Below are 222943 nucleotides of genomic sequence, written 5' to 3' on the forward strand. Positions count from 1 at the left end.
CTCCCTGCGTACCGGACGAAGCGTCCCTACGGGTGCTACGGACCACTCAAAAAAGGTGTGCGCTTGGCCCGAACGGCTCCGACCGGCGCGCCAGGAAGGGCTTGGCGGCTGGGACCAGGAGGCTTGCGGGCGCGGGCCGGAGGACGACAGCGACGCACGCGTACCGGCGCACCGATGGTGTGCGTGGGAGTACGGGTACGGACGTGGCGACGGGCGTGGGGTTCCGGTCGCGACGGGTTTGCTGCATCCGGCCTGACGGCAATCGGGGGTTAGGGTAAGGGCTGGGCGCGATGGTGTCCAGCGCCGGCATGAACGGCGGGCGGGCGCGGCGCGTCCGCGCACCACGCGGGCGCCGGCTTGGCGCACAATCTAGAGCAATTGATCCACGCGTAAGCGACATCGTTATATATAGGCTCGCGGCCGCCGAACGGTCGCCGCGCAGCTGCCGTCGGGGGGCGGCATGCGGCTAAACTGGCGCTGTCGCGGTATTCACGGCATTCACGCACGTTTTGGGGAATTCAGGATGAAGCAAGCAAGGATTGCGGCCCTCGCTCTGGCCGTGGCGTTGACCGCCTGCAGCAAGCCGCCGGCCGCCGCGCCCGAGGCCGCACAGCCGGCGCCCGCCGCCCAGCCCGCCGCCACTGCGAGCGCTGCCGCGCCGGCCGCCGCACCCGCGGCCGCCCGCCCGGCCCTGCCCGAAGGCGCCTGCGCCAAGACCGAGGACGGCTTCGCCACGTTCCTGGAGGCCTACATCGCCGAACCGGACAAGCGCGCCGCCTACACCGCGCCGGAAATCGAAGTGCGCGACATCAAGGATCCCTCCAAGCTCATCGCCAAGCAAAGCGCGCAGCAGGCCGACCCGTTCCGGATCGTCCTGGTCGACTCGCAATGGTCCTACTTCGAGCCGGGCAAGCCCGACGGCGAGCTGGCCCGGATCCAGCTCGACCGCAAGCTCGAGGGCGACCGGATGCGCCTGGATTTCGTCAAGGCCGAGTTCTCGCCCGACGAAGAAGTAGTCAAAACCCTCGGCCCGCCCGAGGCGTATGTGTTCGGTTACGAACAAGGGTGCTGGCAGCTGACCCTGCAGCTGCGCTGATCGCGCGCCCGCGACCACCGACGCGGGTCCGGCCCCATCACCCAGCGCGCAAGCGCATGAAACATCGACAAGGAGAAGTACGATGCCCAACTACAAGATCGTCGAATCGGTCGGCAGCAAGGTCCAGGATGTCCACGACTTCCAGGACATCGAGCGCCACCATCCCAGCCGCGGCAACGAGAAGGGCCGCGTCTACGGCACGGTCAACGGCGAGCGCGAAGAGCTGCTCGGCAACTACAACGGCAAGGCCACCGTCACCCGCGACGGCGACCACTTCGTGTCCAAGGACTTCGTCCTGCAGGCCGGCGGCTCGGCCTCGGTCAAGGTGCCCGCGGTGGCCAACGGCTACATCGGCAAGATCGATCCGCGCGACGGCATCGTGCAGATCTACGACAAGCCGGCCAGCGACCCCTCGCGCGAGATGATCGCCCAGTACCGCCACCTGGACCTGCGCAACACCAACCTGCGCGAAGGCCAGAAGATCGAGTACGGCGAGCCGGTCGGCATCCAGAGCGGCTTCAACAAGGGCAAGTCCGACGCGTTCGGCAAGCACGTCCACATCGACATCAACACCAGCTACCTGCCGCAGATGGATCGCTACATCCGCGACATGGACCGCGGTGCGATCACCACCGACAAGCACCCGCCGCACTCGGAGAACCTGACCGGCAAGGCCCAGGTCAGCGACGTGTCGGGCAAGGGCAGCATCGTCCACAACCCGGGCGCCAGCGCCGGCAACGCGCACAAGCACGACCACAAGCCGGGCGAGAAGCACCACGACGCGCCGGCCGCGCCGATGGCCGACGGCGTGCTGCGCAAGGACGAGCGCGGCCCGGAAGTCAAGGCGATGCAGGAGCGGCTCAACGCGCTGGGCTATCGCGACGCCGAGGGCAAGGCGCTGGTCGCCGACGGCAAGTTCGGCGACCGCACCAAGCACGCGGTGGAGCAGTTCCAGAAAGAGCACCCGGGCCTGACCGTCGACGGCATCGCCGGCCCCAACACCCTGCGCGAGCTCAAGACCGCGCAGCCGCGCCACGACGCCAACGCCGGCCCGCTGCTGTCCGATCCGGCCCACCGCGACAACGCCATGTACCAGCAGGCGGTGACCGGGCTGGAGAAGCTCGGCGGCTTCAAGAACCACCAGGAGATCGAACGCGCCGCGGCCGCGCTGACCTACGACGCGCGCGCCACGGGCCTGACCCGGATCGACGCCGTGGTGTCCAACACCAACGGCAACGGTTTGTTCGCGGTGCAGGGTCAGCCGAGCGATCCCGGCAACCAGCGCGCCTACATCGACCGCGCCCAGGCGGTGGGCCAGAGCGTGGAGCAGTCGACCCAGCGCCTGCAGCAGGACGTGCCGCAGTCGGCGCAGCAGCAGGAACAGCGCCAGCAGGAACAGCAGCGCAACCAGCAGTCGAGCCAGACCAAGGTCGCCTGACCTGGGCGGCCCCGCCGCCGCGGCGACGCGGCGGTGCGCCGCACCCAAACGGCCCGCATCCTCGCGATGCGGGCTGTTTTCTATGTCCGCCCGCTTCTACGTCCGCCCGTTCCAGTAAGGAGACTGACGGTGGCGCAAGCCCGAATTTTCGCCGACTTCGCCGATGCGGCGGCCGACGGCTGCCTGCGCCTGAGCGCGCGCGCCACCGTGGACGACGTGCGCCGCCTGGGCGTGCAACTGCGCCCGGGCCTGGTGCTGGCGCTCAGCGACGGCCAGCGCATGGCCCTGGCCCAGGTGGTCGATTGCGAAGCCTGCGGCGCGCGCCACGCGCGCCTGTTGTCCGAGCCGGCGGCGGTGGAGCTGCGCTGAGCGGCGCGACAACGCGGACCGCCGGGTTGGGCAAGTTCGCGCCGCGCCGGCGCCGGTGCGGCTGCCGCTACAATGCGCGCTTCCCCACGTTGCCGGGTCGAGGTTCGCCATGTGGTATCTGATCGAGGGTTACGACGTCGCCGATGCGCTGCCCAAGCGCGCCGCGGCGCGGCCCGCGCACCTGCAACGGCTGCACGAACTGCGCGACCAGGGCCGCCTGCTGCTGGCCGGGCCGTGCCCGGCGATCGACGCCGAAGACCCGGGTCCGGCCGGCTTCAGCGGCAGCGCGATCGTGGCCGAGTTCGAATCCCTGGAGGCCGCGCGCGCCTGGGCCGACGCCGATCCGTATGTCGAGGCCGGCGTGTACGCGCGGGTCGAAGTGCGGCCGTTCCGCAAGGTGCTGCCGTGAGCCTGCCGCGCGAGCAGCGGGCCGCGGCGATCCGCGCCGCGATCGAATCGGCGCTGGCGCCGGTGGCGCTGGAGATCGAGGACGAAAGCCACCGCCACGCCGGTCACGCCGGCGCCCAGGACGGACGCGGCCATTTCCGCGTCGCCGTGGTCAGCCAGGCTTTCGCCGGGATGCTGCCGCTGGCGCGCCATCGCGCGGTCTACGCCGCGGTCGGCGAACTGATGACCACCGACATCCATGCCTTGGCGATCGTGGCCAGGACGCCGGACGAGGCGAGCAGCAAGGTAGGGAACTGACGCAGAGAAGCGGGGAACCGAGCGGCGCCGACGAAACGCTTTGGCTCGCTGCTCGTTGCTCTCGACTAGTTCGTCGTCGATTGGTTTCTCGCCGTGCTGCGTCGCAGCATGGCTTTACCAGGGATTTGGCCGCTTTCCGACCGTCTAAACGCTTTTCATAACAAGCGCTTTACACTCGTTCCTGAAAACGTTTACAGTCGTCGCACTTTCAGCCGCGAGGGGCGGTCGAGGACTGTGGTGAGCGTGACGATCAAAGATGTCGCCCGCGCGGCCCAGGTGTCGGTGGCGACAGTATCGCGGACCTTGAACGGCCATGGCAACGTCGCCGAGGACGTGCGCCGGCGCGTATTGGCCGTGGCCAACGACCTTCGCTATACGCCGCACGCGGCGGCGCGCAGCCTCAGCAGCCGCCGCACCCAGACCTTGGGCGTGGTGCTGCCGGACCTGCATGGCGAGTTCTTCTCCGAACTGGTGCGCGGCGTCGATCAGGTGGCCCGCGAGCATCGCCTGCATCTGTTGGTGTCGAGCTATCACGGCCAGCCGGAAGAGCAGGTGTCGGCGCTGCGCGCGATGCGCGGCCGGGTCGACGGCCTGCTGGTGATGTCGCCGTATGCCGCCGCGCAAGTGTCGATCGCCGAAGAACTGGCCGCGACCCTGCCGACCGTGCTGATCAACGCCCAGGACGCGTCGGCGGAAACGCCGTCGCTCAACGTCGACAACTACGGCGGCGCGCAGGCGATGGTCGAGCATCTGGTCGCGGCGGGCCATCGCCGCATCGCCTTCATCGCCGGCCCCGAGGACAACTTCGACGCCAACGAGCGCCTGCGCGGCTATCGCGAAGCGCTGGCGCGGCTGCTGCCGGGCGCGCCCGAGTGGGTGCTGCCGGGCCGCTTCGACGAAGCCTCCGGCAACGCCGCCGGCAACGCCTTGCTGGCCGCGCGCGAACGTCCCGATGCGGTGTTCGCCGCCAACGACATGATGGCGCTGGGCTGCCTGTTCGGCCTGGTCCAGGGCGGCCTGCGGGTGCCCGACGACATCGCCGTCACCGGCTTCGACGACATCCCGCTGGCGCGCTACGTCCACCCGGCGCTAACGACCATGCGGGTCAATATCGCCGAGCTGGGCGCGCGCGCGGCGCGCATGCTGCTGGCGCGGCTCAATCCCGAGCCGGCCGCGGACGCGGCGCAGGCGCCCGGCGAGCATTCCAATCCATTAGAAAAACCGCGGCAAAGCGAGCCGTTGCGGCCTGAGTTGATCGTGCGCGAGTCGGGACTACGCCGGGGGGGCGGCGCCTGATCGCGGGCGAAAAAAATTTGGTCGTGCGTGTAAGCGATTACAAAACATGCCGCTTCTCAGCGCTGCACCGCAGTACGTGCTCCTTGGAGGGAGGAACGCAGATGAACCACGACAATAAGACCCCACGCCGACATCCACGGCTCCGCTTCGCCACCGCCCCGGGCCGCAGCCTGCTGGCCTGCGCCCTGGCCAGCTGCCTGATGCTGGCCGCGCCGGCCGCGCTGGCGCAGAGCACCGCGGCGACCATCCGCGGCACGGTCAGCGGCAACGCCGGCCCGTCCGGCAACGCCAGCGTGACCGCGACCAACCTGGCCAGCGGCCTGGTGCGCAAGGTCCAGACCGGCGGCGACGGCAACTACACCCTGGCCGGCCTGCCGCCGGGCACCTACCGCATCGACGTCAACGCCGACGGCCAGAACAACACCCGCAACGTCACCGTCGCGGTGGGCCAGACCGCGACCTTGAACCTGTCCACCGGCGGCGTGGCCGAGACCGCGCCGACGGGCGAGGCCACCGATCTGGACAAGGTCACCGTGACCTCGACCGCGCTGGTCGAGAACAAGACCTCGGAAATCGCCACCTACGTCAGCAACAAGCAGATCACCGCGCTGCCGCAGGCCTCGCGCAACTTCCTCGCCTTCGCCGACATCGTCCCGGGCGTGCAGTTCAAGACCGGCACCGAAGGCTCGACCTCGCTGCGCAGCGGCGCCCAGCTCAGCAACGGCATCAACGTCTACGTCGACGGCGTGGGCCAGAAGGACTATGTGCTCAAGGGCGGCATCACCGGCCAGGATTCCAGCCGCGGCAATCCGTTCCCGCAGTTGGGCATCGCCGAATACAAGGTGATCACCTCCAATTACAAGGCCGAGTACGACCAGCTCAGCAGCGCCGCGATCACCGCAGTGACCAAGTCCGGCGGCAACGACTTCCACGGCAGCTTCTTCTGGGACTACACCTCCGACCAGTGGGCGGCGAAGACCCCGCGCGAGGAAAAGGGCGAAGTGCCCAAGGCGCAGCAGAAGGAAGAGCAGTACGGCGCGTCCTTCAGCGGTCCGCTGATCCAGGACAAGATGCACTTCTTCCTGACCTACGAGGCCAAGGAGTACAGCTCGCCGCGCGCGATCATCCCCGGCCGCAACTACCGCATCGACCAGTTGCCGGCGCAGTTCCAGGAAATGACCCGGCAGTCGCCGAGCGCGCCGTTCAAGGAAGACCTGTATTTCGGCAAGATCGACTGGACTCCCGGCGACAATCATCTGATCGAGTTCACCGCCAAGTACCGCAAGGAAGACGAACTGACCAACATCGGCGGCGCCAAGCTGCCGCAGTACGGCACGCTCAAGGCCGGCGAGGAAACCCGCCTGGACCTGCGCTACCAGTACACCGCCGAGAACTGGCTCAACGACGCGCACCTGACCTATGAGGACGTCAGCTTCGGCCCGCGTCCGGCGACGCTGCAGAACGGCTTCCAGCTGCGCGTGCCCAAGCAGGGGCAGGAGGCGCGGAACAATCCCGACATGGAAGAGGTGCTGTACTTCGGCGGCGGCGGCGATTTCCAGGACAAGGGCCAGAAGGGCTACGCGCTGCAGAACGATTTCACCTGGAGCGGCTGGACCGGGCACACGGTCAAGGCCGGCGTGAAGTACAAGGTGATCGACATCAATGCGATGGAGAAGCAGCCGTACTCGCCGCAGTTCCGCTACGACATCCGCAACTTCGCCACGCCCTACGAAGTGGTGTTCTCCGGCACCGCCGGCGACTTCCCGCCGAGCGTGAAGTCGCGCAACAAGCAGTTCGGCATCTACCTGCAGGACGACTGGGAGGTCAACGAGCACCTGACCTTGAACCTGGGCCTGCGCTGGGATTACGAGCAGACCCCGAGCTACGAAGATTTCCGCACCCCGGCGAACCTTGCCGCGGCGCTGCGCGGCTGGGCCAACATCAACAATCCCAACGTCAACTACGACTACAACGACTACATCAGCAGCGGCAACAACCGCAAGGCGTTCAAGGACGGCTGGCAGCCGCGCCTGGGCTTCTCCTACGACCTGGCCGGCGACGAGCGCCACGTGATCTTCGGCGGCGCCGGCCGCTCGTACAACCGCAACCAGTTCGATTACCTGTCCTTCGAGCGCTATCGCCTCGCGTTCCAGCAGGTCACCTACCAGTTCAACCAGCCCAACCACGCCTGCACGGTCACGCCCAACGGGAACTGCTTCAATTTCGACCCGAGCTTCTACGACCCCGAGGTGCTGGCGGCGCTGGCGCGGCAGCGGCCGAACGCCGGCAGCGAGGTGTTCCTGCTCAACAACGACCTCAAGACGCCGTATTCCGACCAGTACAGCCTGGGCATGCGCAACAGCTTCGAGATGTTCGGCCAGGAGTGGAATTCCTCGGCCACCGCGGTGTACGTGCGCAGCAAGGACGGCATCTTGTTCACCCTCGGCAACCGCCGTCCGGACGGCAGCTTCTTCCCGCCGGGAGTGAGCTTCGGCAGCGCGCCGTTCGGCGACAACCTGCCGGGCTTCGGCAAGTTCTTCCTCGGCAACAACGCGGTGGAGACCAAGACCAAGCAGTTGCTGCTGTCGCTGGACAAGCCCTTCACCGAGGAGTCGGGCTGGGGCGTGAGCTTCGCCTACACCTACACCGACGCCAAGGAGAACCGCAACAACTCCGACATCTTCTCGTTCGATTATCCGAACCTCGACGACGTCGGATTTTCGCGCGCGCTGGGCATCTCCAAGCATCGCTTCGTCGCCACCGGCATCATGGACTTCTACGGCATGACCTTGTCGGGCAAGCTGACGCTGGCGAGCCCGGAGGCGGAAGAGTCGCTGAACTGCATCAAGAACGGGCCGAACAACTGCTTCTTCGATCCGTACACGCCGGGCGATACGATCGGCTTCAAGCAGTTCGATATGGCGCTGCAGAAGGAATGGGACACCGGCGCCGGCTTCAAGCTGTGGGCGCGCGGCGACGTGCTCAACGTGTTCAACTGGCGCAACTACATCGACTTCGACACCTACCGCGGTGCGGTCGGCGCGCCGAATCCGAAGCTCGGCGAGCGGCGCGACAACATCTCGCTGCCGACCCGCATGTTCAAGCTGTCGATGGGCTTCAACTGGTAAGCCTCGCGCCGGCCGCCCGATCTCGGGCGGCCGGCCGCGGCGTTCAAGGCAACGCTTCCACGAAGACACAGGGGTCTTTGGCTTCATGCAACAGGTGAAAACGACAACGCGCGCGGTTTGCTTGGCTGTCCTGGGCACGCTGGTGCTCGCATTGTCCGCCTGCAAGAAGCCGGAAACGCAATCGCAGACGCAGCCGATCGTCAATCCGGAGCCGGTCGTGGTCGAGCCGCTCAAGCAGGAAAGGCTGGAACTGCCGCCGTTGTTCCGCGATATCGAGAAGCGGACGTTCCAGTTCTTCTGGGACACCACCAACGAGCGCAACGGCTTGACTCCCGACCGCTATCCCTCGCGCCCGTTCGCGTCGATCGCCTCGGTCGGCTTCGCGCTGACCGCGTATCCGATCGGCATCGAGCGCGGCTGGGTCAGCCGCACCCAGGCGGTGGACCGCACCCTGACCACGCTGAAGTTCCTGCGCGACCTGCCGGCCGGCCCGCAGGCCAGCGGCAAGGGCAGCTACAAGGGGTTCTACTACCACTTCCTCGACATGCAGAAGGGCGAGCGCTACGACAGCTGGGTCGAGTTGTCGAGCGTGGACACCGGACTGCTGATGATGGGCGTGTTGTTCACCCAGTCCTATTACGACCGCGACGACGCGCGCGAGAAGGAAATCCGCGAGATCGCCGACACCTTGTACAAGCGCGTGGACTGGCAGTGGCTGCAGCAGAACAAGCCGCTGATCTCGATGGGCTGGTTCCCCGAGTCGGGCTTCATCAAGCACGACTGGATGGGCTACAACGAGGCCATGCTGCTGTACGTGCTGGCGCTGGGCTCGCCGACCCATCCGGTCGAGCCGGAGGCCTGGACGGTGTGGACGCGCACCTACAACGATGTGTGGGGCGTGTACCAGGGCGAGGAATTCCTGGCCTTCGGCCCGCTGTTCGGCCATCAGTACAGTCACGTCTGGATCGATTTCCGCGGCATCCAGGACGACTACATGCGCGAGCGCGGCATCGACTACTTCGAGAACAGCCGCCGCGCCGCCTACGCCCAGCGCGCCTACGCCATCGCCAATCCGATGAAGTGGAAGGACTACGGCCCCGAGCTGTGGGGCCTGACCGCCAGCGACGGCCCGCAGCAGACCTTGCAGGAATACCGCGGCGAGCAGCGCCAGTTCCGCCATTACTCCGCGCGCGGCGCCGGCCTGCGCGAGAACTTCGACGACGGCACCATCGCCCCGACCGCGGCGATCGCCTCGCTGCCGTTCGCGCCGGAGATCGTGATCCCCACCACCGTGTCGATGCACGAGCGCTACGGCGAGTACATCTATTCCAGCTACGGCTTCCTGGATTCGTTCAACCCCAGCTTCAACTACGACATCCCGCTCAAGACCGGGCGGCTGGTGCCGAACCAGGGCTGGGTGTCGAGCGATTACATCGGCATCGACCAGGGGCCGATCCTGACCATGATCACCAACTACCGCAACGAGTTCGTCTGGAACGTGATGAAGCGCAACGCCTACATCCGCACCGGACTGGAGCGCGCGGGCTTCAAGGGCGGCTGGCTGGCGCCGGCGGACAGCGGCAAGGGCGAAAAGGGCAAGGACGGCAAGGACGCGGGCAAGGACAAGCAGGCCGCCGAGGCCAAGCCGGCGGCCAAGCCGGACGGCCCGATGGACCCGGCCACGGCGCGCGCGCTCGGCGAAGCGGAATCGCGCGCCGGGCGCACGCCGCCGAAGCCGGCGCCGAAACCCGAATGAAGGCCAGCGCGACGGCCGGAGCGACGGCATGAGCGCGCGCGCGCGAACGCCGCGGCGCTTCGCCGCCGCCCGCCGCCTGCTAGCGCTGACTGCGCTGGCGCTGCTGACGGTCCTGCTGGGCAGTTGCTCCGGCCGCGGCGACGGCCGCACGGTGGTGAAGTTCTGGGCGATGGGCTTCGAAGGCGAGATGGTCCAGCGCCTGATCCCCGAGTTCGAGCGCCGCAACCCCGGCATCCGCGTGCAGGTGCAGCAGCTGCCGATCACGTCCGCGCACGAGAAGCTGCTGACCGCGTTCGCCGGCGATTCGCTGCCGGACGTGTGCGCGATCGGCAACACCTGGGTGTCTGAGTTCGCCTTGCTCGACGCGCTGGAGCCGCTCGACGGCCGCCTGCGCGCGACGCCGTCGCTGCGCGCGCAGGATTATTTCGCCGGCGCCTGGGACACCGGCGTCATCGACGCGCAGGCCTACGCGGTGCCGTGGTATGTGGAAACGCGGCTGCCGTTCTATCGCCGCGACCTGCTGCAAAAAGTCGGCATCGCCGCGCCGCCCAAGACCTGGGACGAGTGGAAGACGGCGATGGCGGCGATCAAGCGCGAGGTCGGCCCCGACCGCTACGCCGTGCTGTTTCCGCTCAACGAACCCGAGCCGCTGTTGAATCTGGGCATCCAGGCCGACGAACCGCTGCTGCGCGACGGCGGCCGCTACGGCAATTTCCGCAGCCCCGGCTTCAAGCGCGCGCTGGCGTTCTATCGCGAAGCGTTCGAGCGCAAGTGGGCGCCGCTGGCCAGCAACACCCAGATCGCCAACGTCTGGAACGAGTTCGGCCGCGGCTATTTCAGCTTCTACGTCAACGGCCCCTGGAACATCGCCGAGTTCAAGAAGCGCCTGCCGGCCGATCTGCAGGACACCTGGATGACCATGCCGCTGCCGGGCGAACACGGGCCGGGCGCGTCGGTCGCCGGCGGCGCCAGCTTCGTGCTGTTCCGCGGGTCGCCGCGCCAGGACGCGGCGTGGAAGCTGATCGCGTATCTGTCCGAGCCGCAGACCCAGATGCAGTTCCACGGCCTGACCGGCAACCTGCCGCCGCGGCGCGAGTCGTGGAATGCGCCGGCGCTGGTCGCCGATCCTTACGCGCGCGCGTTCCGCGACCAGCTCGAACGCGTGCGGCCGGCGCCGAAGGTGCCGGAGTGGGAGCGCATCGCGATGGAGATCAAGCTGGTCGGCGAGCAACTGGCCAACGGCCGGCTCAGCGTGGATCAGGCCGCCGAGGAACTGGATCGCCGCGCCGACCGCATCCTCGAGAAGCGCCGCTGGATGCTCGACCACGCCGCCAAGCCGGCCGCCCAGCCGGCGACGGCCGGGGAGGGCGCATGAAGCCGTCCACCGCCGGCTGGGTGTTCGCCGCGCCCGCGCTCGGCGTGATCGGCGTGTTCTTCGGCCTGCCGGTGCTGGCCGCGCTGGCGCTGAGCCTGACCGACTTCGACATCTACGCGCTGGCCCACCTGGAGAACCTGCGCTTCGTCGCCTTCGACAACTACCTCAATCTGCTGCGCAATCCGCTGTTCTGGAAAGCGCTGGGCAACACCTTGTACTTCGTCGTGGTCGGCGTGCCGCTGTCGATCGCGGTGTCGCTGGGCGCGGCGTTGCTGCTGAATTCCAAGCTCGGCGTGTTCAAGCCGTTCTTCCGCACCGCCTTCTTCGCGCCGGTGGTGACCACGGTGGTGGCAGTGGCGGTGATCTGGCGCTATCTGCTGCACACCCGCTACGGCCTGATCAACTGGGGGCTGTCGGCGCTGGGCATCGACCCGGTCGATTGGCTCGGCGATCCGCATTGGGCGATGCCGAGCATCATCTTGTTCGCGGTGTGGAAGAACTTCGGCTACAACATGATCATCTTCCTGGCCGGCCTGCAGGCGATCCCGGAAGACCTCTACGAAGCCGCGCGCATCGACGGCGCCAGCGCCTCGCGCCAGTTCCGCCACATCACCTTGCCGATCCTCGGGCCGGTGCTGCTGATGGTCAGCATCCTGACCCTGGCCGGCTATTTCCAGTTGTTCGCCGAGCCCTATGTGATGACCCAGGGCGGCCCGCTGCAAAGCACGGTCAGCGTGCTGTACCTGATGTACGAGGAAGGCTTCAAGTGGTGGAACCTGGGCAACGCCTCAGCGGTGGCGTTTCTGCTGTTCGTGCTGATGACCGCGACCACCAGCGCGCTGATGTGGCTGGCGCGGCGCCGGGGGATCGAATGAACCGCGACGGCATGCCGGCGTGGCTGGCCCGCGCCATCGTCAACGGCCTGCTGATCGCGCTGGCCGTGCTGAGCCTGGCGCCGCTGCTGTGGATGCTGGCGGTGTCGCTGATGCAGCCCGGCGAGGCCGCGGCGTTCCCGCCGCCGCTGTGGCCGCAGTCGCCGACCCTGCACAACTACAGCGAGTTGTTCTCGCGCATGGGCATGGGTCGCTACCTGCTCAACAGCTTCCTGGTCTCGACCCTGGTCACCGTGATCGCGGTGTTGCTCAACACCCTGGCCGGCTACGCTTTCGCCAAGCTCGCCTTCGCCGGCCGCGAGACCGCGTTCCGGCTGCTGCTGGCGGCGCTGGTGATCCCGGCGCAGGTGTCGATGATGCCGCTGTTCCTGATGCTCAAGCAGATGGGCCTGATCAACACCTACGCCGGCGCGGTGGTGCCGGGCATGGCCGGCATCTTCGGCATTTTCCTGGTGCGCCAGTACGCGCGCTCGATCCCCGACGAACTGCTGGAGGCGCCGCGCATCGACGGCGCCGGCGAGCTGCGGATCTTCTTCCAGATCGTGCTGCCGGCGTTGCGGCCGATCCTGGTGACCCTGGCGATGTTCAGCTTCCTCGGCGCCTGGAACGATTTCATGTGGCCGCTGATCGTGCTCAGCGACGAACACCTGCAGACGTTGCCGGTGGCGCTGGCCTCGCTGTCGCGCGAGCACGTGCAGGACAACGAGATGATGATGGCCGGTTCGGTGGTGACCGTGGTGCCGGTGCTGCTGCTGTTCCTGGTGCTGCAGCGGTATTACCTGCAAGGTCTCCTGGTCGGCAGCGTCAAGGGCTGAGGCCGGCGACGGGCGCCCGCGGCTGCGGGCGCGATGGCAACGATGGACGGGCCGCGGACCGCGGCGGAAGGAGTGCGAGCGATGGCGAAGTGGTTCCTGCAGCGTGTGTGGTCTCACCCGGCAGTCGTTCCGGCGCAAGCCGGAATCCCTCCCAAGCCCGTCATTCCGGCGAAAGCCGGAATCCCTGCCAAGCCCGTCTTTCCGGCGAAAGCCGGAATCCCCCCTAAGCCCGTCATTCCGGCGAAAGCCGGAATCCATTTTGCTGTCGCTTTTCCCAACGGCGATGAACGTCGGGCAGAAGCCAAGTCAAAATGGATTCCGGCTTTCGCCGGAATGACGACGGGTGGAGCGGCGAAGGCGGGAGCGGCGGCATTGGCGGCGAGTCTGCTGGCGCTGGCGTTCTCGGCCGATGCGCTTGCGCAGGGCGCCACCGCTGCGCCGCGCACGCTCGACGACTTCGAATCCGCCTCGCCGTGGAAAGTCGTCGTCTCCGACCAGGTCACCGCGCAACTGCGCAAGACCGAAGGCGCCGACGGCGCCGCGCTGTGCCTGGACTACGATTTCAACGGCGTCTCCGGCTATGCCGGCCTGCAGCGCGAGCTGCCGCTGGAGTATCCGGACAACTACCAGTTCGCGTTCCGACTGCGCGGAGATTCGCCAGCCAACGACCTGCAATTCAAGCTGGTCGACGCCAGCGGCGACAACGTGTGGTGGGTCAACAAGCCGCGCTACGACTATCCGAAAGCCTGGACGCCGGTGGTCTACAAGAAGCGCCACATCTCGCGCGCCTGGGGCCCGGATCCGGATCCGAGCCTGCGCCGCAGCGCCAAGCTCGAATTCACCGTCTACAACAGCGCCGGCGGCAAGGGCTCGGTGTGTTTCGATTCGCTGAGCCTGCAGCCGCTGCCGGTCGATCCGGGCGGGCCGTACGACGCTCGCGCCAGTGCGAGCGCGTCGCTGCCCAACGGCGCGGCGGGCAACGCGGTCGACGGCAAGCGCGACAGCGCGTGGCGGGCGAAGCTCGATCCGGCCAAACCGCCGCAGCTGACCGTCGACCTGGGCCGTTCGCGCGAGCTCGGCGGCGTGGTGCTGCGCTGGCTCGGCGACGCTTACGCTTCGGCCTACCGACTCGCGCTGTCCGACGACGGCCAGCGCTGGCGCGATGCGCTCGCGCTCGGCGATGGCGACGGCGGTTCCGACTATCTGGCCCTGCCCGAATCGCAAGCGCGCTATCTGCGCTTGACCGCGTTGGCCGGACCTAAGGCGGATATCGCGCTGGCCGAGTTCGAGACCCAGCCGCTCGAGTTCGCCGCCACGCCCAACGATTTCGTCCGCGCCGTCGCCGCCGAGGCGCCGCGCGGCCGCTACCCGCGCGGTTTCAGCGGCGAGCAGCCGTACTGGACCCTGATCGGCGTCGACGGCGGCACCGACCAGGCGCTGATCGGCGAGGACGGCGCGATCGAAGTGGGCAAGGGCGCTTTCAGCCTGGAGCCGTTCGTGGTCAGCGACGGCAAGCTGACGAGCTGGGCCGATGCGCAGACTTCGCAGAGCCTGCAGGACGGTTATCTGCCGATTCCTTCGGCGCATTGGCGCCACCCGCAGTTCAAGCTCGACATCACCGCCTTCGCCGACGACCGCCGCGATGCCGGCGGCGGTTCGCGGCTGATGGCGCGCTACCGGCTCAGCAACGACACCGCGCAGGAGCGCAGCTATCGCTTCGTGCTGGCACTGCGGCCGCTGCAGGTCAATCCGCCGACCCAGTTCCTGAGCCAGGTCGGCGGGGTCAGCCGCATCCAGAGCCTGCGCAGCGACAAGCACGGCTTCAGCGTCGAAGGCGGCGACGGCCTGCGCGCGGCGCGGCGGATCCAGGCCAGCGCCGCCGATGCGAGCCTGGCGGCGACGTTCGATCATGGCGACGTGGTCAAGCGACTGGCGCAGGCCGATTGGAAGCGGGCCTGCGAGGACTGCACGCCCGAAGGCGATCTGCTGCTGCGTTTCGGCGGCTCGGTGCAGACCGGCGTCGAGCACGACCGCAACGCGATGGCGTCCGCCGCGCTGGTGTATCGGGTCACGCTCAAGCCGGGGCAGTCGCGCGAGTTCGTCTGGAGCACGGCGTTGATCGGCGAGGACGACGGCGGTTTCGCCGACGCCGCCGAAGTCGCGGCGCGCCAGCAGCTGGTCGCGGCGCAATGGCGCGAGAAGCTCGACCGGGTCAAGCTGCGCGTGCCCGCGGCCGGCCAGCATCTGGTCGACACGCTGCGCACCGCGCTGGCGCACATGCTGATCAGCCGCACCGGCCCGCGCCTGCAGCCGGGCACGCGTTCCTACGCGCGCGCCTGGATCCGCGACGGCGCGATGATCAACGAAGGCCTGCTGCGCCTGGGCCGCGAGGACGTGGCCGAACAGTTCCTGCGCTGGTATGCGCCGTACCAGTTCGCCAACGGCAAGGTGCCGTGTTGCGTCGACGACCGCGGCAGCGACCCGGTGCCGGAGAACGACAGCCACGGCGAACTGATCTTCGCCATCGCCGAGCAGTACCGCTACGACCGCAATCGCGAACTGCTGGCGCAGATGTGGCCGCACGTGGTCGGCGCGGTGCGCTACATGGATCAACTGCGCGCCAGCGAGCGCACCGAAGCCAATCGCGCCCGCGATCCGGCGTTCTACGGAATGATGCCGGCTTCGATCAGCCACGAAGGCTATTCGGCCAAGCCGATGCATTCGTACTGGGACAATTTCTGGGCGCTGCGCGGCTACAAGGACGCGGTCGAGATCGCGCAGTGGTTAGGCAAGGACGAGCAGGCGCGCGCGTTCGCCGCGTCGCGCGACGAGTTCCGCGCCGATCTGTACGCCTCCATCGGCCACGCCGCGCGCCGCCACGGCATCGACTACATTCCCGGCGCCGCCGAACTCGGCGATTTCGACGCCACCTCCACCACCATCGCGCTGGCGCCCGGCGGCGAGCAGGGCTGGCTGCCGCAGCCGCTGCTGGACAACACCTTCCAGCGCTACTGGAAAGAGTTCGTCGACCGCCGCGACGGCCGCCGCGAGTGGAAGGACTACACGCCTTACGAGCTGCGCACCGTCGGCAGTTTCGTGCGCCTGGGCTGGCGCGAGCGTGCGCACGAGGCGCTGGATTTCTTCTTCAAGGACCAGCAGCCGCGCGGCTGGAACCAATGGGCCGAAGTGGTTTCGCGCACGCCGCGCAAACCGTTCTTCGTCGGCGACCTGCCGCACGCCTGGGTCGAGTCGGACTACGTGCGCTCGGTGCTGGAGATCTTCGCCTACACCCGCGACCTGGACCGATCGCTGGTGCTGGCCGCGGGCGTTCCGGCGACGTGGCTGGACGGCGAGGGCGTGAGCGTCTCGGGCTTGCGCACGCCTTACGGTGCGCTGGGGTATCGCTTGCGCCGCGAAGGCTCGCAGGTGGTGTTCGAGCTGGAGCCTGGCTTGCGCGTGCCGCCGGGCGGGTTGGCGCTGAAGTGGCCGTTGGCGACGGCGCCTGGGCGGACCCGGGTCGATGGTAAAGCGGGCGAGTGGAAGGACGGCGAGTTGAGGATCGAGCGCGCGCCGGCGCGGGTGACGGTCGAGGTGAAGTGAGGTTTGTGCGTTCGATCGAAGGCGATCTCGAAGTCGCCGGGAGGTCGCGTAACTCCCGATCCGTCATCCCCGCGAAGGCGGGGATCCGGAGACTTCAGAGTCATGTCGCGATAAAGCCCTGGATGTTCGGCTTCGCCGAAGTACAGCGGAGCCCGCCTTCGTGGGAATGACGGTAGATGGGTTTCGTCGCGTCTCTCTCCAGCCGTCATCCCCGCGAAGGCGGGGATCCAGAGACTTCAGAGTCATGCCGCGATAGAGCCCTGGATGCCCGCCTTCGCGGGCATGACGGTAGGTGGGTTTCGCGGTGTTTCTTCCAGTAAGTGGGTTGCCCCGCGTCTCTTCCGGCCGTCATCCCCGCGAAGGCGGGGATCCAGAGACTTCAGAGCCATGCCTCGATAAAGCCACGGATCCCCGCTTTCGCGGAGATGATGGTCTGGCGGGTTCCGCAGCGAATTGCGCGAGTGCTCGGTGCAGCATGCAGCGAACGAACGGCGCCGGCACTCAACGCCGCACGGATCGCCAAGCGCCGCACACCACGCAACCACCGACACGCCGCGCCCTCACGGACACCAATGCACGTCCAGCGGCACCTCGCCCTGCATCGCCAGCAGCACCGGCCAGCGCTTCGCGTCGCCGTCGGCCAGCGCCTGGCGGAACACGTCGCGCTTGGCCTTGCCCTGGATCAGCAGGAACCGCGATTGCGCGAACGCCAATCCCGCCGGGGTCAGACTGATGCGTTTGCTCCATTGCCGCGCGCCCGCCGAGCCGCCGGCGTCGATGGCGACGTAGGGTTGGCGCGAGGCCAGCACCCGGTCGAGCGCGGCCATGCCGGGGAACAGCGAGGCGGTGTGGCCGTCTTCGCCCATGCCCAGCACCGCGGCGCTGGCGTGCTGGCGGGCGTGGGCGTTGGCGAAGGCCACCGCTTCCTCCATGCCGTGGCCGGGACGGGTCAGGGATTCGAAGCGCGACATCGCGGCGTTGTCGCGCAGCAGATTGCTGCGCACCAGCCAGGCGTTGCTGTCGGGATCGCTGGGTTGCAGCCAGCGTTCGTCGACCAGGGCCACATCGACGCGCGCCCAGTCCAGCGGCGCGCGCGCCAGTGCGCGGTACACCGGCGCCGGTGTGGTGCCGCCGGACAGCAGCAGGCGCGCGCGCGGGCGCCGGGCGAGGTCGCGGCGCAGTTCGGCGGCGATGGCCACCGCGCTGGCCCAGGTCCAGGCGTCGGCGTTGCGGTGTTCGTGCCAGCGATACGGCGCGGCCGCAGGCTGGGCGGGATCGTGCGGGACGGGAGTGGGGTCGTCGAGCATGCGGCGATCTTCGCATGCGCCGGTTTAAGCCGGTGTGCTGACTGAATGTGACTGATGCCTCATGTGCGGGCGGTTGGAATGCGCATCGAAGCCGTAGCGGGCGGGGTATGAGGTCGTTGCGGAGGCGAAGCGGCGGGCGCCGGGAGATAGGAGTTGCGGCTGCCCCCTCGGCCGGCACCGCATTCCCCATTCGTCATTGCGGCGAAAGCCGGAACCCATTTTGACGTTGCTCTCGATTCGCATCGGCAAACAGCAAAAATCAAAATGGGTTCCGACTTTCGCCGGAATGACGGAGGCGGGCGACTGTGCGGGTTTGCTGCTTTTGTCGCGACAAGAAAAAGGCCGCCGGGCGAGGGCGGCCTGTTCGGCGTTGCAGCGGCGGTTGCGTTGGCCGGGTCGCGGCTTGCGCCGCTCCTACAGGAGGAGCGGCGCCGCGGTTACGCGGCGGCTTTGAGCGCGCACTGCGCGGCGAGCGCGGCGGCGCCGAGCAGGCCGGGCTGCGGGTGGGTCACCGCCAGGGTCGGCACCCGCGCCATCGTCGGCGAGAACCGGCCCTTGTGTTCGAAGCGCTGGCGGAAGCCGGAGTGGGCCAGCCACGGCATCAGCTTGGGCACCAGGCCGCCGGGCAGGAACACGCCGTCCCAGGCGCCCAAGGTCAGCACCAGGTCGCCGGCGGCGGCGCCGAACACCGCGCAGAACACGTCGATCGCGCGCAGGCAGCGCACGTCGCCTTCGCGCGCCATCGCGGTGATGTCCTGCGGCTGCAAGGGGCCGGGGTCTTCGCCGGCGATCTGGCTCAGCGCGCGGTGCAGGTTGACCAGGCCGCTGCCGCTGATCAGCCGCTCGTTCGACACCCGCCCGAACTCCCCCGACAGGCGCTTGAGGATGTCGATCTCCTCGGGATTGTTCGGCGCGAAGCTGACGTGGCCGCCTTCGGTCTGCAGCGGATAGAAGCGGCCGTCGCGGCGCAGCAGCGCGCCCACGCCCAGGCCGGTGCCCGGGCCGATGATGGCGTAGGTGCGGTCGCCGCTGTCGTTCCAGCCGTTCCAGCGCACGCCGCCGACCGGCACCACGTCGCCGGTGCCGAGCAGCGACACCGCCATCGCCTGCGCGGCGAAGTCGTTGACCAGGTCGATCCGGGTCAGCCCCAAGGCGATGCGCGTGCGCTCGGCCGAGATCACCCACGGATGATTGGTGATCCGCGCCTCGTCGCCGTCCACGCGCCCGGCCACCGCGAACACGCCGTGGCTCGGCGCGGCGCCGACCTTGTCGAGGTAATGCCGCGCGGCGTCGGCCAGCGAGGGGAAATCGGCGACCGCGTAGACCTGCACGCTGTCGGGCAGCAGCGCCGGCGCGGACGGGTCGGAGGTGCCTAGGGCGAAGCGGGCGTTGGTGCCGCCGATATCGGCCAATAACGCGCCGGTCATGCCTGGGCCCCGCGGTAGCCGTTGGTGGGCGGCAGGAAGCGCTCGGCTTCGGTCGGCCCCCACGAGCCGGCCGGGTATTCCAGCGCGGGCTGCGCGGTCTGGCTCCACGCGCTTTCGATGCTGTCGATCCAGTGCCACGCCGCTTCGACTTCGTCGTCGCGCACGAACAGGGTCTGGTTGCCGCGCAGCGCATCGACGATCAGGCGCTCGTAGGCGATGCGCCGCTGCGGCGAGCCCGACATCGACAGGTCCAGCGACATCGGCTTGAGCTCCAGCGCGCCCCATTCCGGCGCGGCCAGGCTGCCCATCAGGCCGAGCTCGATGGTCTCGTCCGGCTGCAGGCGCATGCGCAGGCGGTTGGGGCGTTCGCGGCCGCGGCGCGGGCGTTCGAACAGCCAGTGCGAGGTCGGCCGGAACGACACCACCACTTCGGTGGCGCGCTCGGCCAGGCGCTTGCCAGTGACCAAGCGGAACGGCACGCCCGCCCAACGCCAGTTGTCGATGAAGGTCTCGACCGCGACGAAGGTTTCGACCGGCGACTCGTGCACGAAACCCTTGACCGCGCGGCCCTCGACCACGCCGGCGCCGTAGCGCCCGCGCACCGTGCGCTGGGCCGCATCGGCCGTGTTGACCGGGCGCAGCGCGCGCAGCACCTTGCGCTTCTCGTCGCGGATCGAATCGGCGTCCAGCGCCGACGGCGGCTCCATCGCGATCAGGGCCAACAACTGCAGCATGTGGTTCTGGACCATGTCGCGCAGCGCGCCATAGCCCGCGTAATAGCCTTCGCGGCCGTCCACGCCGGCGGTCTCGCCGACGAAGATGTCGACCGACTCGATCCAGCGGTGCTGCCACACCGCCTCCAGCAAGGTGTTGCCGAAGCGCAGCGCCAGCAGGTTCTGCACCGCGGCCTTGCCCAGGTAATGGTCGATGCGGAAGATCCGCGACTCGTCCAGGCAGGCGCGCAGCGCGGCGTTGATCTCGCGCGCCGAGGCGAGATCGCGGCCGATGGGTTTTTCCAGCACCAGCCGCGATTCGCCTTCGAGCAGGCCCGCGGCCTTCAGGCCCTTGGCGCAAGGCACGAACAGATCCGGCGGGGTCGCCAGATAGCTCACGCTCGCGCGGTCGGCATAGGACGACAGCGCCGCGGCGATGGCGGCCTCGTCGCGCAGGTCGACCGAGACGTAGGCGATGCGGGCGAGCAGTTCCTCGACGATGCCCGGATCGTCGGCGACTTCGCCGGCCATGCGCTCGCGCAGCCAGGCGCGGAATTCTTCGTCGCTGTGTTCCTGGCGGCCGACCGCGACGATGCGCAGCGACGCCGGCAGCAGCCGGTCGCGCCACAGGTGGACCAGCGACGGGAACAGATAGCGTTGGGACAGATCGCCGGTGGCGCCGAACAGCAGCAGAGTGTCGTGCATGGAGCGGACGGACCAAGAGGAAAGGGGGAAGGCCGGACGCCGCGCGGGGCGGCGCGAAGTGGCGTTCGCGGCCGGCGCCCAAGCATAGTCGCTAGCCTGGGCGGCGGGCGAACTTTGCCCGTGCAATCAGGGCGGGCGTCGCAGCGGCGAGCGCAGCGGGCGCAGGCCGCAGCGCGGTTGTGCGCAGTCGTGCCGGCGCGCGGGTGCGGGCAGGGCGCACACTCGCGTGCGGCCGCCAATGCGCATCAGGCGCGACGCGCGCATCCGCGCCGCAGCGACGCCGTCGTCGATACGCAGCGCAGCGCCGGCAGGGTGCGGCGACGCGGACGAGGCGCGAGCGGCGGGGCGGTCGATCATGGCGGGCTGGCCTGAGGGCGGTCCGGGCCCTCGAAAGGGCGTGCATGAAAACGTTTACATGGGCAGAATAGCCCAGGGCGCGGCCGAATGCACCGCCCGGTCGCTCAGTCGGGAGAATTCATGGCGAAGGTCAGTCTGCAGCATCTGCGCAAGGTCTATCCGAACGGCTACGTCGGCGTCGCCGATGCCAGCTTCGACATCGCCGACGGCGAACTGCTGGTGCTGGTCGGGCCGTCGGGCTGCGGCAAGTCGACCCTGCTGCGGATGATCGCCGGGCTGGAAACCATCAGCGGCGGCGAGCTGCGCATCGGCGAGCGCCTGGTCAACGAGGTGCCGCCGAAGGACCGCGACATCGCCATGGTGTTCCAAAGCTATGCGCTGTACCCGCACATGACCGTGGCCGAGAACCTCGGCTTCGGGCTCAAGCTGCGCGGCCTGGACAAGGCCGAGATCGCCCGCCAGGTGGGCGAGGCGGCGGCGATGCTGGAGCTGCAACCCTTGCTCGACCGCAAGCCGGCCGCGCTGTCGGGCGGCCAGCGCCAGCGCGTCGCCCTGGGCCGCGCGCTGGTGCGCAAGGCGCAGGTGTTCCTGCTCGACGAACCGCTGTCCAACCTCGACGCCAAGCTGCGCATGACCATGCGCGTGGAGATCGCGCGGCTGCACCGCCAGCTCGGCACCACCATGGTCTACGTCACCCACGACCAGGTCGAGGCGATGACCCTGGGCCACCGCATCGTGGTGATGAAGGACGGCAAGATCCAGCAGATCGACACGCCGATGGCGCTGTACAACCAGCCGGTGAACCTGTTCGTGGCGACCTTCCTGGGCAGCCCGAAGATGAACACCTTGTGGGGGCCGGTGAGCGAGCGCGACGACGGCCTGCACCTGCGCGTGGGCGAGGGCGTGGAGCTGCGCCTGCGCCCGCAGGGCGAACTGCTGGAGAAGGTGCGCGGCTACCTCGGCCGCGAGCTCGTGGTCGGCCTGCGCCCGGAAGACCTGCATCTGGCCGATGCCGGCCCGGACACCGTGCCGGCCAAGGTCGAGGTGGTCGAGCCGGTCGGCAACGAGGCCTTCCTCAACCTGGGCTGCGGCGGCTGCGATCTGGTCGTGCGCTTGCCGCCGTTCCATCTGCCGCAGGTCGGCGACACGGTGCATCTGTCGTATGCGGCCGAGCGCATGCATTTCTTCGACCGCGAGAGCGAACTGCGCCTTTGATTTTGTAGGAGGGCCTTCAGGCCCGAAGCGTTTCTTTCGGATCGCCGCGAGCTGACACAAAAGCCTCGGGCCTGAAGGCCCTCCCACAAGAGGCCCTCAGACCTCCACCGTCTCCACCGCCCACGGCGGCAACACTCCGGCCGGCTTGCCCGCACCGGCCGCCTGCGCATCGGCCGCGGCCGCCGCGGCATCGGCCAGCAGCACGACGCGCTCGACCTGGGCGATCTGCTCATCGTCGCCGAACGGCGCGGTCAGGGTCGGCGAGAGCAGGCTGATCAAACGCGCCAGCATCAGCGCGTCGCTGACCTTCTCGCCCATGCACAAGGACGCGATTAGCTCGTCCAGCTTCTCCCCGGCCAGCAAGCCCGACAGCGCCTTCAGGCACAGGTGCAGGCGCATGCCCAGCTCGTTGCGCGAGACCTGCGGCAGCGCGCGCGCGAACGCCTCGAAGAAGCGGCCGAAGATCGGCTGGTAGTGTTCGCGCAGGTAGTTGCGCACGAACGGCGAGGGATCGCTGTAGACCCGCCCCAGCAAGCGCACGAAGCCGCTGCCGTCCTCGCTGGCGCGGCTCATGCGCAGCGCCGGCACGAACAGCGCGCTGAGCACCGCCGACGCGTCCAGGCCGGCGTCGCCGTACTGGCGCTCGCAGGCCGCCAGCAGGCGCAGGCGCTCCTGGTTGAGCCGGTCCAGGCGCGCGCGCAGCAAGGCCTGCATCAGCCCTTCCTTGCCGCCGAAGTGGTAATTGACCGCGGCCAGGTTGGTGCCGGCCAGGGTGGTGATCTGGCGCAGCGACATGGCCTCGAAGCCGTGTTCGACGAACAGCGCCTCGGCGGCTTCCAGCAGCCGCGCCTTGGTGTGGCCGGCGTTGAGGATTTTCGTGCTCATTCAGCGGCTTGCGCCGGACCCTCCGGGGGAGGCCGCGCGGCGGCGGCGGGGTAGGACGCGACTGCGCGGCTCATGGTCAGCGCGCTTTCTGGCACACGTGCGACAGCGAATCACGCTGCGTCGCAATATTCCATGAGTTCGATGGCGGTCGCATTCGTAGCGTGAATGCGTTGGCGAAGCGTCGCGGCGGCGGCTTTGCCGATTGCGGGCGATTGCGAGCGATCGCGCGGCGTGGGCGAGGCCGCTGCCGTCGCCGCCGATGTGGAGCGCCGCGCCGGCGAAGGCGCAGGCAACGCTACGGGCCTGCGCGCCGATTCGGCGGGCATGGCCGCGCGTTGGCGTCCGCCGGCGTGAAAATAGCGACAGGTGTGTTGAGTCTTGCTGCCGATTGCGTGCAAACTGAAGCCGAGTGTTCCGGCGACACTCGATCGCGGCGCGCAGGGGAGTGCGCGCCGTGGCCGCATCGAACCCGGCATCGCCGGGACCGGAACCTTGGGAGGGACCCGATGGACAAACCGTCCGCGCCCGGCCGTCGCCCGGCACCGCCGCCCCGTCGGGGGCGCGCGCGCCGCGCCCGTGCCCTGGCCGCGCTGCTTGCCCTATTCGCCGCAACAGGATGTCAAACCGCCATGTCCAGTTCCGCCACCCCGGATTCCGCCGCCCCCGACACGACCGCCGAGGCCGTGACCACCGCGCAGTGGCCGCTGCGCTTCCAGCGCCATCGCTTCGGCGGGTTCTGCTTCGACACCTGGGGCTGCAGCATCGTCTACAACGGCTTCCCGCACGGCCAGGACGACCGCGAGCGCCAGGCCGCGTCGTCGGCCTCGTTCGGCGAGGCCTATCCGCGCCGGATGAAGGCCGCGCACCTGGACATCGCCAATTTCCCGGCCCCGGCCGAGGTGACCTGGCGCGCCAAGGACCAGAGCGAGCACCGCGCCAGCGTCGACCTCGGCGCGATCTTCGCCGACGGCCTGATCCGCCATGAAGTCGCGCGCGACGACGTGGCCGAGGGCGTCAGCCTCAACGATCCGGAAATCATCCTGGAAGTGAACGACCGCACCATCAACGTCTACATGCGCAGCATGATCCCGTTGAAGCGTCCGCTCGATCCGGCCAACCCGAACAGCAATTTCCGCGCCGACCTGGTGCGGGTGTACTCGCAGACGTACTGAACGCCCTGCGGGAGGGCCGCAACCCGATCCCGCACGCGGCGCCGCAACGCCGCGATCCCGCCGAAGCCGGCCGCCTCTGCGCGCCGCGCGGCGCCGCAAGCAGAATCAAGGAGAGTTCGCGATGGGCGGTGGCAAGAATCCCGATGGCGTGAAGACCTATCCCGCCACACAGCACGATATGGACAGCTACGTCGAGGCCAGCCAGGCGCTGTCGCAGTTGCGCGCGCCCAAGCTGCTCGACTCCCAGGATCCGCACACGCGCTTGTTCGTGGCCTGTTTCGACGGCACCAGCAACAGCATGTACCGCTCCGACCCGAAGAACCACACCAACGTGGCCGAGGTCGCCAAGCAGTTGCAGAACGGCCTGCGCGACGATATCGCGGTGGGCTACGTGGAAGGGCCGGGCACGCAAAAGAACGGGCTGACGCGCGGCCTGGACGCGTTGTCCGGCAAGAGCTTCGACCCGCGCCTGGAGAAGATGTACGCGCAGTTCATCGAACAGGCCAAGGAGTGGAAGGCCGAGGATCCCGACGCCAAGATCCGCGTCGCCGGCATCGGCTACAGCCGCGGCGCCGAGCAGGAGGCCGCGTTCTCGCGCCTGGTCGACGAGCGCGGCATCCAGGATCCGGCCGGCGCGGTCTACGTCAAGGACAAGGCCGGCAACATCGTCGCCCCGCCGACCTACCGCAACGCGCCGCTGCAGGATCCGAAGGTGGAGAAGGTGCCGCAGGCGGTCGGCCTGTTCGATCCGGTCGGCACCGGCGAGCCGCGCAAGCACGACCGGCGCCTGCCGCCGTCGGTGATGTCGGCGTTCCAGATCACCGCCGAGGACGAGCGCCGCGACCTGTTCAAGTCGACCAGCATCCTGCGCGAGGGCCACACCGAGGACAAGCGCTTCCTCAACGTCACCGTCGGCGGCGCGCACAGCAACATCGGCGGCAGCTACGAACTCAACGGGCTGTCGATCCGCAGCGGCAACCTGATGGTGGACTACCTCAACAGCCTCAGCGACCAGCCCTACCTGCAAAAGCGCGCCGAGCCCACCGATCCCAAGCTCAACGTGGTGCATCGCTCCGACGCGCGGATCTTCTACACCACCTTCGGTTTCCGCGACGGCGAGCGCGACCGGATCGAAACGGTCGCCAGCAAGGAACAGGTCAAGCACCACAGCGTGGCCGATCCGACCCGCAAGGAAGCCATCGACGAGAAGATGAGCGCGAAGTTCGAGCGCAACCCGGTGCGGATCGGGCCGACGCCGGGCAACGAGCCGTCGATCGTGGCGGGCGGGCGCAGCCAGAACGGCGACATCGATCAGACCTTCGCGCGCATGGTCCAGGCCGCGCGCGACGGCCGCGCGGACGACTTCAGCAACATCGCGCGCCAGCAGGCGCAGACCCCGCAGTCGCAGGAAATCTGGCAGGCCGGGCGCGATCGCTTCCAGCAGCTCAACGCGCAGCAAGCGCCGCAGGCCGCGCCGGACAGCCAGCGCCAATCGCCGCAGGCCGCGCCCGAGACGCAGCGGCCGCCGCCGCAGATCGACGGCCCGTCGCCGCGCAGCCAGGGCCTGTGATGAGCGAGCAACGATTCCACGCAGAAGCGACCCCGGCCGTGCAGGACGCGCAAGACCTCAAGCGCCTGGCCGTCGACCTGGCCGTGTTCGCGCAGCACCTGCAGGAGCAGAACGAACGCGCGGTCCAGCACGTGGACCGCAGCGCCGACGAACTGCACCGCGCCGCGCTGGGCATGGGCGCCGGCGCGCAGGAGCTGGCCCAGCAACTGATCGGCGTGGTCCAGAACCAGGCCCACGAGGCGATCGGCCGCGGCGTCGAGCAAGCCTTCGGCGGCGCCGGCGCAGCGCTGCGCGAGAGCGCCGACCTGGCCCAGCGCGCGGCCAAGGCGCTGGAAGACCAGCGCAAGGCGTTGGAGCGCTCGCAGCAGATCCTGCTGTACAAGGCGGTGCTGGCGCTGATGGTCGGCTCGATCCTGGCGGTCGGCGGCAGCTGGTACTACATCCAGAAATCGATGCGCGAGATCCAGCGCGCCGACTTCGCCCGCGACATCGTCGAAGCCACCCGCAGCGGCGCGCTGACCCGCTGCGACGGCGCCCTGTGCGCGCGCGTCGGCGGCAAGCGCGCCGGCCCGAAGGGCGAATACGTGTTGCTGGAAGATCCGAAGAAGTAAGCCTGCTTCCTGTAGGAGCGGCGCGAGCCGCGACCGCGACAATACGAGTGCGCCGCAACCATCGCCGTAGTTGCGTTGTCGCGGTCGCGGCTCGCGCCGCTCCTACAGGGAGATCGCCGGCTGGCGAGGCGGTTAGAAGGGCGAGCAGGTGTTGGTGGCAGGGCTGCAGAAACAAGCGTCGCCCGCACGCCCGACTGTAGGAGCGGCGCAAGCCGCGACCGCGACAACCCAACGACGACGACAGTTGCGGCGCAGTTGCGTAATCACGGCGGCGGCCCGCACCGCCCCCCACAAAGAAACAACCGGCTCGCGCCGACTACAGCCCCTGCGTTAGGCTGCGGCGATGAACGACGACACGCCCAACGCCGCACCCGCCACGATCCTGATCACCGGCGGCTCCGGTTTTCTCGGCAGCCGCTGCATCGTCCACGCGCTCGCAGCCGGCCATCGCGTGCGCGCCACCGTGCGCGACCTCGCGCGCGAGCCGCAACTGCGCGCGACCCTGGCGCGCGCCGGCGTCGACGCCGACGACCGGCTCAGCCTGCACGCCGCTGATCTGCGTCGCGACGAGGGTTGGGCGCAGGCCGCGGCCGGTTGCGATTACGCGCTGCACGTCGCTTCGCCGTTTCCGGCCGACATCCCGCGCGACGAGAACGAACTGATCGCGCCGGCGCGCGAAGGCACGCTGCGGGTGCTGCGCGCCGCGCGCGACGCCGGCCTGCGCCGGGTGGTGCTGACCTCTTCGTTCGCCGCGGTCGGCTACGGCCATGGGCCGCGCACGCAGCCGTTCGACGAGAGCGTGTGGAGCGACACCGCCGCACCGCTGGCCCCGTACGTGAAATCCAAGACCCTCGCCGAACGCGCGGCCTGGGATTTCGTCGCCAGCGAAGGCGGCGGGCTGGAACTGGCCGCGGTCAATCCGGTCGGCATCTTCGGGCCGGTGCTCAGCGACGACTTCGCGACCTCGATCCTGCTGGTCAAGCGCCTGCTCGACGGCGCGCTGCCGGGCGCGCCGAAGCTGTATTTCGGCGTGGTCGACGTGCGCGACGTCGCCGACCTGCACCTGCGCGCGATGACCGACCCGGCCGCGCGCGGCGAGCGCTTCCTCGCCACCGCCGGCGATTTCCTCAGCGTCAGCGACATGGCCGCGACCCTGCGCCGCGAACTCGGCGCGGCGGCGCGGCGGGTGCCGTCGCGGCAACTGCCGAACTGGCTGGTGCGGCTGGCGGCGCTGGCCGACCCGGCGGTGCGGCAGATCCTGCCGGACCTGGGCAAGTTCAAGAACGCCAGCAACGCCAAGGCGCGGCGGTTGCTGGGCTGGAACCCGCGCAGCGCCGAGCAGGCGTTGCTGGCGACCGCGGGCAGCCTGATCGAACTGGGGCTGGTGCGCGGCTGATCGGCGCAATGGGCGGTTTTCGTGCGGGCGGTTTTGGCAAGGCGCGGTTTCGACGGGGCTTTCGTCATCTCGCGGCGAGGCGAACTCCACCCACCGTCATGCCCGCGAAGGCGGGCATCCAGGGCTTTATCGCGATACGACTCTGAAGTCTCTGGATCCCCGCCTTCGCGGGGATGACGATTTGGGAAGGGCGCGACGAAACCCACCTATCGTCATGCCCGCGAAGGCGGGCATCCAGGGCTTCATCGCGACAAGACTCTGAAGTCTCCGGATCCCCGCCTGCGCGGGGATGACGACGTGGAGCGGCGCGGCGAAACCGACTTGCTGCGACACCCACCTATCGTCATGCCCGCGAAGGCGGGCATCCAGGGCTTTATCGCGACATGGCTCTGAAGTCTCTGGATCCCCGCCTTCGCGGGGATGACGACGTGGAGCGGCGCGGCGAAACCGACTTGCTGCGACACCCACCTATCGTCATGCCCGCGAAGGCGGGCATCCAGGGCTTTATCGCGACATGGCTCTGAAGTCTCTGGATCCCCGCCTTCGCGGGGATGACGGCATGGAGCAGCGCGGCGAAACCGACTTGCTGCGACGCCCACCTATCGTCATGCCCGCGAAGGCGGGCATCCAGGGCTCCATCGCGACGCGGCCTCGGCAACCCGCCCGAACCTCGCCACAAACCTCAAAGAAACTCAGCGCGAATCCGGTCGACATCGAACGGGCTGACATCGCCATCGGCGGCGAATACCGTCGCGGCTTGGGCGCGCTCGCTCACCAGTCGGCCGCGCGCCAGCGCATGCAGTTCGAACAAGGTGTACAGATCCGGCGAGGCGTCGTACTCCATCGCCCGCAGGATCAACGAAATGCCCGACAGCTGGTTGGCCGCGTTGTTCCAGCGCGGATTGCCGCCGATGCCGACGTCGCACCACACCGCCTGGCCGCGCTCCAGGTCGAGCACGAACGGCAGGCAACTGTTCTGGCGCGAGGCCAGGTCGACCCGGTCGTGCACGGTGCGCGCCTCGAACGGTTCGCCCGAGTCGATGTCGCTGCGTGCCATCCAGCCGGCGAAACACTCCGGCAGCTCGCAATAGGGCTGCTCGGTGTAGCTGTGGATGCTGACCGCGACATAGCCGATGCCGCGCTCGCGCAACAGCGGCAGCTCCAGGTCGATGAACTCGGCCGCGCCCTTGGGCGCATCGACGATGTCGCCGCTGTGATGGCCGCCGTAGCCGCGCAGGTTGTAGTAGGAAATGGTGTCGACGAAGCCGAACTCGCGGTCGAAGAACGCCGCCGACAGGTCGATGTCGGTGCGGCTGCGGCCGTTGGTCCACCACAGGAACAGGCGCACGAAGCGCGCGTCCGGCAGCGCCACGCGGCTGCCGCGGGTCAGGGTGCGCAGCGAGCGCGAGGCCGCGCGTTGCGCCAGCGGCGCGCGCAGCTCGCGCAGGGCCGGGTCGATCCAGCAATCGCCCAGCGGCGCGCGTTCGGCGAAGCGTTCGCGCAGCGCCTGCGCGCAGATCGCCATGCCGGCGTCGGCGGCGCCGTCCGGCAGCGGCGCGCGACGGTCGCGGGTGCCCCAGGCGCGCGCGGTGTCGCCCTTGGGGAAGAACACCCGCAACGGCGCGTGGCCGCGATGGCGAAAGTGGCTGTGCAGCCGCAGCAGCAGCGGCGCGGCCACGCGCGGCGCAGCGCTGCGCAAGCGCTGCAGCACTTGCTCGGTGTCGGCGCCGCTGCGCAGCAGATGGTCCAGGCGCCGGGCCAGTTCGCCGGGGCGCGCGCTCAGGCGCAGCAAGGCGTCGTCGCCGCGGCCGGCGGCGAGGTCGCGCTCGACCGCGCTGTTGAAACGTTCGAACGCGCGATCCTCGCGCAAGGTCTGGAACGCGTTCCAGGTCGCCGGCAGGCGCTCGCGGTAATCGCCCGGGTGCAGATACTCGCCCAGGCGCTTCCAGCGCTCCTGCCAGCGCAGCATGTCCTCGGTGGGATCGCCGCAGGCTTCCAGCGCCTGCAGCAGCAAGCGCCGCAGCGCGCGCGGGAAGCGGCGGAAGCGGGTCGGCTCGGCCAGCGACACATCGCCCTCGCACCAGGCCACGGCCACGCGCAGCACGTCGGTGGCGGTGGCCAGGCGTTCGCGCACGAAAGCCTCGCTGAGCGGCCCGGGCGCGCGCCGCAGCAGGGCGGCGGCGAGGTAGGCGAAGTTTTCCTTGAACGGAATCCGCTCCGGCAGCATCCGCAGCACGTGCTCGCGGTACTGGCCGACGAACCAGCCCAGGTCGTCATTGTCCTGCTGCGACAGCGAGGTCGGCGAAGCGGCCAGGCGGGTGCAGACGGCTTCGAATTCCTCGCGGCTGCCCAGGTCGATCAGCCGCAGCGCGCGGCCGCCGCGCAACGGCGGCGTGGGCTCGGGCTGTCGCTCGTGCAGTTGCAGCCGGGTGACGTAATGCAGCATCGCCCGTTGGTACAGCTCGGCTTCCTCCACCCGCAGCACGCCGGCCGGGAAATCGGGAAACAGCGGCCGCAGCGTACGGTGCGCGCCGGTCATCTTGGCCAGCGCCGGGCGCAGTTCGCGCAGGCATTGCGCCAGTTGCGAGGGCGACTGGGTGTGCAGGCGCTCCAGCGCTTGCGGGGTCAGCGCGAAGCCGAGTTGCTCCAGCTCGCGCTGCACCATCGCCACTTGCACCGCGCTGGCGCCGCCGTCGCCGGGCTTGAGCTGGAACTTGTGTCGGCGGCGCAGGAAGATTCCGTTCATCGCTGTCTCCGGCGTTGCGAATTCGAGAACGAATCCGGCAGATACGAAAAGGCCCGCCGAAGCGGGCCATGTGGGAAGCGGGCACCCTAGTTTCAGAGAGAAGGAAGGACGCCCATAGCCACGCCGCGAGCATAGCCCGGCCGTCGCGCTGCGCCTAGACCGCCGGTCAGGCGGCAGCGGCTTCGGCGCGCGCCGACTGCCGTTTCAGCAAGGCGATGGTCAGCACCAGCAGCGTCATCGGCACCAGCGACAGATAGAACGCGCCGCCGCCGATGCGCGCGAACAACTGGCCGGTGATGAACGAACCGGTGGTGCCGCCGAGCGCGGAGAACACCACGATCAGCCCGGTCATCGCCGCATGCCGCGACTTGGGCAGCGAGCTGAGCACGACCGAATTGATCGCCGGATAGATCGGCGCCATGAACAGACCGATCAGCGGGAACACGAACGCGGCCGGCGGCGCGCTCATCCAGCTCATGTCCGCTTGCGGCTGGGCGCCGCGCGCCAGCGGCAGCGCCAGCAGCACCAGCAGGCCCATCGCCAGCACGCAGCCGATCAGCAGCCAGTGCCACGGCACCCGCCGCAGCGCCAGCCCGGCGCCGAGCCGGCCCAGCGCCAGCGACACGGCGAAGATGCTCGCCGCCTGCACGCTCATCTTGGCCGGCAGGTGCAGGATTTCGCGGTTGAAGGTCGGCAGCCACGTGCCCACGCTTTGTTCGATCAACACGTACAGGAACGCCGAGGCCAGGAACGCGGCGACCAGGGGCAGGGCGATCAGGCGGAACATGTCGAGGAAGGAATCGGCGGCGGCGTGGCCGTCGCGCGCGGCGCTCTCGTCGAGCTGCGCGCCGGCGAGCAAGGCGATGATGACCGCGGCGATGCCGGCCAGCAGCCAGTAGACGTCGAGCCAGACCGGATCGCCCGGCGATTGCGGATCGATGAACCAGGCGAAGATCCAGTAGCCGGCGAGCACGCCGACCATGAACCAGCCTTCGATGATGCTGGTGAGGCTGGCATGGGCCTGCTTGGAGTCGGTGAGCAGGCCGATGGAGGAATACACCGACACCTTGACCAGGGCGAAGGCGACGCCGGTGGCGATGAACAAGGCCTTGGTCATCCAGAACGAGGCCAGCAGCGGCATCAGCGCGCAGGCGACCAGGACCAGGCCGAGGCCGAGCATCATCGCCCGCCGATAGCCCAGCCGCGGCAGCAGCGAGGCGGTGAGGAAGGAGACCACGGCGATCGGCAGATCCTTGAACGCCTCCAGGATGCTGGCCTGGGCCTTGTCGATGCCGAAGCCCTGGATCGACTGCAGGATCACCGTGCCGACGCTGTTGAGCAGGACCCCGAACATCATGTAGGTCAGGATCATCGCCGCGATCATGCGGCGGCGGTGGGCGGTGGCGACGGTCATGCGGGCTCCGGGGACTTGGGCGGCGCGGGTGGTTCAGCGGATCGTGCGGTGTCTGCGCAGATTAAGGCGAGCGCAGAGTAGGGCGAGCGCGTCCTCGCCCGAACTGCGTTCCCCGGCCCGAACGCAGAGCGTTCGGGCGTTCGGCGCCGCGCGGGCCAATGGCCCGCAAGCGCGGCGCCTCACCCCGCTAGCGGGAGAAGGTGCCCCGAAGGGGCGGATGAGGGCAGCGCTAACCCATCACCACTTATAAGCCGCCGAGAACAAATACGACCGCCCCGCGATCGGCCGCCCCATGAACACCCCGCCGGTCGCCGCGCCCGGCACGCGCACATTGCCCTCGGTCAAACCGAGCTCGTTGCTGACGTTGCTGCCGGTGAGCGCGAACTCCCAGTTATCGCCCGCGTGCAGGTTCGCGCCCACATCCAGCGTGTGGTACGAGGGCAGCTTCTGGGTGTTGGCCAGGTCCGCATAGCGATCGCCGATGCGCGAGTAGGTGGCGAACACCTTCAGGTCGCCGAACGGCAGCGTCCAGTAATAGCTCGGAGTGAAGCGGAACTGCTGCTTGGGCTGGCGCATCACCTGGTTGCCGGTGAACTCGCGGTAGTTCTCGTACTGCGCGTCCAGCCACACCCCGGTCAGCGCCAGCTCCAGCCCGCCGACCGGACGCCACGCGCCTTCGACTTCCACGCCGTAAGCGCGCGAATCGCCGACCGTGGTGAAGTTGGTGCCGTCCTCGAGGAAGGCCTGGAACGGCGAGTTGGTGAACTTGTTGTAGAACGCGGTCAGGTACAGGTCGTAGCTCTGGCTGCCGGACTTGAAGCCCAGTTCGTACTGGTCGATCTCCTGCACCTTGGTGTTGCCGTCGCGCAGGTTGTCGAACGCCGGCAGCTTGTAGCCGGAGTTGGCGCGGGCGAACACGCTGGAATTGTCGGTGAGCTTGTAGTTCGCGCCCAGGGTCCAGGAGAAATGCTTGTCGTCCTGGTCGATGCGGCGCGTGCTCGGCAGCGAGATCGAGGTGGCGTTGTCGTAGAGCGTGTTCGGATTGCCGTCCAGGTCGACCGTGGCGGTGTCGTGCACGGTGCCGTCGACCTGCTGCCACTCGTAGCGGATGCCGCCGTCCAGGCGCAGGCGCTCGTTGACCTGCCACTCGTCGGCCACGAACACCGCGGTGTTCTGCCCGTCGTAATCGCCGCGCAGCGAGAAGAACGAGGTGCCGGTGAAGCCGTCGCGGGTGACCTGGCGGCCGTCGGCCAGGGTCAGGTTGATCCGGCGCGCGTTGTTCTGCGCGGTCAGCAGCATGTTGTTGCCCAGGTACCAGGTGTCCTTGGACGAGTACTTGGCGAAGTAGATGCCGGCGGTCAGCGTGTTGCCTTCGAACAAGTCTTTGCTGAAGCGCAGGTCGTTGGTGAACGACTCGATTTCCTTGTCCACGACCCAGAAGCCGGCGGTCAGCACCTGCTGGTTGGGATCGACCGCGCCGCCGCCGTTGACGTAGGTCGCGGTGCCGGCGCTGCCGTAGCCGGCGATGAACGAGGACAGCGTCTGCGGGCTGGCGCCGGTGAACAGGCCGTTGGTCGGCGCCGAGCCGGTGACGAAGTTGACCCGGTCGCTGATGGTCCAGTCGCCGACATAGAAGTCCATCGACGCGCCGAACACGTCGAGGTTGATGCCGCGGCCGTCGGCGAGATCGCGGCTGATGCTGGTGCCGCGGCCGGTCGGGATGGTGATGTGACGGAAATCGTTGCCGAGCAGGGTGCCGGTCTGCGCGTCCAGGCCCGGGAAGCTCGACAGGCTGGAACCGTTGTTGCGCGACAGCAGCGGGATCGGAGTGAAGAACGCGTTCTTGTCGTCGGTGTGGCGGGCGTAGACGGTGATCTCGCCGCTGTCCCAGCTGTGGGTCAAGGTGGCGCTGAGCTGGCCGCCCTTGTCGGCCGGGAATTGCGTATCGCGCACGCCGTCGGTGGTCCGGTAGAAACCGCCGACGCTGTAGTACCAACCGTCGGCGAGCTTGCCGCTGTTGAACAGGTCGACCCGGCGGAAGCCGTCGCTGCCCAGACCCAGGCGCACGCTGCCGGCCGGCTCTTCGCCGCCCTTCTTCTGGATGAAGTTGACCGTGGCGCCGGGCTGGCCGTTGGAGAAGATCGGGCTGGGGCCGCCGCGCAGCACTTCCATGCGCTCGATGGTGTCGTCCATGCGGAACAGCGTGGAGTTCTCCAGGAACGACAGGGTCGGCGGCGGGAACAGCGGCGCGCCGTCCATCTGCACGGTCACGAACGGCGCGTCGCCTTCCGAGGGCATGCCGCGCACGAAGATATTGGCGCCGGTGCTGCCGCCGGCCGATTCGGCCCAGATGCCCGGCACGACCTTGAGCGCGTCGGCGGTGCTCAGCGGCACCGCTTCCTGGATCTGCTCGAGCGAGGCGGTGGTGATGGAGAAGCTGGCGTCGCGCTTGCGCACGCCCTTGAAGCGCGCGGTGCCGCTGACCACCACCGCGTCGAGCGTGGTCGCCGAGTCGGAGGCCGGCGCGGCTTGCGCGGCCGGCGCGGGCTGTGCGTCCTGCGCCAGCGCGTAGCCGGGCGCGAGGACCGCGGCGATCGCGGCCGACAGCGCATAGCGCATCAGCCGGTTTTGAGTGTGCGTGCCTTGCGTGTGTGCGGCGTGCTGCATGTTGTTCTCCCCACCCATTCGATATGGATTGTTGGTTTAGGCGGCCCCGCCGCGACGGTACGTGCCGGCGCGGTCAGGGCGAAACGAAAGCGTCTACGTCGAAAGCGGCGATCTGCGGCAGGCAGGCGTCGGCCTGGGCGAGCGTGCGCGCGTCGCCGATGCCGACTGCGGCCATGCCGGCGGACTTGATCGCGGCCACGCCGGCGGCCGCGTCCTCGATGCCGATGCACTGCGCCGGCGCCACGCCGAGCGCGGCGGCGACGTCGAGGAAGATGTCGGGCGCCGGCTTGGCGCGGGCGATCCGCGCGGCGTCGGCGATGTAGTCGAAGCGTTCGGCGATGCCGAGCCGGTCGAGCAGGGCGGCGGCGTTGCGGCTGGCCGAGGCCAGGCCGAGCTTGAGCCCGCGCGCGCGCGCGCGTTCGAGCACGCGCGCCACGCCCGGGAACAGGTCGGCCGGGGTGACTTCGGCGATGGCTTCGACGTAGTAACCGTTCTTGCGTTCGGCCAGCGCCAGTTTCTGTTCGGCGCTGAGGGTGCGGCCGGCGTGGCGCAGGATGATCTCCAGCGAGCTCATCCGGTCCACGCCCTTGAGCCGCTCGTTGACGTGTTGGTCGAACGCCAGGCCTTCTTCGTCGGCCATGCGCTTCCAGGCGCGGTAGTGGGTCTGCGCGGTGTCGGTGAGCACGCCGTCGAGATCGAAGATCAGCGCCTGCGCCGGGCGCGGGAAACGTTCGCGCGCATCGACCTCGGCCGCGGCCAGGGCGCGGCGCAGCGGCTGGCCCTGACTCAGCTCGACATAGTGGCCGGCGTGGGCGAGGGTCAGCGGCGCGCCGTCGAGCAACGAGTACTCGACGCCGTCGCGGCGCACTTCGATGCGCAGGCGCCGGCCCTGCCAGCGCAGGCCGAAACCGAAGCCGTGCCAGCGCTGCGGCAGGGTTGGGGCGAAATGCAGCACGCCGTCGATCGCGCGCAGGCCGGCGAAACCCGAGGCCAACCCCAACCACGTCCCCGCCAACGCCGCCATGTGCACGCCGTGGTCGGTATTGCCGTGCAGATCGTCGAGGTCCACGCGCAGGTTGTCGTGGAAGAAGCGCTCGGCCTGCTCGGCGTGGCCGACTTCGCTGGCGAGGATGCCGAACACCGAGGCCGACAGGGTCGAGTCGTGCGTGGTCACCGCCGCGTAGTAATCGTAGCTGCGGCGCTTGACCTCGACTGGAATCCCGTCGCCGGCCAGCACCAGGCCCATCACCACGTCGGCCTGCTTGCACACCTGATAGCGGTACAGCGTGAGCGGGTGGTAATCCAGCAGCAGCGGCCGGTGCTCGCCCTCGCGCTCCGGGAACGGCCAGCGCGGCTTGTCCAGGAAGGTGTCGTCCTGGGCGTAGATGCCCAGGGCCTGGTCGTAATGCAGGAACATCGACTCGGCGGCGCGGCGCCAGGTATCGACTTCGTGGGTTTCCAGTTGCAAGCGCTGCGCCAATTCCTGCAAGCGCTGCGGGTGCTCGCGTTCGAGCTGTTCCCAGGCCGCCACCGCGCGCTGCAGATGCCGCTGCGCCATGCGGTTGGTATAGAAGTTGTTGTCGACCAGTGCGGTGTATTCGTCCGGCCCGGTCACGTCGTGGATGCAGAACGCGCCGCCGCGGCGCGGATTGAAGTGGCCGACCTGCGGCCAGATGCGCGCGGTCTCGAACAGCATCTCGGCGCCGAACTCGGCGAGGAAATCGCTGTCGCCGCTGGCGTCGAGGTACAGGCCGATGCCGTAGGCCACCGCGGCGTTGATGTGATACGCGGCCGAGCCGGACGGGTAGTGCGCCGAACACTCGCCGCCGGTGATGGTGCGCCAGGGGAACAGCGCGCCGCGGCTGTGGTTCATCTCGCGCGCGTGTTTGCGCGCCGGCTCCAGCGCGAGGTAGCGCGCGTGCAGCATGGCCCGCGCCACTTCCGGCGCGGTGTAGGCCATCACCGGCAGCATGAAGGCTTCGGTGTCCCAGAAATAATGGCCTTCGTAGCCTTCGCCGGTGAGGCCCTTGGCGGCGGTGCCGTCGATGCCGTTGCGGCCGGCCGATTGCAGCAGGTGGAACAGATTGAAGCGCAGCGCCTGTTCGGACGCCGGGTCGCCGGCGATCGACAATTCGGCGCCGTCCCAGAACCGCGCCAGCGCCTGCGCCTGGCGCGCGGCGATGGCGTCGAAACCTTCGGCTTGCGCGCGCTGCAGCGCCTGCGCAGCGGAGGCGGGCAGGTCGGTGGCGTGCGGGTTGCGGTCGGTGACGTAGGCGACGAATTTTTCCAGCGCCACCGATTCGCCGGGGCGCAATTGCGCTTGGTAACGCTGCGCCACGCGCTCGGCGCCGAGGTCGGCGGCGACGAATTGCAAGCCATCGATGCGGTGGCCCTGGCTGCACACCACCCGCACGCCGCTGCGGCGGGTCGCCTGGACCACGTGCGCGCCGCGCTCGTCGGCCTGGCGCGCCAGCAACTGCAGGCCCTCGGCCGAGGCCACGCCGATGCGCGGGTCGTCGCCTTGCTCGGCGGCTGCGTGGCCGCATTCGATCGCCGAGCTCAGGCTCAGCGCGCCGCTGTAGTCGAGCGAGGTGGCGCGGTAGCGGATCGCCAGCAGGTCCACGCCGGGCACGCCGCTGTCGAACGGGACCACGCGCTCGGCGAGGATCTCGATGCGCGCGCCGGCATCGGTGCGCAGCACGCTGCGGCGCGACAGCCGGCCCCGGCGCAGGTCCAGCTCGCGTTCGAACGCGTCCGCCGGCGCCGGCAGCAGGCGCTGCGCACCGGCGAACACCGCGATGCGCTGGCCGTCGGCGACCGGCAGGCGGGTGTCGGTGTGGCGCGGGAAACCGGTGAAGCGCTCGTGGTAGTGGATCGGGTGCTGTTCGTACACCGCCGCCAGGAAGCTGCCGTCGCTGCCGCCGTCGGCCTCTTCCAGCCCGCCGCGCACGCCGAGCGACCCGTTGGCCAGGGCGAACAGGGTTTCGTCGCGGCGGCGGCGGGCGAGGTCGTAGCGGTCCTGGCGCAGCGCCCAGGGCTGGGCGTCGTCGCTGGAGGGGAGCGGTGCGGCGGGTCGAGACTGAGTCACGCGAACGGGCCCTGGATCGTTGACGCCGGCGCGGTGGCGGCGGCTTGGAGGCGGACCCTAGGGAATGATTGTTATCGATGTCAAGTTATCGATATCAGGAATGCCCGGGCCGGCCATGCCGCCGTCCGGGCCGGGTGGATGCCGGGGATCGATAGCAGGCGGCTAAGCGATTGCGATCAGTCGCTTAGCCGATGCTGCGGTGCGCAAAGACGGGGCCGTACCCGGCCTTGGCCGCGAACCGGTCGCGCTGCGTCGCAGCACGGCCGCGCGTACGACCGGCGTCACGGCCTGCGCGGCCGAGCTCGCGGCATCAAGTGGCACGCGTGCGGACCTGGAACCGGCTCAGGGGTGGGTGTAGGCGTACGGCGCCAGGTTCAGGCGCAGCGAATCGAAGTACTGCAGACGAAACGGCACCGTCGTCAGCACGGTGTAGTTCACGTCCGGCGGCACCCGCGCCGAGCCGTGGCGCACCGCCAGCCACATCAGGAAGGTTTCGGCGATGTCCTCGCGGGTGGGGTTGTCGCGCGCATAGGTCGAGATGAACTCGCGGTCCCACGATTGCGCCGCGAACCAGCCCATCGAGCCGGCATGGAACGGATCCAGCGAGGTGTGGGCGGCCTCGTGGACGAAGGTCTCCTCGAGGATGCCGCGGGCGATGTAGTCGCGCGCGTAGCTGCCGGTGTGGATCAGCAGATTGTTGTTGCCGCCGCCGAAGGGCTGGTCGCCGGCATGGATCCACAGCGTGCTCAATTGCGAACGCAGCGCGCGCGGGATGCGGCCGATCACCGGGGCGTAGAACTCCACCTGCGCCTGCGCCGCGGCGGGGCTGCCGAACTCGGGATTGACCTGCGCTTCCACGTACTGGGTGTAGTCGCCGCTGGCGTAGACCACGGTGAACAAGTAGGCGTTCTGGTAGACGTAGGCATTGACCCGGCGGTCGAACATTTGCCGCAGGCCCTGGCCGGCGTAGGCGACGCCAGCGTACTCGGTCGGATCGGCGGCGGTGATCAGGTTCGGAGCCAGATAGATGGTGCCGCTGTAAGGGGGCGCGGCCTGGGCCAGGCCGGCGAGCGCGAACAACGCCGCGCCGGCGGCGCTGCGGGCGAATGCGCGGCGCAGGCCGGTAAAACGCGCGAACGGGAAACCCGAAATCGTCATGGCGTGCGTCCTTCATCCTTGATCGGCGATGCGGCCGTCGCGACCGCTTGCGGCGCGCCCGCGCTGTGGTAGGCGGGCGACGATCCACGCTAGCGGCCGCGGCGATGCCGCGTCCACGACGCAACTGCGCGGGTTCAAACTCGGAGTGGTTACTGCGTCGCTGTTGGGCGAATGGGCCTGCGCGAAGTCGCCATGCCTGAGGTCGGCGCGCAAGAGGCCGGCTCGATCGAAGCCGGCCTGGGCAACGCTCAGGTCACCCGCGCGACCAGATGGGTCGGCAGAATCTCCGACGCGGCCGGTTCGCCTTCGATCAGCGCCAGCACCTTGCGCGCCAGCAGCACGCCGGCGTCGACGAAGTTCTGGTGGATCGAGGTCAGCGGCGGCAGATACGTCGCGCCCAGCGGCGTGTCGTCGTAGCCGATCACCGACACGTCCTCGGGCACGCGCCGGCCGCGTTCGATCAGGGCGCGGATCGCGCCGATCGCGAGCAGGTCGCTGGCCGCGAACAAGGCGTCGAACTGCGGATGCTGGTCGAGCAGCGCGTGCACCGCCTGGGCGCCGGCGCTGACGGTGAAATTGGCCACGCTCGGGGTCAGCGGTTCGATCCCGTGCGCGCCCAGGGCCTGGCGGAAGCCGAGCAGGCGTTCGGCGAACTCGCCGTGGGCGTCGTCGCCGAGGAACACCGGCCGGCGCCGGCCCAGGGCCAGGAAGCGCTCGGCGGCGAGCTTGCCGCCGCGCTGGTTGTCGCTGCCGACCACGATCTGCGATTCGTGACGGCTGACCGCGCCCCACACCACCATCGGCCGGCCCCAGCGGCGGACCTGGTGCATGGCGTCCTCGTGCGCGCCCTGGCCGAGCAGGATCACCCCGTCGGCGGCCTGCACGCTGGGCAGGGCGCCGCCCTGCAGCGAGGTCAGCAGCACGCTGTAGCCGGCCGAGGTCAGCTCCTGGCTGATGCCGCCGAGCAGGTCCAGCGGATACGGGCCGGACATCTGCCGCTCCACCGTCGGCTTCATCTCCACCACCACCGCCACGGTCATGCTGCGGCGCAGGCGCAGATTGCGCGCGCTGACGTTGAACTGGTAGCCCTGGCGCTCGGCCAGTTCCTTGATCCGCTGGCGGGTCTCGGGATTGACCAGCGGGCTGTCGCGCAGCGCGCGCGAGACGGTGATCGCGGAGACCCCGGCCAGTTCGGCCAGGTCGGCCATGGTCAGGTGCTCGCCGGCCTTGCGGGTCGGATTGGAGGCGCGCGGTCGGCTCATGCGGGCGGATCGTTCCAGGGGCGAGGTGAAAAGGCGGGCCGCCCTATTTAACACGTCGCGCATGGGGCGATGGTGCGGGCCATGGCGGAAGCGGCGCGCGGGGCGTCCGGCGCCGCCGCCGGCGCCTTGCGCGCGGGCTCCGGGCCGGGCCGGGGCTTTCGACGGCGGGCTCGGCCGCGGCCCGCTATACTCCCAGGCAAGCGCGGCTCACACCCGCCGCTGGCCCAGCAGATTCAATCGCTTGGCCGCACTGCCTAACCTAATTTCCACGGCTGCGTCCGCCGTCCAGAGGCCCCAACGCCGCATGCGTCTGTCCACGATCAAGCTGTCCGGTTTCAAGTCCTTCGTCGACCCGACCACGCTGCACCTGCCCACCAACATGACCGGCGTGGTCGGTCCCAACGGCTGCGGCAAGTCGAACATCATCGACGCGGTGCGCTGGGTGATGGGCGAGAGTTCGGCCAGCCGGCTGCGCGGCGACTCGTTGACCGACGTGATCTTCGCCGGCTCCTCCGCGCGCAAGCCGGTGTCGCAGGCGATGGTCGAGCTGATCTTCGACAACTCCGACCACACCATCACCGGCGAATACGGCGCGTTCGACGAAATCTCGGTCAAGCGCACGGTCAGCCGCGACAGCGTCAACCAGTACTACCTCAACGGCGCCAAGTGCCGCCGCCGCGACATCACCGACCTGTTCCTCGGCACCGGCCTGGGCCCGCGCAGCTACTCGATCATCGAGCAGGGCATGATTTCGCAGATCATCGAGGCCAAGCCCGAAGAGCTGCGCGTCTACCTGGAAGAGGCCGCCGGCATTTCCAAGTACAAGGAACGGCGCAAGGAAACCGAAACCCGCATCCGCCACACCCGCGAGAACCTCGACCGCTTGAACGACCTGCGCGAAGAGGTCGGCAAGCAGCTCGAACACCTGCGCCGGCAGGCGCGCCAGGCCGAGCAGTACCAGGCGATCCAGGCCGAGCGCAAGGTCAAGGACGTGGAGTGGAAGGCGCTGGAATACCGCGCCCTGGACCAGAAACTGCAGGCCCAGCGCGAGAAGCTCTCGCAGCAGGAAACCCGCCTGCAGCAGCTCATCGCCGAACAGCGCGAAGCCGAGCGCGAGCTGGAAACCGGGCGCGTGCGCCGCGAGGAAGCGGCCGAGGCCTTGAACAAGGCCCAGGCCGCCAGCTACGAAGTCGGCGGCGCGCTGGCCCGGATCGAACAGCAGATCCAGCACCAGCGCGACCTGTCCGGGCGCCTGCGCAAGGCGCGCGAGGAAGCGCTGGCGCAGTTGGACGAGATCGGCGAGCACATCGGCAGCGACCAGGCGCGCCTGGACGTGCTGACCGCCGCGGTGGCCGACGCCGAGCCGCGCCTGGAGACGCTGCGCGAAGACGACGAAGCGCGCCAGGACGCGCTGCGCGAGGCCGAGGCCAAGCTGCAGGACTGGCAGCAACGCTGGGACGGCCACAGCCGCGAACAATCCGAAGCCGCGCGCGCGGCCGAGGTCGAGCGCACCCGCATCGAGGGCCTGGATCGCCAGACCCTGGACGCCGACCGCCGCCGCGAAGCGCTGACCAGCGAGCGTTCGGGCCTGGACGTCGCCGCCCTGGCGGCGGCGTTCGAGCAACTGCAGAGCCAGCACGACCTGCAGAAGGAATCGCTGGACAGCCTCACCGAAGAACTGGAAATCCGCAAAACCTCGCTCAGCGATTTGCAGGAGCAGCAGCGCGGCACCCAGAACCAGTTGGCCGAGGTGCGCAAGCAGGCGCAGACCTCGCGCGGCCGGCTGTCGTCGCTGGAAACCCTGCAGCACGCCGCGCTCGGCCAGGAGCAGGGCGCGGCGGCCACCTGGCTCAAGGCGCGCGGCCTGGATTCGGCCCAGCGCGTGGGCGAAGTGCTGAGCGTGGAGGCGGGCTGGGAGAACGCGGTGGAAAGCGCGCTCGGCCAGCTCATCGAGGGCGTGCTGGTGGAAGCGCCCGAAGCTCTGGTCGATGCGATCGGCGAACTCGGCGAAGGCCGCCTGACCCTGGTCTCGCCCGAGCGCGACGGCACCGCCTATCCGGCGACCTCGCTGGCCTCGAAAGTGCAGGGCCCGGCCGCGATCCGCCGCCTGCTCGCGCGCCTGCACGGCGCCGACGACCTGGTCGCGGCGCGCGCGCTGGTGGCGCAGATCGGCGCGGACGAAACCGTCATCACCCGCAACGGCGAGCGCCTCGGCGCCGGCTGGCTGCGGGTGCTGCGCTCCGGCGCGGCCAAGCAGGGCGCGCTGCTGCGCGAACGCGAGATCCAGACCCTGCGCGCGGAAATCGAAGAACTGCAGGAACGCGAGCGCGAGCTCGAACACAACCAGATCCAGCTGCGCGACCGCGCCCTGGCCGCCGAGCAGCATCGCGAAGACGCGCAGCGCTCGCTGTACATGGCCCACCGCAGCGTGTCCGAACTGGGCGGCCAGTTGCACAGCCACCAGGGCCGGCTCGACCAGGCCCGCAACCGCATCGACAAGATCGACGCCGACCTCGAGCAGTTGCTGATCGCGCTCGACGCCGGCAACGAACAGGCGCGCGAGGCGCGCCTGCGCCAGGAAGCGGCGGTGGAGCGCATGGGCGAGCTGGAAGACCAGCGCCAGCGCCTGGAAGCCGAGCGCAGCCGCCTGTTCGAGGCGCGCGATTCGGCGCGCAACATGGCGCGCGAATCGCGCGACGCCGCCCACGCCCTGGTGCTGAGCCTGGAAACCCAGCGCGCCCAGATCGCCGGCCTGAGCCAGACCCTGCAACGCATGGGCGGCCAGCGCGGCCAGCTCGACACGCGCTTGAACGAACTCACCGCCCAGCTCAGCGACGGCGACCAGCCGGTGCAGGATCTGGAGCAGCAGCGCCAGGTCGCGCTGGAACAGCGCGTCATCGCCGAGCAAGACCTGACCGGCACCCGCACCGCGCTGGACGGCATCGACAACGATCTGCGCAAGTTCGAGCAGACCCGCCAGCAGCGCGACGAACAAGCGCTGCAGCAGCGCGAGGCGATCGGCCAGCGCCGCTTGGAGCAGCAGGCGCTGGTACTCAAGGCCGAGACCCTGACCGAGGCCATCGCCGAAGCCGGCGCGGTGCTGCAGGACGTGGTCAACGCGCTCGACGAAGAGGCCGACCCGCAGACCTGGGAACGCGCCGTCGCCGACCTCGACAACAAGCTGCGCCGGCTGGAGCCGGTCAACCTGGCGGCGATCGCCGAGCATGCCGAGGCCGCGCAGCGCAAAGATTACCTCGACGCCCAGAACACCGACCTGACCACCGCGCTGGAAACTCTGGAAGAGGCGATCCGCAAGATCGACCGCGAGACCCGCGGCCGCTTCAAGGACACCTTCGACCGGGTCAATTCCGGCGTGCAGGAACTCTATCCGCGCCTGTTCGGCGGCGGCCACGCCTACCTGGAACTCACCGGCGAGGACCTGCTCGACACCGGCGTTGCGATCATGGCGCGCCCGCCGGGCAAGCGCGTGTCCAACATCTCGCTGCTGTCCGGCGGCGAGAAGGCGATGACCGCGGTGGCGCTGGTGTTCGCGATCTTCCGCTTGAACCCGGCGCCGTTCTGCCTGCTCGACGAGGTCGACGCGCCGCTCGACGAAGCCAACGTCGGCCGCTTCACCGCGATGGTCAGCGAGATGAGCGAGCAGGTACAGTTCCTGTTCGTGAGCCACAACAAGGCGACGATGGAAGCCGCGCAGCAACTGTCGGGCGTGACCATGCGCGAGCCCGGCGTGAGCCGGCTGGTGTCGGTCGACCTGGCCGAGGCGACGCGCCTGGCCGGCGCGGCGTAGGTTCGCGGCGCTTTGCCGGGAACCGGAAACGGCGGCGACGCGCTTTAACGATTCCCTATCTCGCGATTTTCGTTTTGCCTACAAGATCAACAGGAGCCGGAACGGCGGGTAGAGAATCGAACGGCCGCGTCGCGCTGCAACGATTCCCGATTCCCCTTTCCCGATTTCCAGCAGCAAAAGGAGCAACCGAATGTCCGACGTGACCCTGATGAGGATCGGCATCCTGATCGCCGGCCTGATCCTGATCGGCGCGATCGTGTTCTTCGGCCGCCCGCGCAAGCCCGGCCAGGGCAAGCGCATCGCCCGCGAGGACGACAGCCGCGCCGGCGAACGCAAGCCGTCGTCGGCGCCGCGCCAGGAACCGACCCTGGGCGAACAGATCGAAAACGAGTTGGGCGAGGGCGGCCTGGCGCCGGGCGAGGCCACCACCCAGGCCGAGCTGGAGCTGTTCGACCGCACCCTGGAAGGCGGCGCCAACGCCGCGGCCAGCGAGTTGGGCCGGCGCGTCAGCGACGAATTCGACAAGATCGTGACCCTGTACCTGGCCGCGCGCGCCGGGCAGAAGCTGCACGGCCCGGACATCGTGGTCGCCGCCGAGAAGGCCGGCCTGGTCTACGGCCACATGGGCGTCTACCACCGCCTGGTCGAGGGCCACCCCGAGCGCGGTCCGGTGTTCAGCGTGGCCAACATCATGAAGCCCGGCAGCTTCGACATGGCCCAGATCCAGGCGCTGGAGACCCCGGCGATCGCCTTCTTCCTGACCCTGCCGGCGCCGGTGCCGGCGCTGGACGCCTGGGAAACCATGCTGCCGACCGCCCAGCGCATGGCCGAACTGCTCGACGCGGTGGTCCTGGACGAACAGCGCAACGCCCTGGGCCGCCAGCGCATCGCCCACCTGCGCGACGAACTGCGCGCCTACGACCGCCAGCGCGAAGCGCCGCCGCTGAGCAAGCCCACGCGCTGGTGAGCCCCGACGCCCCGCTTTGCGGGGCGTCTGGTTTCTGCCGCCGAAGGCCCACCTGTAGGAGCGGCGCAAGCCGCGACCGCGCCAATCCAACCACGACGAACCTGCGCGATTGGCGTCATGGTTGAACGTCGGCTTCCGGTTTTCGTCGCAATCGCATTGGCGCGGTCGCGGCTTGCGCCGCTCCTACAGGGGGAAATCGACGCCACGCCGTCACGTCGCACTCCCGGCGACTTCGGCCATCCACAATTGCGCGATTCCCGTTCAAAATGCCGCCATCGCCGCGCCAGGACGCCGACCCGTGACCCCGAAGAACACCGCGACCCTAGCCGCGCAACGCGCCGCCGAACTGCGCGCCCAGCTCGAAGACGCCAACTACCGCTATTACGTCCTCGACGACCCGACCCTGGCCGACGCCGACTACGACCGCCTGCTGCGCGAGCTCGAGGCGCTGGAGGCCGCGCACCCCGAACTGGCCTCGGCCGATTCGCCGACCCAGCGCGTGGGCAGCTCGCCCTCGGGCCAGTTCGCGCAAGTCCGCCACGCGGTGCCGATGCTCTCGCTCGGCAACGCCTTCAGCGACGAGGAAGTCGCCGACTTCGTGCGCCGGATCGAAGAGCGGCTGGATCGCGCCAGCCCCGAGTTCTCGGTCGAGCCCAAACTCGACGGCCTGGCGATCAGCCTGCGCTACGAGAACGGCGCCTTCGTCCAGGGCGCGACCCGCGGCGACGGCGCCACTGGCGAAGACGTCACCGCCAACCTGCGCACGGTCAAGGCCATTCCGATGAAGCTGCGCGGCGAGGGTTGGCCGGCGTTGCTGGAAGTGCGCGGTGAGGTCTACATGCCGCTGGCCGCGTTCAAGGCCTACAACGAAAAAGCCATCGCGCAGGGCGGCAAGGTCCTGGCCAATCCGCGCAACGGCGCGGCCGGTTCGCTGCGCCAGCTCGACCCGCGCATCACCGCGCAGCGGCCGCTGGCGTTTTACGCCTATGCGGTCGGCGTGGTCGCCGACGATTACGCGCTGCCGGCCAGCCATTCGGCCACGCTGAAGCAACTGCGCGAATGGGGCTTCCCGGTCAGCGGCGAAAGCGGCGTCGTCGCCGGCGCCGAAGGCCTGCTCGGCTACTACCGGCAGATGGGCGACAAGCGCGACGCGCTGCCGTTCGACATCGACGGTGTGGTCTACAAGCTCGACGACTACGCCGGCCAGCGCGAGATGGGCTTCGTCTCGCGCGCGCCGCGCTGGGCGATCGCGCACAAGTTCCCGGCGCAGGAGCAATCCACCGTGCTGGAGGGCATCGACATCCAGATCGGCCGCACCGGCGCGGCCACGCCGGTGGCGCGGCTCAAGCCGGTGCAGGTCGCGGGCGTAGTGGTCACCAACGCGACCTTGCACAACGCCGACCAGATCGCGCGCCTGGACGTGCGGGTCGGCGACACCGTGATCGTGCGCCGCGCCGGCGACGTGATCCCGGAAGTGGCGCGGGTGGTGCCCGAATACCGCGCGCCGGACGCGCCCGAGTGGCGCATGCCCGAACATTGCCCTGTGTGCGGCTCGGAAATCCTGCGCGAAGAGGACGGCGTGGTGTGGCGCTGCTCCGGCGGCCTCACCTGCGCCGCGCAGCGCAAGCAGGCCGTCGGCCACTTCGCCTCGCGCCGGGCGATGGACATCGAAGGCCTCGGCGAGCGCTACATCGAAGACCTGTCGGACCTGGGCTATGTGCAGTCGGTCGCCGACCTGTACAAGCTCGAACTCGACGACCTGCTGGCGATGAAGCGCCGCGCCGACGAACGCGACGGCACCACGCCGGAGACGGTGAAAGCCGGCAAGGTCGCGACCAAGTGGGCCGAGAACCTGATCGAGGCCATCGACCACAGCCGCAACACCACGCTGGAGCGCTTCTTGTTCGCGCTCGGCATCCAGCATGTCGGCGAAAGCACGGCCAAGGCGCTGGCGGTGTGGCTGGGCGACCTGGACCTGATCCGCACGCTGCCGTGGCCGGTGTTCAAGCGCCTGCCCGATGTCGGCGGCGAAGTCGCACGCGCGCTCGGCCATTTCTTCGACCAACGCGGCAACCAGCAGGTCATCGACGACCTGCTCGCGCGCGGCGTGCGCGTGGGCGACGCCCATCCGCCGTCGGCCAAGCTGCGCGAAGGCCTGAACCTGGCGACGCTGCTGGTCGATATGGAAATTCCCAAGGTCACCAAGATCCGCGCCGACCAGCTCGCCGCGGCTTTCGGCGACGCGCAGAAACTGCTCGACGCACCGGAGCACGCCTACGTTACCGCCGGCCTGCCGGCGGAAAGCGCGCAGACGTTGGCTGCGTGGCTGAGCGTGGACGAGCACGCGCAATTGCTTACGCGCGTGGGCGAGGCGCTGCAACGGCTGGATGCGTTGACGCCGGCTGCCGTCGTCGCCGCCGGCGGACCGCTCGACGGCCAGACCGCAGTGCTGACCGGCGGCCTGGACGCGATGAGCCGCGACGAGGCCAAGCTGCGGCTGGAAAAGCTCGGCGCCAAGGTCTCCGGCAGCGTGTCGAAGAAGACCAGCTTCGTCGTCGCCGGCAGCGACGCCGGTTCCAAGCTGGCCAAGGCGCAGGAGCTGGGCGTGGACGTGTGGGACGAAGCCAAGTTGCTGGCGTTCCTGGCCGAACACGAATGAGCGCGGCCGCGACCCCGGCCGACTGGCGGCCCTCGGCCGGGTTCGAGGCCCTGCGCTTGCGCGCGCGCCTGAACGCCGAAATCCGCGCGTTCTTCGCCGCGCGCGGCGTGGTCGAGGTGGAGACGCCGGTGATGTCGCGCGCCGGCAACACCGATCCGAACATCGCCTCGTTCGCGCTGGAATTCAGCGGCCGCACCGACGGCGCGCCGCGCACGCGCTGGCTGCGCACTTCGCCGGAGTTTCCGCTCAAGCGCCTGCTCGCCGCCGGCTTCGGCGATTGCTACGAACTGGGCCGGGTGTTCCGCGACGGCGAAGCCGGCGGCCGCCACAACCCCGAGTTCACCATGCTCGAGTGGTACCGCAGCGGCTGGGATCATCGCCGCCTGATCGGTGAAACCGCCGAACTGGTGCGCGCGGCGCTGGCTTTGGTCGGGCGCGCGGCGAGCCTGCGCGAAATCACGTATCGCGAGCTCTATCTCGAACGCCTCGGCCTGGACCCGTTCACCGCCAGCGACGAGGAACTGCGCGCCGCGCTCGGCGAGGTGGTCATCGATCCGCAAGGCCTGGGCCGCGACGACTGGCTCGACCTGCTGATGACCCATCGCCTGCAGCCGCGCTTCGGCCGCGACGAAATGCTGGCCGTGCGCGATTACCCGGCCTCGCAATGCGCGTTGGCGCGGGTGCGCGCCGATGCCGGCGCGCCCGCCGTCGCCGAGCGTTTCGAGCTTTATCTGGGTTCGCTGGAACTGGCCAACGGTTACCACGAACTGGCCAACGCGGCCGAGCAGGGCGCGCGTTTCGACCGCGACCGCGAACTGCGCGCGCAGCGCGGCGCCGTCGCGCCGCCGCGCGACGAGGCGCTGTTGGCCGCGCTCGCCGCCGGCTTCCCCGACTGCGCCGGCGTCGCTCTGGGCGTCGACCGCTTGCTGATGGCGCTGCTCGACACGCCGCGCATCGCCGAGGTGTTGGCGTTCGACTTCACGCGCGCTTGACCGCGGTGAACGCTGCGCCTGCCGGGATCGGCCGGCTCGGCGGTTTCCGTTGCAAGTTCACGGTTCGCGGTTAGAGTGTTGGCACCACTCGCAGGGGGCCGTGCATGGGTAGTCTGAAAGCCGCGATCCGGCTGTGCGCGTTGACCGCCGTCGCCGGCGTCGGCGCGGCCGTCGCGGAGCCGGCGTCCGCCGACCCCGCGGGCGAGCGGCTGTACGGCGGCAATCTGCTGCGCTGCGCGTCCGACGGCGAGCAAACCGTGCGTTGCCCGGCCGATACCCGCGGCGGCGTGCGCCTGGTCCGGCGCACCTCCGGCAAGCCCTGCGTGGAAGGCACCAGCTGGGGCGCCGATCGCGGCGGCGTGTGGGTGTCGCAAGGCTGCTCGGCCGACTTCGTGCTCGGCCGCGGCGGCAGCGGCGGCGACAGCACCAGCGGCGCGCGCGTGATCAAGTGTGAGTCGCTGGGCGGGCGCTGGAACCATTGCGCCGCGCGCACCGAAGACGGCGTCGCGCTGGCCCAGCAATTGTCCAAACAACCTTGCCTGCGCAACCAAACCTGGGGCGCCGACAACAGCGGCGTGTGGGTGGCCGGCGGTTGCCGCGGTGAATTCCGCCTGCTCGGCGTCCAGCCCGAAGACGAACAGGCCGCCGCAGCGGCCGCTGCGGCGCAGAGCCGCAAGCTGATCAAGTGCGAGTCGCTGGACCGCCGCGCGCGCCGTTGCGACGGCGACACCGGCTCGGGCGTGCGCATGGTCAAGCAATTGTCCAAGACCGAATGCGTGGAAGGCCGCAGCTGGGGCTACGACGCCCACGGCGTGTGGGTCGAGGGCGGTTGCCGCGCCGAATTCGAACTCGACTTCCGCAGCAACGGCGGCTGATGCTGCACTGCGCGATCGCCTGCGCCGCAGCGCCGGCCGATAGGTCATAAGTCATGCGACCAACGGCGGAGCCGGACGCATGTAATCGTTTAACAATAAGCACGCGATGAATGCGCTCTTGGCATTGTCCACCGGCTTCCTTCGCGCCCGGAAATCTTGAGCTGGCGTTAAGCGAACGACGCTAGAGTCCTCGGCAAAACCGAACACGACAAGGAGCACGAACATGTCCGCACGCATGCTTTCCACCGCCGGCCTGACCCTGGCCCTCGGCCTGGGCGCCGCGGGCGCCGCGCAGGCGCAGTACAACGACTACGGCTATGGCGACTCCGGCAGCATCCGCTGCGAATCCGACAGCGGCCGCTATCGCCGCTGCAACGCCGACACCCGCGGCGGCGTGCGCCTGTCGCGCCAGCTGTCGAGCTCTTCGTGCATCCAGGGCCGCAGCTGGGGTTACGACCGCAACGGCGTGTGGGTCTCGGAAGGCTGCCGCGCCGAGTTCGACCTGGGCCGCGGCGGCGGCAACTGGGGCGGCGGTGGCGGCGGCTGGAACGGCGGCGGCAACGGCGGCGATGTGGTGCGCTGCGAATCCGACGGCGGCCGCTCGCGCACCTGCCCGATCAACGGCAACCGCGCGCGCCTGCAGCGCCAGCTGTCGTCTTCGTCGTGCATCGAGGGCCAGAGCTGGGGTTCGCGCCCGGGCGAGGTATGGGTCAGCAACGGTTGCCGCGGCGAGTTCGTGGCCGGCCGCGGCGGCGGTGGCGGCTGGAACGGTGGCGGCGGCAACAACGGCGGCGGTTGGGGCGGCGGCGGTCGCGAGATCAGCTGCGAGTCCAACAACAACCGCCAGAACCGCTGCAACATGAGCATCCGCCGCGACGCGCGGCTGATCCGCCAAAGCTCCGGCTCGCCGTGCATCGAAGGCCAGACCTGGGGCTGGGACCGCGCCGGCGTGTGGGTGTCCAACGGCTGCCGCGGGCGCTTCCAGGTCGACTGAGCGCGGCGCATAACGGATCGATCGAGAAAGCCCCGGCCGCAAGCCGGGGCTTTCTTGTTGGGGCGTGGCATCGCAGCGCAGAGCATCGGGCCAGAAGGCCCGCCCACAAAAACCTTGTGGGAGGGTCTTCTGGAGCGCTCTTGTGGGAGGGCCTTCAGGCCCGACGCTTTCGTCGCAGACGGCGCAAACCCCCGAGGTTTCAAGACCGACACGCGCATCCGTTAAACTGGCCGGCATGAACGACGCCATCGATTTCGACCGTTACGACCGCATCCGCCCGATCCGCTGGACCGGCCAGGCCCTGGAACTGCTCGACCAGCGCAAGCTGCCGTTCGTGGTGGAGTACGTGAGTTGCGCCGACAGCGACGAAGTCGCCGCGGCGATCCACGCGCTGACCGTGCGCGGCGCGCCCGCCATCGGCATCGCCGCGGCCTGGGGCGCGGTGCTGGCCGCACGCGCGGTCGAGGCCGCCGACGGCGCGCAGGCGCTGGCGGCGATCGAGCCGGCGCTGCAACGGCTCAACGCCGCGCGCCCGACCGCGGTCAACCTGGCCTGGGCGCTGGCGCGCATGCGCCGCGCGCTGGCCGGCGTCGGCGCCGATTGGCGCGAGGTGCTGGAGCGCGAAGCCCAGGCCATCGCCGACGAAGACCTGGCCGCCAACCGGCGCATGGGCGCGCTCGGCGCGGCCCTGATCGAGCCCGGCCGCGGCGTGCTGACCCACTGCAACACCGGCTCGCTGGCCACCGCTGGCTTCGGCACCGCGCTGGGCGTGATCCGCGCCGGCGTCGCCCTGGGCCGGATCGAGCGCGTGTTCGCCGGCGAGACCCGGCCGTGGCTGCAGGGCGCGCGCCTGACCGTGTGGGAGCTGGAGCAGGACGGCATCGCCCCGACCCTGATCGCCGATTCGGCCGCCGCGCACCTGATGAAGACCGGGCAAGTCGGCTGGGTGATCGTCGGCGCCGACCGCATCTGCGCCAACGGCGACACCGCCAACAAGATCGGCACCTACCAACTGGCCATCGCCGCGCGCCACCACGGAGTCAAGTTCATGGTCGTGGCGCCGTCCTCGACCGTGGACATGGACACCGCCTCGGGCGATCTGATCGAGATCGAAGAACGCGACCCGGCCGAACTGTTCGCCGTCGGCGGCGCCCGCACCGCGGCCGAGCGGGTAGGGGCCTGGAATCCGGTGTTCGACGTGACGCCGCACGAATTGATCGACGCCATCGTGACCGAGCGCGGGGGGATCGAACGCCCGGACTCGGCGGCGATGCGCGCGGCGTTTTCCGGCCAATAGCGCGCACGCCGGCGGGTGCGCCGGCGTTTCATCCCTTCCAAGGAAACGGACCATGCCCGGCGATCCCACGTTGCTGCCCGCACTGATCGCGATCGATCACGACGACTACCACGCCGAGCACATCGGCCGGCTTGCCGACGGACGCCAGTTCTTCCTGACCACGCCCTTCGTCGGCGCGATGCAGGGGCGGGCCGGCAACGAGTTCGTCGCGCTGTACCTGTTCGACGCCGCCGGCGCGCTGCTGGAGGCGCGCATCGACGAGTTCGGGCCGCGCGCGCAACTCGACCTGGAGGCGCGCAACCGGGTGTACGAGCAGCGGCTGGCCGAACTGGGCGAGGTCGAGTTCGACCGGATCGAAATCGCGCCGTTCTCGGTCTCGCGCTTCGGCGTCGAATTCGGCCTGATCCCGAACTGGCCGCAAGACGAGGGCGAGCAGCTCTCGATCAGCCTGGAGCCGGGCGACTACATGGCCTTCTTCGAGCCCTGGGACAGCGGCGACTACGACACCTGAGCCGGGGCCGCCGGTGGCCGCGCGGCGGGCTGTGGCGCGCTCGGGCGGCGCTTTACGGCGCAGTGCGAACCGGCTTTCGCCGCGCCTGCGGCGAGCGCCGCGCAGGGCCTTCGCACAGGCCGCGCCGCGGATGTTGCAGCGCAGCTGAAAAACCCCGCCAAGTGCTTGTTTCTGCGTGGGAATCGGACCCATGCGAAGCGGGTTTTGTGCTATGATCGCCTGTCTCTTTGATGCCGCCCCCAGCGAGCTGCAGGACAGGCCCGCCGCGGCCGTGTTGCTGTCGGTTTGTTCCTGCTGGCGTTGCCGGCGTTCCTGAGGGAATGCCGGCGCCGTCCGCACGGGGGCGTCCGAATCACAGTACGCAGCAACGGAACCCTGATGGCCGAACTCGCCAAGGAAATCATCCAGGTCAATCTCGAAGACGAGATGCGCCGCAGCTACCTCGACTACGCGATGAGCGTGATCGTGGGGCGCGCGCTCCCCGACGTTCGCGACGGCCTCAAGCCTGTGCACCGCCGCGTCCTGTACGCGATGAACGAGCTCGGCACCCACGCCAACAAGCCGCACTTCAAGTCCGCGCGCATCGTCGGCGACGTCATCGGTAAGTACCACCCGCACGGCGACCAGTCGGTGTACGACACCCTGGTGCGCATGGCCCAGCCGTTCTCGCTGCGCTACCTGCTGGTCGACGGCCAAGGCAACTTCGGTTCGGTCGACGGCGACGACGCCGCAGCGATGCGTTACACCGAAGCGCGCATGACGCGCCTGACCCACGAACTGCTCGCCGACATCGACAAGGAAACCGTCGATTTCCAGCCCAACTACGACGAGAAGGAACTCGAGCCGACGGTGCTGCCGACGCGGGTGCCGAACCTGCTGGTCAACGGCTCGGCCGGCATCGCGGTGGGCATGGCCACCAACATCCCGCCGCACAACCTCACCGAAGTCATCAACGCCACCATCGCGCTGATCGACGAGCCGGAGATCGACGTCGACGGCCTGATGGCCTACATCCCGGGCCCGGATTTCCCGACCGCGGGCATCATCAACGGCACCGCCGGCATCGTCGCCGCCTACCGCACCGGCCGCGGCCGCGTGCGCATGCGCGCGCGCGCCGAGATCGAAGTCAACCAGGACACCGGCCGCGAGGCGATCGTCGTCACCGAGATCCCCTACCAGGTCAACAAGGCGCGGCTGATCGAGAAGATCGCCGAGCTGGTCAAGGAAAAGCGCCTGGAAGGCATCAGCGAGCTGCGCGACGAGTCCGACAAGGACGGCATGCGCATCTTCATCGAGGTCAAGCGCGGCGAAGCGGCCGAAGTGGTGCTCAACAACCTCTATCAGCAGACGCAGATGGAGTCGGTGTTCGGCATCAACATGGTCGCCCTGGTCGACGGCCGGCCGCAGTTGCTGACGCTCAAGCAGGTGCTGGAAGCGTTCGTGCGCCACCGCCGCGAGGTGGTGACCCGCCGCACCATCTTCGAACTGCGCAAGGCGCGCCAGCGCGCGCACATCTTGGAAGGCTTGACGGTCGCGCTGGCCAACATCGACGAGATGATCGAGCTGATCAAGACCTCGGCGAATCCGAACGAAGCGCGCGAGCGCATGCTGGCCAAGACCTGGGAACCGGGTCTGGTCGGCGCGCTGCTGCAGGCCGCCGGCGCGGAAGCCTCGCGTCCGGAAGACCTGCCGCCGGGCGTGGGCCTGCACGACGGCCGCTACCAGCTGACCGAAGTGCAGGCCAACCAGATCCTGGAGATGCGCCTGCATCGCCTCACCGGCCTGGAGCAGGAAAAGCTCACCGACGAATACAAGCTGTTGCTGGAAGCGATCCGCGGCCTGATCGAGATCCTCGAAAATCCCGACGTGCTGCTGGAAGTGATCCGCACCGAGCTGCGCAACCTCAAGGAAGAGTTCGGCGACGAGCGCCGCAGCGAGATCCGCGCCAGCGAGGAAGACCTCGACATCCTCGACCTGATCGCGCCGGAAGACGTGGTGGTGACGCTCTCGCACGCCGGCTACGCCAAGCGCCAGCCGGTCAGTTCCTATCGCGCGCAGAAACGCGGCGGCAAGGGCCGTAATGCGGCGGCGACCAAGGACGAGGACTTCATCGACAAGCTGTGGCTGGTCAACACCCACGACACGCTGCTGACCTTCACCAGCGCCGGCCGGGTGTTCTGGCTGCCGGTGCACCAGCTGCCCGAGGCCGGCCCGAACGCGCGCGGCCGCCCGATCATCAACTGGCTGGCGCTGGAAGCCGGCGAGCAGGTGCAGGCGGTGCTGCCGGTGCGCGAGTACGACGAGGACCACTTCGTGTTCTTCGCCACCCGCAACGGCCGGGTCAAGAAGACCCCGCTGACCGAGTTCGCGTTCAAGCTGGCGCGCGGCAAGATCGCGATCAACCTCGACGACGGCGACGCGCTGGTCGACGTGGCCCTGACCAACGGCGAGCGCGACGTGATGCTGTTCGCCTCCAACGGCCGCGCCGCGCGCTTCGCCGAATCGACCGTGCGGCCGATGGGCCGCACCGCCGGCGGCGTGCGCGGCATGCGCCTGCTGGCCGCTTCGGCGGCGGAGAGCGAAGGCGACGACGCGGTCGTGGCCGAGGGCGATGTCGATGCGGTTGACGCGCCCAACGACAGCGGCACGGTGGTGGTGAGCCTGGTCGTGGTCGAAGGCGACGGCGACATCCTCACCGCCAGCGAACGCGGCTACGGCAAGCGCACGCCGGTGGAGGACTACCCGCGCAAGGGCCGCGGCACCCAGGGCGTGATCGCGCTCAAGACCAACGAGCGCAACGGCACCCTGGTCGGCGCGATCCAGCTCAGCGACCACCACGAAGTGCTGATGATCTCCGACGGCGGCACCCTGGTGCGCACGCGCGCGGCGGAGATCTCGCAGGTCGGCCGCAACACCCAGGGCGTGACCCTGATGCGCTTGTCCGAGGGCGAGACCCTGCAGACCATCGAGCGCGTGGACGCCTCGCTGGACGACGAGGACGGCGAGGGCGAACTGGCCCCGGCCGCGCCGGTCGCGGACGCGGCGGGCGAAGCGCCCGAGGCTCCGGCGCCTGAGGCCTGAGGCCGGCCGGGCATCGGTTTGCGATGCCGGTCTTGAAAACGCCGCCTTCGGGCGGCGTTTTCTTTTGGCGGCCTTGTCGAAAGCGGGGCGGCTGGTTCGTCGTGATCGTAGAAGCCTGGATAACGGCGGCTCGCCGCCATCGCCGCGGCGCGGCCGTGCTGCAGCGCACGAACCGGCCGAATGCCGGTATCGGCCAAGCCGATCGGCAGTCGGCCGCGATTGCGGCTGCGCCGCGGCCGGTGCTAGCGTGCCCCCGCTGCTGCGGCCGGTCCGCTCGCAGCCGCTCGTTTTCGGTTCTTCCGCTCCGCAAACCGCTACCCGAACCGCCACCGGAGACCGCCCCATGCACACGTCCGCGCTTTGTCTGCTGACCTCGCTCGCCTTGTTCGCCGGCACTGCCGCGGCCGCGCCGGCGACCTACAAGATCGATCCCGCCCACACCTATCCCAGCTTCGAAGCCGACCACATGGGCGGCCTGTCGAAGTGGCGCGGCAAGTTCGACAAGTCCGCGGGCAGCATCGTGCTCGACAAGCAGGCCGGCACCGGCACCGTGGAGGTGAACATCGACGTCGCCAGCGTGAATTTCGGCCTGGATGCGATGAACGAAGAGGCCAAGAAGCCGATGCTGTTCGACGTCGCCAAGTTCCCGACCGCGACCTACAAAGGCAAGCTCGCCGGGTTCAAGGACGGCAAGCCGGGCAAGGTCGTAGGCGAGCTGACCCTGCACGGCGTGACCCAACCGCTGGAGCTGCGCATCGCCCAGTTCAAGTGCATGCCGCATCCGATGTACAAGCGCGAGGTCTGCGGCGCCGACGCCAGCGCGAGCTTCCAGCGCGATAAGTTCGGCATGAGCGCGGGCAAGGATTACGGCTTCGACATGACGGTGAACCTGCGCATCCAGGTCGAGGCCATCGTCGAGGAAAGCGCTGCGGCGACGTGAGCGGCGCATGCGTTGCGCGCGAACGTTGCGCCTTCGCCGATCGCGCAGGCCGGCTCTCGCGCAACGCATGACGCCTGCGCTGTCCGCACGTTCGTGCGCGAGCGCTGATGACAAACCGCACTAGGGCGCGCCGCGCGCGGCGCCCACAGTCGGGCAGGGCGGCGAACGACGCGAATCGTAGTGCGTAAAGACGCCGCGCGATTTCCCCACACAGGGCCTCAGGCCCGCAGGAGGACGCATGAGTTACGTCGACGGTTTCGTGGTCGCAGTGCCGAAGGACAACATCGCCGCCTATCGCAAGCTCGCGCGCAAGGCCGGGAAAATCTGGATGGAACACGGCGCGCTCGCCTATTGGGAAAACATCGGCGACGACGTCCCGCCGGGCAAGCTCACCTCGTTCCCGATGGCGGTGAAGCTCAAGCCGGGCGAGGTGGTGGCGTTCTCGTGGATCGTCTATAAGTCGCGCAAGCAGCGCGACAAGATCAACGAGAAAGTGATGAAAGATCCGCGCCTGCAGATGGATATGCAGAACGCGCCGTTCGACGCCAAGCGCATGATCTACGGCGGCTTCAAGTCGCTGGTGGTGCTCTAGGCCGCGATACCGCGCGAACCGCCGCGCCGGAGCGATTCGGCGCGGCGGCGATGTCGCGGATGTCGTCGATCGCGCTGCGGCTTACTTCGCCGCAACCGCCTTCTTGACGGTGTGGCTCTTGGCGCCGGTGCTGAAGGGATCGGCGATGAAGGCCGAGATTTCCTCGTTGGCCACGCGGGTGAACACGCCCGGATAGCCGGTCGCGCCGCAGCCGGCGCCGCGGCTGACCACGCCGACCTGGAGGAAGCTCTTCTCGCCCGGCAAGGTCACGAACAGCGGGCCGCCCGAGTCGCCCTGGCAAGCGTCCTTGCCGGTGCGGCCGGCGCACAGATCGAGCGCAGCGCTGGCGAGCATGTTGCTGTTGCGGTACGCATATTCGCACTCGGCATAGGACACCACCGGCAACTGCACTTCCTGCAGGCGGTTGGGCTGGCGCGTGCCGTTGCCGCCCGACGGGAACGGATTTTGCTGGATGGTGTTGCCCCAGCCGATGTTGGTCAGCTGCGTGCCCGGACGCTCGAGCGCATCGGTGCCGGCGCTGACCAGCGCGACCGGCTTGATCTTGTCGATCGGCGCTTTCAGGATCAGCACCGCGACATCGTAGCCGCCGTCGCCGGCCAGATACTTGGGATGCACATAGGCCGAAGCGACCTCAGCCTTCACGCCCTGGGCATCGTTCTTGAGCGCGGTGCGCCCGGCGACGACCGAAAAATCCGCGGCCTCGAAACCGGCGACGCAATGCGCGGCGGTCAGCACCAGCCAGCGCGAGATCAGCGAACCGCCGCACCAGTGATTGTCGTAGGCGTTCGCGCCGCCGAGCAGCTTGAGCTGCACGGTGACCATGAACGGAAACTTGCCGTTGGCGACGTCGATGCCGCCGATGATTTGCGGGCGCACGATCTCGCCGGGCGCTTTGTCCGCGGCATGCGCCGGGGCGGCCAAGGCGGACGCGGCCAGCAAGCCGGCCAGGCTGATCCATTGCAGGGCTTTCATGGGTGTTTCTCCGTTTCGAAGTGGCGATGGTTGAATCGCGGGGACGAGTCGTCCCGCTCCGCTGCGCGAACGCAGCGGATCGATGTCGGCGGGGATGCCGTGCGCGTGATCGACGGGACGGGGGGAGCGGACGCGCGGGCCGCGTAAAAGAGATAGCCCGCGAACGCAGCCGCGGCGCGCGCGCGGCCGCGCCGAATGCAGCGTGTTGTGTGTGGGCGATTCCAGAACCACAACTCGATTACAAGCTGTGCATGCGTAATGCGTGTGTTCGAATCGAAAAGATGCGTCGCATCGTGTCGTCGCAAGTATCCGGCTTCAGTTCTGCCTACACGCCGTACATGCAAGAGCGACGATGAGACGACGCGTTCATATCCGGAAGAAAAGTCGTCAAACGCCTACTTTCGCCAGTTTCGGGGTGTGCGCGGGGATCCCGCCGATGACTCATCCATCGGCGGGATTGACGCGCAGTAGCGAGCCGTCTCGAGGTTGAGTGCCGCTCAGTTGCCTGTTCGGCAATTGGCTTTGATGCTCATGCAAACGCGAGGGCCTTGTACGGATTGAGTCACGATCACCTCGCTTCCGGCGACCAGCGAGCCCCCCAACGAAGTGCACTGGGCAGCGACCCGCTCGCGGATCTTCTGCGCCACGTAGCCGACGCTGCCAATGAGGCAGCCGCTGGCTCCCACCGGTGTGTGAGGATTGACGGGGAGTGGGCCGATGTACAGCAAGCGATTAGCCGAGCCCGGCCCGGCATCGCCGACGACGTCGTGAGTCGCGTTGTTCTGCAGCGCCTCGCGCACCTCGGCCGGGCTCGCGTTGGGATGATCATGCAGATAGAGGGCCGCGGCGCCGGCGACCAGCGGCGCGGCATACGAGGAGCCGCTGTCGTAGATATAGTCGGAGTCGCTGTCGAGATTGGCCAACGTGAGCGATACCCCGGGCGCGAAAATGTCGACCTTGCCGTAGTTGCTGTAGTAGGCGCGCACATCGTAGTAATCGGTGTAGCCCACCGAAATGGCCTCCGGCGCGCGGGCGGGCGTGGAGCGGTTGGCGTTCTTGTGCTCGTTGCCTGCCGATACGACCACGGTGATTCCCGCCTGCACGGCGCGCCGCACCGCCCGGTCCTGCGGCGTGCGCCAGCCGAACCAGCGCCGCCAGAAGCCCGGCGAGAAGCCGTAGCTGATGTTGACCACCGCGGGCTTGACGTGATGCCGGGTGACCCAGTCCAGTCCGGCGACGATGGTCGAGGTGGTCAGTGAGTTCAGCGGATTGTGGGCCCAGCCGCGGCAGCCGGAGATGCGCACGGAAATCAGGTTGGCGCCCGGCGCTACGCCCAGCGTGCTTCCGCCTGCCGCGCTCGCCACTCGGGTGCCGTGGCCGTAACAATCGTCGCGCGAACCCATGAAGCGGATGAAATCGGCCTGCTGGCTGGCGCGTCCGCCGAACTGCTCGTGCGAGCGGCGAAAACCGCTGTCGAGCACGTAGATGTTGACCCCGGAACCGTCGTTCGGCGCGACATAGCGGCCATCGAGCGGGTGTTGGCGTTGATCGACGCGATCGCGATGCCAGCTCTCGGCCGCCTCGCCGTAGGTGTCTTCCTCGACCGATTCGACCAGCGCGTCGTCGCTCATGGCCTGGGCTTGCGCGGCGCTGCCGGTGAAGGAAAAGCCCTGCACGGTAGGAAAGACGTTGATGACCGTGCCGCCGTAGCGGTTCAACAAGTCCTGCGCGAGCGTTTCGACCGAACTGTCAGGCGTGTCTTCGCGCAGGCTGACCACGTATTGATCGGGAACCGGCGCCTCGGACGGCAGGAATTTGGGCACCTGCACCGCCGGCACGTCGCCGGCCGAGTTCCAGGCATTGGCCGGCTGGTCGTCGATCGCGGTCCAGAAGCGCGCGCCTGCCGGCAGTTGCCCGGCTGCCCAGAACGTCCAGCCGCCCCTGGATTGAAAATCCGCACCGAAGCGGCCGTCGTGGAATTCGGCCAGCCGCCAGCTCTGACCGAAGCGGTCGGCGCAGATCTCGTCGCCTTTTTCCCGGGATGTGAGCACGGCCCCGTGAATCGCAGGCGTGGTTTTGACTTCGCCACCGAGCCAGCCCTGATCGTAGCCGTAGGCGATCCCGCCCGGCGCGGCGCGTCCGTCGACGCTCACGCATAGCAGCGGCAGCTCCGCATCGATTCGGGTGTCGCCGAGATAGGCGTTCGAGGCGGTATCGGCGCCCACGCGGACCAGACCATCGCCTTGGTTCAGCACCGTCCAGGTCATCGCTTTGCGGTAGCCGTCGCTGGCGCTCGCGTCGCCGAATGCGGTCAACGCGACCAGCACAACGCCTGCACGGCGGACGGCCGCCGTCCTCCCCGGTGCGGCGAACATCGCCGCGCGGGGCCTGAAAATCCGATTCATGGTGTCCTCCTTGGACAGCGTGGCCCGCAAGGGGCGTGGTGAGTCGCGGATGAAACCGCGCGAACGCGGTGATGCCGGTCCGATCGAATCGACTCGATCCGGCCATCGCGATCTTGATCGGCGCGAATGCGCGATGGGGCCGGAATCGGCGCAAAGTCGGGCCCCGCACGTGACCGCCATCGCACGTCGCTCATCGCGCGAAGGCGATACCCGCTTGCTGCATACATTTTTCGTACTGCGCTGCCGTCGCGCGGACGCGGACTCGCATCACTGAGATCGCGCACGCGCGCACCGACACCGCGCACAAAGAAAAACCCCGGCCGAAGCCGGGGTTTTCCTTGGGCCGTGCGGCCCGTCGCGTCCCTGCGCAGTTCAAGCGATCAGAACGTGATGCTCCACTTGTCGATGCGGCCGGTGTCGGCGTTGGCGTTGTCGTTCACCCGCAGCTTCCAGGTGCCGTTGAGCGGTTCGCTGGAGAGGTTGAAGGTGAAGGTGCCGGTGACGTTGTCGGCGCTGCCGCCCGAACGGTTGCTGATGTTGTACAGCGAGCCGTCCGGAGCGACCAGGTCGACCTTCAGGTCGCCGCGGTAGGTGTGGATGATGTTGACCGCCACCTGCGCGTTGGTCGGGGCGTTGCCGGTACGGCCGGAGACCGTGATCGGGCTGTCGACCGTGGCGTTGTCGTTGATCGCGTAGTCGGTGTCGTTGGTGTAGGTCTGGCCGCCCGGGCCAGGGCCGCCGCCGGGGCAGTCCACGCCGACCTGCAGGAACGCATCGGACACGTCGGCCAGGGTGAAGCCCAGGTCGGTGGCCGCCTGTTCGACGCCGCAGGCGCCCTGGTTGAAGTCGGTGCTCGGGGTCCAGTAGTCCTTGTTCGCCTTGGCGAAGACCTTGAACGCCTTGACCGTGCCCCAGCCGGACTTGCTCGCCAGCAGGTAGAACGCCTTGTTGTACACGCCCGAGGAGTAGTGGACGTCCAGGCCGTCGTAGTAGTTGCTGGCGTGGCCGATCGACTGGCCGTCCTGCGGCGGGTTGGCCATGTAGCGCAGCGCGCCGGTGCCCTTGAAGATCTGCGCGCCGACCAGGAAGTCGTTGGTGCCGCGCATGTAGAACTCGGCGGCCTCGCCGGCGATGTCCGAATAGGCTTCGTTGATGCCGCCGGACTGGCCCGAGTAGACCAGGCCCGACTGCTGCTCGGTGAAGCCGTGCGAGACCTCGTGCGCGGCCACGTCGAGCGCGACCAGCGGATAGAACGTGGTGCGGCCGTCGCCGAAGGTCATGGCCGAGCCGTCCCAGAACGCGTTCTCGTAGTTGCTGCTGTAGTGCACGCGCATGCTCAGCTGGAAGGTCAGCGGCGGGGTGCCGACGTAGCTGTTGTACATGTCGAACACGACATGGCCGAAGTAGTGCGCGTCGTTCAGCGGCGAGAACGCGCCGTTGATGGCCTTGACCGTGTTGCGCGGGCAGGTGTACGAGAACGCCGTCGTGCCGCTGGTGCCTCCGTTGAGGTTCACCGTCTTCACGTTGGTGTTGTTCATCGTGCAGGTGCTGCCGCTCTGGGTCACGTCGTTGAACCCGAAGTCGGTGCCGTACTCGTACTGGCCGGTCTTCTGGTTGCCGCCGGGGCCGGTGCCGACCAGGGCGTGGTTCAGGCCGTCCCACTGCTTGAGCACCTTGCCGCTGGTGGCGTCGACGACGACGAACGGACGCATCGGCGAGCCGCCCTGCGGCGCATCGGCGAAGTAGTTGACGACATAGGCCAGGTGGGCCTTGCCGGCGTCGTCGAGGTAGATCATCTGCTGGCTGCTTTCGTTGCGCACCTGCAGCGAAGCGGCGCTCTTGCCCATGCCCGCGGCCTTGGCCACGCTCAGCGCCTGGGCGCTGTCGAACTTGGCCTTCAGGCCGGCCGGCAGTTCCGCGGCGAGGCCGGCGACCGAGCGGCCGAACAGCGCGCGCACGTTGCCCTTGGCGTCTTCGCGCACGACCACGTGCTCGCCGAACACTTTCAGGCCGCGGAAGGTCTGCTGATAGCGGTAGCTGCGCGAGCCGTCGGCGTCGACGCTGCTCTTGAGCTGCGTCAGCGAGGACTCGGCGTCGAGCGCGATCAGTTCGGCGTGGCGCACGTTGGCCTTGGCGGCGACGCCGGACTTGGCGGCCGCGGCCTGGTACTGCTGGTTGAGCTTGGCGACGTCCACGCTGTGCAGATCGACGCGTTGGGCCGCGCCGGCGGCGCCGGCGACGAGGGCGAGCGACAGAGCGAAGGACAGTGCCGATACGTTGCGATTCACTGGTATTACCCCCAAACGAGTGTGGATGGTGGCCGCGTTCGCGGCCGGCTCTCATTGCTCGTGCATCCGCTCCCCCGTAGCCCGCGGCGTGCGCTCTCGGACGATCCGTGCCCTGAGTGCGCGCGCGTTGCCGGACTTCGTGCGGATACCGCGCTGGCGCCGCGCGGCGGAGGGACGCTAGGGGCGACACAAAAAAACCGTCAACGCGGGTTGCGCAGTTCACAGTGCGAATGCGACCTGCGTATGTGCGTGCGCAGCACGGTTTCGTCTGAAAGCATTGCGCCGCCTTGGCTGTGGCGGTTTGTCGCGAAATCGGGCTTCGAAACATCGCCGTAATAATGTTTCACTGATGTTGCTGCGTTGCAGCAGGATATTGCGGGTGCGGGTAGGGGGTTCGGCCGCCTTGTGCGTTGGATTAATGTGACTGCGGTCGTCTGCAAGCGTTTTCACCGGGAAAAACGCACAGAACGCGATCGCGCGGCGTATCGGCATTATTTCTCAGTTTCCATTTCGTCGATTATGTCCATCGGCTGATGTGACCCGTGCACGCGCGTTTCTGCTCGGCCCATTGCAGTCCCGGATCATTATGTTTCTTCATGAGTCCGGGCGCGTTGCGGAAACCGGAACGGTGCCTCACATCCTTGCCGCAGCCGCCGGCGCGACGGCGGCGCGGATTTTTCCGCAGCGGAAAATACCCAGAAAAAAACCCCGGCCGGGGCCGGGGTCGCCAATACGTAAAAGTATCGAAGGCCGGCGCGGCCGCGGCCGCGCCGGCGTGGTTGCGGTTACTGCGCGGTCACGCCGACCTGGCGGAAGGCGTCGATGACGTCCGCGGTGCTGTAGCCCAGGTCCGCCGCCGCCTGGCGCACGCCCTGGCCGCCCTGGTTGAAGTTGGTGCTCGGGGTCCAGTAGTCCTTGTTGGCCTTGGCGAAGGCCTTGAACGCCTTGACGGTGCCCCAGTTCGGCTTCTTGGCCAGCAGGTAGAAGGCCTTGTTGAACACGCCCGAGGAGTAGTGCACGTCCAGGCCGTTGGTGTAGTTGCTGGCGTGGCCGATCGAACGGCCGTCGCGGGTCGGGTCGTCGAAGTAGCGCAGGGCGCGGCCGGAGGCCTTGAAGATATCGGCGCCGACCAGGAAGTCGTTGCTGCCGCGCGCGAAGAACTCGGCGGCTTCGCCGGCGATGTCGGAGTAGGACTCGTTGATGCCGCCGGACTGGCCGGAGTAGATCAGGCCCGACTGCTGCTCGGTGTAGCCGTGCGAGGCCTCGTGCGCGACCACGTCGAGCGAGACCAGCGGATAGAACGTGGTCGCGCCGTCGCCGAAGGTCAGGGTGCGGCCGTCCCAGAACGCGTTCTCGTAGTTGCGGCTGTAGTGCACGCGCAGGGCCAGTTGGAAGGTCAGCGGCGACAGGCCGGTGTAGGCCTGGTAGGTGTCGAACACCACCTTGCCGAAGTAATGCGCGTCATTCAGCGGCGAGTACGCGCCGTTGATGGTCTTCACCGTATTGCGCGGGCCGGTGTAGGAATACGCGGTGGAGCCGCTGGTGCCGTGGTTGAGGTTGACCGTCTTCACGTTGGTGGTGTTGAAGGTGTAGGTGCTCCCGCTCTGGGCGACGTCGAGGAACGGACGGCCGCCGCTGCCGTATTCGTACTGGCCGATCTTCTGGTTGCCGCCGGGGCCGGTGCCGACCTGGGCGTGGTTGAGGCCTTCCCACTGCTTGAGGATCTTGCCGCTGGCCGCATCGACGATCGCGAACGGACGGCTCGGCTCGCCGCCGCCGACCGTGTCGGAGACGAAGTCGACCGCATACGCCAGGCGCGCCTGGCCGGCGTCGTCGATGAAGATCACCTTGCGGCTGTTCTCGTTGCGGATCTGCAGCGCGGCGGCGCGCTTGCCGTGCGCGGCGGCCTTGGCCAGGCCGAGCGCCTGCGAGGCGCTGAGCTTGGCGTCGAGCTTGGGCAGGTCGGCCTTGATCCCGGCGATCGAGCGGCCGAACAGAGCGCGCACGTTGCCCTGCGCGTCCTCGCGCACCACCACGTTTTCGCCGAACACGGCGACGCCCTGGTAGGTCTGTTGATAGCGATAGTTGCGCGAGCCGTCCGCATCGACGCTGCTCTTGAGCTGAGTCAGCGAGGAGTCGGTGTCCAGCGCGATCACTTCGGCGTGGCGCGCGTCGGCCTTGGCGGCGGCGCCGGACTTGGCGGTCGCGGCCTGGTACTGGCGGTTGAGCTTGGCCACATCGACGCTGTGCAGGTCGATCACCTGCGCCGCGTCGGCGGCGCCGGCGGCGAGGACCAGCGAAAGGGCGAGGGACAATGCCGATACGTTGCGATGCATGGGAATGCTCCGGAGGTGAGGGGAGAAAGTGACGGCCGTGTCCGCGGGTTTCTCGCGGATGCCGCGGCGTTTGCGTGCGGCGGAATCGACGCTAGGCAGGCGGGCAGGGGCGGGCAACGCGGCGTGCCGCGGTCACATCCGGAACGCGACGTTTTCCGAGGCGGTTTTCCAGGCGGTTTCGGGCGAAACCGTTGCCGCGTCTGGGATGCGTAAATCCCGGATTCAAAAGGAGAAATATTGAAAACAGTAATAGTGTTTCAATAATTATGCTGCAATGCAGCATAAGATTGGGGTTGGAGCGAGGGTTGGCTGGGTCGCGCGGCGTTCGATTATGTGATCGATATTTAGTTTCGGTTTCTCCGGGGGATTTTCCCGGGAAATTATGGGGATTCGAATTGAGTGCGGACGCCGGGAGAATTCGCCGGTCAATATGCGCTTGTGACGCATTTTGCTGCGGTTTTGCGGCCTGGGCCGGCATTATCGGAAATCGGCCGCGCACATAACCTTTGCTCATGGCGGCGGGCATGAGGCGGAAACCGAAGCCAGCGCACAGATCGCCCGCAGCGTCGATGTCGTTGGCGGCGCCATGTAGGAGCGGCGCGAGCCGCGGCCATGGAGCCTCATGGTCGCGCCGCAATCCGGCGACCCCGCGGTCGCGGCTCGCGCCGCTCCTACAGTCGGATAGCGCGACGCATCGGCGAACGATCTGCGCAGCACCCACGCCGCGCCGCGCTCACATCCGCCCTCATGCGGCGATTACCGCCTGCATGCGCACGCTCTATACTCGTCGCAGTTCCCTGAGAGATACGCATGATGCGAACGCAGCCCCTGGACGGACCCGCGGATGGAACCGCCCTCTCGCCCCCGACGCCGCGCAGGCGCAACGGACGCTTCAGCGGCTCGCTGATGCGTGTCGCGGCCGCCGTGTTGATCGCGGCCACCGCCCTCGTCGCCGGCTGCAAGCGCGACGGCGGCGGCCAGCTGCCGCAGGCCAGCGGCGAGGCCATCGTGGTCAAGCGCGAGGCGGTCAAGGGCTTCGCCCTGGTCGCGGCCTATCCGGACCAGAAGCGGGGCGACGAGCTCGCCATCGCGCTCGAATTCAGCCAGCCGCTGGTCGGCACCCAGGACTTCGACCAGCTGCTGGCCGTGACCGACAAGAACGGCGCCCCGGTCGAAGGCGGCTGGGTGCTGGACGAGGGCGGCAAGATCCTGCGCTTCCCGCACGTGGAAGCGAGCAAGGACTACACCGTCACGATCAAGCCCGGCCTCACCGCCGCGGCCGGCGACCGCATCGGCCAGGCGCTGACCAAGCAGGTCTACACCGGCCCGCTCGAGCCGGTGGTCGGCTTCGCCTCGCAGGGCAGCGTGCTGCCGGCGCGCGACAGCCGCGGCCTGCCGGTGGTGTCGATCAACGTGCCTGAGGTGGACGTCGAGTTCCTGCGGGTCAAGGACAAGGAACTGCCGAAGTTCTTCGCCGAGTACCAGCGCGGCGGCCGCAAGGGCAGTTGGGAGCTGGAGCGCGACTGGGACGAGAAGAAGCCGCTGTCCAAGCTGGCCGAACCGGTCTACGTCAACCGCTTCGTGCTCGGCGGCAAGCCCAACGAGCGCGTGCTGACCTACCTGCCGCTGCAGGAGATCAAGGAACTGCAGCAGCCCGGCCTGTACTTCGCGGTGATGAAGCGCGCCGGCCAGTTCAAGGACGAGTTCGAGACCGCGTTCTTCACCGTCAGCGACCTGGGCCTGCACGCGCGCGCCTACAAGAACCAGTTGTTCGTGCACGTGGCCTCGCTGGAGAAGGGCGAGGCGGTCGGCGGAGTGGAACTGAAAGTCATCGGCGCCGACGGCGAGCCGGTGCTCAAGGGCCAGACCGACAGCAACGGCAATGCGCTGCTCAACTACAAGCTCGACGCGGCCCAGGTGCTGATCGCCGGCAAGGGCAGCGACGTGTCGATGCTGCCGTTCAACCAGCCGGCGCTGGACCTGTCCGAGTTCGCCGTGGCCGGTCGCGAGCAGGCCTGGTTCGACGTGTTCGCCTGGTCCGGGCGCGATCTGTACCGCCCCGGCGAGACCGTGCGCCTGTCGGCGCTGCTGCGCGACCAGGACGGCAAGCCGATCGACACCAAGGGCAAGGCGATGCAGCCGGTGTTCCTGCGCTACGTGCAGCCCGACGGCAAGACCTTCCTGGAAACCCGCCTGCAGCCCGATGCGCAGGGCTATGTGCGCCACGCGCAATTGATTCCCGCCGACGCCGCCACCGGCCGCTGGCGGGTCGAGTTCCGCACCGATCCGGCCAGCAAGGAAGCGGTGCAGGGCATGACCTTGCGGATCGAGGAGTTCCTGCCCGAACGGCTGAAGCTCGACCTCGACGCGCCGGCGGTGCTGCGCCCGGGCCAGCCGTTCAAGCTCGGCGTGCAGGCGGCCTATCTGTACGGCGCGCCGGCCGCGGGCAACCGCTTCACCGCCAAGATGACGGTGGCGGTGGAGCAGCATCCGCTGGAGCAGATGCCGGGCTACTTCTTCGGCGACCCGACCCTGAGCCTGCCCAAGGAAGCCAAGGACGTGATCGATACGTCGCTGGACGACGCCGGCAAGCTGTCGCAGGACATCGCGCTGCCCGACGAAGCCAAGCCGGTCAGCACCATCGCCGCCATCGTCACCGGCAGCGTCTACGAGAGCGGCGGCCGCAGCGTCAACCGCAGCGTCAAGCGGGTGCTGTGGCCGGCCGACGCGCTGGTCGGCGTGCGCCCGCTGTTCGACGACAAGGACGGCGCCGACAGCAACGCCACGGTCGGCTTCGAACTGATGCGCGTGGGCAGCGACGGCAAGCCGCGCCCGGCCACGGGCGTGCGCGCCACCCTGGTGCGCGAGCGCCGCGACTACCACTGGAACTACGGCGAGGACGGCGGCTGGAAGTACGACTTCACCCGCCGCTTCGAGGATGTGGAAACCCGCAGCGTCGACCTCGGCGCCAACGCGTCCAAGCTCAGCTTCCAGGTGGAGTGGGGCGAGTATCGCCTCGACGTGTTCGACCCGCAGACCAAGATCACCACGCGCTATCCGTTCCGCGCCGGCTGGAGCTGGGACGACCAGAACCGCGGCCTCGACGCGCGCCCCGACAAGGTCAAGCTGGCGCTGGACAAGACCGCCTACAAGGCCGGCGACACCCTGGAAGTGACGGTGACGCCGCCGCACGAAGGCCCGGGCCTGCTGATGGTCGAAACCGACCGCATGGTCTATGTGCAGGCGATCACGGCCAAGGCTGGCAGCAAGTTCAAGATCCCGGTCACCGACGCCTGGGAGCGTCACGACGTCTACGTCACCGCGCTGGTGTTCCGCGGCGGCAGCGCGCCGAGCAAGATCACCCCGGCGCGCGCGGTCGGCGTGGCCTTCGTGCCGATGGACCGGCGCGAGCGCAAGGTCGCGGTCGGCCTCAACGTGCCGAAGCTGATGAAGCCCGAGCAGGATCTGCCGGTGATCGTCAGCGCGCCGCAACTGGCCGGCAAGGACGCCTACGTGACCGTCTCGGCGGTGGACGTGGGCATCCTCAACATCACCCGTTTCGCCGTGCCCGACGCGGCCGCGCATTTCTTCGCCCAGCGCCGGCTCGGCGTGGATTCCTACGACGTCTACGGCCGGGTGATCGAGAGCTTCGACGGCGAGAGCGCCAAGATCCGCTTCGGCGGCGACATGGCCTTGCAGGCGCTGCCGCAGGCGCGGCGGCCGACCGCGCGGGTGCAGACGGTCGATCTGTTCGCCGGGCCGGTCAAGCTCGACGCCCAGGGCATCGCCCGGATCAAACTGGCGGTGCCGGATTTCAACGGCACCTTGCGGGTGTCGGCGCTGGTGTATTCCGCCGGCAGCTACGGCAACCGCGACGCCGAGACCATCGTGCGCGCGCCGGTGCTGGCCGAGGCGAGCACGCCGCGGGTGCTGGCGCCGGGCGACAAGAGCAACGTGACTCTGGACGTGCAGAACTTCACCGGCAAGCCCGGCGAGTTCAAGGTCAAGGTCGAAGGCATCGGCCCGCTGTCGCTGGACGGCGGCGAGCACAGCCTCAGCCTCGGCGTGGAAGCGAAGAAGACCCTGACCTTCCCGGTGACCGCGCGCGAGGGCTACACGGTGGCGCAGGTGCGGGTGCAGGTGGACGGCAACGGCTACAAGGTCGACCGCCGCTACGACCTGCCGGTGCGTCCGGCCTGGCCGTCGGTGCTGCGCTCGCGCACCCGCGTGCTCGACGAGATCGGCGCGATCCAGCTCGGCAGCGATTTCGCCGAAGGCCTGATGCCCGATTCGGTCAGCGCGCGCATGGTGGTCAGCGCCTTGCCGCCGATTCCGTTCGCCAGCGCGCTGCAAGGCGCGCTGGAGTACCCGTACGGCTGCGCCGAGCAGACCACGAGCAAGGGCTACGCCGCGCTCGAACTGGACGAGGCCACGGCCAAGATGCTCGGCGTCAAGGGCATCGACGCCAAGCAGCGGCGCGCGCGCATGGAAGGCGCATTCGGGCGGCTGGCGGCGATGCAGATCGCCTCGGGCCACTTCTCGATGTGGGGCGACGGCGACTACGTCAATCCGGGCCTGACCCCGTACGTGGTCGAGTTCCTGCTCGACGCCCGCGACGCCGGCTTCGCCGTGCCCGAGACGATGCTGCAGAAGGCGCTCAAGGCGCTCGGCGAAGACCTGTTGTCGGGCAACGCCTCGTTCTACGGCTACGACCGCCGCGAACATCTCAAGTTCGCCTACCAGGCCCACGCCGGCTACGTGCTGGCGCGGGTCAACCGCGCTCCGCTGGGCACCCTGCGCGCGCTGTACGACAACGACCGCAAGCAGAGCCTGACCGGTCTGCCGCTGGTGCACCTGGGCCTGGCGCTGAGCCTGCAGGGCGACAAGGCGCGCGGCGCCAAGGCGATCAAGGAAGGCTTCGGCCGCGACGCGTCGCAGCGCCCCGAGTACCTGGGCGACTACGGCAGCCGCCTGCGCGACGACGCGCTGATGATCGCGCTGGTGCACGAGCACAAGCTGTCGCAGCCCGAGTTCGACGCGCGCGCGGTGGCGATGGGCCGCGATCTCGATGCGCGCCGCAACAGCGGCTGGCTGTACTTGAGCACGCAGGAGCAGGTCGCGCTGGCGCGCCTGGGCAAGGCGCTGATGGCCGACCAGGGCAAGCAGCTGTCCGGCCGCTGGACCGTCGCCGGCGCGTCCACCGACGCCGACCCGGCCAAGCTGATCGGCCGCGCCTTCGACTTCGCCCAGTTGGCCTCCGGCGTGAGCTTCGCGCCGAACGGCCCGACCCCGCTGTACGCGAGCTTCGAAGTCGCCGGCGTGCCGCGCACGCCGCCGGCCGCGGACGGCTCGAAGATCGAGGTGACGCGCAAGTACTACACCACCGAAGGCAAGGAGTGGTCCGGCGGCAGCCTGGTCGAAGGCGAGGCGCTGATCGTGCAGGTCGCGATCAAGGCGCGCAGCGCCATGCCCGACGCGCTGCTGACCGACCTGCTGCCGGCGGGTCTGGAGATCGAGAACTTCAACCTCGGCGACGCCAAGCAGTGGGCCGGCGTGGTCGTGGACGGGATCGAGATCTCCGAGCGCTCCAGCGCCGCCGACGTCAAGCACGAGGAGTTCCGCGACGACCGCTATGTCGCTGCGCTCAAGCTCGACGACGGCCGCACCGCGCGGGTGTTCTACCTGGTGCGCGCGGTGACGCCGGGCACCTACACGGTGCCGCCGTCGCTGGTCGAGGACATGTACCGTCCGGAGCTGCGCGGCGTCGGCAAGGCGTCGCCGGCCAGCCTGACGGTGCGCCAGCCGTGAGCGCCGCTCACGGCGCGGCGGGGCGCGCGATGCGTCCCGCCGCGGTGTGCATTGGCTTGTGCGCGGCGCTGCTGCTGGCCTCGGCCGGATGCAAGAAGCAAGGCGCGCAGACCACGACCCAGGCCGCGGCGGCGTCCGCCACCGCGGCGCCTGCACCGGCCGCCGACCCTGCCGTCGACCCGGCGCTCAACTGGGGCGGCACCACGCCGCACGACCGGCCGCCGCTGCACGATCCCTTGATCGAGCAGGCCAACGCGATCCTGCGCAAGGCCGATCCGGGCTTCGATCGCTTCGAGATCCAGTACGTCACCGGCGATCTCGACCGCGACGGCCGCGACGATGTCGCGGTGGAGTACGGCATCGGCGAGGACGGCGCGATGCGCCACGTCGCCAAGCGCATCCGCGTGCTGCTGTCGCGCGCGGGCGGCCTGGAACTGCAGCCCGACCAGACCGAAAAATTCGCCGATTGCCCGGCGCTGCGCGAGATCCGCGACGGCCGCCTGTGGGCCGATGGATTGGAAGCTTGCATGCTGCCGTTCCCGCGCACCCTGGCCTATTACCAGTTCGAATGGCGCAACGGCGCCCTGGTTCGGGTGGCGCAGGAAACCGCGCAGCAGCGCGTGCTGTCGCGTTTGCAGGCGATGCGCGCGGCGGTGCTGGCGGGCGAGTGGGCGACGCTGGACCGCAATCTGCGCCCGGGTCCGCTGCCCGCAGGGGCCGACGCGGCGACCGCGGACAAGAAACCGCCCGACAAGAGCCTCGCTGCGGCCGAGCCGGTATTCGCCGATGCGCAGCGCCGCCGCGCGTTCGCCGACGCGCTCGGCCTGCTCGGCCATCTGCAACTGCAGCGCCTCAACGATCACGAAGCGCTCGCCAGCCTGACCAAACCGTCCGGCCCCGAGGCCGGCGAACGCCGCCTGCACATCGACACCGCGCCCGAGGACGGAGCGGTCGATATCGACGGCTACACTTACGTCGTCGATGCGCGCGCGAGCCTGGAATGGCCCGAGGGCGACGGCGTCGGCTATCACCTGCGCTGGCGCCTGATCGAAGGCGACCTGTACCTGGAAGAGGCCGGCGAGCACGACCTCGACGGGCTGGAAAGCTGAGCCGGCCGCGCATCCGTTTTTCGGCCCGATCCCGGGCCACGCCACACGAGCGGCCCCCGCCGTTCGCGAACGTTCGCAAGGAGCGATACATGCCTTACACCCGACTGTCCGCCGCGTTGTTGTTGAGCCTGTCGCTGGCCGCCTGCCAGTGGGGCGACAAGCCCGCCGATGCGGCCGCCGCCGGCGCCAACGCTACGCCGGCTGCGGCCCAGCCCGCCGCTAAACCGGCCGACCCCAAGCAGACCCTGGAGGCCGCGTTCGCCGCGCTGCGCAAGCGCGTGCCGGACTTCGAGCGACTGGGATCGGAACACGCGGTCGGCGACCTCGACGGCGACGGCGTCGACGATGTCGTCGTCGCTTACGGCGAAGGCACGCCCGACGCGCAGATGGCGACGCTGAAGAAGTGGGCCGCGATCATGAGCCGTCCCGGCGGCCCGCAGCTGCTGCCGCAGACCGACACGGCCGACGATTGCGTGTACCTGGACAAGATCGCCGGCGGCAAGCTGTACCTGCAGGTGCCCGACATCTGCACCGCGGCGCGGCCCAAGACCCGCGAGTACCTGACCTACGCCTGGAACGGCAAGACCCTGGCGAAGATCGACAGCCAGAGCGCCGACGCACGCCTGCGCCAGCGCCTGGGCGCGCTGGCCGATGCGTTCGCGCGCAAGGACAAGGGCGCGATCCTCAACGTATTCAAGTTCCCGCTGCCGCTGCAATCGGTGCCGGTGCAGGGCACCGCGCTGGGCAATCAGGCCGAAGCCAACAAGGACACGATCGAGCGGGCGATGGCCGAGCGCCATTTCGACGACCTGTTCCCGGCCCAGCGCCTGGCCGACTACGCGCTGCTGCTGGGCGAAGTGCGCGCGCTGCAGCCCAAGCCCGATCCGGAAGGCGGCGAGATCGCGGTCGGCCAGCGCCGCCAGGGCGAGGAAACGCAGTGGTCGGAGCTGCGCATCGACTGGGATCCCGACGAAGACCGCGACGAAGACAACCAGGAACTGATCCAGGCCCGCATCGAGATCAGCGGCGGCATCGGCAAGGACGTCAAGGCCGAAGCGAACACCCTGGGCGAAGTGCTCGACCGCGAGCAGGCCAGCCGCCGCGTGTACGAGGAAATGCGCTTGTTCCTGATCGACGGCGAACTGCGCATGCAGTTGCCCAACGGCGCGGGCTGAGCGGCGGTGCAGGGCAGGCCTGTGGGACGGGCCTGCTCTCGGCAGGCCAGCTCCCCACAGGCCAGCGCTCTACAGGCTTGCTCTCTACAGACTTGCTCTTGTGGGAGGGACTTCAGTCCCGATGCTCTTGTCTCAGCCCGCTTCGAACGGGCGGAGGTTTCGGCGACCTGAGACGAAGGCGTCGGGACTGAAGTCCCTGCCACAAGAACTCCAGGCCCGAAGTCCTCTCACAACAGCGTCGAGGCCGAAGTCCTCCTACAACACCGCCGAAGTTTTTCCATGCCGTCCTCTTCCGCCCCCGCCACGCCGTCGCGCCGCCACCGCCTGCGCCGCGCCGCGCTGTGGGCGACGCTCGTGCTGGCATCGCTGGCGAGCGTGGCGATGCTGCTGGATCTGGCCTTCCCCTTGCCGCTGCCGCGCGCGCGCGACGCCGGCGCGGTGGTGGTCGCGCGCGACGGCACGCCGCTGCGCGCCTTCGCCGACCGCGACGGGGTGTGGCGCTATCCGGTCGAGGCCTCGCAGGTGTCGCCGCTGTACCTGCAGGCGCTGCTGAACTACGAAGACCGCTGGTTCTGGCGCCACCGCGGCATCAACCCCGCGGCGATGGCGCGCGCCGCCGCGCAGTGGCTGCGCAGCGGGCGCGTGGTGTCCGGCGGTTCGACCCTGACCATGCAGGTCGCGCGCATCCTCGACGCCGAGCCCGGCGAGCGCCGCCGCAGCCTGTGGGCCAAGAGCCGGCAGATGCTGCGCGCGCTGCAGCTCGAAGCGCATTTGTCCAAGCCGCAGATCCTCGCGCTTTACCTCAACCGCGCGCCGTTCGGCGGCACCGTCGAAGGCGTGGAAGCGGCGAGTTGGGCGTACCTGGGCAAGCCGTCCTCGCGCCTGTCGCACGCCGAGGCCGCGCTGCTGACTGTGTTGCCGCAATCGCCGAGCCGCTTGCGCCCCGACCGCGAACCCGAGCGCGCGCGCATCGCCCGCGACAAGGTGCTCGCGCGCATGGCGCAACTGGGCGTGTGGACGCGCGCGCAAGTCGCCGACGCCAAGGTCGAGCCGGTGGTGGCGCGCTCGCTGCAGCCGCCGCGGTTCGCGCCGCTGCTGGCGCAGCGGCTGCGCTTCGCCGATCCGCGCGCGGCGCGGCTGGTGTCGACCATCGATCCGGGCTTGCAGCGCACCTTGGAAGACCGCGTCGCCGCGTATTTTTCGACCTTGCCCGAACGCACTTCTGCGGCGTTGCTGGTGGTCGACAACGCCAGCCTGGAAGCGCGCGCCTACGTCGGCTCGGTGACCTTCGGCGACGCGGCGCGGCTGGGCCATGTCGACATGGTCCAGGCCTGGCGTTCGCCGGGCTCCACGCTCAAGCCGTTCTTGTACGGGCTTGCGCTCGACGACGGCCTGATCCATTCGGAAAGCCTGTTCGTCGATGCGCCGCAATCCTTCGGCGGCTACCGGCCGGGCAATTTCGACACCGCTTTCAACGGGCCGGTCAGCGCGGCCAGCGCGCTGCGGCTGTCGCTCAATATTCCGGCGGTGGATCTGCTCGACCGGGTCGGCGCGCCGCGTTTCTCCGCGCGTCTGGCGCATGCCGGCATCGACCTGCACTGGCCGCGCGGCGCGCAGCCGAACCTGGCGATGATCCTCGGCGGCACCGGCGCGCGGCTGGAGGATCTGGTCGGCGCCTACGCTGCGTTCAACCGCGGCGGCATCGCCGGGCGCGTGCGTTATCAACCCGGCGCGCCTGAAACCGAACGCCGGTTGCTGTCGCCGGGCGCGGCGTGGATCGTGCGCGAAATCCTCGAAGCCAACCCGCGTCCCGGCAGCGTCGAACAGACTTTCGACGCCGGCGGCCGGCCGCGCGTGGCCTGGAAGACCGGCACCAGCTACGGCTTCCGCGACGCCTGGGCGCTGGGCAGCACGCGCCGCTACACCGTCGGCGTCTGGGTCGGCCGGCCCGACGGCACGCCGCTGCCGGGCCAGTACGGCGCGGTGACCGCGCTGCCGCTGTTGTTCGAGACCATCGACAGCCTGCCGCGCGTGCGCGGCGACGCGGTGCCGCTGCCGCCGCCGGCGAGCGTGCGCCAGATCGAGATCTGCTGGCCGCTGGGCCTGCCGCCGGATCCGGCCCAGCCGCAGCTGTGCCAGCGTCGGCGCGAGGCTTGGACGCTCGACGGCTCGGTGCCGCCGACCTTCGCCGAACGCGACGCGCGCTTGTGGAGCGCAGGCGTCGAGCGCTTCGAAGTCGATGCGCGCAGCGGCCTGCGCCTGTCGGCCGAGTGCGCGCGCGAACACGTGCGCGAGACGCGCGCGCTGGCGCGCTGGCCGGCGTTGGCCTCGCCGTGGCTGCCGGCGCAGACGCGGCAAGCCTCGCGCCTGCCGCCGCTGGCGAGCGATTGCAGCGCCGACGGCCGCGACGCCGCCGAAGAATTGCGCATCGAAGGCATCGACGACCTGGCCACGCTGGCGCGCGCGCCGGGCAGCGCGACGCCGCTGCGGCTGTCGGTGCGCGCGCTCGGCAGCGACGCGCGCGTGCGCTGGCTGCTCGACGGCCGCTGGATCGGCGAAAGCGACGGCCGCGGCCGCTTCGACTACGACTTCGGCGAACCCGGCGAGCACACCCTGACCGCGCTGGCCGATACCGGCGCGTGGTCGCGGGTGCGGTTCAAGGTGTTGCGCTGAGCGCGGCCGGTGCGGGAGGGGCTTGAGCCCCGGCGCGGTCGTTGCAGGCAACGGCGATTCGGCCGAAGAGCGTCGGGGCTGAAGCCCCTCCCACAAAGGCAGGGCGTCCCACAACTGCGGTGCCTCGCATGACGGCGACTGCTTCTACGGTTGCAGTCGCTTTCACGGATGCTGGTGGGATCAATCCAGCGAGTGCTGAGCAGGGTCGTTGTGGGAGGGGCTTCAGCCCCGACGCTGTCGTTGCAGGCAATGGCGATTCGGCCGAAGAGCCTCGGGGCTGAAGCCCCTCCCACAAAGGCAGGGCGTCCCACAACTGCGGTGCCTCGCATGACGGCGACTGCTTCTACGGTTGCAGTCGCTTTCACGGATGCTGGTGGGATCAATCCAGCGAGTGCTGAGCAGGGTCGTTGTGGGAGGGGCTTCAGCCCCGACGCTGTCGTTGCAGGCAATGGCGATTTGGCCGAAGAGCGTCGGGGCTGAAGCCCCTCCCGCAAAGGCAGGGCTTCCCGCTACTGCAGTGCATCGCATGACGGCGACTGCATGCACCGTTGCGGTCGCTTCCAAGGTTCCTGGCGGGATCAATCCAGCGAGTAAGGCGGAGGTTCGATGGCCGCCGCCAATCCGCTGCGCTCCAAGGCCTGCGCATAACGCTCGGCTTCGATCGCTGTGAGCTCCGCGAGTGCGCCGTCCTCGCGCAACGTGCGCAGCAATTCGCCGGCGGCCCGCCCGCTCTCGGCGGCGAGGCAGGCGGCCGCGCGCAGGGTGTCGGCGTCGTTGCGATGCTGCGGGGCGAGCGAGAGGCGGTGGCGCATCGCGAGGATGCGCGCCAGATCGGGCCGGGTGGTCGCCGCGCTGGTGCCGCAGCGGGTGCAGGTCACCAGCAGCGACATACCCTGGATCTCGCTGCGGACCGTGGCCTGGTCGCCGCAGGAGCAAAAGCTCAGCGGTTCGCTCATGCCGGCTCAGCCCGCCGCGTCGCGGTGCACGGCGATCACATCGCCGATGGAGTCCGCGCCCGGCGCGTAGCGCGCGCCGGCGAATCCGGCCGCGGCCGCCAGCAGCGCCAGCAGCAGGAACGGCACGGCGGTGCGGCGCAGCGCGGTCGACAGCCAATGCCGCGATTCGATCCGGCGCAGGCGCCGGTACAGGCCGCCGGCCAGGGCCACGTCGAGCAGCACTTCGGCCATCAGCGCCGGCGACAGCCACAACGCCCACAGCGCCACCAACGCCGCGGCCACGGCGGCGAGGATCGCGACGATCACCCAGCCGAAGTCGTCGGCGCCGTCGAGCAACGAGAAATCCGCGTCGCCGCGGGCGCTGCTGCTGCGCGAGGACGACCACGACGACGAGGACGAGGACGATGAGGAGGAGGGCGCTTCGTAACTGGAACTCGCGCCGCCGCCGCCGCTGCGGCCGCCGCCGCTGTGCCAGCCGGGGCCGGAGGAGCCGGAACTGGAGGAGCCGTCGGAGAGGCCGTTGAGGTCGGGCCAGTCGTTCTCGTTCTTGCGCTTGCGGCCGTGGCTGTAGGCCCAGGTCCACAGCAACAACAAGAACGCCGCGTAGGCGGCGCAGGCGGCGAGCGGATAGCGCAGCGCCATCGTGTGCATGCCGGCCTGGAGCAGGCCGAACGAGGCGAGGAAGCCCGCGGCGCCGGTCAGCAGCACGATCAGGCTCATTTGCAGGCGCGGCCAGTGGTCGCGTTCCAGGCGTTCGCGCAGCCGCGCGATTTCCATATCTCGGCTCATGGCGCGAGTGTAGACGCGGCCCGGCGCGTCGACGCAAGCCGGTGCGGCGCGCCCGGCGGGGAACGATTCAGCGCGGCGTGGTCGGGGCGTTGCGGTACGGGCGCGGCGCGGACCGCGGCCGGTTGGCTTGCGCCGGAGCGTCCGCTTGACAGCTCGTGCTACGAAAAGTAGCTTACCTTAAGTAAGTTACCTTTAGTAATTAACCCGGAGCCGCCTTGCACGCCCTCATCGTCTTCGCCCATCCCGATCCGCAATCGTTGACCCACGCCGTCGCCACGCGCGTAGGCGAGGGCGCGCGCGCGGCCGGCCACAGCGTCGAGCTGGCCGATCTCGCCGCCGAAGGCTTCGACCCGCGCTACGGCCAGGCCGATCACGACGCCTACCGCGACCTCGCGCCGCATCCGGCCGATGTGCGCGCCGAGCAGGCGCGGATCGAGCGCGCCGACGCGTTGGTGCTGGTCTATCCGGTGTACTGGTGGTCGATGCCGGCGTTGCTCAAGGGCTGGGTCGACCGGGTGTTCTCCAACAACTGGGCCTACGCGACCCGCGACGGCCGCGTGGTCGGGCAGTTGCAGCGTCTCAACGTGCACCTGCTGGCCTTGGGCGGCGCCGATCAGCCCAGCTACATCAAGCATGCCTACGACGTGGCGATGAAGACCCAGATCGATCACGGCGTGTTCGATTACTGCGCAGCGTGCGTGGCCAGTTCGACGATTCGCTTCGACACCCAGGAACCCGACGGCCAGGCGCATCTGCAGGCGGCGTTCGAGCTCGGCGGCGGTTTGTTCGGCAAAGAGGCAGGTTGTCGGGCGGCGTGATCGTGCGGCGTTGGCGGGCGGGGTGTCGTCGTAGTTGCGCTGGCGCGGTCGCGGCTTGCGCCGCTCCTACAGGGGCTTCGGCGCCATGCGATCTACCTGTAGGAGCGGCGCGAGCCGCGACCGCGACATCGCAACTACGACGCAAACCTTAACGCCCCGTCCACCCATCGAGCATGTCCGCCAGCTCGTCGGCATGCTCCTCTTCCTGCGCCAGGATGTGCTCCATCATGCGCTTGGTCGTGGTGTCCTTGTCGCCGATGAAATCGATGATCGCGCGATAGCTGTCGATGGCGATGCGCTCGGCGATCAAGTCCTCCTTGACCATGTCGCGCAGGTCGCTGCCCTCCACGTACTGCGCGTGCGCGCGGCCGCTGAGCAGGTCGGGATTGAGGTCGGGCTCGCCGCCGAGCTGGACGATGCGCTCGGCGATCAGGTCGGCGTGGGCCTGTTCTTCGTTGGCGTGTTCGAGGAATTCGGACTTGATCGCGTCGGCCATCAATCCGCTGGCCATGAAGTAGTGGCGCTTGTAGCGCAGTACGCAGACGATTTCGGTGGCCAGCGCGTCGTTGAGCAGCTCAATCACGGCTTCGCGGTCGGCGGCGTAGCTGGCGGTGATCGCGCCGTCCTCGATGTGCTTGCGGGCGCGGGCGCGGATGGCGCCGATGTCGGCGACGAACGCCGAGGTTCCCGAGGCGGCGGGCTTGGGACCGGTGGCTTTGGAGCCTGCGGATTTCGGGCCGGTGGATTTGGAGCCGGCTGGTTTCGCACCGGCGGACTTGGAAGGAGCGGATTCGCGCTGGCTGACGGGCTTGGCGGACATGACGTCTCCTGGCGGGTCGGGGGAAGGGCGGGCTACCTCGATGGGTGGAAGCGAAAGGGCGTGGCGAACGCACGACATCCGGGCCCGCGCGCGGCGGGCCCGGCGGCGTAGATCAGACTTGCTCGAGCATGTATTCGGCCGAGGACACGCGGTACTCGCCCGGTTCCTCGACGTGCACCTGCTGGACCACGCCGTTGTCGACGTACAGGGCGAAACGCTTGGCGCGCGTGCCCATGCCGTAGGCGCTGGCGTCCAGCTCCAGGCCGAGCGCGCGGGTCAGCTCGCCGTTGCCGTCGGAGAGCATCAGCATGCCGTCGGGCACGTGCTGGCTCTTGGCCCAGGCCTGCATGACGAAGGGATCGTTGACGGCCAGGCAGGCCACGTCGATGCCCTTGTCGCGGAACTGCTGGAAATGCTCGACGAAGCCGGGCAGGTGCTTTTCCGAGCAGGTCGGGGTGAACGCGCCGGGCACTGCGAACAGCACCGTCTTGCGGTCGTCGAACAGGGCGCGGGTATCGACCGTCTCGATGCCGTCGGTGATGCGCTTGAGCGCGACTTCGGGCAGGCGGTCGCCGACCTGGATGCTCATGGGATTCTCCTGATGTGAAGGTGAAGTCTAGGAAGGCGGAGCTAAACTCGGCGTCAAGGTTGCTTGACGGGAGCATTTCGGGACGCACGCGGCGCGCGCCTTGAAAACGCGCCGTCCGCCGCCATGCTGGAGACCTTAATGATGCGTCAAGGCGGGCTGTGCGCACAGCGCTGCGCTTGGCGCTTGCGCCGTGGGAGCGAGCATCGATGCAGTTCAAGGACTACTACGACACCCTGGGCGTGGAGCCCAGCGCCGGCGAGGCGGAGATCAAGACCGCCTACCGCCGCCTGGCGCGCAAGTACCACCCCGATGTCAGCAAGGAAGCCGGCGCGGAAGAACGGTTCAAGGCGGTCAACGAAGCCTACGAAGCGCTGCGCGATCCGCAAAAGCGCGCGGCCTACGATCAGTTGCGCGCGCGCGGCTATCGCCCGGGCGACGAGGTGCAGGCGCCGCCGGGCGGTTTCGGCGGCGGCCAGGGCGGCGTCGACTTCGAGGAGGTGTTCGCCGGCGGCGGCGCGGGCGGCGGTTTCAGCGATTTCTTCGAAACCCTGTTCGGCCGCGGCCGCGCCGCGCCCGGCGCGGGCGGCTTCGGCCAGCGCGGCGCGCCGCCGCGCGGCGACACCCGGGCCAAGCTGGCGATATCGCTGGAGACCGTCTACGAAGGCGGGCAGGTGCGCATTTCGGTCAACAACAAGACTCTGGACGTGCGCGTGCCCAAGGGCATCCGCCCGGGCCAGCTGATCCGCCTGGCCGGGCAAGGCGCGCACGGCGATCTGCTGCTGGAGATCGAATACGCCGCGCACCCGCAGTTCGAAGTGGACGGACGCAACGTCATCCACGTGCTGGAGCTGGCGCCGTGGGAAGCCGCGCTCGGCGCCAGCGTCAGCGTGCCGACCCTGGGCGGGCCGGTCGAGCTCAAGATCCCGGCCAGTTCCGAAGCCGGCCGCAAGCTGCGCCTGCGCGGCCGCGGCCTGCCGGGTTCGCCGGCGGGCGATCAGATCGTCGAACTGGAAGTGCTGGCGCCGCGCGCGCACAGCGATGCGCAGCGCGAGGCCTACGAGGGCCTGCGCGCGGCGTTCGGCGAGGACTGGCGGCGCGACTGAACCGTCGCCAGCGCGCGGGCGGGAAAGCCTGCAGGCCCGCTGCTTGTGGGAGGGCCTTCAGGCCCGAAGCTCTTCGATCCGCCGCGGCGATCTTTCTCAGCGACCTGAGTCGAAAGCGTCGGGGCTGAAGCCCCTTCCACATCAGCCTTGTGGGAGGGCCTTCAGGCCCGATGCTCTTCGATCCGCTACGGCGATCTTTCGAAGCGACCTGAGCCGAAAGCATCAGGGCTGAAGCTTCTCCCACATCAGCCTTGTGGGAGGGCCTTCAGGCCCGATGCTCTTCGCTCCGCTGCGGCGATGTTTCGAGCGACCTGAGCCGAAAGCGTCGGGGCTGAAGCCCCTCCCACATCAGCCTTGTGGGAGGGCCTTCAGGCCCGATGCTTTTCGTTCCGCCGCGGCGATCTTTCGAAGCGACCTGAGCCGAAAGCGTCGGGGCTGAAGCCCTCCCACAGCAAATCGGCGACACGATCGGCGGCGCGGCCCAGCCGACGGGCGGAGCGCTGCCGGACCGGTAAACAGCGGCATACGGCACGCGTCTGCGCAGCTTCGCCGCCCGATTGCGCGGCGCCCAAACGCAAGAATCCCGGCCGGAGCCGGGATTCGCGCATTCATCCAACACCGCTGCGGCCTTGGGCCGCGCCCGGTTTCAGCCGGCCGCGGGCAGCAACTGGCCGATGATCTCGGACAGGTCGGTTTCGCTGAAAGGCTTGGTGATGTAGGCCTTCGCGCCCTGGCGCATGCCCCACACCCGGTCGGTGTCCTGGTCCTTGGTGGTGACCAGTACGATCGGAATGTGCTTGGTGGTGGCTTCGCGGCAGATCGAGCGGGTGGCCTGGAACCCGTTGAGGTTCGGCATGACCACGTCCATCAGGATCAGGTCGGGCAGCTCGCGCTTGGCGGCCTCGACGCCGGCGGCGCCGTCTTCTGCGGTGAGGGCCTCGTGGCCCAACTTCTCGACGATGCGACGGATGCCCATCAGCTGGGACGGCGAATCGTCGACGATCAAAATACGCGCCATATCTTTCCCCTGGAACTTGCGGCCGATTGTAGCGACGCGCCGCGCGGCTGCAATGCCAACTAGATCACGACCAGGGTCCGGCCCAGCGAGCCTCCGGCCAGCATCGCGGGAAACGCCTGCGGCAGTTCGCTCAGCGGCACTTCGCGGGTGCAGATCCGGTCCAGGTGCGCCGGCTTCCAGTCGCTGGCCAGGCGCTGCCAGATCTCGTCGCGGATCGCGCGCGCGGTGCCGGCCGAGGCGATGCCGAGCAGCGACACGCCGCGGATGATGAACGGCATCACCGTGGTGCCCAGGTCGTGGCTGGCGGCCAGGCCGGCGCTGGCGACGTTGCCGTAGGGCGCGGTCTGCGCGAGCAGGCTGGCGAGCATCGGCCCGCCGACGTTGTCCAGGCCGCCGCCGAAGCGCGCCGATTCCATCGGCCGGGCGGTGGCCAGGGCGTCGCGGCCGAGCACCTGGCTGGCGCCGATCGACTTGAGGTAATCGGCCTGCTCGGGCTTGCCGCTGATCGCGTGCACTTCGAAGCCGGCGCGGCTGAAGATGTCGAGCGCGAGCGAACCCACGCCGCCGGTCGCGCCGGTCACCGCCAGCGGCCCCAGCTCCGGCGCCTGGCGGTTCTCCAGCAGGCGAAACAAGGCCAAGGCCGCGGTGAAGCCGGCGGTGCCCAGGATCATGCTCTCGCGCAGGCTCAGCCCGGCCGGCAGCGGGATCGTCCACTTCGCCTGCAAGCGCGCGTACTCGCTGTAGCCGCCGTCGCGGGTTTCGCTGAGGCCGCAGCCGGTCACCAGCACCGCGTCGCCTTCCTTGAACTTGGCGTCGCTGGAGGCGACCACGTGCCCGGCCGCGTCGATGCCGCCGACCAGCGGGAACGAGCGCAGGATCTTGCCTTCGCCGGTGCCGGCCAGCGCGTCCTTGAAGTTGATCGAGGAGTACGCGGTCTTGATCACCACTTCGCCCGGCGCGAGCTCGTCGATCGACACCGTTTCGATGCCGCCGCGATAACCGGCGGCGTCGTTGTGGATGCGAAAGGCGTTGAACGCGGCGGGGACGGTCATGACGGCGCAGGCTCCTGTGACGCGCCATCGCAGATCAGGGCGTGGCGCAAGCGCCGATGATAACGGAGTAGAGGTCGTGCCATTGCGGGTTGGAGGACTCGATCAATTCGAGTTTCCAGGCGCGCTTCCAGGATTTGATGCGCTTTTCGCGAGTAATGGCCGAGCGCATGTCGGGATGCAGTTCGTACCAGACCAGACTGTGTGTGCCGTAGCGTCGGCTGAACCCTTCAGTGAGGTCGTTGCGGTGCTGCCAGATGCGCTGGATCGGGTCGGAGGTGACGCCGGCATACAAGGTGCCGCGCGGCGCGCTGGCGAGCATGTAGACGCAGGGGAGTCGGGTTCGCATCCATGCGAGTCCTTCAGTCGATATGCAATGAAAGCACGTCGCGGATCGCTACGAAGCGTAGCGCGCGCGAACGCGGCGAACTCTTACCGGTTGGATGCCAAAAATCCGATCCGATCCGGCGGGTGAGCCCTCAAGCCCTCAAGCTTATTCTCCTTATCCCGTCATTCCGGCGAAAGCCGGAATCCATTTTGACTTGGCTGTTGCTTTAACCTCGGGCCGAGCAACATCAACAGCAAAATGGATTCCGGCTTTCGCCGGAATGACGGGTGTGACGCGACGGCGACGCGAAGGTGCGCGGGGATAGCTGATTTGTGTTCGCTCAGCGCAACGCGCTGCGCCGCTTCTCGTCCATCCACTTCGACGACGACGCCGGCTGGTAAGCGCGCATCCACGCCAGCATCGCTTCGATGTCGTCGCCGTGCCACAGGTCGCGGCGCTGGTCGGGGTGCAGGAAGCGCTCGTCGACCATGCGGTCGAGCATGCCCATCAGCGGCGAGTAGAAGCCGTCGATGTCGAGGAAGGCGCAGGGCTTGTTGCCGATGCCGAGCTGGCGCCAGGTCAGCATCTCGAACATTTCGTCGAGGGTGCCGAAGCCGCCGGGCAGGGCGACGAAGCCGTCGGCGATATCGAACATGCGCTGCTTGCGCTCGTGCATCGAGCCGACGATCTCCAGCCGGGTCAGGCCGCGGTGGGCGACTTCCCAGTTGACCAACTGCTCCGGGATCACGCCGATGACTTCGCCGCCGGCTTCCAGCACCGCGTCGGCGACCGCGCCCATCAGCCCGACGTTGCCGCCGCCGTAGGCCAGGGCGATGCCGTCGCGGGCCAGGCGGTAGCCCAGGGCCATCGCGCGGTCGGTGTAGATCGGCTTGGAGCCGGAGTTGGAGCCGCAGTAGACGCAGATCGTTTTCATGTTCGTCGTTGCCTGGAGATTTTGTCGTTGTGGGTGTTGCGGGCGCCGGCGCGGATCGCCGCCGCCGAAACGAAGAACGGCGCACCAAGGTGCGCCGTTCTCGTGACTGCCTGGCCGATCAGTTGGCCTTGTGGATGGCGCGCTTGTCGACCGCCATCGCCGCGTCGTGGATCGCCTCCGACAGGGTCGGGTGGGCGTGGCAGATGCGCGCCAGGTCGTCGGCGGAGCCCTTGAACTCCATGGTCAGCACGCCTTCGTGGACCAGCTCGGAGACGCCGACGCCGACCAGGTGCAGGCCGAGCACGCGGTCGGTCTCGGCATGGGCGATGACCTTGACGAAGCCGGCCGGCTCGCCCATGGCCACCGCGCGGCCGATCGCCGCGAACGGGAAGCTGCCGGTCTTGTACGGCACGCCCTCGGCCTTGAGCTGCTGCTCGGTGCGGCCGACCCAGGCGATTTCCGGCTCGGTGTAGATCACCCACGGAATGGTGTCGAAGTTGACGTGGCCCGGCAGGCCGGCGATCAGCTCGGCCACCGCGATGCCTTCCTCGAAGCCCTTGTGCGCCAGCATCGGGCCGCGCACGCAGTCGCCGATCGCCCAGACGCCGTCGACGCCGGTGTGGCAGTGCTCGTCGACTTCGATCTGGCCGCGCTCGTTGAGCTTCACGCCGGTGCCGTCGGCGAGCAGACCCTTGGACGCGGCGCGGCGGCCGACGGCCACCAGCAGCTTGTCCACGACCAGTTGCTGGTCGGCCTTGCCGTCGTTGTAGGTCAGGTGGACTTCGTCGCCCTTGATCTCGGCCTTGGAGACCTTGGCGCCGAGCTTGATGTCCAGGCCCTGCTTCTTGAATTCCTTGGCCGCGGTCTTGGCGACCTCGGCATCGGCGGCGGCGAGGAAGTCGGGCAGGGCTTCGAGGATGGTGACTTCCGAGCCCAGGCGCTTCCACACGCTGCCCAGTTCCAGGCCGATCACGCCGGCGCCGATCACGCCCAGGCGCTTGGGCACTTGCGTGAAGTCCAGCGCGCCGACGTTGTCGACGACCTTGTCGCCGTCGAACTTGGCGAACGGCAGTTCGATGGAGTCCGAACCGGCGGCGAGGATGACGTTGGTGCCCTTGAGTTCGACTTCCGAACCGTCGTGCTGCTTGACCTTGACGATGTTGCCCGGGTGCAGGGTGCCGAAGCCGTAGTACGGGGTGATCTTGTTCGCCTTGAACAGCATCGCGATGCCGCCGGTGAACTGCTTCACGATCTTGTCCTTGCGGCCGACCATGGTCGCGACGTCGATCTTGGCGTTGTCGGCGCTGATGCCGTGCTCGCCGAACAGATGCTGCAGGTTCCAGAACTGGCGCGAGCTGTCGAGCAGGGCCTTGGACGGGATGCAGCCCACGCGCAGGCAGGTGCCGCCGAGCGCCGGCTTGCCGTCCTTGCCGAGCGCCGCGTCGATGCAGGCGGTCTTCAGGCCGAGCTGGGCGGCGCGGATGGCGGCGTGGTAGCCGGCCGGGCCGGCGCCGATGACGACTACGTCGAATTGCTCAGACATTGCAAAATTCCTTTGCCTTTCCCTTCTCCCGCTTGCGGGAGAAGGTGCCCGAAGGGCGGATGAGGGGAGGCGCGGGGCGGGGGGCTGGCGTACTCGCGGCTGGCCCTCGCCCCAACCCCTCTCCCGCGTCGCGGGAGAGGGGCTCGTGGCATCACATGCCGAGCAGCATGCGGTGCGGGTTCTCGAGCTGGTTCTTGATGTCGACCAGGAACAGCACCGCGTCCTTGCCGTCGATGATGCGGTGATCGTAGGACAGCGCGATGTACATCATCGGCGCGGCCACGACCTGGCCGTTCTCAACGATGGCGCGCTCCTTGATGGCGTGCATGCCCAGGATCGCCGACTGCGGCGGGTTGACGATCGGGGTCGACATCAGCGAGCCGAAGGTGCCGCCGTTGGTGATGGTGAAGGTGCCGCCCTGCAGGTCTTCCAGCGCCAGCTTGCCGTCGCGGGCCTTCTTGGCGTAATCGCCGATGGCCTTTTCGATGTCGGCGAAGCCCAGGCGCTCGACGTTGCGCAGCACCGGGGTCACCAGGCCCTTGTCGGTGGACACGGCGATGGAGATGTCGGCGTAGCCGTGATAGATCACGTCGTTGCCGTCGACCGAGGCGTTGACGATCGGGTGGCGCTGCAGCGCGTTGGCCGCGGCCTTGGCGAAGAAGCTCATGAAGCCGAGCTTGACCCCGTTGGCCTTCTCGAAGGTCTCGCCCAGCTCCTTGCGCATGGCCATGACCTTGCCCAGGTTGACTTCGTTGAACGAGGTCAGCATGGCGATGGAGTTCTTCGACTGCATCAGGCGCTCGGCGATGCGCGCACGCATGCGGGTCATCGGCACGCGCTCTTCCGGACGCGCGCCCGCGGCCGAACCCACGCCGCCGGCCTTGGCATAGTTGACGATGTCTTCCTTGGTCACCGCGCCCTTGCGGCCGGTGCCTTCGACCTGCGAAGCGTCGACGCCCTGGGTGTTGGCGGCGAAGCGCGCGCCCGGCGGCAGTTGGTCGTTGGCCGACGGCGCGGCGGCGGGCTTGGCGGCTTCGGTCTTGGCCGGAGCGGCGGCAGCGGCGGCCGGAGCCGGGGCGGCTTCGGCCTTGGCGGCCGGGGCCGGAGCGGCCGCGGCGGCGCCGGCCTCGACGATCGCGATCAGCTGCTGGCTGGTCACGGTCGCGCCTTCTTCGAACTTGATTTCCTTGAGCACGCCGTCGACCGGCGAGGGCACTTCCAGCACGACCTTGTCGGTTTCGAGGTCGACCAGGTTCTCGTCGCGCTTGACCGCGTCGCCGGGCTTCTTGTGCCACGTGGCGATCGTGGCGTCGGAGACCGACTCAGGCAGAACGGGGACTTTGATCTCGGTGCTCATGGGGCAGGCATCCTGGAGTGCTTGGAACGTGCTTGAAAGGGAGTTTCGAATCTGGGGTGTCCGGCGAAGCGCCGGCGCCGTTCGCGGCGCCGGTGCTTCGTGCGCAGCCGGCGCCTTACTCGGCGCTCGACTCGCCGTGCAGCGAATTGACCAGCGCATCGGCGACCAGCTTGGTCTGCTCGGCGACGTGATCGGCCAGGTGACCGGCCGCCGGCGACGGCGAACGGGCGCGGCCGGTGTAGTGCAGGGCCTGCTTCGGCGCCAGGCAGGCGCTGAGGTGGTGGCGGATCTGGTACCACGCGCCCTGGTTCTGCGGCTCTTCCTGGCACCACACCACGTCCTTGGCGGCGCCGAAACGCTTGAGCTCGGCGGCCAGAGCTTCGCGCGGGAACGGGTAGAGCTGCTCGACGCGCAGGATCGCGACGTCGTCCACACCGTCCTTCTGCGCCTGTTCGAACAGGTCGTAGTAGACCTTGCCCGAGCACAGCACTACGCGCTTGATCTTCTTGGCGTTGGCGTTGGCCGCGGCGTCCGGGATCAGATGCTGGAACTCGCCGTTGGCCAGTTCGTCCAGGCTCGACACTGCCAGCTTGTGGCGCAGCAGCGACTTGGGCGTCATCACCACCAGCGGCTTGCGCGTGCTCATGCGCATCTGCCGGCGGATCATGTGGTAGGCCTGGGCCGGAGTGGTCGGCACGCACACCAGCATGTTCTCCAGCGCGCACAGCTGCAGGAAGCGCTCCAGGCGCGCCGAGCTGTGCTCGGGGCCCTGGCCTTCGTAGCCGTGCGGCAGGAACAGCGCCAACCCGCACAGGCGGCCCCACTTGGCCTCGCCCGAGGACAGGAACTGGTCGATCACCACCTGCGCGCCGTTGGCGAAGTCGCCGAACTGCGCTTCCCAGATGTCCAGGGTCATCGGATCGGCGGTGGAGTAGCCGTATTCGAACGCCATCACCGCTTCTTCCGACAGCAGCGAGTCGATGATGGTCACGTCCACCGGGTTCTTGACCAGGCGGCGCAGCGGCATGACGTATTCGTCGGTGCTCTGCTCGTGCAGGATCGCGTGGCGGTGGAAGAAGGTGCCGCGGCCGCTGTCCTGGCCGACCAGGCGCAGCTTGTAGCCTTCGCTGATCAAGGTGGCGTAGGCCAGGTTCTCGGCGAAGCCCCAGTCGCCCGGCTGCTCGCCGGCCGACATCTTGCGGCGGTCCTCATAAATCTTGGCCACGCGCGGATGCAGCTTGACGCTGTCGGGGATCGCGTTGATCTCGACGGCGAGCTGATCGAGCTTGCTGCGCTCGAAGGTGGTGTCGACCGGATCGCTGAGCTTGCCCTGCAGGTACTTGGACCAGTCGATGGTGAACTCGTCGGGCTTGACCTCGACCAGTTCGGTGGTGACTTCGCCGGCGTCGAGCTTGTTGCGGTAGCCGTCGACCAGCGCCTGCGCGTCCTCGGCCTTGATCGCGCCTTCGGCGATCAACTGGTCGGCGTAGATCTCGCGCGGGGTCTTGTGCTTGCGGATCACCTGGTACATCAGCGGCTGGGTCGCCGCCGGCTCGTCGGCCTCGTTGTGGCCGTGGCGGCGGTAGCAGACCAGGTCGATGACCACGTCGCGGCCGAAGCGCTGGCGGAAGTCCAGCGCCAGCTCGGCGCAGAACACCACCGCTTCGGGGTGGTCGGAGTTCACGTGCAGGATCGGCGCGCCGACCATCTTGGCCACGTCGGTGCAGTACAGGGTCGAACGCGCGTCCTGACGCTCGGACGTGGTGAAGCCGACCTGGTTGTTGATGACGATGTGCACGGTGCCGCCGACGGCGAAGCCGCGCGCCTGCGACATCTGGAACAGCTCCATGCCCACGCCTTGGCCTGCGAACGCGGCGTCGCCGTGCAGCAGCACCGGCAGCACCTGGGCTCGGCCGTTTTCGCCGCGGCGGGTCTGGCGCGAGCGCACGCTGCCGGCGACCACCGGGTTGACGATTTCCAGGTGCGAGGGGTTGAACGCCAGCGCCAGGTGGACCGGGCCGCCCGGGGTGGCGACATCGGCGCTGAAGCCCATGTGGTACTTCACGTCGCCGCTCTTGGCGTGCTCGTCGTGCTCGAACTTGCCTTCGAACTCGTCGAACAGCTTGCGCGGCGGCTTGCCCAGGGTGTTGACCAGGACGTTGAGGCGGCCGCGGTGGGCCATGCCGATCACCACGTCCTGCACGCCCTGCTCGCCGGCGCGACGGATGGTCACGTCCATCAGCGGGATCAGCGCGTCGCCGCCTTCCAGCGAGAAGCGCTTCTGGCCGACGTACTTGGTGCCCAGATACCGCTCCAGGCCGTCGGCCGCGGTCAACCGCTCGAGGATGCGGGCCTTGTCGGCGGCGCTGCGGCCGAACTTGCCGCCGGCCGCTTCCAGGCGCTCGTACATCCAGCGGCGCTGTTCGGCGTCGGCGATGTGCATGAACTCGGCGCCGATCGGGCCGGTGTAGGTCGCCTTGAGCAGGGCGACCAGGTCGCCGAGCTTCATGCGTTCCTTGCCGGCGACGCCGCCGGTGGAGAATTCGACCGACTGGTCGCTTTCGGACAGGCGGTGGAAGCCCAGCGCCAGGTCCGGCGCGTCGGGCTTCTGCAGCAGGCCCAGCGGGTCGATGTCGGCCGCGAGGTGGCCGCGCGAACGGTAGGCGGTGATGACCTTGCCGACCATGCGCTCGCGTTCGTCGCTGCCCGAGGACGCGCCGGCGGCGGCGACCGCGCCGCGCGCGGCGGCCTTGCCCGCCCGGGCGATGCTTTCGATCGCGGCCGAGTGCGGCACATCGCCGGCCTCGCGGCCCTTGAAGCCGTCGAAATAGGCTTTCCACTTGGGCCCGACGCTGTCGGGATCGACCAGGTACTGCTCGTACAGGTCTTCGATGAAGGCGGCGTTGGCGCCGAGTTGCGAGGACTGCGAGAACTGCTTCAGGAGACTGTCCACGATGGCTATCGGGAAACTCTAGGGGACGGGAGTGGGGTCGGCGCGCGCGCACAGGGCGCTAGGCGCAGACAAGGCTCGGAATTATAGCGGCAGTGTTAAGCGCAAAGGCATAACTACTTACGTCTATGTGGCGGTTTTGGTTCGATTTCCGGTGCCGGCCCGGGCCGGACCGGCGAGCCGACCGTTCCGGCAAGGCCGCCGGCGGGGCGGGGCGTGCGGGCGAATCCGCTCAAAAATCTTGGGACAGCGCCGGCGCTTTCAAGCCGCGGCCGCGGCCGCCGCGGTTTATCGCGCGCTCAGCCCGGCGCGCGCGATGGCTGCGGCCGTATCATCGGCGCCGGTCGATAAGGAGTTCGGCGTCATGTCCGCAGGCGTAGTGCGATGGAGTTTGCTGTTGGTGCTGGCATTGGCGGGCTGCGCGCCCAAGGACGATCCCCAGCGGCGCACGGCCGAAGCCGAGGCCAAGGCGGCTGGAACCGATTTCACCGCCGAGGCCGCGGCCGCTGCGGCCGCGAAGCCGACCCGGGCCGCGACGCCGGCCTCGTTGGGGAGCCTGCGCGAGCGCTTCCAGGCCCTGGTGCCGGCCTCGTGCCGGATCGACAACGTCCGCGCCGAGGGCGAGGTGGTGTGGCTGACCGGTTCGGCCGAGAACAACGCCGCCGTCGCCGCGGCGATGCGCGCGATCGAGCAGGCCGCGGCCGCCGCCGAGCCCGCCGGGCGCCTGCCCGGCACCGAGTTGATTTTGTTGGAGAGGCGGCCCGACGGGCGCGACCACTTCGAGATGCGGGTGCGTTCGGCTAAGTTGTCGACGCCATGAATCATCGCAACCTTCACCGCCACGCCGCTTGCCTAGGCCCGCGTGAGCAGGACAAGCCGCGGCGTCCGCGCCGCATCCTCGCGCCCGCGCTGCTGTGGCTGGCATCGCTATGGGCCGTTTCGGCGCCGGCCCTCGCCCAGGCGCCGGTCGTGGAGCCGAACGTGGACGCCGTGGTCCAGGCTGGCCGCTGGAGCGAGGCCGAGGCCGGCGAGGGCAGCTACCGGGTCGTCGTGGTCGGCCAGGGCTTCGAGCACGTCTCGACCCGGGTGCTGGCGCAATGGAAGGCCGACGGCGGCGAGGACGGCCAGGCCCGGATCGTGCACGAGGCCGAACTGGTGGCGCCCGGCAATTACTCGCTGACGGCGCCGAAACTGACGCCGACCGCCTCGGGCGTGCGGGTGGAACTGCGCGGCGTCGCCACCTACGACAGCCGTCGCCGGGTCGTGTGCCGGTTCGATCTGGCGCCGGGCGGCAAGGTAACGGTGATGTGGGCCTGCGGCCTGTGACGGCCGGTCTCGGCTTTTAGGGAAGGGCTACCAGGGGAAGGGCTACAGCTCCAACGCTTTTGCCTTTGTGGGAGGGGCTTCAGCCCCGATGCTGTTCTTTCAGATGGCCGCGACTTCCAGATGGCCGCGACCTGAGACAAAAGCATCGGGGCTCAAGCCCCTCCCACAAAAGCCGTCTGCTGGCGCTCAGATCCCCAGCGCGCGGAACTCGGTGCACGGCCGCGCGCGTTCCCACACCGGTTCGAACCGGGCGCGCAGCTGGCGCGCGCGCGGGCCGTCGTCCAGGCGGGTCTCGCCGTCGAAACGGTGGCCCAGCGGCCGGTAGTACCAACCCTCGCGGTCGTTGACGCAGTAGGCGGCCGGGTCGTTCTGGTCGACGGTTTCCTCGACCGCGCGGAATTCGAAAGCGGTCGGCAGGCGCTGGGCCAGGCCGATCAGCGGCGCCAGCGCGCGCTGCGGCACGGCCGGGTCGTGCAGCAGCACGCGCACCTGGCCGCCGTCGACGGCGAAGCGGCGCAGCGCCGCCAGCGCGTCGGCGCGGTCGAGCAGGCCGGGGTCGAGCTCGCGGCTGTAGATCCACAACGCGCGCCGGGCCTGGGCCAGCAGGCCGGTCAGCGCCGCCGCCGCGGCGTCGCGGCCGTCGACCGGATTGGCCGCGCCGAGCAAGCGGTACATCGCCAGATGCTCGATCCCGCCGGCCTCTTCGAAGCGCGGCCCGAACGGCAGGAAACCCTGGCGGGCGTAGAAACCGATCGCGCTGGCCTGGCTGTGCAGCGACACCTCGCGCCAGCCCAGCGCGCGGGCGCGCGCGACCAGCGCCTCCAGCAGCGCCTCGCCGACGCCGCGGCCGCGCCACGCGGTCAGCACCGCCATGCGGCCGATGCGCCGGTCCGGGGTCAGCCGGCCGGTGCCGATCGGCTCGCCGTCGGCGTCGAAGGCCAGCACGTGCTGGCATTGCGGGTCGCGCTCGGCGTCCAGCTCCAGTTCCAGCGGCACGTTCTGCTCGCGCACGAACACCGCCTCGCGCACCGCGCGCAGGGCCGGCCGGGCGGCGGCGTAGTCCTCGACCGCGACCACGCGAAAACCGGCGGGCGTGGCCTGGCTCATTCCTCTTCGTCTCCGAACGCGTAGCCCTCGTCGTCGGCCTCGTCGTCGCGACCGAGGCGGTAATGGCCGCCGGCGACCAGTTCCAGCACGCAGGCGCGGCCGGTGTCGGACAGAGCCGAATAGCCGGCCAGGTCGAGTTCGGCCGCCGCCGCCAGCGCCTGCGCGTCCTTGGCCGGCAGCGCGTATTCCTGGCCGCTCACGTACAGGCGCGCGGCGCGGCCGCGGGCGTGGGCGCGGCGCCAGGCCATGCGCGACCACGGGTGGCGCCACAGGGTCGCGCCGTGCTGCAGGGCGAAGTCCAGTTCGATCCGCGACGGCGCCGGCGCGCCGCCCGCGGACACTTCGCCGGCGGCGCGGTAGACGGTGATGAAGCGGCCGAACCAGTCGCCGAGGCGGTCCGGGTCGTTCATGCGCAGCGCGTTCAAGCCCTGCACCACGCGCTCCATCGCCGCCGCGTCGATCTCGTTGGGATCGCGCGGCGGGGCCAGGTCCGGGTCGTTGTAGCGCAGCGCCTCGTCGGCATCGGCGGCGAGGGTGTCGATGTAGTCGCCCATCAGCTCGGCCGCCGACGGCGCGCGCATGCCGACCGAGAAGGTCAGGCAGGCATCTTCGGCGACGCCGTGGTGCGGCACGCCCGGCGGCAGGTAGAGCATGTCGCCGGGGCCGAGCACCCAGTCGTGGCTGGGTTCGAATTCGCGCAGCAGCTTGAGTTCGGCGTCGGCGCGGAAACCCTGCGGCGGGTTGGGGCGGGCGTCGATCTGCCAGCGCCGGTGGCCCTGGGCCTGCAGCAGGAACACGTCGTACTGATCGACGTGGGCGCCGACCGAGCCGCCGGGCGCGGCGAACGACACCATGATGTCGTCGATGCGCCAGCGCGGCAGGAACGAGAACGCCGGCAGCAAGGCGGCGACATCGGCGTCCCACTTGTCCACGTCCTGCACGAGCAGGGTCCAGTCCTGCTGCGGCAGGCCCGGGAATTCGGATTCCTCGAACGGCCCGTGCCGCACCGAATAATGATCGCGCGCGCGGTCGTGCTGGATCAGCCGCGCCAGCGCGCCTTCCTCGCAGGCCAATCCGGCCAGGTCTTCGGGCTGCAGCGGCGATTGCAGGCCGGGGAAGGCGTTGCGGATCAGCAGCGGGCGTTTTTGCCAGTAGTCGGTGAGGAAGGTCTGCGCCGGCATGCCCAGCGGCGGATGCGCGGCGGCATCGACGACGAGGGCGGGGGCGGCTTTTTCGCCGGCCTTTTGGGCGGGCTTACGAGCGGGCTTGCGGGGGGACGGATCGAGCGGGCGGGTGGCCATGGCGGTTCGGCGCGGCGGCGGTGCGCGGATATGAAAGCGATATTGTCGCTCATCGCGGGCGCAGGCGACGCGGACCGGGTCGTGGCGGCGTCGCTTCGGCCGCAGCGATCCCTCAGGCGAATGCGGGGTTGAGACGTGGGTCGCACGTCGCGTCGCCCGCCCGCGCGGGCGCCCGGGCCGGGCAGCGGGCGAGGCGGTTCACTGCGCGATTTCGTCGTAGCCGCGGCCGAGGAACTGCAGCAGGCACCAGCCGTGCCCGAACGGATCGGACAACTGCACGATCCGGCCCCAACTGGCCTTGCGCGCCTCGCCTTCCTGGCGCGCGCCGGCGGCCAGCGCGCTGGCCAGGGCGGCGTCGAGGTCGTCGACCACGATGTCCAGATGCAGCGGCGTCCAGTGCCGCGCATAACCGCGCGCCTGCTGGCCGGCGCCGAGCGAGCCCTCGGGCTTGTGCAGCAGATAGAACGGCGACGGCGCGCCGAGCAGTTCCACCGCATCGCCGATGCGGCGCCCGACGTGCAGGCCGAAGGCGCGGGTGTAGAACGCCAGCGCGGCGTCGAGGTCGGGGACGTCGATATTGATCAGCAACTGCATCGCAGGCCTCCGCGGACGAGTGCGCGCAGTGTGCGGGGGCGGTTGCTAAGGCGGCGTGGTCGCGGCGGTGGAGGGTGGAATGCTTGCGGGTTCGGCTGTGCGGCGCTGCGATCGGCGACGGGGCCGGGCGTAATCGGATCGGATTGCGCATCGCGCGGGCGCAGCGCGCGTTGCGATGAAGCCCTCGTTGCAGTCGTGCGACGCAAGCGCGGCAGCGGCCACCGCCCAAAGGCGGCGACCGGCCGCGTTGCGACTCAGCGCGCCGGCGCGGGCTGAGCGCGCTCCTGCTCCAGGCGCGCATCGAGCTTGGCCGCGCCGGCGGCGGCGTAGGCGCGGCAGGCGCCGGCATCCACCAGCGGCTTGGCCGGATGCGGCCCGGTGCGTTGGAGCAGATCGCTGGCGCCCGGATGCGGGGTCAGCAGGATGTCGCAGGGCAGCGCCGCGACGGTCTCGATGCTGCGCCGGTACGCCGCCAGCGCGCCGGGATGCGCGGCGTCGTCGCTGAAGCGGTAGACCTTGTCGCTGAAGGGGGTGAGGCTGTCGGCATAGGCGATGTCGCGGCACTGGCCGGCGTCGTCGCACGAGCGCCAGGTCCAACTGGTCGCGCCGGCGGTATGGCCCGGCGTGGCGTGCGCGGTCAGCGCCAGCGCGCCGAGCCGCAGCGTGCCGCCGTCGTCGATGCGCTGCACGTTCGCCACCGGCGGAAAGCCCGGCACGCTGAGGAACTGCGGATCGCCGCGGTCGGCCTTGCCGCGTTCCAGCGCGGTCGCCGCCGGCTCGCGCGCGACCACGCGCGCGCCGGTGTCGCGCGCCAGCCGGGCGATGCCGCCGGCGTGGTCGATGTGCTCGTGCGAATTGAGGATGTAGCGCACCTGTCCGGGATCGAAGCCGAGCGCGCGGATGTTGGCTTCGATGTTGGGCGCAGCGGTGTCGGTGACGCCGTCGATGAGGATGTGGCCGGCGTCGGAGGTGATCAGGATCGCGCTGATCGCGCAGGTGCCGACGTACCAGGTATTGGCGTAGATGCGGCGCGGCGCGGTGGGTTCGTCCCAGTTCGGATCGGCCGGGCAGGCATCGGCGCCAGCGGCCTTGGCGGCGTGCGGCGGCGCGCTCGCGCAGGCGGCGAGCAGCAACGAAGCGATGGAGACGGGCAGCCACCCGGTGAACGAACGCATGCGCGCAATCCTTATCGAGAAGTGGCCAGCACTATCTCGTATTCGGATGCGGCGCGGATCAAAAAGAAATTGTGGCAACGGCAAGGCGGATTTTTGTTTCTGTCCGCGGTGCGTGCGCAGCGAGTGTAGGAGCGGCGCAAGCCGCGGCCAACCGAAGCCGCGCTCGCAAGCGTTTGAAGCCGGAGATACGAAGCCATGAGGGTTCCGGTCTTCGGCCGCGGCGCTTGCGTACGTCGCTGCGGTTGGTCGCGGCTCGCGCCGCTCCTACAGGGAGAAACGAAGCCGCGGCGCAGCGACTGTAGGAGCGGCGCAAGCCGCGACCGCGCCAATGCGATAACGGCGAAGGTTCCGCCGTAGTTGCGGATTCGCAGCCGCCGCGCCCGCGCAGCGAGCGAGGCGCGCGAACGCGCCCCGCAGCGGGATCAGATTTCCCGCGCCAGCCGCTCGGCCAGGCCGGTGTAGCTGCCCGGCGTCATCGCCAGCAGGCGCTGCTTGTCCGCGGCCGGCAGGTCCAGCGAGGCGATGAACTCGCGCATCGAGGCCTCGGTGATGCCCTGGCCGCGGGTCAGCGCCTTGAGCTGTTCGTAGGGATTGGGCAGGCCGTAGCGGCGCATCACCGTCTGCACGGCTTCGGCCAGCACTTCCCACGACGCGTCCAGATCGGCCGCCAGCCGCTCCGGGTTGGCGCTGAGCTTGCCCAGCCCGCGCAGCAGCGCGTCGAAGCCGATCAGGGCGTGGCCGAAGGCGGTGCCGAGCGCGCGCAGCACGGTCGAGTCGGTGAGGTCGCGCTGCCAGCGGCTGATCGGCAGCTTGGCGGCGAAATGCTCGAACAGCGCGTTGGCGATGCCGAAGTTGCCTTCGGCGTTTTCGAAGTCGATCGGGTTGACCTTGTGCGGCATGGTCGAACTGCCGACTTCGCCGGCCTTGACCGCCTGCTTGAAATAGCCCAGCGAGATGTAGCCCCACACGTCGCGGCACAGGTCCACGCAGATCGTGTCGATGCGGCGCTGCGCGTCGCAGACTTCGGCGATGCCGTCGTGCGGCTCGATCTGGGTGGTGTAGGGCTGCCAGTCCAGGCCCAGTGAGGCGACGAAGCGCTGCGAGAACGCGGTCCAGTCGATATCGGGGTAGGCGGCGACGTGGGCGTTGTAGTTGCCGACCGCGCCGTTGATCTTGCCCGGCATGATCGCGCCGGCGAGGGTTTCGCCCTGGCGCTGCAGGCGCGCGACCACGTTGGCCAGTTCCTTGCCCACCGTGGTCGGCGAAGCGGTCTGGCCGTGGGTGCGCGAGAGCATCGGCAGCGCCGCGTGCTCGTGGGCCATCGCGCGCAGCTTCTGGATCAGCTCGTCGAGCTTGGGCAGCAGCACGTCCTGGCGCGCCTGGTTGAGCATCAGCGCGTAGCTGAGGTTGTTGATGTCTTCGCTGGTGCAGGCGAAGTGGACGAATTCGAGCGCCGGGCCGAGTTCGGCGTCGTCCTTGAGGCGTTCCTTGATCAGGTACTCCACCGCCTTGACGTCGTGGTTGGTGGTGCGCTCGATCTCCTTGACCCGCGCCGCGTCGGCCACCGACAAACCGTCGGCCAGCGCGCGCAGGCGCGCGCTGGCGGCGTCGGAAAACGGCGCCAGCTCGGCGATGCCCGGTTCGGCGGCCAGCGCCAGCAGCCACTCCACTTCGACCTTGACCCGGGCCTTGATCAGGCCGAATTCGGAGAAAATCGGCCGCAGCGCATCGACCTTGCCGGCATAGCGGCCATCGAGCGGGGACAGGGCGAGCAGGGTGGTCTGGGAGTCGGCGGACATGGCACGCGGTGGGCAGGAAAACAGCCTTCCATTCTACCCCCTGCGGCCAGGACGTGCCGGGGCACCCCCTGTAGGAGCGGCGCGAGCCGCGACCGCGGGGTTTCGGGTTCGCGCCGCAGGCATGCAACCCCGCGGTCGCGGCTCGCGCCGCTCCTGCATGCGTTGTGCCGCACCCGGCGAAGTCGGGCGAAAACCGTGCGAACCCTCGACGCCCATCGCGGCCGCGGCGATCATGGGCGCCGCCAGCGGAATCCAGCCAGCACGGTCGCTTTGCCTCCAGGCTCCCAGCCTGCGGCGCGCGGCCGATCTCAGCGACGCGCGGCCGAGCGGCCGCGCGTTCCCCCACGACTCAACGGAGTTGGCAATGGCGAGCAAACGCAAGACCCCGGCCCGCGGCGAACGCGCCGCATCGGCCAAGACCGGCGGCGCAGCCACGGGCTTCCGCGTCGAACACGACAGCATGGGCGAGCTCAACGTCCCGGCCGAAGCGCTGTGGGGCGCGCAGACCCAGCGCGCGGTGCAGAACTTCCCGATCTCCGGCCAGCCGATGCCGCGCGAATTCATCCGCGCCCTGGCCCTGATCAAGGCCGCCGCGGCCCAGGCCAACGGCGGTTTCGGCCTGCTCGACCCGGGCGCGGCGCAGGCCATCGCCCAGGCCGCGCGCGAGGTCGCCGACGGCGGCTTCGATGCGCAGTTCCCGATCGACGTCTACCAGACCGGTTCGGGCACCTCGAGCAACATGAACGCCAACGAGGTGATCGCGACCCTGGCCACGCGCGCGGGCAAGCACAAGATCCACCCCAACGACCACGTCAACCTCGGCCAGAGCTCCAACGACACCATTCCGACCGCGATCCGGGTGTCGGCGGCGCTGGCGGTGCACGAAACCCTGCTGCCGGCGCTCAAGCACCTGCGCAAGACCATCGAGCGCCGGGCCAAGGAATTGAACAAGACGGTCAAGACCGGCCGCACCCATCTGATGGACGCGATGCCGCTGACCTTCGGCCAGGAGTTCGGCGCCTGGGCCGCGCAGCTGTATTCGGCCCAGGAGCGCATCGAAGACGCGCTCAAGCGGCTGCGCCGCCTGCCGATCGGCGGCACCGCGATCGGCACCGGCATCAACGCCGATCCGCGCTTCGGCAAGGTCGTGGCCAAGGCGCTCAGCGCGGTCGGCGGAGTGCGTTTCGAATCGGCCGCCGACAAGTTCGAAGGCCTGGCCGCGCAGGACGACGCGGTCGAGCTGTCCGGCCAGCTCAGCGCGCTGGCGGTGGCGCTGACCAAGATCGCCAACGACCTGCGCTGGATGAATTCCGGCCCGCTGGCCGGCCTGGGCGAGATCGAACTGCCGGCGCTGCAGCCTGGCAGCTCGATCATGCCGGGCAAGGTCAATCCGGTGATTCCCGAGGCGATGGCGATGGTCTGCGCCCAGGTCATCGGCCACCACACCGCGATCACCGTGGCCGGGCAGAGCGGCAATTTCCAGCTCAACGTGATGCTGCCGCTGATCGCCTACGACCTGCTCGATTCGATCCGCCTGCTGGCGCGCGCCATGCCGCTGCTGGCCGACAGCGCCATCGCCGGGCTCAAGGTGCGCGAGGCGCACGTGCGCGAGGCGCTGGACCGCAACCCGATCCTGGTCACCGCGCTCAATCCGATCATCGGCTACGAGAAAGCCGCCGCGATCGCCAAGCGCGCCTACAAGGAAGGCCGGCCGGTGCTGGAGATCGCCCTGGAGGACAGCGGCCTGAGCGAGAAACAACTGCGCAAGCTGCTCGACCCGGCCGCGCTGACCCGCGGCGGCATTCACGCCGGCGGCGGCGGGGGCGGCGGCTGAAATCGAGGCCGGGGCAAAGGCGGCCGCCGGTCGAGGCGGCCGGCGGCGCATTCGCACGGCGCGGGATTTGATGCACAATCGCCCGCGCCGTCGTGTGCGGCCGCGGCCGGGGGCGCCGCGGCTAGAATGTCCGATGATTTTGTTTCGCGACCGGCGTGGGGTTTTCCGGCGCGTGCGCCTGGATATGCTCGACGGACGGGGGGATTATCGGCGCGCCAGCGCGGATAATATCCGCCCGCCGCGGACGGGGATGCCGCGATCGGGCGCGGCCGGATTTTCCGGCCGGTTCCGGTCGAAGCGGGGGCCGTGCGAGGGCGCGGCCTGCGTGCCGGCGTTCCGCGTCCGCAACGCCCGCATCGGCGCCGTTTTCCGGCGTCGACGCGGGAAAATCGGCGGTTTCGGCCGCCGCGATGTCCGCCGCGGTCCGTGGCGGGCGCATGGTTATTGAGCGGTAACCGTGCGGTCATTACGGATCGGCCGTGGCGGGTATGAAGTAACTGTCGTGCGTGCGATACAGGAGGTAGCGCGCGCGCGAGTTTCCCCGCAGCCCCTGGCCGACCGGCCAGCCATAACTAATGGAGCCTCGCTCATGAAATCCAATCGTTTCCTTCGGTATGCCGCCATCGCTTCGCTGCTGGCCTGCGCCGCCTGCAAGCCGACGTTTTTCCCGGGTATTCCCGGCGACAACATCCACGTCGACCTGAGCGGGCGCGCCGCGCCGGCCGCGGTCGATGCGGCCAAGGCCGCCGTCGCCGGCGTCCAGGCCGCGCGCTGACCGCCGCGCCCGGGCCGGAGGGTCCGGCCCGGGACGTGCGCGCCTTCGCGGCGCGCGGCGCCCCCGCCGCAACGGCGGGCGGCCGCCTCATCGCTGGTTTTGCCCGGTGCGCGGCGGGTGGCCGCGCAGCCTTCGGCGTTCCCGCGCCGCCTCGCCCCGGCGCGTAGCCGTTTCCTGCACCTCGCGTCTTCCTTATCGATACTTGCCGCGCCGCGGATGACGGCGCCCGCCGCCGCGGCCACAGTGGCCTTGCGGGCTGGACCGGCCCGCACGGCAAGCCGCTCCGCCGCGCGCGGACGGCGGACCTCTCGGCGGTCGCCGGCCGCCGCTCATTCAAGGACGCGATATGACCCGTGCCATTTCCCGCAAGCCCTCGGCGGCGTTCGTGGGCGCTTCGTGGGGCGCGCTCGTGCTCGGCTCGCTGACCTACCTGGTCGGGCTGTGGAACGCCGGCTTGCAGCTCAACGAAAAAGGCTATTACCTGACCTTGCTGCTCTACGGCCTGTTCGCGGCGGTGTCGGTGCAAAAGTCGGTGCGCGACCGGATGGAGGGCATCCCGGTGACCAACCTCTACTACGGCCTGGCCTGGACCTCGGTGCTGGCGGCGTTGACGTTGATGTTCATCGGCCTGTGGAACGCGCAGATCGCCTTCAGCGAAAAGGGGTTCTACGCGATGGCCTATGCGATGAGCCTGTTCGCGGCGATCGCGGTGCAGAAGAACACCCGCGACAGTGCGGGCGATGAGCGCGAATTCGACTGAGGGCGCTTGGGGGAAGCCAGTCGTTGTCCGCGTAGATGCGGGGATCCGGAGACTTCAGGGTCATGCCTCGATGAAGCCCTGGATGTTCGGCTTCGCCGAATTAAAACAGAGCCCGCGTTCGCGGGAATGACGGTAGGTAGGGGGTTCGCGGCGGGTGGGTTTCGCGGTAAGTCGGATTCACCGTGGCTCTTCAAGTCGTCATCCTCCGCGAAGGCGGGGATTCAGAGACTTCAGGGTCATGCCTCGGTGAGGCTCTGGATGCCCGCGTTCGCGGGCATGACGGTAGGTGGGTTTCGCGGCAAGGCGGTTTCGCAGCGCCTCTCCAAGTCGTCATCCCCGCGAACGCGGGGATCCAAAGACTTCAGCGCAATGCCCCAGGCCGCAACCCCGAGGCGCCGTCAGCTGCGCGACCGGCATTCATCGCCGGTGGTGAGGTTCTTGTTCGCGAACGGCTGGAACTGCGGCACCTGCGCGACCAGCTTTTCCTGCGCAACGCGCAAGGCGCCCACCCGCTGGCAAATCTGCATGGCCTGATCCCGCAGTTTCGATGCCTGCGCCTCGACCTTGGCCTCGGTCTGGTCGGTGCGGCCCGAACGCAGATCCTGCGCAACTGTGCTCAACACTTGCCCGGCCATCGCCGCGCCGGCCTGGCCGATGGCGGCGCCGTCGCGGCGGATGCCGGTCGCCTCTACGTAGAACGCGCGGCCTGCGGCCTGCTGCGCCGGGTTCAACGTCAGCGCCTTGCCGTCGATGGCGATGGCGCCGTCAGGGGTAATCTGCGCGCGCTGGCCGCCGCCGCGCACCAGCAAACGGTCGCCGTCCATCGACATGTGGTCGATCACCACGACGTGGGTGTCGGAGTCTGCGTTGCGCGAACAGCCGCCGGCCAGGGCCGCGGCGAGCGCGGCGGCGAGCACCAGGGCGATGGAAGAGCGGCGAGTGGTCATGAGCGGCGTCTCTTAGCGGCGCGCAGGGAAGGAAGCGGCGCAGGCGGGCGGCGCGCGGCCCGCCTGCGCCGGCGATCAATCGTTCTTGGGCACGTCGACCTTGCCCGCCACGCCGCGGTGGCGCACATCGCCGCTGCCGACCCGCGCCACGCGCAGGTCGCCGCGCACGCCGTCGATGTCGAGGTCGCCCGAGCCGACGCGGTCCACGGTCACCGAGCCTGCGACCTGATGCAGTTCGACGTCGCCCGAGCCGACCCGGCCGATCTTGACGTCGCCGCCGACGCCGCGCGCCTTCAGGTCGCCCGAACCCAGGTCGACGATCTGCAGCGCGCCGATGTCGCGCAGGGTCACGTCGCCCGAGCCGACCGAGGCGACGGTGAGGCCGCGCACGTTGGCGATGTCGATGTCGCCGGAATTCACGTCGGCGCTGAGCGCGGCGACGTTGCGCACCGAGGCGTCGCCGGAGCCGACCTTGAGCTGCACGCGCAGATCCTGCGGCACGCTGGCGCGCAGTTGCATGTGGTACTGGCCGTTGAAGTTCAGGCCCAGGCGCTTGGCGTGCTCGGCCACGACCACCAGCTTGTCGCCTTCGCGGCGCTGGCTCACGGTCAGGCCGGACAGGTCGGCGGCGTTGTTGGCGCAGGCGCGGCCGGTCACCGCGGCGACGCCGTTGCCGCCTTCCACGATCAGGTCGTCGGAACCGATCTCGAACACCACCACTTTGACGCCCTTGAGGTCGAGGGTGAGGTTGCGCGGCTGGGCGTTGTCGCAGCGGTCGGCGGCGAGGGCGGCGCCGGGCAGCAGCGCGGCGCAGAGCAGGGCGAGCAGGGGACGCATGGGAAGCTCCTGAACAACGATGAGGTAGAGCTGTGATGCAGGCCGGGCCGGCACGGTTGCAAGGCGTTGGTCGCCGATCGCACGCCGCGCCGGCCGCGCGCCTCAGCCTTCGTCGCGCCAGCGGCGCAGGTGGATCGCGGCGAAGATCATCGCCGCGCCGATCGCCGCGCCGATCCACAGGTCGGCGGTGGCCAGCACCTGCAGGCTCGAGGCCGAATCCAGCTGGTTGAGCGCGTCGGTGCCCTTCATCGCCGCCTGCTGGGCGTCCTCGCTGAAGCTGTCGTGCAGGAACCAGGTGCCCGGCACCACGCTGAGCAGGCCGCGCAGCGCCACCGTGTACCAGATCGCGCGGTGCGGGATCTCGATGCCCGGCATCACGTCGAGGAAGCTGACGAACACGCAGGCCAGCAGCGGGATCACCACCGCCCAGACGAACGGCACGGCGCGCGCCCAGGCCGAGCAGAGCATCAGCCAGCCCACGGTCGGCAGCGCCCACAGCGAGTACACCGGCACCGACAGGGCCAACTCGCCGAGCAGGCGGAACGGATGGGCCTGGGTGAAGATCGCGCCGGCGCCGCTGAAGCCGTTGAGCACCGCCGCCAGCCACGCCAGCGTCCACATCACCAGGCCTACCGCCAGGCCGATCGCCGCGGCCAGCAGCGGCGCCAGCAGCAGCGCCCACGCCAGCTTGGACAGCACCGCCTGGGTGTCGGATATCGGCAGCGATTTCCAGAACAGGATGCTGCGGTCCTTGCGTTCGTCGTAAAGCGAGCCGAGCGCGTAGAAGAACACCACGAACACGAACACCAAGCAGACGATGCCCAGGCCGCCGGCGAGCGCGGCGTCGCCGATCTGGCCGGCGCGGGCCATGTCGCCGGTCATTTCCAGGTTGATGCCGTCGTGGTCGCGCACGGCGTACTTGTTGAACAGCACCGAGCCGCCGATCACGCCGAGCACGGTGAAGATCACCGCGACCGCGCCGGCGATCAGCGGACCCCACAGGAAGCCGCCGCGGTGTTCCCAGAACTCGCGCTTGAGCAGCATCAGGAACACCCGCGTGGCGGGGATCGTCGCGGCCGCGCGGGGGACGGCGGCGGGTGCGGAATAGTCGTCGGTGGCGGCGTTCATGCGTAGGTCCCCTTCATGGTGGCGACGAACAGGTCGGCCAGGCCCGGCGTGCGGGTTTCGCCCAGGCCGTCGAGCTGGGCGGCGGCCAGGCCGTCGAACAGCATCACGGTCTTGCCGAACGGCAGGGCGCGTTCGTCCAGCGGGCCGAGCGTGCGCGCGTGTTCGGCCTTGTCGCGGTCGACCAGCACTTCGACGAAGCGCTCGCCGAGGTTCTCCATCGGGCAGTCCAGCACGATCTTGCCGTCGCGGATGAACATCACGTCGGTGAGGATGTGCTCGATCTCTTCGACCTGGTGGGTGGTGACCACGATGGTCTTGTTCTCGTCGAAGTAGTCTTCCAGCAGGCGCTGGTAGAACTGCTTGCGGTAGAGGATGTCCAGGCCCAGGGTGGGTTCGTCGAGCACCAGCAGGCGCGCGTCGATGGCCATCACCAGCGCCAGGTGCAACTGCACGATCATGCCCTTGGACATTTCGCGCACGCGCAGGTCCGGCTTGAGCTGGGTGCCGTGCAGGAAGCGCTCGCACTTGGCCCGGTCGAAGCGCGGATGCACGCCGGCGACGAACTCGATCGCCTCGCGCACCCGCAGCCAGCGCGGCAGCACCGCCACGTCGGCGATGAAGCACACCTCGCGCATCAGCGCGTCGCGCTGGCTGCGCGGGTCCAGGCCCAGCACCGACAGTTCGCCGTCGAACTGGGTCAGGCCGAGCACGGCCTTGAGCGCGGTGGTCTTGCCGGCGCCGTTGGGGCCGATCAGGCCGACGATGCGGCCGGCGGGAATGTCGAAGTCGGCGCCGTCCAGCGCGGCCTTGTTGCGGTAGATCTTGCGCAGGCCGCGGGCGCGGACCACCTGGCCGGGATCGATGTGGGTGGCGTTGGTCATGGGGCGTCCGCCTTGTGGGTGCCTTCGCCGGCGGCATCGCCGCCGAGCAGTTCTTCCGCGCGCAGGCCGAGCCGGGCGATGCGTTCGAGCACCAGCGGCCATTCCTCGCGCAGGAACCGGTCGCGTTCGTTGAGGAGCAGTTTCTTGGCGGCTTCTTCGGTCACGTACATGCCCAGGCCTCGGCGTTTTTCGACCAGTGCCTCGTCGGCCAACTCTTGGTAGGCGCGCGAGACGGTGATGGGATTGAGTTGGTATTCGGCCGCCACCTGACGCACCGAAGGCAGGGCGTCGCCCGGCTTGAGCACGCCGTCGAGCATCATCGCCACGACGCGCTCTTTGAGTTGGCGGTAGATCGGAGCGCCGTCGCTCCATTGGATTGCGGTCATGGCTCAGCCCCGCGACAGGAAGGAGAAATAGGGCATAACGAGATTGCTGCGGCTGCGGCGCGCGGCGCGTCCGGCCTTGCGCTTGGTTTCGGCGGCGCCGGCCGACTCCGCGGCGGCGTTGGAGGAAGGGGAGAAGGAGGCCGGCGCGACCGCGTTGGCCAGCGCGGCCAGGTCGGCGACGTCGCCGGCCAGGGCGCCGGCGATCGTGGTCAGCTCGGCGGCGCGTTCGGTGTTTTCCAGTTGCTGGGCGCGCTGCTCGATCTTGCGCACGGCGCCGGCGACATCGCCGGAGCGGCTGCGGGCGCGTTCGAGGAAGTCGCGGTCGAAGCTGATCCGCGCCTTGACCGCGCCGAGGTCGACCTCGATCGGGCGGGTCGCCGGCGCGTCGGCGGCGAACTGGGTCAGCGCCGGCGCCGGCGGGCTGTCCGGAGCGGGCAGCGGCAGCGCCACCACCAGGCCCAGGACCAGGGCGCCGCCAGCGGCCATCAGGGCCGAAATGGAGTTGTGCAGCTTGCGGTTCATGGCTGGGTCCTGCTCTCTAGTGGGCCGGTGTTGTATGCAACTATAACACCTAAACACGCCGAGTCAATCGCCGCGGACCCAACTGAAGTCATACTTGGCCCCGATCCCGCGCCGCGGCCGGCCGAAACCCCGTTTCGGCGCGCCGCCCGGGCCTTTCCCCTCATCCAGAAGGCGCCCCCATGCCCGCGACCGCTTCCCCGCAACCCCGCCGTGCCGCCCGCGCCGCGCTGGCGCTCGGCCTGACCCTCGCCGTCGGCGCCGCCGCCGCGGCCGGCGGCCTGCTCGACCGCAGCTTCCGCCCGCTCGCCGGCAAGCAGCCGGTGGACCTGGCCAAGACCTACGCCGGCGATGTCGTGCTGGTGGTCAACACCGCCAGCAAGTGCGGCTTCACCCCGCAGTTCGAGGCGCTCGAAGGCCTGCACGCCAAGTACAAGGCGCGCGGCTTCGCCGTGCTCGGCTTCCCCTCGGGCGACTTCAAGGCCCAGGAGTTCGAGGACGAGAAGCAGATCCAGGAGTTCTGCACGCTCACCTACGGGGTCAAGTTCCCGATGTTCGAGAAGGTGCACGTGGTCGGCGAGCAGGCCACGCCGCTGTACAAGGACCTGGCCAAGGCCGCCGGCGAGGCGCCGAAGTGGAACTTCCACAAGTACCTGATCGGCCGCGACGGCAAGCTGATCGCCAGCTACGGCAGCAAGACCACGCCGGACGATCCGGCGGTGGTGGCGGCGATCGAGCGCGCCCTGGCCGCGCCGGCGCCCAAGCCGGTGGCCGCGCGCTGAGCGCGCGCCGGCCGACGCCGCGGCGACGCGATCTGCGCGCCCGGTCAGGTTTCCGCGGCGGGCCGCTCCCGCCGCGGCGGAACTAAAACCCCGGTCGGCCGTCACACTGGAGCGTTGCCGCCCAAGGCCGCGCCCGCGACAATGGCGGGCTCGCGCCGCGCGACGGCGCGGCCATAAGCTCCACACCTCCAGTCACTACCAGCAGCCACACCAGAATTCGGCAACCAGGAGCGGGACCCTAATGAAGCCTTTCGTGCGCGGCGCGGCCGTGTTGATGACCACCGCGGCGCTGTTCGCAGGCGCCGCCTCTGCCCAGGACAAATCCGTGCTCGCCAACGAACGCGAAAAAATCAGCTACGCCATCGGCATGGACGTGGCCTCCTCGCTCAAGCCGGTCGGCTCGGACCTGGACGCCGCGGCGTTCGAAAAAGCGGTCAAGAACGTGTTCGACGGTGGCAAGCCGCTGATCACCCAGGACGAAGCCCGCACGGTCGACGCCGCGCTGCGCGCGCGCATCGCCTCGCGCGAAGGCAAGCCGGCGCAGGGCACCCCGCCGGGCACGCCGCCGCCGGCGGTCGACAAGAGCAAGGTCGGTCTGATGATCGGCTCGTTCATGGTCGGCCCGGCGCTGCAGCAGATCAAATCCGAAATCGAGCTGCCGGTGCTGGTGCAGGCCGTGCGCACCTCGCTCGGCGGCGGCCAGACCCTGCTCAACGAAGGCGACGCGCGCACGGTGCTGACCAACTTCACCGAGCGCATGCAGTCCAAGGCCAAGGCCGAGGCGGCCGCGGCCGGCGAGAAGAACCTCAAGGAAGGCAAGGCGTTCCTGGAGGAGAACAAGAAGGTCAAGGGCGTGTTCGCGACCGGCTCGGGCCTGCAGTACATGATCCTGCGCCAGGGTTCGGGCGAGCGACCCAAGCCGACCGACAAGGTCAGCGTCAACTACAAGGGCACCCTGCTGAGCGGCAAGACCTTCGACAGCTCCTACGATCGCGGCCAGCCGGCCGAATTCCCGGTCAACGGCGTGATCCAGGGCTGGCAGGAAGGCCTGGCGATGATGCCGGTGGGCAGCAAGTTCAAGTTCTGGATCCCGTCCGAGCTGGCCTACGGCCCGAACGGCGCGCCGCCGAGCATCGGCCCGAACGCGGTGCTGACGTTTGAAGTCGAGCTGCTCGACATCCTGTAATCCCCCTGCGCGCCGCCCGCGCGGCGCGTGAAGCAACGTTCAGCCGGCGCCGGGCAGTTTGTCCGCCCGGTCACCCACCTTCCGGTCATCCAGTCTTTTCAGGAGTGCAGTTTGATGAAGCCTTTCATGCGTAACACCGCCTTGGCGATCGCCGTGGGCTCGATGGCGCTGTTCGCCGCGGGCTGCGACCAGGCCGGCAAGCCGGCCGGCGACAAGGCCGCCGCCGAGAGCAAGAGCGGCGACAAGGCGGGCGAAGCCAAGAAGGACGTCAAGGTCCTGGGCGGCATGAAGACCGAGAAGGAGCAGAACAGCTACCTGATCGGCATGGACATGGGCCGTTCGCTGGAACTGCTCAAGGACGATATCGACCTGGCCGTGCTGCAAAAGGCCATGCAGGCCAGCATGAAGGGCGAGAAGACCGCGCTGACCGACGAGGAAGCGATGCAGATCCGCCAGCGCCTGCAGGAGACCGTGCGTACCAAGCAGGTCGAGAAGATGGTGGCGATGGCCAAGAAGAACCAGGAAGACGGCGAGAAGTTCCTCGCCGCCAACGGCAAGAAGGCCGGCGTGGTGACCACCGCTTCGGGCCTGCAGTACCAGATCGTGACCGAAGGCAAGGGCGCCAAGCCCAAGGCCTCCGACACCGTGCGCGTGCACTACAAGGGCACGCTGCTGGACGGCAAGGAATTCGACAGCTCCTACGCGCGCAACGAGCCGGCGGTGTTCCCGCTCGGCGCGGTGGTGCCGGGCTGGCAGGAAGGCATCGCGCTGATGCCGGTGGGCAGCAAGTTCAAGCTGTGGATCCCGGCCAAGCTCGGCTACGGCGAGCAGGGCACCCCGGGCGGCCCGATCGGCCCGAACGCGACCTTGGTGTTCGACGTCGAGCTGCTCGACATCGTCAAGGCCGACGGTCCGGAATCGGCCGCGATGGGCACCACGCCGAAGCATTGATCCGCGACCCGGCGGCGCCGGCGCGCGACCCTGCGCCGGCGTCGCGCCGCTCCCGTCCGCGAGGGCGGGGGCGCGCACGCGGGCCGCGGCGCTTTTGCGGCGCGGCCCGTGTCCCCATACCCTGACGGCCGGCGTTGCTTTTCCAAGAGCGCGGCCGAAGGTTCGGATGCTCCGAGCGCTTCGGTTTTCGGCGAGGGCCGCTGGAAACCGATCGCCCGGGCCGCACCGCGAGTTCCGCAACACCGCTTTCGCCGCATCGATGTCGCGACACCGACCCCGCACCACCGCAAGGAACAACGAAATGCGCGTCACCATCTTCGGCACCGGCTACGTGGGCCTGGTCACCGGCACCTGCCTGGCCGATGTCGGTCACGACGTGGTCTGCGTCGATATCGACCAGGCCAAGGTCGAGGGCCTCAACCGCGGCGTGATCCCGATCTACGAGCCGGGCCTGGAGTCGATGGTCAAGGCCAATCACGCCTCCGGCCGTCTGCACTTCACCACCGACGCCGCCGGCGCGATCGCCCACGGCGACCTGATCTTCATCGCGGTCGGCACCCCGCCCGATGAAGACGGCAGCGCCGACCTCAAGTACGTGCTGGCGGTGGCGCAGACCATCGGCCGCCACATCGAGCGCCCGGTGGTGGTGGTCAACAAGTCGACCGTGCCGGTCGGCACCGCCGACAAGGTCCAGGCGACGATCGCCGCCGAACTGGCCGCGCGCGGCGCGCAAGTGGCGTTCGACATCGCCTCCAATCCCGAATTTCTCAAAGAAGGCGATGCGGTCAACGACTGCATGCGCCCGGACCGCATCGTCATCGGCGCGGCCAATCCGCTCGCGGTGGAAAAGCTCAAGCGCCTATACGCGCCGTTCAACCGCAACCACGAGCGCATCGTGGTCATGGACGTGCGCTCGGCCGAGCTGACCAAGTACGCCGCCAACGCGATGCTGGCGACCAAGATCAGTTTCATGAACGAGATCGCCAACATCGCCGAGAAAGTCGGCGCCGACATCGAGATGGTCCGCCAGGGCATCGGCTCGGACCCGCGCATCGGCTGGCACTTCATCTATCCCGGCGCCGGCTACGGCGGCTCGTGCTTTCCCAAGGACGTGCAGGCGCTGGCGCGCACCGCCCAGCAGAACGGCTACGAGGCGCGCCTGCTCGACGCGGTGGAGTCGGTCAACGACAGCCAGAAGGGCCATCTGTTCGAGCTGATCCAGCGTCACTACGGCTTTGATGTTCGCGGCAAGACCTTCGCGGTGTGGGGCTTGGCGTTCAAGCCCAACACCGACGACATGCGCGAAGCCTCCAGCCGGCGCCTGCTGGCGCAGCTGTGGGAGGCCGGCGCCAAGGTCCGCGCCTACGACCCGGAAGCCAGCGAGGAAGCGCAGCGCATCTTCGGCGAGCGCGACGACTTGGTGCTGTGCGACTCGGCGCGCGCCGCGCTGGCCGACGCCGACGCGCTGGTGGTGGTGACCGAGTGGAAGCAGTTCCGCAGCCCCGATTTCGTCCGCGTGCGCCAGGCCCTGGCCGATGCGGTGATCTTCGACGGACGCAACCTGTACCATCCCGACGAGGTCGAGGCCGCCGATCTGGCCTATTACGGCATCGGCCGCGGCCGTTCGATTCACATCGATGCCTGAGCCGACGCCTGTGAGTTCCGATCTCGGACAAAACGATCTCGAACAATCCTCGGCTGAGCGATCCGCCGTCGAACAGCGCCTGGTCGATCTGGAAACCCGTGTGGCGTTCCAGGAGCACGCGCTGACCGAACTGAGCGACGCGTTGGCCGCGGCGCGCAGCGAGGAATCGCGCAACGCGCTGCTGTTGCTGCGCGCGCTGGACGAGATCAAACACCTGCGCGCGGCCATGGCCGCGAGCCCCCTGACCGGCGACGCCGGCAACGAACCGCCGCCCCCGCACTACTGACGAATCTGCAATGAGCGATAGCTTGCGCGACCAATTGCTGGGCCTGGGCTTCAAGCCCGCGCCCAAGCCCGAACGCCCCGAACGCAAGGGCGAGGACCGCCGCGGCGGCAAGCCCGGCGGCAGGTCCGACGGCAAGCCCGAAGGCAGGCCGCACGCGCGCGCCGACGGCCCGGCGCGCGGCGACGCGCGCCCCGGCGCGGGCAAGCCCGGCGCCGGCGCCAAGCCCGGCGCGCCCGGCGCCCGTCCCGGCCAGGGCCGCCCCGGCGGCGGCAAGCCCGGCGAGCGCGGCCGCGGCCGTCCCGGCGCGGGCGGACGTGCGCCCACGCGCGAGGACATCGATCTGGCCAAGGCCTACGCCATCCGCGCCCAGCGCGAGAAGGACGAACGCATCGCCGCGGAAAAAGCCAAGCAGGAAGAAGCGCGCCTGCGCCGCGAAGCGCGGGCGAAGCTGGCCGAACTGCTCAAGGACCAGGCGCTCAACGTCGCCGACGCCGACATCGCCCGGCATTTCCCGTACGGCGGCAAGATCAAGCGCGTCTACGTGACCGCCGAGCAGCTCAAGCAGCTCAACGCCGGCGAGCTCGGCGTACTGCAGCAGGAAGGCCGCTACCTGTTGGTGAGCGCGGCGATGCTGGCCCAGGCCGAAGAGATCTTCGCCCCGGCGGTGGCGCTGAAGGTCGACCCGAACGCGCCGGCGCAGGACGATCCCTATGCCGACCCGATGTACCAGGTGCCCGACGACCTGGTCTGGTGACGGCTGCGCGGGCAGGGCGCAGACGCCGCCCGCCCGACGCTTCCACCCACGAAGGCCGTGATGCGAATCGCGGCCTTCGTCGTTTGCGGCCGCCGCTTCGTCGCTGCGATAGCGCCCTGTAGGAGCTGCGCAAGCTGCGACCGCGAATCCTCAGCTACGACGTGTCGTCGCAGTTGCATTTGCGGCCGCCGCTTCGTAGCTGCGATAGCGCCCTGTAGGAGCTGCGCAAGCTGCGACCGCGAATCCTCAGCTACGGCGTAGCTGTCGTCGTAGTTGCGTTGGCACGGTCGCAGCTCGCGCAGCTCCTACAGGGCGCTATCGAAGCGGCGCGAAGGCTCAGGTGCCGGTCGGGCGCAGCGGTTCGGCGAGGGTTTCGGCCGCGGCCGGCGCGAGGCGTTCGAGCATCGCCTCGATCGCCTGGGCGGTGTCCAGCGGCCGTTCCATCGGGAACAAATGGCTGCCTTCGACCCAGGCCCAACGATCACCGACCAGTCGCCGCGTCGCCGCGTCGCCGGCGTTGCGCAGTTCGCGCGAGCGGGTGCCGGCGAGAAAGCCGACCGGAGTGCGCAACTGCGCGGTCAGGCCGCTGAGCGACGTGGTCGGCAGGCTGCGGTAGATGCGGTATTCGATCTCGCGTTCGAACGAGAGCTCGCGCGCGCCGTCGGCGCCGGCGCGGGTGCCGTGTTCGACATAGTCCTCGAGCACGCGCGCGTCCCAGCGCGCGAACGCGGGCTTGGCCAGGAAGTGCGCGCGCACCGCGTCGCGGTCGGGCCAGTGGCGGCGGCGTTGCAGGGTCGCGCGGGTCGGCATGACCAGGTTGTCCAGGCCGGTGCGGCGGCCCAACTGCACCAGCCGCGCGCGCCAGCCGGCGATCAGCGGCGAATCCAGCATGACCACCCCGGCCACGCGCGCGGCCAGCGCGGTGCCGGCCAGCCGGTGCGAGGCCAGCAGGCTGAGGTAGCCGCCGAGGGAATGGCCGACCAGGAAGATCCGCCGCGCGTCGCCGGCCGCGGCCTGGGTGCGCTGGACCAGTTCCTCGATCAGGTGCGGCCAGTCCAGGGTCACCGGATAGCGCGGGTCGTGGCCGATGCGCTCGGGCCGCACGATCCGGTAACGCGCCGACAGCGCCTCCAGCATCAGCCGATAGACCGGGGCGGGGAAGCCGTTGGCGTGGGAGAACAGCAGCAGGTCTTGCATGGCGGCGCGGGCACGCGGGGCGGCGGTGGCCGAAACATACCATTGCGTACAGTCGGGCGATAGCCATCGGATCCGGCCGTAAGCCTCTGTAGCAGCGACGCAAGTCGCGACCGCGAATGCGCATCGGCGGCGCAGGCTTCAGCGCTGCTCGGCGCTGCGCGGCCGTTTGCGCCGCACGCCGATTGACGCGGTCGCGGCTCGCGCCGCTCCTACAAGGGGAAACCCACGGCGATCAGAGGTAACGCGGTGCCGGCTGCGACTGGCTGTAGTGCGGCAGCATCGCCTTGCGCGCCGCGTCGGCCGCCTGCCACAGGCTTTCGTCGTGCAGCGGCGGGATCGTCACCGCCTCGCGGCGATCGAAGCCGGTCAGGGCGGCGTCGACCAGGGCGTCGACTTCCATCACCCCAGGGATCTGCGCGACATCGCGTCCCGAGCGCTCCCAGATTTCGGTGCGCGTCGCCGCCGGCAGCACCGCCTGCACGTACACGCCCTTGCCGCCGATCTCTCCCTGCAGCGACTGGCTGAGGTACTGCACGAAGGCCTTGGTCGCGCCGTAGACGCTCATGCCGAATTCCGGCGCCAGCCCGACCACCGAGGCCAGGTTGACGATGGCGCCGCTGCCGGCCGCGGCCAGGCGCGGGGCGATCGCCGCGGCCAGGCGGGTGGGCGCGGTGACGTTGAGCGCGATCAACTGCGCGGTCTGTTCCGGGGTTTGTTCGAGGAAGCCGCCGGGCAGGGTGGCGCCGGCGTTGTTGACCAGCACGCCGATGCGGGCGTCGTCGCGCAGCAGGCGTTCCAGGCCGGCCAGTTGCGCCGTGTCGGCGAGGTCGGCCTGCAGCGGCTCGGCGGCGACGCCGTAGTCGGCGCGCAGGCGTTCGGCCAGCGCTTGCAGGCGGGCGAGGTCGCGCGCGACCAGGATCAGGTCGTGCCCGCGGCGGGCGAAACGGTCGGCATAGACGGCGCCGATGCCGGTGGAGGCGCCGGTGATCACGACAGTGGGGAGCGTGGACATGGGGGAGGGCTCGGATGGGAATTCGGCTGGGGCGAACCGGCAATCGCCGGCCCGGGTTTATTCATGATGATTGTCATGATTGGTTTATCATGATGGCCGTCATGTAAGCTGTCAAGCGACCCCAGGAGACCACCCCGATGAAAGTCAGCCGCGAGCAGGTCGGCGAAAACCGCCGCCGCATCCTCGACCAGGCCGGACGGCTGTTCCGCGAACGCGGCTTCGACGCGGTCAGCGTGGCCCAGGTGATGAAGGCCGCCGGGCTCACCCACGGCGCTTTCTACGGCCATTTCCAGTCCAAGGACGAACTCATCGCCCAGACCCTGGCGCACGTGCTCGCCGGCAGCGAGGTCGCGGCCGAACCCGAGGCCTTCCTGGCCGGCTATTTGTCGTCGCAGCACTGCGCGGACGCGGCCGGCGGTTGCCCGGTCGCCGGCCTGGGCGCGGAGACGTTGCGGCAGTCGTCGCAAGCGCGCGCGGCGATGACCGCGGGCCTGCGCGAGCAACTGCAGCGCATGAGCGAGACCGCGCCCGGCGCCGACGCGGCGGCGCGCCGGCGCGAGGCGATCGGGCGTTGGTCGGCGATGGTCGGCGCGTTGACGCTGGCGCGGCTCAGCGATGATGCGGCGTTGTCGGAGGAGATTCTCGAGCAAGCGCGAAGCTGGATCGGCGAACGCGACGCGCAGTAAAGCCGGCGCGCAGCCGTCCGGATTTCGATCCACGCCGATTTCGCCGGACACGGCGTCGCATGCGTTGCGACCGATGCGTCGATACAGAAAAAAACGCGCTCCGCCACACCAGCGATGGCGCCGTAGTCACCGTCTGCGCATACTCGCCGTGCCGGCGCCGGCTTGTGCGGCGGCGCTGCGCATCACCCATGGACGCAACCACCAGAGAGGGATTTCATGCGTATTTTCATGCGTACGGGCTTGGCCTTGGCCGGCCTGATCGGCGCCGGCTCGGCGCTGGCCTGCGACACCGTGCTGGATCCCCAGCAGCGATTCATCGACCAACCCGGCAAGTACTGTCTGAGCGCCGACCGCGACGAGCCCATCGCGATCCTCGCCGACGACGTCGAACTCGATTGCCGCGGCCGCACCCTGACCTGGACGCCCGGCAACGGCAACGACGGCATCGGCGTGCACCTGCGCCGCGGCGACAAGGCCATCGTGCGCAACTGCCGCCTGCAAGGCTGGAGCTACGGCATCCTGGTGAGCGAACGCGGCAACGCGCAAGTGCTCAACAACACCGTCGTCGACGGCGGCGTGGGGATCGCCGTGCAAGGCAGCGACCGGCCCGAGGACGAGAACGCGCAGCTGATCGGCAACCGGATCTTCTACTACGGCCAAGGCCAAGGCCACGGCGCCGACTCGGCGATCGCCGTCCAGCATGCGGCCAAGCCGGTGCTGACCAACAACCTGATCGCCGGATTCCGCGGCGGGAGCGCGATCTTGCTCGACCGCGCGGCGGACGCGCAGCTCACCGGCAATCAGCTGCTCGACCTCAACGAAGGCGGCTCGGCGGCGGTTCGGATGGAGCAATCGCCGCGTACGCGCCTGGTCCACAACACCGCGATGCTGCGTCGCGGCGTCAACGCCCGCGGCCTGGTCGGCGCGGTCGACGCCACCTGCATCGAGAACGTGTTCATCAACACCGTCGAAGCGGGCTTCGAGCAGTGCTCGGTGCGGCGCTACAACGTCGCGCAGATCAACAACGATTGACCCGCGGCGGTCGCACCCGCGCCCACGCGCGGCCGTCACATTGGACCCGCGCCGGCGCGGCGGCCCACGGCCGCACGCCGGCGCCATGCGAATCCATCACAAGGAAGAGAACTCCATGCGCCATCTAGCCAACACCGGCCTCGCCCTGGCCGGCCTGCTGCTCAGCGCCAACGCCCTGGCCTGCGACACGATCCTGCCGCCGACCCAGGTCGGCGTGCATCTGCCGGGCAAGTATTGCCTCAGCGCCAATCGCAGCCTGCCGATCGAGATCGATGGCGCGGACATCGAGCTGGACTGCCGCAGCCGCACCCTGGCCAGCGCGCAGCCCGGCAACAGCGAGACCGGCATTCGCGTGCGCGGCGGCAACAAGGTCGTGGTGCGCAATTGCCGCATCGAGGGCTTCGCGGTCGGCATCTTCCTGGAAGCCCGCTCCGGCGCGCAGTTGCTCAACAACACCGTTCTGCGCGCGCAGTTCACCCCGATCGTGGCGCGCGGCGAGTATTTCCAGGGCGGGCCGATCGATCCGCAGATCGAGCCGGTGCGCATCGTCGGCAACCGCGTGATCGGCTACGGCCAGGGCGGGACGACGAATCCGGGCGCGGCGCTGATCGTGCAGGGCCTGCCGCGGGCCACGATCAGCAACAACGTGGTGGCCGGGTTCAGCGGCCCGACCGGCCTGGAGCTGGTCGAATCGCCCGACGCCCAACTGACCGGCAACCAGTTCCTCGACTTCAGCCGCGGCGACCGCCTGCTGCGGCTGCAGAATTCGCCGCGTGCGCGGATCGTGCACAACACGATCATGTCGCGTCAGCCGACCGTGTTCGAAGGCCTCAGCGGCGCCACCGACGCGACCTGCGTGGAGAACGTGTTCATCAACACGGTGCGCTCGGGTTTCGCCGATTGCGCGGTGGCGCGCTACAACGTCGAGCAGCAGTCGCCGATGTAAGCGTAACCGCGCGTGCGCCGGCGGTGCGCGCTTGCAGTCGCGGCTTGGGCCGCGGCGGTCTTGCGCGGATTGCAGCGAGTTTCCGCGCCGACCGCAGTGGTGGCCGGCGCGGATTCGAGCATGCCGGCGCGTCTTGGCGAGCGCCGGCTGGCCGTGCAGCCGCCCGCGCCGCAGCGCGGGCGGGCGGCGAGAGCGAATCAGCGCTGGCGCGGGCCGCTTTGGTTCTGGCCCTGATCCTGATTCTGGGTTTCGAACATGGCCGTCAGCGCGCGCACCCGGCCTTCCTGCTGCGCGGGCGGCTGGGCTTGTTGTTGCTGTTGCTGTTGTTGCTGCGCAGGCTGCTGCTGCGCCTGAAGCGGCGCTTGGGGCTGCGCGAGCTGCGGCGGCGCGACTTGGCCCGGTGTCGCCTGCGGCGGCGCCGCGGGATTCGCAACGCCCTGCGCCGGCGCACCGCGTCCGGCCGTGTGGTCCGCGGCCACTTGGGCCTGCGCCTGCACCTGCGCCGGATCGGCGTAAGCCAAGCGCGCGGTCGGGCTGTGCAAGCCGCCGTTGACGGCGAACAGGCGGCCGTCGCGCCCTTGGGTGACGTGATCGATGCTCGGCAGCGGTGGCTTCGCGGCTTGTGCGGCATCGGCCAGGGCCGCCGCGGCCAACGTGCGTTCGCTGGCCGGAAGCAGCGGCTTCAGCCGCTGCAGGCCGTCGCGCGCCTGCTCGTACAGGTTGTGATTGGCGTGACCCGCGTCCTGGTAAGGATGGGTCTGCATCGACAGCGGTCGCGGCGGCACCGGCGGCGGGCGGCGCCCTTCGACCTCCTGGCTCGAAGACGAGGCGGCCGAGGACGTTCCCGGCACGTTGGGCGCGTGGCTGCTCGACGCCTGGTGCGAGGCCTGCTGCGGCGGCACGACGGGCGAGGGCGCAGTGGACGAGCTGGATGCAGGTGGGAAGGACGATCCCGACACCGGCGGCAGCGGCGCCGACGCGCCCGGCGCGGTCGACGAGGAAGCGATCGACGTCGGTGCGATCGGCGTCGGCGCGGTCGTGGCCGGCGCACCCTGGCCCTGCGCCGCCTGCGGCGGCATCGCCTGCCACGCGCCGCCCGGCAGGGTGCGGCTGTTGTTGATCCACTGCGACGGAATGCCGGTGAGGAAGGCGACTTCGCCATCGCCGCTGGGGCTGGAGATGGCGAACATCGTCGCCGTGCGCAAATCGTTGGTGTCGGTCAGCAGCACCGGCCGGGTCGCGGGGATGCCGAACGCGTTGTTGGCCGGATGCGCCTGGGCGAAGCTGGACACCTCGGTCGGCCTCGCGCTCAGGCCCGAGCCGCGCTCCTGCCAGGCATACAGGCTCGCTGCCGGCATATCGATCTGATACAGGTGCGCGCTGCGGATGCCGCCGGTGCCGTCGGACGGCGAGGTCGACACGTGCAGGGTCGAGGCGCTGGTCTCGCGGCGGATCTCCTGGTACAGCGAACTGAGCCCGACCAGATTCGAGTGGGTGCGCAAGTAGCCGGCCATGACCCCGCCTTGCGCGGCGGTCGGCAGGTTCAAATCGGTATTGGGATCGACCAGGCTGCGCTGGACGAACGCGCGCGCCGTGTCCGGACTCATCGGCGCGCGCGCCTGAAACCCGTCGTTGGCGATGGTGTCGGGCGGACGGTTGTCGGTGCGATACAACTGGAAAGGCATGCAAGCTCCTGTCGCGAAGCGCGGAGTAGGCGGAGGGGAAAGGGCGGCGGCGCGTCGCCGTCGCGGCGACGGCTGCAACTGCAACTGCGATCACTGTCCACTTTAAGCCGCACTCGCGCGGCGTGCAGCAGCGCGCGGATGGATGCGTGACGCACCGCGGTTTCCGTGCACCGCCGTGCGGCGGCTGCGCGTCGTGGATCAGTCCAGCGAAGACGCCAGCCGCTCGCGCAGCGAATGCCCGATCTCGCGCACCGTCGACACGCCCAGGTCGCGCAGGATGCGGTGGGTGGCGTGCGGCAGCGGCGATTCGTCGATGTCGTGCGGGGCGATGTTCTTGCCGGGCACGCCGGGCAGGAATTCGACGCCGGCGGCGAGGTAGCAGTGCTGCACCAGCGCCGAGCAGAACAGCGCGCCGTCCTTGGCCAGCAGGTTGCCGCGCTTGCGCAGGCGGCGGCTGTGCATGGCCATCATGGTGCCGAGCAGTTCGCTGATCGAATAGCTCGACAGCCCGGCCAGCAGGTCCAGGCCGGCCTTCTGCACCTGCAGCACCTGTTCCGGGCTCAGGCCGAAATCGAGCACGGCGATGTTGGGGAAGGCTTCGGCGTCGTAGTAGCGGGCGACGCGGTTCTCCTGCACGCCCAGGCGGATCTGGCGGTAGCGCAGGTCCAGGTCGGACTCGATCACCCACCACTGGCCGTCCACGCGCCGTTCGCTGAAGACGAAGGCGTGCGACCACAGGCTGCGGTGGCCGTCTTCGGTCAGCGGCGACTGCGCCTTGCGGATCAGCTTGTTGATGAAGTCGCGCCCGCCGCACAGGCCGATCCGGCCCGGCGCGGCGTGCTTCTCCAGGAAGGCTTGGTTGCCGCGCGGGTCGGACGACTCGGCGTCGGCGAGGTCTTCGGGCAGCAGGATTTCGCTCATCCGTGAAGTTCCGGCAAGGGTGGGGCGGGGGCGCGGCGCGGGCCGCGCGGGCGGCCCGTCACTCGGGATCGTAATCCAGATTCGACGCCAGCCAGCGCTCGGCCTGGACCAGGCTGACGCCCTTGCGCCGGGCGTAGTCCTCGACCTGCTCCTTGGACACCCGCCCGACCACGAAGTACTGGCTGTCGGGATGGCTGAAGTAATAGCCCGACACCGCCGCGGCCGGGTACATGGCGAAGCTCTCGGTCAGCTCCAGCCCGGAGTGGGCCGGCGCGTCGAGCAGGGCGAACAAGGTGCGCTTTTCGCTGTGCTCGGGGCAGGCCGGGTAGCCCGGCGCGGGGCGGACGCCGCGGTAGCCTTCGTCGATCAGCGCGTCGTTGTCGAGCGTTTCGTCGCCGGCGTAGCCCCAGAACTCCTTGCGCACGCGCTGGTGCAGGCGCTCGGCCAGCGCTTCGGCGAAGCGGTCGGCCAGGGCCTTGAGCATGATCGCGTTGTAGTCGTCGTGATCGGCCTCGAAGCGCGCCACGTGCGGCTCGATGCCCAGGCCCGCGGTGACCGCGAACGCGCCGATCCAGTCCTGGCGGCCGCTGTCCTTGGGCGCGATGAAGTCGGCCAGGCAGAAGTCGGGGCGGTCGGCGGGCTTGTCGACCTGCTGGCGCAGGAAGTGCAGGCGGGTCGTCTCGCGCAGGCCGCCGGCGACGCGCTGCGGCTGCACCAGACCGTTGTCGGGCAGCACGACGGCGTCGAGCGCGATGCTCGGGTCGACGTCGACATCGTCGCCGACCGCGTTCGCCGGCCACAGGCCGAACACCGCCTTGGCGCCGATCCACTTCTGCGCGACGATCTTTTTCAGCATCGCGCGCGCGTCGCGGTACAGCTCGGTGGCCTGCTTGCCGACGATCTCGTCGGTGAGGATCGCCGGATAGCGCCCGGCCAGTTCCCAGGTGTTGAAGAACGGCGTCCAGTCGATGTACTCGACCAACTCGTCCAGCGGGTAATCGTCGAACGCGTACACGCCCGGGGTTTTCGGCGTCGGCGGAACGTACTCGTCCCAGTGGCCGGCGTAGCGCTGGCCGCGCGCCTTTTCCAGCGACACCAACCGCTTGCCGTCGCCGCGCTGGCGATGGCGCTGGCGGATCTCGGCGTAGTCGGAGGCGTTGGCGGCGACGAACGGCTCGCGCAGCTCGATCGAGATCAGCGACTGGGCCACGCCGACCGCGCGCGAGGCGTCCTTGACCCAGATCGTCGGCGCGTCGTAGTGCGGATCGATCTTCAGCGCGGTGTGCGCGCGCGAGGTGGTCGCCCCGCCGATCAGCAGCGGCATGGTGAAGCCCTGGCGCTGCATTTCGCGGGCGACGTGGCTCATCTCTTCCAGCGAAGGCGTGATCAGCCCGGACAGGCCGATCAGGTCGGCGTTCTCGGCGCGCGCCCGGTCCAGGATGGTCTGCGCCGGCACCATCACGCCCAGGTCGACCACGTCGAAGTTGTTGCAGGCCAACACCACGCCGACGATGTTCTTGCCGATGTCGTGCACGTCGCCCTTGACCGTGGCCATGACGATCTTGCCGTTGGATTTGCCGACATCGCCGGTGCGCAGCTTCTCGGCTTCGATGTACGGCAGCAGGTAGGCGACGGCCTTTTTCATCACCCGCGCCGACTTGACCACCTGCGGCAGGAACATCTTGCCGGCGCCGAACAGGTCGCCGACCACGTTCATGCCCGACATCAGCGGGCCTTCGATCACATCCAGCGGACGCGTGGACTGCGCGCGCGCGACCTCGGTGTCTTCCTCGATCCATTGGTCGATGCCGTGGACCAGGGCGTGGCTGAGCCGCTCGCGCACCGGCTTGTCGCGCCAGCGCAGGTCTTCGACCTTCTTCTCGCCCTTCTTGCCCTTGAAGCGGTCGGCGATTTCCAGCAGGCGCTCGGTGGCGTCGCTGCGGCGGTTCAGCACGACGTCCTCGACCCGCTCGCGCAGGTCGGTTTCCAGATCGTCGTACAGCGGCAGCGCGCCGGCGTTGACGATGCCCATGTCCATGCCGGCCTTGATCGCGTGGTAGAGGAACACCACGTGGATCGCCTGGCGCACCGGCTCGTTGCCGCGGAACGAGAACGACACGTTCGACACGCCGCCGGAGATGTGGCTGTACGGGAAGCGCCGCTTGATCTCGCGGGTGGCCTCGATGAAGGCCACCGCGTAGTCGTTGTGCTCCTCGATGCCGGTGGCGACCGCGAACACGTTGGGGTCGAAGATGATGTCTTCGGGCGGGAAGCCGACTTGCTCGGTCAGCAGCTTGTAGGCGCGCGAGCAGATCTCGACCTTGCGCTCGATGGTGTCGGCCTGGCCGACCTCGTCGAAGGCCATCACCACCACCGCCGCGCCGTAGCGGCGCACCAGTCGCGCCTGGCGCAGGAACTCGTCCTCGCCTTCCTTCATCGAGATCGAGTTGACGATGCCCTTGCCCTGCAGGCACTTGAGCCCGGCCTCGATCACGTTCCACTTGGAGCTGTCGACCATCACCGGGACCCGGGCGATGTCCGGCTCGGCCGCGATCAGGTTGAGGAACTCGACCATCGCCTGCTGCGAGTCGAGCAGGCCCTCGTCCATGTTGACGTCGATGACCTGGGCGCCGTTCTCGACCTGCTGGCGCGCGACCACCACCGCCTCGTCGAGGCGGCCTTCCAGGATCAGCTTCTTGAACTGCGCGCTGCCGGTGACGTTGGTGCGTTCGCCGACGTTGACGAAGTTGCTTTCCGGGGTGATCTGCAGCGGTTCGAGGCCGCTGAGGCGGGTCTGGCGGAGGAGGGCTGAGGTCATACGCAGGTTCGATTGGGCAGTCGCTTTTGCTCGTCGTCCCCGCGAAGGCGGGGACCCAGGGCTTTATCGCGACACGACTTGGAAGTCTCTGGATTCCCGCCTTCGCGGGAATGACGGTAGGGAGTGACGCGGCGTGCGCTCAGCCAGGGCTTACGCCGCCGCGTCGATCAACTGCAGCGGTTGTCGCGGCGGCACGCCTTGCACCGCCGCAGCGATCGCCGCGATGTGCGCCGGCGAGGTGCCGCAGCAGCCGCCGACCAGGTTGAGCAGGCCCGCGCGGGCGAATTCGCCGAGCACCGCGGCCATGTCCTCGGGCGTTTCGTCGTAGCCGCCGAAGGCGTTGGGCAGGCCGGCGTTGGGGTGGGTGCTGACGTGCGAGTCGGCGATCTGCGCCAGCACGTCGACGTGCACGCGCAGGTCCTTGGCGCCGAGCGCGCAGTTCAGGCCGATCGCGGTCGGCTGCACGTGCCGCACCGAATACCAGAACGCTTCGGCGGTCTGGCCCGAGAGGGTGCGGCCGGAGGCGTCGGTGATGGTGCCGGAGATCATCACCGGCAGCCGCGCGCCGCGCGCGTCGAAGGCTTCCTCGACCGCGAACAGCGCCGCCTTGGCGTTGAGGGTGTCGAAGATGGTTTCCACCATCAGCACGTCCGCGCCGCCGTCGATCAGGCCGTCGGCGGCCTCGCGGTAGGCCGCGCGCAACTGGTCGAAGCTGATCGCGCGGTAGCCGGGGCGGTTGACGTCCGGGCTCAGCGAGGCGGTGCGGCTGGTCGGGCCGAGCACGCCGATGACGTAGCGCGGGCGCGTCGGGTCCAGCGCTTCGATTTCGTCGCACACGCCGCGGGCGAGTTTGGCGCCTTCGAAATTGAGCTCGCGCGCCAGATGCTCCAGGCCGTAGTCCTCCAGCGAGATCGTGGTCGAGTTGAAGGTGTTGGTCTCGACCAGGTCGGCGCCGGCCTGCAGGTACTCGCGGTGGATGCCGGCGATGATCTCGGGCCGGGTCAGGGTCAGCAGGTCGTTGTTGCCGCGCTGGTCGCGCGAGCAGCCGCAGCTTTCGCCGTGCACGTGCTCGCCGTCGTGCTCGCGCGCCGGCGGCGAGTACAGCCGGTCGAAGCCTTCGGCGAAGCGCTCGCCGCGGTAGTCGGCCTCGGTCAGCGAATGCTGCTGGATCATCGTGCCCATCGCGCCGTCGATGATCAGGATGCGCTCGGACAGGCCGCGCAGCAGCGCCTGTGCGCGTTCGGGGTGGAGCCAGGGCAGGGGCTTCATCGGCGGTTCCTCACTTCTTGGCCGGCTTGCGCGCCGCGGCCGGCTCGGGCTGCGGCTTGCGCGCCATCAGCGCGATCACTTCGAAATGCGGCGGGCGGCGCTCGCGGGTCACGGTCTCGCAGCTGACGATGTCGAAGCCGGCCTTGGCCGCGAACTTCTGCAGGTCTTTTTCGCTGAAGCCGAGGTTGACGTGGCCGAAGGCCTCGACCGCGCCGCGGTGCTCGTGCCGGGCCAGGCTGGTCAGCAGCAGGCGGCCGCCGGGGCGCAGCACGCGCGCGGCCTCGGCCACGGCCTGGGCCGGCTGTTCGGCGTAGGTCAGCGCGTGCATCAGCACCACCAGGTCGAAGGTCTCGGCCGGGAACGGCAGCGCGTGCATGTCGCCCTCGCGCACCTCGACATTGCGCAGCTTGCGCAGGCGCTCGGACGCGGCGGCGACCACCTTGGTGCTGGCGTCCAGGCAGATGTAGCGGTGCGAGTGCGGCGCCAGCAGTTCGGCCAGCACGCCGTCGCCCGACGCGATGTCGAGCACGTCGCCGGGCTGCAGCAACGGCAGCGCCGAACGCGCCAGCGCTTCCCAGGTGCGGCCGGGCGAGTAGTGGCGTTCCATGTCGCCGGCGACCGAGTCGGCCCAGTTCTGGTCGGAGGCGCGCATCGCCAGCACCGCGGCGACCCGCTCGGCGTCCTGGCGCAGCAGCGGGTCGTCGCTGCCGGTGCTCAGGGTCTGCCACAGCGCGCGCTGGGCCTGGTCGAGCGCGCCGTCGTCGAAACGGTAATAGGCCGACACGCCGGCGCGGCGGTCGCGCACCAGCCCGGCTTCCTTGAGCTTGGACAGGTGGGTGGACACGCGCGGCTGGGCCAGGCGGGTGATCGCCGACAGCTCGGCCACGGTCAGCTCCTCGCCTTCGAGCAGGGCGAGCAGCCGCACGCGGGTGGCGTCGGCGAATACTTTGAGTCGGGAAGACCAGCCTTCGAGATCCATGGGGCGAGAATGGGACCGAGGAATGAGGGAATGGGATGGGCGATGGCGCTGCGCAAGCGGACGTTCGGCCGGCGGGTCGGGGTAAACGGTTTCCGCCGGCCGAGGGCTTTCATCAACGTATCGCGATATAGAGATAAGTGTGTGCCCGACGTGCGCTCAGGTCAAGTCGTGCGGCGCTGCAGCAAGCCGCAATGGCGACTGAAGCGCGGTGCCGCGGGCAGGGATGACGCCAGATCGGGCCAGTCGCATGGGTGGGGTTCTGCGGCGCGCGCGGCTACAATTCGCATTCGCGGCCCGATGTATGGACCGCAGACCAGGACGCAGAACCAACGCGCCGGTCGTTCCGGGATGCGGACGCGCCAAAGAGCGCGCCGATAAAGGGGGAACGGCCGCAGCGCTCAACCCAGCAGAGGTGCGACGTGGATTTTGGCTTTACCGAAGAGCAGTTGATGATCCAGGACGTGGCGCGCCGTATCGCCCAGGAGAAGATTGCTCCCAGCGCCGAGCACCATGACCAGACCGGCGAGTTCCCGCTGGCCAACATCCGCACCCTCGGCGAGAACGGGCTGATGGGCATCGAGGTGCCGGCCGAGTACGGCGGCGCCGGCATGGACCCGGTGGCCTACGTGCTGGCCATGGTCGAGATCGCCGCCGGCGACGCCGCGCACTCCACCATCGTCTCGGTCAACAATTCGCTGTTCTGCAACGGCATCCTCAAGTTCGGCACCGAAGAACAAAAGCAGCTCTACGTGCGCGCGATCGCCGAGGGCCGCGAAATCGGCGCCTTCGCCCTGACCGAGCCGCAGTCGGGCTCCGACGCCACCGCGATGCGCTGCAAGGCGGTCAAGCAGGCCGACGGCAACTTCGTCATCAACGGCAAGAAGAGCTGGATCACCTCCGGCCCGGTCGCCAAGTACATCGTGCTGTTCGCGATGACCGACCCGGACAAGGGCGCGCGCGGCATCACCGCGTTCATGATCGACACCGCCAAACCCGGCTTCCACCGCGGCAAGACCGAGCCCAAGCTCGGCATCCGCGCCTCGGCCACCTGCGAGATCGAGTTCGAGGACTACGTGGCCGCGCCGGCCGACGTGCTCGGCGAGGAAGGCCACGGCTTCAAGATCGCCATGGGCGTGCTCGACGCCGGCCGCATCGGCATCGCCAGCCAGGCCATCGGCATCGCCCGCGCCGCCTACGAGCGCACCTTGGACTACGTCAAGGAACGCAAGGCCTTCGGCGCGCCGATCGGCACCTTCCAGATGACCCAGGCCAAGATCGCCGACATGAAGTGCAAGCTCGACGCGGCCCTGCTGCTGACCTTGCGCGCGGCCTGGCAGAAAGGCCAGGCCGAGAAGAACGGCGGCCGTTTCAGCAACGAGGCGGCGATCGCCAAGCTCACCGCGTCGGAAGCGGCGATGTGGATCACCCACCAGGCCGTGCAGATCCACGGCGGCATGGGCTATTCCAAGGAAATGCCGCTGGAACGCTACTTCCGCGACGCCAAGATCACCGAAATCTACGAAGGCACCAGCGAGATCCAGCGCCTGGTCATCGCCCGCAACGAAACCGGCCTGCGCTGACTTTCCACGCCATGAAACGCTTCGGCTCGTCCCGGCCTACCGCCTGTCCTGAGGACGGCGGCAACGGCCTGCGCGCTGCACGACACCTCGACTGCGCCCACGGCGCCGGCCCGCGCATCGCTGCGCGCGGCCGCGCCGCCGGCGCGCTCGACTATGGCGCCGACGCCCTTGCCGCCGTGCGAATTCCGCCGTACCGGCCCCAATAACCTTTCTCTTGGCCCGCGCGCGAGCGTGGGCCTCATTCCATCCGGACCTCAAACGTTCCCATGAGCAGCAAACCCAAAGCTTCCAAGTCCGAACCCGCCAAACCGGCCGCCAAGGCCGCCAAGGCGGCCCCGGCCAAGCAAGCCAAGGCGACCGCCCCGGTCGCCAAGTCCGCCGCCAAGCCGGCTGCAAAGCCGGCCGCCAAGCCCGCCGGGCGCGCGCCGCAGTCGGCGCCGCCGGTGGACGCGCAGGCGGTCGACCTGCGCCCGGTCCTGGAGGCCATGCGCAAGCGCGTGCCCAAGGCGCGCCATGCCGAGGCCGAGGCGTTCGCCCAGGCGTTCTACAAGCGCATGAGCGGCGACGAGATGCCGCAGCACGCGGCCGACGGCTGGGCCGCGCTGGCCGCCGACTTCCTCGACTTCGCCCGCGACCGCAAGCCCGGCAACGCGCTGGTGCGCCTGTTCAACCCGCAGCTCAAGAGCCACGGTTGGGAATCGCCGCACACCGTGCTGCAGATCGCCAACGACGACATGCCGTTCCTGGTCGACTCGGTGACCATGGCCCTGGCCGACCTCGGCGTCGGCGTGCACGTGCTCGGCCACCCGGTGGTCGCGTTCCAGCGCGACAAGGCCGGCAAGCTGGTCGCGGTGGGCGCGGGCCAGGCCGAATCGCTGATGCACCTGGAGCTGGACCGGCAGACGCCGGAAGCGATGGCGCAGATCAAGCAGGCGCTGGACACCGTGCTGGCCGACGTGCGCGCGATCGTGCGCGACTGGCCGCAGATGCGCGACAAGATGAACCAGGTCGCCGACGAACTGCCGGCGCAGTCGATGCCGATCGACGAGCAGGGCAAGCGCGAGGCGCAGGCGTTCCTGCACTGGGCCGCCGACAACCACTTCACCTTCCTGGGCTACCGCGAGTACGAGGTGGTGCAGCACGGCGGCGAAGGCGTGCTGCGCGCGATCAAGGACAGCGGCCTGGGCCTGCTCAGCGGCAAGCCCTCGGGCTCGCCGCGTCCGCTGACCTCGCTGGCGGCGCACTACATGCCGCAGTCCGGCTCGGTCGATGCGCTGATCCTGACCAAGACCAATGCGCGCTCGACCGTGCACCGTCCGGGCTACATGGACTACATCGGCGTGCTCAGCTTCGACGCCCAGGGCCGTCCGACCGCGGAGAAGCGCTTCCTCGGCCTGTACACCTCCAGCGCCTACAACCGCCGCCCGTGGGACATCCCGCTGGTGCGCCAGCGCCATAACTACGTGATGCAGCAGTCCGGCCTGGCCGCCGACAGCCACAGCGGCAAGGCCCTGCGCCACGTGCTGGAAACCCTGCCGCGTGACGAGCTGTTCCAGTCCGGCGAGGAAGAACTGCTCAAGACCACCTCGGGCATCCTCGGCCTGCAGGAGCGCGTGCGCAGCAAGCTGTTCCTGCGCCGCGACCGCTACGGCCGCTATTTCTCGGTGCTGGTCTACATCCCGCGCGAGCGCTTCAACACCGACGTGCGCCTGCGCGTGGAGGCGATGCTCAAGGACAAGCTGCACGGCGAGCACGTCGACACCACCGTGCACATCGGCGAATCGCCGCTGGCCCAGCTGCACCTGATCGTGCGGCCGACCTCGGGCGAGGCGGTGCAGGTCGACAACGCCGCGATCGAGTCCGAGCTGGCCGAGATCGTGCGCAACCGCCAGGACGACCTGCGCGAAGCGCTGGTGCGCAACAACGGCGAGCAGCAGGGCCTGCAGTTGGCCAACCGCTACGGCCGGGTGCTGCCGATCGGCTACATCGAAGAAGTCTCCGCCCCGGTCGCCGCGCAGGACATCGCCCACCTGGCCGCGCTGAGCGGCCCGGAAGACCTGCGCCTGAGCCTGTGCCGGACCCGTCCGGGCGAGGGCGGCCTGCGCTTCAAGTTCTACCGCCAGCTCGACGACATCCCGCTGTCGGACGCGCTGCCGATGATGGAGAACATGGGCCTGCGGGTGATCTCCGAGCACCCCTACCGCCTGACCGTCGACGGCCAGCCGGTCTACATCCAGGACTTCGAGGTCGAAACCTCGAACAACGACATCGACGTCGACCGCCTGGACGAGAACTTCGAGGAAGCCTTCGCCCAGATCTGGCGCGGCAACGCCGAGAACGACGGCTTCAACCGCCTGATCCTGGCCGCCAGCCTGTCCTGGCGCCAGGTCGCGATGCTGCGCGCCTACTGCAAGTACCTGCTGCAGGTCGGCGTGCCGTTCTCGCAGAGCTACGTCGAGGAAACCTTCGCCCGCTATCCGCTGCTGGCGCGCCTGTTGGTGGAACTGTTCGAAGCGCGCTTCGACCCGAGCACCGGCAGCGAGAGCAAGGCCGAGATCAAGGCCGGCCAGGACCGCCTCAAGGTCCAGTTCGAAGCCCTGCACGACGGCGACGACGCCGTGCGCGCCGCGCTGGAGCCGGTGATCGCCGCCCGCGCCGGCAAGCGCGAGGCCCAGGCCGAGGCCGCGGTGACCGCGCTCAAGTCGCTGCTCGACCGCGTCTCCAGCCTCGACGAAGACCGCATCCTGCGCAGCTTCATCGGCGTGATCCAGGCGACGTTGCGCACCAGCTACTACCAGCGCGCGGTGGATGGTTCCGACCGCGGCTACGTCAGCTACAAGTTCGATTCGGCCCAGGTGCCGGACCTGCCCAAGCCCAAGCCCTACCGCGAAATCTTCGTCTACGGCCCGCGCGTGGAAGGCGTGCACCTGCGCTTCGGCCCGGTCGCGCGCGGCGGCCTGCGCTGGTCGGACCGGCGCGAGGACTTCCGCACCGAAGTGCTGGGCCTGGTCAAGGCGCAGATGGTCAAGAACACGGTGATCGTGCCGGTCGGCTCCAAGGGCGGCTTCTTCGCCAAGCGCCCGCCGCTGGGCGGCGACCGCGACGCGGTGCTGGCCGAGGGCATCGCCTGCTACAAGATGTTCATCAACGGCCTGCTCGACATCACCGACAACATCGTCGACGGCAAGATCGTGCCGCCGGCCGATGTCGTGCGCCACGACAACGACGACCCGTACCTGGTGGTGGCCGCCGACAAGGGCACCGCGACCTTCTCCGACATCGCCAACGGCATCGCCGCCGAGCACAAGTTCTGGCTCGACGACGCCTTCGCCTCGGGCGGTTCGGTCGGTTACGACCACAAGGGCATGGGCATCACCGCCAAGGGCGCGTGGGAATCGGTCAAGCGCCACTTCCGCGCGCTCGGCCGCGACAGCCAGACCCAGGACTTCACCACGGTCGGCATCGGCGACATGTCCGGCGACGTGTTCGGCAACGGCATGCTGCTGAGCGAGCACATCCGCCTGGTCGCCGCGTTCGACCACCGCCACATCTTCATCGACCCGAACCCGGATGCGGCGCGCTCGTTCAAGGAGCGCGACCGCATGTTCAAGCTGCCGCGTTCGAGCTGGGAAGACTACGACAAGAAGCTCATCAGCAAGGGCGGCGGCGTGTACCCGCGCTCGGCCAAGTCGATCCCGCTGTCGGCCGAGGCCAAGGCCGCGCTCGGCATCGAAGGCAACGCCACCGCGCTGAGCCCGGCCGAACTGATGAGCGCGATCCTCAAGGCGCCGGTCGACCTGCTGTGGAACGGCGGCATCGGCACCTACGTCAAGTCGCGCGGCGAATCCAACAGCGACGTCGGCGACCGCGCCAACAACGCCCTGCGCGTCAACGGCGCGGACCTGCGCTGCAAGATGGTGGGCGAGGGCGGCAACCTGGGCCTGACCCAGCTCGGCCGCATCGAGGCCGCCCAGCACGGCGTGCTGCTCAACACCGACTTCATCGACAACTCCGCCGGCGTGGACACCTCCGACCACGAGGTGAACATCAAGATCCTGCTCAATGGCCAGGTGCAGGCGAAGAAGCTGACCCTGCCGGAGCGCAACAAGCTGCTGGCGTCGATGACCGACGAAGTCGCCGAGCTGGTGCTCAACGACAACTACCGCCAGAACCAGGCGATCAGCCTGATGGAGCGCATGAGCCTGTCCCGCCTGGGCAGCAAGCTGCACTTCATCCGCACTCTGGAATCGCAGGGCCTGCTCGATCGCCAGATCGAGTTCCTGCCGTCGGACGCCGAGATCGCCGAGCGCAAGGCCCGTGGCCAGGGCCTGACCCGTCCGGAACTGTCGGTGCTGCTGTCGTACTCCAAGCTGGTCGCGTTCCAGCAGCTGCTGGATTCGGACGTGCCGGAAGACCCGTACCTGTCCAAGGAACTGGTCCGCTACTTCCCCAAGCCGCTGCAGGCCAAGTACGCCAAGGCGATGGAGAACCACCGCCTGAAGCGCGAGATCATCGCCACCGCGGTGACCAACTCGACCATCAACCGGATGGGCGCGACCTTCCTGCTGCGCATGCAGGAAGACAGCGGCCGCACTCCGGGCGAGGTCGCCAAGGCCTTCACCATCACCCGCGAAACCCTCGACGCGCGCGACCTGTGGACGCAGATCGACGCGCTCGACGGCAAGGTCGCCGAGTCGACCCAGATCGACGCCCTGCAGGTGATCTGGAACCTGCAGCGTTCCTTCACCCGCTGGCTGCTGTCGCGTCCCGGCGCGATCCCCGACATCACCACGGCGGTGGAGCGCTACCACGACGGCTTCAAGAACATCCGCGCCGGCCACGGCATCCTCGGCGACGGCGAACGCCCGACCCTGGACGCCGCCTACGCCGACTGGAAGGCCAAGGGCGTGCCCGAAGCGCTGGCCGCGCAGCTCGCGGCGCTGCCGTACCTGGAGCCGAGCTGCGACATCATCGAACTGGCGCGCGAGCGCAAGCTCAAGCCGGTCGACGTGGCCAAGGTCCACTTCCGCCTCGGCGAAGCGCTGCGCCTGCCGTGGCTGCAGGAGCAGATCGACGCGCTGGCCGTGGACGGCCGCTGGCACGCGGTCGCGCGCGGCGTGCTGCGCGAGGAACTGGCGACCCAGCAGCGCATCCTGGTCGGCCAGGTGCTGAAGATGGCCGGCGCCAACGCCGAGGCCAAGGTCAAGCAGTGGCTGAGCCGCGACGACCAGTCGTTGCGCTTCACCCTGGCGATGCTGACCGAACTGGCGGCGCAGAAGACCCTGGACTACCCGACCGCCTCGGTCGCGGTGCAGCGTCTGTCGCAGTTGGCCGCGCGCGGTTGACGGCGATACGCGGGGCCGGCGCGCGCCGGCTCCGCGGTATCCGAACGAGCCCTTCGCCCTCGCGGGCGAAGGGCTTTTTTTGTGGCGGCGCGTGCTTGCCCGCGGCCTGTGGCAGGAGGCCTCTTATGGGAGAGCCTCTTGTAGGGGCTCTTGTGGGAGGGCCTTCAGGCCCGATGCTCTTGTTTCAGGTCGCAGCGATCCGACACAAATGCGTCGGGCCTGAAGGCCCTCCCACAAGAGGTCGCCGAATTTGCGCAATCGTTGCGTTGGCGCGGTCGCGGCTCGCGCCGCTTCTGCAGGCAAGCCATCGCAACATCGCCGTGATCGCAAAACCGCGACTGCGTCGCAAAGCCGCCGGCCCCGCGCCACACCGCATTGCGCCGCCGCGACACCAATCCCCCGCACCGGCCGGGTTATGCTGGCGCCGTCCTCCCGGAGCCGCCGATGACCGCGACGCCCCGCATCGCCTTTCTCGCCAGTCACACCGACGAAGCGCAGCGCGCGCTGGTCGAACTCAGCGGACGTCACGGCCAGTGCGAGCCGGCCGACGCCGATGTCCTGGTCGCGCTCGGCGGCGACGGTTTCATGCTGCAGACCCTGCACCGCCACGGCGCGCTCGGCAAACCCGTGTACGGGATGAAGCTGGGCACGGTCGGTTTTCTGATGAACCAGCACGCCGGCGGCGCCGGCGATCTGTTCGAGCGCCTGGCCCAGGCCGAACCGGCGGTGCTGCGCCCGCTGGAAATGATGGCCCAGACCGAATCCGGCGCCAGCTTCGGCTCGCTGGCCTACAACGAGGTCTCGCTGCTGCGCCAGACCCGCCAGGCCGCGCACCTGCGCATCGACCTCAACGGCCAGACCCGCCTGGACGAGCTGATCTGCGACGGCGTGCTGGTCGCGACCCCGGCCGGCAGCACCGCCTACAACTTCTCCGCCCACGGCCCGATCCTGCCGCTGGGCTCGGCGGTGATCGCGCTGACCCCGATCGCCGCGTTCCGCCCGCGCCGCTGGCGCGGCGCGCTGCTCAAGGCCGACACCGAAGTGCGCTTCCGCGTGCTCGACCCGTACAAGCGTCCGGTCAGCGCCACCGCCGATTCGCACGAAGTGCGCGACGTGGTCGAGGTCACCATCCGCGAATCGCGCGACCGCACCGTCACCTTGCTGTTCGATCCGGAGCACAACCTGGAAGAGCGGATGCTGATCGAGCAGTTCACCAGCGGCTGAGGCTCACGCCGGCGCGGGGCGTCCGGACAGGCGTTGCGCCAGGCCGGCGCGTCCGCAGGCCGCGCCGAGGAAATCCACGAACGCGCGGGTCTTGGCCGGCAGCAGGCTGCGGCCGGCGTAATACAGGTTGATCGCGCCGAGGTCGGCGTACCAGTCCGGCAACAGCCGCCGCAGCCGGCCCTCGTGCAGATACGGCAGCGCGTGCTGCACCGCGACCAGGGTCACGCCCAGGCCGAGCGCGGCGGCGCGCGCCATCGCCTCGGGGTCGTCGAAGGCCGCGCGCTCGCGCGGCATCGCCAGCGCCTCGCGGCCGGCGCCGTCGCGCAAGGTCCAGTGGTTGATCCGGCCGTGGCGGTGCGAGCGCATCACGATGCCGTCGTGCCCGGCCAGATCGTCCGGGTGGACGGGCAGGGCGCGGCCTTGCGCGGCGCACTCGTCCAGGTAGCCCGGCGCGGCCACCGCGATCACGTGCAGCGGCGCCAGCGGCCGCGCGACCAGTCCCGCGGCGAGCTCGATGCCGCCGCCAATGGCCGCGTCGAAACCTTCGGCGATCAGTTCGACCGGGCGGTTCTCGAAGCGCCAGTCCAGGCGCAGGCGCGGGTAGCGGCGCAGGAACTCGGGCATCAGCGGCAGCACGTAATCGATGCCGAAACCGGGCGAGAGGCTGAGCTTGAGCGTGCCCGCCGGCTCGGCGCGGTCGAGCGCGGCGGCGCCGAGCGCGGCGCCCAGCGCGTCGACATGGCTGCGCACCGAATCGAGGAAGCGCTCGCCGGCCTCGGTCAGGGCGAGCTTGCGGGTGCTGCGCTGGAACAGGCGTAGGCCGAGATTGCGCTCCAGCACCGCGACGTTGCGGCTGACCGCGGCGGGGCTGAGCCCGAGCTGGCGCGCCGCCGCGGAAAAGCCGCCGAGCTCGGCGCTGCGAACGAAGGATTCGAGATTGGCGAGGGATTCCACGGGCGCCGGCCTTCAAGTTCTGCTTGAAATTCATTCTAAGCATTACCGGCTTATCCGGACAGAATCGGAGGTCCATAGTGACGTCCAAGGCGCCGCTGCAACCTCGAAACCACCTGAGGTTTCCGACACCGAAACAATTACGATCAATAAGTTGAAGGAGAAACCTCATGAACATCGGCATCATCGGCGCGGGCCATATCGGCACCGCCATCGCCCGCACCCTGGCCCGTCACGGCATCGAGGCGACCTTGTCCAACCGCCGCGGCCCGGACTCGCTGGCCGCCACGGTCGCCGAACTGGGGCCGTCGATCCGCGCCGGCACGGTCGAGCAGGCCGCTCAGGCCGACCTGATCTTCGTCGCGGTCAACTGGTCCAAGCTGCCGGCGGCGCTGCAAGGCCTGGATCTGCGCGGCCGCATCGTGGTCGATGCCAACAACGCGATCGAGGCACCGGAGTTCAAGCCCTTCGACCTGGGCGGCAAGACCTCCAGCGAAGCCTTCGCCGAACAGGTGCCGGGCGCGCGCGTGGTCAAGGCGCTCAATCACTTGCTCGCGGCGGTGCTGGCCAGCGACCCGCAGGCTGATGGCGGCCAACGGGTGCTGTTCCTGTCCGGCGACGATGCCGGCGCCAAGGCCGAGGTGGCCGCGCTGCTGGAGCGGACCGGGCATTTCCCGGTCGACCTGGGCGGGCTGGCCGAGGGCGGGCGGCTGCACCAGTTCCCGGGCGGGCCGCTGGCGCTGCATCGGTTGGTCAAGGTCGGGTGAGGTGCGGCGGGCTTTGGGTCGGTGCCGCCGCGATGGGCGGCATCGAGAGCGCGAAGGCTGGCAGCGCCCCGGCACTGGCAGTAGCGGCGTAGTTGCGGGTTCGCGGTCGCGGCTTGCGCCGCTCCTACAGGTAGCCCAGCTCGATCCGAAGCCCCTGTAGGAGCGGCGCAAGCCGCGACCGCGAACCCACAGCTACGACGAACCTGTGCGTTCAGCCCCGCGCCCGCACCCGCCGCGCGATCTCGCTCACCGCGGCGATGCACAGCGTCAGCCCCACCGTCGACAGCAACTGCACGCGCGGCCCCGGGGTCATCAGCGCCAGCACGAACACCAGGGCGAGGATGCCCAGGCCGATGTAGGTGACGTAGGGGAAGGCCCACATCTTGAACGGCAGCGCGGTGCCGGCGCGGTCGGCGCGGCGGCGCAGGATCAGCTGCGAGAGCAGCGACAAGGTCCACACCAACAGGCAGGTCGAGCCGACCACGTTGAGCAGCGCCGGCAGCACCTTGTCCGGGTACAGCAGTTCCAGCGCGGTGGCGATGAAGCCGAACGCCACGCTCGCCAGCACCGCCGCCACCGGCACCTGGCTGCGGCTGAGGCGGGCAAGCATGCGCGGCGCTTCCTGGCGCTGGGCCAGCGAATAGATCATGCGCGAGGCGCCGTAGAGGTTGGCGTTGAGCGCCGACAGCAACGCCACCACCGCGACCAAGGTGATGGCCGTCGCCGCCCCCGGAATCCGCGCGACTTCCAGCACCGCCGCGAACGGCGACTTCAGATGCTCGCTGGTCCACGGCACTACCGCGATGATCACCGCCAGCGAGCCGATGTAGAACACCAGGATGCGCCAGGCCACGGTGCGGATGGCCTGGGTGATGCTGCGCTGCGGATCTTGGGTTTCGGCCGCGGCGACCGCGACGATCTCGGTGCCGCCGAAGGCGAACACCACCACCAGCAGCGCCGCGCCGACGCCGGCCCAGCCCTTGGGCGCGAAGCCGCCGTGGGCGGTGAAGTTGGACAGGCCGGGCGAGGCCACGTCCGGCAGCCAGCCCAGCAGCAGCGCGGCGCCGATGGCGATGAAGGCCAGGATCGCGGCGACCTTGAGGATCGCGAACCAGAACTCGAACTCGCCGAAGTTGCGCACGCCCAGCAGGTTGACCAGGGTGAAGGCGCTCATGAACACCAGCGAGGTCGCCGCCACCGGCAAGCCGGGCCACACCGTGGCCAACAGACCCGCGGCGCCGACCGATTCGGCCGCCACCACGATCACGATCTGCACCCACCACAGCCAGCCCAGGGTCGCGCCCGCGGTCGGGCCCATGGCGTCGGCGGCGTAAACCGAGAACGCGCCGCTGGTGGGCCGCGCGGCCGCCATTTCGCCGAGCGCGCGCATGACGATGATGATCAGGGCGCCGGCGATCAGATACGACAGCAGCACCGCCGGCCCGGCAGTCTGCACGCCGACGCCGGAGCCGAGGAACAGCCCCGCGCCGATCGCGCTGCCCAGGCCCATCATCACCAACTGGCGCGATTTGAGAGCGTGGCCGAGTTGCGGATCGGCGGCGGTGGCGGCGGGACTGGCGGGCATGGACATGGAGCGGGTCCGGGCGGGCGACGGGAAGTGCGGCACGATACCGCATCGGCGCCAGCGGCGAGCGGGCCGGCGGCGAGCCGGCAAACCGGCGACGCCCGACCGGCCGGTTCGGCACCGCAAACGACGACGCAGCCTCCGCAGCCCCCTGTAGGAGCGGCGCAAGCCGCGACCGCGCCAGGCAAACAACCGCGCCACCGCCGATCCCGAAACCCGAATCCCGTCCCTGCAGCTCAGGCACAATAGCCCCATGCCCGACCGTGATGCCGACCCGTTGATCGTCGCGATTTCCTCGCGCACCCTGTTCGACATGGAAGAGAGCCACTCGCTGTTCGAGCGCGAGGGCATCGACGCCTATGCCGCGTTCCAGCGCGCGCGCGAGGACGACATCCTGCGCCCGGGCATCGCCTTCCCGCTGGTGCGCAAGCTGCTGGCGCTCAACCGCGACGCGCCGGCCGAGGCGCCGCGGGTCGAGGTGATCCTGATCTCGCGCAACTCCGCCGACAGCGGGCTGCGCATCTTCAATTCCATCGCCCATCACGACTTGTCGATCAAGCGCGCGGCCTTCAGCAACGGCGCGCCACCGTTTCCCTACATCCGCCCGTTCGGCGCCGACCTGTTCCTGTCGGCCAACGCCCAGGACGTGAGCGCCGCGCTCGAGGCCGGCATCGCCGCGGCGACATTGCTGCCGGCGGTGCCCAATTCCAAGCTCGCCCCGCACCTGCCGCCGGACCAGTTGCGCATCGCCTTCGACGGCGACGCGGTGATCTTCGACGACGAAGGCGAGCGGGTTTCGCGCGAAGGCGGGCTGGCCGCGTTCGCCGAGCACGAGCGCAACCACGCCGGCGAGCCGCTATCCGGCGGGCCGTTCCGCGGGTTTCTCGATGCCCTGCACCGGTTGCAGGCGGCGTTCCCGGTCGGCCAGGACGCGCCGATCCGCACCGCGCTGGTGACCGCGCGCTCGGTGCCCGCGCACGAGCGGGTGATCCGCACCTTGCGCGAATGGGACATCCGCCTGGACGAAGCGCTGTTCCTCGGCGGCCGCGCCAAGGGCCCGTTCCTGGAAGCGTTCGGCGCCGACATCTTCTTCGACGATTCGGAGAACAACATCGCCTCGGCGCGCGGGCACGTAGCGGCGGGGCATGTGCCGCACGGGGTCGCGAATCGCTGAAGCCCGCGCGGTAGTGGGTATCTCCCTGTAGGAGCGGCGCAAGCCGCGACCGCGACAACACAACCACGCCGAAACCTTCGCAGCAGCTGCGTTGCCGCAGTCGCGGCCCCCGCCGCTCCTACAGGGGGCGAACGAAGTTTCGGACGGCGGAAACGACGCAAGCCACGCTTGCGGCGTGGCTTGCGCGCTGGCTGCGAAGGCGGGCGGCCGTCGCCGCCGACTCGCTCAGTCCCAGGACTTCTTGGCGATCATGTCCGGACGGCAGGTGCCGGCCTTGCACTCGCGCGCGCGGTCGCGCAGGAACTCGGTGCGCTCGCGGTTGACCCGGTAGTTGCAGTCGACGTTGATGCTGCCGCCGCTTTCGCAGGTGGCGTCGCGGTGCTTGATCCACTGCAGCTGGGTCTGCTTGAGCTCGGTCTTGGCCGGCTCCTTGGCCACGCCGCGCAGGTCGTTATAGGCGGTGTTGAGCTCCTTGTCCGACTCCAGGAACAGCTTGGCGAAGCAATAGGTCTTGTCGTAGCTGGTCCGGTACTTGTCGCATTCGCCCTGGGCGTAGGCGGCGCTGGCGCTCAGGCCGAGCGCGGCGAAGGCGAGGGCGCAGAAGATCGTTTTCATGGCGTTCCAGTCCAAGTCGTGTGGCGTTGACGATCGGAGCCGGGCATGCGTGTCCGGCCGACGCCGCGCGAGGGCGGCGTTGGCGTGCAAAGTATTGCGGCGCTTGCGCGAAAGCAAGCGCCGGGCGGCCACGGCGGCTCCCTGTAGGAGCGGCGCGAGCCGCGACCGCGGCACCGCACCCATTGCGAAACCCGCGGCGTAGTTGCGTTGTCGCGGCCGCGGCTCGCGCCGACTTACGGCAGCATCTTGTCGAGCGGCAGGCGCACGTCGGTGACGCGCCAGCTCAGCCCGTCGCGGGTCAGCACGAACACCACCGGATCGCCGTCGGCGTTGGCGACCGTGGCGGTGAAGCGTGAGGGCGATTCGAAGCGGTAGCTCAGCTGCTTGAGCGGATCGGCCGGCGCCACCGGCGCGTAGGCGTCGCGGCGCGGCTCGCGCGGGTCGAAGCGCTTGAGCATGTTGCGGCCTTCCAGCACCGCGCCGATGCCCATCGGCGTGGCGATCGCGTCGACCGCGGTGCCGGCCACGCCGCTGGCCATGCTCAGGCCGATCGCGCCGAGCAGGCTGGACTGCACCTGCGGGCCGGCGCGGCGGACCAGATAGTCGTCGACCTGGGCTTTCAGACTCAGCCGCAGCGCGGCGAAGTCGACGTGCTTGGACAACTCGCCGGTGTTGCCTTCCTTGACCGCGGTGCGGATGGCGTGGACGGTCATGAACGGCCCGGCGGCGACCCAGCCGACCAACAGGACGGCGATCAAGACCAGGGCGGCGATCCATTTCTTCATGCGCGGCGATCCTCGGGAACAGCCGCCAGAGTAGTCGCGCCGCGGCGCGATGGCATGAAGGCGGGCTTAGCTGCTTGTTCGCGGGCGCGGCCCTCACCCCAACCCCTTTCCCGCAAGCGGGAGAGGGGCTTCAAGCGGCGCGGACGCTGGCCGTTCCTTCTCCCGCTTGCGGGAGAAGGTGCCCCGTAGGGGCGGATGAGGGCTGCAGCCCCGCGTCGTCTACCGAATCAACGCCCGACCCGAGCCACCCGCTGCCGCCGCTCGATCGGCGCCAGCCGGCTCTGATCGTTGAGCTCCACATTGCGCAGCTCGAACGGCGCGCCGTAGCCCTTGGGCAACTGCTTGCGGTCGAACGCCAGTTCGATCCGCGCCGCGCCGCCGTCGACCCATTGCGCACTGTGGGCGATCGCCACCGGCCGCAACTCGCGCTTGGCGTTGCTCGCGTACAGCGTGCCGCGCACCTCGAAGCGGCCCGGCGATGCAGCGCGCAGCGGCAGGACGAAGCTCAGCGTGCGCGTGTCGAAGGCGTAGGCGCCGTCGAGCTTGGCAGTGGGCTGGGCAACGGCCAGGGCGGTGCGGGCGTCGCGCTGGATCGTGCCGTCGCCGGCGAACACCTGCACTTCCCACAGCCCGGCCGGTTCGTCGCCGGCATCGGCCGGCAGCGGCACCGCGCCGCGCAGCTTGCCGTCGCCGCCGGTCTTCAGCGCCAGCGGCCAGCTGCGTCCGGACGGCGCCACCAACAGCGCGCCGCCTTCGGCCTTGAGCGAAGCCTGGCCGCGCTGCAGATACACTTCGACCTCGCGCGAACTGCCAGCCAAGGCGTGGTCGCCGCTCAGCCGGGCGAGCAGGCGCACGTCGCTGTTGGGCTCGAACACGTGCACCACGTAGCGGCCGCGCGCCTGCGCGACCTGCACCGCGTACGCGCCCGGCGCCGCGTCGGCGGCGAGCTGGACCGCGGCGGTGCCGGCGCCGACGGCCAGGCCGGCCGCCTGCAACTGCTCGGCGCCGGTGCGCTTGAGCGCGCCGACCGGCTGGCCGGCGCGGGTGATGCGCACCGAATCGGCGGCGACCTGGGCGGCGCCGGCGACCGGGCTGACCCGGATCAACGCGCCCGGCGCGCTGGTCGACACCTGCAGCCCGCGCTGCAGCGCGGCGCCGTCGGTTTCCTGCCAGTACTCGCGGCTTTCCACCGCTTCGGGCAGCGGATCGGCGGCGAGCTCGGCGTTGGGATCCAGCGCCCAGGAAAAACGCAGCGGCGCGCGTTCGGCCGCGGCCTTGGGCGCGGCCACCACGGCCAGGCGCTGCGGGATCTGATCGTGCTGGGCCGCCGGCAGCATTGGCGCATCGGCGGCGATGGTCTGGCCCGCGGCGGCGAGCAGGGCGAGAGACAGAATCGTTCGCATGGTCGGCGTCCTCACGGGGTCATGTCGCTGCGCAGGATGGTGTTGAGGTTGAAGCAGGCGCGCCGGCTCTGGTTGTGGCTGAGCGGCTCGGCGCCGGCGGTGCGCTGCTTGTCCTGGAACCAGACCGTGCCCGCGGCCGACTGGCTGGTGCAGTTGAGGAAGCCGTCGGAGCAGCTGTTCAACCAGTTCTGGGTGGTCTCCAGGCCGACGTTCTCGGTGTAGCCGCCGCAGTAGCTGTCGCTGTCGAACGGCGAGGAGTCCACGTCGGTGCCGACCACGCTGCGGAACGGCTTGGGCAGCGCCGGGCGGCCGGCGGTGCCGTAGAGGTTGTTCGCGTTGTAGGTCGCCATCCAGCTGACCTGCTGCATCTTCACCGCATCGGACTTGTAGCCCAGCAGCCAGCCCACCGCCTGTTCGAAGGCGTTGCCGTTCATCGCCGCATCGGCCAGCGGCGTGCCGGCCGAGGACGGCGCCAGCGCGTTGACCCGCACGGTCTTGGCGATGATGTTGGGATAGCGGCTGTCGTAGGTCGGGTTCGACAGGATCCAACGCATGACGTTGCCGCCGTTGGAGTGGGTGATCACGATCAACTGGGTGATGCCGCGGGCGTTGATGAAATCGGTGAGCTGTTGCGCCAGGCAGCCGGCGGCGCGGCTGTCCCACATGTATTGCTCGAAATCGCAGTTGACCACGACGTAGTTGGCCGGATTGGCCAGGCCCTGGCGCACGCTGTCGACCATCGTCGGCTGCCAGTAGTCCTGGTAAGCGTTGGTCTGCTTGCCGGTGCCGTGGACGAAGGCGACGCCGGTGACGGCGCCGGCGGCGAACGGCGCGGCCAGCGATGCGGCGGCGAACAACGACGCGGCGACGAGCGACGCGGCGCGCGGCCGCGGCGAGGTGCGGTGCTGATGCATGACTTCTCCCCGATGGGCCGCGGACGCTATCGCGGCGCGTTCCTCGCGCCCGTACGCGGTCGATGTGGCCGCGCGTTCCTGCACGGCGATCGCAGCGAGCATACGTTCGCGAATGTTGCTGTCATGCGGCGCTGCCGCACATCGGCGTGCGGAAACGTGACCGCATCCGGCCTGCGGAGCGATGGCGCGCACAATTGCCGCGAACGCCAGCGCAAATGGGCGAACGCGGCCATCGCGCTGCGGCTGGCGCGGCTGCGTGCGGCGCGCGTCGCAGGCGGGGCGAACTCAGCCCTCGAAGCGGGACAGCGACTCGATGGTGGCGGTGGAGCCGCCGCAGACGATGGCCAGAATGTTGGCGTCGGCGCCGAGCGCGATGCGCCGGCGATAGAGCAGGGCGAGCGAAGCGCCGCAGGCCGGCTCGACCAGGGTGCGGTGATCGTCGAGAAAGCTCAGGCAGGCGTCGACGGCTTCGCGGTCGCTCACTTGCAGCGGCACGATCGGCCGCTCGCGGGCGAGTTCGAACGCGCGCGCGCAAACCTGGCGCGCACCGAGCGAGGTGGCCACGCCGGACACCGCCGGCAGTTCGACCAGATGCCCGGCCTGGATCGAGGCGTTGAACGAGGCCATGCCCTCGGTTTCGGCGGCGTAGATCGGCACGCTGTCCAACCCGTTGCGGTGCAAGCCTTCGGCGACGCCGGCGAGCAGCCCGCCGCCGCCGACGCACAGCACCACCGCATCCGGACGCAGGCCCGCCTCGACCACTTCGTCGATCATGCTGGCGTGGCCCTGCCACAGCAGCGGATCGTCGAAGGGATGCAGGAACGCGTCTTGCGGCGTCTTCAATGATTGCGCGAACGCGTTGGCCTCCGACCACGAGCGGCCGTGCACGGTGACCTGCGCGCCTTCTTCGCGCAGCAGGCGGCGCGCGCGTTCGGGCGTGGTTTCCGGCACCACCACCGCGACCGGCACGCCGAGCTTGCGGCCGGCGTAGGCGACCGCCAATCCGGCGTTGCCGCCCGAGGACGAGAGAAAGCGCTGGGCGCCGTCGGCGCGATAACGCTCGCAAGCGTGGCCGATGCCGCGGATCTTGAACGATCCCGACGGCTGCATGGCTTCCATTTTCATCCACACCCGCGCGCCGCTGGCGCGCGAGAGCGGAAGCGATTCGAGCAAGGGAGTGGCGATGCTCAACGGCATGACGGGTTCCTGGAAGCGCGGGCGGCGGTGCGCAGCCGCGGTGTTGATCTTGTTCGGGAGAGTTCGGGCGATGCGCACGAGCGCGTGCGGCGGCGTTCGCAGCCGAGCGCCGATTGTGCGAGCCGCGACGCGATCGTGGAAGGGCTCGCGGCGATCCCGCCCGAATGCGACGGGTGAGGCGGCGGGTGAATCAACGAAACTGCAGCGTTGTCGCGACAAGCCGACAGCGCGGTTTGGTTCCAGTGATCCAAAGTGCGCACCGCATCGCTCGCGGGAATCGTCGCGCCGCTATTGCGCGGCGCGACCGGCAGCGACGGATGGCCACGGCCAGGCCCGCAGGTATCGCCGCGCCTGTCTCGTTGCCGTCGAGACCGAGCTGTGGCAGCCTGGGCTGGCCGACATGGAGTCGGCGTCAAAGGAGACGCATGATGCGTAGCAAGAAGCTGATCGCCGCCCTGGCCCTGAGCCTGCTCGCGGCCGCCACCGCCGCCTGGGCGGTCCCGCCGGTGTACGTGGGCGAACTGCACGAGTACTACCAGAACGGCCAGGTGGTCGGCTGGGCCCAGCGCGACTGCAAGGGCAGGCTGACCCAGGGAGGCAGCGTGACCGAAGAGGTCTACATCACCTACCTGGTCTGCGCCAACTGATGGGCCGCGGCGGGCGCTGCGCGCGCCCGCCGCTTCCAGCGCCATCGATCGCGCCGGCCGCCCGGCTCAGAACTCCAGATCCAGCGCCGCGCACAGGTAGTCGGTGAACGGCGCGAGCCCGGCCAGGTCTTTTTGCAGCGTCGACAGCAGCCGCGGGCCGGTCATGGTCGCGTGCTCGAGATTGCGGTAAGCGACGAAGTTCTTGCGCTTGAGATCGTCGGCGAATTCGAACTCCGGCGGGAAACCGCGCGGGGCGCGGGTCAGCATTTCGCTGTCGTCCAGGTCGAAGCGCTTGCGGAACTTGGCATCGTGCGCGGCGGCCTTCCAACTGCCGGGGTTGTCGAAGACGAAGTGGCGGATCTTGCGCAAGGTTTCCGGCGCCGGGTGCCACACGCCGGAGGCGACGAAGCACTCGTCCAGGCCCAGGTGGATGTAGAACGACGGCGCCTCGACCTGGCGCCCGCGCTCGTGGAACAGGCGCGCGCCCTGCCAGCTCTTGTACGGCGCCTTGTCGTTGGCGAAGCGGGTATCGCGCTGGATCCGGAACAGCGAGCCGCCGACGTTCTTGGGCTCGCTGCGGTAATGCTCGCTGACCTCGGCCAGGGCCGGTTGCAGGTCGCCGAGCAGGCGCAGGAACGGGCCGCGCACATGCTCGTCGTAGGCGGCCTTGTGGGCGTGGAACCACTCGCGATTGTTGTTGCGCGCCAGCGAGCGCAGGAACTTGAAGCTGGCTTCGGAAAAGTAGGTAGCCATGGCCGAAGAGTAGCGCAAGCGCCGCGGCGCGGTCGGCGCCGGGACGCTCGCGGCGGACGAAAGCGCAAGTCGGGCAAACGGCGCGCGGTCGATGACTCGTTCAGATAGCCGGCCGCAAGCCGCCAGCCGCCAGCCGTTGCAGGCTGCGAGCCGTTGTAGGAGCGACGCGAGTCGCGACCGCGGGGCTTCCAGCTTGCCTCGCAAGTGAGATGACGCGGTCGCGGCTCGCGCCGCTCCTACAGGGAGCCCAGCGAGTTGCGTCGGAGCATGAGTCGACGGCCCGCGAAGCTGGCCGCAAGCCGCTGTAGGAGCGACGCGAGTCGCGACCGCGGGGTTGCAGCTTGCCTCGCAAGCGCGGTAGCGCGGTCGCGATTTGCGCCGCTCCTACAGGAAGCCCAGTGAGTTGCGCCGGAGCTTGAGTCGACGGTCCGCGAAGCTGGCCGCAAGCCGCTGTAGGAGCGACGCGAGTCGCGACCGCGGGGTAGCAGGTTGCGTCGTATGCGCCGTGTCGCGGTCGCGGCTCGCGCCGCTCCTACAGGTAGGCCAGCGAGTTGCGTCGGAGCTTGGGTCGACGGCCTGCCACGCGGGTCGTCAGCCGTGCAGAAGCGCAGCGCCGCTCAAAAGCGCGTCGTCAGCTCGGTCAGCCACTGCGGCGTCAGCCCGAGCAGCCACGCTTCGAGCACTTTGTCGAGGCTGCTGAGCACCAGCGCGCCGATCAGCAGCAGGCTCGCGCCCATCAACCTCCGGCCCCAGCGCCCGGCTTGCAGCAGCCGCTCCTGATGGCGCTGCAACAGCGCGCGCGAGGCCGCGCCGACTGCGATCAGGGGCAGCACGGCGGCTGCGCTGAACACCGCCATCACCGTCGCCGCCGGGCCCGCGCCGCCGCCTTGCGCGGCCAGGGCGATGGCCGCGCCGAGGGTGGGGCCGACGCAGGGGCTCCAGGCCGCGCCCATCAGCGCGCCGACGCCGAGCTGCGCCAGCGGGCCGTCGCCGCGGATGCGCTGCAAGGCCTGCCCGCCGGCCTGGCCGAGGCCCGCGGTCAGCCGCTCCATGCCGCGCTGCAGCGCCGGCACCAGCAGGACCAGGCCGATCGCCAGCATCAGCGCGCCGGCGAGCTGGCGCAGGCGGTATTCGTCCAGGCCCAGCCACTGGCCGCTGCTGCTGAGGGCGACGCCGATGACGGTGAACGAGGCGGCCATGCCCAGCGCCAGCGCGAACAGGCTCCAGCGGCTGCGGCCGCTGGCCGAGGCGGCGACCATCGGCAACACCGGCAGCACGCACGGCGAGAGCGTGGTGAGCAGCCCGGCCAGCGCGGCCAAGCCCAAGGTGGTGGCGTTCGGGTCCATCAGTCGGCGGCCCGGCCGAGCTGGCCGCGCAGGAACAGGCGCAGCCGCGATTCGTTGGTTTCGGCCACCGACAGGCCGACGCGCTTGCCGCCGCGGTACAACAGCAATGTGCTCTGGCGCGGTGCGCCCAGCGCGCGCGCCTGTTCGCGCTGGCCGTCCCAGTCCAGGCGCAACGCGGCGATGCCGGCGAATTCGGGTTCCTTGAGCAGCTTTTCCAGCACCGGTTCCTGCGCGCGGCAGGTCGGGCACCACGGCGCGTACACGTCGACCAGCACGGTCTTGCCCTGTGCCTGCAGCGCTTGCGACTGCTGCGGCGAATACGCGGGCAGCGCTTGCGCGGCGAACGCGGGCGCGACGCTGGCGAGGGACAACAGCAAGGCGAGTGCGGCGGACGCGGCTGTTGCGCGGCGGATATCGAACGAGCGGATCTTCATCGGGGGCGCCTCCTTCGGCGTTGTGGCGGGACGCCGCGCGCGGCCGATGGCCGCTGCGTGCGTGCACACAACCAGAGAGGGAAGGGCGGGCGATGGAGTCGCGGCGGCGCGCCGCGAGTCAGCTTTCAGTCAGCGTCGCGGCCGGGCGCGCGCGGTGCAGGCACGCGCGCGATGTGGTGCGAAGACGAGGCGAATCTCAGCCGTGCAGCTCGCGCCACAGGCCGCGGCCCCAGTCTTCCAGCCGGTCCAGCAGCGCCTGCTTGGCGCCGTCCTCGCCGGCGGCTGCGCGCACTTGCCGCAGTTCCTCGGCGAAGCGCGCGAAGCTGTATTCGGACAGGCCGGATTCGCCGTCCAGGCGCTGGCGGCGGTAGTCGTCCCAGCGCTCGCGCTCGGCCGCGCTCAGAGTCTGCGGCCAGTTGCGCGCGCGGTAGCGGAACAGCAGTTCGGGCAGGCGCGCGTCGCGGAATTCGAACGCCGCCCGCGCCAGCTCCTCCGGCGCAGTGGCGCGCACGCCGCGGAACAGGCGCTTGTCGCCGTCGCCGATGAAGGCGTCGTAGAGCGAGGCGTCCGCGTCCGACGGCGCGCGCGCGGCGTCGCCGGCGTAGACCCGGCGCACCTTCTCGACCAAGTCCGGGCCGGCTTCGCGCAGTTGCGCGGCGCGGTACTCGGCGCGCACCGGGTCGATGCTCAGGCGTTCGAAATCGTCCGGGCGCAGATGATTCCAGGCGGTCAGCGCGGGGCAACGGTTGAGGTGCACTTCCTTCAGCGCGACGCGTTCCTCGCCCTCGGGCAGGTCGGCGGTCGGCGTGTACAGACGGTCGGCGATCTCCTCCGGGTTCAGGCTCAGCAGCGCCTGCGGATCCTGTTCCAGGTCGAACACGACGATGCGGCTGTCGATGCGCGGATGCCGCGCCAGCGGAATTACCGGCGCCGCGCACAGGCGCGAGGCCGGGTAGCGCGAGGACACATGCAGCGCCGGCTGCATCGCGATCGGGTCGAGCAGGCTCGCGGCGAAGCGCTTGTCGCGCAGGCGCAAGGCGTACTCCCATAGCCGCGGCTGCGCGTGCTTGAGCTTGCGCGCGATGCCGATCAGCGCGCGCACGTCCGACAGCGCCTCGTGCGCATCGCCGACGCGCACCTCGTTGGCGGTGGCCAGGTGTTCGAGCTTGAACGAGGTGAAGCCGTCTTCGCGCTGCGGCCATTCCAGCCCGTCGGGGCGCAGCGCGCGCGCCAGGCGCAGCACGTCGAGCAGGTCCCAGCGCGAGTTGCCGTTGCGCCATTCGCGCTCGTAGGCGTCGTAGAAATTGCGGAACAGGCCGTAGCGGACGAACTCGTCGTCGAAACGCAGCGAGTTGTAACCGGCGGTGCAGGTCTCCGGCCGGGCCATTTCCTCGAAGATCAGGGCGAAGATCTCGGCCTCGTTGACGCCGTCGCGCAGCGCGTCCTGCGGGGCGATGCCGGTGATCGAGGTCGCGATCGGCGAAGGCAGCAGGTCGTCGGCGGGTTTGACGAAGACGCTGATCGGCGCCTCGACCTCGTTGAGCTCGGCGTCGGTGCGCATCGCCGCGAACTGGGCGATGCGGCTGGTGCGCGGATCGGCGCCGAAGGTCTCCAGGTCGTAGAACAGGAAGCTGGCCGGCATGTCAGGCGTCCGCCGGCAGCGGGCCCAGGCGCTCGCGCACCACGGCGTCGACCGCGTCCCAGTCCAGGCTGTCGAGCGAATCGTGGCCGCGGGTCAGCTCGACCAGCAGCTCGCGCTGGCGCTGGCCGCGCTCGAACGCGACCTCGTAGGGCATGCGGTGGAAGGTCACCATCGCGTAGCGCGGCATGAAGCGCTCGGGATGGCGCTGGGCCAGCTCGCGCTCCAGCGCGCGCTGCAGCAGGTAATCGTCGTCGTCGACGCGGTCGCGCATTTCCAGGTAGTTCTCCAGCGCCATCGCCTGGATCGCGCGCGCGCTGGGCAGGCGCTGGCGCTGGAACGCGGCGAACGCCTGCGCGCGGTCGCCGCCGGCGAGCAGGCGCTCGGCCAGGGCCACGCAGTCCTCGAACGCGCAGTTCATGCCCTGGCCGTGGAACGGCACCATCGCGTGCGCGGCGTCGCCGAGCAGCACGGCGCGGTCGTCCAGGTGCCAGCGCTCCAGGTACAGCGTCGCCAGCAAGCCGGCGGGATTGCGCTCGAAGTCGCGCTCCAGCTCGGGGATCAGCGCCAGCGCATCGGCGAAATCGCGCTGGAACAACGCGCGCGCCTCGGCGCCGTCGCGCACGGTCTCGAAGCTGGGATCGCCCTGGTTGGGCAGGAACAAGGTGACGGTGAAGGTGCGCTCGTCGTTGGGCAGGGCGATGCACATATAGCGCCCGCGCGGCCAGATGTGCAGGGCGTTGGGCTCGATGCTGAAGCCGCCGTCGGGCGCGGGCGGGATTTCCAGTTCCTTGTAGGAGTGGCCGAGGAATTCGGTGCGCTCGCCCAGGTCGGTGACCTGGCCCATCGCTGCGCGCAGCGCCGAGCCGGCGCCGTCGGCGCCGACCAGGCTGTCGAACGCGACCTCGTGCTCGCTGCCGTCGCGGTCGTCGTGGAAACGGGCGATGCGCGCGTCGAAATCCACGCCGGACAGGCCGCGATGGAAATGCAGGTGGGCGCCGGCTTCCTGCGCGATCTGCAGCAGGATCAGGTTGAGCTCGCCGCGGTGCACCGACCAGATCACCTCGCTGTCGTCGCGGCCGTAGCGTTGCAGGTCGGTGCGGCCATCGAGGAAGTGGACCATGCGCCCGCGCATCATCACCGCCTGCGCCATCACCGCCTGGTCGGCGCCGGCCAGGCGCAGCGCGTGGCGGCCGCGCTCGGCCAGGGCGAGATTGATCGAACGCCCGCCCTGGTAGCCCTTCAGGCGCGGATCGCCGCGCTTCTCGTACACGTCCACCTGCCAGCCGGCGCGGGCGAGCAGGGTGGCGAGCAGGGCGCCGGCGAGGCCGGCGCCGATGAGGGTGATGTGTTGCGGGGCGGTGGCGTTCAAATCGTATGTCCTGCGGTTTGCCGCGAAAAACCTGGAGAGCCGAAAGCCCCCAAGCCGTCATTCCCGCGAACGCGGGAATCTAGAGACTTCAGCCGGTACTGACGATGTCTTGCCATAAATCCCGCCAGTCCGGATTGGTTTGCTCGATCAAATCGATCTTCCACTCGCGTTTCCACTTCTTCAGGCGTTTCTCGTGAGCGATAGCGCTTTCCATGGTTTCGTGGAGCTCGTACCACACCAACCTGGTTACGTCGTACCGCTCGGTGAATCCTTCGTTCAGGTGTTCGCGATGTTGCCATATGCGTTGGATCAGGTTCGAGCTCACGCCGATGTACAGGGTGCCGCGTTTTGCGCTGGCAAGCAGGTACACAGCGGGAGATCGGGTCACTACGGCCTCTCTCTGGATTCCCGCCTTCGCGGGAATGACGGTAGGAGAGGATCGCGGAGGCTCATCCGCGCTCGCAAGTCTCAGCCGTCGCGCCAGGCCTCCACGGCCGCGACGAACCGCACGATATCGCCATGCGTGTTGTACAGCGGCGCCGGCGAAATCCGGATCACGTCCGGCTCGCGCCAGTCGCCGAGCACGCCGCGGCGGGCCAGGTCGTCGAACAAGTCGCGGCCGGCGGCGCGGCCGTTGAGGCCGCGGCCGCCGATCACCCGCAGCGACAACTGGCAGCCGCGCTGGGCCGGGTCGATGGGGGTGAGGATGTCCAGTGTTTCGCCCAGGCGCGCGCGGATCAGCGATTCCAGGTAACCGGTCAGGCGCAGCGATTTCTCGCGCAGCGCGCGCATGCCGACCCGGTCGAACAAGTCGAGCGAGGCGCGCAGCGGCGCCAGCCCGAGGATCGGCGGGTTGCTGAGCTGCCAGCCCTCGGCGCCCGGCGTCGGCACGAACTCGGGGCCCATGCGGAAGCGGGTCGTCGATTCGTGGCCCCACCAGCCGGCGAAGCGCGGGCGATCGCTGCGCGCGTGGCGTTCGTGGACGAAGCAGCCGGCGACCGCGCCGGGGCCGGCGTTGAGGTATTTGTAGTGGCACCACACCGCGAAGTCGGCGCCGCTATCGTGCAGATTGAGCTCCAGGTTGCCGGCGCCGTGGGCGAGGTCGAAGCCGCACAGCGCGCCCTGCGCGTGGGCGAGCGCGGCGATGCGCGCGAGGTCGAAGGCCTGGCCGGTGCGGTACTGCACGCCCGGCCACAGCACCAGCGCCAGGCGCGGGCCGTGTTCGGCGATGGCGCGTTCGATGCTTTCCATCGAGAACAGGCCGCCGGGGCCGTCGGGCTGCAGTTCGATCAGGTCCACGTCCGGATCGAAGCCGTGGAAGCCGACTTGCGAAGCCAGCGCGTAGCGATCGGACGGGAACGCGCCGGCCTCCATCAGGATCGCCGGACGCTCGCGCGTGGGCCGGTAGAAGCTGACCAGCATGAAGTGCAGGTTGGCGGTCAGCGAATTCATCGCCACCACTTCGCTAGGCAACGCGCCGACCAGACGCGCCAGCGGCTCGCGCACCAGCTCGTGGTAAGGCATCCACTGCGCCTGCCCGGTGAAATGGCCTTCCACCGCTTCCATCGCCCACTTGTCCATGACTTCGTCGACGTGCGCGCGCGCGCCGCGCGGCTGCAGGCCGAGCGAGTTGCCGACGAAATAGGCTTGCTCATGATCGCCGTGGCGCGGAATCAGGAACTCGCCGCGCAGCGTGGGCAGCGGATCGGCCGCATCGAGCGCGGCGGCGTGGGCGGGGGTATGCGGTTCGGTCATGGCGTTCCGGCGAAAGACGAGGCGATGGATGAAAGACAGGCGGGCGAGCCGGACATCGCGGATTCAATCCTGCGAGGCAGTCGATGGGTCGAGCGATTCGTCGGACGCGAACCGATAACGTCGGTGCAGCGCCTCGATCCAATCCGAACACAGGCTCAGCGCCTGATTCTCGTAGATCAATGCGGCATCGTCGGCGAGGTACGCGGCCAGTTCGGCGTGGCCGCTGGCCTGCATCGCCGCGACGAACACCGCCTGCCGCAGTTGCGCGGACTCGGCCTGCGCACGCTGGACCCGCTGCGCATCCAGGCGCTGCTTGTGGCTTTGCAGCGCGGCATCGGCGCGGATCCACTGGCCGTCGAAGGGCTCGCGGTCGCGCTGGTCGAGGTAGTCGTCGATGGCCTTGCCGCCGTCGTCGGCGATACGCTCGGCCCAGTCGCGCAGGCTGGCGAGCAGGTCCTGCGGATCCAGCGGCGGCGGCGCGTGCAGCGTGGCCGGGCTCATGCGCGCGCGCTCATGCGAAGCGCGACAGCGGCAGGCCCAGCCATTCCAGCGCGGTGCCGTGGTACAGCCGCGCCTGCTCGGCCTCGGGCAGCTCCAGCGAGGCGATGCCGGCGCCGGGCGTCTGCTCGCCGAGCGGGAACGGATAGTCGGTGCCCAGCATCACCCGCGACACGCCGCAGGTGTCGAGCAGATAGCGCAGCGCGCGCGGATCGGCGACCCACGAATCGAAATACAGGCGCGAGAGGTAATCGCGCGGATTGCGCGGGTTGTCGGTGGCGACCAGGTCCGGACGCATGTTGAAGCCGTGCTCGATCCGGCCGATGGTGTAGGGGAAGCTGCCGCCGCCGTGGGCCATGCAGATCTTCAGCTTCGGCAAGCGCTCCAGCACGCCGCCGAACACCAGGCAGCAGGCCGCGCGCGATTGCTCGGCGGGCATGCCGACCAGCCACGGCAGCCAGTACTTGGGCATGCTCGGGGTTCCCATCATGTCCCAGGGATGCACCAGGATCGCCGCGCCGAGTTCGCTGGCGGCCTGGAAGAACTCGAACAGCTCCGGCGCGTCGAGGTTCCACTCGCCGATGTGGCTGCCGATCTGCACGCCCTGCAGGCCGAGCTGGTCCATGCAGCGCTCCAGCTCCTGCACCGCCAGCCGCGGCGACTGCAGCGGCACCGTGCCGATGCCGGCGTAATGGCGCGGGTAGTCGCGGCAGGTCTGGGCCATGTGGTCGTTGAGCGCCTGATGCAGCTCCAGCGCCTGATTGGCGCGGGCCCAATAGCTGAACATCACCGGCACGGTGCTGATGACCTGCACCTGCACGCCGAAGCGCGCGTAGTCGTCGATGCGTTCCTGCGGATCCCAGGTCTTGGACCAAATCTCGCGGAAGAACTTGCCGTCCTTATAAATGCGATGGCGGCCGTCGTCGGTGTGGTGGATCACCGGAAAACGGTCGTCGCCGAACTTGCGCGCCAGGTCGGGCCAGTCGCGCGGCAGGTAATGGGCGTGGGTGTCGATCTTGAGCATCGCCGCCTCAGGTGTCGGGCATCGCGTAGCGCGCCGGGGCCGGGTTCAGATGGCCGCACTGGGTGCAGCTGCGGTGTTCGCGCGAGGCGTAGAAGCGGTCGAACACCGGCGGGAAGTCGGTTTCGATGTTGCGCAGCTTGAAGAATTCCTCGTACAGCTTGTGGTTGCAGCGCTCGCAGAACCACATCAGGCCGTCGTTCTCGTGCTCCAGGCGCTTGCGCTCGATCACCAGGCCGACCGAGTCGGGCATGCGCTGCGGCGAGTGCGGCACGCGCGCGGGCAGCAGGAAGATCTCGCCGGCGCGGATCGGGATGTCGCGCACCGCGCCGTCTTCTTGAATGCGCAGCACCATCTCGCCCTCGAGCTGGTAGAACCACTCCGGGCCTTCGTCCCAGTGGTAGTCGGTGCGCTGGTTCGGCCCGCCGACGACCATGACGATGAAATCGCCGACGTAGATGGTTTTGTTGCCGACCGGCGGCTTGAGCAGGTGGCGGTGCTCGTCGATCCAGGCGTGCAGGTTCAGCGGTGCGGGCAGCATGGCCTTACTCCGTGGCTTCGCCGCGCAGCCGCGCGACGCATTTGAGTTCGATCGCGATCGGCGTCGGCAGCGCGACGATGCCCAGGGTGGTCCGGCACGGGGCGCGCTCGATGTCGGGGAAATACTCGGCCCACAGCGCGTTGTAGGCGGGAAAGTCGCGGGCCATGTCGGTCAGGTAGACGGTGACGTCGATCAGGTCGTCCCAGCCCGCGCCGCTGGCTTGCAGCACCGCGCGCACGTTGGCGAATACCGAGCGGGTCTGCAGTTCGATGTCGTAGGCGATCAGGCGGCCGTCGGCGTCGTGGACGTTGCCGGGCACCGCGTTGCTGGCGGCGTCGCGCGGGCCGACCCCGGACAGGAACAGCAAGTCGCCGACCCGGCGCGCGTGCGGATACAGCCCGACCGGCCTGGGCGCGTTGCCGGTGCGGATCGCCTCGCTCATCGCGGCGAACCGCCGTGGGTGGCGTGCACGCGCGCGATCGCGCGCTCGTAGGCCGGCTGCAGGGTCTGCGCCGAGTGCACGTTCATGCCGGTGTCGTGGACGCGGCCGTTGCGCAGGCTGTAGACCCAGCCGTGCACGCTCAGCGGCTGATTGCGGGTCCAGGCGTCGCGCACGATCGTGGTCATGCACACGTTCTGCACCTGCTCGATCGCGTTGAGCTCGCACAGGCGGTCGTGGCGTTCGCTCTCGTCGGCGTGGGCCATGCAGGTCGCGTGCTTGTCGGCGACGTCGCTGACGTGGCGCAGCCAGTTGTCGGCCAGGCCGACGCGGGTGCCGTGCAGGGCCGCGTGCACGCCGCCGCAGCCGTAGTGGCCGACCACGATGATGTGCTTGACCTTGAGCACGTCGACCGCGTACTGGATCACCGACAGGCAGTTGAGGTCGGTATGCACCACCACGTTGGCGATGTTGCGGTGGACGAACACCTCGCCCGGGGCCATGTCGATGATCTGGTTGGCCGGCACGCGCGAGTCGGAGCAGCCGATCCACAGGTATTCGGGCGCCTGCTGCTTGGACAGGCGGGCGAAGAAGTCCGGGTCTTCGGCGTTGATGCGCTCGGACCACTCGCGATTGCGTTCGAGCAGATCGTCCAGCGGGTTCATGCGCGATCCTCCGCAGCGACGGCGAAAGCGGCGGGCGAGGGGCGGTGCGAAGTCATGCAGATCATCCGAGATGGAGGCCGACGTTCTTGGCCTCGGTGAAGAAACGCAGGGCCTCGACGCCGCCTTCGCGGCCGAGGCCCGACGCGCCGGCGCCGCCGAACGGCGTGCGCAGGTCGCGTTGCAGCCAGGTGTTGATCCAGACCATGCCGACGTTGAGGCGCGCGGCCAGGCGATGGGCGCGGGCGAGGTCGCGCGTCCACAGGCTGGCGCACAGGCCGTAGTCGCTGGCGTTGGCCAGGGCCAGGGCGTGGGTGTCGTCGTCGAACGGTTGCAAGGTGGCGACGGGGCCGAAGATTTCCTCGCGATTGCTCGCGGTTTCCGGCCCCAGGCCTTCGATCAGGGTCGGCGCGACGTACCAGCCGGGCCGTTCCAGCGCGGCGCCGCCGCACAGCACCCGGCCGCCTTCGGCGCGGGCGCCCTCCAGCGCGGCGGTGACCTTGTCGAAGTGCGCCTGCGACACCAGCGGGCCGAGCGCGGTGGTTTCCTCGCCGGGCTCGCCGACGCGCAGCGCCTGCGCGCGTTCGACCAAAGCGTCGCGCACCTCGGCGTAGATCGAGCGCTCGATCAGGATGCGCGAGCCGCACAGGCAGATCTGCCCGGAATTCTGGAACGCCGAACGCACCAGCACGTCGAGGTTCGCGCGCCAGTCGCTGTCGGCGAAGATCAGGGTCGGGTTCTTGCCGCCCAGTTCCAGCGAGACCTTGCGCAGCAGCGGCGCGCAGGCCGCGGCGATGCCGCGCCCGACTGCGGTGCTGCCGGTGAACGAGACCGCGCGGATCGCCGGGTGCGCGACCAGCGGTGCGCCGACTTCGGCCCCCAGGCCGTGGACGATATTGAGCACACCCGGCGGAAAGCCAATTTCGGCGCAGAGCTCGCCCAACATGCTCGCTGTAGCCGGAGTCACCTCCGAGGGTTTCGCCACCACGGTGTTGCCGGCCGCCAGCGCCGGCGCGATCTTCCAGGTGAACAGGTACAGCGGCAGGTTCCACGGCGAAATCGCCGCGACCGGGCCCAGCGGCTGGCGCAGGGTGTAGTTGAGCCCGGCCTGGCCGTGGTGGGATTCGCTGGCGAACTGGGTCGCGGCCTGGGCGTAGAAGCGCAGGTTCGACACCGCGCGCGGGATTTCGGCCTCGCGCGCCAGCCGGATCGGCTTGCCGCCGTCGCGCGATTCGGTGCGGGCGAACTCGTCGTTGCGCGCTTCCAGCGCCGCGGCCAGGCGCTCCAGCCACTGCGCTCGCTCGCTGTGCGCCAGCGCCGACCAGGCCGGGAACGCGGCCTGCGCCGCCGCGACCGCCGCCTCGACCTCGGCTGCGCCGCCGGCGGCCACCTGCGCATACGCTTGCGCATTGGCGGGATCGAACACCTCGAGCCAGCGGCCGTCGGCCGCATCGCGCGGCGCCCCGTCGATCCAGTGCCGGAATCTGTGCATGGCGCAAGCTTAACGTGTGGGCCCGGCGGCGCCCATAGCAAGGCCGGGCGGGGTTGGGCCGGGTTTCGCAGAACCGGTGGGGAGTCTGGGAAGTGGAGTCGGATCGGAGCGGAAAGCGTCGGGACTGAAGTCCCTCCCACAAGAGCGCTCTGCCGGCACTTAGTGCGCGAGAGACCTCTTGTGGGAGGGACTTCAGTCCCGACGCCTTCCGCTCCGCAGCGACACCGCCTCGCCCCACCGAGTTTGCCGAGTCTGCCCACGCCGTTTGCGTCTAGGTCATTAGTCATGCGCGCAGCCCAGAACCCGCGAAATCGCCTGCACGTTCGGCGAAATCCGGAGAAAACCGCGCGCCGCCGCGCGCCGGGACGGGCTTTGCGCACTTGACGCATTACTTCGACGCTGCGCACATTCCGGCGGGGTTCATTCACTCATGCCTCGGCGCACGGCGGCGCGCATGCCCGGGGCCATTCAGGGCGGGACGATCACGTGGACAGACGCAATTTCCTCAGCATGTCGGGGCTGGGCATCGCCGGGCTCATGATTCCCTTCGGCAATGTCATCGCCGCCGAAGATCTGTTGGCGCCGCTGGATGTGGCCAAGAAGAAGGCCTGGGCCGATGCGGCCCTGACCGCCGCGCGCGCCGCGGGCGCGAGCTATTGCGATGTGCGCATCGGCCGTTATCTGCGCCAGTTCGTGGTCACCCGCGAGAACAAGGTCCAGAACGTGGTCAACTCCGAATCCACCGGCATCGGCGTGCGCGTGCTGGTGGACGGGGCCTGGGGCTTCGCCGCGACCAACCAGCTCGGCACCGACGGCGCGGCCAAGGCCGCGCAGCAGGCCGCGGCGATCGCCCGCGCCAACGCCCGCATCATCACCGCCAAGGTGCAGCTGGCCAAGACGCCCGGCGTGGGCGAGGTCAGCTGGAAGACCCCGATCCGCAAGAACTCGATGGAAGTGCCGCTGAAGGACAAGGCCGAACTGCTGCTGGGCGTCAACGCCGCGGCCATCGGCGCCGGCGCCAGCTTCGTCAATTCGATGCTGTTCCTGGTCAACGAACAGAAGTATTTCGCCTCCACCGACGGCAGCTACATCGACCAGGACGTGCACCGGATCTGGGCGCCGATGACGGTCACCGCCATCGACAAGGCCAGCGGCAAGTTCCGCACCCGCCAGGGCCTGTCCTCGCCGCGCGGCCTGGGCTACGAATATCTCGACGGCGCCGCCAGCGGCAAGACCGTGCTGCCGTGCGGGGTGACCGTCTACGGCGATTCCTACGACATGCGCGAGGACGCGGTCGCCGCGGCCAAGCACGCGCAGCAAAAGCTCACCGCGACTTCGGTCAAGCCGGGCAAGTACGACCTGGTGCTCGATCCCTCGCACACCTGGCTCACCATCCACGAATCCATCGGCCACCCGCTCGAACTCGACCGCGTGCTCGGCTACGAGGCCAACTACGCCGGCACCAGCTTCGCCACCCTGGACAAGCGCGAGAACGGCTTCAAGTACGGCAGCGACCGGGTCAACGTGTTCGCCGACAAGACCCAGGTCGGCAGCCTCGGCGCGGTCGGCTACGACGACGAAGGCGTCAAGACCAAGCGCTGGGATCTGATCAAGAACGGCGTGCTGGTGGATTACCAGACCATCCGCGACCAGGCCCACATCCTCGGCAAGACCGAGTCCGACGGCTGCTGCTACGCCGATTCGTGGTCGAGCGTGCAGTTCCAGCGCATGGCCAACGTGTCGCTGGCGCCGGGCAAGGACAAGCTCAGCGTCGCCGACCTGGTCAAGGACGTGGAGAACGGCATCTACATCGTCGGCGACGGTTCGTTCTCGATCGACCAGCAGCGCTACAACGCCCAGTTCGGCGGCCAGGTGTTCTACGAGATCAAGAACGGCAAGGTCACCGGCATGCTCGAGGACGTGGCCTATCAGATCCGCACGCCGGAGTTCTGGAACTCTTGCGCGGCGATCTGCGACGACAAGGACTACCGCCTGGGCGGCTCGTTCTTCGACGGCAAGGGCCAGCCGGGGCAGGTCTCGGCGGTTTCGCACGGTTCCAGCACGGCGCGGTTCAACGGCGTCAACGTCATCAACACCGCCCGCAAGCTCGGCTGACCGGGGCAGGAGACTACTATGAGCATCTTCACCGAAGCCCAGTCCAAGGCGATTTTGGACAAGGTCGTGGCGCTGTCGAAGGCCGACGAGACCAGCGCGCGCCTGACCGGCGCGATCGAAGGCAACATCCGTTTCGCCCTCAACAACATCTCCACCAGTGGCGTGGTCAGCGACGTCAGCCTGTCGGTGCAGGTGTCGTTCGGCAAGCGCGTGGGCGTGGCCACCATCAACGAGTTCGACGACGCCGCGCTCGAGCGCGTGGTGCGCCGCGCCGAAGACCTGGCCCGGCTGGCCCCGGAAAACCCTGAGTTCATGCCGATCATCGACAAGCAGAGCTACAAGCCCAGCCCGACCTTCGCCGCCTCGACCGCGGCGATCGACCCGGAATTCCGGGCCAAGGTCGCCGCCGATTCGATCGGGCCGTGCCGCGAGGCCAAGCTGACCGCGGCCGGCTTCCTCGAAGACGGCCAGAGCTTCGTCGCCTTCGCCAACAGCAAGGGCAACTTCGGCTACCAGAGCGCGACCAGCTTCAACTACACCTGCACCGTGCGCACCGACGACGGCCGCGGTTCGGGCTGGGTCGGGCGCGACCTGACCGACGCCGACGCGTTCAAGGCCGAGTCCGACATCCGCATCGCCATGCGCAAGGCCACCGAATCGGCCGAGGCCAAGGCGCTGGAGCCGGGCAAGTACACGGTGATCCTGGAGCCGCACGCGGCCGCCGGGCTGATCTCGTTCATGATGAATTTCTTCGACGCGCGCCAGGCCGACGAAGGCCGCAGCTTCCTGTCCAAGAAGGGCGGCGGCAACAAGCTCGGCGAGCAGGTCTACGACCCGCGGGTGAACTTCGTCGCCGATCCGTGGGACCCGCGCGCGCCGGTGATGCCGTGGGACGTCGAGGGCCTGCCGCGCGAGAAGATGCCGATCGTCGAGAACGGCAAGGTGGTCGCGCTGAACTACTCGCGTTACTGGGCGCAAAAGCAGGGCAAGCGCGCGGTCGGCGCGCCGGGCAACCTGATCATGGCCGGCGGCGACAAGACCACCGCCGAGCTGGTCAAGAGCACCCAGAAGGGCATCCTGGTCACCCGCACCTGGTACATCCGCATGGTCGATCCGCAGACCGTGCTGCTGACTGGGCTGACCCGCGACGGCACCTTCTACATCGAGAACGGGCAGATCAAGCATCCGGTCAAGAACTTCCGCTTCAACGAGTCGCCGGTGATCATGCTCAACAACATCGAAGAGCTCGGCCGACCGGTGCGCGTGGCCGGCGACGAGTCGACCCTGGTGATGATGATCCCGCCGATGAAGCTGCGCGATTTCACCTTCACCTCCTTGTCCGACGCGGTCTGACCGCACCCCGGCGGCGGCGCCCGGCGACGGGCGCGCCGCCGCGACGCTTCGCTCCGAGGCATTACCCGCAAGAGGCCGCACCGCCGTGCAACGACGCGATTTCCTCAGCTCCGCCGGCCTCGGCCTGGCCGGGCTCATGCTTCCCTTCGGCCGCAGCGTCGCCGCCGAAGCCTTGCTGGAACCGGCCGACCCGGCGCTGCGCAAGCGCCTGGCCGACACCGCGCTGGGCGCCGCCCGCGACGGCGGCGCGCAGTATTGCGACGTGCGCGTGGGGCGTTACCTGCGCCAATCGGTGCTGACCCGCGAGGCGCAGGTGCGCAACATCGTCAACGCCGAGTCGGTCGGTGTCGGCGTGCGGGTGCTGCGCGACGGCGCCTGGGGCTTCGCCGCGACTTCGCAGATGACGCCCGACGCGGTCGCCGCAGCGACGAAGCAGGCCTTGGCCATCGCCAAGGCCAATGCGCGCGCGCAAACGCGCAAGGTCGAGCTGGCGCCGGTGCAGGGCGTGGGCGAAACGCGTTGGGCCACGCCGGTGCGCAAGAACGCGCTGGTGGTGCCGGTCAAGGACAAGGTCGACCTGCTGATGTCGGTCAACGCCGCCGCGCTCAAGAACGGCGCCGACTTCGTCCAGTCCAACCTGTTCGCGATCAACGAGCAGAAGTATTTCGCTTCCACCGACGGCAGCTACATCGACCAGGACATCCACCGCATCTGGCTGCCGCTGACCGCGACCGCGGTCGACAAGGCCAGCGGCAAGTTCCGCACCCGCGACGGGCTGTCGGCGCCGATGGGTATGGGCTTCGAATACCTCGACGCCGATCCGGCCGGCAAGTTCGCCCTGCCGGGCGGGCTGACCGGCTACGGCCGCAGCTACGACGTGATCGAAGACGCGATCGCCGCCGCGCGCCACGCCCGCGCCAAGCTCAAGGCGCCGTCGGTGAAGCCGGGCAAGTACGATCTGGTGATTGATCCGACCAACCTGTTCCTGACCATCCACGAAAACGTCGGCCATCCGCTCGAACTCGACCGCGTGCTCGGCTACGAAGCCAACTACGCCGGCACCAGCTTCGCCACGCTCGACAAGCGCGAGGCCGGCTTCAAGTACGGCAGCGAGCGGGTCAACTTCGTCGCCGACAAGACCCGGCCCGGCAGCCTCGGCGCGGTCGGCTTCGACGACGAGGGCGTGAAGACGCGCGAGTGGGATCTGGTCCGCGACGGCGTGCTGGTGGATTACCAGGCCACCCGCGACGAGGCGCATATCCTCGGCCATAAGGAATCGCACGGCTGCAGCTATGCCGATTCGTGGTCGAGCGTGCAGTTCCAGCGCATGCCCAACGTGTCGCTGCGGCCGGGCAAGGACAAACTCAGCGTCGCCGACATGATCAAGGGCGTGGAGCGCGGGCTGTACATCCACGGCCGCGGTTCGTATTCGATCGACCAGCAGCGCTACAACGCCCAGTTCGGCGGGCAGTTGTTCTTCGAGATCAAGAACGGGCAGGTCGCCGGCCTGATCGAGGACGCGGCCTACCAGATCCGCACGCCGGAGTTCTGGGCCTCGTGCTCGGCGATCTGCGACGAGCGCGATTTCCGCCTCGGCGGTTCGTTCTTCGACGGCAAGGGCCAGCCGAGCCAGGTCTCGGCGGTCTCGCACGGCGCGGCCACCGCGCGCTTCGACGGGGTCAACGTCATCAACACCGCGCGGGCGTTGTAGCCGGTGCGGGCGATGGCGGCCTCGGTCCGGCGAGTGGCCGCCGCGCGCAAGGACGCTGCGCGGTGAATCGTGCCCAGTTCCTGCGGCTGATGCTCGGCGCCGCGGCCGGCGCGTGGCTGGCGCGTTCGCCGCTGGCGCACGCCGCGGCCGATTACGATTTCTGGTTCACCCGGCTCAAGTACGACTCCGGCGACTGGGACGTCGACCAGCGCATGCCGGCCAACCTGATCACGTCCTTGATCGACTACACCAACCTGCGCGTGGACCCGAAGGAGCACGTGCTGGCGCTGGCCGACCCGAAGATGCTGGCGGCGCCGTTCTGCTATCTGGCCGGGCACAAGCTGGTCGAGTTCAACCCCGACGAGCGGCGCAATTTCGAGCGCTACGTGCGCAACGGCGGGTTCGTGTTCGTCGACGATTGCAACCACGACATCGACGGCTTGTTCGCCAAGTCGTTCGAGGCGCAGATGGCCAAGATCTTCGGCGCCAAGGCGCTGAAGAAGCTGCCGAAGAACCATGCGATCTACCGCAGCTTCTTCGTCTTCGACGGGCCGCCGGCGACCGGTTTCGAACTCAACGGCTGGGGCGACGATCTGGTCCACGATTACCTCAAGGGCATCGAGATCGACGGGCGCCTCGGGCTGCTGTACAGCAACAAGGACTACGGCTGCGAATGGGACTACGACTGGCGCAACAAGCGCTTCCTGGCCGAGGACAACACCAAGTTCGGGGTCAACATCGTGATGTATGCGTTGAACTCGTGATTCTTCATCGGCACAGCGGATGGTTTCGGGAGCGGTTATGAGCAGCGACGATACGAACGGCGGGGCGGAACTGCAGGCGCAACTGGCGCGGCTCGGCGAGCTGCGCGCGGCCATCGCCCAGGCCATCGTCGGCCAGGACGAGGTGGTGGAGCAGTTGCTGATCGGCCTGCTCGCCGGCGGGCATTGCCTGCTCGAAGGCGTGCCGGGGCTGGGCAAGACCTTGCTGGTGCGCTCGCTGGGGCAAGCGCTGGAACTGCAGTTCCGCCGGGTCCAGTTCACTCCCGACCTGATGCCCAGCGACATCCTCGGCACCGAGTTGCTGGAGGAGGACCACGGCACCGGCCATCGCCATTTCCGTTTCCAGCCCGGGCCGATCTTCACCAGCCTGCTGCTGGCCGACGAGCTCAACCGCACCCCGCCCAAGACCCAGGCGGCGCTGCTGGAAGCGATGCAGGAACGCACGGTGAGCTACGCCGGCACCACCCATTCGCTGCCGGCGCCGTTCTTCGTGCTGGCCACGCAAAACCCGCTGGAGCAGGCCGGCACCTATCCCTTGCCGGAGGCGCAGCTGGATCGTTTCCTGCTGCACATCCGCGTCGGTTATCCGAGCGAGCAGGAAGAGCACGACATCCTGCAGCAGACCACCGGCAGCCACAGCGCGCAGGTGCCCAAGGTGATGGACGCAGACGCCGTGCTGGCCTTGCAGGCGCGGGTGCGCGAGGTGCACCTGGGCGAGGACGTGCTGCGCTGGGTGACGCGCCTGGTGCGCTCCAGCCGCCCCGCGGCCGATTCGCTGAGCGAAGTGCGGCAGTGGGTGAAGTGGGGCGCCGGCCCGCGCGCCGGCCAGTCGCTGGTGCTGGCGGCCAAGGCGCGCGCCTTGCTGCACGGCCGCTTCGCCGCGACCCGCGAGGACGTGGCCGCGCTGGCCGCGCCGGTGATGCGCCATCGCCTGCTGCTGTCGTTCGCGGCCGAGGCCGAGGGCAAGAGCGCGGACGACGTGATCGCCGCGCTGCTGCGCGGCGTGCCGTTTCCGGGGTGATCGCGATGGCGGGCGACGGCGGCGCGGCGACGGGTGAGGGCGGATCGTGCGCGATCTGATCCCTGCCGACGTGCGCGCGCGCTTGCGCAGCCTCAGTCTCGTTTCGCGCCGCGCAGTCGGAGCGCAGGGGATCGGCGCGCACCACAGCCGCTCGCGCGGCGCCGGGCTGGAGTTCGCTCAATACCGGGCTTATGAGCCCGGCGACGAACTGCGCCAGATCGACTGGAAACTGTATGCGCGCTCGGACCGTTTCTTCGTCCGCGAAGCCGAGCGCGAAAGCCCGCTGGCGGCGTGGCTGCTGCTCGACGCCAGCGCCTCGATGGACCAGCGCGACGGCGCGCGCCCGGATTATTCGCGCCTGGACGCAGCCAAGGCCATCGCCGCCTGCACGGCGGAACTGGCGCTGCGCCAGAACGATCGCTTCGGCCTGATCGCCCTGCGCGAGGACGGCCTGCGCCTGATTCCGCCCGCGACCGGCCCGCGCCAGCGCGACCGCCTGTTGCTGGAACTGCACGGCCTGCAGGCGCGCGGCGCCTGGCCGCAGGCGGCGCTGCTGCGGCCGCTGTGGGAGCGCATCGGCGCCGGCGATCTGGTGCTGATGCTCGGCGACGGCCTCGACGAAGGCGCGCTGGCGGTGGCCGAGCGCCTGGCCGCGGCGCGGCGCGAAGTGCTCAGCGTGCGCATCCTCACCGCCGAGGAACGCGATTTCCCGTTCCGCGGCGGCCACCGTTTCCGCGATCCGGAGAGCGGCGAGGAACTGCTCGGCGACGGCGACGCATTGCGGCGCGAATTCATCCAACGCTTCGCCACCGCGCGCGCCGCGGTCGATGCGCGCATGGACTCGGCCAGCATCCGCCACGCCGAGCACGTGCTCGATGAGCCAGTCGACCTGCCGCTGCGGCGCCTGTTCGGCGACCGCGACGCCGCGGGGGACGCATGAACGCGGCGCTGCTGCTGCCGATGGCGCTGGCCGCGCTGGCGGCGCTGGCGCTGCCGTTGCTGATCCACCTGGCGCGGCGCAGCGAACAGCGCCCGACCGTATTCGCCGCGCTGCGCTGGCTGCGCGAGAAGCCGCGCCCGCGCAGCCGCCTGCGCTTCGACGAATGGCCGCTGTTGCTGCTGCGCCTGCTGCTGTTGGCGGCGCTGGCGCTGCTGCTGGCCAAGCCGGTGTTGTACGGCGCGCAGCCGCGCACCGCGTGGTTGGCGGTCGCGCCGGGCGTCGATCCGGTGCGCGCAGCGGCGGAGTTCGGCGACGCCGAACTGGAACGGCGCTGGCTGGCGCCGGGCTTCCCCGAGCTTGATCGGCCGGCGCCCACGTCGCCGGCCGACACCGCCAGCCTGCTGCGCGAACTGGACGCGAGCTTGCCGCCCGGCGTCGCCTTGACCGTGGCGGTGCCGACGCGGCTCGATGGCGCCGACGGCGCGCGTCTGCGCCTGTCGCGGCCGGTGCAGTGGCGCGTCATCGACGACTCCGCAAGCGCGGCCGCCGCGACGACGCCGCGCGAGACAGCGCTCGCGCCGCCGCCGATCCGCTACGCGCCCGAACGCGCGGCTGCGGCGGTCTATCTGCGCGCCGCGGTCGGCGCCTGGAACGAACCGGCCGTGGCGGTGGACGCCGCGCCGCTGGCGCAGGCCTACGATGCGAAGGCGCGCACGCTGATCTGGCTGGCGCCCGGCCCGGTGCCGGCTGCGGTGCGCGAGTGGGTCGGGCAGGGCGGCCGGGTGCTGCTGGACGCGCAGGCGCAGTGGCCCGAAGCGCGTTTCGACGCGCCGCTGTGGCGCGATGCGGACGGCACGGTGCGCGTGGTTGGCGCGCGCGTGGGCCGCGGCCAGGCGCTGCGCTTCGCCGGCCCGGTGCAGCCGCGCGAGTGGCCGGCGCTGTTGCAGCCCGGATTCGCCGCCGGGCTGCGCGACTTGTTCGCTGCCACGCCGCCGCAACCGGCGCGGGTAGCGGCGCGCGACTACGCGCCGGTTGCAGGCGGCCCGGCGTTCGCCGCGCCGCCGCTGGATCTGCGGGTATGGCTGGCCTTGCTGGTCGCGGCCTTGTTCCTGCTTGAGCGTTGGTTGGCCACGCGTTCCAGGCGCGGGGTTGCGCCATGACCGCGATGCAGCGAATCCAGCATTGGCACGCGCAGGTGCGCCGCAGCCGCGCGATCCACTTGGCGCTGGTTTGGGGCGTGTGGCTGGTGCCGTTGTTCGCCTTGAGCGCGAGGTGGCTCGGCGTCGGCCCGGCTTGCGCCGTCGTCGTGGTCGCCATTGCCGCGGTCGCGGTGCGGGTCTGGCGCGGTGTCCGACGCCTGGATCGCGAATGGCTGGTGCGGCGCCTCAATGCGCTGCGCTCCGACATGGACGACAGCGCCGATCTGTTGTTCGCCGAACCCGATTCGCTGCGCGGGTTGCAGCGTTTGCAGCGCGAGCGATTGCAGCGGCGGATCGAAGCCGGGCCGGACAGCGATCTGCGCGAGCCGCAGTCGTGGCGCACCTTGGCCGCTGGCGCGACGATCGCGCTGGCGCTGACTGCGGCGGTCGTGTTGTGGCCGCAAGCCAACCGTATGCCGGCCGAACCCGCATTGTCGCCCACGCCGCCGGTCGCCGCCGCGCCGGGCCAGCCGCGTCTGGTCGCCCAGGCGCTGCGGATCGAACCGCCGCGCTACACCGGTTTGCCGGCGCGCGACGAACCCAGCCTGGAAGGCCGCGCGCCCGAAGGCGCGACACTGCGCTGGCGTCTGCGCTTCCAGCCGCAACCGGCGCAGGCCGCCTTGGTCTTCCACGACGGCGAACGCCTGCCGCTGCGGCGCGAAGGCGAGGACTGGAGCGCGCAGCGCGCGTTGGCCAAGTCCAGCCTGTATCGGATCGAAGCGGCCGGCGCGCCGCAGGCGCAGAGCCGGCGGCTGTACCGCCTCGACCTGATTCCCGACCGCCCGCCGCAACTGCGCGTGCTGCAGCCCGAGCGCGGCCTCACCTTGCTAACGCGCGGCCAGAAGAGCTGGCCGCTGGCGTTCGAGGCCAGCGACGACTACGGCGTCGCCGCCGGCGCGCGCCTGCGCATCGTGCTGGCGCAAGGCAGCGGCGAGCAGATCACCTTCCGCGAACGCAGCGTCGAACTGCGCGGCAGCGGCGATGCGACCCGCAAGCGCTTCGTCCACGCGCTGGATCTGGCCGCGCTCGGCTTCGCGGTCGGCGACGACCTGATCGTCCAGCTCAGCGTGTCCGACAACCGCGCGCCGCAGCCGCAGACCGCGCTGAGCCCGAGCCTGATCCTGCGTTGGCCGGCCGATCCGGGCAGCGACGCCACCGGCATCGAGGGCATGGTCAAGACGGTGTTGCCGGCGTATTTCCGCAGCCAGCGCCAGATCATCATCGACGCCGAAGCCTTGCTCGCGCAGCGGCGCAAGCTCGACGGCGAGACGTTCGTGAAGAAATCCGATGCCATCGGCGTCGACCAGCGCCTGCTGCGCCTGCGCTACGGCCAGTTCCTCGGCGAGGAGGCCGAGGGCGAGCCCAAGCTGCCGACCAGCGACAGCGACGACGATCACGCGCACGATGGACATGAAGGCGAGCATCGCCACGGCGACCGTGCCGATGCGCCAGCGCCCGCCGACGCGCACGATCACGACCACGGCGCGCCGGCCGCGGCCAAGCCGGTGTTCGGCGAATCCGGTTCGGTGCTGCAGGAATTCGGCCACACCCACGACCACGCCGAGGCCGCGACCTTGCTCGATCCGCAGACCCGCGCGCTGTTGAAGTCCGCGCTGGACCAGATGTGGCAGTCGGAACTGCATCTGCGCCAGGGCCAGCCGCAACAGGCGCTGCCGTTCGCGTACAAGGCGTTGGGCTTCATCAAGCAGGTGCAGCAGGCCAGCCGGATCTATCTGGCGCGGGTCGGGCCGGAGCTGCCGCCGATCGACGAAAGCCGGCGCCTGGGCGGCGACCGCGCGGGGCTGGCGCGGCGCGAGGATGCGCTGGCGGCGGCGAGCGCGGCCGATCCGTTGCCGGCGCAGTTGTGGCGCGAGTTGCAGGCGCCGGCGTCGCAGCCGGTGGATTACGCGGCGCTGGAGCGTTGGCTCGGCGCGAATCAGGCGCGCGTGCCCGATCCGCTCGCGTTCGCCGCGGCGCTGGCCGCGCTGCGCGACCGGCCCGATTGCGGCGAGTGCCGCGCGCGCCTGCGCGGCCTGCTGTGGCCGCTGTTGCAGCCGCCCGCGGCGGCGGTGCGTGCGCGCGAGGCCGGCGATGCGCGCGACCGTCGTTACTTCGACGCCTTGCGGCAGGAGGCGCGATGAACGCGATGAACTGGGCAATGGCCGTCGCGGTCGTGCTCGGCGTCGCCGCTGCGTTGGCGATGGCGCGCACGGCGCTGCGCCAGTACCGCGCCGAGCCGTCGTCGCGTTCGCGCGGCTGGCGCGTCGCGCTGTTGTTGCTGGCGCAGCCGCTGGTCGCGGCATTGCTGTATTTCGCGCTGTTCCCGCCGCGCTTGCCGGAACAGGCCGGCACCTTGCTGGTCGCCACCGCCGGTGCCGACGAGGCGGCGTGGCGCGAGGCCGCGGGCGAGGTGCGCGTGGCGCTGCCGGAAGCGCCGCAGGCCATCGCCGGCGAGCGCGTGCCGGATCTGGCGACCGCGCTGCGCCGCTATCCGCACAGCCAGCGCCTGCGCATCGTCGGCGCCGGCCTGGCGCCGCGCGACCGCGAGGCGGTGCGCGGTCTCAAAGTCGATTTCTCGCCCGCGTCGTTGCCGCGCGGGATCGTCGCTGTGTGGGCGCCGGCGCGGGTCGGCGAAGGCGAGAGCTTCGGCGTGCGCGGCCGCATCGAAGGCGCGAGCGGCGGCGCGGTGGAACTGCTCGATCCGGCCGGCCAGCGCGTGGACCGCGTAGCGCTCGGCGCCGACGCGGGCTTCGCCGTGGAAGCGGTGGCGCGAGTCGCCGGCCGCGCCGGTTTCGTGCTGCGCGCGGTGGATGCGCAGCAGCGCGAGATCGAACGCGTGGCGCTGCCGGTGTCGGTAGAAGCCGAGCCGCCGGTACGGGTGCTGCTGTTGGCTGGCGCGCCGGGGCCGGAGCTCAAGTATCTGCGCCGCTGGGCCAGCGACGCCGGGCTCAAGCTGCACACCCAGATCGCGGTCGGCGCCGGCCTGCAACTCGGCGACGCGCCGCTGCGCATCGACGCGCCGACGCTGGCCGGCTTCGACGCGGTCGTGCTCGACGAGCGCGCCTGGGACGCGCTCGCGCCGGCGCAACGGGCTGCGTTGATCGGCGCGCTACGCGGCGGCCTGGGCGTGCTGCTGCGCGCGACCGGGCCCTTGTCGTCGGGTGTGCGCGCGCAACTGCGCGAGCTCGGCCTGGAGCCCGGTGCGGGCGCCGACACCAGCACGGTGCGGCTGCCGAACGAACGTTTCGACGAAGCGGCATTGCGCGCCAGGCTGGGCCCGGGCAGCGTCGACGCGCCGCGTTCGCAGGAACAGGCGCCGCCTGCGTTGCCGAGCTTGACCCGGCGCGTTTTGGCTTTGGATGCGCCGGCCTTGCAGGCCTTGGGCGTGGACGCCGACGGCAAGGCCTTCGCCGCGTGGCGCTCGGCCGGGCAGGGGCGCATCGCGTTGTGGGGTTTGAGCGACAGCTTCCGGCTGGTGCTGGCCGGGCGCGAGGACGCGCATGCGCGGCTGTGGAGCCGGGCGCTGTCGGCGCTGGCGCGGCCGCGCGCGGTCGCGCGCGCCGACATCGGCAGCGCCGCGCGCGTGGGCGAGCGCGTGCGCGTCTGCGGCGCGGGCGCGCAGGCGAAGATCGCCGCGCCCGACGGTGCGCGGGTCGATGTGTTGCTCGATCCGGCCGCGGGGCCGCAGGCGTGCGCTGGCTTCTGGCCGACCGCTGCCGGTTGGCATTCGCTCGAACAAGGCGAGCGCCGCCAGGACTTCTACGTGCGCGCCGCCGAGGAGGCGCCGGGATTGCGCGCGAGCGAGTTGCGCGATGCGACCGCCGCGCTGGCGCTGGGTTCGGCCGAATCGCCGGCGGCGGCCGTGGCGAGCGATGCGGCGCAGACCGGCGAACGCGGTTCGCCATGGCGCTGGTTCGCCGCTTGGCTGGCGCTGTGCGCGGCGCTGTGGTGGTTCGAGCGCTCGCGCCTGGGGCGCGGCGGTGTGGCCGCGCTTGCGCAGGCGGAGCCCGTCAACCCGGGGCGGTGAGGTTCGAAGCGACCGGAGCCGAAGGCGTCGGGGCTGAAGCCCCTCCCACAAAGGAGCGGCTGGCGCCGTGTGCAGTGTGAGGCCCGTGACCGAGCCCGGAAACTTGCGAGAGAGGCCGGGTCAGACCCGTGATCGAGCCCGGAAACTTGCGCAAAGAGATCGGAACCGTGTGAGAGCGCCTGGAAACGTGTGGGAGGGCCTTCAGGCCCGACGCTTTCCGCTCAGCCGCGACAAACCCCGCCCGCCAGCGCCACCGCACTCAGATCGACTGCATCCGCCCGCCGTCGACCGCCAGACTCACGCCGTTGACGTAACCCGCCGCCGGCGAACACAGGAACGCGATGCAGGCGCCGATCTCGCCGGGCTCGGCGAAGCGCGCGGCCGGCACGGTCTTGCGCATGGCCTCGATCACCGCCTCGGGCGTCTGTCCGCTGCTGCGCGCGCGATCGGCGACGATCTGCTCGATGCGCGCGGTGAGGGTGTAGCCGGGCAGCACGTTGTTGACGGTGATGCCGTCGCGGCCCAGTTCGCGCGACAAGGTCTTGGCCCAGCTCGCCACCGCGCCGCGGATGGTGTTGGACACGCCCAGGCCAACGATGGGTTCCTTGACCGAGGTCGAGATCACGTTGACCACGCGCCCCCACTGCGCCGCACGCATGCCCGGCAGCACCGCGCGCAGCAGGGCGTGGTTGGCGAGCAGGTGGCGGTTGAAGGCGTCGAGGTAGGCCGCGTCCTCGGCCGCGTGGGCCGGGCCGCCCGGCGGGCCGCCGGTGTTGTTGACCAGGATCTGCACCGGCTTGCCGGCGGCCAGGGCCTGCACCTGCGCCGACAGCGCGGCGTGTTCGGACACGTCGGCGGCGATCCAGCCGTGCGCCTGCGCGCCCTGGCGCGGCAGTTCGGCGGCGACCGCGGCCAGCGCATCGGCGCGGCGCGCCAGCACGGTGACGTCGCAGCCCAGCAGCGCCAGTTCGCGCGCGGCGGCGCGGCCGATGCCTTCGGAGGCGCCGCAGACCAGCGCGTGCTTGCCGGTGAGATTCAGGTCCATACGCTAACTCCTGTGTGCGGCGGCCCGCAGCGCGGGCCGCGGTCAGTCTTGCGCGTCGGGTGCGGCCATGCGCTCGCGCATCAGCGCGGCGACCGCGCGGCTGTGCTCGCGCGGCTGCGCCTGCAACTGCGCGGCGACGCTCTCGCGATTGCCCAGCGGATGGTTCTGGCTGAGCTTGAATTTCAGCTCGATGCGTTCGACCTGCAAGCGGAAGCCGACGATGCCGCGCAACTGCCGGCGCAAGTCGTCGCGCTCGCTGTCGAAACGCCAGTCGCCGCCGACGCGCGCTTCGTGGCGCACGCTCAGCTCGTCGACCAGCGCGGCCAGCGAGGCTTCGTCGTCGAAGGTGTCCAGGCGGCCGTGCAGGTGCGCGACCGCGTAGTTCCAGGTCGGCACGCGCGCGGCCGGTTCTTTGTCCAGGTACCAGCCGGGCGAGACGTAGGCGTGCGGGCCGTGCAGGATCGCCAGCGCCGGGCCGGCGTGGCGCGCCTGCGGATTCGGCCGCGCCCAGTGGCCGCGCAGTTCGACCCGTTCGCCGTCGCGCGAGTACAGCAGCGGCAGATGGCTGACTTCCGGCGCGCCGTCGCGCACGGTGATCAGCGTAGCGAAATCGTCGGCCGCGGCGAGGCGGTCGAGCGCGGCGAGGTCGGCTTCGTTGAACGCGCGCGGCAGGTACACGGCCGGCTCAGTGCCGCGGCGGCAGTTTCTGCAGCATCTGCGCGGCCAGCGCGGCGTCGCTGCCGGCCTGCGGCGGCGACAGCTCGGCCAGGGCGAAGCCGCGCGCGGCCGCGTCGTCCTCGTCCAGGCCGTCGTACTGGACGAACTCGGCGTCCATCAACGCCGCGCGCGCGGTGTCGTCGCTGTCGTAGGGCAGGGTGTTGCCGTCGCTGTCGAGGACTTCGGCGGTGCCGGCCTCGAGCACGCGCAGGCGCGCCCAGATCACGGTGCGGCCGAGCGTGGCCAGCCACCATTGTTCGTTTTCGAATACGTCGGTCATTACGGCACCAGCAGGGAAAGCAGCCACAGCAGCCCGGCGCAGGCCAGCGCGGCGAAGGTGATCAGCAGCGAAACCCGCGCCGGCGTCGCCAGGCCGTCGAGGTTGCGGTCGGCGGCGGCGCGGTAGCGCCGGCGCAGCAGCCAGTTCCACGCCGCCGGCGTCACGAACGCGGCTTCGCCGAGTTCGCCGCGCAGCGCCGGGTGGCGGTCGCGCAGGTGCACCAGCGCCAGCGGCCAGAAGATCGCGAACGCGCACAGGGCGGAGATCGCGATGCCTACGAAGGTCAGGGCCAGGAACAGGATCATCCGCTGCCTCTTGGTTGGGTTGCGGTGAGGCGGGCGTTGAACGGTCGCCGCGCCGCCTCGCGATCGTCATCTCCGCGCAGGCGGAGATCCAGAGACTTCAGCGCCATGCCTGGATGAAGCCCTGGGTTCCCGCTTTCGCGGGAACGACGGGAGGGGGCGGACGCGTCCGCCCGGAAACGGTCAAAACTCCGCGCTGCCCGGCGCGCGCGGATAAGCGATGGCGTCGCGGATGTTGGCCAGCCCGCACACGTACACCACCAGGCGCTCGAAGCCCAGGCCGAAGCCGGCGTGCGGCACCGTGCCGTAGCGGCGGAAGTCGCGGTACCAGCCGTAGTGCGCCGGGTCCAGGCCGAACTGGGCCATGCGCGCGTCGAGCACGTCCAGGCGCTCCTCGCGCTGGCTGCCGCCGATGATCTCGCCGATGCCCGGGGCCAGCACGTCCATCGCCGCGACGGTCTTGCCGTCGTCGTTGAGGCGCATGTAGAAGGCCTTGAAGTGCTCGGGATAGTTCAGCACCACCACCGGGCGGCCGACGTGTTCCTCGGTCAGCCAGCGCTCGTGCTCGGTCTGCAGGTCCAGGCCCCATTCGACCGGGAACTCGAACTTTTTGCCCGACTTCTGCAGCAGCGCGATCGCGTCGGTGTAGTCGATGCGCTCGAACGGCGAGTTGACGAACGCCTCCAGGCGCTTGACCGCGTCGGGCTGGACCCGCTCGGCGATGAAGGCCATGTCGTCGGCGCGCTCGTTCAGCACCGCGCGGAACAGGTATTTGAGGAAGTCCTCGGCGACCTGCGCGTTCTCCATCAGGTCGGCGAAGGCGATCTCCGGCTCGATCATCCAGAACTCGGCCAGATGGCGCGTGGTGTTGCTGTTCTCGGCGCGGAAGGTCGGGCCGAAGGTGTAGACCTTGCTCAGCGCCAGGCAATAGCCCTCGACGTTGAGCTGGCCGGACACGGTCAGGAAGGTTTCCTTGCCGAAGAAGTCGCGCGAGAAGTCGACCGCGCCGTCCTTGCCGCGCGGCAGGTTGGCCATGTCCAGCGTCGACACGCGGAACATCTGCCCGGCGCCTTCGGCGTCGGAGGTGGTGATGATCGGCGTGCTGATCCAGTAATAGCCGTTCTCGTGGAAGTAACGGTGCACCGCCTGCGACAGGCAGTGGCGGATGCGGGTGACCGCGCCGAACAGGTTGGTGCGCGGGCGCAGGTGGGCGAACTCGCGCAGGTATTCCAGCGAGTGCTGCTTGGGCTGCATCGGGTAGGTCAGCGGATCCTCGACCCAGCCGACCACTTCCAGCTTGGTCGCCTGGATCTCGAAGCTCTGGCCCTGGCCCTGCGAGGCCACCAGGGTGCCGGTGGCGATCACCGAGCAGCCGGCGCTGAGGTGCTTGACCTCGCTGTCGTAGTTGGCCAGCGCATCGGTCGCCACCACCTGGATCGGCGCGAAGCAGGAGCCGTCGCTGACATTGACGAAGCTCAGCCCGGCCTTGGAGTCGCGGCGGGTGCGCACCCAGCCGCGGACCGTGACTTCACCGCCCGCCGGGAGCTTGCCTGCGAGTGCCTGTTCGACGCTTACCACCGTCATGTCGTGCCGCCTTACGCGTTGCAATGTGAGGGACGGCGATGATAACGGATCATTCCGGCGCAGCGCGCCGCGGCGTGGGCCCGTAGACTGCGGCAAGGATCACGGCTGACGGGGGCGCGGCATGGGCGAGGGCGGGACGGGAGCATTGCGGCGCGGCGGACATTGGCGCTTAGGCGCGGCCTTGGGGCTGATGCTGGCGACGATGCAGGCCGGCGCTGCGGCGCCGGCGGCGACGCCGAAACAGGCCGAGCCGGCCGCGTTGGAGCCGGTGACGCTGGACGCGGCGCGCGCCGCGCATTTCGCCGATCTGGCGCTGGCCTGCGTGGATCGCGAGTATCCCAACAAGATCGCCCACCGCCTCGACAGCGCTGCCGATGCGGTCGCGCCGTCGCGGCTGTATCCGGCCTTCTACGGCTGCTACGACTGGCATTCGGCCGTGCACGGGCATTGGCTGCTGGCGCGGCTGGCCCAGCGTTTTCCCGCCGAGCCCTTCGCCCAGCGGGCGCGGCAGGCGCTGGACCGGCATCTGAGCGCGGCCAACCTCGCCGGCGAACTGGCATACCTGCGCCGCACCGACGACGACAGCTTCGAACGTCCCTACGGCCTGGCCTGGCTGCTGCAACTGGGCGCGCAACTGCGCGGCTGGGACGAACCGCAGGCGCAGCGCTGGGCGCAGGCGCTGGAGCCGCTGGAGCGCGAGGCCGCGGCGCGGCTGGGCCGCTGGCTGCCCAAGCTGACCCGGCCGATCCGGGTCGGCGAGCACAGCCAGACCGCGTTCGCCTTCGGCCTGGCCCTGGACTGGACCCAGGTCAGCGGCGACGGCGCGCTGCGCAAGGCGTTGCTGGCGCGCACCCGCGACTACTACCTCGGCGACCGCGACTGCCCGCTGGCCTACGAGCCCTCCGGCCAGGACTTCCTGTCGCCGTGCCTGGCCGAGGCCGACCTGATGCGGCGGGCGCTGGCGCCGGACGAATTCGCGCGCTGGCTCGGCCGCTTCCTGCCGCAGATCCCGCGCCGCGCCCGCGCCGACTGGCTGGCGCCGGGCGTGGTGCTGGACCCGGCCGACGGCAAGCTCGCCCACCTCGACGGGCTCAACCTCAGCCGCGCCTGGATGCTGGAAGCCATCGCCGCCGGCCTGCCGCCGCGCGACCGCCGGATCGGCGCGCTGCGCGCCGCCGCCGCGCTGCATCGCGAACTGGGCCTGCGCGCGGTCTCGGATGCGCATTACGCCGGGTCGCACTGGCTGGGCAGTTTCGCCACCTATCTGCTAGCGCCGCCGGGGCCGGCGGGCGAGGGCGCGGCCGCCGCCGCGGGGCGCTGAGGCCGGCCGGGCGCGGGATCGCGGGGTCGGGCAGGCGCGCCGACGGCTCGGTCGCGGCGCTGCCGCCCAAACCTGCCCGCAGCCTGCCGCAGCCCGCACCGCAGCTTGAATGCGCGCCGCCAGCCGCCATATCCGGTAGCGCAGAGGCGTCGCGGCAGGCTGGTACCATGGCCCCGACGCCCGCGGCCGCCGCGCCGCCGTCCCCGCAACTACCGCTTCGAGACCGCTATGTCCGTGACCCTCGCTCCCGCCGCCCTTGCCCGCGTTCAGAATTTCCTGGCCGAGACCCCGGCCGCGCTGGGCCTGCGTTTCGGCGTGACCCGCACCGGTTGCTCGGGCTGGCAGCACGTGGCCGACCTGGCCCGCGAGCAGCGCGAGGGCGACACCGTGTTCGAACAGGACGGCGTGCGCATCTTCGTCGACGCGATCAGCCTGCCGCTGGTCGAGGGCACCCGCATCGATTTCCTCAAGCAGGGCCTGGGCGAGATGTTCGTGTTCCAGAACCCCAACGCCACCGCCGAGTGCGGCTGCGGCGAGAGCTTCACCACCTCGGCCGACGCGGCCTGAGTCCGGCGGCGCCGCTGCGGCGCTGCTACTGCCGAATCCTCATGCGACGACGCCGGGCTTGCCCGGCGTCGTCGTTTGCGCGCGTGGGTCGTCGGCGTGGACCTGGCCGCCGCCCCAGGGCCGGCTTTGCGCCGTCGGCCCGGACGCAAGCGGCGGCGCGGCGACCAACTTTCGTCACTCGGCCTGTGCCGGCGCGGCGTCTAGTCTCGACCCCCTAGCTTGTTCTTATCGCTGCCCTCTGGGGGAATCCGCCATGCTCCGTCCGCTTCTGCTCGCCGCGGCCATCGCCGCGGGCCTGTCCTGCGCGCCGCCGGCCGCCTTCGCCGCCGCCGCAACCGCGGCCGCCGCGCCCGCCGCCGCGCGCTCGGCCCAGGCCGAGACTTTGCACCGTCTGTTCGATGAGGAATGGGAGCGCGGCCTGCGCGAGAACCCCGAGGGCGCCAGCTACAACGGCGACAAGCGCTTCAACGACCGCTGGACCGACGTCGGCCTGGCCGCGATCCAGGCCCGCGCCGACGGCGACCGGCGCGCGCTGGAGCGGCTGCGCGCGATCGACCGCGCCGCGCTGTCGGCCGAGGACCAGCTCAACTACGACACCTTCGCCTGGGGCCTGGAGCGCTCGGTGCAGCGCCAGCGTTTCCGCGAATACCTGATGCCGCTGAGCCAGCAGGGCGGGGTGCAGACCGCCGACGGCATCGTCGAGGGACTGGCGTTCGACAGCGCCAAGGACTACCGCGACTGGCTGGCGCGGCTGCGCGCGGTGCCTTCGATGATCGAGCAGAACCAGGCCTTGATGCGCGAAGGCGTAGCCGCCGGGCTGACCCCGCCGCGGGTGCTGATGGAGCGGGTGCCGGCGCAGATCGCCAAGCAGGTCGTCGACGATCCGACCCGCAGCCCGTTCTACAAGCCGTTCGCGCGCTTCCCCGACAGCGTCCCGGCGGCCGAGCGCGCGCAGTTGCAGGACGAGGCCAAGCGGGTCATCGCCCAGACCGTGGTCCCGGCCTACCGCGCATTCGGCGAGTTCTTCCAGCGCGACTACCTGCCCAAGGCCCGCGCCGGCATCGCCGTCAGCGACCTGCCCGACGGCAAGGCGTATTACGACTTCCTCGCCAGCTACTACACCACCACCGACCTGAGCGCCGAGCAGATCCACCAGACCGGGCTCAAGGAAGTCGCGCGCATCCGCGCCGAGATGGAGAAGATCCGCGCGCAGGTCGGCTTCAAGGGCTCGCTGGCCGAGTTCTTCCACTACCTGCGCAGCGATCCCAAGTTCTTCTACAAGACCCCGGCCGAACTGCTCGAGGCCTACCAGGCCATGGCCAAGCGGATCGATCCGGAGCTGGTGAAGATCTCCAAGATCATCCCGCGCCAGCCCTACGGCGTGCGCCCGATCCCGGACAACATCGCGCCCGACACCACCACCGCTTATTACCTGGCCGGCGCGGTCGACGGCAGCCGCGCGGGTTTCTACTACGTCAACCTGTACAAGCCCGAATCGCGGCCGAAGTGGGAAATGGTGCCGCTGTCGCTGCACGAGGCCGTGCCCGGCCACCACTTCCAGTTCGCCCGCGGCCTGGAGCTGCCGGACGCGCCGCTGTTCCGCCGCACCGGCTACTTCGTCGCCTACGGCGAAGGCTGGGGCCTGTACGCCGAGCGCCTGGGCTACGACATGGGCTTGTACGACGATCCCTACGACCGCATGGGCCAACTGTCCTACGACATGTGGCGCGCAGTGCGGCTGGTGGTGGACACCGGCATGCACGCCAAGGGCTGGAGCCGCGAGCGCGCGATCAAGTACTTCATGGACAACGCGCCCAAGACCGAGCAGGACGTGGTCAACGAGATCGACCGCTATATCGGCACCCCGGGCCAGGCTCTGGCCTACAAGATCGGCCAGCTCAAGATCAGCGAACTGCGCGAGCGCTCGCGCCAGGCGCTGGGCGAGAAGTTCGACTTGCGCGATTTCAACGACCAGGTGCTGGCGACCGGCTCGGTGCCGCTGAGCGTGCTGGAAGCGCGCATCGACGCCTGGATCGCGGCGGAAAAGTCTAAAAAATAATTAAAAACAATCTATTACGATATATTTCTAAGATTGCGATTGATCCGCCGACGGCTCGTCCGGCGGTCGGCGCGCCGCCGCAGGGCGGGGCGCCCGCATCCGCTGGCGTCCGGGCCCGTGCGTGGATTTGCGCTGCCCAGGCCCGGCTGCCATACTTTCCGGCTCCCACGCGGCCACCGGCCGTGCCGGGACCCTTGCTCCATCGGGCCGGACCACGGCCGCGGGGGGCTGAACGGGAACGCCGTCGGCGTTCCTTCATCCACAAGGAATCACAGCAATGCGTCATTACGAAGTCGTGTTCCTGGTCCACCCGGACCAGAGCGAGCAGGTCCCGGCCATGGTCGAGCGCTACAAGTCGCTGATCGAAGCCGGCGAAGGCAAGATCCACCGTCTCGAAGACTGGGGCCGCCGTCAGCTGGCCTACCCGATCGAGAACCTGGTCAAGGCCCACTACGTCCTGCTGAACATTGAAGTCACCCAGACCGTGCTCAACGAGCTGGTCGACGGTTTCCGTTTCAACGACGCGGTCCTGCGTCACCTGGTCATGAAGCGCGACGAAGCCGATACCGAGCAGTCGCTGATCATGAAGTTCAAGGACGAGAAGGGCGACAAGCCCGAGCGCGGTGAGCGCCGTCGTCGCGACGACGACAGCGACAGCGCCGTCGGCTCCGCCGACAGCGCCGAAGACACCACCGAAGCCGCCTGATCCCTTCTAGGAACTCATTCCCATGTCCAAGTTCTTTCGCCGCCGCAAGTTCTGCAAGTTCACCGCCGAGGGCGTCAAGGAGATCGATTACAAGGATCTCAACACCCTGCGCCAGTACCTGACCGAGACCGGCAAGATCGTGCCGAGCCGCGTCACCGGCACCAAGTCGAAGTACCAGCGCCAGCTGGCCACGGCCGTCAAGCGCGCCCGTTTCCTGGCCCTGATCCCGTACACCGACAACCACAACGCCTGAGCAAAGCGGTTCGCCCGCGACGCGGGCGAACTCCTTGTCCCCCTCTCCCGCAAGCGGGAGAGGGCAGGGGTGAGGGCCGTAGCCGCGAAGTCCTTCGCGATCCGACCCTCGCCTTCAAGCGCATCCCGATTCCAGCTCTTCGGACAGCGAATCCTGCTGCGGGCCTACAGGCCCGCTAACGAATACGGAGCAATCCCATGCAACTGATCCTGCTGCAGAAAGTCACCAACCTCGGCAACCTCGGCGACAAGGTCAACGTGAAGCCGGGCTACGGCCGCAACTACCTGGTTCCGCAGGGCAAGGCCGTGCCGGCCACCGCCGCCAACCTGGCCGAGTTCGAAACCCGCCGCGCCGATTACGAAGCCAAGGCCCTGTCGCTGCTCGACGGCGCCGAAGGCCGCAAGGCCAAGCTGGAAGGCGTGGAGGTGACCATCACCGCCAACGCCGCCACCGAAGGCAAGCTGTACGGCTCGGTGACCCCGCGCGACATCGCCGAGGCGCTGACCAAGGCCGGCTATGAGGTCGGCAAGTCGGAAGTGATCATGGGCGAAGGCCCGATCCGCCGCACCGGCGAATACGACGTGCTGCTGCACCTGCACGCCGACGTCGAAACCACGGTCAAGGTCATCGTGGTCGGCGAAGCCGCCTGATCCACGACGGCGTTTGCCATCGCCGCGATCCGCGCTAGCGCAGATCGCGGCTCAACGACAGGCGCCGTGAGGCGCCTTTCGTTTGGGCGCAGGCTGGGTGCGCTCGGCCGGCGCCAGGGCATACCGCGACATAGCGCCGATGCCGCGCGTTACGGCGGTTTTCGCCGCCGTTCGCCGACGTCGGCCCGGTTCTCAACCGCTGCGACGCCGCAGGCGCATACAACGACCCACCTGTTGTCCACAGCCTGTCCACCGTTTTGTCTGCAACGCCTCGCGGGCCGCGGCCGCTAGGATGAGCCCCCGGGCGAAGTCCCGGTCCGCGCCGCACCACGGCCGCCCGCCGGCCGCATCGACCAGGATCGCCTTCCCGATGAGCTCACGTCCCGGATTCCGCGGCGAAAAACGTTTCGAGACCCGCGCCGAACAGCGCATCGACCAATTGCGCGTACCGCCGCAGTCGGTCGAGGCCGAGCAGGCCGTGCTCGGCGGCCTGATGCTGGCGCCCGACGCCTACGACCGAATCGCCGACCAACTGGTCGAGGAAGACTTCTACCGTCGCGACCACCAGCTGATCTACCGCGCGATCCGCGAGCTGGCCGAGCGCAGCCGCCCGTTCGACGCGGTGACCCTGGGCGAGTGGTTCGACTCGCAAGGGCTCAGCGAACAGGTCGCCGGCGGCGCCTATCTGATCGAGCTGGCCACCACCACGCCCTCGGCCGCCAACATCGCCGCCTACGCCGAAATCGTTCGCGACAAGGCGGTGATGCGCAAGCTGATCGAGGTCGGCACCGAGATCGTCAACGACGGCTTCCAGCCCGACGGCCGCGACAGCGGCGAAATCCTGTCCAAGGCCGAGCAGCAGGTGTTCGCCATCGCCGAAGCCGGCGCGCGCGGGCGCACCGACTTCACCCCGGTGACCAAGGCGCTGTCGGAAGCCTTCGACGTGCTGCAGACGCGCTACGCCAACGGCGGCGCGGTCACCGGCCTGCCGACCGGCTACACCGAATTCGACGAAATGACCGCGGGCCTGCAGAACACCGACCTGCTGATCCTGGCCGCGCGTCCGGCGATGGGCAAGACCACCTTCGCCCTCAACATCGCCGAGCACGTCGCCTTCCGCACCAAGAAAGCGGTGGCGGTGTTCTCGATGGAAATGTCGGCCAGCCAGCTCGCGCTGCGCCTGATTTCCTCGGTCGGCCGGGTCAACGCGCAACGGCTGCGCTCGGGCCAGCTCGAGGACGAGGATTGGGCGCGCGTGACCGGCGCGATCCGCCAGTTGCGCGAGGTCAAGATCTTCATCGACGACACCCCGGGCCTGTCGCCGGACGTGCTGCGCGCCAAGTCGCGTCGGCTCAAGCGCGAGCACGACCTGGGCCTGATCGTGATCGACTACCTGCAGCTGATGTCGGTGCCGGGCAACCAGGAAAACCGCGCGACCGAGATCTCGGAGATCTCGCGCTCGCTCAAGCACCTGGCCAAGGAGCTCAACCTGCCGGTGATCGCGCTGTCGCAGCTCAACCGCTCGCTGGAACAGCGCGCCGACAAGCGCCCGGTGATGGCCGACCTGCGCGAATCCGGCGCTATCGAGCAGGACGCGGACATCATCATCTTCATTTACCGCGACGACTACTACAACAAGGAAACCTCGCCGGACAAAGGCCTGGCGGAGGTCATCATCGGCAAGCAGCGTTCCGGCCCGACCGGCTCGCTCAAGCTCAAGTTCTTCGGCGAGTACACCCGCTTCGACAATCTCGCCCACGACTCGATCGGCAGCTTCGAGTAAGGGCCTGTCCCGGCCGCGACGGTCGGGCAGGGCGGCGCGATGGCGCCGCCGTCTTCGGCGCCGCGACGCAGGTTTGCGTCGCCTGACGCGGCGCACGTGCCGCGCGTACGCGCCGCTTGATCGCCGCAAACGCGTGCTGCGGTGCAACGTCGTGCTCGCTCGCGCGCTGCATTCGGCAACTCGCGAACATCGGGCGCAGACCGCGAAACGCCCGCTGCGCAACGCATCGCGCGCTTTGGTTTGCCCGGTCGGCCGCGTCGCCGGCTCGGTCCGCCGCGTTCGCCGCGACGCTGTCGCGGTTCTGCGACGCGCTTTGCGATTTGTCCGTGCGCATTGCGACGTTGTGCGTTCGCGCGATGCCGCGTGGGTCGCATACAGAAAAAAACCTTGTCGCTTTGCGATGCGCATGCACAAAAGCGCATGACGCCTTCTTGCTATAAGCCTGCTTGCCGTCCGTCCGCGCACGGACGCGCGCAGCGAACCTGTCGCTGAGCTGTCGCCGCGCGCGGGACACGACAACGCAACGTTGCCACCAGCGAGGTAGGTCTTCCATGAGAGATCTGATCCAGCAAGTCGACGCGCGCCTGCAGGCCCACGACGAGTTCGGCGATTCGCAACAGATCGTCCGGCTCAACATCGAACGCTACAAATTCGCGCTGACGATGCTGGCGCGCGAAGACGCGCGATTGCGCGCGCTGCTGCCGGCGGTGGAGGCGTTGACGCAACCGGCCGCGGACAAAACGTTCGGCGACGTGCTGGTGCGCGCGGAACTGGAAGCGGCGATCGAGCGCATGGAAACCGGGATCGCGCCGATCCATCAGACCGGCCTGCTGGCCTGGGGTCTGGAACGCAGCCTGGAGACGATCGAACAACCGCTGAGCCTGTCGGCCGCGGCGATGCAGCGCAGCTTCGTCGCCGGCCCCGACCTCGACGGCCGCCGCATCTGGATCTGGGACCTGGCCGACGCGGCCGAACCCACCGCCGACGCTTTGCGCGAAGCGCTGCGCCTGGGCTTCATGCCCGGCGGGCATTGCGAGGCCGAACTGGTACGGCCGACGCCGCAGATGGTGGCCCAGCTCGAGCGCGCCTGCGCGCTGCTGCAAGCGCTGGTGCCGCAGATGGCGCGCAGCGTGTTCGGTCATCTGCATTCGGTCGCGTTCGCGAACATGCGCAACGAGCGTGGGCCGATGCTGACCGCTTCGGGCGGCGATTCGACCCCGTGCATGATCTTCATCGCGCCGGAAGAGCTGGCCAATCCCTGGGACACGGCGGTGCACATCATGCACGAGGCCGTGCACCTCAAGCTCTCCGACCTGGTCCGCACCAGCGCCGCGGTGGTGCGCGAGGACATGGTCAGGCTGCCGTGGGGCCGCGAGATCTCGGTGTCGAACTGCCTGTTCGCGTTCCACGCCTATGTCCACCTGCAACTGTTCCGCACCGCGGTCGAGCAGCTCGGCCCGCAGTTGCACGACGTGTACGGCGCGCCGGAAAGCTATCGCGCCGGCACCCGACCGCATGCGATGTCGGTGGTCAACAACGCATCGGCCGCGCCGTTCTCGCGCGGCCACGAGCGCATGGCCTATCTGGCCGCGCAGTTCCGCGGCGAGTGGTCGCATTATCTGACGCCTTACGCGCAGCGCATGGTCGAGTGGCTGTGCGAGGCGATCGCGCCGCTGATCGATCTGCCGCGCGCGGCGCCGTCCGCGCACGGCGAGGCCGCCCATGTCCGCGCCGCCGATCACGCCGATTCGCTGCGTTACGCCAAGAACCCGCAGCTGCAACTGCGCCCGGTCGGCGACCGCGGCATCCTGTTCGCCGCCGATCCAGCCCAGCCGAAAATCCGCAAGCTCAACACCGCCGCCTGGCTGATGTTCGAACTGTGCGACGGCCGCAGCGGACACGACCTGGCCCAGGCCTACGCCGACATCACCGGCGTGGCTTCCGAGCGCGCCTGGCAGCAAGTCGGGCCGGTGCTCGGCAGCCTGGTCGCCAGCGGCATGATCCTCGCCGACGGCCGCGCCGCTGCGGCGGGCCAGGGGAGGGCGGCATGAACGCGCACGCCCAACTGGTCGCCGCCGCCGACCGCGCGCTCAGCACCCAGCCCAACTTCGGCGATTCACGGCGCATCCTGGCCAAGGTCTATGCGCGCTATCGCTTCGGCGCGGAACTGTTTTCCGAACGCTTGCCCGGCGTGGCGGCGCTGCAGCCGCAACTGGAGGCCTTGCCTGACGCCGAACTGCGGCGGATCTTCTTCGACCCGCTGCTGCGCCTGGCCGCCGAGGACGCTTTTTCCGAGCTGGAAAGCGGGCAACTGGCCTCGCCGCACCGCCTGGAGCAACTGCTGCCGCAGGCCCTGGCCGCGCTGCCGGCGGGATTGTGCGAGTCGCGCATGGCGCAGCGCTGGAGCCTGCAATCCGAGGAGCCGCACTGGATGTGGTCGATCCTCGGCAGCGAAGATCCCTGCGCGCTGCAACTGCAGGCGGCGTTCGACAAGATCTTCGCCGACAACCCGGCCAACCGCGGCGCGCTGCTGAACCCGGACGCGGCCGCGCGCCAGAAGGTGCAGGACTCGATCGCGCTGCTGTCGATGCTGCTGCCCAACGCCGGGCCGGCGGCGCTGCGCCACGTCGGCGCGATCGCGTTGCTGGAAGCGCAACTGGAAGGCGGCATCGTACTGTCGGCCGCCGGTGGCGACCTGACCCCGTCGACCGTGTTCGTCTCGCTCGAGCAGCTCGGCAATCCCTGGGACATCGCCGGCTGCCTGCTGCACGAAGGCCTGCACATGAAGCTGTTCGACGCCGCGCGCTCGGTGTCGCTGGCCAAGGCGCCGGATGCGACCATCCAGGTGCCGTGGCGCAACGTGCGCTGGTCGATCGTGCGGGCGATCTTCGCCTATCACGTCTATGTGCACCTGTCGTTGTTCAAGGCCGCGGCCTTGCTCGCCGACCCGCGCTGCTTCGAACGCTTCGGCGACCCTGCGGCCTACGTGAGCCGGGCGCACGCGATGTCGGTGGTCAACAACGACACCGCGCACCGCTACGGACGCTCGATCGACCGCGCGCGCTACTTGGGCGACATGCTCGAGGGCGAGTGGTCGCAACTGCTGTCGCCGGGCGGTTTCGAGCTGGTGCATTGGCTGCGCAGCTCGCTGGCGCCGGTCGACGCGGCGATGTTCGCCGACGCGCGGGAGGCCGCATGAACGCGACGCAGAGCTTGCGCAAGGCCGACGGCCTGCGCTCGCGGCCGGTGCCGCAGGCCGAATGCCTGATGGTGTTTTCGCCGCAGTCCGGGCGGATCCATTGGCTCGGCCTGGAAAGCTGGCTGCTGTTCGAACTGTGCGACGGCCGCAGCGTGGAGGCGATCGCGCGCGGCTACGCCGAACTGGCCGGCGACAAACTCGGCGGCGGCGACGCCCGGGCGCGCGCGTTGCGCGGCCTGGATTCGTTGCTGGGCAGCCGCCTGGTCGAAGCCGCGCCGGCCTGAGCCGGCCGGCCCCAATCGATTCATCCCATCGGGCCCGCGGGAGGGCCGCGCAGAAGGAGCGGTAGCAAGCGTCGGCACGGACGCCGCGACGATCGCAGCAAAGCAGTACGTCCATTCCACAGGAGAACGTTCATGAGCAATGAAACCAACCTGGATACGTTGAAAGACCTGCTGAGCAACAAGAAAGCGCTGGAAGAGTCGGAAGTGACCACCGGTTCGGCCGACGAGCGCCGTTGGTGGCCGCCGTACAACGTCTCGCCGGCGCCGCCGAGCAACTGACGTGCCACCCGTCGCGCCCGCGAGGGCGCGGCGGGGTTTGCGCGGCTCGGCGATGGAGCGGATGCAGATTCCCGACAGCAGCGGCGCCAGCGCCGACGACGCGCCGCGCGCCGGCGAAATCTGGCGCCCGCGCGAACGGCCCGAGCACGCGGTGATGGTGCTGGCCTGCGCCGATGGCGCGGTCGATTACGCCTGGCTCGACCGCGACGCCGCCGACGACCGCGCGCCCGCGGCGCAGTGGGCGCAACGTTTCGAGGTGGTGCTGGAACAGGCCGACCACACCCATGCCACGCCGGTGCGGCGGCACTGGCTGATCGACGCGCAAGCGCAGCGCCTGCGCGGGCGCCGCGTGCTCGAACTGGGCGCGCACACCGGCGGCCTGACCCAGTCGTTGCTCGTGCACGCCGCGCAGGTGACCGCGCTGGAGCACAACCCGCGCTGCGTGCAACGCCTGCGCGAGCGCTTCGGCGACGATCTGCGCATCGTCGCCGGCGACATGCACCACGCGTTGTGGGAACTGCAGCCCGGCAGCTTCGATGCGATCGTCTGCGCCGGCGTGCTCTACCACTCCGCGCATCCGTTCCTGCTGCTGGAGGCGATGGCGCAGCTGCGGCCGCAGGCGATCCTGATCGACACCCTCGACGACGGCGTCGCCGGGTTGCGCGCGGTGGTGCCGAACCTGGTCAACAGCTGCAACTATCGCTACAACCAGCGCCCGGACTGCGGCTACTCGGTGGTGCTGGGCGCGGACTTGATCGCCGGCGCGCTGGCCCGGTTGGGCTATGCCTCGATGCAGCGCATCGACACGATGCAGGCGACCATCGCGCCCGAGCACGACAGCGTCTATTTCCAGCAGTGGCGGCGCAGCCTGTCGGCGTGGTTCCTGCGCGATTGAACGGCGCCGCGTAGGCGCCGCCGCTCAGGCCCAGGCCTGGCGCACCTGGGCGAAGTAGTCGCGGAAGAACGGCACCATGCGCTTGCGGTCGGCGGCGACGATGGCCAGCAGCTCCGGCGCCAGCACGTATTCGTCTTCGCCCAGCTCGTCGTACAGGCCGTCGAGCATCTGCTCGTAGAAGCGCGGGAACGCCTGATGCCAGCCGATCCGCGGCAGCCGGATGCTGTGCTCGGCGCCCATCGCCACATAGTGCTTGAGCGCTTCGGCGCGCGCCGATGGCGGCGTGTACAGGCGGATCGGCCGGCGTTCGGGCGCGAAGGTTTCGGCGAACAGGCCGTCGCCGCCGCAGACCCGGTCGGCGATGTGCTGGGCCAGCAGCGGCGACAGGAACAGGCCGTCGCGGTAGGTGCCGGCCAGCAGCCACAAGCCTTCGACCGAGGTCGGGCCGATCAACGGGCAGGTGTCGACCGCAACCGGACGGTTGCCGGCCTGCCACCCCACCAACTGCGCCGCGCACAGATCCTGGTCGAGCTGGTCCAGCGCGCATTCGAGCAGGAAGAACATGTCCGCCGGCGAAGTGCGCAGCATCGGCTGGGCGAACAAAGTGTTGGTGGCGCCGACGTACAGGCGCCCGCCGCCGCGCGGCACCGCGTGCAGGCCGCAGGCGAAGGCGCGGTTGGGCGTGCGCAGCACGTGCGCCTGCTCGCGCGGGCCGGTGTCCAGCAGCAGCGAGGTGCCGCCGCCGCAGAACAGGCGCGGGATGCGCCGGGCCAGCTCGGGCAGGCTGTCGAGCAGGGTCTGGGTCCACACGCCGGCGGCCAGCACCACGCGCGGCGCCGACAGGCGGCGGCCGTCGGCCAGGCGCACCCCGTCGATGCGGCCGTTGCCGAGCTCCAGGCCGGTGGCGGTGGCGTCGATCAGGGTCAGTTGCGGCGAGCGTTCGATCAAGGACGTCAGCGCCTGCAGCAACCGCGCGGCGTCGATCGAGCCTTCGTTGGGCAGGTACAGCGCGCGGCTGGGGCGGCAGTCGTCGGCCGGGTTGAGCCCGTCGATGCGGTTCGGGTCGAGGGTTTCGTAGGCCTCGTTGTTCTCGTGCAAGGCCTGCAGGATCGCCGCGTAGTTCTCGTCCTCGATGGTGCCGGACTTGCTGTTGCTGAACACCACGGTGCCGGGGCGGATCGATACGCGCTCGGCTTCGGGCAAGGCGTCGTTGATGCCGTCGAGCCAGTCCGGCCAGCAGCGCGCGGCGTGCAGGCCCTTGGCCAGCTTGGCGCGGCCGGCCTCGGTGCGCAGCAGTTGCGCGGTGACCTCGCCATAGCAGCCCATCATCGCGCCGGCGGCGGCCGAGGCCGCGCCGGTGCGCGCTTGCGGGCCGACCACCGCCACCCGCAACTGCGGGCTGCGCAGTTGCAGCGCGTGCGCCGTGGCCATGCCGAGCACGCCGTTGCCCACCACTACGACATCGAAATTCGTCATGCCCGCTCCGTCGTGTTCGCCGCGCGCCGGTCGTGCCGCGGCCGGCCCTGCATCATGCGTGCGCTCGCCGCCGCGGGCGCGCGACCTGATGCGCAGAACGCCAACTTCGATACATCCGCTTGCGGCCTGTGCGCGTTCGCGCGCATCGGCGCGGCCGCGATGGCGCGGCTCAGGTGCAAGGCGCTTCCCACGCCAGCCGGCGTTCGCCGCCGGCCGCGTCCTTGACCACGAAGCACTGCACGTAATCGGACTCGGCGAAGGTCGCCAGCGCCGGGCATTCGATCTGGCGCGCGCTGGCGTACAGCGAGGCCGACGCGGCCTGCCCGGGCAGCGCCTGCAGCGCGCCGTCGGGCGTGGTGGCGAACTCGCCGCGCTGGCCGTGGCCGTCGACGCGGAAACGCAGGCGGGTGCCGTCCAGGCCGGTTAGCTCGGCCGCCATCGGCCGGCCCCAGCGCTGGATCTCGCGGTTCTTGTCGTCGAACTCGACCACCCAGTCCGGCAGCAACCACGCGTCGCGCAGCGGGATCGATTCGACCAACGCCACCGGATACGCGCCGCAGCCGTCCTCGCCCCATTCGACTACGCGCGGATCCTCGCGGCGTTTGTCCGACGACGGGTCGCCCTTGCTGGCGAAGGCGAAGCGGTAGGGCGGCGCGGCCGGTTCGGCCGCTACGCTCGCTGCGGGCGTTGTGGGCGGGGCAGGGGGCGCGGCATCGGCCGGCGACGCAACCGGTGCGGCAGGCGCAGCGGCCGGCGCCGGCGCGCGTTCGCCGCAGGCGGCGAGCGCCAGGCACAGCGCGGCGCTCGTCAGTGCGGGGCGGATCCGAGCCGTTCGTCCCGGCCAGAGCGCAGGCAGCGGGGCGGCGTTCGACGCGGGCAGGGGCCGGGGCAGTCGGCGTTCCATGCGCAATTCTCCTCTTCGATCGGCGCGCGCCAGACGGCGTCGCGCGGGCAAAGAGCCATCATAGGCGGCGGCGAAGCGGGGCGGTACCGCGCCGGGCGCGGCGCGATTGTTGATTGCGCGCACGCTCTGCGCATTCGTCCGCGCGCGCCGGCGCTGCGCATGCGCCCGTTCAGGCTGGGCGGATTAGCCTGCACCGGCGATGCCGGGATTGACGTTGTTATGACGAGTCCGGGCGCATCGTAGCCATCGCCCTTCCAACTCCTTTGGTGAGTTTATGAACTCCACTTTCAAATCCCTGATCGCCGCTGCCCTGGTGTCGTGCGTCATGGTCACCGGCGCCGCCGGCGCGCAGACCAAGTCGAAGAAGACCCCGCATTGCTACAACGTGGAAGTGCAGCGTCCCAAGCAGATCAAGGATCAGCACAAGATCGCCGGCACCGCGATCGGTGCGGTGGCCGGCGGCCTGCTCGGCAACCAGGTCGGCGGCGGCAACGGCAAGAAGCTGGCCACCGCGGCCGGCGCGGTCGGCGGCGCGTTCGCGGGCCGCAAGATCCAGGAAAACCAGCAGAACAAGACCGAAACGGTGATCGAGCGCCGCTGCGACTGACGCAGCCGGCTGCCGCCGTAGCGACACCCAGCCGCGCGCGGGCAACCGCGTGCGGTTTTTTTTGTGGGTTTGTCGAGGTTGGCGTTGTTGTGGGAGCGAGCTTTTGCAGGAGAGGGCTTTTGTGGGAGGGCCTTCAGGCCCGATGCTTTTGTTTCAGATAGCCGCGACCTGAGACCAGAGCATCGGGCCTGAAGGCCCTCTCACCAGGGCATCTCCCACAACCGCTTCGAACCAAAGCCAAAGCCGCCGCCGCTTTCGCTTTGCCCGTTCTGCGCGCTGCAGCGACTTCACATTCGCCTCATTGGCCCTCGCAGGCGCGCCGCTAGAATGTGCGCCATGGCACGACCGACTTGCGCACACATCCACACCGACGCCCTGCGTCACAACCTCGCCCAGGCCCGGGCGCTCGCTCCCAACAGCCGGGTGATGGCGGTGGTCAAGGCCGACGGCTACGGCCACGGCCTGGAACGCGTCGCCCGCGCGCTCGAAGGCGCCGATGCGTTCGGCGTGGCCGCGCTGTCCGATGCCGACCGTCTGCGCGCGGCCGGCCTGTCGCAGCCGATCGTGCTGCTGTCGGGCTTCGACGAACCCGAAGACCTACCGCAACTGCGCCGCCTGGGCGTGGAAACCGTGGTGCACCACGTCAGCCAGATCGAAATGCTCGAACAAGCCGCGCCGGGCGAACCGGTGCGCTGCTGGCTCAAGGTCGACAGCGGCATGCACCGCCTGGGCTTCGCGCCCGAGCAGGTGCGCGAGGCGTATGCGCGCTTGCGCGCGGTGCCGGCGGTGGCCGAGGGCATCGTGCTGATGAACCACTTCGCCAGCTCCGACGAATTCGCCAACCCGCAGACCCGCCAGCAGTTGGCCGCGTTCGACGCCGCCACCGCCGGCCTGGACGGCGCACGTTCGCTGTCGAACTCGGCCGCGGTGCTCGGCTGGCCCGATGCGCATGCCGGCTGGATCCGTCCGGGTGGGCTGCTGTACGGGATCAGCGTGGTCGAAGGCCGCACCGGCGCCGATTTCGGTCTGCGTCCGGCGATGACCTTGTCGACGCGGCTGATCGCGGTCAACCGCGTGCGCCGCGGCGAACGCATCGGCTACGCCGCGACTTGGGAGTGCCCCGAGGACATGCTGGTCGGCGTGGCCGCGATCGGCTACGGCGACGGCTACCCGCGCGCAGCGCCGCCGGGCACGCCGGTGCTGGTGCGCGGGCAGGAGACCCAGTTGATCGGGCGGGTGTCGATGGACTTGATGACCATCGACCTGCGCGGCATCGATGCGCCCGCGGTCGGCGATCCGGTCGAACTGTGGGGCCCGGCGCTGCCGGTGGAGCGCATCGCCGCGGCCAGCGCCACCATCGGTTACGAGCTGACCTGCTCGATCACCCGCCGGGTGCGTTTCGTCGAGGCCTGAGCGCTGCGCCACGCTTCCGATGTGAGCTGCGTCGAAGAACCCGGCGCGCCAGCCCGCGCGCTGTTCAGCGTACTTAGAAATGGTGCCTCCGCCGGGTAGGGGGGCGTCGTTGGCGCCACGTTTGCAGAAGAATCGGGCACACGCCCGACGGCCGCTCCGACCGGAGCCGGCCGACACTGCAACCGGGGGTTCGATGAAGCAGAGCAAGTTGGTGTGCGCGCTGGGCCTGGGTCTGGCGACCCTGATCGCGTCGACGGCGGGCATGGCCCAGGACGGACCGAACCCCAATCGCGTGTGGGTCAAGTTCAAGTCCGCCGGCGGCACTGCCGCCAGCGCCAGCGCCCGCAGCGGTCTGGCCGCGGCGCCGAACCTCGGCCAGCGCATCCAGGCGCTGCGCGGCAAGCTCAGCGCGGCCAAGGCCGGCGATGCGCAGCTCAACTACCAGTTCGACCGCATCAACACCGCGGTCATGACCCTGACCTCGCCGGAGGCGATCAAGGCCTTGCGCGCCAATCCCGAAGTGGAGTCGGTCGAGATCGACCAGCCGCGCTACCTGCAGGCGCAGAGCGTGCCCTACGGCATCGACCAGGTGCAGGCGCGCAACGTGTGGGACGCCAACCGCGACGGCACGCTCGACGCCGGCGCCGCCAACGGCTCGGACATCAAGGTCTGCATCATCGACTCGGGCCTCAACAAGAACCACGAAGACTTCGCCGGCATGACCATCACCGGTTATCCGACCGGCTGGGACACCGACACCTGCGGCCACGGCACCCACGTCGCCGGCACCATCGCCGCGGTCAACAACGACAAGGGCGTGGTCGGGGTCAGCCCGGGCAAGGTCTCGCTGCACATCGTCAAGATCTTCGGCAGCAACGGCTACAACGGCAGCGGCCACGGGCAGTGCTCGTGGACCTACTCCTCGACCCTGGCCGACGCCGCGCAGCGCTGCCAGACCGCCGGCGCCAAGATCATCAACATGAGCCTGGGCGGGCCCAGCGCGTCCACCGCCGAGCGCACCGCGTTCCAGAGCGTGGCCGACGCCGGCGTGCTCAGCATCGCCGCGGCCGGCAACGACGGCAACAACGCCCAGAGCTATCCGGCCGGCTACGCCAGCGTGGTGTCGGTGGCGGCGGTGGATTCCAGCAACGCCAAGGCCAGCTTCTCCCAGTTCACTCCGAAGGTGGAACTGTCGGCGCCGGGCGTGGACGTGCTGAGCACCTTCCCGCTCAAGAACGATCCGCTGGTGGTCGGCACCGCCAGCTTCGCCGCGACCCCGGTCGGCGGTTCCAAGCAGGCCAGCGCCAGCGCCGGCTGGGTCAACGGCGGGCTGTGCCAGACCTCGTCGACCACCTGGCGCAACAAGATCGTGGTCTGCCAGCGCGGCACCAACACCTTCTACGAGAAGGTCAACAAGGCGCAGAGCGCGCGCGCGGCGGGCGTGGTGATCTACAACAACGTCGACGGTGCGTTCGCCCCGGCGCTGTACACCGGCACCGCGCCGAACCTGAGCCCGGCGACCTCGACCCTGCCGGCGGTGGCGATCAGCAAGGCCGACGGCGAGAACATCGTCGCCAACCTGGCCGGCAAGACCGTCGCCCTCGACGCCACCCCGTCGGTGGACAACGCCGGCTACGAGAAGATGAGCGGCACCTCGATGGCGACCCCGCACGTGTCCGGCTCGGCCGCAGTGGTGTGGAGCGCCAAGCCCACTGCCACCGCCCAGCAGGTGCGCGATGCGCTCGACACCACCGCGCTCGACATCGACGCGGCCGGCCGCGACGACAACACCGGCTGGGGCCTGGTGCAGATCCCGGCGGCGATCGCCGAACTGCAGTCGCAGTAAACGGCCGCCGGCACGCAGCCCAGCGCAAACGGGAGCCCCGCGGGGCTCCCGTTTTTTTTTGCGCTTGCATTTGCGCGCCTTCTTTCGCGCGCTTTCGCATCGTGCGTGTTCGCATCCTGCGATTCGGTGCCGGAAATCCGCCTTCGATGCGACTTTCTCGCGCGAACCTGCGCCCGGGACGAGTCCGAAAGTGAAACGGACGGGTGGGGCGCCCCCGCCGCCGCGCCGTTTGTGAACGACATCGGACGCAGCGTTGCGGCCGACGCGGCTCCGCCCGGGAGCCGGTTGAGATCATCGAACAGGGGACGACATGAAGCAGAGCAAGTTGATGTGCGCGTTGAGCCTGGGCCTGGCGGCGTGGGCCGCGTCGAGCGCGGTCGCGGCGCAGGATGCGGCCGCGCCGCGCGTCTGGATCAAGTTCAAGGAGGCGCCGGCTGCGGCTGCGCCCACGCTGTCGACCCGGCCGCAGGCCATCCTCGACCAGATCGCGAGCATCGTGGCCCGCTCGAACGAACGCATGAGCGCCAATGTCCGCGGCGTCAACGCGCTGCTCGGCCAGCGCAAGCTCGGCCAGGCGACCTTGCACCATCGCTTCGAGGGCCTCAGCCGTGCGGTGTTCACCCTGCCGTCGCGCGAAGCGCTGGAGAGCCTGCGCAAGGATCCGTCGGTGGAGTCGATCGAAATCGACCAGCCGCGCTACCTGCTGCAGCAGGACACTCCCGTCGGCATCGGCCAGATCCAGGCCAGCGCGGTGTGGGATGCCGACGGCGACGGCGCGCTCGACGCCGGCGCGCCTACCGGCGCGGGCATCAAGGTCTGCGTGATCGATTCGGGCCTGAAGCGGACCCACGAGGATCTGGCCGGCGTGGCCATCGCCGGCAGCGCCAACAGTTTCGGCCCTAGCTGGGACACCGACACCTGCGGCCACGGCACCCATGTCGCCGGCACCGTCGCCGCGGCCCACAACGACAAGGGTGTGGTCGGCGTGAGCCCGGGCAAGGTCTCGCTGCACATCGTCAAGGTGTTCGACGGCGCCGAATGCAAGCCGGTGCTGTTCGCCTCCGACAACGTCGCCGCGGTCAAGAAGTGCGAGGCGGCCGGGGCCAAGGTCATCAACATGAGCCTGGGCGGCCCGAACCGGTCGTCCACCGAGGAAAGCGAGTTCAAGCTGGCGGCCGACCGCGGCACGCTGGTGGTCGCCGCGGCCGGCAATTCCGCGATCACGCCGTTTCCCGGAACGAACCTGGTCAATCCGCCGCTATATCCCGCGTCCTACCCGAGCGTGGTGTCGGTGGCGGCGGTGGACTCGAGCGACAAGCGCGCGAGTTTCTCCGAGTTCAACAATCAGATCGACCTTGCCGCGCCGGGCGTCGGCGTGCGCAGCCTCGGCCTGTCCTCGAGCGAGCCGTTGAAGGTCGGCAACACGGCGTTCCCGGCCACGGTGTTGACTGGCTCCGCCGTCACCCGGGCCAGCGCGGGCTGGGTCGACGGCGGCTTGTGCAAGGCCTCGTCGGCGGCGTTCAAGGGCAAGATCGTGCTGTGCCAGCGCGGCGAGATCAGTTTCGTCGACAAGGTCGCCAACGCGAAGTCGGGCGGCGCGCTCGGCGTGGCGATCTACAACAACGTCGACGGCGACTTCGCCGGCGGCCTGTCGCCGGCCAGCACGATTCCGGCGACCGGCATCTCCAAGGCCAGCGGCGAGGCGATCCTGGCGGGACTGGCGGGGCAAACCATGGTCGTCAGCGGCGTCTTGAGCGTGAACGACACGTCCTATGCAGTGAAGGACGGCACCTCGATGGCGTCGCCGCACGTGGCCGGCGCGGCCGCGGTGGTGTGGAGCGCGCGCCCGAACGCGACCGCGCAGCAGGTGCGCGAAGCGCTGTTCACGACCGCCAGGGACATCGACGCCGCCGGCCGCGACGACAACACCGGCTGGGGTCTGGTGCAGGTCAAGGCCGCGATCGATGAGCTCAAGCGCGTGGTCCCGGCGAAGTAAGCCGCGAGCAGGGCCGCTGCGAGCGGCCGGGACGACGGCCGGTGAGCGCGTTCCGGTTGGCCCGCTCGCGAAGGGCGTAGCGCCCGCCTTCATTCAGCGCCGCCCCGACGAACCGCCGCCCGCAAGGGCGGCGGTTCTGCATCTGGCGCGGGAAGGCCGACGTGGCGGGCGAGGGCAGACGCGGTGGCAGGCGGATCTGCCTGCATACTGGGCGCCCTCCCGATACCGTGCCGGTCCAGATGCCCGACGCTGCGCCTCTCGCCCTGGTCTGGTTCCGCGACGACCTGCGCCTGGACGACAACCCGGCGCTGCGCGCGGCGCTGGACGCCGGCTACGTGCCGGTGCCGGTCTATATCCACGCGCCCGACGAGCACGGCAGCTGGAAACCCGGCGCCGCCTCCGACGCCTGGCGCCATCGCGCGCTGGCCGCGCTGGATGCGGACCTGCGCAAGCGCGGCTCGCACCTGCGCCGCTTCTTCGGCCCGAGCCTGGCCACGCTGCAGTCGCTGGCGCTGGCCACCGGCGCGCAGGCGGTGTACTGGAACCGCCGCTACGAGCCGTACATCGAAAAGCGCGATACGCGGATCAAGCAGCAGCTGCGGCGCGCGGGGCTGGAAGCGGAAAGCTTCAACAGCGCGCTGATGTTCGAGCCGTGGACGCTGCGGACCAAGCAGGGCGGGCCGTTCAAAGTGTTCACCCCGTTCTGGCGCGCGGCCCTGGCCGACTGGCGCGAGCACGCGCTGTGGTCGGCGCCGGCGTCGCTGCCGACCACCCGCGAAGGGCCGGAAGGCGTGCCGCTGGACGCGCTGAAACTGGTGCCGAAGCTGGGCTGGGACCAGGAATTCTGGGAGCACTGGACCCCCGGCGAGGCCGGCGCGCGCGCGGCCTTGTCGACCTTCGTCGACGGCGCCTTGCGCGGCTACGCCGAGCAGCGCGACCGGCCCGACCGGGTCGGCACCTCGCGGCTGTCGCCGCACCTGCACTTCGGCGAGATCGCGCCGTGGCGCGCGGTCGCGCAGCTGCAGGCCGAACGCAACGCCGGCAACGCGCGCGACGTCGATGCGGCGATCCGCGAGCTGGGTTGGCGCGAGTTCGCCCATCATCTGCTGCACCACTTTCCCGACACGCCCGAGCAGAACTTCAACCCGCGCTTCGCCGACTTCGACTGGGCGCGCGCCGCGCCGCCGAAGCTGGAGCCGTGGCAGCAGGGCCGCACCGGCGTGCCGATCGTCGATGCCGGCATGCGCGAGCTGTGGGCCACCGGCTGGATGCACAACCGCGTGCGCATGATCGTCGCCAGCTATCTGACCAAGCACCTGCGCCTGCATTGGCGCCACGGCGCGCGCTGGTTCTGGGACACCCTGGTCGACGCCGACCTGGCCAACAACACCCTGGGCTGGCAGTGGGTGGCCGGCACCGGCGCCGACGCCGCGCCGTACTTCCGCGTGTTCAATCCGGTGACCCAATCGGAGAAGTTCGATCCCGACGGCGCCTACATCGCGCGCTGGGTGCCCGAACTGGCCGGCCTGCCGGTGCCGCTGCGCTTCGCGCCGTGGCAGGACCCGGCGCGCCTGCGCCGCCACGCCCCGGACTATCCGCCGCAGCCGCTGGTGGACCTGGCGACCGGGCGCGATGCGGCGCTGGAGGCGTACCGGCGGATGCGCGGTTGAGCGGCGAACGCGGAACAGGCAATCGCAACGCCCCGGCGCAGCGCTGCGCGGCGGCCATCGCCGATTGCCGATTCCCGCGTTGACGCCGTCGACGCACGCATGATTCACTCGCCCGAAGCATCGGAGAGACGCATGGCGAAGGCAGAAACGGGGGCAGGACCGCGCCGGCGCGCGCGGCGCGAGCCGATGTCGCGGGTCGATACCGCCTGGCTGCGGATGGAACGTCCGACCAACCCGATGATGATCACCGGCGTGCTGATGTTCGACGACCCGATGTCGGTCGACGCGCTGCGCAAGGTGGTCAAGCAGCGCTTCCTCGCCTACACCCGGTTCCGCCAGAAAGCGGTGGACACCGCCGCCGGCGCGTACTGGCAGACCGACGAAGACCTGGACCTGGACTGGCACGTGCAGCACACCGCGCTGCCGGGGCGCGGCGGCAAGCGCGCGCTGGAGCGTTTCGTCAGCCAGCTCGCGTCCAGCCCGCTCGATTCGAGCCGGCCGCTGTGGCAGTTCCATCTGGTCGAGCGCTACAACGGCGGCTCGGCGCTGGTCGCGCGCATCCACCACAGCTATGCCGACGGCATCGCCCTGGTCCAGGTGCTGCTGTCGCTGACCGACACCACCGCGCAGCCGGCCAAGGGCAGCGACCTGGCCCACGCCTGGCTCAAGCAGGACGGCGTCGACGTGGCGCGCCGGGTCGGCTCGGTCGACCGCTACATGAAGCTCGGCAGCCGTGCGCTCGAGAAGGGCATGGAGATGTACCGCGACCCGACCCTGGCGGCGATGCTGGCCAAGGAGGGCGGCGAGATCGCGCGCGAACTGCTGCACGCGCTGTCGCTGGCCGACGACCCGCCGTCGATGCTGCGCGGCAAGCTCGGCGTGTCCAAGCGCGTGGCCTGGGCCGAGCCGCTGGACCTGGAAGAGGTCAAGGCGGTCGGCCGCGCCTGCGACTGCACCGTCAACGACGTGCTGATGGCGACCGCGGCCGGCGCGCTGCGCAGCTACATGATCGAGCGCGGCGACGCCATCGACGGGGTCACCATCCGCGCCACCGTGCCGGTCAACCTGCGGCCGCTGGAACACGCGCGCAAGCTCGGCAACCACTTCGGCCTGGTGTTCCTCGATCTGCCGGTCGGCGAGGACAACCCGATCCGCCGGGTCGAGCGCGTCGCCGAGTGCATGAACAACCTCAAGAATTCGCGCCAAGCTATTGTGGCGTTTGGACTTTTGGCCGCGCTCGGCATGGCGCCGGCGCAGGTCCAGGGGCTGGCGCTGGAGCTGTTCAGCCGCAAGGCGACGGCGGTGGCGACCAACGTGCCCGGGCCGCAGCAGCCGCTGTACCTGGCCGGCGCGCGTCTGGACGAGATGATGTTCTGGGTGCCGCAGACCGGCTCGATCGGCGTAGGCATCTCGATCCTGAGCTACAACGGCCGGGTCCACTTCGGCCTGATCGCCGACGGCAAGTTGATCCCGGATCCGGACGAGGTGATCGGCCGCTTCGGCGTCGAGTTCGACAAGCTGCTGTACCTGGCGCTGATGGGCAACTGGGACCGGACCCTGGATGCCGAAGGCGCCGCGGCGCTGATGGCCTGAACGCAGTGGGCTTGGTCGGCGTCGCTCGGCGAATCGAGCGACGTCGAAACCGGCTTTGGCGCGAATGCCGCAGCCGCCTTTGTAGGAGGGCCTTCAGGCCCGATGCTTTGCGTTCCGGCGTATCAAACGCCTGGGCCGGCAACGTCTCCCGCAAGCTCCGCGCAAGCATCCCCGCCCGATCCTGAACGGGCCTCCGGCGCCGTCACTCCTCGCCAACGGCGGCGTGATTAGCTTGTGGGCGCTCCGCCACACCAGACGAGGACAGCCCATGAAGACCCAACTCAAGATCGCCATCGCCTCGGCGACCCTCGCCGCCTTGCTCGCCGGCTGCGCCACCGGCGGCGGCGGTTATTACGGCGGCCAGCAGCAGCCGTATCCGGGCGATCCGAACCAGCCGCAGCAACAGCAAGGCGGCATGAGCAAGACCCAGAAGGGCGCGTTGATCGGCGCGCTGGCCGGCGTCGCCGCGGGCCTGCTGAGCGGCAACGACGCCACCGAGCGCCGCCAGCGCGCGCTGATCGGCGCCGGCGTCGGCGGCCTGGCCGGCGGCGCCATCGGCAACTACCAGGACCGCCAGGAGCGCGCGCTGCGCGAGCGCATGGCCGGCACCGGCGTGGACGTGATCCGCCAGGGCGACAACATCACCCTCAACATGCCCAGCAACATCACCTTCGCCTTCAACAGCGCCAACCTGGATCCCAAGTTCGATCCGGTGCTCGACAACGTCGCCAGCACCCTGACCGAGTACAACCAGACCATCGTCGAAGTCGCCGGCCACACCGACAGCATCGGCGGCGACGCGGTCAACCAGCGTCTGTCCGAACAGCGCGCGGCCTCGGTCGGCAACTACCTGATGTCCAAGGGCCTGGTGCGCGACCGCTTCATCCTCACCGGCGCCGGCAAGACCCGGCCGATCGCCAGCAACGACACCGAGGCCGGCCGCGCGCAGAACCGCCGCGTCGAAATCACCCTGGTGCCGGTGCGCTCCTGAGCCATCGGCGCGGCGCCGGCCTGGCCGGCGTCGCGGCAGGATAGAAGTAATAGAAGTACCGGTCGGGCCGCCATTGCGCGGCCCGATCGCGTTTTGCGGCCTGCGAAGCGGGCGCGCCGATGTCGGCGAACCTTGCGCCGCGTCCGCAGCTGCGCGCCGGATGTCGCACGAACGCATACTTTGTGCAGTTCCATTTCATGCCGCTGTTTCATGCCGCAGCGGCATAAGCGTGTCGATCTGCGGCGCCAGCGTTCGGCGCCTGGCGCAGCGCATGCCTTCGCCCGCGCTCGTCGACCGCAGCGGCAGGAAGCTTCCGGCTCCAGCGCGCCGCAAGCACGTCGATTGCCCGCACGTTTTGTCCGCCTAAATCCTCCCGCGGCGAAGGGATGGTCAGGAGGAGCCACGTGTGACCGACGATATCGAACCTTCGCTTTCGCCCGCGCGCTTGCGCATCGCCTTGTCCGACGACCATCCGGTGGTGCGCGCCGGCGTGCGCGCCTTGCTGGAATCGGCCGCCGCGCCCGACGAGGCCTGGAGCGTCGACGGCGAAGCCTCCGGCGCCGACGAGCTGTTGGGCCTGCTGGCGGCGACGCCGCTGGACCTGCTGATCACCGATTTCTCCATGCCCGGCAGCCGCGCCGGCGACGGCCTGACCCTGCTCGGGCAGATCCGCCGCCGTCATCCGCAGTTGCCGGTGATCGTGCTGACCATGATCGGCAACGCGCCGGTGCTGCGCTCCATCGCCGAGGCCGGCGTCGCCGGCCTGCTCGACAAGGCCGCCGCGGCGGCGGAGCTCGGCGAGGCGGTGCGCACGGTGGCGCAGGGCGGCCGCTACATCGGGCTGGGCTTGCGCGGCCTGGTCGACACCTGCACCGGCGCGGTCCGCGCCGGCGGCGCGTTGTCGCCGCGCGAGGCCGAGGTGCTGCGCTTGTTCGCCGCCGGCCACAGCGTTTCGCAGATCGCCGCGCACCTGCATCGCAGCAAACAGACCATCAGCCGGCAGAAGACCGATGCGATGGCCAAGCTCGGGCTCAGGAGCGACCGCGAGATCTACGAATACGCGCGCACCGAGGGCTTGCTGTCCTGAACATGGCCGGCGCCCGCGCGGTGGCCGGCCGCGGACGCCGCGGCGCGGCGCTCGCGCGATGGGCCGCGCGGGCGTTGGCGGTCGCGGCGCTGGCGGCCGGCTTGGCGTGGACGCAGGCCGCAGCGCAGAAACCGGCGGTGTCTGCGGTCGAGGCCCGACCCGAACCGGCTCGCGGCGCATCCGAAGCCGATGCAGCAAACGCGAGCGCCGCGAATACGGCGCCATCCGATACGCCGACCGCCGCCGCGCCGCCACCGTCCGGCAACGCCACCGACCCGGACAAGAACGCCGCCGCCGCGCCCAAATCCGCGCCGCTGCGCATCGGCGTCGCCACCTGGGGCAACCTGCCGTTCCAGGACTATCGCGACGGCCGCGCGCGCGGTTTCAGCATCGAACTGCTCGAACAGATCCTCGGCGAGCGCGGCCTGAGCGCGCGTTACGTCGGCATCGGCGACAGCGAAGCGATGGTGCGCGCGCTGTGCGAAGGCCGCATCGACCTGGCCATGAACCTGCGCGTGAGCGCCGCGCGCAGCCGCTGCATGGCCTACACCGATCCGATCGAGAACCTGTCGCTGTACGCGCTCAAGCGCCGCGACGACGCGCGCCTGCTCAGCGAGGACGCGCTCAAACGCATGCGCATGGCCATCCCGGCCGCGCTGCTGGAACACACCCGCGACCGCAACCGCTTCCCGCCGACCCAGGTGGTGGCGGTGGCCGACGCGCCCGCCGCGGTGCGCGCGGTCGCCCAAGGCCGCGCGGATGTCTATTTCGACGCCGCCTATGTGCTGGATTGGTATCTGCGCGAAGACCCGCATCCGGCCCTGGAACTGCTGCCGACCTCGCAACTGCCGCCGTCGATGCAGCGCAACGACCTGGGCGTGCTGTACGCCGCGCCGCTGACGCGCCTGCCGCTGCTGAAGTGGCTGGACGCGCAGATCAAGCGCGATCCGCGCCGGGTCGAGGCGTTGCGGCGCAAATGGTTGCGCGCCGACCTGCAGGCGCCGGCGGCCTCGCGCGAACTCAGCGCGGCGCAGCGCGAGTGGCTGGCGCGGCTGCCGCGGCTGCGCCTGGCCCTGGCCGACGATGCCGCGCCGCTGTCGACCCTCGACAGCGACGGCCAGCCCGCCGGCATCGCCGCCGACTACGCGCGCCTGGTCGAGGATCGGCTGGGCCTGGATTTCGGCTATGTCACCGACAGCGGCCTGCGCGGCGCGATCCTCGCGCTGACCGGGCATCGCGCCGAACTGGCGGTGGTGCCGCTGGGCAGTCTGCCGGGCGGGCATTGGGTCTACAGCCGGCCGTTCGAGCGCACGCCGCTGGTGATCGCGAGCCGGGCCCGCAGCGCCGCCGCGGTCGGCCTGGAATCGCTCGCCGGCAAGCGCGTCTCGGTGACCCTGCTGAGCGTGGCCGGCCGCGCCGTCCAGCGCGCCGCGCCGAATGCGCGCGTGGTCGCGGTGAGCGGCGACGCCGAAGGCCTGGAGCTGCTGTCCGCGGGCCAGGTGGACGCGCACGTCGGCGCCCTGGCGGTGCTCGACCGCCTGCGCCAGACCGGCTACCGACCCGACGCGCTGGCGCTGGCGCCGACCGGCCTGGAGCTGGAGCTGGCCTTCGCCGCCGACCGCCGGCTGGCGCCGCTGGTCGACATGATCGACCAGCAGCTCGACGCGCTGTCGGAAGCCGAGCGCCAGCGCATCCACGACCACTGGGTGGCCACGCGCTACAGCTACGGGCTGCCGTGGAACCGGGTGCTGGCGATCGTGGCGGTGGCGCTGCTGGCGATCAACCTGATCGCCGCGTTCTATCTGCGCCTGCGCCGCGAATCGCAGCGGCGCGAAGCGGCCGACAGCAAGCTGCGCGAGGTCGCCGGCAATCTGCCCGGGGTGGTGTTCAAGGCGCGGCGCGCGGCCAACGGGCAGATTCGCTTTCCTTATCTGACCGGCCGCGCGGAGCTGCTGTTCGGCCTCGACGCCGAGCGGGTGGTGGCCGATTCGCGCGTGCTGTTCGCGCGCGTGCACGGCCAGGACCTGCCCGGCCTGCGCAAGGCGATCGCGGCCGCAGCGCGGACCATGAGCGGGCTGCACGCCGATTTCCGCATGCGCGGCGAGGACGGCCAATGGCGCTGGGTGCGGGTCAGCGCCTTGCCGCGGCCGCAGCAGCCGGGCGAGGACCGCGCCGACGCCGGCTACACCGGCTATTTCGTCGATGTCACCGATGTGCACTTGCAGGCGCAGGCGCTGGCCCGGGCCAAGGAGCAGGCCGAGGCCGCGACCCGGGCCAAGTCGCGCTTCCTGGCGACGATGAGCCACGAGATCCGCACGCCGATGGGCGGCATGATCGGCATGCTGGAACTGCTGGAGCGCTCGCCGCTGGACCCGGACCAGCAAGCGCTGCTGGGCCACCTGCGCGACTCGTCGCAGGCCTTGCAGGGCTTGCTCGACGACATTCTCGACGTGTCGCGGATCGAGGAAGGGCGGATGCGGATCGAACTGGCGCCGCTGCAGCCGCGCCGGCTCGCCGATGCGGCCGCGCTGCACGCGCTCGCGGCCTGCCGCAACCAGGGCCTGCGCCTGGACCTGCGGGTGGACGCGGCGGTGCCCGAGGCGGTGCTCGGCGATGCGCTGCGCCTGCGTCAGGTGCTGCTGAACCTGCTCGGCAACGCGGTCAAGTTCACCCACAGCGGCCGGGTTTGGCTGGACCTGCGCGTGCGCGGCCAGCGCCTGGAGATCGAAATCGGCGACACCGGCATCGGCATGGGCCCGACCCAGTTGCGGCGCGCGTTCGAGCCGTTCCGCCAGGGCGCGGACGACACCCCGCAGCGTTTCGGCGGCACCGGGCTGGGCCTGTGGATCTGCCGCCAGTTGGTCGAGCTGATGGGCGGGCGCATGCGTCTGGACAGCCGCGAAGGGCAGGGCACGCGCGCGTGCCTGGAGCTGCCGCTGCGCGCGGCGGTGGCGGGCGCGGACGCGCCGCCGGTGGCGCCGCTGCGGGTGGCGGTGGCGTTGGCCGATGCGCGTCGCGCCGATACGCTACGGCATTACCTGCGCGCGTTGCAGCACACACTGGTCGAGCCGGGCGAGGTCGCCGACCTGAGTTTCGAAGACGGCGCGCGCGCCGGATCGATCGAGGTCCGCCGCGCCGATGCCGACCCGGCGCCGCGCTACGAACTGCAGGCCGATCCGGTGCTGTTCGCGCAGGTGCGGCGCGCCTGCGACTGGGCGCGCGATCCGGCCGCTGCCGGTTCGGGCGAACCCGCGCGCGCCGCGGCCGCGCCGGCGCCCGGACCCGCGCGGATCCTGGTGGCCGAGGACGGCCCGGTCAATCGCGAACTGATCCGCCGGCAATTGCTCGAACTCGGCCACGCCAGCCGGGTTTGCGGCGACGGGCGCGAGGCGTTGGCGGCGCTGGACGGCGGCGGCTACGGGTTGCTGCTCAGCGATTGCCGCATGCCGGAACTGGACGGCTACGCGTTGGCGCGCGCGATTCGCGCCGAGGAGGCGCGTCGCGGCGGCGCGCGTCTGGCGATCGTGGCGATCACCGCCAGCGCCTTGCCCGAGCAGATCGAGCGCTGCCGCGCCGCCGGCATGGACGATTGGCTGATCAAGCCGGTGCGGTTGCAGGACTTGCAGCGCGTGCTGCAGCGCTGGCTGGCGGACGCGGCGGCGCCCGCCGCGCCGACGCAGGCATCCGTCACCGGCGAGCTGGGCGCATTGGGCGCGGCCTTGCCGCTGCTGTTGCGCGAGCTGCCGCGCGAGCGTGAAGACATCGCCGCGGCGCTGCGGGCGCAAGATCGCGCCGCGCTGGCGCATGCGCTGCATCGCTGCGCCGGCGCGATCGCGCTGTTCGACGCGGCGCTGGCGCAGCGCGCGCAGGCCTTGGAGGCGGCCATCGCACAGCAGCCCTTGCGCGACTGCGCGGCGGCGGTGGGCGAGTTGCTCGACGAACTCGAGGGGATGCAGCGGCGCTGGCAGGCGCTGGCGCGGCGGGCTTAGCCGGCGCGGCGACCGGCTGCGGACGCGGTCAGTGGCGCGCGCCGCTGGCGTCGGCGACCAGGTGCAGCGACGGCGGCGGATCGATCGCCAGTTCCTTTTCCAGTTCCTCGCGGAACTGTTCGAAGCTCACCCCGCGCTCGGCCAGTTCGCGGTCGGCGGCGCTGCGCAGGGCGCTGGAGCAGCTCAGGCTGACCTGGGCGCCGTCGCGCCGGTGCAGGGCCGTGGCGCGCTCGAGCAGGGCCAGTACCCGCGCGGCGCTTTCGGAGCCGCCGACGATGCGGCCGCCCAGGCCCAGGGTCCATTCGCCGTCGCGGCGGACGATGCCGCCGAGCAGGCGGCCCTGCGCGTCGCGCAGTTCGGCATGCGGTTCGATATTGGCCGCGGCCGGCGCGGCGGTGCGGGCGCGCTCGAGTTTGCGCTTCTTGGCGTCGCGGCGGGCCTTGGAGTTGATCGACATGGCAGGCTCCCTGGCCGCACGGATGGCTTGGCGGACATCATAGCCTCCGCCGCCGTGAGGGCCCAGGCTGGACGCGGACTGCGACGGGGTGCGCGGTTCATGCGCGGGCCGCATCGCAGCCGAAACGGATCGCGCCAGAACCCTTTCCCGCAAGCGCGAAAGGCGTTCAGCTCGATGCGTTGGTCCTCGCGTTGTTCTGCGATGAGGCCGTGGTGCATGGGCCGGCGCCGCCGCTGCGGCGGCGCCGGCCCGAACCGCGCTCAGTGCTGGTGCGACTGCCCGTCGGCGTGCTCGTGGGCTGGCTTGCTGGAAGCCGGCTTGGCGGGCGCTGGCTCAGCGGAAGCCGGCCCGGCGGGTGCGTTCGATCGCGGCTCGCCGCGAGCCTTGGCCGGCGACGGGGGCGGCGCAGACGCGGCCTTGCCTGCAGGCTCGTGCGCGCCTGCGTGGTCTTTTGCGCCGGCTTCCTCGGCCGCATCGCCATGCCCGTGTGCGTGCCCGTCGGCCGGCTCGTGCGGCTTGGCCTCATCGGCATGCGCATGCCCGCCTGCGGCGGCTTCATCGGCATGCGCATCGGCCTCGTCGTGCCCATGACCGCCGGCATCGTCGTGCCCGGCCATGTTTTCGCCGCCGCCGTGCGAATGCCCGTCGCTGCGCGCGACCAGCGCGCGATAGCCCTGCGCGTCCAGCGACGGCAGGCGGCCGAGGAAGGCGACCAGATCCCACAGGTGGCCGTCGTCCATGCTGCCGCCCCAGGCCGGCATGCCCGAGGCCTTGATGCCGTGCTTGATCGTCCAGAACGCGGACGCGGCATCGACCTCGCGCTGCGACAGGTTCGGCGGCGCCGGATACAGCCCGCGCGAGAGCTCGCTCGGGCCGGCGCCCGGGCTCAGATGGCAGCCCGCGCACATCGCCGCGTAGTTGCCGGCGCCGCGGCGCACGCGCTCGGCGTCGTCGAGGTTCGCCGGCACCGTCAGCGTCTGCGCGCGCACCGCGATCGAGCGTTCGCGCGCGTACTCGAGCACGGCGTACACCGGTCGCGTATGCGGCGCATCGGCGCCGACGTCATAGACGCCGGACCACAGCGTCGCTGCGCCGATCGCGCCCGCGGCCACGGCCGCGCCGCCGAACCACAGCCCGGTTCTCAGGAGAGCGTTCATGGGCGCGCTCCGTCAGAACCACAGCCGCACGCCGGCGACCAGGCGGGTGTCTTCGACCCGCTCGCCGTGCGCGCGCCGGTAATCGGCGGTGTCGCCGAACGCGCGCTCCCAGCTCACGCCCACATACGGCGCGAACTTGCGGCTGATCTCGTAACGCAGGCGCAAGCCGGCTTCGGCCGTGCTCAGGCCGGCGCCGGTTTCGCGGCGCGGATCGTCCTTGCCGTAGAACTCGACCTCGACCAGCGGCTGCAGGATCAGGCGGTTGGTCAGCAGCAGTTCGTACTCGGCTTCCAGGTTCAGCGCGGTCTGCCCGCGTTCGCCCAGGTAGGCGGTGGCCGAGACTTCGAACTTGTACGGCGACAAGCCTTGCACGCCGAACGCGGCCCAGCTTTGCGCGCGCTGCGGGCGGAAGTCGTGGCGCACGCCGGCGACCACGTCCCACCACGGCGAGATCGCGCGGCCGTACAGCGCTTCCAGGTTGGCCGATTCGGTGCGGCCTTGTTCGCGCTCGCCTTCGCTGCGCAGCCACAGCCGGTTGGTGTCGCTGCCGAACCAGGCCTGGCCTTCCCAGGCCTGGGCGCTGCCGCGATCGGCGTCGACCGCTTCCAGCCGGTTGATCACCACCATGCGGTTGAACTCGGGCGCGTGCTGCATGTGCAGGCTGATCGGCGGAAACGCGGCGGTGCGGTCGGCGTCGGTGACGGCGGGGATCGGCTCGCGCGGGGTTTGCGACGCTTGCGCGCGCGGCGCGGCGGTGTGGCCCATCGCGGCGTGGTCCATCTGGGAATGGTCCATTTGCGAGTGGTCCATGTTCGAATGGTCCATCTTCGAATGGTCCATCGCGGCGCCTGCGGGCTTGGCCGGCGCGGCGTGGTCCATCTTCGAGTGATCCATCTTCGAATGATCGGGCGCGGCGTTTGCGTCGTCCTTTGCAGCGCCCGGCTCGGGCGAATGGCCCATCGCGGCGTGGTCCATCGCGGTCGCCTCGGCGGGCGCGGCGGCTTTCTTCTTCGGAGCGTTCTTGTTCGCGTCGTTCGTCTGCGCGTGATTCATCCGGGAGTGGTCCATCCCCGAATGATCCATCGCAGCCGGTGCGGTCTGCGGCGTTTGTTGCGCGAGCGCGGCGAGGGGCAGCGACAGCGCCAGGGCCAACGCGGCGCGGGGCAGGGCAGCGGTCGTGTTCATTCTTCGACCCTCACTTCGCGCATCATTCCCGCTTCCATGTGGTAGAGCAGATGGCAGTGGAAGGCCCAGCGGCCGAGCGCGTCGGCGCGCACGCGATAGCTGCGGCGGGTGCCCGGCGGCATGTCGATGGTGTGCTTGCGGACCTGGAACTCGCCTTGCTCGTTCTCCAGATCGCTCCACAGGCCGTGCAGATGGATCGGGTGGGTCATCATGGTGTCGTTGACCAGCACGATGCGCAGGCGCTCGCCGTAGGTCAGGCGGATCGGATCGGCGCCCATGAACTTCTGCCCGTCGAAGGACCAGGCGAACTTCTCCATGTGGCCGGTGAGGTGCAGCTCGATCTCGCGCCCGGGCTCGCGTCCGTCGGGATCGTCGAAGGTGCTGCGCAGGTCGGAATAGGTCAGCACCTTGCGGCCGTTGTTGCGCAGGCCGATGCCGGGGTCGTCGAGCTTGGGCGACACGCTCATCGCGCGCATGTCGATCAGGCGATCGTCGCCGCCGGGCTTGGCGGCGGCGCCGTGATCCATGCCGCCGTGGCCCATCGCGGCGTGGTCCATGCCGCCGCCGCTCGCAGCTTTCATGTTCGCGCCGCAGCCGCCCTCCATGCCCTTGGGCTTGGCGCCCATGCTGGCGCCGCAACCGCCTTCCATGCCTTTCATCGCCGACATGTCGTGCCCGCCCATGCCGCCGTGGCCCATGTCCTCCATGGTCAGCAGCGGGCGCGGGTCGGTGCGCGGCACTTCCGCTTCCAGGCCCTGGCGCACGGCCAGGGTGCCGCGCACGTAGCCGGTGCGGGCGTTGTCCTGGCAGAAGATGGTGAACGCGTCCTGGCCCGAGGGTTCGACGATGACGTCGTAGGTTTCGGCCACGGCGATACGGAATTCGTCGACGCTGACCGGATGCACCGGCATGCCGTCGGCGGCGACCACGGTCATCTTCAGGCCGGGGATGCGCACGTCGAAGTAGGTCATCGCCGAGCCGTTGACGAAGCGCAGCAGCACCTTCTCGCCGGGCTTGAACAGGCCAGTCCAGTTGCCCGCGGGCGTGACGCCGTTGAGCAGGTAGGTGTAGGTGTGGCCGTTGACGTCGGACAGGTCGGTCGGGGTCATGCGCATGCGGCCCCATTCGCCGCGGTCGCGCAGGGTCGCGGCCAGGCCTTTGTCGCCGACGTCGCGGATCGCGTCGCCGACGGTGCGCTTGTAGTAGTTGTCGTAGCTTGACATCTGCTTGAGCCGGCGGAACAGCGCGGCCGGTTCCAGGTCGGTCCAGTCCGACAGCAGCAGCACGTGCTCGCGGTCGTAGCGATACGGATGCGGCTCGCGCGGGTCGATCACGATCGCGCCGTACAGGCCGGCCTGTTCCTGGAACAGCGAATGGCTGTGATACCAGTAGGTGCCGGACTGGCCGACGCGGAAGCGGTAGACATAGCTCTCGCCCGGGCGGATGCCGTCGAAGCTCAGGCCGGGCACGCCGTCCATGTTGGCCGGCAGGATCAGGCCGTGCCAATGGATCGAGCTCATGCCTTCGCGCAGGCGGTTGGCCACGCGCAGGGTCACGGTGTCGCCTTCGCGCCAGCGCAGGATCGGCGCCGGCAGGCTGCCGTTGACGGTCACCGCCGGGCGCACCTTGCCGGTGAAGTTGACCTGGGTGGCGCCGATGTCGAGAGCGAAGTCGGTGCCGCTGAGCACGCGCGGGGCCTGCGCCATCGGCGCGGCGAAGGCGTTGCGCCACAGGCCGCTGCCGGCGATGGCGCCGCCGGCGGCGAGGCCGGCGACGAAGCGGCGGCGGCCGGGATCGGCGGGGGAGCCGAACGGGGTAATCGGTAGTTTCATGGAAGCCTTCCGTCGGGAAGCGCCGCGATCAGTCTCGCGGCGGGCTGCGCGCGCGGCAAGCGCCGAAGGCGCCGCCGCGTCGCGGACAGGCGGCCGCGCACGCCGCGCGGGCGGGGCCGCGGGGCGAACGGGCCGTGGGCCGGAGCGATCCGGCCGGGCGCGAGCTCAGGCGATGGGTGGCCGGATCAACCGGCTCGGCACGCCGCTGGGCGGGGCGTGCGGGCCCGGCAGCGCGGGCGCGACCGTGTCCAGGCGCGGCGGCAGCGGCACGATCGCGTGGGCGATGCTGGCCGCCTGCAGACAGTCGCACTGGCAGACGAACTTGCCGCAGCAGTCGCCTTCGTGCGGCGCCGCCGGGTCGGAGGGATGGCCGGCGTGCTTCGGTTCGGGCTGGGCGCCGCCGCCGTGATGGGCCATCGCTGAATCGGCCTGGGCCATCGCGGACGGAGCCATGCCTTCGTGGCAATCGGCCATGTCCGCCGCGGCCTTGGGCGCGGGAGCGGCCGAGGCCGCGACGCGTGGGCCCATCGCATGGCCGCCGCCGGCGATCATCGCCGCCGCCGCGTAGCCGTTGAGGCTCAACGCGACGATCAGCAACACACGCAGCAGCAGCGAAAGAAAGGGCATGCGGAAGACGGCGAGGGGACGGCGGAGGAGGGCGCAGCGGCCATCATTGTGCCCTCAATCGCCGACGCGGGTGCAACCTTCTGGTGTGGGAAGGTTGTTCGCGGCGTTCATCGTGCCGCGCGAATGCGGCCGCGCGCGGACCGGACAGAGCCTCGCGGAACGATGCATCGTGCGCCAGCGGCGCGTCGCCGACCGAGCGTGCGGCGCCCGCGCGAGCGCCGACGGCAGTGGCATCGCGCGACGCGCATCGCAGGCCGATACTCGCTCTTGTGATCCGCATCGCAACCTCGCCGATTGAATCGCGGTGTGCGGCCGACGTAAACGCGCGCACGACCGCACGCGCGCCTTCGTTCATCCCGCAGCGATGCCGCAAGCGCTTGCCGATGTGCGCGCAAGTGGCATAATTCGTGCAACCACGGACGACGTAGCCACGGCTCGTCCATTTCCGGCCAGCCGGCGTTCCCGCCCGCAAGCTCGCGACCCTCAGAGCCTGCAGGTGACCCTTGAACGCACTGCCACGCGCGGTTTGCGCGACCGCCCCTTTCCGTTATTCCCGTCTCTTGAGTTTGCGCTTCGCGCCGCATGCGGCGAACGGAGCGCGGCGATGATGGACGAAGCGCAACTGGCGTTGGTGTCGGCGCATGCGTCGTCCGAAGCCGAGCCGGCCGAGATCGAACTCGCAGATGCCGCGCCGCCGGCCTTGCTGTCGAGCTATCGGCCGCACGATTCGCTGTTTTCCTCCAGCCAGACCCAGTTGCACGCACGCGGCGTGCAGCAGGCGCTGGCGCGCGCCAGCGACGACGACCTGGCCGGCGCCAGCGAACGCCTGCTGGCGCAGGTGGCGGCCGAAAGCGGGCGCCTGCCGTTGCTGGGCGCGGTGCCGTTCGAAGGCGGCCAGCCCGCGCGCTTGTGGGTGCCGGCGCAGGCCGCGTTCGCGGCCGGCCGCGCGCGCCACCGCGGCGCCGCGCAGATGCTGCACGGCGACGCGCCGCTGGCCGAGCGGCGCATGCCGGCGGTCGAACCGATGCCGGCGCCGGCGCAGTTCATGCGCAACGTCGAGCGCTCGCTCGAACGCATCCACGACGGCGACCTGCGCAAGGTGGTGATGTCGCGCAGCCTGCGCATCGCCGCGCGGGTCGACGTGCCGCAACTGCTCGGGCAACTCCTGGCGCGCGCGCCGTCGGCCTACACCTTCGCGATGGATCTGGCCGGCGCCGGCGGCCCCGCCGCCTGCCTGATTGGCTCCAGCCCCGAACTGCTGCTGTCCAAGCGCGGCGCGCGCATCGTGTCCAACCCGCTGGCCGGCTCGATCCCGCGCAGCGCCGATCCGGCCGAGGACCGCCGTCGCGCCGAAGGGCTGCTGCAATCGGCCAAGGACCTGCACGAACACGCGCTGGTGATCGACGACGTGGCCGCGGCGCTGCGCCCGTTCTGCCGCGAGCTGCACGTGCCGGCCTCGCCCTCGCTGCTGGCCACGCCGACCATGTGGCACCTGTCCACGCGCGTGGACGGCATGCTGCGCGATCCTTCGACCAGCTCGCTGCGGCTGGCGCTGGCGCTGCATCCGACCCCGGCGGTGTGCGGTTATCCGACCGAGCCGGCGCGGCGCACGATCCGCGAGCTGGAAGGCTACGACCGCGGGCTGTTCACCGGCCTGGTCGGCTGGTGCGACGCCGACGGCGATGGCGAGTGGGCGGTGACCATCCGCTGTGCCTTGATTGAGGAACACTGCGCGACCGTGTTCGCCGGCGCCGGCATCGTCGCCGGCTCGCAACCGGACGCGGAACTGGCCGAAACCACGGCCAAGCTGCGCACCATGCTCGGCGCGATGGGGCTGGCGCACGTGGCCGACGCCGAGGGCCGGGCATGAACGCGGCGCTGCCAGGTTTCGTGCCTTGGCCCGAGGAATTCGCCGCACGCTATCGCGCGCTGGGCTACTGGACCGGCGAAAACCTGTATGCCGGCCTGGCCCGCGGCGCGCGCGAGCATCCCGAACGCATCGCCATCGTCTGCGGCGAGCGGCGCTGGAGCTATGCCGAGTTCGACCAGCGGGCGCGGCGCTTCGCCGCCGGCCTGCGCCGCATCGGCATCGGCCCGCGCGACCGGGTGCTGCTGCAACTGCCCAATATCGGCGAGCACTACATCGCCTGCCATGCGCTGTTCCTGCTCGGCGCGCTGCCGGTGTTCGCGCTGCCGGCGCATCGTCGCGCCGAGATCGGTTACTTCGTCGGCCATGCTCAAGCCCGTGCTTGCGTGATTGCCGATCGCGACGGTGACTTCGACTTCCGCACGATGATCCGCGAAGTGCGCGCCGAGCACGCCTGCCTGAGCGAGGTGGTGGTGGTCGGCGACGCCGAGGAGTTCCGCGGCTTCGACGACTTGCTCGATGAGCCGCTTGCGGGCGAGGGGCCGGACGCGAGCGAAGTGGCGTTCCTGCAACTGTCCGGCGGCAGCACCGGCGTGCCTAAGCTGATCGCGCGCACCCACGACGATTATCTTTACAGCGTGCGCGAAAGCGCGCGCATCTGCGGCCTGGACGGCGACACGGTCTATCTGTGCGCGCTGCCGGCCGCGCACAACTTCCCGATGAGCTCGCCCGGTGCGCTCGGCGTGTTCCATGCCGGCGGCTGCGTGGTGCTGGCGCGGCGCAACGATCCGCAATCGTGCTTCGAGCTGATCCAGCGCGAGCGCGTCACCCTGACCGCGCTGGTGCCGGCACTGGCGCTGGCGTGGCTGGAATCGAGGTTGCGCGCGCGTTACGACCTCAGCAGCGTGGCCTGCGTGCAGATCGGCGGCGCGCATCTGGCCGGCGAGGTCGCGCGGCGCGTGCCCGAGGCCTTCGGCTGCCGTTTGCAGCAGGTGTTCGGCATGGCCGAGGGCCTGGTGAACTACACCCGCGCCGAAGACGACGCGGCGCTGACGCTGACCACCCAGGGCCGGCCGATCAGCGCCGACGACGAGATCCGCATCGTCGACGACGACGATATCGACGTCGCGCCCGGCGAAGTCGGCCACCTGCTGACCCGCGGGCCGTACACCATCCGCGGCTATTACCGCGCCGAAGCCCACAACGCCCGCGCGTTCACCGCCGACGGCTTCTACCGCACCGGCGACCGCGTGCGGCGCCTGTCCGGCGGGCATCTGATCGTCGAAGGACGGGCCAAGGATCAGGTCAACCGCGGCGGCGAAAAAATCGCTGCCGAAGAAGTGGAAGGTTATCTGCTCGCGCATCCGGCGGTGTTCGACGCCGCGCTGGTGGCGATGCCCGACCGTTGGCTCGGCGAGAAATCCTGCGCTTTCGTGACCCTGCGCGAACCGGCGCAGGCGACGTCGCGCGAGCTGGCCCAGTTCCTGCGCGAACGCGGCATCGCCGCCTTCAAAGTGCCCGACCGCATCGAATTCCTCGCCGCGCTGCCGCGCACCGCGGTCGGCAAGATCGACAAAAAGGCCTTGCGTGCGCGCTTCGCCGCGCCGTCCGCCGTTCCCGCTTCCTCTTTCGTCCAGGCCTCGTCATGACCATTCCCAAGATCGCCTCCTATCCCATGCCCGAGCCGTCGCAGTGGCCGGCCAACCGGGTCGACTGGCGCCCCGAGCCGTCGCGCGCGGTGCTGTTGATCCACGATCTGCAGGAGTATTTCCTGGCCTTCTACGACCAGGCCCAGGCGCCGGTACCGCAGTTGCTGGCCAACGTGCGCGCGTTGCGCGACGCCTGCGACGATGCCGGCGTGCCGGTGGTCTACACCGCCCAGCCGCCGGTGCAGAGCGCGCAGCAGCGCGGCCTGCTGCAGCCGTGGTGGGGCCCGGGCATCACCGCGCAGCCGCAACTGGCGCCGGTGGCCGCGCCGATCGCGCCGCGCGCGCACGACACGGTGCTGACCAAGTGGCGCTACAGCGCCTTCGTCTCCAGCGACCTGCGCGAGCGCATGCGCGAGCAAGGCCGCGACCAGCTGATCGTCTGCGGCATCTACGCCCACATCGGTTGCATGATGACCGTGGCCGACGCTTTCATGCACGACATCCAGCCGTTTCTGATCGCCGATGCGGTGGCGGATTTCTCCGTCGAAGAACACCGGATGGCGCTGGACTACGTTTCGCGCCGCTGCGGCGTGGTGATCGGCCGCGCCGATTGCGCGCAGGCGCTGGCCGATGGCGCCGGCCTGCCGGTCAGCCTGGCCGCGCTGCGGACCGAACTGGCGCTGATCATGGAGCGGCCGCTGGAGGAGATCGGCGCCGACGACAATCCGTTCGACGCTGGCCTGGATTCGATCCGGCTGATGGCGCTGCTGGAGCGCTGGTCGGCGCGCGGCGAGCGCATCGGCATGGTCGAACTGGCCGAGCGCGGCAGCGTGGCGCAATGGTGGGAACTGATCCAGCAGCGGCGGGCGGCGTGATGGCGGGCGATGTAAGCCTGCCGCTGACCGGCCCGCAACTGGGCATGTGGGCGGCGCAGCGGATCGATCCGGACAGCCCGTCGCTGTGGACCGCCGAGGCGGTGGAACTGGAAGGTCCGCTCGATCTCGCCGCGCTCGATGCGGCGATCCGCGAGACCTTGATGGCCTGCGATGCGCTGCACATGCGCTACGAAGCCGAAGGCGAGGGCGTATCGCAACGATTGTGCGAACCGCGCAACGTGGCGCTCGCCCATGAGGACTACGCCGGTTGCGATGCGCCCTGGGACAGCGCCTGGCGCTGGATGCGCGAAGACCTGCTGCGCCCGGCCGACCTCGGCCGGCGCCCGCTGTTCGCCACTGCGCTGATCCGCCTGGGCGCGCGTCGCCATCTTTGGTACCTGCGCGCGCACCACATCGCGCTGGACGGCTTCGCCTATCTGCTGCTGATCCATCGCGTCGCCGAGCTGTATTCGGCCAAGGTCGGTGGCCGCGTCGCGGCGCCGGCGCGCGACTGGTCGCTGGCGCCGGTGGTGGAAGAAGAAGCGCGCTATCGCGACTCGGCCGCGTTCGCGCGCAGCTGCGAGTTCTGGCGGCAACGCTGCGCCGGCATGGGCGAGCCGGTCACGCTCGGCCCCAAGTGCGCGCCCGACGACAGCGCGCGCTCCTCGCACCTGCGCCTGCCCGCAGGCGAGCACCTGCGCTGGCAGAGCGCGGCGCGCGCGCTCGGCGTGGACTGGTCCGCGTGGTTGATCGCGGCGGTGTTCGCGTGGATGCGCGCGCGCAGCGGCGCGGACGAGATCAGCGTCGGCCTGTTGGTGATGAACCGCCTGGGCTCGGCGGCGCTGAGCGTGCCGTGCATGGCCATGAACGTGGTGCCGCTGCGGCTGCGCCTGCAGCCGCAATGGAGCTTCGCCGAACTGGCGCGCGAGGTCGCGGCCGAACTGCGCGAGCTGCGCCCGCACCAGCGCTACAACTACGAATGGCTGCGCCAGGATCTGGGCCTGGGCGACAGCTACGCCCAGTTGTACGGACCGGTGCTGAATCTGATGCCGTTCGACCGCGGCTTCGTGTTCGAAGGCCTGGACAGCCGCGCGCATCCGGTCTCGGTCGGCTCGGTGGAAGACCTGGATCTCACCGTGTCGCCGCTGGCCGACGGCGTGCGCTTCGATATCGAAGCCAATCCGCAGGCCTACGATGCGGCGACGCTGCAATCGCACCATCGCGCCTTGCTGGCGTTGATGGAGGCGGCCCTGGCCGATCCGTCGCAACGCTTGGACGAACTCGACGGCGCGTGCGCGCGCGAGGCCGCATGAGCGCGCGTCCGCGGGCGCGGCTGCTGCGGGTGATGCGCATCGACGAGCGCACGCCGCAGATGCGCAGGATCGCACTGGGCGGCGAGGACCTGGCCGGATTCCCCACTGGTTGGGAAGGCGCGCACATCAAGCTGCTGTTGCCGGCCGCGCCTGGCGAGGTCCCGGTGCTGCCGCAGTTCGGCGAACACGGGCCGGCGTGGCCCGAGGGCGCGGCGCGGCCGGTGGTGCGGACCTATTCGGTGGCGCGATTCGACGCGGACGCGGGCGAGCTGGAAATCGACATCGTCCTGCACGGCGACGACGGCCCGGCGTCGCGCTGGGCAAGCAACGCCAAAGTCGGCGATCAACTCGGCGTGGCGGGCCCCGGTGGGCCGGAGCTGTTCCGCGCCGATGCCGCGCGGCATCTGTTGATCGGCGATCCCAGCAGCTATGCGCTGATCTGCGCGGTGATCGCGCGGTTGCCGGCGCAGGCGCGCATCGATGCGTTGCTGGAAGTGCCCGACGCCAGCGAAATCCAGCCCTTGCCCGCGCACCCGCGCCTGCAGGCGCGCTGGTTCTCGCGCGAGGGCGAAGCGGCCGGCGCCAGCCGGCGCTTGCTGGACGCGGTGCGGGCGATGCCGTGGCCGCACGCGGAAACGGTCTCGGTCACGCTCGCCGGTGAGAGCGCGCAAGTGGTCGCGATCCGCGACCTGCTCGCGCGCGAGCGCGGCGTGCCGCGTTCGATGATGTACGCGGTGCCGTACTGGAAGGACCGCTGGGACGAGGAGCGCTATCACGACGAGCGCCACCGGATCATGGACGCGTTCGAGGCCGAAGCGGAGCAGGGGGCTTCGGCATGAGCGGCGCGGGCGCAGCGGCAGGCGACGGGGCAGGGGAGTTCGCCGGCCGGTTGGCGTTGGTGACCGGTGCGGCGCAGGGGATCGGCGCGGCGACCGCGGCGCGGCTGGCGGAGCAGGGCGCGCGGCTGGCGTTGTGCGATCGCGACGATGCGCGCCTGCGCGAGGTTGCGGACACGCTGCGCGGGCAGGGCGCCGAGGTCGCGCAATTGGTTTGCGACGTCTCCGACGTTAGCGCGGTCGCCGCGATGGTCGAATGCATCGAACGCGAATTCGGGCCGATCGCGCATCTGGCCCATGTCGCCGGCATCCTGCGCGTCGGCGACGCGGTCGGGCTGGATCCGGACGATTGGGACGCGTGCATGGCGGTCAATGCGCGCGGCGCGTTCGCCGTCGCCGGCACGGTGGCTCCGCGCATGCGCGAACGCGGCCGCGGCAGCATCGTCGCGGTCGGTTCCAACGCGGCCTCGGCGCCGCGCACCGGCATGGCCGCGTATGCCGCGTCCAAGGCCGCCGCAACCCAATACCTGCGCTGCCTCGCGCTGGAACTGGCGCCGTTCGGCGTGCGTTGCAACATCGTTTCGCCCGGTTCCACCGACACCGCGATGCAGCGCGCCTTCGCCCACGACGAGGCCGCGCGCGGCCGCATCCTGCGCGGCGACGGTGAGCGTTTCCGCCTCGGCATTCCGCTGGGCCGCATCGCCGATCCGTGCGACGTGGCCGATACGATCTGTTTCCTGCTGTCGGACCGAGCGCGACACGTGACCCTGCACGATCTGCGCGTGGACGGCGGCGCGACTTTGGACATGTAAGTCGGCGTGCATGCAAGCGCGATGGCAGCGCACGATCGCGTTGCATCGATGCAACACGTAAGCAGCGCTCATAGCGCACAAACGAAGACGCCGGCTGTTGAGCCGGCGTCTTGCGTATAACGCGCGACGTTATGCGAAACCGGCCATGGCCGATGCGCCGACGCCGCCGATACGGATTACGGAACCGTGACGCCGCGAGCGTCGTCCTCGCCGACCACGCCGCTGTCGGTGTTGTTCCAGATGATGTACAGGTACTTGCGTTCGCCCGGCGCCGGGTCGCCGTAATCGCCGTTGTTGGCGATGAAACGGCGCTGGCCGGCCGCGTACTGCTGACGGACCTTGCTGGTGACGTCGTTGGTGCTGTTCCACACGCCGTAACCGGCGTAATCGATGTTGGCCATGATGAAGATCCTCGATGAGCAGACGACGCTCGCCCGCATTCCGGCGGGCCGCTCGCCGGTGTCGTCCTGACCGGCGGTTGCAGGCAGCCTGCGCCGACCGCGCGCGCCGTACCTTCCGGGAACCTTACGGTTGCATCCTCGCCGCCGGCGACGCGCCGGGCAGGCCGCCAGCTTGAAATCTGAGCGGCCGGTGGCGGCCCTGGGGCTCAGATTTCAAGCAAGCGACAGTCCATGTTCGGCTCAGGACGCGGCCAGGCCGTTGCAGCGATAGTCGGCCAGGTCGACCACGATGACCTTGACCGGAAACGCGGCGGAACGTCGGCGCTGTTCGGCCTGGCGACGCGATGCGAATCCTTGGCGGCGCAGATCCATTTGCTCGCGCCAGAGCAGACCGTGCAAGCGTTAGCCACACCAGTCTTCGGTCAGATCGATGTGGGGTGGGTGCATGGGAAGGGATTCGTAAGGTCGATTGCTGGGTTGAGGATGTAGGTGGCTTGTTCGGACAGGGGCAATGCTCGTCCCTTCAATAGTTTATCTAATAACATAATACACATTATGCGAAATAAAAAGCTGGGCGGCAACTGTGGTCGCATGCCCTGCGGCGTCCGCATGCTGCTGTGTCGACCTCGGCGTGCTGCGGTCACATGCTGGCCACCTGTGGCGACAGCCTGGAAGGCCTACGTGACCGCGACCTGCTCTGCGTCGGGTTTGTCTGCCGAGGTCATTTCTGCCGTGCATCAGCGCTTTTCGTGTCGCATACGTGCGGATATCAATGCTGCATCCCGACAACCGGCACATAACCATGCATCGTACCCACCTGGCGGTCGATAAGTCTGTTGCATCCCATACAACCGTTTCTTCCTAAGGCGACTCTAGTGAGCGCCCCCGAGCGTCAACGAGACCATCCCATGGCAATGGTCCCACTGGCGTCTGGATAAATTCCGAGGCTGGTCTGGCACTGTGAGGCTGACCGATCAAGCCCGGTCCGATGTCCATGCCGCGCCAGGAAGGCGCCGGAAGGTTGGCGACCGAGCTTCGACCTCCTGCCCTATCGCCATCATCTGGGAGCACATCGATCGAGGCGCCTGCAGGGTCAGGAGACGCGACGGATAGACAGAGGCACGGCCGGGCTCCTTGAGCCGCAAGAGTCGGCTCAAGCCGCTCAGATTTCAACTCCATCGCTCGACGAGGCGCGTTGGCCCGGCCCTACTCACTGCAGCGTGTCGGGGCCGCCGTCGGGAGCAGGCCCCCGCTCGATTCTCCTTGCGGGCGACAACGCGACGCCGCATCACGCTGAAGTCAGCGTGAAGAACGTACTTAAGCATCATCGCGGCGTACTGGAGCTGGGGCCGGCGCACGTGCCAGAGATCCGACCCATCGGTGAAGCGTTCTTCCGGCGACTCGAAGAAGGGGCCCTGCGCTTCATCGCAGGCGGCTTCCAGCCGGAAACCCGGGCGGTCGGACAGAAGACTTCGACCTCGTTCTTGCGGGGCCAGGATCACCCTCTGCATTGGGAGGGGATGCTGGATCTGATGGACGTCATTCTGTCAGGCCACAACGTGACGCCCCATTCGGGGTTGCATAACCGAACGCCGGCTAGCGTTTTGAACGCGCATCTGACTTCGGGCTGGCACTGGGAGGCAACGGAACTTCATCGCGATGCGCACGAACTGACTACGGTCCGATTCAATGCAAAGATCCGCGGCGATGTCAAAACTGGTCGTCATCCGTTTGTGCAATACCAGGAAGGCTATTACCGAAGTCAGCGTTTGATGGGACGTCATGATTTGGTGGGGAAGTCGTTCGTTGCTGAAGTAGACCTGGACGACTTGCGCGATCTGGTGCTGATCAATCCGGACGATGCCACGGTCTGGTCGCGGCTGAAAGTTCTACCGCCCTGGGATCTGTCGCCGCACGACTTGCATCTGCGTCAGCAGATCATCCGCGCTAAAAACCGCGGTCTCATCGAGATCGCAGGTGCCCGTGACGCGGTCAATGCATTCCATGAGTTCGCACGCTCACAGCCCCTGCGACAGGGAGCCCCAGCGGACCTCTACGCCCGTGTCGATCAGCAGGTACAGCGCCAATCGAAACCCGCCGAGTCGACGCATCGTCCCGTTGTGCAGCCCCGCTCTGGGCGCACGAGCTTTGCTAATAGCAAGGACTGACCCATGAATATTATTGAAGCTCCTCTCATTCACCCGCTTTTGAAGTTGTTTCGTCCGAGCATCGCTACGTGTGCCATTGAACGCTTAGCCGATGGAATCCATTCCGCTTTGGATGTCAGCTATCGAGGGCTGGGGGTGTTCGGGTTTGCTCGCTTTGGAAAAACTGAAGCCATCAATTATCTGATGTCGCATCTCGACTGGTTGAAAGATCGCACCGGCGCCCTGCTTCAAGTGGATGCGCCTGACTCGCGCAAGCGTACCGACAGCACCTTTTACCAGAGTTGGTTGACGTTGCTCGGTGTCCGAATCCCACCTCGCGCTCAGCCGGATGAGCTATGCGGGTTGATCATGGGTCGATTGATCGAAGTGGCCCAGAATACCAATACGCGCCTGGTCGTTGTCTTCATCGATGAGGCTCAGCGCTTGTTGCCGCTGGACTACGAAAACCTGGTGAGCCTCGACAACCGAATGACCCGGGCGGGGTACTACTTCTTCGCCGTCTTCGTCCATCAGCGTGACATTACCGGCTACTCCAATGAGGTGATCGCCAACAATGATTATCCGCCTCACGTAGCTGGGCGGTTTCTGATTCGGAAGCTCGAGTTCACCGGCTTGCAGGACGTTGAAGAAGTCGCCTTTGCCTTGTCCCGGTACGACACTGGCACCGAATGGCCTCCCGGATCCGGCATCGGTTATACCCAGCATTTCGCGTCAGTTGCGTTTGTCAATGGCTTCCGCCTCGCGAGCTACGCGCAGGCGCTGTGGGACGCGGCCTGTCACTTGCGTAACGGTGTCCGGCTCCCACCGAACTGGACATGGGCGATGAAAAGCTTCGAGGCGACGGTGGTCTACCTTCTCACGATCATTGCCCCGCGCTCCGCGCAGTTTGAGGCGTTCACCGATGCGGATCTGAAAGAAGCCTTGGAAGCATCTGGGCTGATTGAGCTTGAGCTTTCGCGCTACACCTATCAGCCGCAGGGGGCCAAATGAACGCTGTGTCCCCGCTGGCATTTCTCCATCCCGCTCCGCTGGGCACTAACTGGTCGCTCTACTACGGCTGTTCGGCCTTCAGCGGCCTATGGCGCGCCGCTCGTTTGAACATGTGCAGTCGGGCCGGCCTCCAAGGTGCTTTTGGCGTGAGGCTCCGCCAAGACGATGATTGCTTCCGGAAAACCACCTTCTCCCCTACCCTTCAATCTGCGCTGCAGTCGGCCTATCCCGATGCATTCGACAGTGGACGGTTCTGGGATATCAGCTCCTGGTGGCCGTATGGCGGGCCGATACCTTGGGAGGCGATGCCCTGGCGTTTGCGCTGCTGTCCGGCTTGCGCCCGGCATTGCTATCACTCTCTGCTGTTCCAGATGCCAGGCGTACACCGCTGCCCTTAGCATCGGATTGAGTTGATAGATGCCTGCCCCCGTTGCGATCGAGATCTGCTGGCAGGCTTTCGGGAGGGACTTCCGCTCGGGCGATGCTGTTGCGGGTACGATTCGGTCGACTATGTCGCGACGGTTGAGGGGGATCGAGCGAGTTCCTCCCGAAAGAGGGACGCCATTGATGGATTCCGGCTATGGGCCGCCGGCAGCCAACGCGTCACTTGGTTGGTACCTCCTGAGCCTTGGGATCCGCACGCCTGGGAGGCCCTGGATGCCCTCTTCCCGCGACCGCCCGAAACGTTGCTTGAGGGGCAGAACCCACGCTCCAACGTGAGTGGGCTGACTGTAGAGAGAATCCGGTTGGAGCGCTCGCTACGTCACAGAAGTCACGCCCTGCCGTCCAACAACAGGCTGGACGCCTTTACCCCAGGTATCGCCATGCTACCGATCGGATGGCAGCCGGCTATCAAGGCCATTGGTGTTGAGCTTCTAAGCATGCTGCCTCCCGGTCTGTTGAAGGGCGCTTCGCCTGACAGCGAGCTAAGGCAATCGCTCACCCGCCTGCCTGTGTACCCATGTGGGCGCTTCACCTTTCTACATACCGAAACACTGGATCGCGGAGTGTTGAGAACACTGGGCACCCTCTCCGCAGCGCTGTCAATGGCTATGAAGCCCAAGACTCGCCGATCGCAGCTGGCCCGGCGAGTCGAGGAACATCCGCCTGGAGACGCGCTGCTGCGGAAGACGATTCAAAGAACTCTGATGCGGGGGTACGCCGATGGCGCCCGGGTTGTGTTGGGGCGACAGGTGCCAGAGCTCTATCGGGTCGCCCGTAGCCGCCCCGCGGTCAGGCTCCCCTGGGTGCTTTTGTGGCTGCCGTTCGATCGGATGCCGTCAGCTCAGATCGCCTGGACCAGGCAACGGGGCACGCACTGAGGTACATCCCCCACCGAGGCCGATCGGCCTCGGTGGGCATTCAAGACAATCAGCGTTTCTGCGGCAGTGAAAGCTTGTGAAAGCCATTTGTACTGTCGGGCAGGCATCACAGGCATCACAGGCATCAGCGACAGCTCGGGCGTCGTGAGGTTCGCATCCGTCCCGCTCCGGCGGGACGGATGCGCCGCCGCGTTGCGACGCGATCGCCGATGCCGCGCGATTTCACGAATCCATCACCTTCACGCCGCGTCGCCGACGTTAATCGCGTCGCAAAAATGCAACCGCGTTTCCGACGTTCGAGTACTGCCCGGCCGCAACCCGCGCAATCGCGCCGCACGACGCGCGCATGCGTAAAGCACAAGCGCGCCCGCGCATGAATCCGCGCAACCGCGGCCAACTCCATCACATATCCGAATTTCCGGCATTGTGCGTAAATTGCGCATTTGCGCGAACGCATGCGGATATTTGTGATGCAACGCGTGCGCCGATGCGAAGCGCATCGCTACTTCGATTTGTCGCTCTCGGATTTCGTTGACCGGGCTGACAACAGGACGTAACACTGTCTTGGCACTTTTTCGCGCAGATCGAAGTCGAAGCGACGACACGCGAACGCTGCACCCGGCGCGACCAAAACAAATCCTCACGCGCTGCGGCTCAATGCGCCGGCGACGTCGATCCAGGCATCGGCGCCGGCACCAAACTTCAAGTGACACGGAGTCGGTCGATTGAACATGTTGAACGCAGTCCGCAACGCACAGGTCCGCATCGGCGCCCCGCCGCCCCGCGCATGCGTCACGCACCGCGCGCGCAGCGCGGCCCGCGGAAGCTGTCGGGCCTGATCCGCTAGCGTCCCGCCGCATCGGCCGGGCCGCGCCCGCGCCGCCGCGGCGGCCTCACGACGTCGCCATCGCCGCACTACGCCGCCTCGACTTCGGCGTGAGCGCGCACGTCGCGCCGACCCTCCGCCGCGCTCCTCGCACGCGCGGCGCGGTCGCGTTCGCGCCGTGCCGACGCTCCGCGCGATCCGTCCCGTCCGTCGCCGCAGTCGCCTCACGCATCCACGCACGCTTTCCGGAGTCCGCATGAGCAGTCCCTCGTCCTCTCGCGATCTTTGGCGCTTGATCCGCACCGGACGGCCGTCGCCGTTCGCGCTGGCCGCGGCCGCGATGGCGGCGATGGCCTCGGTGGCCGGCACCTTGTGGTTCCCGATCCAGACCAAGCAGATGATCGACGGCTTCGGCCGCGGCGGCATCGACCTGTGGCCGATGCTGTGGCTGGTCGCGATCCTCGCCGGCGCCGCGCTGCTCAACGCGGGTTCGGCGTATCTGCTCGCGCGCGTCGGTTACCAACTGGTCGCGCGCCTGCGCCAGACCTTGGTCGACAAGCTGCTGCGCCTGCCGGTGGCCTCGTTCGACAGCGAAAGCAGCGGCGAACGCGTGAGCCGGGTGGTGCGCGACTGCGAATCGATCTCCGAACTGATCGCGCGCCAGACCGTGAACCTGCTGACCGGCGTGCTGCTGCTGATCGGCTCGATCGTGGTGCTGTTGCTGCTCGACGTGCGCCTGACCTTGACCCTGATTGGTTCGATTGGCGGCGCCTTCGCCTTGATGATTCCCATCGCCTTCCTGCTCGACGGCCTGTCGCGCCGGATCCAGGACCGCACTGCGCGCTTCAGCGGCATCCTCACCCACATCTTCCAGGAAATCCGCCTGGTCAAGGCCTTCACCGCCGAGCCGCGCGAACGCGAGCGCAGCCGCGAGGAGATCGAGGGACTCAAGCTGCTCGGCCTGCGCGTGGCGCGGGTGAACGTGCTGCTGGAACCGCTGATGAGCCTGGCGATGACGCTGGCGATCATCGTCATCCTGGTCTACGGCGCCGCCCGCGTTTCCGCCGGCGAGATCACCGTCGGCACCCTGACCGCCTTCATCCTCTACATCTTCAACGTCGCCACGCCGTTGATGCAGCTCACCCACTTCACCGCCGAGCTGCAGAAGGCCAAGGGCGCGTCGGCGCGGATCGCGGCGATCCTGCTCGAGGACGAAGAAGAAGTGCGCCCCGGCACGGTCGAGCGCCTGCCGGGCCAGACCCTGGAATTCCAGGACGTTTCCTTCGCCTACGCCGGCCGCGACGCGGCCGTGCTGCGCGGCATCGACCTGCGTTTCGAACCCGGCCAGACCGTCGCCCTGGTCGGCACCAGCGGCAGCGGCAAGACCACGCTGCTGTCGCTGATCGAGCGCTTCTACCAGCCCAGCGAAGGCCGCATCCTCTACGGCGGCCGGCCGATCGACGAGTTCGACCTGCGCCAGTGGCGCGGCAGCATCGGCTACGTCGCCCAGAGCGCGCCGGTGATGCCGGGCAGCGTGCGCGACAACATCGCCTACGGCCTGGACGCGCAGTTCAGCGACGAACAGCTGCGCTCGGCCGCGCGCCGCGCCGGCGCGCTCGACTTCATCGAAAAGATGCCGCAAGGTTTCGACACGACGCTGATCGAGCAAGGCAACAACCTCTCCGGCGGCCAGCGCCAGCGCATCGCGATCGCGCGCATGTTCCTGCGCGACCCGGACATCCTGATCCTCGACGAGGCCACCTCCGCGCTCGACAGCGAGACCGAACATCAGGTCAAGCTGGCCCTGGACGAACTGATGCAGGGCCGCACCAACATCATCGTCGCCCATCGCCTGTCCACGGTGATGCACGCCGACCGCATCTGTTTCCTCGACGCCGGACGCATCTCCGGCATGGGCAGCCATCTGGAACTGCTCGCCACCCACCCGCACTACGCGCGCCTGGTCGAACGCCAGTTCCGCCGCCCGCCGGCCGCCGAGCTCGTCGCCGTGCAGTGACGCGCGACGCCTTCCTCGCCATCGCCTTTCCGTCGCGCGGTCGCCGCACCGCCGTCGAGCCTCTATCGGAACCACGGTGAAAGCCATGAACACCGCCCTATTGTTCGCGTTGTCGGCCCCGCAGCTGGAAATGTGGTTCGCGCAGGAGGTCTCGCCGGACAACCCGTACTACGACACCCGCTGCTACGTCGATCTGCGCGGCCCGCTGGACATCGAACGCCTGCGCCGCGCCTTGCGCGCGACGGTGTCCGAAACCGACACCCTGCAGCTGCGTTTCGAGCGCGGCGCGGACGGCCCGAGCCAGCGTTTCGCGCAGGCGCCCGAGCTCGCGCTGGCGGTGGTCGATCTGTCCGCCGAGGCCGACCCGGTCGCCGCCGCGCAGGACTGGATGCGGGCGGCGACGGCGAGCGCGATCGATCTCGACGGCGAGACGCTCGGCGCGTCGGCGGTGCTGATCCTCGGGCCGCAGCGCCATTTCTGGTACCAGCGTTACCACCACGCGATCATGGACGGCTACAGCGTGTCGTTGCTGACCGCGCGCGCGGCCGAGCTGTACGACGCTTACGGGCGCGGCGAAACGCCGCCGCCGGCGCGCTTCGGCAGCGTGTTGGAGGTGATCGGGGAAGACCGCGCGTACCGCGGCTCCGAGCGCTTCGGCAAAGATGCCGAATACTGGCGCCGCGCGCTGGACGGCGCCGGCGAGCGGATCGGCCTGGACGGCCGCGCCCCGGCCGCCAGCATGGGCTTCCATCGCGCCAGCCTCCCGGTCGACGCGCAGCTGACCCAGGCGCTACTCGAAGGCGAGCGGCGCAGCGGAACCAAGTGGCCGCAATTGCTGACCGCGGCGGCCGCGGCCTATTGCCACCGCGTCGCCGGTCGCGAACGCATGCTGTTCGATTTTCCGGTCGCCAACCGCGCCAAGAGCAACCGCGACACCCCGGCGATGCTCGCCAACGTGCTGCCGCTGCCGCTGGATTTCCCCGCCGGCGCGAGCCTGACCGACGTCGCCGCCGCGGCCGGCCGCGAGATCGGCAAGACGCTGCGCCATCAGAGCTATCGCGGCAAGGACATCCTGCAATCGCTCGGCGACGGCGGCCAGCAATGGATCTTCGGCCCGCGCATCAACATCATCCCGTTCGATTTCGGCTTCAGCTTCGACGGCCATCCGGCGGTGCTGCACTCGCTGGCGAACGGACCGGTCAACGACGTCGCCATCACCCTGCAAGGGCGCCTCGGCGACCGCGGGTGCGAGCTGCATTTCGACGTCAATAGCGAGCTCTACAGCGCGGCCGATGCGCAGAACCATTTGCGCCGCCTCGTCGCGTTCGCGTTGCGCGCTGTCGCCGCGCCGGAACGCCCGATCCGCGAAATCGCGCTGCTGGAAGCCGCCGAGCGCGACCGCGTGCTCGGCGAATGGAACGGCGCGGCCCGCTTCGACGAGCGGCTGACCCTGCCCGACTGGTTCGAGCAGCAAGTCGAACGCTCGCCCGACGCCATCGCGCTGTCGTTCGAGGACCGGCACCTGAGCTATGCCGAACTCAACCGCCGCGCCAATCGTCTCGCCCACCGCCTGATCGCCGCCGGCGTCGGCCCCGAGGACATCGTCGCCCTCGCCTTGCCGCGCGAGCCCGACCTCGTCGTCGCCGTCCTCGCCACGCTCAAGGCCGGCGCGGCGTATCTGCCGCTCGACCCCGACTATCCCGCCGACCGTCTCGTCTACATGCTCGGCGACGCCAAACCGGTGGCGCTGATCGCCGATCCTTCGCTCACGCTCGACCTGCCCGCGGGCCTGCCGACCTTGCGCGTCGACGACCGCTCCGCGGCCGAGCACAACCCCAGCGACGCCGACCGCCGCCGCCCGCTGCGGCCGCAGCATCCGGCCTACGTCATCTACACCTCCGGCTCGACCGGCCAGCCCAAGGGCGTGCTGGTTCCGCACCACAACGTCGTGCGCCTGTTCGACGCGACCGGCCAGTTCGGCTTCGGCGCCGACGACGTGTGGACCTTGTTCCACTCCTATGCCTTCGACTTTTCGGTCTGGGAACTGTGGGGGCCGCTGTGCCACGGCGGACGCCTCGTCATCGTTCCCTACTTCGTCAGCCGCGCGCCGCGCGAGACCCTGCAACTGCTGGTGCGCGAGCGCGTCACCGTGCTCAACCAGACGCCGTCGGCGTTCTATCAACTGCTCCAGGCCGAGGGCGAAGACCCCGAACTGGGCCGGCAGCTGTCGCTGCGCTATGTCGTGTTCGGCGGCGAAGCGCTGGACTTCCGGCCGTTGGCCGAGTGGTACCAGCGCCATGCCGCCGATGCGCCGACCCTGGTCAATATGTACGGCATCACCGAGACCACGGTGCACGTCACTTATCAGGCGCTCGATCCGGCGTTCG

General features: G+C 69.5%; 177 protein-coding genes and 5 pseudogenes. 98 read left to right on the top strand and 84 right to left on the bottom strand.

Features of this window, described 5'->3' with window-relative positions:
• Positions 1 to 523 precede the first annotated feature (523 nt).
• From BLU84_RS16565 to BLU84_RS16620, 12 genes are all read left to right on the top strand, one after another.
• Positions 524 to 1096, top strand: coding sequence for a hypothetical protein (locus BLU84_RS16565; protein ID WP_074869734.1), 573 nt, complete (start codon positions 524 to 526; stop codon positions 1094 to 1096).
• A gap of 82 nt (positions 1097 to 1178) precedes the next feature.
• Positions 1179 to 2534, top strand: a complete 1356-nt coding sequence (locus tag BLU84_RS16570; protein WP_074869737.1) for a peptidoglycan-binding domain-containing protein — start codon at positions 1179 to 1181, stop codon at positions 2532 to 2534.
• Positions 2535 to 2600: 66 nt separating this feature from the next.
• Positions 2601 to 2903 (top strand): hypothetical protein, encoded by a 303-nt coding sequence (locus BLU84_RS16575; protein ID WP_139175053.1) that lies wholly within the window; start codon positions 2601 to 2603, stop codon positions 2901 to 2903.
• A 109-nt stretch (positions 2904 to 3012) separates the two neighbouring features.
• Positions 3013 to 3312 (top strand): YciI family protein, encoded by a 300-nt coding sequence (locus tag BLU84_RS16580; RefSeq protein WP_074869747.1) that lies wholly within the window; start codon positions 3013 to 3015, stop codon positions 3310 to 3312.
• Positions 3309 to 3608, top strand: a complete 300-nt coding sequence (locus BLU84_RS16585) for a BolA family protein (protein WP_139175054.1) — start codon at positions 3309 to 3311, stop codon at positions 3606 to 3608. Before BLU84_RS16580 ends, BLU84_RS16585 begins: the two co-directional genes overlap by 4 nt.
• Positions 3609 to 3842: 234 nt before the next feature.
• On the top strand, positions 3843 to 4904 hold the full coding sequence (locus tag BLU84_RS16590; RefSeq protein WP_074869750.1) for a LacI family DNA-binding transcriptional regulator: 1062 nt from the start codon (positions 3843 to 3845) through the stop codon (positions 4902 to 4904).
• Between the two features lie 101 nt (positions 4905 to 5005).
• The gene (locus BLU84_RS16595) at positions 5006 to 8032 is read left to right on the top strand and encodes a TonB-dependent receptor (protein ID WP_074869753.1); all 3027 of its coding nucleotides are present in this window, start codon (positions 5006 to 5008) and stop codon (positions 8030 to 8032) included.
• Between the two features lie 85 nt (positions 8033 to 8117).
• On the top strand, positions 8118 to 9788 hold the full coding sequence (locus BLU84_RS16600) for a glucoamylase family protein (RefSeq protein WP_074869756.1): 1671 nt from the start codon (positions 8118 to 8120) through the stop codon (positions 9786 to 9788).
• A 28-nt stretch (positions 9789 to 9816) separates the two neighbouring features.
• Positions 9817 to 11163 carry a sugar ABC transporter substrate-binding protein gene (locus tag BLU84_RS16605; protein ID WP_083382725.1) on the top strand — a complete coding sequence of 449 codons (1347 nt, stop codon included), beginning with the start codon at positions 9817 to 9819 and terminating at the stop codon, positions 11161 to 11163.
• Positions 11160 to 12038 carry a carbohydrate ABC transporter permease gene (locus tag BLU84_RS16610; protein WP_074869759.1) on the top strand — a complete coding sequence of 293 codons (879 nt, stop codon included), beginning with the start codon at positions 11160 to 11162 and terminating at the stop codon, positions 12036 to 12038. The genes BLU84_RS16605 and BLU84_RS16610 overlap by 4 nt, the downstream gene beginning before the upstream one ends.
• Positions 12035 to 12871, top strand: coding sequence for a carbohydrate ABC transporter permease (locus tag BLU84_RS16615; RefSeq protein ID WP_074869763.1), 837 nt, complete (start codon positions 12035 to 12037; stop codon positions 12869 to 12871). The genes BLU84_RS16610 and BLU84_RS16615 overlap by 4 nt, the downstream gene beginning before the upstream one ends.
• Positions 12872 to 13204: 333 nt before the next feature.
• Positions 13205 to 16471: a discoidin domain-containing protein gene (locus tag BLU84_RS16620; RefSeq protein WP_083382726.1), complete on the top strand. Its 3267-nt coding sequence runs from the start codon at positions 13205 to 13207 to the stop codon at positions 16469 to 16471.
• A gap of 560 nt (positions 16472 to 17031) precedes the next feature.
• Here the strand turns inward: BLU84_RS16620 and pgl are convergent.
• The 3 genes from pgl to zwf all read right to left on the bottom strand — a co-directional run bounded on the left by pgl (position 17032) and on the right by zwf (position 20623).
• A complete protein-coding gene (gene pgl / locus BLU84_RS16625) occupies positions 17032 to 17778 on the bottom strand; it encodes a 6-phosphogluconolactonase (protein WP_074869767.1) in 747 nt (248 codons plus the stop codon).
• A gap of 437 nt (positions 17779 to 18215) precedes the next feature.
• Positions 18216 to 19205: a glucokinase gene (gene glk / locus BLU84_RS16630; protein WP_074869769.1), complete on the bottom strand. Its 990-nt coding sequence runs from the start codon at positions 19203 to 19205 to the stop codon at positions 18216 to 18218.
• Positions 19202 to 20623: a glucose-6-phosphate dehydrogenase gene (gene zwf, locus BLU84_RS16635; RefSeq protein ID WP_074869772.1), complete on the bottom strand. Its 1422-nt coding sequence runs from the start codon at positions 20621 to 20623 to the stop codon at positions 19202 to 19204. Before zwf ends, glk begins: the two co-directional genes overlap by 4 nt.
• Before the next feature lie 477 nt (positions 20624 to 21100).
• Here zwf and BLU84_RS16645 point away from each other — a divergent pair, with 477 nt between their 5' ends.
• A complete protein-coding gene (locus BLU84_RS16645; RefSeq protein ID WP_074869779.1) occupies positions 21101 to 22195 on the top strand; it encodes an ABC transporter ATP-binding protein in 1095 nt (364 codons plus the stop codon).
• Positions 22196 to 22231: 36 nt separating this feature from the next.
• Here the strand turns inward: BLU84_RS16645 and BLU84_RS28720 are convergent.
• Both BLU84_RS28720 and BLU84_RS16650 read right to left on the bottom strand, forming a co-directional pair.
• Positions 22232 to 22282, bottom strand: a pseudogene (locus tag BLU84_RS28720) (DUF6053 domain-containing protein); the annotation flags it as partial.
• A 9-nt stretch (positions 22283 to 22291) separates the two neighbouring features.
• Complete coding sequence (locus BLU84_RS16650) at positions 22292 to 23080, bottom strand: TetR/AcrR family transcriptional regulator (protein ID WP_074869783.1); 789 nt, start codon at positions 23078 to 23080, stop codon at positions 22292 to 22294.
• A 629-nt stretch (positions 23081 to 23709) separates the two neighbouring features.
• Between BLU84_RS16650 and BLU84_RS16660 the strand changes: the two genes are divergently transcribed.
• From BLU84_RS16660 to BLU84_RS16675, 4 genes are all read left to right on the top strand, one after another.
• Positions 23710 to 24252, top strand: a complete 543-nt coding sequence (locus tag BLU84_RS16660) for a hypothetical protein (RefSeq protein WP_074869790.1) — start codon at positions 23710 to 23712, stop codon at positions 24250 to 24252.
• Positions 24253 to 24400: 148 nt separating this feature from the next.
• Positions 24401 to 25822 (top strand): T6SS phospholipase effector Tle1-like catalytic domain-containing protein, encoded by a 1422-nt coding sequence (locus tag BLU84_RS16665; protein ID WP_170849186.1) that lies wholly within the window; start codon positions 24401 to 24403, stop codon positions 25820 to 25822.
• Positions 25822 to 26433, top strand: coding sequence for a hypothetical protein (locus BLU84_RS16670; protein WP_074869797.1), 612 nt, complete (start codon positions 25822 to 25824; stop codon positions 26431 to 26433). The genes BLU84_RS16665 and BLU84_RS16670 overlap by 1 nt, the downstream gene beginning before the upstream one ends.
• Before the next feature lie 343 nt (positions 26434 to 26776).
• Positions 26777 to 27829, top strand: a complete 1053-nt coding sequence (locus BLU84_RS16675; RefSeq protein WP_074869800.1) for an SDR family oxidoreductase — start codon at positions 26777 to 26779, stop codon at positions 27827 to 27829.
• A gap of 682 nt (positions 27830 to 28511) precedes the next feature.
• Here BLU84_RS16675 and BLU84_RS16680 read toward each other — a convergent pair.
• From BLU84_RS16680 to BLU84_RS16705, 6 genes are all read right to left on the bottom strand, one after another.
• Positions 28512 to 30575: a TerD family protein gene (locus BLU84_RS16680; RefSeq protein ID WP_074869804.1), complete on the bottom strand. Its 2064-nt coding sequence runs from the start codon at positions 30573 to 30575 to the stop codon at positions 28512 to 28514.
• Between the two features lie 166 nt (positions 30576 to 30741).
• Positions 30742 to 31989 (bottom strand): MFS transporter, encoded by a 1248-nt coding sequence (locus BLU84_RS16685; RefSeq protein ID WP_233431170.1) that lies wholly within the window; start codon positions 31987 to 31989, stop codon positions 30742 to 30744.
• A 237-nt stretch (positions 31990 to 32226) separates the two neighbouring features.
• On the bottom strand, positions 32227 to 34608 hold the full coding sequence (locus BLU84_RS16690) for a TonB-dependent receptor (RefSeq protein WP_083382765.1): 2382 nt from the start codon (positions 34606 to 34608) through the stop codon (positions 32227 to 32229).
• Positions 34609 to 34729: 121 nt separating this feature from the next.
• Complete coding sequence (gene pgmB / locus BLU84_RS16695) at positions 34730 to 37744, bottom strand: beta-phosphoglucomutase (protein WP_074869810.1); 3015 nt, start codon at positions 37742 to 37744, stop codon at positions 34730 to 34732.
• Between the two features lie 342 nt (positions 37745 to 38086).
• Complete coding sequence (locus tag BLU84_RS16700; RefSeq protein WP_074869813.1) at positions 38087 to 38902, bottom strand: hypothetical protein; 816 nt, start codon at positions 38900 to 38902, stop codon at positions 38087 to 38089.
• 248 nt (positions 38903 to 39150) lie between these two features.
• Positions 39151 to 40164 carry a LacI family DNA-binding transcriptional regulator gene (locus BLU84_RS16705; RefSeq protein WP_074869816.1) on the bottom strand — a complete coding sequence of 338 codons (1014 nt, stop codon included), beginning with the start codon at positions 40162 to 40164 and terminating at the stop codon, positions 39151 to 39153.
• 304 nt (positions 40165 to 40468) lie between these two features.
• Here BLU84_RS16705 and smc point away from each other — a divergent pair, with 304 nt between their 5' ends.
• From smc to BLU84_RS16760, 11 genes are all read left to right on the top strand, one after another.
• Complete coding sequence (gene smc / locus BLU84_RS16710) at positions 40469 to 43972, top strand: chromosome segregation protein SMC (RefSeq protein WP_074869822.1); 3504 nt, start codon at positions 40469 to 40471, stop codon at positions 43970 to 43972.
• Positions 43973 to 44162: 190 nt separating this feature from the next.
• Complete coding sequence (gene zipA / locus BLU84_RS16715) at positions 44163 to 44939, top strand: cell division protein ZipA (RefSeq protein ID WP_074869825.1); 777 nt, start codon at positions 44163 to 44165, stop codon at positions 44937 to 44939.
• 298 nt (positions 44940 to 45237) lie between these two features.
• The gene (gene ligA, locus BLU84_RS16720) at positions 45238 to 47598 is read left to right on the top strand and encodes an NAD-dependent DNA ligase LigA (RefSeq protein ID WP_074869828.1); all 2361 of its coding nucleotides are present in this window, start codon (positions 45238 to 45240) and stop codon (positions 47596 to 47598) included.
• Positions 47595 to 48590, top strand: a complete 996-nt coding sequence (epmA, locus tag BLU84_RS16725) for an EF-P lysine aminoacylase EpmA (RefSeq protein WP_074869831.1) — start codon at positions 47595 to 47597, stop codon at positions 48588 to 48590. Before ligA ends, epmA begins: the two co-directional genes overlap by 4 nt.
• Before the next feature lie 104 nt (positions 48591 to 48694).
• Positions 48695 to 49465 (top strand): DUF3011 domain-containing protein, encoded by a 771-nt coding sequence (locus tag BLU84_RS16730; protein WP_083382730.1) that lies wholly within the window; start codon positions 48695 to 48697, stop codon positions 49463 to 49465.
• Between the two features lie 223 nt (positions 49466 to 49688).
• Positions 49689 to 50459, top strand: coding sequence for a DUF3011 domain-containing protein (locus BLU84_RS16735; protein ID WP_083382731.1), 771 nt, complete (start codon positions 49689 to 49691; stop codon positions 50457 to 50459).
• Positions 50460 to 50694: 235 nt separating this feature from the next.
• Positions 50695 to 51756, top strand: a complete 1062-nt coding sequence (gene mtnA, locus BLU84_RS16740) for an S-methyl-5-thioribose-1-phosphate isomerase (protein ID WP_074869843.1) — start codon at positions 50695 to 50697, stop codon at positions 51754 to 51756.
• 52 nt (positions 51757 to 51808) lie between these two features.
• The gene (locus BLU84_RS16745) at positions 51809 to 52267 is read left to right on the top strand and encodes a hypothetical protein (RefSeq protein ID WP_074869846.1); all 459 of its coding nucleotides are present in this window, start codon (positions 51809 to 51811) and stop codon (positions 52265 to 52267) included.
• Positions 52268 to 52645: 378 nt separating this feature from the next.
• A complete protein-coding gene (gene gyrA / locus BLU84_RS16750) occupies positions 52646 to 55348 on the top strand; it encodes a DNA gyrase subunit A (RefSeq protein ID WP_074869849.1) in 2703 nt (900 codons plus the stop codon).
• 343 nt (positions 55349 to 55691) lie between these two features.
• Entirely contained in the window at positions 55692 to 56288 is a 597-nt protein-coding gene (locus BLU84_RS16755) for a YceI family protein (protein WP_074869851.1), read from the top strand.
• 238 nt (positions 56289 to 56526) lie between these two features.
• Positions 56527 to 56880, top strand: coding sequence for a DUF1428 domain-containing protein (locus tag BLU84_RS16760; protein WP_074869853.1), 354 nt, complete (start codon positions 56527 to 56529; stop codon positions 56878 to 56880).
• 81 nt (positions 56881 to 56961) lie between these two features.
• Here BLU84_RS16760 and BLU84_RS16765 read toward each other — a convergent pair whose 3' ends face one another.
• From BLU84_RS16765 to BLU84_RS26620, 5 genes are all read right to left on the bottom strand, one after another.
• Positions 56962 to 57873, bottom strand: a complete 912-nt coding sequence (locus BLU84_RS16765) for a S1 family peptidase (protein WP_074869856.1) — start codon at positions 57871 to 57873, stop codon at positions 56962 to 56964.
• Between the two features lie 497 nt (positions 57874 to 58370).
• Positions 58371 to 60278: a S8 family peptidase gene (locus tag BLU84_RS16770; RefSeq protein ID WP_139175056.1), complete on the bottom strand. Its 1908-nt coding sequence runs from the start codon at positions 60276 to 60278 to the stop codon at positions 58371 to 58373.
• A gap of 380 nt (positions 60279 to 60658) precedes the next feature.
• The gene (locus BLU84_RS16775) at positions 60659 to 62566 is read right to left on the bottom strand and encodes a M4 family metallopeptidase (protein WP_074869863.1); all 1908 of its coding nucleotides are present in this window, start codon (positions 62564 to 62566) and stop codon (positions 60659 to 60661) included.
• A gap of 785 nt (positions 62567 to 63351) precedes the next feature.
• Positions 63352 to 64902 (bottom strand): M4 family metallopeptidase, encoded by a 1551-nt coding sequence (locus BLU84_RS16780; protein WP_074869867.1) that lies wholly within the window; start codon positions 64900 to 64902, stop codon positions 63352 to 63354.
• A gap of 91 nt (positions 64903 to 64993) precedes the next feature.
• A complete protein-coding gene (locus BLU84_RS26620; protein ID WP_139175058.1) occupies positions 64994 to 65428 on the bottom strand; it encodes a hypothetical protein in 435 nt (144 codons plus the stop codon).
• Between the two features lie 380 nt (positions 65429 to 65808).
• Between BLU84_RS26620 and BLU84_RS16785 the strand changes: the two genes are divergently transcribed.
• The 3 genes from BLU84_RS16785 to BLU84_RS16795 all read left to right on the top strand — a co-directional run bounded on the left by BLU84_RS16785 (position 65809) and on the right by BLU84_RS16795 (position 72994).
• The gene (locus BLU84_RS16785; RefSeq protein ID WP_074869872.1) at positions 65809 to 70710 is read left to right on the top strand and encodes an alpha-2-macroglobulin family protein; all 4902 of its coding nucleotides are present in this window, start codon (positions 65809 to 65811) and stop codon (positions 70708 to 70710) included.
• Positions 70707 to 71819 (top strand): hypothetical protein, encoded by a 1113-nt coding sequence (locus BLU84_RS16790; protein WP_139175059.1) that lies wholly within the window; start codon positions 70707 to 70709, stop codon positions 71817 to 71819. Before BLU84_RS16785 ends, BLU84_RS16790 begins: the two co-directional genes overlap by 4 nt.
• Positions 71820 to 71908: 89 nt before the next feature.
• Positions 71909 to 72994 carry a hypothetical protein gene (locus BLU84_RS16795; protein WP_074869879.1) on the top strand — a complete coding sequence of 362 codons (1086 nt, stop codon included), beginning with the start codon at positions 71909 to 71911 and terminating at the stop codon, positions 72992 to 72994.
• Between the two features lie 84 nt (positions 72995 to 73078).
• On the opposite strand, the pseudogene BLU84_RS28725 reads toward BLU84_RS16795, so the two are convergent.
• Positions 73079 to 73123 (bottom strand): annotated as a pseudogene (locus tag BLU84_RS28725) (DUF6053 domain-containing protein); the annotation flags it as partial.
• A gap of 150 nt (positions 73124 to 73273) precedes the next feature.
• Between BLU84_RS28725 and pbpC the strand changes: the two are divergent.
• Positions 73274 to 75667: a penicillin-binding protein 1C gene (gene pbpC, locus BLU84_RS16800; protein ID WP_083382735.1), complete on the top strand. Its 2394-nt coding sequence runs from the start codon at positions 73274 to 73276 to the stop codon at positions 75665 to 75667.
• On the opposite strand, the gene BLU84_RS28730 is transcribed toward pbpC, so the two are convergent.
• Positions 75651 to 75797 carry a DUF6053 domain-containing protein gene (locus BLU84_RS28730; protein ID WP_425479403.1) on the bottom strand — a complete coding sequence of 49 codons (147 nt, stop codon included), beginning with the start codon at positions 75795 to 75797 and terminating at the stop codon, positions 75651 to 75653. The two genes, pbpC and BLU84_RS28730, sit on opposite strands and share 17 nt — an antisense overlap.
• A 38-nt stretch (positions 75798 to 75835) precedes the next feature.
• On the opposite strand from BLU84_RS28730, the gene BLU84_RS28735 reads away from it, so the two are divergent.
• Complete coding sequence (locus BLU84_RS28735) at positions 75836 to 76147, top strand: DUF6053 domain-containing protein (RefSeq protein WP_425479404.1); 312 nt, start codon at positions 75836 to 75838, stop codon at positions 76145 to 76147.
• Positions 76035 to 76337, top strand: coding sequence for a DUF6053 domain-containing protein (locus tag BLU84_RS28740; protein WP_425479407.1), 303 nt, complete (start codon positions 76035 to 76037; stop codon positions 76335 to 76337). Before BLU84_RS28735 ends, BLU84_RS28740 begins: the two co-directional genes overlap by 113 nt.
• Here BLU84_RS28740 and BLU84_RS16805 read toward each other — a convergent pair.
• Both BLU84_RS16805 and BLU84_RS16810 read right to left on the bottom strand, forming a co-directional pair.
• Positions 76246 to 76623, bottom strand: coding sequence for a hypothetical protein (locus tag BLU84_RS16805; protein WP_074869882.1), 378 nt, complete (start codon positions 76621 to 76623; stop codon positions 76246 to 76248). The genes BLU84_RS28740 and BLU84_RS16805 overlap by 92 nt on opposite strands.
• 6 nt (positions 76624 to 76629) lie before the next feature.
• Positions 76630 to 77412, bottom strand: coding sequence for a hypothetical protein (locus tag BLU84_RS16810; protein WP_139175060.1), 783 nt, complete (start codon positions 77410 to 77412; stop codon positions 76630 to 76632).
• A gap of 215 nt (positions 77413 to 77627) precedes the next feature.
• Here BLU84_RS16810 and BLU84_RS16815 point away from each other — a divergent pair, with 215 nt between their 5' ends.
• A complete protein-coding gene (locus BLU84_RS16815) occupies positions 77628 to 78230 on the top strand; it encodes an NAD(P)H-dependent oxidoreductase (protein ID WP_074869886.1) in 603 nt (200 codons plus the stop codon).
• Positions 78231 to 78378: 148 nt separating this feature from the next.
• On the opposite strand, the gene BLU84_RS16820 is transcribed toward BLU84_RS16815, so the two are convergent.
• Both BLU84_RS16820 and BLU84_RS16825 read right to left on the bottom strand, forming a co-directional pair.
• Positions 78379 to 79050, bottom strand: a complete 672-nt coding sequence (locus tag BLU84_RS16820) for a ferritin-like domain-containing protein (protein WP_083382739.1) — start codon at positions 79048 to 79050, stop codon at positions 78379 to 78381.
• Positions 79051 to 79162: 112 nt separating this feature from the next.
• Positions 79163 to 79639, bottom strand: coding sequence for a peroxiredoxin (locus tag BLU84_RS16825; protein ID WP_074869889.1), 477 nt, complete (start codon positions 79637 to 79639; stop codon positions 79163 to 79165).
• 206 nt (positions 79640 to 79845) lie between these two features.
• On the opposite strand from BLU84_RS16825, the gene BLU84_RS16830 reads away from it, so the two are divergent.
• Positions 79846 to 80742 carry a DnaJ C-terminal domain-containing protein gene (locus BLU84_RS16830; RefSeq protein ID WP_074869892.1) on the top strand — a complete coding sequence of 299 codons (897 nt, stop codon included), beginning with the start codon at positions 79846 to 79848 and terminating at the stop codon, positions 80740 to 80742.
• On the opposite strand, the gene BLU84_RS28745 is transcribed toward BLU84_RS16830, so the two are convergent.
• From BLU84_RS28745 to BLU84_RS16865, 10 genes and pseudogenes are all read right to left on the bottom strand, one after another.
• Positions 80694 to 80882 carry a DUF6053 domain-containing protein gene (locus BLU84_RS28745; RefSeq protein WP_425479405.1) on the bottom strand — a complete coding sequence of 63 codons (189 nt, stop codon included), beginning with the start codon at positions 80880 to 80882 and terminating at the stop codon, positions 80694 to 80696. The two genes, BLU84_RS16830 and BLU84_RS28745, sit on opposite strands and share 49 nt — an antisense overlap.
• Before the next feature lie 17 nt (positions 80883 to 80899).
• Positions 80900 to 80986: pseudogene (locus BLU84_RS28750) on the bottom strand (DUF6053 domain-containing protein); the annotation flags it as partial.
• Between the two features lie 21 nt (positions 80987 to 81007).
• Positions 81008 to 81361, bottom strand: coding sequence for a DUF6053 domain-containing protein (locus tag BLU84_RS28755; protein WP_425479406.1), 354 nt, complete (start codon positions 81359 to 81361; stop codon positions 81008 to 81010).
• Between the two features lie 27 nt (positions 81362 to 81388).
• Positions 81389 to 81760 carry a response regulator gene (locus tag BLU84_RS16835; protein ID WP_074869898.1) on the bottom strand — a complete coding sequence of 124 codons (372 nt, stop codon included), beginning with the start codon at positions 81758 to 81760 and terminating at the stop codon, positions 81389 to 81391.
• Between the two features lie 59 nt (positions 81761 to 81819).
• Positions 81820 to 82812 carry a YhdH/YhfP family quinone oxidoreductase gene (locus BLU84_RS16840; protein ID WP_074869902.1) on the bottom strand — a complete coding sequence of 331 codons (993 nt, stop codon included), beginning with the start codon at positions 82810 to 82812 and terminating at the stop codon, positions 81820 to 81822.
• A 34-nt stretch (positions 82813 to 82846) separates the two neighbouring features.
• Positions 82847 to 83158 carry a GIY-YIG nuclease family protein gene (locus BLU84_RS16845; protein WP_074869905.1) on the bottom strand — a complete coding sequence of 104 codons (312 nt, stop codon included), beginning with the start codon at positions 83156 to 83158 and terminating at the stop codon, positions 82847 to 82849.
• A gap of 319 nt (positions 83159 to 83477) precedes the next feature.
• A complete protein-coding gene (locus tag BLU84_RS16850) occupies positions 83478 to 84071 on the bottom strand; it encodes an LOG family protein (protein WP_074869909.1) in 594 nt (197 codons plus the stop codon).
• Positions 84072 to 84189: 118 nt separating this feature from the next.
• A complete protein-coding gene (gene lpdA / locus BLU84_RS16855) occupies positions 84190 to 85614 on the bottom strand; it encodes a dihydrolipoyl dehydrogenase (protein WP_074869914.1) in 1425 nt (474 codons plus the stop codon).
• A 151-nt stretch (positions 85615 to 85765) separates the two neighbouring features.
• Positions 85766 to 86971, bottom strand: coding sequence for a dihydrolipoyllysine-residue succinyltransferase (gene sucB, locus BLU84_RS16860; RefSeq protein WP_074869917.1), 1206 nt, complete (start codon positions 86969 to 86971; stop codon positions 85766 to 85768).
• A gap of 115 nt (positions 86972 to 87086) precedes the next feature.
• On the bottom strand, positions 87087 to 89924 hold the full coding sequence (locus BLU84_RS16865) for a 2-oxoglutarate dehydrogenase E1 component (protein ID WP_074869919.1): 2838 nt from the start codon (positions 89922 to 89924) through the stop codon (positions 87087 to 87089).
• A gap of 313 nt (positions 89925 to 90237) precedes the next feature.
• On the opposite strand from BLU84_RS16865, the gene BLU84_RS16870 reads away from it, so the two are divergent.
• Both BLU84_RS16870 and BLU84_RS16875 read left to right on the top strand, forming a co-directional pair.
• Entirely contained in the window at positions 90238 to 90741 is a 504-nt protein-coding gene (locus tag BLU84_RS16870) for a PilN domain-containing protein (RefSeq protein WP_139175061.1), read from the top strand.
• Positions 90738 to 91247, top strand: coding sequence for a hypothetical protein (locus BLU84_RS16875; RefSeq protein WP_074869924.1), 510 nt, complete (start codon positions 90738 to 90740; stop codon positions 91245 to 91247). The genes BLU84_RS16870 and BLU84_RS16875 overlap by 4 nt, the downstream gene beginning before the upstream one ends.
• Before the next feature lie 186 nt (positions 91248 to 91433).
• Here BLU84_RS16875 and BLU84_RS16880 read toward each other — a convergent pair whose 3' ends face one another.
• The 5 genes from BLU84_RS16880 to purB form a co-directional block, all read right to left on the bottom strand.
• Positions 91434 to 92354: a GNAT family N-acetyltransferase gene (locus BLU84_RS16880; protein ID WP_074869927.1), complete on the bottom strand. Its 921-nt coding sequence runs from the start codon at positions 92352 to 92354 to the stop codon at positions 91434 to 91436.
• Complete coding sequence (locus tag BLU84_RS16885; RefSeq protein WP_083382740.1) at positions 92351 to 93655, bottom strand: cupin domain-containing protein; 1305 nt, start codon at positions 93653 to 93655, stop codon at positions 92351 to 92353. The genes BLU84_RS16880 and BLU84_RS16885 overlap by 4 nt, the downstream gene beginning before the upstream one ends.
• 198 nt (positions 93656 to 93853) lie before the next feature.
• Positions 93854 to 94249 (bottom strand): VOC family protein, encoded by a 396-nt coding sequence (locus BLU84_RS16890; RefSeq protein ID WP_074869930.1) that lies wholly within the window; start codon positions 94247 to 94249, stop codon positions 93854 to 93856.
• Between the two features lie 254 nt (positions 94250 to 94503).
• Positions 94504 to 95424, bottom strand: a complete 921-nt coding sequence (bla, locus tag BLU84_RS16895; RefSeq protein ID WP_074869933.1) for a subclass B3 metallo-beta-lactamase — start codon at positions 95422 to 95424, stop codon at positions 94504 to 94506.
• A gap of 422 nt (positions 95425 to 95846) precedes the next feature.
• Positions 95847 to 97223 (bottom strand): adenylosuccinate lyase, encoded by a 1377-nt coding sequence (gene purB, locus BLU84_RS16900; protein ID WP_074869936.1) that lies wholly within the window; start codon positions 97221 to 97223, stop codon positions 95847 to 95849.
• Positions 97224 to 97587: 364 nt separating this feature from the next.
• Here purB and BLU84_RS16905 point away from each other — a divergent pair, with 364 nt between their 5' ends.
• From BLU84_RS16905 to yiaA, 3 genes are all read left to right on the top strand, one after another.
• A complete protein-coding gene (locus tag BLU84_RS16905) occupies positions 97588 to 99057 on the top strand; it encodes a class II fumarate hydratase (protein ID WP_083382741.1) in 1470 nt (489 codons plus the stop codon).
• Positions 99058 to 99646: 589 nt separating this feature from the next.
• Positions 99647 to 99832: a hypothetical protein gene (locus BLU84_RS16910; protein ID WP_074869939.1), complete on the top strand. Its 186-nt coding sequence runs from the start codon at positions 99647 to 99649 to the stop codon at positions 99830 to 99832.
• A 346-nt stretch (positions 99833 to 100178) separates the two neighbouring features.
• Positions 100179 to 100592: an inner membrane protein YiaA gene (gene yiaA / locus BLU84_RS16915; protein ID WP_074869942.1), complete on the top strand. Its 414-nt coding sequence runs from the start codon at positions 100179 to 100181 to the stop codon at positions 100590 to 100592.
• A 398-nt stretch (positions 100593 to 100990) separates the two neighbouring features.
• Here yiaA and BLU84_RS16920 read toward each other — a convergent pair whose 3' ends face one another.
• The 6 genes from BLU84_RS16920 to BLU84_RS16945 all read right to left on the bottom strand — a co-directional run bounded on the left by BLU84_RS16920 (position 100991) and on the right by BLU84_RS16945 (position 105293).
• Positions 100991 to 101509, bottom strand: a complete 519-nt coding sequence (locus BLU84_RS16920) for a YggN family protein (protein ID WP_139175062.1) — start codon at positions 101507 to 101509, stop codon at positions 100991 to 100993.
• 105 nt (positions 101510 to 101614) lie between these two features.
• A complete protein-coding gene (locus BLU84_RS16925; RefSeq protein WP_074869947.1) occupies positions 101615 to 102376 on the bottom strand; it encodes a DUF4097 family beta strand repeat-containing protein in 762 nt (253 codons plus the stop codon).
• A gap of 102 nt (positions 102377 to 102478) precedes the next feature.
• On the bottom strand, positions 102479 to 103420 hold the full coding sequence (locus BLU84_RS16930; RefSeq protein WP_074870322.1) for an ABC transporter permease: 942 nt from the start codon (positions 103418 to 103420) through the stop codon (positions 102479 to 102481).
• Positions 103421 to 103500: 80 nt separating this feature from the next.
• On the bottom strand, positions 103501 to 104385 hold the full coding sequence (locus tag BLU84_RS16935) for an ABC transporter ATP-binding protein (protein ID WP_074869950.1): 885 nt from the start codon (positions 104383 to 104385) through the stop codon (positions 103501 to 103503).
• A complete protein-coding gene (locus tag BLU84_RS16940; protein WP_074869953.1) occupies positions 104382 to 104771 on the bottom strand; it encodes a GntR family transcriptional regulator in 390 nt (129 codons plus the stop codon). Before BLU84_RS16940 ends, BLU84_RS16935 begins: the two co-directional genes overlap by 4 nt.
• A gap of 3 nt (positions 104772 to 104774) precedes the next feature.
• The gene (locus tag BLU84_RS16945; protein ID WP_074869956.1) at positions 104775 to 105293 is read right to left on the bottom strand and encodes a hypothetical protein; all 519 of its coding nucleotides are present in this window, start codon (positions 105291 to 105293) and stop codon (positions 104775 to 104777) included.
• 179 nt (positions 105294 to 105472) lie between these two features.
• Between BLU84_RS16945 and BLU84_RS16950 the strand changes: the two genes are divergently transcribed.
• The 6 genes from BLU84_RS16950 (at position 105473) to BLU84_RS16975 (ending at position 110894) form a co-directional block, all read left to right on the top strand.
• Positions 105473 to 106072, top strand: a complete 600-nt coding sequence (locus tag BLU84_RS16950; RefSeq protein ID WP_074869959.1) for a glutathione peroxidase — start codon at positions 105473 to 105475, stop codon at positions 106070 to 106072.
• A gap of 241 nt (positions 106073 to 106313) precedes the next feature.
• Positions 106314 to 107258, top strand: a complete 945-nt coding sequence (locus BLU84_RS16955) for an FKBP-type peptidyl-prolyl cis-trans isomerase (RefSeq protein ID WP_074869962.1) — start codon at positions 106314 to 106316, stop codon at positions 107256 to 107258.
• Between the two features lie 126 nt (positions 107259 to 107384).
• Positions 107385 to 108209, top strand: a complete 825-nt coding sequence (locus BLU84_RS16960) for an FKBP-type peptidyl-prolyl cis-trans isomerase (RefSeq protein ID WP_170849187.1) — start codon at positions 107385 to 107387, stop codon at positions 108207 to 108209.
• A gap of 301 nt (positions 108210 to 108510) precedes the next feature.
• Complete coding sequence (locus BLU84_RS16965) at positions 108511 to 109854, top strand: UDP-glucose dehydrogenase family protein (RefSeq protein ID WP_074869969.1); 1344 nt, start codon at positions 108511 to 108513, stop codon at positions 109852 to 109854.
• A 10-nt stretch (positions 109855 to 109864) separates the two neighbouring features.
• Complete coding sequence (locus tag BLU84_RS16970; protein ID WP_074869973.1) at positions 109865 to 110140, top strand: SlyX family protein; 276 nt, start codon at positions 109865 to 109867, stop codon at positions 110138 to 110140.
• 10 nt (positions 110141 to 110150) lie between these two features.
• A complete protein-coding gene (locus tag BLU84_RS16975; RefSeq protein ID WP_074869977.1) occupies positions 110151 to 110894 on the top strand; it encodes a DUF2058 domain-containing protein in 744 nt (247 codons plus the stop codon).
• 336 nt (positions 110895 to 111230) lie between these two features.
• On the opposite strand, the gene BLU84_RS16980 is transcribed toward BLU84_RS16975, so the two are convergent.
• Both BLU84_RS16980 and BLU84_RS16985 read right to left on the bottom strand, forming a co-directional pair.
• A complete protein-coding gene (locus BLU84_RS16980) occupies positions 111231 to 112091 on the bottom strand; it encodes an alpha/beta fold hydrolase (RefSeq protein WP_074869980.1) in 861 nt (286 codons plus the stop codon).
• A 232-nt stretch (positions 112092 to 112323) separates the two neighbouring features.
• Entirely contained in the window at positions 112324 to 113103 is a 780-nt protein-coding gene (locus BLU84_RS16985) for an SDR family NAD(P)-dependent oxidoreductase (protein ID WP_074869983.1), read from the bottom strand.
• 137 nt (positions 113104 to 113240) lie between these two features.
• Here BLU84_RS16985 and BLU84_RS16990 point away from each other — a divergent pair, with 137 nt between their 5' ends.
• From BLU84_RS16990 to BLU84_RS17000, 3 genes are all read left to right on the top strand, one after another.
• A complete protein-coding gene (locus BLU84_RS16990; RefSeq protein WP_074869986.1) occupies positions 113241 to 113789 on the top strand; it encodes a TetR/AcrR family transcriptional regulator in 549 nt (182 codons plus the stop codon).
• A gap of 228 nt (positions 113790 to 114017) precedes the next feature.
• Positions 114018 to 114821: a right-handed parallel beta-helix repeat-containing protein gene (locus BLU84_RS16995; RefSeq protein WP_139175063.1), complete on the top strand. Its 804-nt coding sequence runs from the start codon at positions 114018 to 114020 to the stop codon at positions 114819 to 114821.
• 115 nt (positions 114822 to 114936) lie between these two features.
• Positions 114937 to 115767: a right-handed parallel beta-helix repeat-containing protein gene (locus BLU84_RS17000; RefSeq protein ID WP_074869997.1), complete on the top strand. Its 831-nt coding sequence runs from the start codon at positions 114937 to 114939 to the stop codon at positions 115765 to 115767.
• Positions 115768 to 115964: 197 nt separating this feature from the next.
• Here BLU84_RS17000 and BLU84_RS17005 read toward each other — a convergent pair whose 3' ends face one another.
• The 5 genes and pseudogenes from BLU84_RS17005 to BLU84_RS17025 form a co-directional block, all read right to left on the bottom strand.
• Entirely contained in the window at positions 115965 to 117452 is a 1488-nt protein-coding gene (locus tag BLU84_RS17005; RefSeq protein WP_074870001.1) for an XVIPCD domain-containing protein, read from the bottom strand.
• 198 nt (positions 117453 to 117650) lie between these two features.
• Complete coding sequence (locus tag BLU84_RS17010; RefSeq protein WP_074870006.1) at positions 117651 to 118373, bottom strand: hypothetical protein; 723 nt, start codon at positions 118371 to 118373, stop codon at positions 117651 to 117653.
• A 58-nt stretch (positions 118374 to 118431) separates the two neighbouring features.
• Positions 118432 to 121191: a methionine synthase gene (metH, locus tag BLU84_RS17015; RefSeq protein ID WP_074870011.1), complete on the bottom strand. Its 2760-nt coding sequence runs from the start codon at positions 121189 to 121191 to the stop codon at positions 118432 to 118434.
• 150 nt (positions 121192 to 121341) lie between these two features.
• Positions 121342 to 122460 (bottom strand): homocysteine S-methyltransferase family protein, encoded by a 1119-nt coding sequence (locus BLU84_RS17020; protein ID WP_074870014.1) that lies wholly within the window; start codon positions 122458 to 122460, stop codon positions 121342 to 121344.
• Between the two features lie 52 nt (positions 122461 to 122512).
• Positions 122513 to 123439: pseudogene (locus tag BLU84_RS17025) on the bottom strand (ArsR/SmtB family transcription factor); the annotation flags it as partial.
• Between the two features lie 374 nt (positions 123440 to 123813).
• Here BLU84_RS17025 and BLU84_RS17030 point away from each other — a divergent pair.
• The 4 genes and pseudogenes from BLU84_RS17030 to BLU84_RS17040 all read left to right on the top strand — a co-directional run bounded on the left by BLU84_RS17030 (position 123814) and on the right by BLU84_RS17040 (position 131588).
• Entirely contained in the window at positions 123814 to 125019 is a 1206-nt protein-coding gene (locus tag BLU84_RS17030; protein ID WP_324610487.1) for an acyl-CoA dehydrogenase family protein, read from the top strand.
• A gap of 266 nt (positions 125020 to 125285) precedes the next feature.
• Complete coding sequence (locus tag BLU84_RS17035; RefSeq protein ID WP_074870023.1) at positions 125286 to 130364, top strand: NAD-glutamate dehydrogenase; 5079 nt, start codon at positions 125286 to 125288, stop codon at positions 130362 to 130364.
• A gap of 125 nt (positions 130365 to 130489) precedes the next feature.
• Positions 130490 to 130600: pseudogene (locus BLU84_RS28765) on the top strand (DUF6053 domain-containing protein); the annotation flags it as partial.
• 208 nt (positions 130601 to 130808) lie between these two features.
• Positions 130809 to 131588 (top strand): NAD kinase, encoded by a 780-nt coding sequence (locus BLU84_RS17040; RefSeq protein ID WP_074870027.1) that lies wholly within the window; start codon positions 130809 to 130811, stop codon positions 131586 to 131588.
• 3 nt (positions 131589 to 131591) lie between these two features.
• On the opposite strand, the gene BLU84_RS17045 is transcribed toward BLU84_RS17040, so the two are convergent.
• Positions 131592 to 132542 (bottom strand): LysR family transcriptional regulator, encoded by a 951-nt coding sequence (locus BLU84_RS17045; protein WP_074870030.1) that lies wholly within the window; start codon positions 132540 to 132542, stop codon positions 131592 to 131594.
• 167 nt (positions 132543 to 132709) lie between these two features.
• Here BLU84_RS17045 and BLU84_RS17050 point away from each other — a divergent pair, with 167 nt between their 5' ends.
• On the top strand, positions 132710 to 133306 hold the full coding sequence (locus BLU84_RS17050; protein WP_074870033.1) for an NADPH-dependent F420 reductase: 597 nt from the start codon (positions 132710 to 132712) through the stop codon (positions 133304 to 133306).
• Between the two features lie 211 nt (positions 133307 to 133517).
• Here BLU84_RS17050 and BLU84_RS17055 read toward each other — a convergent pair whose 3' ends face one another.
• Positions 133518 to 134891, bottom strand: coding sequence for an amino acid permease (locus tag BLU84_RS17055; protein WP_074870036.1), 1374 nt, complete (start codon positions 134889 to 134891; stop codon positions 133518 to 133520).
• Positions 134892 to 135144: 253 nt separating this feature from the next.
• Here BLU84_RS17055 and BLU84_RS17060 point away from each other — a divergent pair, with 253 nt between their 5' ends.
• Positions 135145 to 136065 carry a 5'-nucleotidase gene (locus tag BLU84_RS17060; RefSeq protein ID WP_074870039.1) on the top strand — a complete coding sequence of 307 codons (921 nt, stop codon included), beginning with the start codon at positions 135145 to 135147 and terminating at the stop codon, positions 136063 to 136065.
• Positions 136066 to 136290: 225 nt separating this feature from the next.
• Here BLU84_RS17060 and BLU84_RS17065 read toward each other — a convergent pair whose 3' ends face one another.
• The 5 genes from BLU84_RS17065 to BLU84_RS17085 all read right to left on the bottom strand — a co-directional run bounded on the left by BLU84_RS17065 (position 136291) and on the right by BLU84_RS17085 (position 140979).
• Complete coding sequence (locus tag BLU84_RS17065) at positions 136291 to 136680, bottom strand: lysozyme inhibitor LprI family protein (RefSeq protein ID WP_074870042.1); 390 nt, start codon at positions 136678 to 136680, stop codon at positions 136291 to 136293.
• Positions 136681 to 136913: 233 nt separating this feature from the next.
• Positions 136914 to 137465, bottom strand: coding sequence for a DUF2939 domain-containing protein (locus tag BLU84_RS17070; protein WP_074870045.1), 552 nt, complete (start codon positions 137463 to 137465; stop codon positions 136914 to 136916).
• 227 nt (positions 137466 to 137692) lie between these two features.
• Positions 137693 to 138868, bottom strand: a complete 1176-nt coding sequence (locus BLU84_RS17075; protein ID WP_074870048.1) for a DUF4785 domain-containing protein — start codon at positions 138866 to 138868, stop codon at positions 137693 to 137695.
• An 11-nt stretch (positions 138869 to 138879) separates the two neighbouring features.
• Positions 138880 to 139782: a hypothetical protein gene (locus tag BLU84_RS17080; RefSeq protein ID WP_074870324.1), complete on the bottom strand. Its 903-nt coding sequence runs from the start codon at positions 139780 to 139782 to the stop codon at positions 138880 to 138882.
• 285 nt (positions 139783 to 140067) lie between these two features.
• On the bottom strand, positions 140068 to 140979 hold the full coding sequence (locus tag BLU84_RS17085; protein ID WP_074870326.1) for a pyridoxal-phosphate dependent enzyme: 912 nt from the start codon (positions 140977 to 140979) through the stop codon (positions 140068 to 140070).
• Between the two features lie 428 nt (positions 140980 to 141407).
• On the opposite strand from BLU84_RS17085, the gene BLU84_RS17090 reads away from it, so the two are divergent.
• Positions 141408 to 141626: a hypothetical protein gene (locus BLU84_RS17090; protein WP_139175065.1), complete on the top strand. Its 219-nt coding sequence runs from the start codon at positions 141408 to 141410 to the stop codon at positions 141624 to 141626.
• 66 nt (positions 141627 to 141692) lie between these two features.
• Here the strand turns inward: BLU84_RS17090 and BLU84_RS17095 are convergent, their stop codons facing one another.
• The 13 genes from BLU84_RS17095 to BLU84_RS17155 all read right to left on the bottom strand — a co-directional run bounded on the left by BLU84_RS17095 (position 141693) and on the right by BLU84_RS17155 (position 153578).
• Positions 141693 to 142379 carry a DUF2461 domain-containing protein gene (locus tag BLU84_RS17095; RefSeq protein ID WP_074870055.1) on the bottom strand — a complete coding sequence of 229 codons (687 nt, stop codon included), beginning with the start codon at positions 142377 to 142379 and terminating at the stop codon, positions 141693 to 141695.
• 617 nt (positions 142380 to 142996) lie between these two features.
• Complete coding sequence (locus BLU84_RS17100) at positions 142997 to 143725, bottom strand: cytochrome c biogenesis CcdA family protein (protein ID WP_074870058.1); 729 nt, start codon at positions 143723 to 143725, stop codon at positions 142997 to 142999.
• Entirely contained in the window at positions 143725 to 144159 is a 435-nt protein-coding gene (locus BLU84_RS17105) for a thioredoxin family protein (RefSeq protein ID WP_074870062.1), read from the bottom strand. Before BLU84_RS17105 ends, BLU84_RS17100 begins: the two co-directional genes overlap by 1 nt.
• Positions 144160 to 144355: 196 nt before the next feature.
• Positions 144356 to 145801, bottom strand: a complete 1446-nt coding sequence (sbcB, locus tag BLU84_RS17110; protein ID WP_074870064.1) for an exodeoxyribonuclease I — start codon at positions 145799 to 145801, stop codon at positions 144356 to 144358.
• A 1-nt stretch (position 145802) separates the two neighbouring features.
• Positions 145803 to 147170 (bottom strand): FAD-dependent oxidoreductase, encoded by a 1368-nt coding sequence (locus BLU84_RS17115; RefSeq protein WP_074870067.1) that lies wholly within the window; start codon positions 147168 to 147170, stop codon positions 145803 to 145805.
• 88 nt (positions 147171 to 147258) lie between these two features.
• On the bottom strand, positions 147259 to 147540 hold the full coding sequence (locus tag BLU84_RS17120; RefSeq protein WP_233431171.1) for a GIY-YIG nuclease family protein: 282 nt from the start codon (positions 147538 to 147540) through the stop codon (positions 147259 to 147261).
• 98 nt (positions 147541 to 147638) lie between these two features.
• Positions 147639 to 148925: a kynureninase gene (kynU, locus tag BLU84_RS17125; protein WP_074870073.1), complete on the bottom strand. Its 1287-nt coding sequence runs from the start codon at positions 148923 to 148925 to the stop codon at positions 147639 to 147641.
• A gap of 63 nt (positions 148926 to 148988) precedes the next feature.
• Entirely contained in the window at positions 148989 to 149426 is a 438-nt protein-coding gene (locus BLU84_RS17130) for a hypothetical protein (RefSeq protein ID WP_074870076.1), read from the bottom strand.
• 10 nt (positions 149427 to 149436) lie between these two features.
• Positions 149437 to 150447 carry an amidohydrolase family protein gene (locus BLU84_RS17135; protein WP_074870079.1) on the bottom strand — a complete coding sequence of 337 codons (1011 nt, stop codon included), beginning with the start codon at positions 150445 to 150447 and terminating at the stop codon, positions 149437 to 149439.
• Between the two features lie 7 nt (positions 150448 to 150454).
• A complete protein-coding gene (locus BLU84_RS17140; protein ID WP_074870082.1) occupies positions 150455 to 150985 on the bottom strand; it encodes a 3-hydroxyanthranilate 3,4-dioxygenase in 531 nt (176 codons plus the stop codon).
• Positions 150986 to 150989: 4 nt separating this feature from the next.
• A complete protein-coding gene (locus tag BLU84_RS17145) occupies positions 150990 to 151427 on the bottom strand; it encodes a RidA family protein (RefSeq protein WP_074870085.1) in 438 nt (145 codons plus the stop codon).
• Positions 151424 to 152089 (bottom strand): carbonate dehydratase, encoded by a 666-nt coding sequence (can, locus tag BLU84_RS17150; protein WP_074870089.1) that lies wholly within the window; start codon positions 152087 to 152089, stop codon positions 151424 to 151426. Before can ends, BLU84_RS17145 begins: the two co-directional genes overlap by 4 nt.
• Positions 152090 to 152150: 61 nt before the next feature.
• A complete protein-coding gene (locus BLU84_RS17155) occupies positions 152151 to 153578 on the bottom strand; it encodes an aldehyde dehydrogenase (RefSeq protein ID WP_074870092.1) in 1428 nt (475 codons plus the stop codon).
• 486 nt (positions 153579 to 154064) lie between these two features.
• Here BLU84_RS17155 and BLU84_RS17160 point away from each other — a divergent pair, with 486 nt between their 5' ends.
• From BLU84_RS17160 to BLU84_RS17200, 9 genes are all read left to right on the top strand, one after another.
• Entirely contained in the window at positions 154065 to 155693 is a 1629-nt protein-coding gene (locus BLU84_RS17160; RefSeq protein WP_074870095.1) for a TldD/PmbA family protein, read from the top strand.
• Between the two features lie 18 nt (positions 155694 to 155711).
• Positions 155712 to 157046 carry a TldD/PmbA family protein gene (locus tag BLU84_RS17165; protein WP_074870099.1) on the top strand — a complete coding sequence of 445 codons (1335 nt, stop codon included), beginning with the start codon at positions 155712 to 155714 and terminating at the stop codon, positions 157044 to 157046.
• 85 nt (positions 157047 to 157131) lie between these two features.
• Positions 157132 to 158757 (top strand): TldD/PmbA family protein, encoded by a 1626-nt coding sequence (locus BLU84_RS17170; protein WP_074870103.1) that lies wholly within the window; start codon positions 157132 to 157134, stop codon positions 158755 to 158757.
• An 89-nt stretch (positions 158758 to 158846) separates the two neighbouring features.
• Positions 158847 to 159521 carry a DUF4159 domain-containing protein gene (locus tag BLU84_RS17175; RefSeq protein WP_170849192.1) on the top strand — a complete coding sequence of 225 codons (675 nt, stop codon included), beginning with the start codon at positions 158847 to 158849 and terminating at the stop codon, positions 159519 to 159521.
• Positions 159522 to 159558: 37 nt separating this feature from the next.
• Entirely contained in the window at positions 159559 to 160560 is a 1002-nt protein-coding gene (locus BLU84_RS17180) for an AAA family ATPase (RefSeq protein WP_074870111.1), read from the top strand.
• Between the two features lie 46 nt (positions 160561 to 160606).
• Entirely contained in the window at positions 160607 to 161500 is an 894-nt protein-coding gene (locus tag BLU84_RS17185; RefSeq protein WP_074870115.1) for a DUF58 domain-containing protein, read from the top strand.
• Positions 161497 to 162660 (top strand): BatA domain-containing protein, encoded by a 1164-nt coding sequence (locus tag BLU84_RS17190; RefSeq protein WP_074870118.1) that lies wholly within the window; start codon positions 161497 to 161499, stop codon positions 162658 to 162660. Before BLU84_RS17185 ends, BLU84_RS17190 begins: the two co-directional genes overlap by 4 nt.
• Before the next feature lie 5 nt (positions 162661 to 162665).
• Entirely contained in the window at positions 162666 to 164840 is a 2175-nt protein-coding gene (locus tag BLU84_RS17195) for a hypothetical protein (protein ID WP_074870329.1), read from the top strand.
• On the top strand, positions 164837 to 166726 hold the full coding sequence (locus BLU84_RS17200; RefSeq protein ID WP_074870121.1) for a hypothetical protein: 1890 nt from the start codon (positions 164837 to 164839) through the stop codon (positions 166724 to 166726). The genes BLU84_RS17195 and BLU84_RS17200 overlap by 4 nt, the downstream gene beginning before the upstream one ends.
• 259 nt (positions 166727 to 166985) lie before the next feature.
• Here the strand turns inward: BLU84_RS17200 and BLU84_RS17205 are convergent, their stop codons facing one another.
• The 5 genes from BLU84_RS17205 to asnS all read right to left on the bottom strand — a co-directional run bounded on the left by BLU84_RS17205 (position 166986) and on the right by asnS (position 170654).
• Complete coding sequence (locus BLU84_RS17205) at positions 166986 to 167771, bottom strand: SDR family NAD(P)-dependent oxidoreductase (RefSeq protein ID WP_074870127.1); 786 nt, start codon at positions 167769 to 167771, stop codon at positions 166986 to 166988.
• A gap of 42 nt (positions 167772 to 167813) precedes the next feature.
• Complete coding sequence (locus BLU84_RS17210) at positions 167814 to 168449, bottom strand: FMN-binding negative transcriptional regulator (RefSeq protein ID WP_074870130.1); 636 nt, start codon at positions 168447 to 168449, stop codon at positions 167814 to 167816.
• A gap of 7 nt (positions 168450 to 168456) precedes the next feature.
• A complete protein-coding gene (locus BLU84_RS17215; RefSeq protein ID WP_074870134.1) occupies positions 168457 to 168768 on the bottom strand; it encodes a hypothetical protein in 312 nt (103 codons plus the stop codon).
• A complete protein-coding gene (locus BLU84_RS17220) occupies positions 168768 to 169073 on the bottom strand; it encodes a hypothetical protein (RefSeq protein ID WP_074870137.1) in 306 nt (101 codons plus the stop codon). Before BLU84_RS17220 ends, BLU84_RS17215 begins: the two co-directional genes overlap by 1 nt.
• 180 nt (positions 169074 to 169253) lie before the next feature.
• Positions 169254 to 170654, bottom strand: a complete 1401-nt coding sequence (asnS, locus tag BLU84_RS17225) for an asparagine--tRNA ligase (protein ID WP_074870140.1) — start codon at positions 170652 to 170654, stop codon at positions 169254 to 169256.
• A 190-nt stretch (positions 170655 to 170844) separates the two neighbouring features.
• On the opposite strand from asnS, the gene BLU84_RS17230 reads away from it, so the two are divergent.
• The 12 genes from BLU84_RS17230 to BLU84_RS17275 all read left to right on the top strand — a co-directional run bounded on the left by BLU84_RS17230 (position 170845) and on the right by BLU84_RS17275 (position 182650).
• Positions 170845 to 171975 carry a DUF2891 domain-containing protein gene (locus tag BLU84_RS17230; RefSeq protein WP_211664560.1) on the top strand — a complete coding sequence of 377 codons (1131 nt, stop codon included), beginning with the start codon at positions 170845 to 170847 and terminating at the stop codon, positions 171973 to 171975.
• A gap of 228 nt (positions 171976 to 172203) precedes the next feature.
• Positions 172204 to 172542 carry a HesB/IscA family protein gene (locus tag BLU84_RS17235; RefSeq protein ID WP_074870143.1) on the top strand — a complete coding sequence of 113 codons (339 nt, stop codon included), beginning with the start codon at positions 172204 to 172206 and terminating at the stop codon, positions 172540 to 172542.
• Positions 172543 to 172795: 253 nt separating this feature from the next.
• Positions 172796 to 174601, top strand: a complete 1806-nt coding sequence (locus BLU84_RS17240) for a DUF885 domain-containing protein (protein WP_083382747.1) — start codon at positions 172796 to 172798, stop codon at positions 174599 to 174601.
• Positions 174602 to 174878: 277 nt separating this feature from the next.
• On the top strand, positions 174879 to 175307 hold the full coding sequence (gene rpsF, locus BLU84_RS17245; RefSeq protein ID WP_074870147.1) for a 30S ribosomal protein S6: 429 nt from the start codon (positions 174879 to 174881) through the stop codon (positions 175305 to 175307).
• A 22-nt stretch (positions 175308 to 175329) separates the two neighbouring features.
• Positions 175330 to 175560: a 30S ribosomal protein S18 gene (gene rpsR / locus BLU84_RS17250; RefSeq protein WP_031372470.1), complete on the top strand. Its 231-nt coding sequence runs from the start codon at positions 175330 to 175332 to the stop codon at positions 175558 to 175560.
• A gap of 197 nt (positions 175561 to 175757) precedes the next feature.
• On the top strand, positions 175758 to 176210 hold the full coding sequence (rplI, locus tag BLU84_RS17255; RefSeq protein ID WP_074870150.1) for a 50S ribosomal protein L9: 453 nt from the start codon (positions 175758 to 175760) through the stop codon (positions 176208 to 176210).
• Positions 176211 to 176580: 370 nt separating this feature from the next.
• Positions 176581 to 177993: a replicative DNA helicase gene (locus tag BLU84_RS17260; protein WP_074870153.1), complete on the top strand. Its 1413-nt coding sequence runs from the start codon at positions 176581 to 176583 to the stop codon at positions 177991 to 177993.
• Between the two features lie 551 nt (positions 177994 to 178544).
• A complete protein-coding gene (locus tag BLU84_RS17265; protein WP_074870156.1) occupies positions 178545 to 180044 on the top strand; it encodes an aKG-HExxH-type peptide beta-hydroxylase in 1500 nt (499 codons plus the stop codon).
• A complete protein-coding gene (locus tag BLU84_RS17270; RefSeq protein WP_211664561.1) occupies positions 180041 to 181192 on the top strand; it encodes an aKG-HExxH-type peptide beta-hydroxylase in 1152 nt (383 codons plus the stop codon). Before BLU84_RS17265 ends, BLU84_RS17270 begins: the two co-directional genes overlap by 4 nt.
• Positions 181189 to 181476 (top strand): hypothetical protein, encoded by a 288-nt coding sequence (locus BLU84_RS27540; protein ID WP_211664562.1) that lies wholly within the window; start codon positions 181189 to 181191, stop codon positions 181474 to 181476. The genes BLU84_RS17270 and BLU84_RS27540 overlap by 4 nt, the downstream gene beginning before the upstream one ends.
• A 132-nt stretch (positions 181477 to 181608) precedes the next feature.
• The gene (locus BLU84_RS27250; protein ID WP_168356357.1) at positions 181609 to 181755 is read left to right on the top strand and encodes a hypothetical protein; all 147 of its coding nucleotides are present in this window, start codon (positions 181609 to 181611) and stop codon (positions 181753 to 181755) included.
• Positions 181756 to 181816: 61 nt separating this feature from the next.
• Positions 181817 to 182650, top strand: coding sequence for a class I SAM-dependent methyltransferase (locus tag BLU84_RS17275; RefSeq protein WP_170849188.1), 834 nt, complete (start codon positions 181817 to 181819; stop codon positions 182648 to 182650).
• 24 nt (positions 182651 to 182674) lie between these two features.
• On the opposite strand, the gene BLU84_RS17280 is transcribed toward BLU84_RS17275, so the two are convergent.
• Both BLU84_RS17280 and BLU84_RS17285 read right to left on the bottom strand, forming a co-directional pair.
• Positions 182675 to 184126 carry an NAD(P)/FAD-dependent oxidoreductase gene (locus BLU84_RS17280; protein WP_074870163.1) on the bottom strand — a complete coding sequence of 484 codons (1452 nt, stop codon included), beginning with the start codon at positions 184124 to 184126 and terminating at the stop codon, positions 182675 to 182677.
• 169 nt (positions 184127 to 184295) lie between these two features.
• Entirely contained in the window at positions 184296 to 185030 is a 735-nt protein-coding gene (locus BLU84_RS17285) for a hypothetical protein (RefSeq protein WP_074870167.1), read from the bottom strand.
• A gap of 274 nt (positions 185031 to 185304) precedes the next feature.
• Between BLU84_RS17285 and BLU84_RS17290 the strand changes: the two genes are divergently transcribed.
• From BLU84_RS17290 to BLU84_RS17330, 10 genes are all read left to right on the top strand, one after another.
• Positions 185305 to 185637 (top strand): glycine zipper 2TM domain-containing protein, encoded by a 333-nt coding sequence (locus BLU84_RS17290; protein WP_074870170.1) that lies wholly within the window; start codon positions 185305 to 185307, stop codon positions 185635 to 185637.
• A 121-nt stretch (positions 185638 to 185758) separates the two neighbouring features.
• The gene (locus BLU84_RS28770; RefSeq protein ID WP_425479408.1) at positions 185759 to 185809 is read left to right on the top strand and encodes a DUF6053 domain-containing protein; all 51 of its coding nucleotides are present in this window, start codon (positions 185759 to 185761) and stop codon (positions 185807 to 185809) included.
• Positions 185810 to 185973: 164 nt separating this feature from the next.
• Positions 185974 to 187050 (top strand): alanine racemase, encoded by a 1077-nt coding sequence (gene alr / locus BLU84_RS17295; protein WP_074870335.1) that lies wholly within the window; start codon positions 185974 to 185976, stop codon positions 187048 to 187050.
• Between the two features lie 193 nt (positions 187051 to 187243).
• Entirely contained in the window at positions 187244 to 188896 is a 1653-nt protein-coding gene (locus BLU84_RS17300) for a S8 family serine peptidase (protein WP_074870173.1), read from the top strand.
• 310 nt (positions 188897 to 189206) lie between these two features.
• On the top strand, positions 189207 to 190892 hold the full coding sequence (locus BLU84_RS17305; protein WP_074870177.1) for a S8 family serine peptidase: 1686 nt from the start codon (positions 189207 to 189209) through the stop codon (positions 190890 to 190892).
• Between the two features lie 239 nt (positions 190893 to 191131).
• Complete coding sequence (locus BLU84_RS17310) at positions 191132 to 192562, top strand: cryptochrome/photolyase family protein (protein WP_074870181.1); 1431 nt, start codon at positions 191132 to 191134, stop codon at positions 192560 to 192562.
• Between the two features lie 186 nt (positions 192563 to 192748).
• On the top strand, positions 192749 to 194155 hold the full coding sequence (locus tag BLU84_RS17315) for a WS/DGAT/MGAT family O-acyltransferase (RefSeq protein ID WP_233431173.1): 1407 nt from the start codon (positions 192749 to 192751) through the stop codon (positions 194153 to 194155).
• 268 nt (positions 194156 to 194423) lie between these two features.
• On the top strand, positions 194424 to 195146 hold the full coding sequence (locus BLU84_RS17320; RefSeq protein WP_074870187.1) for a YiaD family glycine zipper/OmpA-like lipoprotein: 723 nt from the start codon (positions 194424 to 194426) through the stop codon (positions 195144 to 195146).
• Between the two features lie 406 nt (positions 195147 to 195552).
• Positions 195553 to 196233: a response regulator gene (locus tag BLU84_RS17325; RefSeq protein WP_233431174.1), complete on the top strand. Its 681-nt coding sequence runs from the start codon at positions 195553 to 195555 to the stop codon at positions 196231 to 196233.
• A 2-nt stretch (positions 196234 to 196235) separates the two neighbouring features.
• Positions 196236 to 200222, top strand: a complete 3987-nt coding sequence (locus BLU84_RS17330; RefSeq protein WP_074870190.1) for an ATP-binding protein — start codon at positions 196236 to 196238, stop codon at positions 200220 to 200222.
• 28 nt (positions 200223 to 200250) lie between these two features.
• Here BLU84_RS17330 and BLU84_RS17335 read toward each other — a convergent pair whose 3' ends face one another.
• From BLU84_RS17335 to BLU84_RS17355, 5 genes are all read right to left on the bottom strand, one after another.
• Entirely contained in the window at positions 200251 to 200679 is a 429-nt protein-coding gene (locus BLU84_RS17335; protein ID WP_074870193.1) for a hypothetical protein, read from the bottom strand.
• A 260-nt stretch (positions 200680 to 200939) separates the two neighbouring features.
• A complete protein-coding gene (locus tag BLU84_RS17340) occupies positions 200940 to 201836 on the bottom strand; it encodes a c-type cytochrome (RefSeq protein ID WP_074870196.1) in 897 nt (298 codons plus the stop codon).
• Between the two features lie 12 nt (positions 201837 to 201848).
• Entirely contained in the window at positions 201849 to 202889 is a 1041-nt protein-coding gene (locus BLU84_RS17345) for a copper resistance protein B (RefSeq protein ID WP_425479409.1), read from the bottom strand.
• Positions 202890 to 203017: 128 nt separating this feature from the next.
• Positions 203018 to 204853, bottom strand: a complete 1836-nt coding sequence (locus BLU84_RS17350; RefSeq protein ID WP_074870201.1) for a copper resistance system multicopper oxidase — start codon at positions 204851 to 204853, stop codon at positions 203018 to 203020.
• Positions 204854 to 205018: 165 nt separating this feature from the next.
• On the bottom strand, positions 205019 to 205480 hold the full coding sequence (locus BLU84_RS17355; protein ID WP_074870204.1) for a CopL family metal-binding regulatory protein: 462 nt from the start codon (positions 205478 to 205480) through the stop codon (positions 205019 to 205021).
• A 604-nt stretch (positions 205481 to 206084) separates the two neighbouring features.
• On the opposite strand from BLU84_RS17355, the gene BLU84_RS17365 reads away from it, so the two are divergent.
• The 6 genes from BLU84_RS17365 to BLU84_RS17390 are packed head-to-tail and all read left to right on the top strand — an operon-like array spanning position 206085 to position 212832.
• Positions 206085 to 207350 carry an isochorismate synthase gene (locus tag BLU84_RS17365; RefSeq protein WP_211664563.1) on the top strand — a complete coding sequence of 422 codons (1266 nt, stop codon included), beginning with the start codon at positions 206085 to 206087 and terminating at the stop codon, positions 207348 to 207350.
• Entirely contained in the window at positions 207347 to 208996 is a 1650-nt protein-coding gene (locus tag BLU84_RS17370) for a (2,3-dihydroxybenzoyl)adenylate synthase (RefSeq protein WP_074870212.1), read from the top strand. Before BLU84_RS17365 ends, BLU84_RS17370 begins: the two co-directional genes overlap by 4 nt.
• Positions 208993 to 209871, top strand: a complete 879-nt coding sequence (locus BLU84_RS17375) for an isochorismatase (protein ID WP_139175066.1) — start codon at positions 208993 to 208995, stop codon at positions 209869 to 209871. The genes BLU84_RS17370 and BLU84_RS17375 overlap by 4 nt, the downstream gene beginning before the upstream one ends.
• On the top strand, positions 209871 to 211184 hold the full coding sequence (locus tag BLU84_RS17380; RefSeq protein WP_074870215.1) for a condensation domain-containing protein: 1314 nt from the start codon (positions 209871 to 209873) through the stop codon (positions 211182 to 211184). The genes BLU84_RS17375 and BLU84_RS17380 overlap by 1 nt, the downstream gene beginning before the upstream one ends.
• On the top strand, positions 211181 to 212023 hold the full coding sequence (locus tag BLU84_RS17385) for a siderophore-interacting protein (protein WP_074870344.1): 843 nt from the start codon (positions 211181 to 211183) through the stop codon (positions 212021 to 212023). The genes BLU84_RS17380 and BLU84_RS17385 overlap by 4 nt, the downstream gene beginning before the upstream one ends.
• Positions 212020 to 212832 (top strand): 2,3-dihydro-2,3-dihydroxybenzoate dehydrogenase, encoded by an 813-nt coding sequence (locus BLU84_RS17390; RefSeq protein WP_074870219.1) that lies wholly within the window; start codon positions 212020 to 212022, stop codon positions 212830 to 212832. Before BLU84_RS17385 ends, BLU84_RS17390 begins: the two co-directional genes overlap by 4 nt.
• 176 nt (positions 212833 to 213008) lie before the next feature.
• Here the strand turns inward: BLU84_RS17390 and BLU84_RS17395 are convergent, their stop codons facing one another.
• Together BLU84_RS17395 and BLU84_RS27950 are read right to left on the bottom strand one after the other, a co-directional pair.
• Positions 213009 to 213233, bottom strand: coding sequence for a hypothetical protein (locus tag BLU84_RS17395; RefSeq protein ID WP_074870223.1), 225 nt, complete (start codon positions 213231 to 213233; stop codon positions 213009 to 213011).
• 240 nt (positions 213234 to 213473) lie between these two features.
• A complete protein-coding gene (locus BLU84_RS27950) occupies positions 213474 to 213605 on the bottom strand; it encodes a hypothetical protein (protein ID WP_267889189.1) in 132 nt (43 codons plus the stop codon).
• Positions 213606 to 214537: 932 nt separating this feature from the next.
• Here BLU84_RS27950 and BLU84_RS26630 point away from each other — a divergent pair.
• From BLU84_RS26630 to BLU84_RS27545, 4 genes are all read left to right on the top strand, one after another.
• Positions 214538 to 215401 carry a hypothetical protein gene (locus BLU84_RS26630; protein WP_139175067.1) on the top strand — a complete coding sequence of 288 codons (864 nt, stop codon included), beginning with the start codon at positions 214538 to 214540 and terminating at the stop codon, positions 215399 to 215401.
• Positions 215402 to 215404: 3 nt separating this feature from the next.
• Positions 215405 to 216391, top strand: a complete 987-nt coding sequence (locus BLU84_RS17400) for an ATP-binding protein (protein ID WP_139175068.1) — start codon at positions 215405 to 215407, stop codon at positions 216389 to 216391.
• 2404 nt (positions 216392 to 218795) lie between these two features.
• Entirely contained in the window at positions 218796 to 220556 is a 1761-nt protein-coding gene (locus tag BLU84_RS17405) for an ABC transporter ATP-binding protein (RefSeq protein WP_074870228.1), read from the top strand.
• Between the two features lie 85 nt (positions 220557 to 220641).
• Positions 220642 to 222943, top strand: a 2302-nt coding sequence (locus BLU84_RS27545) for an AMP-binding protein (RefSeq protein ID WP_074870231.1), incomplete at its 3' end; no start/stop codon positions are given.

This window comes from Lysobacter enzymogenes, from assembly GCF_900106525.1.
Taxonomy (GTDB): domain Bacteria; phylum Pseudomonadota; class Gammaproteobacteria; order Xanthomonadales; family Xanthomonadaceae; genus Lysobacter; species Lysobacter enzymogenes.

Coding starts and splice junctions, on each gene's coding strand:
- BLU84_RS17265 (WP_074870156.1), top strand. CDS start 178,545: ATGAGAGATCTGATCCAGCAAGTCGACGCGCGCCTGCAGGCCCACGAC.
- BLU84_RS17070 (WP_074870045.1), bottom strand. CDS start 137,465: ATGAAGAAATGGATCGCCGCCCTGGTCTTGATCGCCGTCCTGTTGGTC.
- BLU84_RS27250 (WP_168356357.1), top strand. CDS start 181,609: ATGAGCAATGAAACCAACCTGGATACGTTGAAAGACCTGCTGAGCAAC.
- BLU84_RS17145 (WP_074870085.1), bottom strand. CDS start 151,427: ATGAGCGAGGCGATCCGCACCGGCAACGCGCCCAGGCCGGTCGGGCTG.
- metH (WP_074870011.1), bottom strand. CDS start 121,191: ATGACCTCAGCCCTCCTCCGCCAGACCCGCCTCAGCGGCCTCGAACCG.
- BLU84_RS16745 (WP_074869846.1), top strand. CDS start 51,809: ATGCCCGGCGATCCCACGTTGCTGCCCGCACTGATCGCGATCGATCAC.
- BLU84_RS16835 (WP_074869898.1), bottom strand. CDS start 81,760: ATGGCGCGTATTTTGATCGTCGACGATTCGCCGTCCCAGCTGATGGGC.
- glk (WP_074869769.1), bottom strand. CDS start 19,205: ATGACCGGCGCGTTATTGGCCGATATCGGCGGCACCAACGCCCGCTTC.
- BLU84_RS17195 (WP_074870329.1), top strand. CDS start 162,666: ATGCAGCGAATCCAGCATTGGCACGCGCAGGTGCGCCGCAGCCGCGCG.
- BLU84_RS16580 (WP_074869747.1), top strand. CDS start 3,013: ATGTGGTATCTGATCGAGGGTTACGACGTCGCCGATGCGCTGCCCAAG.
- BLU84_RS16735 (WP_083382731.1), top strand. CDS start 49,689: ATGTCCGCACGCATGCTTTCCACCGCCGGCCTGACCCTGGCCCTCGGC.
- BLU84_RS16605 (WP_083382725.1), top strand. CDS start 9,817: ATGAGCGCGCGCGCGCGAACGCCGCGGCGCTTCGCCGCCGCCCGCCGC.
- BLU84_RS17180 (WP_074870111.1), top strand. CDS start 159,559: ATGAGCAGCGACGATACGAACGGCGGGGCGGAACTGCAGGCGCAACTG.
- BLU84_RS16925 (WP_074869947.1), bottom strand. CDS start 102,376: ATGCGTCCCCTGCTCGCCCTGCTCTGCGCCGCGCTGCTGCCCGGCGCC.
- BLU84_RS16955 (WP_074869962.1), top strand. CDS start 106,314: ATGAAGCCTTTCGTGCGCGGCGCGGCCGTGTTGATGACCACCGCGGCG.
- BLU84_RS16610 (WP_074869759.1), top strand. CDS start 11,160: ATGAAGCCGTCCACCGCCGGCTGGGTGTTCGCCGCGCCCGCGCTCGGC.
- BLU84_RS16770 (WP_139175056.1), bottom strand. CDS start 60,278: ATGAATCGGATTTTCAGGCCCCGCGCGGCGATGTTCGCCGCACCGGGG.
- BLU84_RS17345 (WP_425479409.1), bottom strand. CDS start 202,889: ATGAATCACGCGCAGACGAACGACGCGAACAAGAACGCTCCGAAGAAG.
- BLU84_RS16690 (WP_083382765.1), bottom strand. CDS start 34,608: ATGCGCTATGCGCTGTCGGCCGCGATCGCCGCGGTCCTCGCGCCCGGC.
- kynU (WP_074870073.1), bottom strand. CDS start 148,925: ATGACCGAACCGCATACCCCCGCCCACGCCGCCGCGCTCGATGCGGCC.
- BLU84_RS16990 (WP_074869986.1), top strand. CDS start 113,241: ATGAAAGTCAGCCGCGAGCAGGTCGGCGAAAACCGCCGCCGCATCCTC.
- pgl (WP_074869767.1), bottom strand. CDS start 17,778: ATGCTCGACGACCCCACTCCCGTCCCGCACGATCCCGCCCAGCCTGCG.
- zipA (WP_074869825.1), top strand. CDS start 44,163: ATGTCCGACGTGACCCTGATGAGGATCGGCATCCTGATCGCCGGCCTG.
- BLU84_RS28740 (WP_425479407.1), top strand. CDS start 76,035: ATGCTGGTGGGATCAATCCAGCGAGTGCTGAGCAGGGTCGTTGTGGGA.
- epmA (WP_074869831.1), top strand. CDS start 47,595: ATGAGCGCGGCCGCGACCCCGGCCGACTGGCGGCCCTCGGCCGGGTTC.
- BLU84_RS17020 (WP_074870014.1), bottom strand. CDS start 122,460: ATGAAGCCCCTGCCCTGGCTCCACCCCGAACGCGCACAGGCGCTGCTG.
- BLU84_RS17060 (WP_074870039.1), top strand. CDS start 135,145: ATGCCCGACCGTGATGCCGACCCGTTGATCGTCGCGATTTCCTCGCGC.
- BLU84_RS17230 (WP_211664560.1), top strand. CDS start 170,845: ATGCTGGCGACGATGCAGGCCGGCGCTGCGGCGCCGGCGGCGACGCCG.
- BLU84_RS17400 (WP_139175068.1), top strand. CDS start 215,405: ATGAATATTATTGAAGCTCCTCTCATTCACCCGCTTTTGAAGTTGTTT.
- BLU84_RS16705 (WP_074869816.1), bottom strand. CDS start 40,164: ATGAGCCGACCGCGCGCCTCCAATCCGACCCGCAAGGCCGGCGAGCAC.
- BLU84_RS17135 (WP_074870079.1), bottom strand. CDS start 150,447: ATGCTCAAGATCGACACCCACGCCCATTACCTGCCGCGCGACTGGCCC.
- BLU84_RS17260 (WP_074870153.1), top strand. CDS start 176,581: ATGAGCTCACGTCCCGGATTCCGCGGCGAAAAACGTTTCGAGACCCGC.
- BLU84_RS17320 (WP_074870187.1), top strand. CDS start 194,424: ATGAAGACCCAACTCAAGATCGCCATCGCCTCGGCGACCCTCGCCGCC.
- BLU84_RS17395 (WP_074870223.1), bottom strand. CDS start 213,233: ATGGCCAACATCGATTACGCCGGTTACGGCGTGTGGAACAGCACCAAC.
- BLU84_RS17050 (WP_074870033.1), top strand. CDS start 132,710: ATGAACATCGGCATCATCGGCGCGGGCCATATCGGCACCGCCATCGCC.
- BLU84_RS16930 (WP_074870322.1), bottom strand. CDS start 103,420: ATGCTGCTCAAGCGCGAGTTCTGGGAACACCGCGGCGGCTTCCTGTGG.
- BLU84_RS17335 (WP_074870193.1), bottom strand. CDS start 200,679: ATGTCGATCAACTCCAAGGCCCGCCGCGACGCCAAGAAGCGCAAACTC.
- BLU84_RS16805 (WP_074869882.1), bottom strand. CDS start 76,623: ATGAGCGAACCGCTGAGCTTTTGCTCCTGCGGCGACCAGGCCACGGTC.
- asnS (WP_074870140.1), bottom strand. CDS start 170,654: ATGACGGTGGTAAGCGTCGAACAGGCACTCGCAGGCAAGCTCCCGGCG.
- BLU84_RS17220 (WP_074870137.1), bottom strand. CDS start 169,073: ATGATCCTGTTCCTGGCCCTGACCTTCGTAGGCATCGCGATCTCCGCC.
- BLU84_RS17035 (WP_074870023.1), top strand. CDS start 125,286: ATGAGCAGCAAACCCAAAGCTTCCAAGTCCGAACCCGCCAAACCGGCC.
- rpsR (WP_031372470.1), top strand. CDS start 175,330: ATGTCCAAGTTCTTTCGCCGCCGCAAGTTCTGCAAGTTCACCGCCGAG.
- BLU84_RS17340 (WP_074870196.1), bottom strand. CDS start 201,836: ATGAACGCTCTCCTGAGAACCGGGCTGTGGTTCGGCGGCGCGGCCGTG.
- purB (WP_074869936.1), bottom strand. CDS start 97,223: ATGTCCGCCGACTCCCAGACCACCCTGCTCGCCCTGTCCCCGCTCGAT.
- BLU84_RS16575 (WP_139175053.1), top strand. CDS start 2,601: ATGCGGGCTGTTTTCTATGTCCGCCCGCTTCTACGTCCGCCCGTTCCA.
- BLU84_RS16600 (WP_074869756.1), top strand. CDS start 8,118: ATGCAACAGGTGAAAACGACAACGCGCGCGGTTTGCTTGGCTGTCCTG.
- BLU84_RS16975 (WP_074869977.1), top strand. CDS start 110,151: ATGAGCGATAGCTTGCGCGACCAATTGCTGGGCCTGGGCTTCAAGCCC.
- BLU84_RS17000 (WP_074869997.1), top strand. CDS start 114,937: ATGCGCCATCTAGCCAACACCGGCCTCGCCCTGGCCGGCCTGCTGCTC.
- BLU84_RS17005 (WP_074870001.1), bottom strand. CDS start 117,452: ATGCCTTTCCAGTTGTATCGCACCGACAACCGTCCGCCCGACACCATC.
- BLU84_RS17390 (WP_074870219.1), top strand. CDS start 212,020: ATGAGCGGCGCGGGCGCAGCGGCAGGCGACGGGGCAGGGGAGTTCGCC.
- BLU84_RS17380 (WP_074870215.1), top strand. CDS start 209,871: ATGGCGGGCGATGTAAGCCTGCCGCTGACCGGCCCGCAACTGGGCATG.
- BLU84_RS16595 (WP_074869753.1), top strand. CDS start 5,006: ATGAACCACGACAATAAGACCCCACGCCGACATCCACGGCTCCGCTTC.
- BLU84_RS17305 (WP_074870177.1), top strand. CDS start 189,207: ATGAAGCAGAGCAAGTTGATGTGCGCGTTGAGCCTGGGCCTGGCGGCG.
- BLU84_RS17215 (WP_074870134.1), bottom strand. CDS start 168,768: ATGACCGACGTATTCGAAAACGAACAATGGTGGCTGGCCACGCTCGGC.
- BLU84_RS16880 (WP_074869927.1), bottom strand. CDS start 92,354: ATGAGCCAGGCCACGCCCGCCGGTTTTCGCGTGGTCGCGGTCGAGGAC.
- BLU84_RS16615 (WP_074869763.1), top strand. CDS start 12,035: ATGAACCGCGACGGCATGCCGGCGTGGCTGGCCCGCGCCATCGTCAAC.
- BLU84_RS17205 (WP_074870127.1), bottom strand. CDS start 167,771: ATGGACCTGAATCTCACCGGCAAGCACGCGCTGGTCTGCGGCGCCTCC.
- BLU84_RS17090 (WP_139175065.1), top strand. CDS start 141,408: ATGCGTAGCAAGAAGCTGATCGCCGCCCTGGCCCTGAGCCTGCTCGCG.
- BLU84_RS16570 (WP_074869737.1), top strand. CDS start 1,179: ATGCCCAACTACAAGATCGTCGAATCGGTCGGCAGCAAGGTCCAGGAT.
- BLU84_RS16850 (WP_074869909.1), bottom strand. CDS start 84,071: ATGAAAACGATCTGCGTCTACTGCGGCTCCAACTCCGGCTCCAAGCCG.
- BLU84_RS16985 (WP_074869983.1), bottom strand. CDS start 113,103: ATGTCCACGCTCCCCACTGTCGTGATCACCGGCGCCTCCACCGGCATC.
- BLU84_RS17330 (WP_074870190.1), top strand. CDS start 196,236: ATGGCCGGCGCCCGCGCGGTGGCCGGCCGCGGACGCCGCGGCGCGGCG.
- pbpC (WP_083382735.1), top strand. CDS start 73,274: ATGCCGTCCTCTTCCGCCCCCGCCACGCCGTCGCGCCGCCACCGCCTG.
- BLU84_RS17010 (WP_074870006.1), bottom strand. CDS start 118,373: ATGAGCGAAATCCTGCTGCCCGAAGACCTCGCCGACGCCGAGTCGTCC.
- BLU84_RS16960 (WP_170849187.1), top strand. CDS start 107,385: ATGCGTAACACCGCCTTGGCGATCGCCGTGGGCTCGATGGCGCTGTTC.
- BLU84_RS17165 (WP_074870099.1), top strand. CDS start 155,712: ATGAGCATCTTCACCGAAGCCCAGTCCAAGGCGATTTTGGACAAGGTC.
- BLU84_RS16840 (WP_074869902.1), bottom strand. CDS start 82,812: ATGACCGTCCCCGCCGCGTTCAACGCCTTTCGCATCCACAACGACGCC.
- BLU84_RS16680 (WP_074869804.1), bottom strand. CDS start 30,575: ATGAACGGAATCTTCCTGCGCCGCCGACACAAGTTCCAGCTCAAGCCC.
- BLU84_RS17315 (WP_233431173.1), top strand. CDS start 192,749: ATGTCGCGGGTCGATACCGCCTGGCTGCGGATGGAACGTCCGACCAAC.
- BLU84_RS16910 (WP_074869939.1), top strand. CDS start 99,647: ATGAAATCCAATCGTTTCCTTCGGTATGCCGCCATCGCTTCGCTGCTG.
- gyrA (WP_074869849.1), top strand. CDS start 52,646: ATGGCCGAACTCGCCAAGGAAATCATCCAGGTCAATCTCGAAGACGAG.
- BLU84_RS28735 (WP_425479404.1), top strand. CDS start 75,836: ATGCTGGTGGGATCAATCCAGCGAGTGCTGAGCAGGGTCGTTGTGGGA.
- BLU84_RS26620 (WP_139175058.1), bottom strand. CDS start 65,428: ATGCCCGCCGCCATGAGCAAAGGTTATGTGCGCGGCCGATTTCCGATA.
- BLU84_RS17405 (WP_074870228.1), top strand. CDS start 218,796: ATGAGCAGTCCCTCGTCCTCTCGCGATCTTTGGCGCTTGATCCGCACC.
- BLU84_RS16795 (WP_074869879.1), top strand. CDS start 71,909: ATGCCTTACACCCGACTGTCCGCCGCGTTGTTGTTGAGCCTGTCGCTG.
- BLU84_RS17290 (WP_074870170.1), top strand. CDS start 185,305: ATGAACTCCACTTTCAAATCCCTGATCGCCGCTGCCCTGGTGTCGTGC.
- BLU84_RS17130 (WP_074870076.1), bottom strand. CDS start 149,426: ATGAGCCCGGCCACGCTGCACGCGCCGCCGCCGCTGGATCCGCAGGAC.
- BLU84_RS17175 (WP_170849192.1), top strand. CDS start 158,847: ATGCTCGGCGCCGCGGCCGGCGCGTGGCTGGCGCGTTCGCCGCTGGCG.
- BLU84_RS17300 (WP_074870173.1), top strand. CDS start 187,244: ATGAAGCAGAGCAAGTTGGTGTGCGCGCTGGGCCTGGGTCTGGCGACC.
- BLU84_RS17140 (WP_074870082.1), bottom strand. CDS start 150,985: ATGCTGCCCGCACCGCTGAACCTGCACGCCTGGATCGACGAGCACCGC.
- BLU84_RS17370 (WP_074870212.1), top strand. CDS start 207,347: ATGAACGCGGCGCTGCCAGGTTTCGTGCCTTGGCCCGAGGAATTCGCC.
- BLU84_RS17040 (WP_074870027.1), top strand. CDS start 130,809: ATGACCGCGACGCCCCGCATCGCCTTTCTCGCCAGTCACACCGACGAA.
- BLU84_RS16645 (WP_074869779.1), top strand. CDS start 21,101: ATGGCGAAGGTCAGTCTGCAGCATCTGCGCAAGGTCTATCCGAACGGC.
- BLU84_RS16675 (WP_074869800.1), top strand. CDS start 26,777: ATGAACGACGACACGCCCAACGCCGCACCCGCCACGATCCTGATCACC.
- yiaA (WP_074869942.1), top strand. CDS start 100,179: ATGACCCGTGCCATTTCCCGCAAGCCCTCGGCGGCGTTCGTGGGCGCT.
- rplI (WP_074870150.1), top strand. CDS start 175,758: ATGCAACTGATCCTGCTGCAGAAAGTCACCAACCTCGGCAACCTCGGC.
- BLU84_RS17200 (WP_074870121.1), top strand. CDS start 164,837: ATGAACGCGATGAACTGGGCAATGGCCGTCGCGGTCGTGCTCGGCGTC.
- BLU84_RS16845 (WP_074869905.1), bottom strand. CDS start 83,158: ATGCGAACCCGACTCCCCTGCGTCTACATGCTCGCCAGCGCGCCGCGC.
- BLU84_RS16870 (WP_139175061.1), top strand. CDS start 90,238: ATGGCTGCGGCCGTATCATCGGCGCCGGTCGATAAGGAGTTCGGCGTC.
- BLU84_RS16890 (WP_074869930.1), bottom strand. CDS start 94,249: ATGCAGTTGCTGATCAATATCGACGTCCCCGACCTCGACGCCGCGCTG.
- BLU84_RS16765 (WP_074869856.1), bottom strand. CDS start 57,873: ATGAAAGCCCTGCAATGGATCAGCCTGGCCGGCTTGCTGGCCGCGTCC.
- BLU84_RS17080 (WP_074870324.1), bottom strand. CDS start 139,782: ATGCATCAGCACCGCACCTCGCCGCGGCCGCGCGCCGCGTCGCTCGTC.
- BLU84_RS16940 (WP_074869953.1), bottom strand. CDS start 104,771: ATGACCGCAATCCAATGGAGCGACGGCGCTCCGATCTACCGCCAACTC.
- BLU84_RS17270 (WP_211664561.1), top strand. CDS start 180,041: ATGAACGCGCACGCCCAACTGGTCGCCGCCGCCGACCGCGCGCTCAGC.
- smc (WP_074869822.1), top strand. CDS start 40,469: ATGCGTCTGTCCACGATCAAGCTGTCCGGTTTCAAGTCCTTCGTCGAC.
- BLU84_RS17190 (WP_074870118.1), top strand. CDS start 161,497: ATGAACGCGGCGCTGCTGCTGCCGATGGCGCTGGCCGCGCTGGCGGCG.
- BLU84_RS16830 (WP_074869892.1), top strand. CDS start 79,846: ATGCAGTTCAAGGACTACTACGACACCCTGGGCGTGGAGCCCAGCGCC.
- BLU84_RS17085 (WP_074870326.1), bottom strand. CDS start 140,979: ATGCCGTTGAGCATCGCCACTCCCTTGCTCGAATCGCTTCCGCTCTCG.
- BLU84_RS16565 (WP_074869734.1), top strand. CDS start 524: ATGAAGCAAGCAAGGATTGCGGCCCTCGCTCTGGCCGTGGCGTTGACC.
- BLU84_RS16760 (WP_074869853.1), top strand. CDS start 56,527: ATGAGTTACGTCGACGGTTTCGTGGTCGCAGTGCCGAAGGACAACATC.
- lpdA (WP_074869914.1), bottom strand. CDS start 85,614: ATGTCTGAGCAATTCGACGTAGTCGTCATCGGCGCCGGCCCGGCCGGC.
- BLU84_RS17065 (WP_074870042.1), bottom strand. CDS start 136,680: ATGAAAACGATCTTCTGCGCCCTCGCCTTCGCCGCGCTCGGCCTGAGC.
- BLU84_RS16820 (WP_083382739.1), bottom strand. CDS start 79,050: ATGTCCGCCAAGCCCGTCAGCCAGCGCGAATCCGCTCCTTCCAAGTCC.
- BLU84_RS17240 (WP_083382747.1), top strand. CDS start 172,796: ATGCTCCGTCCGCTTCTGCTCGCCGCGGCCATCGCCGCGGGCCTGTCC.
- BLU84_RS16650 (WP_074869783.1), bottom strand. CDS start 23,080: ATGAGCACGAAAATCCTCAACGCCGGCCACACCAAGGCGCGGCTGCTG.
- BLU84_RS16995 (WP_139175063.1), top strand. CDS start 114,018: ATGCGTACGGGCTTGGCCTTGGCCGGCCTGATCGGCGCCGGCTCGGCG.
- BLU84_RS17055 (WP_074870036.1), bottom strand. CDS start 134,891: ATGCCCGCCAGTCCCGCCGCCACCGCCGCCGATCCGCAACTCGGCCAC.
- BLU84_RS27950 (WP_267889189.1), bottom strand. CDS start 213,605: ATGGATCTGCGCCGCCAAGGATTCGCATCGCGTCGCCAGGCCGAACAG.
- BLU84_RS17155 (WP_074870092.1), bottom strand. CDS start 153,578: ATGCACAGATTCCGGCACTGGATCGACGGGGCGCCGCGCGATGCGGCC.
- alr (WP_074870335.1), top strand. CDS start 185,974: ATGGCACGACCGACTTGCGCACACATCCACACCGACGCCCTGCGTCAC.
- can (WP_074870089.1), bottom strand. CDS start 152,089: ATGAACCCGCTGGACGATCTGCTCGAACGCAATCGCGAGTGGTCCGAG.
- BLU84_RS17075 (WP_074870048.1), bottom strand. CDS start 138,868: ATGCGAACGATTCTGTCTCTCGCCCTGCTCGCCGCCGCGGGCCAGACC.
- BLU84_RS16950 (WP_074869959.1), top strand. CDS start 105,473: ATGCCCGCGACCGCTTCCCCGCAACCCCGCCGTGCCGCCCGCGCCGCG.
- BLU84_RS16755 (WP_074869851.1), top strand. CDS start 55,692: ATGCACACGTCCGCGCTTTGTCTGCTGACCTCGCTCGCCTTGTTCGCC.
- BLU84_RS28730 (WP_425479403.1), bottom strand. CDS start 75,797: ATGCGAGGCACCGCAGTTGTGGGACGCCCTGCCTTTGTGGGAGGGGCT.
- BLU84_RS16660 (WP_074869790.1), top strand. CDS start 23,710: ATGTCCAGTTCCGCCACCCCGGATTCCGCCGCCCCCGACACGACCGCC.
- sbcB (WP_074870064.1), bottom strand. CDS start 145,801: ATGCCGGCCAGCTTCCTGTTCTACGACCTGGAGACCTTCGGCGCCGAT.
- mtnA (WP_074869843.1), top strand. CDS start 50,695: ATGAACGACGCCATCGATTTCGACCGTTACGACCGCATCCGCCCGATC.
- BLU84_RS16780 (WP_074869867.1), bottom strand. CDS start 64,902: ATGCATCGCAACGTATCGGCATTGTCCCTCGCCCTTTCGCTGGTCCTC.
- BLU84_RS17095 (WP_074870055.1), bottom strand. CDS start 142,379: ATGGCTACCTACTTTTCCGAAGCCAGCTTCAAGTTCCTGCGCTCGCTG.
- BLU84_RS17375 (WP_139175066.1), top strand. CDS start 208,993: ATGACCATTCCCAAGATCGCCTCCTATCCCATGCCCGAGCCGTCGCAG.
- BLU84_RS16885 (WP_083382740.1), bottom strand. CDS start 93,655: ATGGCCACCCGCCCGCTCGATCCGTCCCCCCGCAAGCCCGCTCGTAAG.
- BLU84_RS16670 (WP_074869797.1), top strand. CDS start 25,822: ATGAGCGAGCAACGATTCCACGCAGAAGCGACCCCGGCCGTGCAGGAC.
- sucB (WP_074869917.1), bottom strand. CDS start 86,971: ATGAGCACCGAGATCAAAGTCCCCGTTCTGCCTGAGTCGGTCTCCGAC.
- BLU84_RS16945 (WP_074869956.1), bottom strand. CDS start 105,293: ATGAACCGCAAGCTGCACAACTCCATTTCGGCCCTGATGGCCGCTGGC.
- BLU84_RS16620 (WP_083382726.1), top strand. CDS start 13,205: ATGACGACGGGTGGAGCGGCGAAGGCGGGAGCGGCGGCATTGGCGGCG.
- BLU84_RS17100 (WP_074870058.1), bottom strand. CDS start 143,725: ATGGACCCGAACGCCACCACCTTGGGCTTGGCCGCGCTGGCCGGGCTG.
- BLU84_RS17350 (WP_074870201.1), bottom strand. CDS start 204,853: ATGAAACTACCGATTACCCCGTTCGGCTCCCCCGCCGATCCCGGCCGC.
- BLU84_RS16980 (WP_074869980.1), bottom strand. CDS start 112,091: ATGCAAGACCTGCTGCTGTTCTCCCACGCCAACGGCTTCCCCGCCCCG.
- BLU84_RS17285 (WP_074870167.1), bottom strand. CDS start 185,030: ATGGAACGCCGACTGCCCCGGCCCCTGCCCGCGTCGAACGCCGCCCCG.
- BLU84_RS16730 (WP_083382730.1), top strand. CDS start 48,695: ATGGGTAGTCTGAAAGCCGCGATCCGGCTGTGCGCGTTGACCGCCGTC.
- bla (WP_074869933.1), bottom strand. CDS start 95,424: ATGCGTTCGTTCACCGGGTGGCTGCCCGTCTCCATCGCTTCGTTGCTG.
- BLU84_RS16965 (WP_074869969.1), top strand. CDS start 108,511: ATGCGCGTCACCATCTTCGGCACCGGCTACGTGGGCCTGGTCACCGGC.
- BLU84_RS16905 (WP_083382741.1), top strand. CDS start 97,588: ATGGCGAGCAAACGCAAGACCCCGGCCCGCGGCGAACGCGCCGCATCG.
- zwf (WP_074869772.1), bottom strand. CDS start 20,623: ATGCACGACACTCTGCTGCTGTTCGGCGCCACCGGCGATCTGTCCCAA.
- BLU84_RS17275 (WP_170849188.1), top strand. CDS start 181,817: ATGCAGATTCCCGACAGCAGCGGCGCCAGCGCCGACGACGCGCCGCGC.
- BLU84_RS16700 (WP_074869813.1), bottom strand. CDS start 38,902: ATGACGATTTCGGGTTTCCCGTTCGCGCGTTTTACCGGCCTGCGCCGC.
- BLU84_RS17235 (WP_074870143.1), top strand. CDS start 172,204: ATGTCCGTGACCCTCGCTCCCGCCGCCCTTGCCCGCGTTCAGAATTTC.
- BLU84_RS16875 (WP_074869924.1), top strand. CDS start 90,738: ATGAATCATCGCAACCTTCACCGCCACGCCGCTTGCCTAGGCCCGCGT.
- BLU84_RS16785 (WP_074869872.1), top strand. CDS start 65,809: ATGCGTGTCGCGGCCGCCGTGTTGATCGCGGCCACCGCCCTCGTCGCC.
- BLU84_RS27540 (WP_211664562.1), top strand. CDS start 181,189: ATGAACGCGACGCAGAGCTTGCGCAAGGCCGACGGCCTGCGCTCGCGG.
- BLU84_RS17355 (WP_074870204.1), bottom strand. CDS start 205,480: ATGCCCTTTCTTTCGCTGCTGCTGCGTGTGTTGCTGATCGTCGCGTTG.
- BLU84_RS17105 (WP_074870062.1), bottom strand. CDS start 144,159: ATGAAGATCCGCTCGTTCGATATCCGCCGCGCAACAGCCGCGTCCGCC.
- BLU84_RS17280 (WP_074870163.1), bottom strand. CDS start 184,126: ATGACGAATTTCGATGTCGTAGTGGTGGGCAACGGCGTGCTCGGCATG.
- BLU84_RS17310 (WP_074870181.1), top strand. CDS start 191,132: ATGCCCGACGCTGCGCCTCTCGCCCTGGTCTGGTTCCGCGACGACCTG.
- BLU84_RS16935 (WP_074869950.1), bottom strand. CDS start 104,385: ATGACCAACGCCACCCACATCGATCCCGGCCAGGTGGTCCGCGCCCGC.
- BLU84_RS16810 (WP_139175060.1), bottom strand. CDS start 77,412: ATGAGCCGAGATATGGAAATCGCGCGGCTGCGCGAACGCCTGGAACGC.
- rpsF (WP_074870147.1), top strand. CDS start 174,879: ATGCGTCATTACGAAGTCGTGTTCCTGGTCCACCCGGACCAGAGCGAG.
- BLU84_RS16685 (WP_233431170.1), bottom strand. CDS start 31,989: ATGACCGTCGCCACCGCCCACCGCCGCCGCATGATCGCGGCGATGATC.
- BLU84_RS17365 (WP_211664563.1), top strand. CDS start 206,085: ATGATGGACGAAGCGCAACTGGCGTTGGTGTCGGCGCATGCGTCGTCC.
- BLU84_RS16825 (WP_074869889.1), bottom strand. CDS start 79,639: ATGAGCATCCAGGTCGGCGACCGCCTGCCCGAAGTCGCGCTCAAGCGC.
- BLU84_RS17385 (WP_074870344.1), top strand. CDS start 211,181: ATGAGCGCGCGTCCGCGGGCGCGGCTGCTGCGGGTGATGCGCATCGAC.